This is a genomic window from Streptomyces sp. Q6 (assembly GCF_036967205.1).
GTDB classification, from domain to species: domain Bacteria; phylum Actinomycetota; class Actinomycetes; order Streptomycetales; family Streptomycetaceae; genus Streptomyces; species Streptomyces citrinus.
The window spans coordinates 1,468,719-1,699,404 of sequence record NZ_CP146022.1 but is presented as its reverse complement, the minus strand read 5'-3'; the positions used below and the strand labels follow the sequence as shown (position 1 = coordinate 1,699,404).

Sequence of the window (230,686 nt, the reverse complement as noted above, 5' to 3'; positions counted from 1 at the left end):
TGCTCCCGCGTCCGCGGACCCACGATCGGACCGGTCACCCCGGGCCGGGTGAGCAGCCACGCCAGGGCCACCTCGCCGGGCTCGAACCCGTGCTCCTCGACGGCCTTCTCGTACGCCTCGACCTTCGCCCGCACCTGAGGGTCGGCCGTGCCGTCGGCCGATCGGCCCATCAGGGTGCGCGAGCCGACGCCTTCGCGCTGCTTGCGCAGGGCACCGCCGAGCAGGCCCTGGTGCAGCGGAGACCAGGGGATCACGCCGACGCCGTACTCCTGCGCGGCCGGGAGCACCTCCATCTCGGCGCGCCGCTCGAAGAGGTTGTAGAGGCACTGCTCGCTGACCAGGCCGACGCGGCCGTGGGCCTTCGCCACCTCGTTGGCCTGGGCGATCTTGTAGCCGGGGAAGTTGGAGGACCCCGCGTACAGGATCTTGCCCTGCTGGATCAGGACGTCCATCGCCTGCCAGATCTCGTCGAACGGGGTGTCCCGGTCGACGTGGTGGAACTGGTAGATGTCGATGTGATCGGTCGCGAGGCGCCGCAGCGACGCGTCCACGGAGCGGCGGATGTTGACGGCGCTGAGCCGGGTGTGGTTGGGCCAGCCCGTCGAGCCGGGCGCTGTGCCGTTCTCCATGTTCCCGTACAGCTTCGTGGCGAGGACGACCTTGTCGCGCCGGTCGCCGCCCTGCGCGAACCAGGACCCGAGAATGCGCTCCGTGGCGCCCCGCTCCTCGGCCGTGCCGTAGATGTTCGCGGTGTCGAAGAAGTTGACGCCCGCGTCGAGCGCGGCGTCCATGAGGGTGTGACTGGTCTTCTCGTCGGTCTGGCCGCCGAAGTTCATCGTGCCGAGCACGAGTCGGCTGACCTTGAGTCCGGTGCGTCCGAGCTGGGTGTATCGCATGGGCGCACAGTCAACGTGTTGGAGTGCTCTCGAAGTCAAGGGTCCGTGCGCCGTGCACGGACCCTTGATCTTCTCTTGACCTCTACGGAAGCGGCCGCGCGGCTAGGGCCTGTCTCCCAGATCCCTCCTGCCCCGCGACGCCTGGCACGCGCTCTCGCCGCACCGGGCCCAAGGCCAAGTACATCCAGTACGAGGCCCTGCACCCGGCACGCCGAGAGCACGCACCAGACGCCGCAGGGCCCGCCCTTCGGGCGGACGGAGGGATCTGGGAGACAGGCCCTAGATCACCAACGACAGGAGCAGGACGAAGCCTCCCGCGACCACGGAGATGATCGTCTCCATGATCGACCACGTCTTCAGGGTCTGGCCGACGCTCAGCCCGAAGTACTCCTTGACCAGCCAGAACCCGGCGTCGTTGACATGGCTGAAGAACAGCGAGCCCGCGCCGATCGCGAGGACGAGGAGTGCCGTGTGCGTGTCGGTCATACCGGCCGCGAGGGGCGCGACCAGACCGGCGGCCGAGACGGTCGCGACGGTCGCCGAGCCGGTGGCGAGGCGGATCACGACGGCGATCAGCCAGGCGAGCAGCAGGGCCGGGATCGACCAGTCCTTGGAGATGTCCAGGACCATCTGGCCGACGCCCGAGTCGATCAGGGTCTGCTTGAAGCCGCCGCCCGCGCCGACGATGAGCAGGATGCCCGCGATCGGGGCGAGGGACTTCTCGGTGGTGGACTGGAGCCGGCCCTTGCTGAAGCCGGCGGCGCGGCCCAGCGTGAACATGCCGAGGATGACGGCCGCGAGCAGCGCGATCAGCGGGGAGCCGACGACGTCGAAGACGCGCTGGACCGTGTGCTCCGGGTTGTCCACGATGATGTCGACCAGGGCCTTGGACAGCATCATGGCGACCGGCAGCAGGATCGTGGCCAGGGCGGCGCCGAAGCTGGGGCGCTTGACCAGGTCCTCGGAGGCGCGCGCCGGGAGCATCTTCTCCGGCACCGGGACGTCGACCCACTTCGCGGCGTACCGGGAGAACACCGGACCGGCGATGATCACCGTCGGGATGGCGACGAGGATGCCGAGCGCGAGGGTGATGCCCAGGTTGGCGCCGACCGCGTCGATCGCGACGAGCGGGCCGGGGTGCGGCGGGATCAGACCGTGCATGACCGACAGGCCCGCGAGCGCCGGGATGCCGATGCGCATCAGCGAGTAGTTGCCGCGCTTGGCGACCATCAGGACGACCGGGATCAGCAGCACGATGCCGACCTCGAAGAAGAGCGGCAGACCGATCACGGCGGCGATCAGGACCATCACCCAGGGCATGGCCCGCCCGCCGGACCGGCCGGCCTTGGCGAGGATCGTGTCGACGATCTGGTCCGCGCCGCCGGAGTCGGCGAGCAGCTTGCCGAGGATCGCGCCGAGCGCGATCAGTACGCCGACACCGGCGACCGTGGAGCCGAGCCCCGCGGTGAAGCTGGCGATGGCCTTGTCGAGCGGTGCTCCGGCGAACGCGCCGAGCGCGAGCGAGCCGATGGTCAGGGCCAGGAAGGCGTGCAGCTTGAACTTCGTGATGAGCAGGACGATGACGGCGATGCCGGCGAGCACGGCGATCCCGAGCTGGGCATGGCCAGCGGACGTGATCGGCTCGACGGTGTCCGCTGCCAGCATCTCGACGCTGAGACTGGTCACGGTCTAATCCCTTGTACGAAGAGGGGGGAGGGGGACGGGAGTTACGACTGCGGAGCGGAGGGGTCGAGTCCGGCCAGAGCCTCCGCGGCCCGGTCGGCGATCTCCTCCGGGGAGCCCGACACATCGACGGCGACACCCGCTTCGTCCCGCTCCAGGGGCTGGAGCGTGGCGAACTGGGAGTCCAGCAGGCTGGTCGGCATGAAGTGGCCCTCGCGGTGGCTCATCCGGTCGAGGATGAGCTCCCTGCTGCCGGTCAGGTGCAGGAAGACGGCGTCCGGGGCCTCGCCGCGCAGCAGGTCCCGGTAGGAGCGCTTGAGCGCGGAGCTGGAGACGACCCCGCCGAGTCCGGCCCGGCCGTGCGCCCACCGGCCGATGGCTTCGAGCCAGGGCCTGCGGTCGTCGTCGTCCAGGGGGGTCCCCGCCGACATCTTGTCGATGTTGGCCTGGGGGTGGAAGTCGTCGCCCTCGGCGTAGGGGACGCCGAGTCGTTCGGCGAGCAGGGGACCGATCGTCGTCTTGCCGGTGCCTGCCACGCCCATGACCACGACGACGTGGGGGGTGCTCATCGCGTACTGCCTCGCTGTCTTCATCGACATCGCTGTGTCACGTCACTGAAACCCAAAAGGTCTGACTAATTCAAGAGGCTGTGACATAAAAGTCAGACTTTTTGTTCCCGGCCCTCGGGCCGTGATTCCTCGGGACCTCCGGCACTCCCTCCGTCGTCGCCGTCTACCCTTTCGTCATGACCACACAGGGCCAGGGGCTGCACGCACGCGTTCTCGACAGCCTCGGCCCCGCCATCACAGCGGGGGAGTACCCGGCGGGCAGCGTGTTGCGCACGGACGAGCTCGCCCAGCGCTACGAGGTGTCCCGCTCGGTGATGCGCGAGGCCGTGCGCGTCCTGGAGTCCATGCACCTCGTGGTGTCCCGGCGCCGCGTCGGCGTGACCGTACGGCCCGCCGAGGAGTGGCACGTCTACGATCCGCAGGTCATCCGCTGGCGGCTGGCGGGCGCCGACCGGCCGCGCCAGCTGCGCTCGCTCACGGTGCTGCGGCTTGCGGTCGAACCGGTCGCCGCGGGCCTGGCCGCGCGGCACGCGACGGCCCAGCAGTGCGCGGCGCTCACCGAGTGCGCCCTCGGCATGGTGGCCAGCTCGCGCGGTCAGCAGCTGGAGAAGTACCTCGTCCACGACATCGAGTTCCACCGGATCGTCCTGAACGCCTCCGGCAACGAGATGTTCGCCCACCTCGGCGACCTGGTCGCCGAGGTCCTCTCGGGCCGCACCCACCACCAGGTCATGTTCGAGGACCCGGACCCGGCGGCCGTCACCCTGCACGTGCACGTCGCGGAGGCCGTACGGGAGGGGGACGCGGACCGCGCGGAGGCGCTCACGCGCGAGATCGCGGTCGGCGCCCTCCAGGAGCTGGACATCCTGGCGCCGTGAGGGCGGGGGCTTCGGGGGTTACTGGATGAACTCGCCGTCGACGTACACCCACGCGCCGCCCACCCGCAGGAACTGACTGCGCTCGTACAGCGCGCCCGGCCGGCCCCCGTCCTCGTACCGCGCGCGGAACGTCACGGTGCCGCTCTGGTGGAACGCCGTCCCCTCGCTCGTCCCGAGGATCTCCAGGCCCGTCCAAGTCAGCCCCGGGTCGAACTCGATCACCGGCGGCCGGGTGTCCGGGTGCCAGCTGCGCAGCAGATACGCGGCGTCGCGCCGGGTGAAGGCGACGTACCGGGACCGCATGAGCGCCTCGGCGGTCGGCGCGGCGGCGGCACCCGAGTGGTACCGGCCGCAGCATTCCTCGTACGGGGCCGGGAGACCGCAGGGGCAGGTGGGGGTGGAGGTGGGGCGTGCCATGCGGCGACCCTACCCGCGGGCGGTGCCCCGCCCGCCCGCTCGACGGCGCACCGCGCCCACGGCGCGTCAGACCTGCTCGGCCCGGAACGCCGCCGGGGTCACGCCCGTGTGCTGCTGGAAGTACTTCGAGAAGTTGGCCGAGTCGCCGAAGCCGACGGCCACACCGATGCGGCCCACCGGCAGCTCGGTGTGGGCGAGCAGGCGCTTGGCCTCCAGGATCACGCGCCGGTCGATGAACGCCTTCGGCGTCTGACCGGTTGCGGCACGGACCGCGCGCACCAGGGTGCGGCGCGAGTACCCGAGCTCGTCCGCGTACGCGCTGACGCTGTGGTTCGTGGTGAAGTCCTTCTCGACCGCCGAGCGGAAGCGGCTGAACGTCGTGTCGGGCTGCGGCGCGCACTCGTCCGCCGCCGCCTGCGCCGACACATGCGCCACGCGCAGCATCAGCGCGGTCAGGGAGTGCCGCAGGACCGAGGTGTGCAGGCTCAGCGGGAGCGTCGACGTGTCCAGGTACTCGCGGCTCAGCTGCTCCAGCGAGGCTTCCAGGGCGGCGAGTTGGGGCGGGTCCGGGTGCAGCAGCGGTGGCCGGTCGTAGCGGTAGAGGCCCGTCGCCTCGACGATCGCGCGGGGCAGGAACCCGGGCTGCATCGTCAGCGCCGTGCCCACATAGCTCTCCGTCGTCGAGAAGCCGTGCACCTGGCCGGGCCTGATCCACAGGACGTCCCCGGCACCGACCTCGTACTCGGTGAAGTCGATCATGTGGTGGACCGGGCCCTCGCGGAAGAAGAGGAGCACGTGGAAGTCGATGCGGTGGACGCGGCGCGACAGGCCGACGCCGCCCGCCCACGGCCCCTCCGTGCCCATCGGCCCGATCTGTATCCCGACGCCGGAGACGCTCGCGCTCGGATCGAAGGGATACGTGCGGATGTGCGCTCGATCTCCGGGGGTCGCTCCCAGATGTGCGCTCGTCTGCGCGGGGCCCTGCTCCGTCATGAACCTTCCCTGGCTTCAACTCCGGTAGGTGTCTCATTTTCACCGAACGCTGGCACGGGCGCACCTACCGAGCAAAAAGTATGACCTTTAAGTTCGTAGGTGGTTCGACCAGGGCCTTTGGTCCCGGACGGGCGGTGCCGTTCGGCACCTGGGCAGGACAACGGATGCGAAGGAAGTCAGACAGATGAGCACGCAGACACCGGACGGACTCGACCCCTTCGAGCGCCCCTTCGAATGGACCGACCTCGACCAGCGTGCCGTCGACACCGCCCGGCTGCTCGCGGCCGACGCCGTGCAGAAGGTCGGCAACGGTCACCCGGGCACGGCCATGAGCCTCGCCCCGGCCGCCTACACCCTCTTCCAGAAGGCCATGCGCCACGACCCGGCCGACCCGGAGTGGACCGGCCGCGACCGCTTCGTCCTGTCGCCCGGCCACACCAGCCTCACCCTCTACACCCAGCTCTTCCTCTCCGGGTACGAGCTGGAGCTCGACGACCTGAAGGCCTTCCGCACCCAGGGCTCCAAGACCCCGGGCCACCCCGAGTACGGGCACACCGCCGGTGTCGAGACGACGACCGGGCCGCTCGGCCAGGGTGTCGCCAACGCCGTGGGCATGGCCATGGCCGCCCGCTACGAGCGCGGCCTGTTCGACCCGGAGGCCGCCGAGGGCACCTCCCCCTTCGACCACACCATCTGGGCGATCGTCTCCGACGGCGACCTGGAGGAGGGCGTCTCCGCCGAGGCATCCTCGCTCGCCGGCCACCAGAAGCTCGGCAACCTCGTCTTCGTCTACGACGACAACCACATCTCCATCGAGGGCGACACCGCGACCGCGTTCTCCGAGGACGTCCTGGCCCGCTACGAGGCCTACGGCTGGCACGTGCAGCGCATCGAGCCGCAGGCCGACGGCAACACCGACGTCAAGGCCCTGTACGAGGCCCTCGCCGCCGCCAAGGCCGAGACCGAGCGCCCCTCGATCATCGCCATGCGCACGATCATCGCCTGGCCCGCCCCGACCGCGCAGAACACCGAGGCCTCCCACGGCTCCGCGCTCGGCGCCGACGAGATCGCCGCGACCAAGCGCCTCCTCGGCTTCGACCCCGAGCAGTCCTTCATCGTCGAGGACGAGGTCATCGCCCACAGCCGCAAGGCCCTCGACCGCGGCGCCGAGGCGCACGCCGCCTGGGACAAGCGGCTCGGCGCCTGGCGCACCGACAACCCCGAGCGCTCCAAGCTCCTGGACCGCGTCGTCGCCGGCCGCCTCCCCGAGGGCTGGGAGCAGGCGCTGCCCGCCTTCGAGACCGGCGCCAAGGTCGCCACGCGCGCCGCGTCCGGCAAGGTCCTCCAGGCCCTCGGCCCGATCATCCCCGAGCTGTGGGGCGGCTCCGCCGACCTCGCCGGCTCCAACAACACCACGATCGACAAGACGTCGTCGTTCCTGCCGGCCGGCAACCCGCTGCCCGAGGCCGACCCCTACGGCCGCACCGTCCACTTCGGCATCCGCGAGTTCTCGATGGCCGCCGAGATGAACGGCATCGCGCTGCACGGCAACACCCGCATCTACGGCGGCACGTTCCTCGTGTTCTCCGACTACATGCGCAACGCCGTCCGCATGTCCGCGCTGATGCAGCTGCCCGTCACGTACGTGTGGACGCACGACTCCGTCGGTCTCGGCGAGGACGGTCCCACCCACCAGCCGGTCGAGCACCTCGCCTCGCTGCGCGCCATCCCGGGCCTGAACGTCGTCCGCCCGGCCGACGCCAACGAGACCGCCACCGCCTGGCGCGAGATCCTGCGCCGCGGCTCGGTCAAGCCGGCCCCGCACGGCCTGGCGCTGACCCGGCAGGGCGTGCCCACGTACGAGGCGAACCCCGACGCCGCCAAGGGCGGCTACGTCCTCGTCGAGGCCTCCAAGGAGACGCCGGACCTGATCCTGATCGCCACCGGTTCCGAGGTGCAGCTCGCCGTCGGGGCCCGCGAGATCCTGGAGGCCGAGGGCGTCGCCACCCGCGTCGTGTCGATGCCGTCCGTCGAGTGGTTCGAGGAGCAGGACCGGGCCTACAAGGACGCCGTCCTTCCGCCGTCCGTGAAGGCCCGCGTGGCGGTCGAGGCCGGTATCGGCCTGACCTGGTACCGCTACGTCGGTGACGCCGGACGCATCGTGTCCCTGGAGCACTTCGGTGCCTCGGCCGACGCGAACATCCTCTTCCGCGAGTTCGGCTTCACCGCCGAGAACGTCGCCGACAAGGCCCGGGAGTCGCTGGCCGCCGCCCGCGCCTGACCACTTCGCACCGAGCATCTCCGTATCGAGCATCACCGAAAGAAGATGAAGCACACCATGAGTAACGCCACCACCTCGTCGCCCCTCAAGTCCCTGTCCGACGAAGGCGTTTCCATCTGGCTGGACGACCTGTCCCGCAAGCGCATCGAGTCCGGCTCGCTCGCCGAGAGCGTCGCCACCGGCCACGTCGTGGGCGTCACCACGAACCCGTCGATCTTCCAGGCCGCCATCGGTTCCGGCGAGGGCTACGAGGACCAGCTCGCCGACCTCGCCGTCCGCAAGGTCACCGTCGACGAGGCCGTCCGCATGATGACGACCGCCGACGTGCGCGCCGCCGCCGACATCCTGCGCCCCGTGTACGACGCGACGGCCGGCCGCGACGGCCGCGTCTCCATCGAGGTCGACCCGCGCCTCGCCAACGAGACCGAGGCGACCATCGCCGAGGCCAAGCAGCTGGCCTGGCTCGTCGACCGCCCGAACGTCATGATCAAGATCCCGGCGACCCTCGCGGGCCTCCCGGCCATCACCGAGGTCATCGGCCTCGGCATCTCGGTCAACGTCACGCTGATCTTCTCCCTCGACCGCTACAAGGCCGTCATGGACGCCTACCTCGCCGGCCTGGAGAAGGCCCACGAGCGCGGCATCGACCTCTCCACCATCCACTCCGTCGCGTCCTTCTTCGTCTCGCGCGTCGACGCCGAGATCGACAAGCGCCTCGACAAGGTCGGCACCGACGAGGCCCGCGCGCTCAAGGGCAAGGCCGCCCTCGCCAACGCCCGGCTCGCCTACGAGGCCTACGAGCAGGTCTTCGCCACCGAGCGCGCCACCACCCTGGAGGCCGCCGGCGCCCACAAGCAGCGCCCGCTGTGGGCCTCCACCGGCGTGAAGGACCCGGCGTACAAGGACACCCTGTACGTCGTCGAGCTGGTCGCCCCCGGCACCGTCAACACCATGCCCGAGGGCACCCTGAAGGCCACCGCCGACCACGGCGAGATCGCCGGCGACACCGTCACCGGCACCTACGACGCCTCGCGCGCCGACCTCGCCGCCGTCGAGAAGCTGGGCATCTCCTACGACGAGGTCGTCCAGCAGCTGGAGGACGAGGGCGTCTCCAAGTTCGAGATCGCCTGGAACGACCTCCTCGCCACCGTCACCTCCCGCCTCGAAGGATCTGAGGCCAAGTGAGCGTCACCGCCTGGCAGAACCCGCTGAGGGACCCCCGCGACCGGCGCCTGCCGCGCATCGCGGGCCCCTCCGGGCTCGTCATATTCGGCGTCACGGGCGACCTGTCCCGCAAGAAGCTGATGCCGGCCGTCTACGACCTCGCCAACCGCGGTCTGCTCCCGCCGGGCTTCTCGCTCCTCGGGTTCGCGCGCCGCGAGTGGGAGGACCAGGACTTCGCCCAGGTCGTCCACGACTCGGTCCGCGAGCACGCCCGTACCCCCTTCCGTGAAGAGGTCTGGGCGCAGCTCGCCGAGGGCATGCGCTTCATCCCCGGCGACTTCGACGACGACACCGCGTTCAAGCAGCTGCGCGAGGCCGTCGACGAGCTGGACGAGAAGCGCGGCACCAGCGGCAACTACGCGTTCTACCTCTCCGTACCGCCGAAGTTCTTCCCGAAGGTCGTCCAGCAGCTCAAGAAGCACGGCCTCGCCGACGCGCCCGAGGGCTCGTGGCGGCGCGCCGTCATCGAGAAGCCGTTCGGCCACGACATGGAGTCGGCCAAGGAACTGAACGCGATCGTGCACGACGTGTTCGACCCCGACCAGGTCTTCCGGATCGACCACTACCTCGGCAAGGAGACCGTCCAGAACATCCTGGCGCTCCGCTTCGCCAACCAGATGTACGAACCCATCTGGAACCGGTCGTACGTGGACCACGTGCAGATCACGATGGCCGAGGACATCGGCATCGGCGGCCGCGCCGGCTACTACGACGGCATCGGCGCCGCCCGTGACGTGATCCAGAACCACCTCCTCCAGCTGATGGCGCTCACCGCCATGGAGGAACCGGCCTCGTTCGACGCCGAGTCGCTCGTGACGGAGAAGCTCAAGGTCCTCAAGTCCGTCCGGCTGCCCGCCGACCTGGACGCCTCCACGGTCCGCGCGCAGTACGCGGCCGGATGGCAGGGCGGCGAGAAGGTCCGCGGCTACCTCCAGGAAGACGGCATCGACCCGAAGTCGAAGACCGACACCTTCGCGGCCGTCAAGCTGGAGGTGGACAACCGCCGTTGGGCGGGCGTCCCCTTCTACCTGCGCACCGGCAAGCGCCTGGGCCGCCGCGTCACCGAGATCGCGGTCGTCTTCCAGCGCGCCCCGCACTCCCCGTTCGACTCCACCGCCACGGAGGAACTCGGCCAGAACGCGATCGTCATCCGCGTCCAGCCCGACGAGGGCATGACCGTACGCTTCGGATCCAAGGTCCCGGGTACGTCGATGGAGATCCGCGACGTGTCCATGGACTTCGCGTACGGCGAGTCGTTCACGGAGTCCAGCCCCGAGGCGTACGAGCGGCTGATCCTGGACGTGCTGCTCGGTGACGCCAACCTCTTCCCCCGCACGGAAGAGGTCGAGGAGTCCTGGCGCATCCTCGACCCCATCGAGGAGAACTGGGACCGCAGCGGCAAGCCGGCCCAGTACGCCTCGGGCAGCTGGGGGCCGAAGGAAGCGGACGAGATGCTCGCACGAGACGGACGGAGCTGGCGCAGGCCATGAAGATCGACCTGACCGACACCACGGCAAGCAAGGTCAACAAGGCGCTCGTCGAAGGGCGCCGCGCGATCGGCACCCCCGCGGTGGGCATGGTCCTGACGATGGTCATCGTCACGGACGAGGAGAACGCGTACGACGCGACGAAGGCCGCCCAGGAGGCGTCCCGCGAGCACCCCTCGCGCACCCTCGTCGTCATCCGGCGCACCGCCCGCTCGCCGCGCGACCGGCAGGGCAACCGCCTCGACGCGGAGGTCCGGGTCGGCTCCGACGCCGGCACCGGCGAGACCGTGATCCTGCGCCTGTACGGCGAGGTCGGCCGGCACGCCGACTCCGTCGTCCTGCCGCTGCTGCTGCCCGACGCCCCGGTCGTCGTGTGGTGGCCGGTCGACGCCCCCGACGTGCCCGCCAAGGACCCGCTCGGCGCGCTCGCCGCCCGCCGCATCACCGACGCGTACGCCGTCGAGGACCCGATCGCGGCCCTCGGCATGCGCGCCACGTCCTACGCCCCCGGCGACACCGACCTGGCCTGGACCCGCCTCACCCCGTGGCGCTCCATGCTGGCCGCCGCCCTCGACCAGGCCCGCACCGACATCGTCTCCGCGGCCGTCGAGTCCGAGGCCGAGAACCCCAGCGCCGAGCTCCTCGCGCGCTGGCTCGGCGCCCGCCTCGGCGTCAAGGTCGAGCGCGTCACCACGGACGGCCCCGTCGTCACCGCGGTCCGCCTCGGCACGGCCAACGGAGAGATCCGCATCGACCGTCCCGACGGCCCGCTCGCCACCCTCACCCTGCCCGGCCAGCCGGAGCGCACCCTCGCCCTGAAGGTCCGCTCGACCTCCGAGCTGATCGCCGAGGAGCTGCGCCGCCTCGACGCCGACGAGATGTACGCGGTCGCGCTGCACGGCGACACCACCGGTACCTCCGGCTCCAAGGAGTCTGTTCAACATGCCTGACCACGCACCCCTGTTGACGCGCCGCCCGCAGTGGACCGCTCTCGAGGACCACCGCGCCAAGTTCAACGGCACCCACCTGCGCGACCTGTTCGCCGCCGACCCCGAGCGCGCCGAGCGCTACACGGTCCAGGTCGGCGACCTGCACATCGACTACGCCAAGCACCTGGTCACGGACGAGACGCTCGCCCTCCTCCAGGAACTGGCCACCGCCACCGACGTGTTCGGGCAGCGCGACGCCATGTTCCGCGGCGAGAAGATCAACACGACCGAGGACCGCGCCGTGCTGCACACGGCCCTGCGCGCCCCGGCCGACGCCGTGATCGAGGTCGACGGCGAGAACGTCGTGCCGGGCGTGCACGCCGTCCTCGACACGATGGCCGCGTTCTCCGACAAGGTCCGCTCCGGCGAGTGGACCGGCCACACCGGCAAGCGGATCAAGAACGTGGTCAACGTCGGCATCGGCGGCTCCGACCTCGGCCCGGCGATGGCGTACGAGGCCCTGCGCCCGTTCACCGCGCGCGAGCTGACGTTCCGCTTCGTGTCGAACGTGGACGGCGCCGACCTGCACGAGGCCGTCCGCGACCTCGACCCGGCCGAGACGCTGTTCATCATCGCCTCGAAGACGTTCACCACGATCGAGACGATCACCAACGCGACCGCCGCCCGCAGCTGGCTGCTCGCCGGTCTCGGCGGCGACGAGACGGCGGTGGCGAAGCACTTCGTCGCCCTGTCGACGAACGCCGAGAAGGTGTCCGGCTTCGGCATCGACACGGCCAACATGTTCGAGTTCTGGGACTGGGTCGGCGGCCGCTACTCCTTCGACTCGGCCATCGGCCTGTCGCTGATGATCGCCATCGGCCCGGACCGCTTCCGTGAGCTGCTCGACGGCTTCCGCCTGGTCGACGACCACTTCCGCACGGCACCGGCCGAGGCCAACGCGCCGCTGCTGCTCGGCCTGCTGGGCATCTGGTACGGCAACTTCCACGGCGCCCAGTCGCACGCGGTGCTCCCGTACTCGCACTACCTGTCCAAGTTCACCGCGTACCTCCAGCAGCTCGACATGGAGTCCAACGGCAAGTCCGTGGACCGCGAGGGACGCGGCGTGGAGTGGCAGACGGGCCCGGTCGTCTGGGGCACCCCGGGCACCAACGGCCAGCACGCCTACTACCAGCTCATCCACCAGGGCACGAAGCTGATCCCGGCCGACCTCATCGGCTTCGCGAACCCGGTCGACGAGCTGAGCGACGACCTCGCGGGCCAGCACGACCTGCTCATGGCGAACCTGTTCGCGCAGGGTCAGGCCCTCGCGTTCGGCAAGACGCCGGACGAGGTGCGCGCCGAGGGCGTCGCCGAGGAACTGGTCGCCCACAAGACCTTCAAGGGCAACCACCCCACGACGACGATCCTCGCCAAGGAGCTCACCCCCTCCGTCCTCGGCCAGCTCATCGCGCTGTACGAGCAGAAGGTGTTCGTCCAGGGCGCCGTCTGGAACATCGACTCCTTCGACCAGTGGGGCGTCGAACTCGGCAAGGTCCTCGCCAAGCGCGTCGAGCCCGCCCTCACGGAAGGTGCCGAGGTCCCGGGCCTCGACGCCTCCACGCAGTCCCTGGTCGCCACGTACCGCGCGCTGCGCGGCCGTACCGCCTGACCTCCAGCCGTACTTCCCGACAGCAGAGAATCCACGAAGGTAAGTGAACTGACATGCAGCTTGGTCTCATCGGTCTCGGCAAGATGGGCGGCAACATGCGCGAGCGCATCCGCCGCGCCGGCCACGACGTCATCGGCTACGACCGCAACGCGGAGATCTCCGACGTCGCCTCCCTCGCCGAGCTCCTCGAGAAGCTCGAGGGCCCGCGCGTGGTCTGGGTGATGGTGCCGGCCGGCGCCGCGACCCAGTCGACCGTCGACGAGCTGAAGGGCCTGCTCTCCGAGGGCGACATCGTCGTCGACGGCGGCAACTCCCGCTGGACGGACGACGAGAAGCACGCCGCCGAGCTCGCCGAGCGCGGCATCGGCTTCGTCGACGCCGGTGTCTCCGGCGGTGTCTGGGGCCTCCAGAACGGCTACGCCCTGATGGTCGGTGGCACCGACGAGGACGTCGCGAAGGTCAAGCCGATCTTCGACGCGCTCAAGCCGGAGGGCGACCACGGCTACGTCCACGCGGGCAAGGTCGGCGCGGGCCACTTCTCCAAGATGGTCCACAACGGCATCGAGTACGCCATGATGCAGGCCTACGCCGAGGGCTGGGAGCTGCTTGAGGCCGCCGACTCGGTGACGGACGTGCGCGAGGTCTTCCGGTCCTGGCAGGAGGGCACGGTCATCCGCTCGTGGCTCCTCGACCTGGCGGTCAACGCCCTGGACGACGACGAGCACCTGGAGCAGCTGCGCGGCTTCGCGCAGGACTCCGGCGAGGGCCGCTGGACCGTCGAGGCGGCCATCGACCACTCCGTGCCGCTCCCGGCCATCACGGCCTCCCTCTTCGCGCGCTTCGCGTCCCGCCAGGACGACTCGCCGCAGATGAAGATGATCGCCGCGCTGCGCAACCAGTTCGGCGGCCACGCGGTCGAGAAGAAGTAGCACCCGGCGGAAGCAGCACCGTGCCCCGGCCGACGCGCGCGATCCGCGCGTCGGCCGGGGCACGCGCCGTTCAGGCGGCGCCCCGCCACATCGTCCCGTCGCCGGACGATCAACTCCGGTTCCTACAGGGGGACTTACGCGGGCCACCCGCCGCGCGTACAGTCTCGTAGCACCTCGTTTAGTTACGTAACTTTACCGAGGAGCTCCCCGTGTCCCGTGCAGCAGACCCTGTCGTCCTCGCTCTCGACTTCGGCGGAACCAAGACGGCGCTGACCGTCGCCGACCTCCACGGAAACCGTCTCCAGCACCGCACCATCGAGACGGACAGCGACCTACGGCGTGCCCTGCGCGCCGCCCGCACCCTGCTCGACGGCGGCGAACCCCGGGCCGTGGGGGTCGCGACCATCGGCATCCCCGGCCCCGACGGAGTGGCGCTCGCCCCGAACATCCCCGGCTGGGACCGGCTCCCGCTGGAGCGTGAACTCGCCGCGGAATTCCCGCGGTCGGCGATCCGCGTCGCCACCGACGTGAAGGCCGCCGCCGCGTACGAGCACGCGTCCGGGGCGCTCGCCGGCTGCGACCCCGGCCTCTACGTGAACCTCGGCACCGGACTCGCCGTCGCCGTCGTCGCGCACGGCACCGTCCTCGCCGGGCGGCACGGCGCGTCCGGCGAGATCGGCTACAACCTGCGCGCCCTCGCCGACGTCGGCCGCACCGACCACCTCCCGCTGGAGACGGCCGTCAGCGGCAAGGCGCTCCAACAGGGCTCCACCACAGGTGAGTTCGACGAAGGTTTCCTGACCGAGCTCGCCTTTCACCTCGTCAACCTCGCCATCGCCATCGATCCCGAGCGGATCGTCGTCGGTGGCGGCCTGGTCCGCTCCTGGCACGCGCTGCACGACCCGCTGCGCCGGGCCCTCGACGCGGCCGTGCCCTATCCGCCCCAGCTCGCCCCAGCCGCGCATCCGTACGACGCGCCCCTGCTCGGGGCACTGACGCTGGCCGTCGAGGCCGCGCGTCCCGGTACGTAGAAGATCCGGCCCACGAAGGGACTGGCAGGAATGAGGCCCACGCGCATCCTCGCCACCGCGGTCGTCCTGGCGCTCGCCGCGACCGCCACGGCCTGCTCGGAGACGAAGCACAAGGAACCCGACGACAACAACGCCTCGCAGAGCGACGGACCGAAGAAGAAGGGCGGCTCCGTCACCATCGCCAACACGGCGGGGCAGACGTGGACGTGCAACTTCAACCCGTTCAACCCGGCCGTCTACAACACGTCCATCGGCTTCGTCTACGAGCCACTGATCTTCGTGAACGCGCTCAAGGACCAGGCCGAGACGCCGATGCTCGCCAAGAGCTACCGGTGGAACGCCGACAAGACGCGGATCGACTTCACGATCCGCTCCGGAGTGAAGTGGAACGACGGCAAGCCGTTCACGGCCAAGGACGTCGCCTTCACCTTCAACCTCATGAAGAAGACCCCGGCGACCGACCTCTACGCCCTGTGGACCACGGCCGGCCTCCGGTCCGTCACCGCGTCCGGCGACGACAAGGTCACCCTGAAGTTCAAGGCGGCGGCGCAGCCGTACTTCTACGCGTTCGCCCACCAGGTCGCCATCGTGCCGGAGCATGTCTTCGGCGCGGGCGAGGCCGCGAAGAAGCCGGACACCTGGGTCGACAAGAAGCCCGTCGGCACCGGCCCCTTCGAGGTGAACCCCTGCAACCCGAACAACATCCAGTACACGGCCAACCCCGACTACTGGCAGCAGGGCAAGCCGTACATCCAGAAGGTCCAGTACCCGGCCTACCTGGACAACGGCCCCGCCAACCTCGACCTCGCCAACGGCAAGGCGCAGTGGGGGAGCCAGTTCATCCCGGGCATCAAGCAGTTCTACCTGGACAAGTCCTCCGACAACCACACGTGGTCGCCACCCGTCCTGAACGTCGGGATCTACCCGAACCTCGACCCGTCCCACCCGGACTCCAGCAACCTCAAGGTGCGCCAGGCGATCTCGTACGCCATCGACCGTGAGAAGGTCGCGAGGATCGGCGTCGGCGGCCAGGTGCCCGCGGCCAACCAGTCCGGTGTCGTCATGCCGACCTTCGACACGTACTACGACGAGGCCGCCGTGCGGAAGGCGGGCTTCGACAAGCCCGACCCGGACCGCGCGAAGAAGCTCCTGGCGAGCCTCGGCCACTCACCCGCCAAGCCGCTGAAGCTGAAGATCCTCTCGATCACCGGCTACACGGACTGGGACGCCTCCCTCAAGGTCATCAAGCAGGACCTCGAGGCCGTCGGCATCGACCTCACGGTGCAGACCCTCGCCCAGCAGACGTTCATCGGCCGCCTCTACTCCGGCGACTACGACCTGGCGTACTACAACCAGCAGACGAGCGGCCCGACCCCGTACTACGAACTGCGCCAGATGCTGCACTCCGCGAACACGGCGCCGCTCGGCAAGAACGCCACCAGCAACTACGAGCGCTACAAGAACCCGGAGGTCGACAAGCTCCTCAACGAGTACGCGTCGGCCGACGAGACGCGCCAGGTGGAGATCGTCAAGGCCGTCGCGCAGCGCATGATCGACGACGTCCCGGTGATCCCCGTCGTCGAGGCGGTGGACTGGTTCCAGTACAACACCAAGGACATCGGCGGCTGGCCCACCGAGGACAACCCGTACGCGCAGCCCGCGGCCTACAACTTCCCCGACACGGGTCAGGTGCTCACCCACCTGTACTCCAAGTCGGCGCAGTAGGCGGGGGACCGACCGGTGCGCTTCCTCCTTCGCCGCCTGGGGTTCTTCCTCCTGACACTCTGGGCGGCGCTCACCCTGAACTTCTTCATCCCGCGCTTCATGCCGGGCGACCCGGTCGACGCGCTGACGGTGCGCACGCGCGGCCGGGTCTCGCGGGACGCCCTGGAGCAGATGCTGACCTCGTTCGGCTTCAAGCCCGACGAGAACCTGTTCGTCCAGTACGTCGACTACCTGGGGCACATGTTCACCGGCAACTGGGGCCGCTCCATCGGCCAGACGCTCGGTGAACCGGTCACCTCGCTGATCGGCGGCGCCCTGCCCTGGACCCTCGGCCTCGTCGGCACGACGACGATCCTCGCCTTCGCGCTCGGCACCCTCATCGGCACCGTCGCGGGCTGGCGCCGCGGCGGCGCCCTCGACGCGATCCTGCCGCCCGTCTTCGTCGTCACGTCGGCCCTGCCCTACTTCTGGGTGGGCCTGCTCCTCATCCTCGTCTTCTCCGAGGGCACGGGCGGCCTGCTCCCCGCCAACTTCAACTACGACACGTCGATCGTCCCCGGCTTCTCACCCGGCTTCGTCGGCAGCGTCCTGTCCCACGCGATCCTCCCGGCGGCCACGCTCCTGATCACCACCGTCGGCGGCTGGATCCTGACCATGCGGAACAACATGATCACGACCCTGGCCGAGGACTACGTCCGCATGGCACGGGCCAAGGGCCTCACCGGCCGCCGCATCATGTACGGCTACGCGGCCCGCAACGCGATCCTGCCGAACCTGGCCGGCTTCGCGATGTCCCTCGGCTTCGTCATCTCCGGCGCGATCCTCATCGAGTACGTCTTCAACTATCCCGGCGTCGGCTACCTCCTCTACAACGCCGTCCAGAACGTCGACTACCCGCTGATGCAGGCCCTGTTCATGCTGTTCACGGTCGCCGTGCTCGTGGCCCTGCTCGCGGTCGACCTCGCGACGGTGTGGCTCGACCCGAGGGCGAGGTCATGACCACCACCACCGCCGTCACCGCACCGCCGCCCGACAAGGCCGGACCCCGCGCCCGTGCGGGCGCGGGCCTGTGGCAGGCCGTCCGCGGCAACCGCAAGGCGCTCATCGGCACCGGCATCCTGTTCCTCTTCACGGTCGTCGCCGCGTTCCCCGGCCTCTTCACCACCGTCGACGACCCCGACGAGCTGAACTTCGCCCCACGCCTCGGCCCGTCCACCGCCCACCTCCTGGGCACCACGGGCCTCGGCCAGGACATCTACTCCCAACTCGTCTACGGCACGCGGGAGTCACTGATCATCGCCGTCGTGGCGGGCGCCCTCGCCACGGTCCTGTCCGTGCTCATCGGCGTCTCCGCCGCCTACCTGGGCGGCCTCGCCGACGACCTCCTGTCCCTGCTCACGAACGTCGTCCTGGTCATCCCCGCGTTCCCCCTGGTGATCATCCTCGCCAAGTACGCGGGCAAGGGCTCCCTGGAGGTCATCCTCGCCGTCCTCGTCCTCACCGGCTGGTCCTACGGCGCCAACCAGATGCGCGCCCAGGCCCTGTCCCTGCGGGGCCGCGACTTCCTCCAGTCGGCCCGGGTGCGCGGCGAGCGGCGCTCGTACATCATCGTCCGCGAGGTCCTGCCGACGATGACGTCCCTCATCGTCGCCAACTTCCTCGGCGCCGCGCTGTACTCGGTCCTCACCGCCGCCGGCCTCCAGTTCCTCGGGCTCGGCGACCCGAGCTCGCAGAGCTGGGGCACGATGCTCTACTGGTCCCAGAACCAGCAGGCCCTCCAGACCGGCACCCCCCTCTGGTCGATCGCGCCGGGCCTCTGCGTCGCCCTGCTCGGCGTCGCGTTCGCCCTGGTCAACTACGCCTTCGACGAGATCGGCAACCCGGCCCTGCGCCCGGTCCGGGCCAGGAAGGGGAGCCGCCGTGCCTGAACCCCTGCTCACCGTCCGCGACCTCAGCGTCGCCTACGACACCGCCCGCGGCCCGGTCGTCGCCGTCGACCACGTCGAACTCGCCGTGCGACCGGGCGAGTTCACCGCCGTCGTCGGCGAGTCGGGCTGCGGCAAGTCCACGCTCATGTTCGCCGTGGCCGGACTGCTCAACGCGCCCGCCCGCATCACCACGGGCGCCGTGCACTTCCGCGGCGACAACCTCGTCACCCTCACCGAACGCGAGCTGAACGCCCTGCGCTGGCGCGACTTCTCCGTCGTCCTCCAGTCCGCCATGAACGCCCTCAACCCGGTGACCACCCTCGCCGCCCAGTACAAGGACGCCATGGCCGCGCACGGCACGTACACCGGCGAGGAGATCCGCGCCCGCAGCGTCGAGGTCCTCGACCTCGTCGGCATCGACCCGGTCCATCTGCGCAGCTACCCGCACCAGTTGTCCGGCGGCATGCGCCAACGCGCCATGATCGCCATGGCGTTGCTGCTCACCCCCGACCTGATCCTGATGGACGAACCGACGTCCGCGCTCGACGTCGTCGCCCAGCGCTCCCTCATGGTGCAGATCAAGGAACTCCAGCAACTCCTCGGCTTCGCCGTCGTCTTCGTCACCCACGACATGTCCCTCGTCTCGCACTTCTCCGACCAGCTCCTCGTCATGTACGCGGGCCAGGTCGTCGAGACCGGCCCCACCCGTGCCGTCTTCGACCACCCCGAGCACCCCTACAGCCGCGGCCTCCTCGACGCGTTCCCCTCCATCCGCGGCCCGCGCGTCCCGCTCCAGGGCATCCCCGGCAGCCCGCCCGACCTGTCCGCGCCGCCGCCCGGCTGCCGCTTCCACCCGCGCTGTCCCCTCGCGCACGACGCCTGCCGCGTCACCGAGCCCGCCCTCTACGCCGTGGGCGCGGCCCGCTCCCGCTGCCTGCTGCACGCGGAGGTGACCTCATGAACGACACCCCCCTCCTGGAGACCACCGGCCTCACCCGCCACTTCAAGGTCGGCACCGGCCTGACCCGAGGCGTCCTGCACGCCGTCGACGACGTCGACCTCACCATCGGGGAGCGCGAGATCGTCGCGCTCGTCGGCGAGAGCGGCAGCGGCAAGTCGACCCTCGCCCGCCTCGTCGCCCAGGTCCACCCGCCCACCCGCGGCGACATCCGCTACCAGGGCCGCCCGGTGAGCGGTATGCGCCGCCGCCGGGACCGCCTCGCCTACCGCGGCGCCGTCCCGATGGTCTTCCAGGACCCCTTCGCGTCCTTCAACCCGGCCTACCGCGTCTCCCACGGAATCCTGCGCGGCCTGAAACTCCACCGCCCCGAACTCGACGCCTCCGCACGCCGCGCGGAGGCCGAGCGCGTCGTCGCGGCCGTCGGCCTCACCCCCGCCGCCGACGTCCTGAACCGCTTCCCGCACGAACTCTCCGGCGGCCAGCGCCAGCGCATCGGCTTCGCCCAGGCCCTCGCCCACCGCCCCCGGCTCATCCTCGCCGACGAGCCCGTCTCCATGCTCGACGTCTCCATCCGCATCGGCCTCCTGAACGTCATGGCGGACCTGCGCGCCACCGAAGGCGTCTCGATCCTCTACATCACCCACGACATCGCGAGCGCCCGCTACCTCTCCGACCGGATCGCGGTCATGTACGGCGGCCACATCGTCGAGACCGGCCCCACCGAAGCGGTCCTCGCCGCGCCCCGCCACCCGTACACCGAGCTCCTCCTCTCCGCCGTCCCCGACCCCCGCGCCCCGCTCGACATCGACGCGGCCACCGCCAAGTCCGACCCGCCCGTCGTCATCGACCCCGTCCCCAGCTGCCGCTTCCGCGCCCGCTGCCCCCTCGCCGTCGACCGCTGCCACCACGTCACACCCCGCCTGCGCCCGGTCGACGAGGGCCATACGGCGGCCTGCCACGTGACGGCGCCATGACCGCGCCCCCCTGGAACCGGCAGCGCCTGCGCAGCAACAACGAATGGCTCCTCCTGGAGCGATTACGCCTCGAAGGCCCCGCGTCCCGGGCCCAGCTCGCCCGCGCCAGCGGCCTGTCCAAGCCGACCGTCTCCTCGGCCCTCGCCGCCCTCGAACGCGCCGGACTGGTCCGCGAGGCGGGCACCCACGCCCAGAGCCGCGGCCGGGTCGCCGTCCTGTACGAACCCGACCCCGGCGCGGGGCACGTCCTCGGCATCGACATCGGCCGCGCCCGGCTGCGCACGGCCGTCGCCGACCTGGCCGGCACGATCGTGTCCCGCACCGAGGTGCGCAATCGCGGCCGCGCCGCCACCACGGTCGCCGACGCGGCGGTGGCCTGCGCCGAACAGGCCCTGTCCGAGGCCCGGCTGACGTCCGCCGACATCGTCCACACCGCCGTCGGCACCCCCGGTGTCTTCGACCGGCACACCGGTCGCGTCCGCTACGCCGTCAACCTCCCCGGCTGGGGCAGACCCGGCCTCGTGGAACGCATGCGGGAGAGCCTGGGCACCCCGCTCTCCGTCCACAACGACGCCAACCTCGCCGCCCTCGGCGAGTACACCTTCGGCGCGGGCGCGGGCAGCCGCCTCTTCGTCTACGTCCTCATCGGCACCGGGCTCGGCATGGGCGTCGTCTCCGACGGCGAACTCTTCCTCGGCGCCCACGGAGCGGCCGGCGAGATCGGCTTCCTGCCCCTGGACGGCCTCCCGGAGTCCGGCCCCGCCCCCCGCCGCGGCATGCTGGAGGACGCCGTCTCCGCCGACGCCGTGGTCCGCGCCGCCCGCGCCCTCGGCATGACCGGTCCCCTCACCGCCAAACGCGTCTTCGACGCCGCCCGCACCGGCGACCCGGCCGCGGCCGCCGCCGTACGCCAGGAGGGGAGCGCCTCGCCCTCGCGGTCGCCTCCGTCACCGCCGTCCTCGACCCGGACCTGGTGGTGCTCGGCGGGGAGTGGGCCGCGGCGCCGACCTCCTCCTCACCACCGTCGCCGGCACCCTGCACCGTCTCACCCCGCTGCGGCCCCGCGTCGAGGCGAGCACCGCGGGCGACGACGCCGTCCTCCTCGGCGCCCTCACGACCGCCCTGCGCGCGGCCCGCCCCCTCGTCTTCGACCGCCGCACCGCGTCCCCCAACTCCCCACCCCTGCCCACCGGTTCCGGGCAGCCGCGCCCCTGAGCGGCGCGTATGGAACCATGCTGCGCATGCCCACCGATCCCATACACGCGGTTGCCGAGCAGCACACCGCCCGCCTCGTCGCGGCGGTGCCCGTCCCGCTCGGCCCCACCCGTGCCGACGCCCTGCACCTCCTGACCTGGCCGGGGCACCGGCTCCTCGTCCAGCACGAGGACGAGCGACTGGCCGTCCGTGACCTCGGTGACCTCGACGGCCCTGAGGGCGCGGGCCCCGAGATCCGCTTCCGCACGCCGTGGCCGCGCCGCACGGGCCAGGCCACCGTCTCGCCGACGGGCGACATCGCCGTCTTCTCCGGGGTGCACGACGTGCGGGCCGTCGACCGTGCGGGCGCCGTGCTGTGGCAGCTCCCGCACGGCTGCTGGGCCACCCCCGACTGCGCCTGGACCGACGCCCCGTACAGCGCCTACGCCGACGACGCCCGCCACGGCACCCCGGACCGCGGCTCCGCCGCCTTCTCCGCCGACGGCAAGCTGGTGTGGGCGCACGTCCGGCAGTACACCGACGGCAGGCCGGACGAGCAGTGGCTCGTCCTGGACGCCGCCGACGGCCAGGTGCTCGGCCGCGCGCACACCATGACCGTGGGCTCGGCCTCCGAGCACCTGCCGCACCCCGACCCCGCGTACATGGGGCTGACCGTCGGCGAGGGCCACGAGGACTCACCGGCGCTGTGGGGGCACTGGGACGGCACCGCGCTCACCGTCGAGCGGATCGAGGGCGAGCTGCTCCAGTCCGTCGCCCCGTCGGGCCGCTACGTCCTCGGCACCGACCCCGGCCAGTGGGCGCTCTACCTCCACGAGGCCACCGACGGGAGCGAGGTGCGCAGGCTCAACGCGCGGGACGCCGTGCCGCCCGCACCCGAGGAGGCCATGGCCCGCTGGGACTACGCGGGCGCGTACCCGTACGAGGACGGGGTCGTGGTCGGCACCGAGGAGCACGCGGCCGCCCCGCGCCACTGGCTCGTCGACCCCCGCGACCTGTCCGTGCGCGGGCAGATCGCCTACCCGTCCCCGGTCACCGGCAGCCCCCGCCCGGCGGGCCCCGGCCAGTGGTACACCCTGACCGCCGACCACGGCACGCTCCATCTGTGGACCCTCCCCGACAAGAACTGACGAGCCCGACGAGCACCGGGTCCGGACGCGCAACGCCCGGCCGGGGGAGAACCCCGGCCGGGCGTCGTCATGCGGGAAAAGGTGGTGCGGCCAGAACCGCGACCCCCGTGACCTCTAGCGCCTCAGGCGCCAGAACTGACGGAAGTCCGTCTTGTCGGCCGCTCCGCCGAACACCTCACCGCCGAGCTTCATGGTCTTCTCGACCAGCGGTGCGCAGATGTCCGAGCAGACGTTCTTCGACGAACCGCCGTAGAGCACCTCGTAGTCGGGGTTCTTCTCCAGCCAGTTCATCACGGACTCCTCGGCGTGCTCGAACGCCGGATTGCCCTTCTTCGTGACCCGGCCGGGGACCAGCGCCCCCTCCACGAAGTCCTCGCCCTTGCCGAGGGTGAGCAGGTCGCCCTTCTGACCGGAACTCATGCCGACCTTGTGGATGATGTCGGTCGTGCCCTTCTTGCGGACACCGATCACCGCCACCGTCACCATGCTCTCCTTGAAGAAGTGCAGCTGACCCGCGAGTTCCTGCGCGCGCTTCTGCGCGGCGACGGCTTCGTCCTTGTAACCGCAGTTGTGGACGAGGACCGCGCCGGAGCCCGCACCCACGTAATAGGTGTGGACACCCTCGACGGAGAGGTTGTGGACCCGCGCCGACCGGTGCGCCGTGTCGATCGCACTGATCTGGACCCAGGTGCCGGCCGCGGTCTGCAACCACATCCCGGACTTCAGGTCCTTGGCCTCGACCCACTTGCCGTAGTCCGGCAGCCAGTACAGGTGCGCGGCCGTCGACGTCAGCTGGAACGCCTTGCCGCCCTTGCCGTCCTTCCCGCCGGAACCGACGGTCAGGGTGACGAGGTCCTTCTCGCCCTGGTGGCTGCGGGTGCCGGTGACCTGCCGGGCCCGGGTGTCCCCGGTCTCCGGGTCGGTCGCCACGACCTCGTCGCCGACCTTCAGCTTCTCGATCGACCGGGACGAGCCGTCCGCGAGGACGACCTTGGTGCCCGGCAGGAAGCTGTTGACCTTGCAGGAGGGCGCGTCCGGCTTGTCCGGCGACTTCGTCGACGGCTTGTCGGGCACGTCCACCTTGCGGGCGTCGTTCGCCGCGTCGACGGTCTTCTCCGCCTTGCGGGCGTCGTTGACGGCGTCGGCCGCCTCGATGCCCTTCTTGGCGTACTTGCCGGCCTTGACCGCCGAGGCGCCGTAGCCGACCAGCGGGATCGCCGAGGTCAACGACAGTGCGGCGTCGACGTAGTTGCCCTCGGCGGCGTACCAGATGCCGTTGGCGACGTCGGCGACCTCACCGACGACCGGCACCAGGCCGACCACGTCGAGCGCGGCGTGCCCGATGTCCGAGAGCGACATGCCGAACAGGTGGCCGTCGAGCTCCACGAAACTGATCGGGTTGCCGCCGGCGAACGCGTACCGGTTCCCGGTGAAGGGGTCGGTGGACAGCGACATGTCGGCGAGCGCACCGCTGTACGAGTCCCGGGTCAGGAAGCGGTTGAGCCCCGGGTCGTAGTTGCGGAACCCCATGTCGTACGTGCCCGAAGCGCCGTCCCAGCGCGAGGAGCTGAAGCGGAAGGAGTTGTAGTCGTCCTTCTGCTCGCCCCCGCTGCCCGGCTTGTCCGCGCCGGTCATCTGGGACTCGTCGGCGCTCCCGTAGGCGGTGTAGCCGTACGTGGAACGGGTGTTGCCGTTCTCCTTCGTGATGGCCTCGACGTCACCGCGCGGACTCGTGACGTACTGCGAGTACTCCTTGCTGCCGTCCTCCTTGTGCGTGATCTGCGTGGAGCGCTGATTGCCGGCCAGGTACTGGTAGTCCTTGTCGGCCTTGCCGTCGACGGTCTCCCGCAACAGCGTGCTGTCCAGGCCGAGATAGGTGAACGCCGTGGTCTTGCCCTGGTCGCCGGACGTGGTCTGGGAGACCGTCCGGTCGAACGGGTCGTAGGCGTACGACGTCGTCACCGCCGAGGCGCCGACGCCCTGACGGACCTTGGCCTCCCGGTCGAAGCCGTCGTAGTAGTGCTTCTCGACGGTCTGGCCGCTGGTGCTGACCGTGTCGAGCCGGCCGAGCGGGTCGTAGTTGTAGGTGGACGTGACCCCGCCGGAACTCGCCGAGAGGAGCCGGTTGCGGTCGTAGCGCTGGGTCGTGGTGGTCCCGTCGACCGTCTGCGCGACGATGTTGCTGTTGCGGTCGTACGTGTACGACTCGGACGACGGCGCGTCCCCGCTCTTGGTGACCTTGGTGATCCGGTCCTGCGGGTCGTAGCCGAAGGAGTACGTGTTGTTGATGTACGCCGTGTTGTCGTCGGCGTTCATCAGCTTCAGCGTGTCCTTGGAGCGGTGCCCGTTGGCCGAGTACTCCAGGTCGTGCTGCGCGACGACGGCGCCGCCCGACGTCTTCTCCTGCGACTGCTTCACCGAGCCGTCGAGGTAGTACCGCATGTCGAGCGTGTTGCCGTTGGGCTTGGTCTGCTTCAGGAGCTGGCCGCGCCCGGTGTAGGTCATCGTGGTGATCTGCTGATCGCCCGCGGTGGGGGAATCGGCGTCGGTCACCTTCTTGACCATGTCGCGTGCGTCGTACTCGATCTTCGTCCAGGTCAGGTCGTGCGTGGACGTGACGGGCTTGCCGTTCTCGTCGTACGTCAGCGCGGTGGTGTTCTTCACCGTGCCGCCGGCGATCTCCTCGACCTTGGAGATGTGGTTGAGGCCGTCGTACGTGATCTTGTACGTGTCGATCTTCGCGCCCGGCGAGTGGTCCTGGACCTCGACCATGTTGCCGTTCGCGTTGTACGTGTAGGTGAAGTCCTTCTTCTCGTTGTCCGTGTCACCGGAGTTCGAGCGGACCAGCTTCACCGCGTCCGCGAGCACCGTGCCGTTCGCGGCGTCGGTCACCGTGACCTTCTGCGGACCGTCCTCGACGAACGCGTAGGACCCGAGCGAGACCCAACTGCCCGTGTTCGCCGTCTGGTTCACCGTCTTGGCGGCGCTGCCGCCGTCGTGGTCGACGGTGAACTTCGTGTCGGTCGCGGCGCCCGTCATCTTCGGGTACCGGACGAACACCTCGTACGTGCCGTCCTGCGGGACGTTGAGCTGCCACGACAGCGAGGCGCTGCCGCTGCCCGCGGGGTGCGAGTACGTGTCGTAGCCGTACTGCTGCTCGGCCTGCGTACGCGTCCAACTGCCCTGCGTCGCCGTGTTGTTGAAGTCCGAGCTGTCGACCAGGACGACCTGGTTGCCGACCGGCACACCGTCGTCCGAGCGGGCCTTCTGGTTGCCCGACGGGTAGTAGTCCCAGGTCATCGTGCGCTGCTGGGAGCCGCCCGCCGAGGTCAGCGTGTTCTTGGTCTGCTGGCCCAGCTTGTTGTACTCGTAGGACGTGGTGATGTCCCAGGGGTCCTTCGACGTCCGGGTCAGTCCGTTGTCGTAGTACGTGTAGTCGGTGACGTTGCGGACCGACTGGCCGTCGGACGGCGGGGCCGACACCGACTCCAGGTTGCCGACGGAGTCGTAGGAGTAGAACACCGAGTCCGGTGTCGCGTACTCGGCGTCGTCCTTGTCGAAGGGCGAGCGCTCCTCCTTGACCCGGTTCAGCTCGTCGTAGACGGTCTCCGACGTGAAGTCCGCGTCGTCGTCGGTGGTGGCGACACCGCGCGGGGTGACCGTCTTCGTCCGGTTGCCGACCTGGTCGTACACATAGCGCGTGGTGCGGTAGTCGATGGTCCCGGACGTCTGCGACACCGGAACCCTGGACTCGACCAGCGCGCCGCGCTCGTCGTACGTCGCCAGCGACTCGTTGCCGTCCGCGTCGGTCTGCCCGATCCGCAGGCCGTCCTTGTCGTAGCGGACCGAGGTGGCCCACTCCAGCGCGTCGATCGTCCGCTTCACCCGGTGGTTCAGGTCGTACTCGTAGCGGGTGGTGTAGTCGTCCGGGTCGGCGCTGGCGCTCTTGCGGCCGTCCACCACCTTGACGACGTTGCCGACGTTGTCGTACTCCACCGACGCCTTGTTGCCCTCGGCGTCGACCATCTCGACGGGCTGGTAGATCGCGTCGTAGCGGGTCGTGGCGGTGAAGTCGCCCTCGGTCGCGGTCAGGTTGCCCTGCGCGCCGGTGGCCGAGACGAGGTTGCCGACCTTGTCGTACACGGACGTGCTGCGGCGCACGGGCCCGGTCGGCTCGTCCGACGGCTTGACCGTCTCCAGACGCTGGTCCGCCTTGTCGAACACCCCGGTCGTCCTGGACCCGTTGGGGGCGAACGCCGTGGTGATGTTGTCGTTGGCGTCGTACACGGGCGCCGGCGTGACGATGTAGTCGCCCGCCGCCCGGTCCTTGGGCTCCTTCTTCTCCAGCGGGCGGCCGAAGGCGTCGTAGTCCTGGGTGACCTCGGCGCCCTTGGCGTTGACGACCTTGCGGACGTTGCCCCGCACGTCGTACGTGAAGTGCGAGTCGTTGCCGGCCGCGTCGGTGATCGTCGCCGGGAAGCCGACCGGTTCGAACCCGCTGTAGCGGGTGGCGTGGCCGTTGGCGTCGGTCTCCTTGACGACCTGGCCGTACACGTCGTACTCGGTGCGCGACGTGTAGTCGCCCTCCGTCGCGGACGCGACACCCTTCGGGTCGGTGACCGAGGTCAGATTGCCCGCCGTGTCGTAGCCGAAGCGGTAGGTGCGCCCCTCCGGGGACTTCTTCTCGAAGAGATCGGCGACGTGGCCGTCGAGACCGTAGGAGTACGTGAAGGTCTGTGCGGCCGTGCCGTTCTTGTTGGCCTCCGGGTCCTTCTGCTCCAGCGGATAGCCGGTCGTGGTGTCGTACTTCCAGGTCGTGACCGCGCCGTTGGCCTCCTCCAGGCGCGTGACGTTGTTGTCGGTGTCCCAGGCCGTCTTCGTGGTCTCGGACTTGGCGTTGGTCATCTCGGTGGCGCGGCCGTAGCCGTCCAGCGTGTACCGCGTCGTGTGGTTCTCGGCGTCGGTCACCTCGGTTTCGACGACCGAGCCCGCCGTGCCGTCCGGATCGGTGTACGCGTACGTCGTCGTGCCGCCGAGGCGGTCGGTCAGCGTCTGCGTGTTCCAGTGGAACTTCGGGTCGTCGCCCTCGCTCGGGTAGTAGTAGTCCAGCGAGGTCGCGTTGCCACGCGGGTCGGTGACCTTCACCAACTTGACGTTCTTGTTGCCCTGTTCGGCGTCGTACGTGAACCGGAACACCTTGGGCTGCGCACTGCCGGCACCGTCGGTGAGGGTGGTCAGGAGCCCCTCGTCCGCGTAGCCGAAGGTGACCGTCCGCCCGGAGATGTCGGTCATCGACTTCACATGGTCGATGATCTTGGGCTTGTTGGTGTCGGCCTTCGTGTAGTACGTGACGGTCAGCGACTGCCGCCGCGCCGGGTCCTCGATGTAGGTCAGGAACTTGACCGGCTTGTTGTTCGACTTGCGTTCCGCGTACGTGTACGTCTGCGTGTTGCCGTTCTTGTCGACGACGGACGTCAGATAGCCGTCGCAGTCGAAGAAGAACTGGGCCCGGTCGGGACGCGTCAGCGACCAGGCGCGCGGATCACCGTCCTTGTCGGGGGTGCAGTCCACGCCCGCGCCCTGCCGCAGCAGGTAGTGCACGCCCGCGGGAGCCCGCCAACTGCCGTCGTCCTGCTTGCGGAAGACGTGCGTGGTGCCGTCGCCGTCCGGCAGCGACACCTCGGTCGGGTGCGGGTTCGGATGGAAGTCGAGCGCCGCCCCGAGCCGCAGCGGCATCGCCGCCTGCGCCGACCAGCCCGCGCCGAGCACCGTGTCCGAGGTGTCCTGCGAGTTGTAGGCGAACCGCGCGAACGTGGCGAGGCCACGGCCCGGATTGTTGAACGCGTTGTACTGCCAGACCGTGTTGCCCGCGGACAGGTTCGTCATCAGCGACGAGCCCGCGCCCGTGTTCTTGCCCGCGTAGGAGTGGAAGTCCTCCAGACCGAGCTGGTCCGACGTCGGGTCCTCGGTGCGGACGTTCTGCGCGAGCGGCGCGATGTTGTCGCTCGTCGACAGCCGGCTCCCGTCGGCGGTGTTCTTCAGATCCCACTTGAGCACGTACTCCAGGCGCTTGTTGCCCGAGTCCGAGTTGATCGGCGCCTTCAGCTTCGCCGGGACGGTGATCGAGTCACCCGGCAGCACCTCGTGCGCGAGCGCCGTCTCCAGCTGGTTGCCGCCGGTGGTGGCGTCCGTGCCGTCCGGCAGCGACCAGGTGTACGTCAGCGCCCGCTGCCCCGCCGCCCACAGGCTCGTCGTGGTGTTGGTGAGCGTGACGTCCACGGTGTACTCGTCGCCGGGGATCATCCGGGCGGGCGTGTACGGCGCGAAGTACGTGCTCTCCGTCGACCGGTCGAGGTACGTGACCACCAACTGCGGCCGCAGCTGCGCCTCTTCGGCCTCCGACGACAGGAACAGCGTCCGCTCGCGCGGCCCGGCCGTCGACTCGTCCCGCAGCCGGATCGCGACCCCGTGGTTGCTCGCCGGGTCGGTCACCCACTTCTGCGCGAGCGAGGTCAGCGACCAGCTCTGCCGCGCCGGGTCGTTGGTGACGGTGGCGACCGTGTCGGAGACGGCGGCGTCCATGTCACCACCCGCGGTGGCCCACGACGTCGTCGCGTCCGCCTTGTTCCAGCCGGCGGCCGTCTCGTCGAAGTCGCGGGTCAGCCCGCGCGCCTCGTAGATCGCCCCGGCCGTCTCGGTCGTGGTCGTGAAACCCCACATGTCGAGGTCGGCGTCGAGCACCCGCGCGTTCGCCGGGATGTCGGCGAGACCGGGGAAGTCGACCAGCGCCCGCGTGGTCCCGTACGTCGACGAGTTGTTGCCCACCGAGAGCCAGCGCCGGTCGATGCCCGACTCGGAGAGCGTGTCGTGCCCCGTCGTCGGCTGCGCCGAGGACAGCGTGGTGTCGCTCTGCCCGCTCTGGAGCACGACCGTCGTGCGCCCGGCCTTCGGCAGCCGTACGAGCTGCGTGACGGAGGGCAGCACACGCCCGTCCTTCAGCTTCACGGCGACCATGTAGTAGTAGGCGTTGCCGAGCGGATCGGCGGAGTCCGCCGGTGTCGGCGTCGCCGTCGTGTCCGTGAACGCCCGGGTGTCCTTCGCCACCGGCGAGACCAGCGTCTGCGACGAGGGTGTGAAGTGCTGGAACACGCTGCGGTGCACCTGGTACTCGACGATGTCGTCACCGGTGTCCGCCGCCGAGGGGTCCGTGTACGCGGGCCAGGTCAGGTCGGCGCCCGTCGAGTGCACGGTGCGCGGCGCGTCGACGTCGACGCCCTGCGTGCCGTAGGTCAGCACCAGCTTCGGGTAGTTGGCGACCTCGCCCTTGTACGCGTACTCGGCCGCCTCGTACCGCGGACCGCCCTTGGGCCCGGTCGCGGACTCGTCGGCCGCCTTCACCACGAAGCCGTTGTTGCCGTACGTCCCGTCGAGCCACTGCTGCACGGTCCTGGTGACCGGGAAGCTGTGCCAGGTGTTGGACTCGCCGGCGCGCTTGGTGACGACGCCGCCCTTGGTGAAGCGCACGGCGTCCGCGAGCACGGTCGTCGAGGTGGAGGCGGGCCCGTCCCCGAGCACCACCTTCCCGGCGGTCCCGGCTTTGAACGGATGCGTGCCGAGGGTCTTCCACTGCCCGGCCGTACCCGCCTGCTGGTTGACCGTGTACGCCTTGGTGCCGCCGCTGTAGGCCACCGTGTAGGGGGCGTTGGTGGCGCGGTCGGACGCCGGGACGTAGTGCACGTCGACCTGGTAGTTGCCGTCCTCGGGAAGGTTCGGCTGCCAGCTGTAGGTGTCGCCGGCCGTGGCGTCCTTGTTGTACCGGTAGTCCTGGCCGGTCGCGTACTGCGTGTACGCCGTGTTGGTCGACGCGGGCCAGGCGCCCTGGGCCGCGGTGGTTCCCGCGTCCCCGTCGTCGACGAGCACCGACGTACCGGACAGCTCACCCGTCAGGTCCTTGGCGCTGTTCCAGGTGGCGCCGGTCTCGGTCCAGGGCCCGGTGGCGCGGTGCGCCTCCAGCTCGACCTCGTCGGCCCCGGTGGTGTGCGTCTGGTCGTAGTAGAGCTTCAGATCGGCGGAGTCCAGCTTGGTCCCGGCGGGGATCCCCGACAGCCCGAACCGCAGCAGGGCGCGGCTGGAGCCGGTGCTGGTGTTGCCGACGGACAGCCGCCAGCTCCCGTCGTAGTTCGCCGAGGCGTCGTCCGAGGAGATCATGACGTCCTCGGACTGCGACGGGGTCGGCGCGATCGTGATGGTCGGGTCGACCGTCACGGGGTACTTCCGCGCGTCCGAGGCCAGCCACGTCGCGTCGGGCCGCAACCGCACCGCGTACGAACCGTCCTCGCCGGTGAGCCGCTGCGTCACGGCGTCCGTGGACTTCGTTCCGTACGGGGACTCGGCGTCCGCCTTCGCGTCCGTCATGAACGGTGCGGGGATGACGAGTTCGGGCCGCCCCTTGCTGCCGCTCTCACCGAACAGCGCGATGCTGCCGTCCTTGCGCGCCTTCGCGTCGAGCCCGTGCGTGTCGAGCGCGAAGTCGAAGACCGGCGCCGTCGCGGGGCGCTCCCGCAGGACGATGCCTTCCTTCACGCTGCCGTTGCCGACGGTGTACGTGAGGTCGACGCCCTTGCCGAAGGCGTCCTTGTACGTGACGGTGTTGCCGTCCGCGACCGGCGTCAGCTTCTTCGCCGCGGGGTCCTTGAGCCCGAGGGACACCCAGTGCCCCGCGTCGAGCTCGAACCGCACCAGCTCACCGGGGCGGGAGCCGAAGTAGCTCCGGGCGACATTGGTCGTGTTGGCCTTCTCGAACCCGGCGCGGCTCGTCCCGGTGACCCGGGTGTCGATCGCCTTCCAGCTGCGCCCCTTCCCCGTGCCGGTGGGGTAGGAGTCGGGCACCGAGGAGACCTCGGACTGGATCCGCCCGTCGGACAGCTGCCAGGAGCGGGCCTGCGGTGTCCTGCGCCCGGTGAGCTCCTTGACGCGCTTCGGCGGGGTGGCGGCCCGGCTCTTGGCGAGGCGCTCATGGGCGGGCACGTCGGTGTCGGGGAGCTCGGCCGGAGTCGCCGGCTCCTTGTCGTCGGCGTCGCCGGCCCCCAATAAGTCCTTGATCCCGCCGGCGATCCTGGCGGTGTCCGGGGGCTGCGCGAACGCGGGTGTCATGGGCGCGAGGGCGGAGACGACCGCCAGCACCACAGTCGTGGCCAGGAGCCTTGCGGCTCTCGGTCTGTGCATCGGTTTCCCTTCACAACGGAACCACGCACCGGCCGCCGGTCGGCAGTCGGCGGCACGTTCTACCTCGATGCGGTATGCACATGTCAATCGATCGGCGATATCGCCGCACTGACTTCAAATGTCTTGAAAGCGGGGGGAGTTGACCGTTCCGAATCCCGAATGCCGTACTTGTGACCACACTTGACACGGCGTCACGGTCCGCCCTTGTATCTGGGCGTCGCACCGGCGCCGGGCCGGGCCCAGGGGGAGGGACGGCATGACCAGCAGAACCGAATCACCGGCCGAGGAGCAGGCCCGGCAACCGGTGGACCCGTCCGCGGACGACACCGACCGGCGCGGACCGCGCGCCGACCGCGTCGGCATCCTGGCCGCGGCGGTGGCCCTGGCCCTGTGCGGCGGGCTCGTCCTCTACGGCGTCCTCGGCGGCGACGACGAGGAGCGGCGCCGCCACGTGCCGACGGCGTCGGTGACGTACGAGGTGAAGGGCGAGGGTCGGGCCGACATCAGCTACCAGGGCGCCAGTGAGCGCGGCACCGCCGTCTCGGTCTCCGGCGCCCGGCTGCCGTGGCGCACCACGGTCCGGGTGCCGCTCGGGCGCGCGCCGGTGGTCTCCGTGGTCCTCGGCGAGGACGGCACCACCGCCACCTGCGCGCTCGCGATCCGCGGCCGCCACGTCCAGAGCGCGACCGCGGCCGGCTCCTTCGGCCGGGCGAGCTGCTCGGGCTCCCTGCCCTCACCCGCCCCGAGCGACGACTGAACACCGTCGGGAACGCACAACGCCGAAGGCCGGTCGGGATCTCTCCCGACCGGCCTCCGGTCTCTGTGTCCGAGGGGGGACTTGAACCCCCACGCCCGATAAAGGGCACTAGCACCTCAAGCTAGCGCGTCTGCCATTCCGCCACCCGGACAAGGTGTCTGCCGCTTTCTGCGGGGTGTTCCCCGCGGCGACACAGAGAACATTACCAGGGTTTCCGAGTGCCTCGATCACACCCCCTTTCCGCAGGTCGGCGCTGTGAACGGCACGTGACGACAGGCGCCCGGCCTTGGGTGCGGGCGGCCGGAGAGAGAGGATGGGAGACATCCACAGGGGCACCCCCCACGGAGAGAGGAACAAGCGTGAGCGAGCCGAGCACGGGCAGGGCCGTCTCCGGTCAGGACGAGGTCGTCGACCTCTGCCGCGACCTGATCCGGATCGACACCAGCAACTACGGCGATCACTCGGGTCCCGGCGAGCGCAAGGCCGCCGAGTACGTCGCGGAGAAGCTCGCCGAGGTGGGCCTCGAACCGAAGATCTTCGAGTCCCATCCCGGCCGCGCCTCCACGGTCGCCCGGATCGAGGGCGAGGACCCGTCGCGGCCCGCGCTCCTCATCCACGGCCACACCGACGTCGTCCCCGCCAACGCGGCGGACTGGACCCACCACCCCTTCTCGGGCGAGGTCGCCGACGGTTGCGTGTGGGGCCGCGGCGCGGTCGACATGAAGGACATGGACGCGATGACCCTCGCGGTCGTCCGCGACCGGCTGCGCACCGGCCGCAAGCCCCCGCGCGACATCGTCCTCGCGTTCCTCGCCGACGAGGAGGCGGGCGGCGTGTTCGGCGCGCACCACCTCGTCGACCACCACCCGGAACTCTTCGAGGGCGTGAGCGAGTCGATCAGCGAGGTCGGCGGGTTCTCGTTCACCGTGAACGAGCAGCGCAGGCTCTACCTCATCCAGACCGCCGAGAAGGGCATGCACTGGATGAAGCTCACCGTGGCCGGCACCGCCGGGCACGGTTCGATGATCCACCGGGACAACGCGATCACCGAACTGTCGGAGGCCGTCGCCCGGCTCGGCCGCCACAAGTTCCCGGTCCGCGTCACCAAGACGCTCCGCCACTTCCTCGACGAACTCGGCGACGCGCTCGGCACCGAGCTCGACCCGGAGGACATGGAGGAGACGATCGCGAAGCTCGGCGGCATCGCCAAGCTCATCGGCGCCACCCTCAGCAACACCGCCAACCCCACCCAGCTGGGTGCCGGTTACAAGGTCAACGTCATTCCCGGCGAGGCCACCGCCCACGTCGACGGCCGCTACCTGCCCGGCCACGAGGAGGAGTTCCTCGCCGACCTCGACCGCATCCTCGGCCCCAAGGTGCGGCGCGAGGACGTGCACAGCGACAAGGCGGTCGAGACGGACTTCGACGGCGCGATCGTCGAGGCCATGCAGACGGCGCTCGTCGCCGAGGACCCCATCGCCAAGGCCATCCCCTACATGCTCTCCGGCGGCACCGACGCCAAGTCCTTCGTGGAGCTCGGCATCCGCAACTTCGGCTTCGCGCCGCTCCAGCTGCCGCCCGAGCTGGACTTCGCGGGCATGTTCCACGGGGTCGACGAGCGGGTGCCGGTGGACGGACTCAAGTTCGGCGTGCGGGTCCTCGACCGGTTCATCGACGCGTCCTGACGTCAACCCAGCGTGATCCCGACAATCGCCCGTGCGTGCGCACTTGACTGAAAAGAGTGAAAGAGACCATACGCTCGTAGCCCCATACGTTCCTCTTCGTTACAGGGAGTGCAGTCCGCGGCTGGGACTGCATTGCCAACAAGGAGGAATAATGATCAAGAAGGTCGTCGCTGCTGCGGCTGCCACTGGTGGCCTGGTTCTCGCTGGTGCGGGTATGGCCGTCGCCGACGCTGGTGCCCAGGGTGCCGCCGTGAAGTCTCCCGGCGTGCTCTCGGGCAACGTCGTCCAGGTGCCCGTGCACGTGCCGGTGAACGTCTGCGGCAACACGGTCTCCGTGATCGGGCTGCTGAACCCCACCTTCGGCAACACCTGCGCCAACAGCTGACGTTGTTGTGCCTCACCCCGTGAGGGGCTGAGCCCATCGGCCTCGGAGTGCGCGCCATGCGCTCCGGGGCCGCTTGGGCATTCGGCGCGGGGGCACACCGCTCCTTCGCCTTTCCAGATGGTGCTTAGGCAACGTTCTAAGGCAGGGAAAGCTATGCGACAGGTCATGCGCAAGGGCCTGATCACCGCGGCCGCCGCGTCCGGCGTGCTCGCCGTCACCGGCGGCTACGCGCACGCCGACTCCGGTGCGAACGGCAGCGCGTCGAACTCGCCGGGCGTCGCGTCCGGCAACGCGGTCCAGGTCCCGGTGGACGTCCCGATCAACCTGTGCGGGAACACCGTCAACGTCATCGGGCTGCTCAACCCGGCGGTGGGCAACAGCTGCGCCAACACGTCGGACGACGACGGCGGCAGCGGGTCGCAGCACCCGTCCGGCGGCGGCTCGCAGGCCGGCGGACACACCAGTGACTCGCCGGGCGTCGGCTCGGGCAACCACGTGGAGGTACCGGTCGACGTCCCGGTCAACGCGTGCGGGAACTCGGTCAGCGTCGGCGGCGCCGGCAACGCGGGCTACGGCGACGACTGCGCGAACACCGACACGCCCCCCGGTGACCACGAGCAGCCCCCGACGGGACCGGAGCACCCGGGCAACCCGGGCACCCCCGGCCACCCCGGGACGCCGGGCCACCCGACGTCGCCGGACCGCACCGTGCCGGGCACCCCGGGCGCGCCGGGCACGGACACCCCCAACCAGCCGGGGACGCAGGCCGTCACCCAGCCCAAGGGCGAGTCCCAGCTCGCGATGACCGGCAGCTCGCTGCCGATCGGCGCGGTCATCCCGGTGGGCGCGGGCGCGCTGCTCGCGGGCGCGGTGCTCTACCGCCGCGCGAAGGCCGCGGTGTGACGGCAGCCTGAACCGCGTCGGCGGTACGAACGGAGCGGGCCCCGCATCGGCGGGGCCCGCTCCGTTTTCGGTCGCCGACCCGTCAGGTTCAGGTCACCATGTGGCCCGTAGCTGGCGGATGATCCGTCGGCGAAGGCGTACGCGGCGACTGCCGTCGCGGCGCAGGCTCAATCGGTCCAACTCCCAGTGTCCGTACTCTGCATGGTCTGTCAGCAGACGCGTCGCTTCCTTGCGGGAGACCCCGCGCGGCACGTACACGTCGACAAATTCGTATTCCGGCATCGCATCTATTGTGCGGGCAGTGGCCCGGTACGGATAGCGTCTGCACTATGTCTGATGCTGCGCAGCCCACCGCTGCCGAGGTACGCGCCGCCGCCGAGGCGGTCAAGGCTGCGCTCGACCGCCACCTGGCGGCTGTCGAGCGCAGGTCGGGAGAGGACGACCCGGCCGTCTACGAAGCGTTCAACGAACTGGCCGCCGCGGCCGAGGAGTACGACGAGCTCCTCTACGACCGCTACGACGAGGTCACCCCCTTCGAGATCCCCGGCGGCGAGGACGCGCTGCCCCCGTACACCGGGCCGGAGGAGCCGAACGCGCTGAGCGTGCTGATCCGACGCGACTACGCCGTGGTGGAACCGCAGCGACTGCTGGCCCAGGCGGGCCGGGTCGCCGACCTGGACGCCGACGCCGAGACCGGAGCGGGCAGCAGTGTGCACACCGCCCTGGGGGTGCTTTTCGGCGAGTTCGAGCCGGACGAGATCGCCTCGCGGCACAAGGAGTTCGGCCTGGAGGAGGGCGACTCCACACTCTGGGTGACGGCGTCCGACGATCCGCCGGAGCCGGGGGAGTGGCTGGAGTCCCCCTTCGACCAGGCGGACCCGCAGCGGGTCGTCTGCCGCTTCGACGTCAGCGCGGTCTTCGACGACGACCTGGACGATGTCACGGACGACCTGGACGAGGTGGGCCTCGAAGACGTCACGGACGTCGCCGACGCCACGGACGTGGAGACGCTGGAGGAAGCGGACCGCTAGCCACGCGTGCGAGGGCGACCTCCTGGACCGGCGGACCGGTACGGGAGGTCGCCCACCGCCGGCTAGGCCGCGGGTACCTGGGCGCGGACCAGGACCGGCAACCGGGTCGTACGCGGCTTCGCGGCCACCTCCGCGATGGCCCGCGCCAGCGCCGCGTCCGCCCCGTGCACGACCGACAGATGCCGCTCTCCGCGCCCGAACGCGGTGTACACCCAGGGCCGGCTGAGCGCCTGCGTGGCGTCCCCCGGCAGCACGACCACGGCGGCCGGCCACCGCAGCCCCACGGCCTGGTGCCCGGTCACCGCCCACCCGTGCCGCACCGCCCGCTCGACCTGGTCCTTCGGTACGAGGACGGGCTCGCCGTCGCACTCCAGGCGCAGCCCCTGCGGGTCGGCGCCGACGACCCGCCCCGGACGGATCCGGCCGGGCGCCGGGACATACACCACGAGGTCTCCCGGGTCGAAGCCCGCGAACCGCCCCGGACCCGGGTTCAGCCGCTCCTTGAGCGCCGCGTTCAACGCACGGGTGCCCGCCGCGCCGCCGTGCCCCGGAGTGATCACCTGCGTCCGGTCGGCCGGCACGCCGATCGCCCGCGGCACCGAGTCCGCGACGAGCTGCACGGTGCGGTGGATCGCCTCGGCGGCGTCCCGCACCGGCACGATCACGACCTCCTTGCCGGGCGCCTCCACCTGGTTGAGCTCGCCGATACCGATCCCGGAGACGAGCTCCCCGATCGGTCCGGGGTCCGGGGTGCGCGAGGCGACGCGCGGGCAGATCGCGGCGGCCAGGAGGTCCGCGAACACCCGGCCGGGCCCCGCCGACCACAGGGTGCCCGGGTCACCGCTGAGCACCAGCCCGCAGCCGTCCGCGAGCAGCTCGACGAGCATCGCGGCGCCCTCCACGTCCAGCTGCGGCGCGTCCAGGACGACCAGCAGATCCAGGGCGAACGCACCCTCCCCGTCCCGCGCGGGCCCCTCCGCCCCGGCCAGCAGCCCCGCGACGGTGGCCGTGGCGCTCTCCGGCGCGTCGGGCCCGAGCAGCTCCGCGGCACGCCGCCGCCCGTCCGCGCTGTGCGCCGCGACGCAGACCCGCAGACCGAGCCGGGCCGCGGCCGCCGCCGCGCCGATCGGCTCCGCACGGGCCGCTTCGCCGCCGGTGTGCAGCACGAGGCGGTGCCCGCCGATCGCCCGGATCAGCTCGGCCGTGCTGCCGCCCGCGGCGCCGGCGGCGTCCTCCCAGCCCTCGCCGAGCGGGCCGCCGTCCTTGGGCCCCGAGTTGATCACTCGGGCGATGCCGTCCGCGAGGCTCTCCTCGGCGAGCGCGTACCGCTCCAGGCCGACCAGGATCCGGACGGGCCGCTCGACCTCCTCCTCACCCTCCGCGGGCTCCGGAGCGGGGGTGTCGTCGAGCGCGTCCTGGAAGATCAGCGCGTCGCCCTCCGCGACGGCGCTCTGCACGGCCTCGTCCGGCTCGCTCACCCCGCGCTTGCCGAGCGCCTCGGTCAGCACCGCCAGGTCGAGGGCCGTGTGCCCGGCGACGGCGGCCTGTTCGAGCAGCCATACGGTGACGGCGCGGCCCCTGCGCTCGTCGTCCGGGGCGCAGTCGGCGCCGAGCAGCGCCCGCGCGAACCCGTCGGCCTGCTCCGGCCGCACACCGCCGACCCGCAGCAACTGCCAGGGGTCCGCCCGCAGTTGCTCGTCCGCTCCTCGCCCAGCGTCGCGGCGGCCGGGGCGGCCAGCGCGTCCGGCGCCCCGCCCTCGCCGAGCACGGCCCGCACCGCGGCCACGGCCTCGCCGTCGGGCCCCGCGTCGACGGCGGGCACCGGCTGCGGCCTGCGCACCGGCTCGGCCGTGACGACCCGGCGCGGCTCGGGCGCCGGCTCCGCGAACACGGTGGCGACCGGCTTCTCGCCGCTCTCCACGGCCCGCACGGCGGCCAGCAGGTCGGCGGCCGTGCCGCTCAGCTTCGCGCCGGCCTCGATCGGCCCTTCCTTGGCGGCCTTGCGCTGTGCGATCCGCTCCCGGAGCTCCGCTGCGCGGCCAGCTCGGCCTCGGCCTCCGACGGCTGGGGAGCGGCTTCCGCCGCCGCACCGGCACCGTCGGCGCTCTCCCCGGCCTCGTCAGCCTCGTCGCCCGGCGCGGCCGTGTCGTCGTGGGCAGCCGCTCCGGCCTCGCCGGAGGCGTCCGCCTTCGGGGTGGCGGGCGTCTCGTCCGGCCCGGCGTCGGGGCCGGCCCCGGACTCGTTCTCCGCGGCAGCGGACTCCGTACTCACAACGTGCTCCAGTCCTGATCGGGATAGCGGTGCACGGGCGCCGACACATCGTCGAGCGCCTGGCAGATCTCGTCAGGAAGACTAAGGGCCTCCACTGACAACGCCGCCGCGAGCTGCTGCGCGTTGCGCGCGCCGACGATCGGTGCGGCCACCCCCGGCCGGTCCCGCACCCAGGCGAGCGCGACCTGCAACGGAGTCACCGCGAGCCCGTCCGCCGCTATGGAGACGGCGTCCACGATGTGCCCGGCCGCCTCGTCCAGGTACGGCGCGACGAACGGCGCCATGTGGTCGGAGCCGCCCCGCGAGTCCGCGGGCGTGCCGCCGCGGTACTTGCCGGTGAGCACGCCGCGGCCCAGCGGCGACGACGGCAGCAGCCCGATCCCCAGGTCGAGCGCCGCGGGCAGCACCTCGCGCTCCACGCCGCGCTGCAACAGCGAGTACTCCATCTGCGTACTGGCCAGACGCGTGCGCACGCCCGGCGCCGCGAGCTGCCAGGTGCCCGCCTTCGCCAGCTGCCACCCGCAGAAGTTCGAGACACCGGCGTACCGCGCCCGCCCGCTGCTGACAGCGATGTCGAGGGCCTGCAACGTCTCGTCGAGGGGGGTCTGCGTGTCGTACGCGTGGACCTGCCACAGGTCGACGTAGTCGGTGCCGAGCCGGGCCAGCGACGCGTCGAGCGCGGAGAGCAGATGGCCGCGCGAGCCGTCGAAGCGCCGCTCGGGGTCGGGCACGCTGCCCGCCTTCGTGGAGATGACCAGATCGCGGCGGGGCACGAGCCCCTCGATGAGCCGGCCGAGCAGGTACTCCGACTCCCCGTCCCCGTACACGTCGGCCGTGTCGACGAGCGAGCCGCCCGCCTCCCAGAACGTCTTCAACAGGTCGGCGGCGTCGTGCTCGTCCGTGTCCCGGCCCCACGTGAGGGTGCCGAGCCCGATCCGGGACACGCGCAGGCCGGTGCGGCCGAGATGCCTCTGCTCCATGGGCGCTGAGATTACTGGCCCAAGGTCAGGATCGGAGCCCCTGTGGATATCTGTCGTCGGACCCGTCGCGCTAGGGTGCCCGGCGAGAGACATTACCGATGGGTAAACCAGCGGATCCGCACGGCGTTAAGGGGATGTGGTCAATGAAGCTCGGCATCAACCTCGGGTACTGGGGCCTGGGTATGGACACCGACAATCTGGCCGTCGCGAAGGAGGCCGACAAGCTCGGCTACGCGGTGTGCTGGGCGGCCGAGGCCTACGGATCCGACACGGTCACCGTGCTCTCCTTCGTGGCCGCGCAGACCGAACGCATCGACGTCGGCTCGGCCATCATGCAGATCCCGGCCCGCCAGCCCACGATGACGGCGATGACCGCCTCGACCCTGGACACGCTCTCCGGCGGCCGCTTCCGCCTCGGCCTCGGCGTCTCCGGGCCGCAGGTCTCCGAGGGCTGGTACGGCGTGAAGTTCGACAAGCCGCTGGCCCGCACCCGTGAATACGTCGACATCGTGCGCAAGGCGATGAGCCGCGAGCGGGTCTCCTACGAAGGCGCGCACTGGACCCTGCCGCTGCCCGACGGCCCCGGCAAGGCGCTCAAGCTGACCGTGCACCCCCAGCGCGAGCACATCCCGCTCTACATCGCCGCGATCGGCCCCAAGAACCTGGAGCAGACCGGCGAGATCGCCGACGGCGCCCTGCTGATCTTCCCGTCCGCCGAGCACCTGGAGGAGACGGCGATCTCGCACCTGCGCGCGGGACGCGAGAAGGCCGGCAAGACCATGGAGGGCTTCGACGTCTGCCCGACCGTGCCGATCGCCGTCGGCGACGACAAGGACGTGACCGCGCTCGCCGACGGCTTCCGCCCGTACACCGCGCTCTACGTGGGCGGCATGGGCAGCGCCAAGCAGAACTTCTACAACCAGCTCGCGCAGCGCATGGGCTACGAGAAGGAAGCCGCCGAGGTCCAGGGCAAGTACCTGTCCGGCGACAAGGACGGCGCCGCCGCGGCGATCCCGCACCAGCTCATCGACTCCACCACGCTGCTGGGTTCCGTGGACCGGATCGCCGACCGGATGCGGGCCTACGCCGCCGCCGGTGTCACCACCCTGACGCTGTCCCCGGCCGGTTTCACGCTGGACGAGCGCCTCGCCTCGCTGCGCGCGGGCGTGGAAGCCGTCGAGCGCGCCGGACTCGCGTAGCAGCGGGGGGATCAGAAGGACGTTTCAGCGGCCGTGGTGGGGGCTCGGGGGGTCTTCCCCGCCACGGCCGTCACGGAGCACAACGCGTCACCGCGCGCGTGGTTACGCCTCGGCTCCCCGCGGGAGGTCCTTCGTTCGGCCGAGTTGGCCCGCTCACCTGTTGCCCCGACCCGCACACCGCATTTGACTCGTTCTTTGCGGACGCGGAAGACCGCCCGGGGCAAGGAGGTACACCCACGATGCTGTCGGCCAAGAGCCTGTTCGAGGAGATCCTCGACGACGACGAGTCCTTTCGGCTGTTCTGTTCCATCGCCGCGGGCGGAGAGTCCCAGGGCGGCTGGGAGAACGCGCGGATCGCCGCGCTCGTCCCCGAGAGCGAGCGCGCCCTCGCCCCCAAGGTGGCGCGGCACGGCGCGGACGAGGACAAGCACGGGCGCATCTTCAACGCCCTGATGAAGAAGCGCGGCCTCGACCCGGTCCCCGTACCGGAGGAGGCGGACTACACGATGCTCCTGGAACGGCAGGGCATCGGGCTCACGCACGAGCGGCTGCGGCGCGAGGAGCCGCTCACCGTGCAGGACATCGTCACGTACCTGGCGCACAGCCGCGTGACCGAACAGCGCGCCTCCGAGCAGATGGAGCTGCTGCGCAAGCACTTCGCGCACCACCCCGACATCGGCCGCGCGGTGAAGATGATCTCGAACGACGAGGACAACCACCTCGCCTACTGTCACGAGGAACTGCTCCGCTTCGCCCGCGCGGGCCACGGCCGCGCGATCCAGCGCACCCTGCGCGCGTGCGCCCTCGCCGAGATCGCCGTCTACCGGGACGTCTCGCTCGCCGTCATGGACCACATGGGCCGCCTCCTGGGCTGGTCGAAGCCGAAGGCGGCCGTGCTCGCCGCCGGGATCCACGCCGTGTACGCGTACGAGCGGCTCGGCGGCTGGCGGCGGATGGTGTCCCTGACGATGCCGGAGCGCCGCGACGCCCTCGGCGGTCCGGCCACCACGTCCGTGGAGTTCGCGTGACCCGGGCGGCGGGGAGCCGCTAGAGCCAGCCGCGTCGCTTGAAGAGGCGGAACAGCAGCAGCTCCAGGGCGGCCATCAGCACGATCACGGCCGGGTACGACCAGACCCAGTGCAGCTCCGGAATGTGGTCGAAGTTCATGCCGTAGATGCCCGCGATCATCGTGGGCACGGCGGCCATCGCCGCCCACGCGGAGATCTTCCGCATGTCGTCGTTCTGCCGCACGCTCATCTGCGCCAGGTGCGCCGAGAGGATGTCCGACACCAGCCGGTCCAGGCTGTCCACGGACTCGTTGACCCGCGTCAGGTGGTCGTTCACGTCACGGAAGAAGGGCTTCGCGTCCTCGTTGACGAACGGCACGGACGCGAGCCCCCACGGGCCCACCCCGGACAGCCGCGCCAGCGGCATCGCCAACGGCCCGGTGGCGCGCCGGAATTCGAGGATCTGCCGCTTGAACGTGTAGATCCGCGACGCCGTGTCCCGCGAACCGCCGCCGTCCGGCGAGAAGACCTCCGCCTCCAGTTCCTCCAGGTCGGTCTGGAGCTCGTTCGCGACCTCCAGGTAGTGGTCGACGGTGGCGTCGGCGATCGCGTAGAAGACCGCCGTGGGGCCCTGCTTGAGGACCTCCGGATCCGCCTCGAGACGCTGCCGTACGGCCTTCAGGGGCGCGCCCTCGCCGTGCCGCACCGTCACCACGAACGAGTCGCCCAGGAAGAGCATCAGTTCGCCGGTGGACACCTTGTCGCTGCTCGGCTCGTACACGACCGGCTTGAGGACCACGAAGAGCGAGTCGTCGTAGACCTCCAGCTTCGGCCGCTGATGCGCCTTGAGCGCGTCCTCGACGGCCAGGGGGTGCAGCCCGAACTCCTGGCTGACCCGCTCGAACTCGTCCTCGGTGGCCTCGTGGAGCCCGATCCACACGAAGGCGTCGCCCGCCGCCCGTGCCGCGTCGAGGGCGTCGGAGAAGTCGTCGGGGCCCTCGGTCCGGCGGCCGTCCTGGTAGATGGCGCAGTCGACGATCATGAGAGGCATTCTTCCCAGGGGGTACGGGGGCCGCACTTCCGTATGCGCCTAGGCTGGCCCGTATGCCCACGCTCATCCTTGTCCGGCACGGACGGTCCACTGCCAACACCGCGGGTCTGCTCGCCGGGTGGACCCCCGGCGTGGCCCTCGACGAGCGCGGCGCCGCGCAGGCCGCGAGCCTGCCCGAGCGGCTGAAGGACGTGCCCCTCGCGGAGATCGTCACCAGCCCCCTGCAACGCTGTCAGGAGACCGTGGCGCCGCTGCTCGCCGCGCGGCCCGAGCTGACCGCGCACACCGACGACCGGATCGGCGAGTGCGACTACGGCGACTGGTCGGGCCGCAAGCTCGCCGAGCTCGCCGACGAGCCGCTCATGCAGGTTGTGCAGCAGCACCCGACGGCCGCCGCGTTCCCCGGCGGCGAGTCGATGCGGCAGATGCAGCACCGGGCCGCCGAGGCGGTACGTGAGTGGAACGCGCGCGTGGAGCGGGACCACGGCGCGGACGCCGCGTACGTCATGTGCTCGCACGGCGACATCATCAAGTCTCTGGTGGCGGACGCCATCGGGCTGCATCTGGACCTCTTTCAGCGCATCTCTGTAGAGCCGTGTTCCATCACGGCGATCCGTTACACGCGCCTGCGCCCCTTTCTCGTACGCCTCGGTGACACCGGAGACTTCGCGTCCCTGGCGCCGCGCGCGGAACCGGCGGGCCCGGACGCCCCCGTCGGGGGCGGCGCGGGCGCACCGTGATCGTCGGCCGCAGTAGGGTGAAGCACCGGTAAACCAGTCGATCCCCCGATCTCATGGAGACAGGACGTGTCCCGTCAGGTGTTCCTCTACGACCCTCCGGAGCGTTTCGTGGCCGGTACGGTCGGGCTCCCCGGGCGCCGCACCTTCTTCCTTCAGGCCACGGCAGGAGCCCGGGTCACCAGTGTGGCGCTGGAGAAGACACAGGTGGCCGCGCTCGCGGAGCGCATGGACGAGCTGCTCGACGAGGTCGTGCGGCGCAGCGGCGGCAGCGCTCCGGTGCCCGCCACCGCCCCGATGGAGATCTCCGACACGGCGCCCCTGGAGAGCCCCGTCGAGGAGGAGTTCCGCGTCGGCACGATGGCCCTCGCCTGGGACGGCGACGAGCAGCGCATGATCGTCGAGGCGCAGGCACTCGTCGAGCTGGACGCCGACACCGACGAAGACCTGGCCGAAGCCGAGGAAAGGCTTCTCCAGGACGAGGAGAACGGGCCGCCGATGCTGCGGGTCCGCCTCACCGGGCCGCAGGCCCGCGCCTTCGCCAAGCGGGCCCTTGACGTGGTGAACGCCGGCCGCCCGCCGTGCCCCCTGTGCAGTCTCCCGCTCGACCCGGAGGGACACGTATGTCCGCGCCAGAACGGATACCGGCGCGGCGCGTGAGCGACCGCGACGACCTCGCCCTCCTCGCACACGGGGAGCTGACGGTGCGGGGACAGATCCGTGAGGCCTCGAACGCCGTCCTGCTGTGCACCGTCACGCACGAGGGCCGTGAGGCGTCCTGCGTCTACAAGCCGGTGCGCGGCGAGCGCCCCCTGTGGGACTTCCCCGACGGCACGCTCGCCCAGCGCGAGGTCGCCGCGTACGAGGTCTCCGAGGCGCTCGGCTGGGGCCTCGTGCCGCCGACCGTGCTGCGTGACGGGCCGTACGGCGACGGCATGTGCCAGCTCTGGATCGACGGCCCGCGGGGCGAGAGCGAGGACGAGGGGGAGGCCGACGCCGGCGGCGACAAGCTGCTCGCGCTCGTCGACGGCGAGGAGCCCGGCGAGGGCTGGAAGGCGATCGGCTTCGCGGAGGTCGGCGAGGGGCGCACCGCGCTGCTCGTGCACGCCGACGACGCGCGGCTGCGGCGGCTCGCCGTGCTCGACGCGGTCATCAACAACGGCGACCGCAAGGGCGGGCATCTGCTCGTCGACGCCGAAGGGCACCTGTACGGCATCGACCACGGGGTCACGTTCAACGCCGAGGACAAACTGCGCACCCTGCTGTGGGGCTGGGCGGGGGAGCCGCTGACCGATGAGGCGCGCGCCGCCCTGGAGGCGCTGAGCGGGCGCCTGAGGGACGGCGAACCGCTGGCCGTGCGGCTCGGCGGGCTGATCACCACGGTCGAGCTGGAGGCCGTACGGGACCGGGTGGCGGCCCTGCTGAAGAGCGGCCGGCACCGGGAGCCGAGCGGCGAGTGGCCCGCGATCCCGTGGCCGCCGATCTGACCCGGTGGCGGCTCCGACCTGCGGTTCCGTGGCGCCCGGGGGCGGTTGTCAGCGGTCGGCGTTACGTTCGAGGGCATGACCAAGCTGATTGTCGAGGACCGGATCGACCGCCCGGTCAAGGACGTGTTCAACACCATCGTCAGTCCGGAGGGCCTGTCGAGCTTCTTCACCGCGGAGGCGTCCGCCCCGATGATCCCCGGCACGACCGTGACCTGGCGCTTCGGACATGTCGACGCCACGTTCGAGGTGCGGATCGGCGAGATCGAGACGGATCGGCTGATCTCCTGGAGCTGGCCCGGCGGCGACGTGGCGATCACGCTGGCGGACGCGGACGGGGCCACGCGGCTGACCATCACCGAGCAGCCGATGGGTGACGGTGTCGAGGGCGCGGCCCACGCCGTGGGCCAGACACAGGGCTGGACGTACTTCGTGTGCGGCCTGCGCGCCCATCTGCTGCACGGGATACGCCACTTCGGACTCTCGGACGCGATCCGCGCCACGGTGGAGGCCTAACCCGTGCGGCGCGGCGGCGCAAGAGGGCCTTGTCGGTCATCAGGCCTGGTCCGGTTCGTATACGGAAGCACCGTCCGGTTAGGCTCATGGCATGCATGCCTGGCCCGCTTCTGAGGTCCCCGCCCTTCCTGGCAAGGGCCGCGACCTTCGGATCCACGACACCGCGACCGGTGGGCTCGTCACCCTTGACCCCGGTCCCGTCGCCCGTATCTACGTCTGCGGCATCACTCCGTACGACGCGACCCATATGGGTCACGCGGCGACCTACAACGCGTTCGACCTCGTGCAGCGCGTGTGGCTCGACACCAAGCGGCAGGTTCACTACGTCCAGAACGTGACGGACGTCGACGATCCTCTGCTTGAGCGGGCCGTGCGCGACGGTATCGAGTGGGAGGGCCTCGCCGAGCGCGAGACCGCCCTGTTCCGCGAGGACATGACCGCCTTGCGGATGCTGCCGCCGCAGCACTACATAGGAGCCGTCGAGGCGATACCCGGCATCGTGCCGCTCGTCGAGCGGCTCCGTGACGCGGGTGCCGCCTACGAGCTCGAGGGCGACATCTACTTCTCCGTCGAGGCCGACCCGCACTTCGGGTCCGTCTCGAACCTCGACGCCGCGGCGATGCGGCTCCTGTCCGCCGAGCGGGGCGGCGACCCCGACCGGCCGGGCAAGAAGAACCCGCTCGACCCGATGCTGTGGATGGCCGCCCGCGACGGCGAGCCCAGCTGGGACGGCGGATCGCTCGGCCAGGGGCGCCCCGGCTGGCACATCGAGTGTGTCGCCATCGCCCTCGACCACCTCGGCATGGGCTTCGACGTCCAGGGCGGGGGCTCCGACCTGGCCTTCCCGCACCACGAGATGGGCGCCTCGCACGCGCAGGTGCTGACCGGCGAGTTCCCCATGGCCAAGGCGTACGTGCACGCCGGCATGGTCGCCCTCGACGGCGAGAAGATGTCCAAGTCCAAGGGCAACCTCGTCTTCGTGTCGGCGCTGCGCCGCGACGGGGTCGACCCGGCCGCGATCCGGCTCGCGCTCCTGGCCCACCACTACCGGGCCGACTGGGAGTGGACCGACCAGGTCCTGGAGGACGCCGTGGAGCGGCTCGGGCGCTGGCGCGCGGCGGTGTCCCGGCCCGACGGCCTCCCCGCCCAGGCGCTGGTCGAGGAGATCCGCGCGGCGCTGTCGAACGACCTGGACGCGCCCGCCGCGCTGGCCGCCGTCGACCGGTGGGCCGCGGCCCAGTCCGCCGACGGCGGTACGGACGAAGGGGCGCCGGGGGTGGTGTCCCGGGCGGTCGACGCGCTGCTCGGGGTGGCCCTGTAGTCCTGCTCCAGCTGCGAACAGCCCCTCCGGTGGGAGGAGTCGAGGTCGCGGGGCGCTGCCCCGGACCGGCTCCTCCCGCACCGGAGGGGCTTTTCCGTGCCTCTAGCCGTGTGCTCGTTTCTGCGCTAAACAACCGCTATGCAATCAGCATTGAGCACGCCTCGACGTCTCAGATCCCTGGTCGCCCTCACCGCACTCGGGCTGGCCGCCGCCCTCCTCGGGCCCGGCCACGCCGCTCAGGCCGACGACGGCACCGGCGCCCTCGGCGCCGTCACGGGATTCCACCCCGACGGATCCCGCTACACCTTCGACGCCGGGAGCGCCGAGGCCCGCGTCAGCTTCGTGTCCGGGGAGACCTTCCGGATCGAGGTGGCGCCGGACGGCGAGTTCACCGACCCGGCCGGGGACGACATCGTCCTGCCGCAGGGCACGCCGCCCGCCACCCGCTGGAAGGAGAAGGCCGACCGCTACGAGCTCAGCACCGACCGTGTCACCCTGCGGGCCTACAAGTCCCCGCTGCGCTTCGCCCTGTTCCGGGCCGACGGCACCCAGGTCTGGTCCGAGACCGCGCCCCTGAGCTGGTCCGCCGACAGCACCACCCAGACCCTCGGGCGCGGCGCCGACGAGCAGTTCTACGGCGTCGGCATGCAGAACGGGCGCGGCAACACCTCGCTGCGCGGCCAGACCGTCGAGGCCGAGGTCGACTACGACTGGGACGACGGGGGCCACCCCAACTCCGTCCCCTTCTACCTCTCCTCCGCCGGGTACGGCGTCTTCCGGAACACCTTCGCCCCGAACACGTACACCTTCGGCGAGCCCGTCACGGCCGCCGCCGAGGAGCGCCGCTTCGACGCCTACTACTTCGCGGGCAGCGGCCGGGACAGCGCCAAGGACGTCATCGGGCAGTACACGAAGCTGACCGGCAAGCCGTTCCTGCCGCCCGTCTACGGCCTGGAGATCGGCGACGCCGACTGCTATCTGCACAACGCCAACCGCGGCGAGCGGCACACCCTGGACGCGCTCAAGATTGCCGACCAGTACGTCGAGCACGACATGCCGCTGGGCTGGATGCTCGTCAACGACGGCTACGGCTGCGGCTACGAGGACCTCGCCGCGACGGCGAAGGGCCTCCAGGCGAACGGCGCACAGCTCGGTCTGTGGACCGAGGACGGCATCGACCGGATCGCCGACCAGGTGAAGGCGGGCCAGCGCGTCGCCAAACTCGACGTCGCCTGGGTCGGCGCCGGATACAAGTTCGCGCTCGACGGCTGCAAGGCCGCCTACCAGGGCATCGAGGAGAACTCCGACGCCCGCGGCTTCACCTGGGCCCCCGAGAGCTGGTCCGGCGCCCAGCGCTGCGGCGTGCAGTGGTCCGGCGACCAGTCCGGATCCTGGGAGTACATCCGCTGGCAGATCCCGACCTACGCGGGCGCGACCATGTCCGGGCTCGCCTACACGACCGGTGACGTGGACGGCATCTTCGGCGGCAGCCCCAAGACGTACGTACGCGATCTCCAGTGGAAGTCGCTGCTGCCGGTGACCATGACCATGGACGGATGGGCGGCGAGCGACAAGCAGCCGTTCCGGCAGGGCGAGCCGTACACCGGCATCAACCGTAAGTACCTCAAGCTGCACGAGTCGCTGCTGCCGTACCTGTACTCGTACGCGCACCAGGCCACGAAGACCGGGGTCGGCGCCGTGCGGCCGCTCGCGCTGGAGTACCCGGACGACCCGAAGGTCGCGACCGACGCCGCCAAGTACGAGTTCCTGACCGGCGAGGACTTCCTCGTCGCGCCGGTCTACAAGGACACCGCCGTACGCGACGGGATCTATCTGCCGAAGGGGACGTGGACCGACTACTGGACCGGGCGCGTGTACCAGGGGCCGACCACGATCGACGGATACAGCGCGCCGCTCGACACCCTGCCGCTGTTCGTCAAGGGCGGCGCCGCCGTCCCGATGTGGCCCGGCATCCGCTCGTACGCCGACCGGGACGCGGACTCGCCGCTCGCCTGGGACGTGTACCCGCAGGGAAGCTCGTCCTTCGAGCTGTACGAGGACGACGGCGTGACCCGCGCGCACCGCGACGGCGCCTACGCGACACAGCGCGCCGACGTCACCGCACCGCGGTCGGGCCCCGGCGACGTGCGCGTACGGGTCGGCGCGAGCGAAGGGACGTACCGGGGGAAGCAGAGCGCGCGGCCGTACGCGTTCACCGTGCACACCGGGGACGCGCCCTCTCAGGTCGAGCTCGACGGGCGGAAGATGGCGCGGCTGGACTCCAGGAGCGCGTACGACAAGGCCGGGAGCGGGTGGTTCTACGACCGGGACGAGCGGGGCGGCGTCGTCCTCGTGAAGACGGCGAAGCTGTCCACGGGCCGCGCCTTCACCCTCGACCTGCGGGACACCGCGGCCGTGGGCGGAGCCGTGCCGGGCGCCGACGCGACCGTCGCGGCCCCCGTCGGGCAGGAGCTCGGCGCGGGCGCGAGCGGCACGGTCGCCGTGGACGTCACCGCGGGCGGCCGGGACGCCACCGACGTGGCCGTCGCTCTCGACGCCCCCGAGGGCTGGCGCGTCGGCGACGCCGTGACGCTCGACCGGGTCCCCGCCGGCACCACGCGGCGCGTCGAGGTCGCCGTCACCCCGGCGGCCGGAGCCACCGCGGGAGAACAGGCGCTCACCGCGACCGCCCGCTACCGGGCGGCCGGTCAACAACGCACCGCCCAGGGGCACTTCGCCGTCTCCGTGATGCCGCCACCGCCCACCGGTGACGCCTGGGCGAGCGACCTGGTGTGGCTCAGGTCCACCAACGGCTACGGGCCCGCCGAGCGCGACCGCAGCAACGGCGAGTCGGGCGCCACCGACGGTCACACCCTCACCCTCGCCGGGAAGACGTACGCCAAGGGGATCGGCGTGCACGCCGACTCCGACATCGAGGTCTATCTCGGCGGGCGGTGCACGAAGCTGACCGCGGACGTCGGGATCGACGACGAGATCAACGGATACGGGGAGGTCGCCTTCTCCGTCGAGGCCGACGGCACGGTGCTGTGGACCTCGCCGAAGGTGACCGGCGCCTCGGCGACCGTGCCGGTCGACGTCGACGTGTCGGGCGCGCGCCACGTCCGGCTCAAGGTGACCGACACGAACGGGTCGAAGACCGGGGACCACGGGGACTGGGCCGCCGCCAAGTTCACCTGTGCAGCCGGGAGTTGACGTGGAGCGGCGCCGGACGGGGTTCGTTCTCCCGTCCGGCGCCGCGGTCGGGTCACGTCAGCGGGTGATCGCCACGCCGACGATGAGACCGGGGTTGTTGGCGTTGTCGTAGAAGGCGATGACCTGCTGCCCGAAGGCGAACGCCTGCTGGACCATCTCGTGCGTCTCGTCGACCGGGTTCACCAGGACGCGCCAGGCGTTGTCCACGAACAGGTACAGCAGCTCGGCCTGGCCGGGGAGCGGCTGGACGTAGTCGAAGAAGTTCTGCGCGACGCCCGTGACCAGGGCCTGGGTCGAGATCTCCGGGACCTCGGTCTGCGGCACCTGGGACTGCTGCCCCTGCTGCTGGCCGCGCTGCTGGCCCATCTGGTGGAGCAGCTGCTGGAACGGCTGCTGCTGGCCCATCTGCTGGAGCTGCTGCTGAAGGTGCTGCGGGATCTGCTGCTGCCCGAACGGCTGCTGTTGCTGCTGTCCGAACTGCTGCTGTCCGAAGGGCTGTTGCTGCTGCTGGCCGAACTGCGGCGGCATCGTGCTCGGACCCTGGATGCCCTGCTGCTGACCCTGTTGCCCTTGCTGGCCCTGCTGCCCCTGCTGGGCGCTGCGCGGAATCGGCTGGAGGCCCTGCTGCTGCCCCTGTTGACCCTGCTGGCCCTGCTGCTGTCCGAAGGGCTGTTGCTGCTGTTGCTGACCGATCTGCGGGGTGGTGCTCATGCGGGTACCCCTTCTCGTCATAGCGTGGTCGTACGTCAGCCCGTGACCACCAGGCCGACGACTTCGTCGTCCGAGAACCAGACACGGATGTCGGGCCGTCCCCCCGCGAAAGCGGCGTGCACCGCTTGGCGGATCTCGGGGGACGGATGGTTCAGATTCCTCCAGGAGCCCGCCACGAACAGCCGCAGCCGCGGCGGGAGTTCGGGCGGATACGGGATCAGCTCGTCCCAGTACCGCTCGGCCTGGCCCGAGCCGACCGTGGAGGGCAGCAGGTTCGTGACCGCCGCCCTGAGGTCGGGCCGGTTGCCGATCCGCTGCGAAGCGGGCCGGCCGGGGGCGTCCTGCTGTGGTGAGCCGGTCGCCCGTAGCGCCTCGCGGGCCCGCTGCGACGTCATCGGGCGCTGGCCGCCGGCCTTGAGCATGCCTTGGAGCGCGGCCAGCGCGCCGACGACCACCGGGGAGGCGGACGAGGTGCCGGAGAAGGTGTCGGTGTACCAGGCGATCTCCTCGGCGCCGCCCTGGAGATCTCCGGGCCCGTTCCAGGAGCCGCCGGTCGTCGTGACCTCACGGCCCCAGCCCTGGGCGTCGAGCCGCGCCCCGTAGTTGGAGAACGCGAGCCGCGAGCGGTCCGGGCCGTGGTCGCGGCCGTGCGTGCCCGGCGGCGGCGCCCCCGCCCCCACCAGGACCGCGCCGGAGGAGCGGTTCGACGGGTTGAACGGGTTGTGCCACCAGGCCGGGAACTCGTCCGGACGGCGCTCGTACACCGCGTCGTCGAGCGACTCGGCGCCGTTGCCCGCCGCGGCGACCACCACGATGCCCTTCGCCGTCGCGTACTTGATGGCCGCGAAGTCGTCCGGCCACCACTCCAGGGCGATGTAGCCGCGCTGGTCGTCACGTGGTTCGAAGTCGAACCGCGGCCCGGGGCGGTGCAGTTCGACCAGGACGATGTCGCCCGGGTTCAGCCGCTCGGCCGCCGCGTGGATCGCCGCGGCCGTGCCCACGCCCTGGAACGACGCCGCCGCCGTCACGGCCTCCGGGACGATCCCGGTGATCCCGCGTTCGTTGCGGTCACCGCCGATCACGCCGAGCACGGCCGTGCCGTGGTTGCGCCACGCCACATCGGAGATCGGCGTGCCGACCACGACGCCGGCGAGCTTCGCCGACAGGTCCTCGTGGCCGAGCTGCCAGGCGCCCTCGACGTCGATCACCGTGACGCCCTCGCCGCTGCCACCGAGCCGCTGCCACGCCCACTGCGCGTCGATGCCCTCGGGCGCCGGGCCCAGGTACCGCTGCCTGCCGGTGAAGTCGGGCGTGGCGGCCGCCTTCTCCTTCATCCGCCGCGCCTCTTCGAACTCGGCGGCCGAACCGGCCGGTACCGCGCCCGGCTTCACGTACGCCGTGTCGATCTCCGGCAGCGCCGCGATCCTGGACCGCAGCTCCTGGGCGCGGTCGGCGCCGCCGCGCACCCGGTAGAAGAGCGCCAGATCGGGGATGTCGGCCCCGGCCTGAGCCGCCTCGGTGATGCCCTGCAACCGCTCCTCGTTGCCGAACAGCGGCTCCAGGGCGAGCTGTTCGTCGCCGAGGAACATGTTCAGCGCCGACACGTCGGCGCCCGCGGCCGAGCTGACTCCGTCCGGCTGGGCGCGCAGCCGGGCCTCCGGCCGCGCCACGACGATCAGTTCCTCTTCCGCTCCCTGGTAGGCGAAACCGGTTCCGTCCGGTCCTGGACCCGCGGTTCCCGGGCCCCGCGCCGGTTCCGCGTGTTGGTCGGTCATCGGTCCACAGCTCCCCTCGCCCTAGCTGGTCGTTCGGGTGTGTCCGTGCTGTGTCGCGTGCGTCGGGGCACACCCTGCTACGGCCTGGCCCGCCCGTCCAGCCCTCGTTCCCCAAGTGCGTTTGAAATCAAGTTGAACGGGGAACCCCCTGCAATCCGTCCGGAAACCGATGTCACGCCGCAAACCGGCCAAAGCCTGCGGAGAGATGGGTCATGTGGTGGGGTATGAGCGTCTGTTGACCCTTCGGCCGGGCGGCACGGACGCCGCTCCGGCCCTTTGCGGAAGGACGCTCCATGCACCGTTCCTTCGCACGAAGAAGCTTCATGGCCGCCGGAGCGGCCGGCTTCCTGGGACGTGCCGCGGGCACCGCCCGGGCGGCCGATTCCCCCACGGCGGCGGGGAGCGGGCCCACCCGCTTCCCGCTGCCGAACGGATTCCGGCCCGAGGGCATCGCCATCGGCACCTCCCCGTACGCGTACTTCGGCTCGCTCGCCGGCGGTGACCTGTACCGCGCCTCCCTGGCCACAGGGCGCGGCACCCTCGTCCCGACCGGCCTGGGAGAGGCGCACCCGACCGCCGGACTCAAGATCGACGACTACGGCCGGCTGTACCTCGCGGGCGCCACCAGCCGTGAGATCCGCGTCGCGTCGGCCCACGACGGCCGGATCGAGAAGACGTACGTCGTCGGCTCCGACGGCACCATGGTGAACGACGTGGTCCTCACGCCCGGCGCCGCGTGGTTCACCGACTCGTACAAGCCGCAGCTGTACGGGCTCGGGCTCGGCCGACACGGAGAGCCCGGGACGGTGCGGACCCTGCCGCTCACGGGGGAGTGGGAGCAGGGCCCCGACTTCACGGCGAACGGCATCGCGCGGACCCCCGACGGGCGGGCCCTCATCGTCGTCAACACCGTGGCGGGCGGCGGGAGCCTGATGCGCGTCGACCCGCGCACGGGCGCGGCGCGCGCCATCGACCTCGGCGGGGCGACCGTGCCGAACGGGGACGGGATCCTGCTCCTCGGCCGGATGCTGTACGTGGCACAGCAGTGGCAGAACGCCATCGACGTGTTCCGGCTCGACGCGGCGGGCACGCGCGGGGTCGCCGTCGCCCGGATCACGGACCCGCGGTTCCGGATCCCGACGACCATCGCCGCGTACGGGCGGCGGCTCTATCTGCCGAACGCCCGCTTCGACGTGGAGGTGCCCACCCCGGACACCGACTACGACGTGATCGCGGTCGACCAGGTGTGACCCGAGGGTGCGCGAAGGGCCGGGACCCGTACGGGTCCCGGCCCTTCCTCGTCACTCCTCGGTCGTCTCGTCGCCCTCCGGCCGTGGCGGTTTCGGCGGACGGGTACGACCGCCCGGATTGTCCCGCAGGTACGTCGAGGACTCACCGCCGTCCGTCGCGTGTCCGCTCTGCGGCGAGCTGGGATCGTGGCGGCGCAGATAGCGCTCGAACTCGCGGGCGATCGCCTCGCCGGACGCCTCCGGCAGCTCCGCGGTGTCGCGCGCCTCCTCCAGCGTCTGGACGTACTCGGCGACCTCGCTGTCCTCCGCCGCCAGCTCGTCCACCCCGCGCTGCCAGGCCCGCGCGTCCTCGGGCAGCTCGCCCAGCGGGATGCGCAGGTCGATCAGGTCCTCCAGGCGGTTGAGCAGCGCCAGCGTCGCCTTCGGGTTCGGCGGCTGCGACACGTAGTGCGGCACCGCCGCCCACAGCGACACAGCGGGCAGCCCCGCGTGCGTGCACGCCTCCTGGAGGATGCCGACGATGCCCGTCGGACCCTCGTACTTGGTCTCCTCCAGGTCCATGCGCGTGGCCAGGTCGGCGTCGGACGTGACCCCGCTCACCGGCACCGGGCGGGTGTGCGGGGTGTCACCGAGCAGCGCGCCCAGGATGACGACCAGCTCCACACCCAGCTCGTGCGCGAAGCCCAGGATCTCGTTGCAGAACGACCGCCAGCGCATGGACGGTTCGATGCCGCGGACCAGCACCAGGTCACGCGGCTTGTCGCCGCCGACGCGGACCACGGACAGCCTGGTCGTCGGCCAGGTGATCTTGCGCACGCCGTCTTCCAGGAAGACCGTGGGCCGGTTGACCTGGAAGTCGTAGTAGTCCTCGGCGTCGAGCGCCGCGAACACCTCGCCCTTCCACTCCTTGTCGAGATGCGCGACCGCGGTGGAGGCGGCGTCGCCGGCATCGTTCCAGCCCTCGAACGCGGCCACCATGACCGGGTCGACCAGCTCGGGAACCCCCTCGAGCTCGATCACCCAGTGCCTCCTTCCGACGTGCCCTCGCGTACCTGCCCACCTTACGGCGTCCGCGGGGGCCCTCCGCAGCCCCCTGGAACCCGGGGGCTGACCGGACACTGCCCCGAGTCGACGGCTCGCACTCCACCGGGGCCGCGGAGTTCACAAGGTCGAGCGCAGCCACTGCTCCACGCTCGCGATGTGCACGGTCGCCCACGAGCGGGCCGCCTCCGCGTCCCCGTCGCGCAGCGCCGCGAGGATCGCGCGGTGCTCGCGCAGGGTGCGGCCGACCGCGTCCTCCTGGGTCAGCCCGCGCCAGATGCGGGCCCGCGTGGTCGGCCCGGACAGGCCGTCGAGGAGGGAGCACAGGACCGAGTTGCCGCAGGCCCTGACGATGCCGCGGTGGAAGTCGAGGTCCGCGGCGACCAGCTCCTCGACCGACGGCTCGGGGCCCAGGTCGTCGAGCTGGGCGGTGAGCTCGTCGAGCTGCGCCGCCTCGATATGGGTGGCGGCCAGCGCCGTCGCGGCGGGCTCCAGGATGCGGCGTACGGCGAGGAACTCCAGGACCGTGTCGTCGCGGTGGAAGTCGACGACGAAGCTGAGCGCCTCGAGCAGCAGCTGCGGGTCGAGACTGGTGACGTACGTGCCGTCGCCCTGCCGTACGTCGAGGATGCGGATCAGCGACAGCGCGCGCACCGCCTCCCGCAGCGAGTTGCGGGACAGGCCGAGATCGGCGGCGAGCTCGGTCTCCTTGGGGAGCCGGTCGCCGGGGCGAAGGGCGCCCGAGACGATCATGCCCTTGATCTTCTCGATGGCTTCGTCGGTGACGGCCATGGCAGCCCCCTCTGCTCGTACCCGGAGGGCCCATACCTCCGATGTCTCGGACCATTATGGGCGTACGGGTGGTGCGGGGGCTGCCGGGTGGGGGCCTTCGGCGGGACGCTCAGCCCCGCGTTGGACGCCCACGCGTTCCTCGCCCTCCAGGACGAGGAACGCCACCAGGTCGTGGTGGGCGTGGGCCGGGCCCTCGGCGCCGGGCGGCAGCAGCATGGTGGAGAACGTGAAGCTGCCCGCCGGGACGGTGCGGCTGTCGCTCTCGTGGCCTCGCGAAGGTCGACGAGGTGTGCGCCGAACGCCTCGACGACGAAAGCCGGACGCTCGCCGGGCTCTCCCTGTCCGAGCGCCGCCAACTCGCCCGCCTGCTCGGCAAGTTGGAGCACTCGATCGTGGACTCGGACGACCTGGAGGACTGACCCGTGCTCAGGCCCACAGCGAACTGGGCGCCTCCCGCCGCACCACCGGCGCGATCTCCTCCGCGAACCGTTGCAGCGTCTCCACCTGCTCGCTCGTGCCCTGCCCGAACGCGTCCACCGTCACCGATTGCAGATCGTGCCGGTACACCTCGTGGTAGCCGAGGATCTTGTCGATGATCTGCTGCGGCGAGCCGATGAGCTGCGGCCCGTCCGCGATGGCGTCCTCGATCGTGCGGAACGGCGTGTTGTACCCCGCCTTGCCCGCCAGGTGCGGCTTGAAGGACTGCGCGACCTTCGCCTCGTACAGCTCCCGGTAGCGGGCGACGGCCTGCTCGTGCGTGTCCGCGATCAGCAGCCCGCCCGACCCCGCCGCGACATGCGCCTTCGCCGGATCGTGCCCGTACGCCTCGAACCGCTCCCGGTAGTGGTCGATGAGCTTCGCGTACGCGGCCCGCGGCTGGATCGCGTTCGCGGTGAACAGCGGATCGCCGTGCCGTGCGGCCAGTTCGGGGGAGTTGAGCGAGGTCGCCGAGCCGTGCCAGACGCGGGGGAGGCCCGCGTACGGACGCGGCACCGTCGTCACCCCCTTCAGCGCGGGCCGGAACTCCCCGTCCCAGTCCACCCCCTCCTCCGTCCACAGCCGGCGCAGCAGCTCGTACTTCTCCTCCTGGAGATCCCACTGCCGCGCCTCGTCGAGCCCGAACAGATCGAAGTGACCCGCCTCGGCGCCCTTGCCGATCACCAACTCGATCCGGCCGCGCGAGAGTTGGTCGAGCGTCGCGTAGTCCTCGGCGACCCGCACCGGGTCGAGGATCGCGACGACGGTGACGCCCGTGAGCAGTTTGATACGGGTCGTGCGGGCGGCCAGCGCGCCGAGCACCACCGTCGGGCTCGACGACAGGAACGCCCCGGCGTGCCGCTCGCCCACCGCGTAGGCGTCGTAGCCGAGCTCCTCCGCCGCGACCCCCACGTCGACGACCTGCGCCAACCGGTCCGCGGCGGTGGGTAGTTCACCGGTCAGCGGGTGCGGCGCGTGGCCGATGATCGACAGGACCTGGAACCTCACGCCGCCACCTCCGTCAGGCCCAGGTGCCCCCGCAGCGTCCGTGTCTCGTACGCCTCCGGGAGCAGCCCGCGCCGGACCAGCTCGGGCACGGCCCGGTCCACGAGCGCGTACACGTCCTGCGGTACGGCGACGGGCCGGATCCGGAAGCCGTCGGCGCCGCCCTCGCGGTGCCACTCCTCCAGCCGGTCGGCGAGCCCCTCGGGGGTGCCGGTGAACAGCGCGGCGTCGGACTCGAACGCGCCCAGCGCGGCCCGCCGTTCCTCCGCCTCGGCGGCTGTCGGGGCGAGCAGCACGTTCAGATCGGCGAGCACCTTGAGGCCGCGCCCCTCCTCGGCCGCCAGGGCGTCCACCTCGGAGCGGATGCGGCGCAGCCCCGGTACGTCGAACGGCGTGACCAGGACGACGTCGGCGCGCCGGGCCGCGAACCGGTACGGCACGGTGTCGTGCGCGAGCGAGATCAGCGGCGGCCTGCCCTGCGGCGCGGCCCCCGAACTGTCCCACTCCCGCGCGACCCGGCCGGTGAACTCCGCTGCCCGCTCGAAGAGCTCGGCCACCAGCGCGTCGCCCTCCGGCGTGCCGAGCACCTTCAGGATCCGGTCGTGCTCGACGTCGTCCGCGGCGATCCGCGGCCGCACTCCGGCCCGGCCGCCACTGACCAGATCGAGCGTCGCGTAGCGGGCCGCGTACCCGGCGGGCTGCCCGAGCACGGGACCGAGCGGGACGAGCCCGATGCGCGTCGTCTCCCGCGCGGCGAGCGTGAGCAGCACGGTCGAGTCGAGCCGGCCGGGCCCGTCCTCCACGCTCACGAACGCGATCCGGGCCGCCTCCGCGCGGCGCACGAGACGGACGAAGTCGTCGGGGCCAAGGCTCGGATCGCCCGTGAGCGCGAGCCCGAGAAGGAAGGGGTTCTGAGGCATGACCCCACCTTCACCTGCGGACATTGCGGGCGTATGTACGCGGCATGGCAGCGCCCACGAACAGCCCTGAGGGGCGGCTCCCCCCGTGGGAGCCGCCCCTCATGTCCGAGACAGGCAACGGCGGTTACTTCTTGTCGAGCACGTCCTGCACCTTGCCGCGCACGTCGTCCGAGGCGAGGCCGCGGATCGTCAGCGTCGTACGGCGGCGCAGCACGTCGTCCGTCGTCTCGGCCCACTCGTGGTCGCGCGCGTAGACGACCTGAGCCATGATCTCCGGCGCGTCCGGGTGGATCCGCTCGCCGAGCTCCGGGTTCTCGTTGGCGAGCCGCGCGATGTCGAAGGCCAGCGAGCCGTAGTGCGTCGCCAGGTGCTTCGCCGTGTCGGCGGCCATCCGCGGGCCCGGCGCCGGGTTGTCGACGAGGAGGCGGTGCGCGACGGCACGCGGGTTGGCGACGCCGGGCAGCGGCAGCCGCTTCGGCAGCTCCTTGATCGGCTCGAAGTCGTCACCGAGCGGGTGGCCCGGCAGCGACTCCAGCTTCTGCATGACCGTACGGCCGATGTGCCGGAAGGTCGTCCACTTGCCGCCCGCGACGGACAGCATGCCGCCACGGCCCTCGGTGACCACCGTCTCGCGCTTGGCCTTCGACGTGTCGCCGGGGCCGCCGGGCAGCACCCGCAGGCCGGCGAACGCGTACGTCATCAGCTCCCGCTTCAGCTGCTGGTCCCGTACGGAGAAGGCCGCCTCGTCGAGGATCTGCTCGATGTCCTTCTCGGTCACCGACACGTCCGCCGGGTCGCCCTCGTACTCCTCGTCGGTCGTGCCGAGCAGGAGCATGTCCTCCCAGGGCAGGGCGAACGTGATGCGGTACTTGTCGATCGGCGTCGCGAGCGCGGCCTTCCACGGCGAGGTCCGCTTCATGACCAGGTGCGCGCCCTTGGACAGACGGATGGAGGGCGCCGCGTTCGGGTCCTCCAGCTTGCGCAGGTGGTCGACCCACGGCCCGGTCGCGTTCAGCACGAGCCGCGCGTTCACACCGAACTCCTCGCCGCTGGTGCGGTCCTTGAGCTCGGCGCCCGTGACCCGGCCCCGCGTGAAGCGCAGGCCGGTGACCTCGGCGTGGTTGAGCACCACGGCGCCCGCGTCGACGGCCGCGCGGACGGTCATCAGCGCCATGCGCGCGTCGTTCATCTGGTCGTCGCCGTACACGGCCACGGCCTTGAGGCCCTCGGTCCGCAGCTCGGGCACGTCCTGCTGCGCCTTGCCGGGGGAGAGCAGGTGCCCGACCCCGTCACCGAACGCGGACAGCGCGCTGTACGCGAAGACGCCCGCGCCCAGCTTGGCCGCGCCGTGCGGGCCGCCCTTGTAGACGGGCAGGTAGAAGGTGAGCGGGTTGGCGAGGTGCGGTGCCACGTTGCGCGACACCGCACGCCGCTCGAAGTGGTTCTCCGCGACCAGCTTCACCGCGCCGGTCTGCAAGTAGCGCAGACCGCCGTGGAGCAGCTTGGAGGACGCGGAGGAGGTGGCGCCGGCGAAGTCGCCGGCGTCCACCAGCGCCACCCTGAGACCGGACTGCGCGGCGTGCCAGGCAGTGGAGATGCCCAGGATGCCGCCGCCGATGACCAGGAGGTCGTACGTCGCCTTGGAAAGCTGCTCGCGGGTCTCGGCGCGGCTCGGGTTGGAGCCGCCGGCCGGGTGCGTTCCGAGGGCAGGCACGGTCTGGAGGGTGGGGGTACTCATCTGGGGTCTTACTCCTCGACAGAGCTGTCTTCGAGCCAGCCCATGGACCGCTCCACGGCCTTGAGCCAGCTCTTGTACTCACGGTCGCGGGTGGCCGCGTCCATGCGGGGGGTCCACTCCGCGGCCCGCCGCCAGTTGGCGCGCAGGTCATCGGTGTTGGACCAGAAGCCGACGGCGAGACCGGCGGCGTAAGCGGCGCCGAGGCAGGTCGTCTCGGCGACCATCGGACGCACCACGGGCGCGTCCAGGAAGTCCGAGAGGGTCTGCATCAGCAGGTTGTTGGAGGTCATGCCGCCGTCGACCTTGAGCGCGGTCAGCTCGACGCCGGAGTCCTTCGTCATGGCGTCGGTGATCTCGCGGGTCTGCCAGGCGGTGGCCTCCAGGACGGCGCGCGCGATGTGCGCCTTGGTGACATAGCGGGTCAGACCCGCGATGACACCGCGCGCGTCCGAGCGCCAGTACGGGGCGAACAGGCCGGAGAAGGCGGGCACGAAGTACGCGCCGCCGTTGTCCTCGACGCTGGAGGCCAGCGTCTCGATCTCGGCGGCCGACTTGATCAGGCCCATCTGGTCGCGCATCCACTGCACCAGGGAGCCCGTGACGGCGATCGAGCCCTCGAGCGCGTAGACCGGCTTCTGGTCGCCGATCTGGTAGCCCACCGTGGTCAGCAGCCCGGAGTACGAGTTGATGGCCTTGTCACCGGTGTTCATCAGCATGAAGGTGCCGGTGCCGTACGTGGACTTGGCCTCGCCCTCCGCGAAGCAGGTCTGGCCGAACAGGGCCGCCTGCTGGTCGCCGAGCGCCGACGCGACGGGGATGCCGCCGAGCACGTCGCCGAGCTTGCCGCCGGTGACCTCGCCGTAGACCTCGGCGGAGGAACGGATCTCGGGAAGCATGTTCATCGGCACGCCGATGGAGGAGCAGATGCGCTCGTCCCACTGCATCTCGTGCAGGTTCATCAGCATGGTGCGCGAGGCGTTGGTGACGTCGGTGACGTGCCTGCCGCCGTTGACACCGCCCGTCAGGTTCCAGATGACCCAACTGTCCATCGTGCCGAAGAGGATGTCGCCCGCCTCGGCGCGCTCGCGCAGCCCCTCGACGTTGTCGAGCAGCCAGCGGGCCTTGGGCCCGGCGAAGTACGAGGCCAGCGGGAGGCCGGTCTCGCGGCGGAAGCGGTCCTGGCCGACGTTGCGGCCGAGCTCCTTGCACAGGGCGTCGGTGCGGGTGTCCTGCCAGACGATGGCGTTGTGGACGGGCTCACCGGTGTTCTTGTCCCAGAGCAGCGTCGTCTCGCGCTGGTTGGTGATGCCGATGGCCTTGATGTCGTCGCGGGTGATGCCGGCCTTGGTGATGGCCCCGGCGACGACCTCCTGGACGTTCGTCCAGATCTCGTTCGCGTCGTGCTCGACCCAGCCCGGCTTCGGGAAGATCTGCTCGTGTTCCTTCTGGTCGACCGAGACGATCCGGCCGTCCTTGTCGAACACGATGCAGCGGCTGGACGTGGTGCCCTGGTCGATCGCCGCGATGAAGGGTCCTGCGGTGTGTGCGTCGGTCACGGTGTGCTCCTCGTGGTGCGTGGTCGGTTCGCGGTCTCGTCGCTGTCTGTGGCTGTCTGTCGCTGTCGTGTCGCTCAGAACAGCTTGTAGATGCAGCCGGCGAGGGCGCCGCCGATGAGCGGTCCCGCCACCGGAATCCACGCGTACGACCAGTCCGAACCACCCTTGTTGGGCAGCGGGAGCAGCGAGTGGACGATGCGGGGGCCGAGGTCACGGACCGGGTTGATCGCGTAACCGGTCGGGCCGCCGAGCGAGAGGCCGATGCCGACGACGACGAGCGCGGTGATCAGGGCGCCGAGCGTGCCCAGGCCGTTGCCGCCGTCGTTCAGGCCCTGCGTGAGGATCGCCAGGACGAGCACGATCGTGGCGATGATCTCCGTGACGAGGTTCTGCACCGCGTTGCGGATCTCCGGGCCGGTGGAGAAGATGCCGAGCACCGGACCGGCCTTGGGCGCGGCCTTGGGGTCGACCATGCCCTCCTCACCGTTGCCCGTGTGGGCCTTGAGGACGTCCTCGTCCGTGAGGTGGGCGTGGAACTGCCCGTAGTAGACCAGCCACACCAGCACCGCGCCGATCATGGCACCGAGGAGCTGGGAGGCCAGGTAGAGCGGTACGTCGCTCCACTTGGTGCCGCCCTCGATGGCGAGGCCGATGGTGACCGCCGGGTTGAGGTGGGCGCCGGAGACGCCGCCCGCCAGGTAGGCACCGGTCAGGACCGCGAAACCCCACCCGAAGGTGATGGCGAGCCAGCCGGCGTTCTGCGCCTTTGAGCGCTTGAGCGTGACGGCGGCGCAGACGCCACCGCCCAGCAGGATGAGTACGGCGGTACCTATGGTCTCGCCGAGGAAGATGTCGTGGCTGGACACCCGCGACTCCTTTGTCCTTCGTCCAGGGGAAAACCCGAGTACGAACCTCCGGGTCCCTTTCCGGTGGTCCGAGCCCCCACAGGAGGGGCGGGTCGCGGCCTGGCCTGTCCACACTCTAGCGCGTATTGCCGGTAGGTGTTCGACAATGCCGACCGATGGACGCGAGTCTCGCTCTGCGGTTACTCGCTCGTCAAGGGTTGTGTTATCGAAAGCACGATCGTTATTGATCGTTTCCGGCTATCACCTGTCGCACGTTCCGACGGGCGTCCCCCGATGGTCGCGCGGAAAGGTGCAAGCTGCACCTTGAACGGCGAAAAGCCCCGCTCGGAAGCGGGGCTCGGGAGTCGAAGGGAGGGTGCGCGCGGGTCAGAACCTGCTGGCGCCCAGGTCACGGGAGACCGCGCGGGCGCAGTCCCGTACGGCCGCGATGAGTTCGGGGCGCAGCTCGCCCTCCTTGGTGCACACCCGCTCCACGGCGCCGGTCACGCCGACGGCGCCCACCGGCATCCGGTGCCGGTCGTGGATCGGGGCCGCGACGGAGGCCACGCCCTCCCAGGTCTCCTCGACATCGGCGGCGTACCCGCGCGCGCGGGTCAGATCGAGCACCGACTCGAAGTCCGCGATGTCACACACCGTTCGCGCCGTGAACTCCTTGCGCTCGGCCTCCACCACCTCGCTGTGCGCGACCGGGTCGTACGCCGTGATCACCTTGCCGAGCGCGGTCGAGTGCAGCGGCTGCATCGCCCCCACCTCCAGGACCTGCCGGCTGTCGTCGGGCCGGAAGACGTGATGCACGATCAGTACGCCCTGCTGGTGCAGGACGCCGAGGTAGACGGCCTCGCCGCTGGAGCGCGCCAGGTCGTCGGTCCACACGAGCGCCCGCGCGCGCAGCTCGTGCACGTCGAGGTAGCTGTTGCCCAGGCGCAGCAGCTCCGCGCCCAGCTGGTAGCGCCCCGACGGTCCGTCCTGCTCCACGAACCCCTCGGCCTGCAACGTGCGCAGGATGCCGTGGGCCGTGCCCTTGGCGAGGCCCAGGGCGGAGGCGATGTCGGAGAGGCCGAGCCGCCGCTCACCGCCCGCGAGGAGCCGGAGCATCGCCGCGGCCCGTTCGAGCGACTGGATGTTGCGTGCCATCGCAGTCCCTTCCTCCCTCGGTTCTCTCACCGTCGCTTCTCACCGTGCAACGTTCGGCAATGACGAACAGTATCGGTCGTTGCCGACCTCCTGCGAGCGCGGCGTGCGCCAATATTTCCACCCGTTTCGTTTCGCCCACACCACATGCACGCCCCGGCCACGGTTCGTCCCCGCCGTTCCGGCCCGTGGACGCCCGCGCGACGGGGTGGGGGTCCCCGTTACCCTGACCGGGTGCGCCTCCAGCAGTGGAGCCGTAAAGCCGACAGCCGTCGCACCTCAGGGAGCACTTTCATGGCCTCGTTGCCAACGCCCGCATCCGATTCCCGCGCCCGTGTGGACGCCCTCCGCGAAGCCCTCGCCACCCGTGTCGTGGTGGCCGACGGCGCGATGGGAACCATGCTCCAGGCGCAGGACCCCACTCTTGAGGACTTCCAGAACCTCGAGGGCTGCAACGAGATCCTGAACGTCACCCGGCCCGACATCGTGCGCTCGGTGCACGAGGAGTACTTCGCCGTCGGCGTGGACTGCGTCGAGACGAACACGTTCGGCTCGAACTTCACCGCCGCGAGCGAGTACGAGATCGCCGACCGGGTCGTGGAGCTGTCCGAGGCCGGCGCCCGGATCGCCCGCGAGGTCGCCGACGAGTTCACCGCGAGGACCGGGCGGCAGCGCTGGGTGCTCGGCTCCATCGGCCCCGGCACCAAGCTGCCCTCGCTCGGCCACATCGACTACGCCACGATCCGCGACGGCTACCAGCAGAACGCCGAGGGCCTCCTCGCCGGCGGCGCCGACGCGCTCATCGTCGAGACCAGCCAGGACCTGCTCCAGACCAAGTCGTCCCTGATCGGCGCCCGCCGCGCGATGGACGCCCTCGGCGTCTCGGTCCCGCTGATCTGCTCCCTCGCCTTCGAGACCACCGGCGTGATGCTGCTCGGCTCCGAGATCGGCGCGGCGCTGACCGCCCTGGAGCCGCTCGGCATCGACCTGATCGGTCTGAACTGCTCGACGGGCCCCGCCGAGATGAGCGAGCACCTGCGCTACCTCGCGCAGCACTCCACGACGCCGCTGATGTGCATGCCGAACGCCGGTCTGCCGATCCTGGGCAAGGACGGCGCGCACTTCCCGCTGACCCCGCCGGAGATGGCGGACGCGCAGGAGAACTTCATCAACAGCTACGGCCTCCAGCTGGTCGGCGGCTGCTGCGGCTCCACCCCCGAGCACCTGCGCCAGGTCGTCGAGCGGGTCCGCGAGATGACCCCGCCGGCCCGCGACCCGCGCCCCGAGCCCGGCGCCGCCTCCCTGTACCAGACCGTCCCGTTCCGCCAGGACACCGCGTACATGGCGATCGGCGAGCGCACCAACGCCAACGGCTCGAAGAAGTTCCGCGAGGCCATGCTGGAAGGCCGCTGGGACGACTGCGTGGAGATGGCCCGCGACCAGATCCGCGAGGGCGCGCACATGCTCGACCTCTGCGTCGACTACGTGGGCCGCGACGGCGTCGCCGACATGGAGGAGCTGGCCGGCCGCTTCGCGACCGCCTCGACGCTGCCGATCGTCCTGGACTCCACCGAAGTGCCGGTGATCCGGGCCGGGTTGGAGAAGTTGGGCGGCCGCGCGGTCATCAACTCCGTCAACTACGAGGACGGCGACGGCCCCGAGTCCCGCTTCGCGAAGGTCACCGCACTCGCCCGCGAGCACGGCGCCGCGCTGATCGCGCTCACCATCGACGAGGAGGGCCAGGCCCGCACCGTCGAGCACAAGGTCGCCATCGCCGAGCGGCTCATCGAGGACCTGACCGGCAACTGGGGCATCCACGAGTCGGACATCCTGATCGACTGCCTCACGTTCACCATCTGTACGGGTCAGGAGGAGTCCCGCAAGGACGGCATCGCGACGATCGAGGCGATCCGCGAGCTGAAGAAGCGCCGCCCCGACGTGCAGACCACGCTGGGCCTGTCGAACATCTCCTTCGGCCTGAACCCGGCCGCGCGCATCGTCCTCAACTCCGTGTTCCTGGACGAGTGCGTGAAGGCCGGCCTCGACTCGGCGATCGTGCACGCCTCGAAGATCCTGCCGATCGCCCGGTTCGACGAGGAACAGGTCACCACCGCCCTCGACCTGATCTACGACCGGCGCGCGGAGGGCTACGACCCGCTCCAGAAGCTGATGGCGCTGTTCGAGGGCGCCACGGCGAAGTCGCTGAAGGCGGGCAAGGCCGAGGAGCTCGCCGCGCTGCCGCTGGAGGAGCGCCTCAAGGCCCGCATCATCGACGGCGAGAAGAACGGCCTGGAGGCCGACCTCGACGAGGCCCTCCAGGCGCGGCCCGCCCTGGAGATCGTCAACGACACCCTGCTGGAAGGCATGAAGGTCGTCGGCGAACTCTTCGGCTCCGGCCAGATGCAGTTGCCGTTCGTGCTCCAGTCCGCCGAGGTCATGAAGAACGCGGTGGCCTACCTGGAGCCGCACATGGAGAAGTCCGACGCCGAGGGCAAGGGCACCATCGTCCTGGCCACCGTGCGCGGCGACGTCCACGACATCGGCAAGAACCTCGTCGACATCATCCTGTCGAACAACGGCTACAACGTCGTCAACCTGGGCATCAAGCAGCCCGTCTCCGCGATCCTCGAAGCCGCCGAGGAGCACAGGGCCGACGTCATCGGCATGTCCGGGCTCCTGGTCAAGTCGACCGTGATCATGAAGGAGAACCTGGAGGAGCTCAACCAGCGCAAGATGGCCGCCGACTTCCCGGTCATCCTCGGCGGCGCCGCCCTGACCCGCGCGTACGTGGAGCAGGACCTGCACGAGATCTACGAGGGCGAAGTCCGCTACGCCCGCGACGCGTTCGAGGGCCTGCGCCTGATGGACGCGCTCATCGCGGTCAAGCGCGGCGTGCCCGGCGCGACCCTGCCCGAGCTCAAGCAGCGCCGCGTCAAGGCGGCCACCGTACAGATCGAGGACCGCCCCGACGACGGGCCCGCGCGCTCGGACGTCGCCGTCGACAACCCGATCCCCGAGCCGCCCTTCCGCGGCACCCGCGTCGTCAAGGGCATCCAGCTCAAGGAGTACGCCTCCTGGCTCGACGAGGGCGCGCTGTTCAAGGGCCAGTGGGGCCTGAAGCAGGCGCGGACCGGCGACGGACCCACGTACGAGGAGCTCGTGGAGACCGAGGGCCGCCCGCGGCTGCGCGGCTGGCTCGACGAACTGCACACCAAGAACATGCTGGAGGCGGCCGTCGTCTACGGCTACTTCCCGTGCGTGTCCAAGGGCGACGACCTGATCATCCTCGACGAGCAGGGCAACGAGCGGACCCGCTTCACCTTCCCGCGCCAGCGCCGCGGCCGCCGCCTGTGCCTGGCCGACTTCTTCCGCCCGGAGGAGTCCGGCGAGATCGACGTCGTCGGCCTCCAGGTCGTCACCGTCGGTTCCCGGATCGGTGAGGCGACCGCCGAGCTGTTCGCGTCCGACTCCTACCGCGACTACCTCGAACTGCACGGCCTGTCCGTCCAGTTGGCCGAGGCGCTCGCCGAGTACTGGCACGCGCGGGTCCGCTCCGAGCTGGGCTTCGCCGGCGAGGACCCGTCCGTGATGGAGGACATGTTCGCCCTGAAGTACCGGGGCGCCCGCTTCTCGCTCGGATACGGCGCCTGCCCCGACCTGGAGGACCGCGCCAAGATCGCGCAGCTCCTGGAGCCCGAGCGGATCGGCGTGCACCTCAGCGAGGAGTTCCAGCTGCACCCCGAGCAGTCCACGGACGCGATCGTCATCCATCACCCCGAGGCGAAGTACTTCAACGCGCGGTAATCGGTACCGGTCGTACACTGGTCGGTCCAGCGCAGGCCGGTCGCCCTTCCGCCAGGGAGGGTGACCGGCCTCTTCGTCCCTCATGGAGGTGTGACCGGATGACCAGTACGGTCCCCGCACTCGGTACCCGATCGGCCGAAGGCTCCACCTTGCAGGCCGTGCTCCTCGACATGGACGGGACCCTCGTCGACACCGAAGGTTTCTGGTGGGACGCCGAGGTGGCCGTCTTCGCCGCGCTCGGCCACACCCTCGACGACTCCTGGCGCCAGGTCGTCGTCGGCGGCCCGATGAGCCGCAGCGCCGGATTCCTCATCGAGGCCACCGGCGCCGACATCACCCTGCCCGAGGTGACCGTGCTGCTCAACGACGGCTTCGAGCGACGCATCAGCCAGTCCCTGCCGTTGATGCCGGGCGCCGCCCGGCTCCTCGCGGAACTCGCGGCCCACCGGGTGCCCACCGCGCTGGTCTCCGCCTCCCACCGGCGCATCATCGACCGGGTCCTGCACTCGCTCGGGCACCGCAACTTCCACCTGACCATCGCCGGTGACGAGGTCGCCCGGACCAAGCCGCACCCCGACCCGTACCTGATCGCGGCCGAGGGGCTCGGCGCCGCACCGGAGCGCTGCGCCGTCATCGAGGACACCGCGACCGGCGTCGCGGCGGCCGAGGCGGCGGGGTGCCATGTCGTCGCCGTCCCGTCCGTCACCCCGATCGAGCCGGCCCACCGCCGGACCGTGGTGCCGTCCCTGGAGCACGTCAACCTGCCTTTCCTGCACGGCCTGATGACGCCCTGAACCCGTCGGCGTGGCCGAATTGCCGCGCCCCTCAACCCAGTTGAAGGTGTGACCTTTCCCACTCGACGGGGGGTCGACAGGTGTGCGCCCGCGTGCTGGCCGACGCCCCTGCGTCCCCCCGCGGGTGACCTTGTGTCCCGATTGGTCGCCCCCTGCGCCGAACCTTCCTCCTGAGGTGTTTTCGGTGCGTCCACGCCTGATTCCGCAGCGTGATGGGTGCCCCTCTCCGGCGCCTTCGGGCCCAGGCCACCCGCCTATTAATCTCGTCGCGAGAACATCGCCCCGCCCCTCGTGTCCCTGCCGCCCACCCGTGCGGCGGTGCCGGGGGGTTCAAGCTCTGGAGAACGTCGAGCATGAACCGTAAGACACTGGTGCTGTCGGCCGCCCTTGGCCTGCTCGCCCCCGCGCTGGCCGCGTGTGGAGGCACGGACAGCGGCAGTGACGCTGACGCCATCGTGGTCGGCACGACGGACCAGTTCGAGGTCACCTCCGACACCCCGGCCCCGTTCGACCCGGCCTACGCCTACGACGCGGGCAGCTGGAACGTGCTGCGGCAGACCTTCCAGACGCTGGTGGCCGTGCCCAAGGGCGGCGGCGAGCCGGTTCCCGAGGCGGCGCAGAGCTGCCGCTTCACCGACACCGGCAGCGAGCGCTACGCGTGCACGCTGCGCTCGGGCCTGGAGTTCTCCGACGGCCGGCCGATGACCGCCGCCGACGTGAAGTACTCGATCGACCGGGTCCGGGACATCGACAGCGACAGCGGCATCGCCGGCCTGCTCTCCACGATCGACACCGTCGAGGTCGTGAACAAGAACCAGGTGGTCTTCCACCTCAACACCCCCGACGCGACCTTCCCGTACAAGCTGGCCACGCCCGCCGCGGCCATCGTCAACCCCGACCACTACGAGAAGAAGAAGCTGCGGGGCGGCTTCTCGATCGACGGCTCGGGCGTGTACACCGCCAACGCCGAGGTCAAGAACAACAAGGTCGTCAAGATCTCCTTCTCCAAGAACCCGCACTACAAGGGTGAGTGGAAGGTCAAGAGCGACAAGGCCGAGCTGCGCCCGATGGCCAGTGCCGACGCCATGGCGACGGCACTGGACAAGGGCGACATCGACGTGATGGGCCGCCAGCTGACGCCCGACCAGATCGCGAAGTTCTCCGCCAGCGCCCCCGAAGGCATCAACTTCATCGAGACGTCCGGCCTGGAGACGAACTTCCTCGGGTTCTCGCTCGGCAAGGGCGAGGTGCGCAACAAGGCCGTCCGGCAGGCCATCGCGCAGGTCGTCGACCGCGAGCAGATAGCCGCCGAGGCCTACAAGTCCACGGCCGAGTCGCTGTACTCGCTCGTCCCCGCCGGCATCGTGGGCCACTCCAACGCCTTCTTCAACAAGTACAGCGACCCGGACAAGGAGAAGGCGGCGGCGATCCTGCGCGAGGCGGGCATCACCACCCCCGTGAAGCTCTCGCTCCACTACACCCAGGACCACTACGGCCCGGTCATGAAGAAGGAGTTCGAGCTGCTCGCCGAGCAGCTCGACGGCAGCGGCCTGTTCAAGACGGAACTCCACGAGACCAAGACCTGGACCAAGTTCCGCGCGGCGGAGCTCGCCGGCGACTACCAGGTCTACGGCATGGGCTGGGTCGCCGACTTCCCCGACGCCGACAACTTCCTGGCACCGTTCCTCGACAAGGACAACTTCCTCGCGTCGACGTACGCCAACGACACCGTCCGGCGCAACCTCATCCCCGCCTCCCGGCGTGAGGCCGACCGGGCGAGCGCGTCCAAGACCCTCGGCCAGATCCAGAACGTGGTCGCCGAGGACGTCCCCGTCCTGCCCCTCACCCAGAGCAAGCAGTACATCGCGACGCGGGACGACATCACCGGTGCGGAGTGGGCGCTGTCCGTCACCTCCGAACTCCAGCTGTGGGAGCTGGGCCGCGGCGTCAGCGGCTGACCCTCCCGTGCGGGCGGTCCCGGAGCCGGGACCGCCCCGTCGCCCATCTCCGACCGACGACGACAAGGCACGCACGTGAGAATGCGCAACCAGTGGCTCGTTCCGCCCCTCGCGGCCGGACTGGCCGCCGCTCTTCTGACCGGCTGCGGGTCGGACGACGGGGACACCGCCGGAACCGGAGAGTCCGTCGTCGTCGGCATGTCCGACGACATCCAGGCCACCGACCCGGCGTCCGGTTACGACCCGGGTTCGTGGTTGCTGTTCAACAACGTCTTCCAGTCGCTGCTCAGCTTCCCCAACGGCGGCACCGAGCCGCAGCCCGAGGCGGCCAAGGAGTGCCACTTCACGGACAACACGAAGACGTACACCTGCACGCTCCGCTCGGACCTGAAGTTCAGCAACGGTCACGCGCTCACCTCGAAGGACGTCAAGTTCTCCTTCGACCGCATGATGAAGATCAACGACGACGCCGGCCCCGCCATCATGTTCCCGATGCTGAACAAGGTGGAGACGCCGAACGCCCGAACGGTCGTCTTCCGGCTGAAGTACGCCGACGCGACCTTCCCGAGCAAGATCGCCTCGGGCGCCGGTTCGATCGTCGACCACACCGAGTACCCCGCGGGCGAGCTGCGCACGGACGGCAAGGCCGTCGGCTCGGGCCCGTACAAGCTCGACTCGTACGGCAAGAAGGAGGCGGTCTTCTCGGTCAACTCCTCGTACGAGGGCACCGCGAAGGTCAAGAACTCCGGCGTCACCATGAAGTTCTTCCACGGTGACCAGGCGGCCCTGAAGAAGTCCCTGCTCGCCGGCGACGTCGACCTCGCCTACCGAGGGCTCGCCGCGCAGGACATCTCCGACATCGAGACGTCCTCCACCAAGGACATGAACGTCATCGAGGGCACCAGCGCCGAGGTGCAGCACCTCGTCTTCAACATGAAGGACCCGGTCGTCGGCCGGATCGGCGTCCGCAAGGCGATGGCCTACCTCATCGACCGCGACGCCCTCATCGACGAGGTCTACGACAACACGGCCACGTCGCTGTACTCGATCATCCCGGCGGGCATCACCGGCCACAACACCGCGTTCTTCGACACGTACGGGGCCCGCCCCTCGCGGAGCAAGGCCGCCGCCGCACTGCGCGCCGACGGCATCACCGGCAAGGTCAGGCTGACCCTGTGGTCCACGCCCTCGCGCTACGGACCCGCCACGGACGCCGAGCTGAAGGCGATCGCCAAGCAGCTCAACGCGAGCGGCCTGTTCGACGCCCAGGTGAAGTCCGTCGAGTTCGCCCAGTACGAGCGGGACATCAAGTCCGGCAAGTACGGCGTGTACGTCAAGGGCTGGGTGCCCGACTACCCGGACCCGGACAACTTCACCCAGCCGTTCTTCGGCGACGGCAACGTCCTCGGGAACAACTACACCAACAGCACCATCACCGGCACGATCATCCCGGAGACCGGCGCCCAGAGCGACCGCGCCTCCACCACCAAGGACTACGAGCAGCTCCAGCAGATCGTCGCCGACCAACTGCCGATCCTGCCGGTGTGGCAGGCCAAGCAGTACGCGATCGCCCGCGACAACGTCTACGGCCTGGAGAACTGCCTCGACGCCTCGACCGTGTTCCGCTTCTGGGAGATCAGCAAGGGCTGAGCCCCACCACGGATTCCCCCGGACACGACGAAGGCGGCGGCCACCCTCGGGTGACCGCCGCCTTCGACGTGGGGCGGGCCCGCCGCCTCACTGCGCGCCGGGGCGCACCAGACCGCTCTCGTACGCGTACACGGCCGCCTGCACCCGGTCGCGCAGCCCCAACTTCGTCAGCACATGGCCGACATGGGTCTTCACGGTCGTCTCGCTCACGAAGAGGTCGGCCGCGATCTCCGCGTTCGACAGGCCGCGCGCGACGAGCTTGAGGACCTCGACCTCCCGCTCGGTGAGCGTGTGCAGCGTGTCCGGCACGGGCTCCTCGCCCGACGGCAGATGGTCCGCGTACTTGTCGAGGAGACGGCGGGTGATGCTCGGCGCGAGCATCGCCTCGCCGGCGGCCACGACACGGATCGCCTGCACCAGCTCATTGGCCGGGGCGTCCTTGAGGAGGAAACCGCTGGCCCCCGCCCGCAGCGCCTCCACGACGTACTCGTCGAGATCGAAGGTGGTCAGGACCAGCACCTTCGCCGGACCGTCGCGCTCGGGACCCGTGATCTGCCGGGTCGCCTCGACGCCGTCCATCCGGGGCATCCGGATGTCCATGAGGACCACATCGGGCTGGAGGGCGCGGACCTGGTCGAGCGCCTGAAGGCCGTCTCCGGCCTCGCCGACGACCGCGATGTCCTGCTCGGCCTCCAGAATCATGCGGAAGCCCGTACGCAGCAGCGGCTGGTCATCGACCAGTAGGACGCGGATGGCCACGAAAGTCTCCTTCGGTAGTCCGGCCCCATTCTGCCCTGCTAGGCCCCGGCGGACTCGGGCGCCCCGATCCGGAGCGGATAGGGCGGGGGAGTACCGCCGAATTCCGGGCAGACGGCCTGGTGGTCGCACCAACCGCACAGCTTCGTCGGCCGCGGCCGCCACTCACCGGACTCGGTCGCGCTCCTGATCGCCTCCCACAGCGCGTGCAGCTTCCGCTCGACCCGCTCCAGATCCTCGATCACCGGGTCGTACGTGATCACGTCACCGCTGCCCAGGTACACCAGCTGAAGCCGCCGCGGCACGACACCCTTCAGACGCCACACCACCAGGGCGTAGAACTTCATCTGGAACAGCGCGCCCTCGGCGTACTCGGGCCGCGGCGCCTTGCCCGTCTTGTAGTCGACGATCCGGACCTCGCCCGTGGGCGCCACGTCGACCCGGTCGATGATCCCGCGCAGCTTCAGCCCCGAGTCCAGCTCGGCCTCGACGAACAACTCCCGCTCGGCGGGCTCCAGGCGCGTCGGATCCTCCAGCGTGAACCACCGCTCGACCAGCCGCTCCGCCTCGCCGAGCCAGCGCGTCATCCGCTCGCCCTCCGCGTCGTCCGCGAACAGCTCGCCCAGCTCGGGCCGCGACTCCCGCAGCCGGTCCCACTGCCCCGGGATCAGCGACTTGGCCTGCGGCGCGGTCCGCTCCCCGGCGGGGACGTCGAAGAGTCTCTCCAGCACCGCGTGCACCAGCGTGCCCCGCGTCGCCGCCTCGCTCGGCTTCTCCGGCAGCTTGTCGATCACCCGGAACCGGTACAGCAACGGGCACTGCATGAAATCGCTCGCGCGCGACGGCGAGAGCGACGTCGGCGCGACGGCGGTGACGACCCGCTCGGCGCCCGGCGTGGGGTCGCTCTCCGACCCGCTCTCGGGGCCGCTGTCCGGGCCCGTCTCGGTACTGGTCTCCATGTCACCCGACGATACGGCCCGGCACCGACAGTCAGGCACCTGCGCGTCCGGGGCGTCTTGCGTAGCGTGGCCCGGGGGAGTCGCCGGGGGCCACCGGACACCGTCCGCATACCATCGACGCCAGAACGTCCCGCCCTGCGGCGGGAGACGCTCGAACGAGGGGACCGAGGGATCACCGTGGACGAGAGCGGGCAGCCGCAGTCCGGCACCGGCGAGGCGACGCCGCCCGCGGAGGACACCGCGAGGCGCCCCGCGCCCCCGCCGTCCCGGCGGAGGGGACGGCGCCGACCGGCCCCGCACCCTCCCGGCCGGCCGCCGCGTCCGACACCGGGGACCACCAGGAGACCGCGCCGGACCAGGCGAAGGAACCGGCGGACGGGTCCGCGCCGCGGCCCGGCACCCCGCCGGCCGAGGACCCGGAACCGACACCCACCGCCTCCCCGTCCCCCCAGGAGCCCGCGCCCGAGGACGGCGCACCGCAGCCACCCGCCGGCACCCGCCCCCACGACACCCACCCCGAGCGCGCCGCCGCGACCTCCGGCCGCAAGGGCCCGGCCAAGCCCCCGGAGCCCCGCGGCGGACTGCTCATGGGGCGTCCCTTCGGCGTCCCCGTGTACGTCGCGCCCAGCTGGTTCCTGGTCGCCGCACTGATCACCTGGGTGTTCGGCGGGCAGCTCGACCGCGTACTGCCCGAGCTCGGCGCGGCCCGCTACCTGGTCTCGCTCTTCTTCGCCGTCGCGTTCTACGCCTCGGTACTCGTCCACGAACTCGCGCACACCGTCGCCGCCCTGCGCTTCAAACTCCCGGTCCGCCGGATCCAGCTCCAGTTCTTCGGCGGCGTCTCCGAGATCGAGAAGGAGTCCGAGACCCCGGGCCGCGAATTCGTCCTCGCGTTCGTCGGCCCGCTGCTCTCGCTCGTCCTCGCGGGCGTCTTCTACCTCGGCATGATGGCCGTCGAGCCGGGCACCGTCCCGGGGGTCCTGCTCGCCGGACTCATGGTCTCGAACGTCATCGTCGCCGCGTTCAACCTCCTGCCCGGCCTGCCCCTCGACGGCGGCCGGATGCTCCGGGCCGTCGTCTGGAAGATCACCGGCAAGCCCATGAGCGGCACCATCGCCGCCGCCTGGGTCGGCCGCGCCCTCGCCATCGCCGTCCTCATCGGCCTCCCGCTGCTCACCCAGTCCGGCGCCCTCGGCTCGAGCGCGGAGGAGACCGGCGGCATGGACACCGTCATGGACGCGCTGCTGGCCGCGATCCTCGCCGCGATCATCTGGACCGGCGCCGGGAACAGCCTGCGGATGGCACGGCTGCGCGAACACCTCCCGGAGCTGCGCGCCCGCACCCTCACCCGCCGCGCCGTCCCCATCGAGCCGGCCACCCCGCTCTCCGAAGCGCTGCGCCGGGCCAACGAGGCGGGCGCCCGCGCGCTCGTCGTCGTCGACGCCGACGGCGAACCCCGCTCCCTGGTCCGCGAGGCCGCCATCGTCGGCGTCCCCGAGCACCGCCGCCCCTGGGTCCCGGTCAGCGGCCTCGCCCAGGACCTCACGGACGGCATGCGCGTCTCCGCCGAGCTCGCGGGCGAGGACCTCCTCGACACGCTCCGCGCGACCCCGGCCACCGAGTACCTGGTGGTCGAGGAGAACGGCGCGATCTACGGCGTCCTCTCCGCCGCCGACGTGGAGCGCGCCTTCGTCAAGGCGATGGCCAGGCCCTCGTAGCCCCCGGCCCGCGCCGCGCACGGTGGTCGGCGGTCCGCGCCGGGCCCGGTAGGCTGTTCACATGTCCGAACCGACCGGTGCCGCCCGCCGACGCGGGCCCTTCAAGGTCGGGGACCAGGTTCAGCTGACCGACCCCAAGGGCCGCCACTACACGTTCACGCTCGAAGAGGGAAAGAACTTCCACACCCACAAGGGTTCCTTCCCGCACGACGAGCTGATCGGCGCTCCCGAGGGCAGCGTTGTCCGCACCACCGGAAACGTCGCCTACCTCGCGCTGCGCCCCCTGCTCCCCGACTACGTCCTGTCCATGCCCCGCGGCGCCGCCGTGGTCTACCCCAAGGACGCGGGGCAGATCCTGGCCTTCGCCGACATCTTCCCCGGCGCGCGCGTCGTCGAAGCGGGCGTGGGCTCCGGCTCCCTCAGCAGCTTCCTGCTGCGCGCCATCGGCGACGAGGGCATGCTGCACTCCTACGAGCGCCGCGAGGACTTCGCGGAGATCGCCAAGGGGAACGTGGAGCGCTACTTCGGCGGCCCGCACCCCGCCTGGCAGCTCACCGTCGGCGACCTCCAGGACAACCTCTCCGACGGCGACGTCGACCGGGTCATCCTCGACATGCTGGCCCCGTGGGAGTGCCTGGACGTCGTCAAGAAGGCGCTCGTCCCCGGCGGCATCCTGTGCTGCTACGTGGCCACCACCACGCAGCTCGCCCGCACCGTCGAGTCCATCCGCGAGATCGGCTGCTTCAACGAGCCGACCTCGTGGGAGTCGATGATCCGCAACTGGCACGTGGAGGGCCTCGCCGTCCGCCCCGACCACCGGATGATCGGCCACACCGGCTTCCTGCTCACCGCCCGCCGCCTCGCGGACGGCGTCGAGCCGCCCATGCGCCGCCGCCGCCCCGCCAAGGGCGCCTACGGCGAGGACTACGACGGCCCGAACGCGGACGGCGGCAACCGCGGCCGCTGACCCGTCACAGCGGTGACGTACCCCTTCACAACGCATCGGCGCCGCCGCCGAGTTCCCTCGCCTCGCACGGGAACTCGGCGGCGGCGTCCGTACGTTGACACCACGGCAGCACCGCACCCACGAGCCACCGCGGAAACTCCGGACCCCGCCGTTCCTCTCCACTGTGACGTATGGCACGATGCTGGCCACCCCCACCGGCACAGCCCTCACAGGAGACGCTCCTAGTGCAGCAGCCCCCCCGGCAGACGCTCCCGGAACTGGCGCACACCACCACCCGACCCGTCCACTGGCTGGCCACCGCGGCCGCCCTCGCCGCCGTCGTCGCGGCCTCCGGCTTCCTCCAGCCGGACTCCGCCACCGCGGCCCAGACCGACGCCAAGTCGGCCACCGCCCACGCCGCGACCGCCGTCCCGCCCGACCCGGCCGCGGTCCACTTCCCACTGGACTGCGGGCCCGTGAAGGTCCTCGTGCAGAAGAAGGCCACCGGCGACCTCGACGGCGACGGGAGACCCGAGACGGTCGCCGTCGTCCGCTGCGACGCCGGCTCCGGCACCCCGCCGAACGGCGTCTACGTCCTCACCCGGCCCGCGGGAGCCAAGCCCCGGATCGTCGCCACGCTCGTCGACCCCAAGGACGGCTTCACGGTCACCGACCTCGCCGTGCGCGACGCGGCCGTCACCGCGAACCTGGAGGGCTACTCGTCCCCGGACGTGCCGCGCTACCAGCCCGACGTGCACGACAAGGCCAAGTGGCAGTGGAAGAGCGGTTCGTTCGTCCGCTCCACGCCGTCCGAGGCACGCAGCGTCTGAGCCCACGCGAAGGGCCCTGTGCACCGGTCACGAACCGGCGCACAGGGCCCTTCGGCGTCGGCGACGCCCGGACGGACGCCTACCTCGCGCTCACTCGGCGTCCGGTCCGTAGACCTCGACCCTGTCCGAAACCCGACGTACGTGGATGCAGTCGCCCGGGCACTCCTCGGCGGACGCCACCACATCGGTGAGAAGCGGAAGCGGTACGGGCGTTGACGCCCCCGGCGCCTGGAGCAGCTCGTCGCCCGCGCCCTTCACGTACGCGAGACCGTCGATGTCCAGCTCGAAGACCTCGGGCGCGTACTGGGCGCAGATGCCGTCCCCGGTGCACAGGTCCTGGTCGATCCACACCTCCAGCGGAACGCCGGTGTCGGTGCCGGATCCGGCCTCTTGCTGCACGGTCATGTCTCCTGCCGTTTCCTACGTCGTGGCCCTCGAATTCCGACTTCCGCGGAGCAAGTCGGGCCAGGCCTGACGGGTGTTGAACACTTCGACCCTACAACCGGCCGCTTTCCGATGTTGTTGGGTGGGTATTCCACTGGCGTGAGGGAGAGCGCAAGGGTGAAGATCGGACACACCTCGACCGTCTTTGTGATCTAGGGGTTTCAATCGACACCCGCCCAGGTAGGGTCTGGAAGCGTCCAGCTCCCCTTGGAGGAGGTGAGGACCGTGGCAGCCCACGACGACGACATCAACCGCGGCATCCGCCCGGGACGAGGGTCCGACGACCCGGCCGGGCAGATTGCCTATCTCGAGCAGGAAATCGCCGTCCTGCGGCGCAAGCTCGCCGACTCTCCGCGTCATACGAGGATTCTCGAAGAGCGGATCGTCGAGTTGCAGACCAATCTGGCCGGCGTGTCCGCCCAGAACGAACGGCTGGCCAACACACTCCGTGAGGCCCGCGACCAGATCGTGGCCCTCAAGGAAGAGGTCGACCGGCTCGCGCAGCCGCCGGCCGGCTTCGGAGTCTTCCTCACGGCGAACGAGGACGGCACCGCCGACATCTTCACCGGCGGTCGCAAGCTTCGGGTGAACGTGAGTCCGAGTGTCGAGCTCGAAGAGCTCAGGCGCGGCCAGGAAGTAATGCTCAACGAAGCGCTCAACGTGGTCGAGGCCATGGAGTACGAGAGCGTCGGCGACATCGTCACCCTCAAGGAGATCCTGGAGGACGGCGAGCGCGCCCTCGTGACCGGGCACACCGACGAGGAGAGGGTGGTCCGGCTCGCCGAACCGCTCCTCGACGTCGTCATCCGCCCCGGCGACGCGCTGCTTCTCGAACCCCGTTCCGGCTACGTCTACGAAGTCGTTCCGAAGAGCGAAGTGGAGGAGCTGGTCCTCGAAGAGGTCCCGGACATCGGCTACGACCAGATCGGCGGCCTGGGCAACCAGATCGAACTGATCCGGGACGCGGTCGAGCTGCCGTACCTCTACCCGGACCTCTACAGGGAGCACGAGCTGCGGCCGCCGAAGGGCGTCCTGCTCTACGGGCCCCCTGGATGCGGTAAGACCCTGATCGCCAAGGCAGTCGCCAACTCCCTTGCCAAGAAGGTCGCCGAGGTGACCGGACAGGGCCAGGGGAAGAGCTTCTTCCTCAACATCAAGGGTCCCGAGCTGCTCAACAAGTACGTCGGTGAGACCGAGCGGCAGATCCGCCTCGTCTTCCAGCGTGCGCGGGAGAAGGCCAGCGAGGGTACCCCCGTCATCGTCTTCTTCGACGAGATGGAGTCCCTGTTCCGCACCCGTGGCTCCGGTGTCAGCTCGGACGTGGAGAACACCATCGTCCCGCAGCTGCTCGCCGAGATCGACGGTGTGGAGGGCTTGCAGAACGTGGTCGTGATCGGTGCCTCGAACCGCGAGGACATGATCGACCCCGCCATCCTGCGACCCGGCCGACTCGACGTGAAGATCAAGATCGAGCGTCCCGACGCCGAAGCGGCCAAGGACATCTTCGGCAAGTACCTCACCCAGCGCCTCCCGCTGCACGCCGACGACCTCGGTGAGCACGGCAGCGACCGGGCGGCCACGGTTCACAACATGATCCAGACCGCCGTTGAGCACATGTACGCGGAATCCGAGGAGAACCGCTTCCTGGAGGTCACGTACGCCAATGGCGACAAGGAAGTCCTGTACTTCAAGGACTTCAACTCCGGCGCAATGATCGAGAACATCGTCGGACGCGCCAAGAAGATGGCCATCAAGGCCTTCCTCGAGCAGAACCAGAAGGGCCTCAGGGTCTCCCACCTCCTCCAGGCTTGCATCGACGAGTTCAAGGAGAACGAGGACCTGCCGAACACCACCAACCCGGACGACTGGGCCCGCATCTCCGGCAAGAAGGGCGAGCGGATCGTCTACATCCGCACCCTCGTCACCGGAAAGCAGGGCGCGGACACCGGACGCTCCATCGACACGGTGGCGAACACGGGTCAGTACCTGTAAAAGACAGGGTGGCTGCGGGTGCCCGTATCGGGTACCCGCAGCCGACTGTTTTTCCGGACAACTCACAGGGAACGACCACGCGACCAGCTGCTCGACGTCGGAGCGAAGCAATGACGCAAATGATCTCCCCACCAGCGCAAAGGCGTTCTAGGCTCTGTCATGCCGCCGAGTCGCGCCGTGCGGGGACGGGCACCGCACACGCACCGGAGAACCAGCGGTACTTGAGCGCCGCCCCCGACCGAGGGCGCCGCCGGGCAAGGAGGGCCGCATGACCGTACGGCGAGTAATGGGCATCGAGACGGAATACGGGATCTCCGTCCCCGGCCACCCCAATGCCAATGCCATGCTCACCTCGTCCCAGATCGTCAACGCGTACGCGGCGGCGATGCACCGGGCCCGCAGGGCCCGCTGGGACTTCGAGGAGGAGAACCCGCTGCGCGACGCCCGGGGCTTCGACCTCGCCCGGGAGGCCGCCGACTCCAGCCAGCTGACCGACGAGGACATCGGCCTGGCCAACGTCATCCTCACCAATGGCGCACGCCTCTACGTCGACCACGCACACCCCGAGTACAGCTCCCCGGAGATCACCAACCCCCGCGACGCCGTCCTCTGGGACAAGGCCGGCGAGCGGATCATGGCCGAGGCCGCCGAGCGCGCCGCCCAGCTGCCCGGCGCCCAGCCGATCCACCTCTACAAGAACAACACCGACAACAAGGGCGCCTCCTACGGGACGCACGAGAACTACCTGATGAAGCGGGAGACCCCCTTCTCGGACATCGTGCGCCACCTCACGCCCTTCTTCGTGTCGCGCCAGGTGGTCACCGGCGCGGGCCGGGTCGGCATCGGCCAGGACGGGCACGAGCACGGCTTCCAGCTCAGCCAGCGCGCGGACTACTTCGAGGTCGAGGTGGGTCTGGAGACGACCCTCAAGCGCCCGATCATCAACACCCGCGACGAGCCGCACTCGGACGCCGAGAAGTACCGCCGCCTGCACGTGATCATCGGCGACGCGAACCTCTCGGAGATCTCGACCTATCTCAAGCTCGGCACGACCTCCCTCGTCCTTTCCATGATCGAGGACGGGTTCATCGCCGTCGACCTGGCCGTGGACCAGCCGGTGCGCACCCTGCACCAGGTCTCCCACGACCCGACCCTCCAGCGCCTGATCACTCTGCGTAGCGGCCGCACACTCACCGCGGTCCAGCTCCAGATGGAGTACTTCGAGCTCGCCAGGAAGTACGTCGAGGAGCGCTTCGGCGCGGACGTGGACGAGCAGACCAAGGACGTCCTGGCCCGCTGGGAGGACGTGCTCGGCCGCCTGGAGACCGACCCGATGAGCCTCTCCGGCGAGCTGGACTGGGTCGCCAAGCGGGAGCTCATGGAGGGCTACCGGCGCCGCGACAGCCTCGACTGGGACGCCGCGCGGCTCCATCTGGTCGACCTCCAGTACGCGGACGTACGGGCCGAGAAGGGCCTGTACAACCGTCTCGTGGCCCGCGGCAAGATGAAGCGCCTCCTGGACGAGGACGAGGTCGAGAGGGCCCGTACGAAGCCGCCGGAGGACACCAGGGCGTACTTCCGCGGGCGCTGCCTGGAGCAGTACGCGGACGACGTCGCCGCGGCCTCCTGGGACTCGGTGATCTTCGACCTGCCCGGCCGGGACTCGCTCCAGCGGGTCCCCACCCTCGAACCCCTTCGCGGAACGCGCAATCACGTGAAGGAGCTCCTCGACCGGTGCCGTACGGCCGAGGATCTGGTCCGGGTCCTGTCCGGAAACTGATCCATGGCCGATCGATGGCCGATCGGCGGCTGAAAGGCCTGCGGCAGGGGAATCACAGAGGTGGGCCCCGCACGTTGGACGAAGTGCGGGGCCGATGTCAGACCCGACTTGTAGGGTTCTGATCACGAACGACCTGAATCTCGAACCGAGCGGGGTGAGCTCAGATGGCGACCAAGGACACCGGCGGCGGACAGCAGAAGGCGACGCGTTCCACCGAGGAGGTCGAGGAGCAGGCGCAGGACGCGCAGGCGACCGACGACCTCAAGGAGCGCCAGGAGAAGCTGAGCGACGATGTCGACTCGGTTCTGGACGAGATTGACGACGTCTTGGAAGAGAATGCAGAGGACTTCGTGAGGAGTTTTGTGCAAAAGGGTGGACAGTGACGAATGTCCGAATCGGGCATGAAGAGGTGCTCTGCTTGTCAGGAGTGCCTTCCCGTGAGCGCATTCGCGGCTAATCGGGTGCGGCCCGACGGGCTGCAGACGAACTGCCGTGACTGCGCTGCGGAGTACTGCAAGCGCCGACAGGCTGCGATGGGTAAGACCGTCCGCGAGAAGGTCGATGTACCGGAAGGCCACAAGCACTGCCGCACATGTGGCGAGATCAAGCCGCACAGTGAGTGGCACCGCAATTCGACGGCCTCCGGCGGCCTGCCCACGCGATGCACGACCCGCCGGGCGATCCGGGGTCGGCAAGGTCACCTCAAGCGTCACTACGACCTCACCGAGGCCGATCGCGACGAGATGATTGCCTCCCAGGTGGGCGTCTGCGTGATCTGCCGGAAAGCCCCGGCAGTACATGTGGATCACTGCCACGAGACGGGTAGGGTCCGTGGCGTACTGTGCTTCAACTGCAATTCGGCCATCGGCAAGTTGGGGGACGACCCCGGCGCTGTCCGCCGTGCCGCCGACTACCTGGAAGGAAACGCGTGGAAGCCAACCCTCGTAGCACCGGGCGTCTACCGGCTGCCTTCCTGACGCCCGGGTCGTCGTCCTTCATGGACTTCCTCTCCGAGCACCAGCCCGAAATGCTGCCGGGCAACCGGCAGTTGCCGCCGACGCAGGGCGTCATCGAGGCACCCCACGGCACGACCATCGTGTCCGTGACGTTCCCCGGCGGCGTCGTGCTCGCCGGTGACCGTCGCGCCACCATGGGCAATGTCATCGCGCAGCGCGACATCGAGAAGGTCTTCCCGGCGGACGAGTACTCGGCCGTCGGCATCGCCGGCACCGCCGGTCTGGCCGTCGAGATGGTCAAGCTCTTCCAGCTGGAGCTGGAGCACTTCGAGAAGGTGGAAGGCGCCCAGCTGTCGCTGGAGGGCAAGGCCAACCGGCTCTCGACGATGATCCGGTCGAACCTGGCCATGGCCATGCAGGGTCTGGCGGTCGTGCCGTTGTTCGCGGGGTACGACGTCGATCGTGAGAAGGGCCGGATCTTCTCGTACGACGTCACGGGCGGGCGCAGCGAGGAGACGGGGTACGCCGCCACGGGTTCGGGTTCGGTGTTCGCGCGCGGGGCGATGAAGAAGCTCTACCGCGCGGATCTGTCGGAGGAAGAGGCCACAACGCTGGTCATCCAGGCGCTGTACGACGCCGCGGACGACGACTCGGCGACCGGCGGTCCCGACATGGCGCGGCGGATCTTCCCGATCGTCACCGTGATCACGGACGAGGGCTTCCGGCGGCTGACGGACGACGAGTCCTCGGCGATCGCCCGTTCGATCCTGGATCGGCGTATGGAGCAGCCGGACGGCCCGCGGGCCGCACTGCTGTGAGCTGACTGCTCCTCAGCCTCTGGTTCCCCACTGACTTTTCACTGACAGAAAGGGACGGATAGCCGGTGTCGACGCCGTTCTATGTCTCACCCCAGCAGGCGATGGCCGATCGCGCGGAGTACGCGCGCAAGGGCATCGCACGCGGTCGCAGCCTGGTCGTGCTGCAATACGCCGACGGCATCGTGTTCGTCGGCGAGAACCCGTCCCGTGCCCTGCACAAGTTCAGCGAGATCTACGACCGGATCGGCTTCGCGGCCGCCGGCAAGTACAACGAGTACGAGAACCTCCGCATCGGGGGCGTGCGTTACGCGGATCTGCGTGGCTACACGTACGACCGTGACGACGTGACCGCGCGCGGCCTGGCGAACGTGTACGCGCAGACGCTGGGCACGATCTTCTCCAGTGCGGGCGAGAAGCCGTACGAGGTGGAGCTGGTCGTGGCGGAGGTCGGTGAGTCGCCCGAGGGCGACCAGATCTACCGGCTGCCCCACGACGGTTCGATCGTCGACGAGCACGGTTCGGTGGCGGTCGGTGGCAACGCCGAGCAGATCAGCACCTACCTGGATCAGCGGCACCGGGACGGCATGACGCTGTCCGAGGCGCTGAAGCTGGCGGTGCAGGCCCTGTCGCGCGACACGAACGGGAGCGAGCGGGAGATCCCCGCCGAGCGTCTCGAGGTGGCGGTCCTGGACCGTACGCGGCCGCAGCAGCGGAAGTTCAAGCGGATCGCGGGGCGGCAGCTGTCCCGGCTCCTGACGGCCGAGGGCGCCGCGGCGACCACCGAGGCCGAGTCGGACGCCGTCTCCGACGAGGACTCCGGCGACGAGTAGTGCGTCGTGCGTGTGCCCCGGCCGGTTCCGGAACCGGCCGGGGCACACGCATGTCAGGACGTGGTGCGCGGCGGCGGGCCCGACGAGCCGCGGACCTTCAACTCGACCGGGAGCGGCGCGGTCTCGGGGGCGCGGCCTTCGAGGACGGCGATGAGGGCCGCCATGCCGCGCGCGCCGAACTCCTCCGCGGGCAGCCGCACCGTGGTGAGCTCGGGCTCGATGGCCATGGCGAGGGAGAGGTCGTCGAAGCCGGTGACCGAGAGGTCGTCAGGGACGCGCAGGCCCATCCGGCGGGCGGCCTTGTAGGCGCCCGCGGCAAGCTTGTCGTCGTCGCAGACGATCGCGGTGGGCGGGGTGACGCCGCTGGTGCGCAGGGCCCGCTCCGTGGCGGCCAGGGCCTCGTCGACGGTGAGGGCCGAGCGGACGGTGCGGACGGTGGTGCCGGGCACCTGGGCGGTGCGGGCGGCCAGTTCCTGGGCGCGCACGTCGAAGGTCCAGGAGGTGACCGCCGAGGCGAGGTGCAGGAAGTGGCGGTGGCCGAGGCCGAGCAGGTGGTCGGTGATCTGCCGGATGCCGTCGGCGAGGTCGAGGTTGACGGTCGCGGCGCCGAGGCTGCCGGCCGGGTCGCTGTCGAGCATGACGAGGGGCAGGTCGTCGCCGCGCAGGGTGGTGACGGCGTCGGCGGCCATGGAGGAGGCCAGGATCCCGTCCAGGGCGGCGCGCGCCGAGGGGAACGGGTCGCGGGCCGGGCCGACGCCGTCGGGGGAGGGGTACAGGACGACGCCGAAGTCGTGCCGCGCGGCGAAGCGGGCGGCTCCTGTGTAGACGCCGGCGAAGAACTCGTTGGTGAGCGCGGGGACGACGAGGAGGGCGGTGCGGGTGCGGCCCAGGCGGAGGTTGCGGGCGGCGAGATTGGGGCGGTAGCCGAGCTGCTGAGCGGCGGTGCGGACCCGCTCGGCGGTGGCGGGCGCGACGCGGCCGCGCCACTTGTCGCCCATGACGAGGGAGACGGCGGCCTGCGAGACGCCCGCGGCGCGGGCCACGTCCCGGCTGGTGGGGCGGGCGGTCGCCGTCCCGTCCGTACCGCTGGTCACTGCTGCCTCCGTGGGTCTCGTCCTGGTCGGTCGCGTCCAGGGGTGTTCGACGTTATCGGGTGGCTCCCGGAGCCGCGCACGTGGTACGTATAACCCCGCGAGGTTATACGTAAAACGTGAGGTGGGGCGGGACGATGGCCGCGGGATATGCGGAGATCCTCAGGGCGCGGCACGCGATGCGGCTGCTCACGGGGACGCTGGTGGGCAGGCTGCCCAACGCGACGGCGGCGATCGCCATCGTGCTGTTCATCCGGGACGAGGGCGGCACGTACAGCCTCGCGGGCGCGCTCGCGGCGGTGTACGGGGTGGCGAACGCGATCGGGCAGCCGGTGCTCGGCCGCCTCGTCGACCTGCGCGGGCAGCCGAGGGTGCAACTGCCCGCGGCGGTCGTCTCGGCACTCGCCATGACCGTGTTCGCCGTGGTGGGGACGAGCTCGTTGCCGCCGGCGTACGCCGCCGTGGCGGCGGCGGGCCTGTTCACGCCACCGCTCGAAGGCGGCCTGCGCGCCCTGTGGCCCGACGTGCTGCCGCGCGAGGAGCAGGTCCACACCGCGTACGCGATGGACGCGATCGCGCAGGAGGTCATGTTCACCGTCGGGCCGTTGCTGGTGACCGTGTGCGTCTCGCTCTGGTCGGCGCAGGCGGCGCTCGTCGTCCTGAACGTGATCGGGGTGCTCGGCGCGCTCTCGGTCGTCGTGTCGAAGCCGTCGAGGCAGTGGCGTTCGGCCCCGCGCGAGGCGCACTGGCTGGGCGCGCTGCGCTCGCCGGGACTGCTCGTGCTGCTCGCCGCCTTCCTGTTCATCGGGCTGGCGCTGGGCTCCATCACCGTGGCGGGCGTCTCGTACGCGGACGGGAACAGGGGCGACGCGACGTACGGCTGGATGATGGCGGCGCTCGGCCTCGGCGCGCTCGTGGGTGGCTCGGTGTACGGGGCGCGGCAGTGGAGCGGCGCCCCGGAGGCGCGACTTCGGTGGCTGGTGGCCCTCCTGGCGCTGTGCTACGTGCCGTTGACGCTCGTGCCGGGGCCGGTCGCCATGGTGGCGCTCACGGCGGTCGCCGGGGTCTTCCTCGCGCCGTGCATCGCGTGCGCGTTCATCGTCGTCGACCGGCACGCGCCGCGGGGGACGGTGACCGAGGCGTTCTCCTGGCTCGTGACGACGTTCACGGTCGGCGCGAGCGTCGGAACGGCCGTGGCGGGCCCGGTCGTCGAGTGGGGCGGCACCCGGTGGGGGTTCGCCGTCCCGGCCGCCACGGGGGCGGTCGCGCTGCTCGTACTCCTGGCCACGGGGCGGGTCCTGACGGAGCCTCGCACGTCCGGGCGTGTCGCGCTCTCATCGGAAAATGATCCAAACCGTGCTGTCGAACCCCGTTTCAGCTCGGGGGATCGGGCGTAATGTTCAGTCATGGACCGCCGCATTTTCGGGCTGGAGAACGAGTACGGCGTCACATGCACGTTTAGGGGACAGCGCCGCCTGTCTCCTGACGAGGTGGCGCGGTACCTCTTCCGCCGTGTCGTGTCATGGGGCCGCAGCAGCAATGTCTTTCTGCGGAACGGTGCCCGCCTTTATCTTGACGTGGGTTCGCATCCGGAATACGCAACACCGGAATGCGACAACGTGACCGAGCTGGTCACCCACGACAAGGCCGGCGAGCGCATTCTGGAAGGCCTGCTCGTCGACGCCGAACGCCGCCTGCACGAGGAGGGAATCGCAGGCGACGTCTATCTCTTCAAGAACAACACCGACTCGGCGGGAAACTCCTACGGCTGCCATGAGAATTACCTGGTGGCGCGGCACGGGGAGTTCTCGCGGCTCGCGGACATCCTCATCCCCTTCCTGGTCACCCGTCAGCTGCTGTGCGGCGCGGGCAAGGTGCTGCAGACTCCGCGCGGCGCCGTGTACTGCGTGAGCCAGCGCGCCGAGCACATCTGGGAGGGCGTCAGCTCCGCGACGACCCGCTCCCGGCCGATCATCAACACCCGCGACGAGCCGCACGCCGACGCCGAGCGCTACCGGCGGCTGCACGTCATCGTCGGCGACTCGAACATGTCCGAGACGACCATGCTGCTCAAGGTCGGCGCGACCGACCTGGTGCTGCGCATGATCGAGGCGGGCACGGTGATGCGCGACCTGACCCTGGAGAACCCGATCCGGGCCATCCGCGAGGTCAGCCACGACATCACGGGCCGCCGCAAGGTGCGCCTGGCCAGCGGCCGCGAGGCCTCCGCGCTCGAGGTGCAGCGCGAGTACTACGAGAAGGCCGTCGACTTCGTGGAGCGCCGGGGCGTGCGCACCGGCACCGTCGACCAGGTCCTGGAGCTGTGGGGCCGCACGCTCGACGCCATCGAGGCCGAGGATCTCGACCGTATCGGCACCGAGATCGACTGGGTCATGAAGTACAAGCTCATCGAGCGGTACCGGGCCAAGCACAACATGACCATGTCGCATCCGCGGGTCGCGCAGATAGACCTCGCCTACCACGACATCCACCGACGCCGGGGCCTCTACTACCTCCTGGAGAAGAAGGGCCAGGCCGCCCGGATCTGCAACGACCTCAAGATCTTCGAGGGCAAGTCCGTGCCGCCGCAGACCACCCGCGCGCGGCTGCGCGGCGACTTCATCCGCCGCGCCCAGGAGCAGCGCCGTGACTTCACGGTCGACTGGGTGCACCTGAAGCTGAACGACCAGGCGCAGCGCACCGTGCTGTGCAAGGACCCGTTCCGCAGCGTGGACGACCGGGTGGAGAAGCTGATCGCCGGTATGTAGGGGATCTGCGCAGACGTTCGACCAATCCGGCCGGGGGCCCCGTGCGAATCATTCGTACGGGGCCCTTCGCCTGCCCTTGGCAAAGCTGTGCGAGGGCCTAGAGTGGCCGGACCGTATTCGAGCGACCTGAGGATTCTTGTGCGACGCCGACTTGCAGCTCTACTGATCGTGCCGGCACTGGCGCTGACCGCGACGGCCTGCGGCAGTGACGACGGCAAGAAGGACTCGGCGGACAAGGCGGATTCCTCGTCCGCGTCACCGAAGGCGGCCGAGGTCCCCAAGGCGGTCGACACCGCGAACCCGATGCCGAAGGTCTCCGGCGACGCGGGCAAGAAGGCCACGATCTCGGTGCCCAAGGGTGACCCGAGCGGCAAGTTCGTCGTGCACACCCTGACCGAGGGCGACGGCGCCGAGGTGAAGAAGAACGACCTGGTGGCGATGAACTTCACCGGCAAGGTCTGGAAGGGCGCCAAGGACCTCGGCACCACGTACGGGGCGCAGGGCGGCGGTGACCAGCTGGTGACGGCCGGTGCCGAGGGCCAGCTCCCGGCGTTCGCGCAGGCCGTGATCGGGCAGAAGGAGGGCAGCCGCGTCCTCGTGGTGGCCCCGCCGGCCGCCGGCTTCGGCGCGCAGGGCAACCAGCAGGTCGGCATCACCGGCACGGACACCCTGGTCTTCGCCATCGACGTCGGCAAGGTCATCCCGAAGAAGGCCGAGGGCACGCAGGCCGCGATCCCGTCGAACCTGCCGCAGATCCAGGCCGACAAGGAAGAGCCGGCGACGATCTCGATCCCGAAGAACGACCCGCCGAAGAAGCTCACCGACCAGGTCCTCATCCAGGGCAAGGGCGCCGAGGTCAAGAGCGGCCAGACGGTCACCATGCAGTACAGCGGTGCGGCCTGGAAGCTCAACCAGGGCAAGAAGAAGGCCGAGCTGTTCGACTCCTCCTGGAAGACGGGCCAGCCGTTCACGACCGTCATCGGCAAGGGCCAGGTCATCCCGGGCTGGGACAAGGGTCTCGTCGGCAAGCACGTCGGTGACCGCGTCCTCCTGGTGATCCCCGCGGACCAGGCGTACGGCAAGGAGGCCAAGGGCGAGACCCTGCCGGCCAACTCGACACTGGTGTTCGTGGTGGACGTGCTCGCCGCGCACTGACCGCCCGACAGATGGCAGACTGTCCCGGTTGCCCAACAGTCAACAAGCAGGAGCAATTCACGTGAGCATCGACAAGCCCGAGATCGACTTCCCGGGCGGCGAGCCCCCGGCGGACCTCGAGATCAAGGACATCTGGGTCGGCGACGGGCCCGAGGCGAAGGCGGGCGCCACCGTCTCCGTGCACTACGTGGGCGTGGCCTTCTCCACCGGCGAGGAGTTCGACGCCTCCTGGAACCGCGGCACCCCGCTTCAGTTCCAGCTCGGTGCCGGCCAGGTCATCCAGGGCTGGGACCAGGGCGTGCAGGGCATGAAGGTCGGCGGCCGTCGTCAGCTGACCATCCCCTCGCACCTCGCGTACGGCGAGCGTGGCGCCGGCGGCGGCCGCATCGCCCCCGGCGAGACGCTGATCTTCGTGTGTGACCTGGTCTCCGTCTGAGTTCAGTCACACATCGACCGCAAGCGGTCATCCCTGGGCCCATGCCTGCTGGCATGGGCCCTCGGCTTTTGCCCGTACACCCCGGGGCGGTACGGTCATCCGTCGGGAGCTACCTGAGGAAAGGGCGTCGATGGCCATTGCCAAGGCCGAGCGGCTGATGAATCTGGCGCTGTGTCTGCTCGGGACGCGGCGTCCGCTCAGCAAGCGCGAGCTGCGGGGGTCCATCGAGGCCTACCTGGAAGCGGGCAACGACGACTCCTTCAACCGCATGTTCGAGCGCGACAAGGACGATCTCCGCGAGCTCGGCCTGGTCATCGAGACCGTGGAGAACCTGGACGGCGACGTCGGCTACCTGGCCCGCCGCGACAGCAACCGGCTGCCGCCCGTCACGCTCGACGGCGAGGAGGCGGCCGCCCTCGGCCTCGCCGCCAAGGTCTGGCAGCAGGCCCGCCTCGCCGGCGCCGCGAGCGGCGCCCTGCAGAAGCTGCGCGCGGCCGGGATGCCCGAGGACGTGGACCCGTACGAGGCGCACCACGGCGCGCTCGAACCGCGCATCCCCGTGCACGAGGCGTCCTTCGAACCGCTGATGCTGGCCTGTCGCGACCGCCGCGCCGTCGTCTTCGACTACCGCAAGGCGACCGCCGCCCGGCCCGAGCAGCGGCACGTCGAGCCGTGGGCCCTGGAGTGCTGGCGCGGCCACTGGTACCTGGCCGGCTGGGACCGCGACCGGCAGGCCGAGCGGGTCTTCCGGCTCTCCCGGATCACCGGCAAGGTGCGCTCCCGCGCGGGCCGGTTCAAGGCGCCCGTGCCCGATGTCGTGACGGTGCGGGAGACCGTCGCCGGCTGGGCCGGGGAGACCGCCGACCGCTCCGCGCTGATCAGACTCCGCGCGGGCTCCGGCTACCCGCTGCGCGCCAAGGCCGTCTCCGTACGGGAACTGGGCGACGGCTGGGACGAGTTGGAGATTCCGTACGGGCACGGGCTCGACGCCTGGCTCGTGGAGTTCGGCCCCGACGTGGTCGTGCTGGAGCCCGCCGAGCTGCGGGCCGATGTCGTGGACCGGCTGCGCGCCGTGGCCAAGGGCTGAGGGAGAGGGACGAGCATGGCTTCCAACGCCATCGACCAGACCCGGCGGATGCTGTCCCTGGTGACCTACCTGCGGGAGCGCCCCGGGGCGCACGTCAGCGACGTCGCGCGGGCCTTCGGCATCACCGAGGACGAGCTGATCTCCGACCTCGACGTGCTGCCGCTGTGCGGGACGAGCTTCCGCGGCGGTGACCTCCTCGACATCGACACCGACGGCGACCGCATCTGGTGGCACAACCCGGACGACGTCGCCGAGCCGCTGCGGATCGCCGCCGACGAGGCGACCGCGCTGCTCGTCGCCGCGCGGGCCGTGGCGACGCTGCCGGGGCTGCGCGAGAGCGACCGGCTCGCGCTGCTGCGGGCGACCGCCAAGCTGGAGACCGCGGCGGGGGAGGCGGCGAGCGCGAGCGCGCGCCTGTCGGTCACCTTCGAGTCCGAGGGCGGCGTCTTCGCCGACGTCGACCGGGCGATCTCCGAGCGCCGCCGTCTGTGGATCCGCTACTACTCGCCCGCGCGCGACGAGGTCACCGAGCGGGAGATCGACCCGATCCGCCTCGTCTCCGTCGGCCACACCTACGTGGAGGCGTGGTGCCGTCGGTCCGAGGCGCGGCGCACGTTCCGGCTCGACCGGGTCGCCGAGATCCGCATCCTCGACGAGGCGTCCGCGCCGCCCGAGGTGGAACTGCGAGACCTCTCCGAGGGGCTCGTGCAGCCGGCCGCCGAGGACCCCGAGGTCGTCATCGAGGTCGGGCCCGGCGGGCGCTGGGTCGCCGAGTACTACCCGCACGACAGCGCCGAGGAACTGGTGGACGGCGGGCTGCGGATCACGCTGCGCACGCCCGACCCCTCCTCGCTGCGCCGGCTCGCGCTGCGGCTCGGCCGGGACGGGCACATCGTGGCGCCCGCCCAGCTCGCCGAGAGCGCGCGCGACGCGGCGCGGGAGGCGCTCGCCGCGTACGACGGGGCGGCGTGAGGGAGTTGGGTGTGCGGTCAGGAACGGACGAGAGGTGTGACGTGGGCGAAATCACTGGTGTGACCGGTTTCTCCGGTATCGCCGAAATGTCTGCCGTGGTGGCCGCTCCGGCGCCCGTCGTCTTCAAGGCCGCCTGCCCGGACTGCCGCGCCCGCTTCGAACTGGACGCCGCCGCGATCCGGTTGGCGATCGGCGCCAGCAGCCGCACCACCTTCTACTCCTTCACCTGCCCCGAGTGCGACACCGCCGTACGCAAGCCCGCGGGCGAGCGCATCGTCGAACTCCTCACCGGTGGCGGGGTGCGGACCCTGCGCCTCCACCAGACCGTCTAGGCTCGGCGCATGTTCTGGGCGATGCTGGCGGTGGCTGTGGGGTTCGTCGGGCTTGCTGTGCTCGCCGTTCTCGCGATCAAGGTGTTCGTCGAGGCCGAGCGCCTGGGGCGCCAAGTCGCCGACACCACACGGCAGATCAACCGGGCCGCCGAGGATCTGGAGCGGGCCGCGGTGAGTGTGGCGAAGGCCGGCGGCGAAGTCGTCTGACGCTCCGCGGGGCAGGATGGAAAGCGCTTTACCCCTGTGACCTGTCCGGCGCCCAGGTTCGGCGGGTACGCTCCTCTACGCGGCCTGAAAGTGAGGCGCGGGTCGCAACTGGGAGTACGCACGGGGATTGCCCCGCGTTCACCCCCACGGGATACGATCGCTGCCAGCACGGTGGTCGGACAACAGTCCGAAGTCCGATCGGTACCGGCAGTCCCGCCCCTGCCGCCTCAGTGAGAAGGTAAACGCATATGTTCGGTGGAAAGATCGGCGCCCCCGAGTTCATCATTCTGCTCGTGGTCATCCTCCTCCTGTTCGGCGCGAAGAAGCTCCCGGACATGGCGCGCTCGCTCGGCAAGTCGGCCCGCATCCTCAAGAGTGAAGCCAAGGCGATGAAGAACGAGGGTGGCAACCAGGATGCCGCCCCGTCGGACCCGCCGCAGCCGGCCGACCAGCAGCCGCCGGCCCCGCGCACCATCAAGGCCGCGCCCGGTGACGTGAGCAGCTCGCGTCCCGTGACCGAGCCGACGAACCAGACGACGCAGAGCTGATCGAAGGCCGCCCCTGTCATGGCGGCCTGTCGCACGAGATGAGGACGTGGGTTGATCAAGTCTGCCCGCAAGCAGGAGAGGGATCCCGAGGGGCGGATGCCGCTCGCGGAGCACCTGCGTGAGCTTCGTAATCGGCTGACGAAGGCACTTCTTGGCGTCGTCGTGGTCACGATCGTCGCGGCGTTCTTCTACAAGGACATCGTCGATCTGATCACCAAGCCGATCCTGGACTCGGTCGGCTGTGACCAGTCGTTCTCGCAGCTGTCGAAGGTCAAGTCCGAGCCCTGCGCGGAAATCACCATCAATGGTCTGCTGACGCCCTTCACGCTGGCCCTGAAGATTTCGCTGATGGCGGGCATCGTGTTCGCCTCGCCGGTCTGGCTCTACCAGCTGTGGGGCTTCATCGCTCCCGGCCTGCACAAGCACGAGAAGAAGTACGCCTACGGGTTCGTGGGCACCGGCGTCCCGCTGTTCCTGTGCGGCGCCTACTTCGCGTACGCGATTCTGCCCACCACCGCGAAGGTGCTGATCGACTTCACGCCGGGCAACGCGTCGAACCTGCTGCCGCTGGACGACCTGCTCGATCTCGTGACGCGCATGGTGATCGTCTTCGGCCTCTCGTTCGAGCTGCCGCTGCTCCTCGTGTTCCTCAACCTCATCGGGGCGATCACCGGCAAGCGGATGCTGGGCTGGTGGCGGGCGATGATCATGGGCATCACGGTGTTCGCGGCCGTGGCGACCCCGAGCACCGACCCGCTGTCGATGCTGGCCCTTGCGGCGCCGATCTGGGTGCTCTACTTCGCCGCCGTGCTCTTCTCGCTGATCAACGACAAGCGCCGGCGCCGTAACAACCCCGACGCCGACCTCGACGACGACGAGGCGTCCGTGATCGAGCTGGAGCCCGAGGCGGTCGGCGAGATCGAGCCCGTGAGCGCGAGCCGTACGCCGCTGCCCGAGCAGACGACGGCGGAGCGGATCAACGGTTACGACGATGTGACCTGAGGTAACTCCTGTTCTGGGCGGGCCAGTTGTTAGGGTCCGGCCGTGAGCAGTGAGATCACCCTCTTCGTCAATCCCACCGCGGGACGCGGCCGGGGCGCAGGTGCTGCGCAGCCGGCCGCTTCCGCGTTGCGGGCGGCAGGCTTCTCCGTGCGGACCGTCATCGGGGAGGACGCCCCCGACGCCCTGGCACGCGCGCGTGCCGCGGTGCGGGAGGGGACCGGGGCCCTGGTGGCGGTCGGCGGGGACGGGCTCGTGAATCTCGCGCTGCAAGCCGTCGCCGGGACCCGCACCCCGCTCGGCGTGATCGCCGTCGGCACGGGCAACGACTTCGCGCGGGCTCTCGGCCTTCCCGTACGGGACCCCGCCGGGGCCGGCGCGCTCGTCGCGCGGGCGCTCAAGGGCTCGCTCGTCCGCGACATCGACCTGGGGCGGATCGGCGACCACTGGTTCGGGACCGTGCTCGCGTCCGGGTTCGACTCCCGTGTCAACGACCGGGGCAACCGGATGCGGCTGCCGCTCGGCCGCTTCAAGTACGACCTGGCGATCGCCCTCGAACTGGCCGCCTTCCAGCCCGTGCCTTTCCGGATCACCTTCGAGGACGGTGGCGTACGGGAGATCGCCGCGACCCTCGTCGCCGTGGGGAACGGGACCTCGTACGGGGGCGGCATGCGCATCTGCGCCGGTGCCGACATGAGCGACGGGCTGTTCGACGTGACCGTGGTGGGGGCGTGCTCGCGGGCGACGCTGCTGCGGGTGTTCCCGCGGGTCTACAAGGGGACGCATCTTGACCACCCCGTCGTCAGCACGTACCGCGCGGCGCGGGTCGAACTCGTCGCCGACGACATCACGGGGTACGCGGACGGGGAGCGCGTCGGGGCGTTGCCGCTGGTGGCGGAGTGTGTGCCGGGAGCGGTGCGGGTCCTCACCGGAGGCCTTACCGGATAATGATCGTCCGTTGTCGGTGGTGGCCGGTAGGCTCGAAAGCACGATGACAGAGGACCTCTCCCCGGCCGAGCGGTATGCGGCAGCCCGTCAGCGGGCCGCAGAGCAGGCCACCGCGCTCGCTTCCTTCCGCGAGATGTACGACTTCGGCCTCGACCCCTTCCAGATCGAGGCGTGCCAGGCGCTGGAGGCGGGCAAGGGCGTCCTGGTCGCGGCGCCCACCGGCTCCGGCAAGACGATCGTCGGCGAGTTCGCCGTCCACCTCGCCCTGCTCCAGGGCAAGAAGTGCTTCTACACGACACCCATCAAGGCGCTGTCGAACCAGAAGTACCAGGACCTGTCGAAGCGGTACGGTGCCGACAAGGTCGGGCTGCTGACCGGCGACAACAGTGTGAACAGCGACGCACCCGTGGTCGTCATGACCACCGAAGTGCTGCGGAACATGCTGTACGCCGGATCGCAGGCGCTGATCAATCTCGGCTACGTGGTCATGGACGAGGTGCACTACCTGTCCGACCGCTTCCGCGGTGCCGTGTGGGAAGAGGTGATCATCCACCTCCAGGAGTCCGTCACGCTCGTCTCGCTGTCGGCGACGGTGTCCAACGCGGAGGAGTTCGGCGACTGGCTCGACACCGTGCGCGGCGACACCGAGGTGATCGTCTCCGAGCACCGGCCCGTCCCGCTGTTCCAGCACGTCCTCGCCGGGCGCCGGATGTACGACCTCTTCGAGGAGGGTGAGGGCAGCAAGAAGGCCGTCAACCCCGACCTGACCCGCATGGCGCGCATGGAAGCGAGCCGGCCCTCCTACCAGGACCGGCGGCGCGGGCGGAACATGCGGGAGGCCGACCGGGAGCGGGAGCGCCGTCAGCGGTCCCGTATCTGGACGCCTGGCCGGCCCGAGGTCATCGACCGGCTCGACAGCGAAGGCCTGCTGCCCGCCATCACGTTCATCTTCAGCCGGGCCGCGTGCGAGGCGGCCGTGCAGCAGTGCCTGTTCGCGGGGCTGCGGCTGAACGACGACGACGCGCGGGCCCGGGTCCGCGAGATCGTCGAGGAGCGGACCGCGTCCATCCCGGACGAGGATCTGCACGTCCTCGGGTACTACGAGTGGCTGGAAGGCCTGGAGCGCGGGATCGCCGCGCACCACGCGGGCATGCTGCCGACCTTCAAGGAGGTCGTGGAGGAGCTGTTCGTGCGGGGCCTGGTGAAGGCCGTCTTCGCCACGGAGACGCTGGCGCTCGGCATCAACATGCCGGCCAGATCCGTGGTCCTGGAGAAGCTCGTCAAGTGGAACGGAGAGCAGCACGCCGACATCACCCCGGGCGAGTACACCCAGCTGACCGGGCGTGCGGGGCGGCGTGGCATCGACGTCGAGGGCCACGCCGTGGTCCTGTGGCAGCGCGGCTTCAGCCCCGAGCACCTGGCCGGGCTCGCCGGCACCCGCACGTATCCGCTCAAGTCCAGCTTCAAGCCGTCGTACAACATGGCGGTGAACCTGGTCGAGCAGTTCGGGCGGCACCGCTCCCGGGAGCTGCTCGAGACCTCCTTCGCCCAGTTCCAGGCGGACAAGTCCGTCGTCGGGATCTCCCGGCAGGTGCAGAAGAACGAGGAAGGGCTCGAGGGCTACCAGGAGTCCATGACCTGCCACCTCGGGGACTTCGAGGAGTACGCGCGGCTGCGGCGCGAACTGAAGGACCGCGAGACCGAGTTGGCGAAGCAGGGCGCCGTGCAGCGGCGCGTCCAGGCGGCCGCCGCGCTGGAGAAGCTCAAGCCGGGCGACGTCATCCACGTGCCGACGGGGAAGTTCGCGGGGCTCGCGCTGGTCCTCGACCCCGGGCTGCCGGCCGGCCGGTCCAACGGGCACCGCGGGTTCGAGCACCACGACGGACCCCGCCCGCTGGTCCTGACCGCCGAGCGGCAGGTCAAGCGGCTCGCGTCCATCGACTTCCCGGTGCCCGTGGAGGCGCTGGAGCGGATGCGGATCCCGAAGTCGTTCAACCCGCGCTCGCCCCAGTCGCGGCGCGACCTCGCGTCCGCGCTGCGCACCAAGGCCGGGCACATCGTGCCCGACCGGCACAAGAAGGGGCGCGCGGCGGCCGCGGACGACCGCGAGATCGCGCGCCTGCGCACCGAGCTGCGCGCGCATCCCTGCCACGGCTGCTCCGAGCGGGAGGACCACGCGCGGTGGGCCGAGCGCTACCACCGGCTGAAGCGGGACACCGCGCAGCTGGAGCGGCGGATCGAGGGCCGCACCAACACCATCGCGCGGACCTTCGACCGCATCGTCAAGCTTCTGACGGAGCTGGACTATCTGCGCGCCGACGAGGTCACCGAGCACGGCAAGCGGCTCGCGCGGCTGTACGGCGAGCTCGACCTGCTGGCCAGTGAGTGCCTGCGCGACGGTGTCTGGGAGGGCCTGAACCCGGCCGAACTCGCCGCGTGTGTCTCGGCGTTGGTGTTCGAGGCACGGGTCAGCGACGACGCGCTCGCCCCGAAGGTGCCCTCGGGCAAGGCCAAGGCCGCGCTCGGCGAGATGGTGCGGATCTGGGGCCGGCTCGAAGCCCTGGAGGAGGACTTCCGTATCAACCAGGCGGAGGGTGTCGGGCAGCGCGAGCCCGATCTCGGCTTCGCCTGGGCCGCGTACCAGTGGGCCTCGGGCAAGGGGCTCGACGAGGTGCTGCGGGAGGCGGAGATGCCGGCCGGTGACTTCGTGCGGTGGTGCAAGCAGGTCATCGACGTGCTGGGGCAGATCGCCGCGGCGTCGCCCCCGGGATCCACCGTGGGCCGCAACGCACGCAAGGCCGTCGACGGTCTGCTGCGGGGAGTCGTGGCGTACTCGTCCGTGGGGTGAGTGCGCGGGCTTTCGCCGGGGGCGCCGTCGATGGGACGGCGCCCCCGGCTTTTCCGCGCCAAAGCCGGGGCCAGGGCGGGCGGGGGAGTTGCTAGGCCGCCGCGCGTTCCGCGTCCCGCTTCGCGACCTCTTCTCGGACGATCGGGATCACATGGCGGCCGAAGTCGATCGCGTCGTCCAGCAGGTCGTAGCCGCGGGCCGAGAGGATGTCGACGCCCAGGTCGTAGTAGTCGAGGAGGGCCTGCGCCACGGTTTCCGGTGTGCCCACCAGCGCGGTGGAGTTGCCCGCGCCGCCCGTCTCCGCCGCCGTGGGGGTCCACAGCGCGCGGTCGTGACGCTCGCCCTGCGCCGCTGCCGCCAGGAGCCGCTGGGAGCCCGCGTTCTGCGGGTTCGTGACCGGATGGCGGCGGGAGAGCGGGCTGCCCGCCTTGCGCGCCTTGATGCGGGCCAGCGTCGCGTGGGCCTTCTCCCAGGCCAGCTCCTCCGTGGGCGCGATGATCGGACGGAACGCGACCTGGATGCGCGGGGTGTCCGTACGGCCCGCCGCCTTCGCCGCCGCCCTGACCGACTCGATCTGCTCGGCGGTCTGCGCGAGGGGCTCGCCCCACAGGCAGTAGATGTCCGCCTCGGCGCCGCCCGCCGCGTACGCCGCGGGCGACGAACCGCCGAACGAGACCGGCGGGTGCGGGAGTTGGACCGGGAAGGTGTCGCTCACGAAGTCACGGAAGCGATAGTGCGCGCCCTCGTGGTCGAACGGCTCGTGCGACGTCCACGCCTTCTTGATGATCTGGATGGCCTCGCGCGTGCGGGCGTACCGCTCGTCCTTCGTGAGGAAGTCGCCCTCGCGCTGCTGCTCGTGGTCGTTGCCGCCGGTGATGAAGTGGACGGCGAGCCGGCCGTCGCTGATGCGGTCGAGCGTGGCGAACGTCTTCGCCGCGAACGTCGGGTACGAGACGTTCGGCCGGTGCGCGACCAGGATCTGGATCTTCTCCGTGCGGGCCGCGATGTAGGCGGCGGCGGGCGACGGGTCGGGCGAGCCGGAGCCGTACGCGAAGAGGATGCGGTCCCAGCCGTACTCCTCGTGGGCGCGGGCGAGCCGGAGCGTGTAGTCCTTGTCGAAGGACGGGCCCGAGCGGGCGGTCACTTCGGAGCCTTCGTTGGTCGCGGCAATGCCGAGGAACTCTACGGGCATGGGGATACGCCTCTTCTGCGGTGCGGGGTCGGATGTGCTGGCCTGGACGTCGGATCGTCGTCAGGCGCAACACGCCGCCGACCACACACGACCGAAGTCGATGTGGTCGCGGGTGACCAGCCGCAGCTGAGGGCGCATGCCGTCAGTTGACCAGGCGGACGCGTGAAACGTCAACCACGTCTTTGCGCCGCCACGTAGGCGCGCCAGCCGCCGTGGTGGGTGATGTCGGGGGCGTCGTGGAGCGCCTCGGGCGCGCAGAGGAAGCCGGGGACCTCGGCGCCGTCGGCGAGGGTGACGCGGCCCAGGGTCATGGGCCGGGGGAGTGCCGTGAGGAGCTGCCCCAGGCCCGCGGCCGGGATGCGCCAGACCTCCGCCTCGATCGGCCTGCCCCGCTCCGGGCCCACGTGGACCAGGCCCGGCTTGGGCGGTGCGGTGGGCAGGGCGTGCAGCCGGTACGCGGGTGAGGTCGTCGTCGTACGGTCGAACTCGGCGCCCAGAGACAGGAGTTGGCCGTTCAGTGGCTGGCCGGTCAGATGGGCGCCGACCACGGCGACGTGGGTGGGTGGCGTCGTGACGGTCTCCGCGATGCGGGCCAGGCGGTCGTCGGTGTGCGCGGCGCCGATCAGCATCACGCCGAACGGGAGGCCGTGGACCGTGCCCGCGGGGACGGCCGCGGCGCACAGGCCGAAGAGGTTCGTGGAGTTGGTGAAGCGGCCCAGCCGGGCGTTGACCCCGAGCGGGTCCGCCGCGACGTCGGCGAGGGTGGGGTGTTCGGTGGTCGTCGGCAGCAACAGGGCGTCCACGTCGGCCAGTTGGGCGAGTGCGGCGGTGCGCAGTGCGGACAGGCGGGCCTGGTCGGCGAAGAGCCGGTGGGCCGGGAGGTCGCGGGCCCGCGTGATGATGCCGGCGACCGTGGGATCGAGATCGCCACCGGTCGCACCGGGTGCCGGCGTCTCGTCCGCCCCGTTCGCCTTGTCGAGGAAGGCGCCCACCGCCGTATAGCGCTCCGCGACGAACGCTCCCTCATAGAGCATCGCGGCCGCCTCGGTGAACGGCGTCAGGTCGATCTCCTTCAACTCTGCCCCGGAGAGGGCGAGTTGGCGGGTCGCATCCTCGTACGCGGCCTCCCATCCTGGTGCCAGCTCGCCCAGTTGCCCGGGGCGCGGGACCGCGATGCGCCAGGGGCCCGGCACGCGGGCGGGAGCCGCCGGCGCCGGGTCCGCCAGGAACGACAGGGCGCGCTCGGCCTGCGCCACCGTACGGGCGAAGACGGAGACGCAGTCGAGCGAGGCGCAGGCCGGGACCACGCCGTCCGTCGGGACGACGCCGTACGTGGGCTTGAGGCCGACGATGCCGTTCAGGGCGGCGGGGACGCGGCCCGAGCCCGCCGTGTCCGTGCCGAGGGCGAGGTCGGCGATGCCCAGGGCCACGGCGACCGCCGAACCCGAACTGGAGCCGCCGCTGATGCGGTCCGGGTCGAGGGCGTTCCTGACCGCGCCGTACGGGGAGCGGGTGCCGACGAGGCCGGTGGCGAACTGGTCGAGGTTCGTCGTGCCGATGACGATCGCGCCGGCCGCGCGGAGGCGGGCCACCGCCGGGGCGTCCGCCTCCGGGAGGTACGCGTACGAGGGGCATCCGGCGGTGGTGGGCAGGCCCGCCACGTCGATGTTGCCCTTGACCGCCAACAGGGTTCCGGCCAGGGGGAGATAGTCGGGGACGGCCGCCGCCTCCGCCTCCACCTCCGCCCGGGGGCGGAGGTCGATCCAGATCTCGGGGCGGTCCGTCTCGGCGATGCGGGCGTAGGCGGCGCGGACTCTGGTCACTGCCCGGTTCATGGGGGCTCCCTCTGGTGTGGCTCTCGTCGTGGCGGGTCGCGCGGTTCCTCGCATCAGGCGGTCGGGGCCAGGATCAGCAAGGGCGTGCCCGGTTCCACCTGGGCGCCCGGCTTGGTGAGGAGCTGGTGGACGCGGGCCGACCTGGTCGCGCGCACCGGGGCCTCCATCTTCATCGCCTCCAGGGACACGAGCAGGGTTCCCGGCTCCACGGTGTCGCCCTCGGCCACGTTCACCTGCCAGACGCTCGCGGCGAACTCGGCCTCCACGACCGTGCCGCCCGGCGGAATCGCGAGGTCGTCGGCGGGTGGTGCGGGCTCGCTCGCCGCCTCGGCGCGGGCGAACTCGCCGGCCGCCTCCCACGCGTCGCGCTCCGCCGAGAACGCGGCGCCCTGCGTGGCCCGGAACTCCGCGATCGAGTCCGCCTCGCGCGCCAGGAACGCCTCGTGGTCGCGCAGCGAGAAGGTGCCCTCCTCGATGCGCGGCACGAAGCGGCCCGACGTGATGTCCGCGCGGAGTTCGAGCAGTTCCTCGGGCGACACCGGGTACCACTTGATCCGGTCGAAGAAGCGCAGCAGCCACGGCGCCCCCGGCTCGAACGCCCCGCGCTGCTGCCACCCCGACCAGACCTGCGTCGTACGCCCCACGAACTGGTAGCCGCCGGGGCCCTCCATCCCGTAGACGCAGAGGTACGCGCCGCCGATGCCGACGGAGTTCTCGGCGGTCCAGGTGCGGGCCGGGTTGTACTTGGTCGTCACCAGGCGGTGGCGCGGGTCGAGCGGGGTGGCCACCGGCGCGCCCAGGTAGACGTCGCCGAGGCCGAGGACCAGGTACTCGGCGTCGAAGACCGTGGCGTACACGGCGTCGACCGAGGTGAGACCGTTGACGCGGCGGATGAACTCGATGTTCCACGGGCACCACGGCGCGTCGTCGCGCACCCCCGCCATGTAGCGGGCGATGGCCTCGCGGGTCGCCGGGTCGTCCCAGGAGAGCGGCAGGTGGACCGTGCGGGACGGCACCGTCAGCTCGTCCGTCGGTGGGAGCTCGGACGCTATGTCCCGTACCTGGCGCAGGAGTTCGGGCTGGGGCAGGACGGCGGGGTCGACCTTGATCTGGAGCGAGCGGATGCCGGGCGTCAGATCCCGTACGCCGGTGAGCGCCGCGTCCGACACCGCCTCCATCAGCGCGTGCACCCGCATCCGCAGCGCCAGGTCGAGCTGCATCGGGCCGAACTCGACGAGCAGGTTGTCGTCGCCGCTGCGCCGGTACGTGATGTCGCCGTCGCGGGCCAGGACACCGCCGTCGACGACGGCCGGGCGGGCCGCGCCGTCCGCCGTGACCGGCGCGAAGCGGACCGTGTCGCCGGGGCGCAGCTGGCCCAGCTTCCAGCGCTCGGCGGAGGCGACCGTCGCCGGGCAGACGAAACCGCCGAGCGAGGGGCCGTCCGGGCCGAGCAGCACCGGCATGTCACCGGTGTAGTCGACCGCGCCGACCGAGTACGGGGTGTCGTGGATGTTGGAGGGGTGCAGGCCCGCCTCGCCGCCGTCGGTTCGGGACCAGCGGGGCTTGGGGCCGACCAGGCGGACACCGGTGCGGGCCGAGTTGAAGTGGACCTTCCAGTCGGCCGCGTAGAACGCGTGGATGTCGTCCTCGGTGAAGAACTCCGGTGCGGCGTGCGGGCCTTCGAGCACGCCGACCGTCCACGAGGAGGTGAACGCGGGGCGCTCGGCCGGCGGGACGGCCGGCCCCTCGGTCGAGGAGCCGCCGTGCAGGACGTCGCCCGTGCGCAGGGTCCGGCCGCCGTGACCGCCGAAGCCGCCGAGCGTGAACGTCGCGGCGCTGCCCAGGAACGGCGGCACGTCGAGCCCGCCGCCCGCGACCAGGACGTACGTGCGCAGGCCGTGCCCGGTCGGGGCGCCGACGGCGAGGACGCCGCCCGCCGGGACGGTCACCGGCTCCCACAGCGGCACCGGCCTGCCGTCGACCGTGACCGGCGCCGGGGCGCCCGTCACACACACCGTGGTCGGGTGCGTGAACCTCAACTCCGGCCCCTGGAGGGTGCATTCGAGACCCGGCGCTCCCTCGTCGTTGCCGAGCGCGCGGTTGCCGAGCCGGAAGGAGAGGTCGTCCATCGGACCGCAGGGCGGGACCCCCACCTGCCAGTGCCCGATCCGCCCCGGCCAGTCCTGCACCGTGGTGAGCGTGCCGCCCGCGACCACCTCGATGCGCGGCGTCGGGTCGGTGACCCGGGCCAGCGTCGCCGTCGAGTGGGTGCCCGCGGTGAACTCCGGGTCGGCGAGGGCCGTGCGGACGAGCCCCAGGTTCGTCTCGATGCCGTCGACGCGGGCGCGGGCCAGCGCGTCGTCCAGGCGGGCGAGGGCGTGCGCGCGGTCGGTGCCGTACGCGACGACCTTCGCCAGCATCGGGTCGTACGCGGTGGAGACCTCGGTCCCCGTCTCGATCCAGCCGTCCACGCGCACGCCCGCGGGGAACTCCACCCGCGTCAGCAGACCGGCGCTCGGCCGGTGGTCACGGCTCGGGTCCTCCGCGTAGATCCGCGCCTCGACGGCGTGGCCGCGCGGCGCCCCCGGATCGCGGACGACGTCCGACTCGCCCCGGGCCAGGCGCAGCATCCACGCGACGAGGTCGACGCCGTAGATCTCCTCGGTGACCGGATGCTCCACCTGGAGGCGGGTGTTGACCTCCAGGAAGTACGCCTCCTCGCGAGCGGCGTCGTAGACGAACTCGACGGTCCCCGCGGAGCGGTAGTCGACGCTCGCGCACAAGTCCCGTGCCGCGGTGGCGAGGTGTGCGCGTACGTGGTCGGGGATGCCGGGCGCCGGGGCCTCCTCCACCACCTTCTGGTTGCGGCGCTGCAAGGAGCAGTCGCGGTCGCCGAACGTGACGACCCGGCCCGCGCCGTCGCCGAAGACCTGCACCTCGACGTGGCGGGCGTTCTCGACGAGCCGTTCCAGGAACACGCCCGCCGACGAGAAGGACGCCGCCGCCACGCGCTGCACCCGCTCCCACGCGTCCCGCAGCTCGTCCGGGGTGCGGCAGGCCGACATGCCGATGCCGCCCCCGCCGCCGGTGGCCTTGAGCATGACCGGGTAGCCGATCGTGGCGGCCGCGTCGAGCGCCGAGTCCACGTCGGGCAGCAGGCCCGTGCCGGGCGCGAGCGGCACCCCGGCCGCCTCGGCCGCCGCGCGGGCGGTGTGCTTGGCCCCGAACAGTTCCAGTTGGTCCGGGGTCGGGCCGACGAACACGATGCCCGCGTCGGCGCAGCGGCGGGCGAACCCGGCGTCCTCGGACAGGAATCCGTAGCCCGGGTGGATCGCCCCGGCCCCCGTGTCCTTCGCCGCCCGCAGGATCAGGTCCGCGTCGAGATACGACTCCTTGGCGGGCGCGGGACCGAGCCGGACCGCCTCGTCGGCGAGCCGGACGTGCGGCGCCCCGCGGTCCGGGTCGGAGAAGACGGCGACCGTGCGCAGCCCCGCCTCGCGCGCGCTGCGGATGATCCGGGCCGCGATCTCGCCCCGGTTGGCGACGAGCAGCGTGTCGAAGGTCATGCGGCCCTGCCTTCGTGAGTGGCGTGCGCGGCGGTGATCGTCATCTCGACCGGCGTCGGCTCGAAGCCGTTGCACGGGTTGTTGATCTGCGGGCAGTTGGAGACGAGGACGAGGACGTCGCGCTCCGCGCGCAGCGTCACCTTCAGGCCGGGCGCCGACAGGCCGTCGACGATGCCGAGCGTGCCGTCCTCCTCCACGGGGACGTTCATGTACCAGTTGATGTTCGAGACGAGATCGCGCTTGTCGAGCCCCCAACGGGCGCCCTCGGCGAGGAAGTTGTCGACGCAGGCGTGCTGCGACCAGGTGTGGTGGCCGTAGCGCAGCGTGTTGGACTCCTTGGAGCAGGCGCCGCCGACCGTGTCGTGGCGGCCCACGTCGTCGGCGACGACCGTCATCAGCGGGGTGTGCTCGTTGCTCAGCAGCACGCTGCCCGTGGTCAGGAAGATGCCGCCCTGCGCGTGGATCGTGTCGGGCGCGCTGTAGCGCACGGTCGTGTCCGCGGCGTCGTACACGAGGAAGTCCACGGCCTGATTGCCGTGCAGATCGGTGAGGGTGAGGGTCTCGCCGGCCCGCACGACGGACGACCAGGCGGCGCGTGCGGCGACGGTGAACGTGGCGGGCGTGGCCGGGACGGCCGGTGCGGCGGGCGGGGCCGATGCGGTCGACGTGGTCACTGGATCCCCCTGGAGGCGAGAAAGTCGGCGGTGTTCTGGAAGGCGCGGCGGCCCTCGGGCGTGGCGTCCCAGAGCGGGTCCTTCGCGCCGGTCGGCGCCGCCCGCCACGCCAGCACCTCCAAGGGGCCGCAGACGTAGGCGTCTTGGGGGTCGGACGGGTGCGGCGCGTTCGCGATCAGCACCGTCACGTCCTGCTCGGCGCGGAGGGTCACGCTCGCCCCCGGACCCGCCGGTCCGAGGAACCGCACGTCTCCGTCCTCGCTGATCCGCACGCCCTGGAAGAAGGAGAGGGAGGGCGGCAGGTCGCGCGGCGTCAGACCGTTCTTGGCGGCGGCCAGCTTGAACAGCTCCCGCCCGGCCGGCGACGGCGACTCGGCGGTCCCGGCCCCGTACCGTCGCACGTTCCGTACGAGGGTGGAGGTGCCGCACAGCGCGTCGTGCCGGCCGCCCGTCGTGTCGGCCACGATCGAGGCGAGGACCCGGCCCTGGTCGGACAGGAGCAGGCGGTTCTCGCCGAGGTGGGCGTTCCACTGCACCTTCACGGTGTCGGCCACGTTCAGCCGCTCCCACGGGCGCCCGTCGACGAAGAGGAGCAGGTGCGCGCAGGCGGAGCCGGTGAGGTCGGTGAGGCGCAGTTCGGTGCCGCGGGCCAGGACGCGGTGCGTGTAGTTGCCGCCCGCGACGGTCTCCGCCCACACCAAGTGACCTGCCTCGCACGGGGGTTCGGCCCAGTCGCGGGCCGGGACCACCGGCATGGCGTCGGCGCGGGTGCCCGCTTGGGCGCGGGCGTGGTCGCGGGCTCCGTAGGTGGTCGCTGTCGCCATGGCGGGACCTTCCGGCTCGGCGGTCGGGGGACGTGCGCGACGGTTTCTGTCGCTCGACAGAAATTAGGGAGCCGCGACTACTGCCGCGTTGCCCGGTCATTGCGTGCCCGTTACCGAGTCCTCACCGCGCCGTGTGTGCGGGCGGATGTGCAACGATCGACCGTATGAGCACATCGGGAGCGCGTCGCGTCGGACGCCCGCGGGCCGCGCAGCGGCCGGACAGCGGGCTCGCGCCGCGTGCCGAACTCCTGGAAGCCGCTGCGGAGTTGTTCACCACCAAGGGGTACGCGGCGACCACCACCCGCGCCGTCGCCGAGCGCGCCGGGATGCGGCAGGCGACGATGTACCACTACGTCTCCGGCAAGGAGGAGCTGCTCGCCGACCTCCTGGAGTCGACCGTCACGCCCTCGCTCACCCTCGCCCGCGCGCTGCTCGCCGACGTGGACCGCCCGGCCGAGGGCCGGCTGTGGGAGCTGTGCCGCCGCGACGTCGAGCTGCTGTGCGGCGGCCCGCACAACCTGGGCGGCCTCTATCTGCTGCCCGAGGTGCGCAGCGAGCGGTTCGCCGGATTCCACGCCGTACGGGCCGAACTCAAGGACGCGTACCGGCAGTTGATCGCCGACACCGGCGCCGGTTCCACCCTCGCCAAGGGTGAACTCTCGCTCCGCACCGATCTGTTGTTCGGTCTGATCGAAGGTGTCATTCTCGTCCACCGCTCCGACCCGGAACGCTCCGTGGCGGTCTTCGCCGCCGCCACGGCCGACGCCGCGCTGCGCATCGCCGGCTGCTGACACCCGCTCACCTGGCTCGACACCCCTTCGGGGCCGCGGTGTTCGGACGCCCGGACGCCATCACTCCATGTGTGCGAATCGACGCTGAGCGTGTAAATGGGAGCGAGTGTATTCCTGTCGCGGGGGTTATTTCAGGGCCTTACTGAATATGACTCGGCGATGATCCGGCCGGACTAAGCTCGCCCGCAGCGCACCGAGTTGAGATGTATTCGGGCGCTTGTTCCCCTGCGTGCCGATGGTTCGCATTGATCCCCGGAACGAAACATGGCGAGCCGTCGCAAACTTCCCCGACCCGATCGTTCAGAGGGCATACATGGTGAGTGTTCAATCGCCTCCCGGTGGCCGAGACGTCCCCTACACACGCGTGCTGTTGCTCCCCGCGATGGTCATGGCCGCCGCCACCGGAGCGGCCGTCGCCACCGTCACGCAGCCGGCCCGCCTCGCCGTCGCCCTGTGCGGCGCCCTCGGCACGCTCCTGGTCGTCGCCGTCGCCGCCGAGGCGGTCCGGCGCGGCCGCATCATCAGGGGCCAGCGCGCGCACTACGCGCACCACGTCGCCGACCTCGAGAGCCGCATCGCCGGCCAGGAGCAGCGGACACTGCGCGTCGCCAAGGAACTCGTCCCGCACGCCGTGTACCGGGTGCGGGCCGGCGAGAGCCCCAAGGACGCCGTCCAGTACGCCTGCGACTCCGACCCCGCCTTCCGTGACGTCACCGCGGGCGAGCGCGAACTGATGCGCCGCTGCCTCAAGGAGGTCGACCGGTCGGCCGCCGAGAACGACGCCGCCCAGCGCGCGTTCGTCTCCGTCGCCCGCCGCGTCCAGGCCATCGTGCACAAGCAGGCCCAGGAACTGCGCGAGATGGAGGAGGACCACGGCCGCAACCCGGAGGTCTTCGACGACCTCCTGCGCATCGACCACGGCACCGCCCTGATCGGCCGCCTCGCCGACTCCGTCACCGTCCTCGGCGGCGCCCGCCCCGGCCGCCAGTGGCCGCGGCCCGTCAAGCTCTACAGCGTGCTGCGCGGCGCCATGTCGCGCATCCTCGAATACCCGCGCATCGACCTGCACGCCATCTGCGACACGGCCATCAAGGGCATCTACGTCGAGCCCCTGATCCACGCCTGCGCCGAACTCCTCGACAACGCGACCCGCTACTCGCCCCCGTCTACCCGGGTGCACGTCACCGCCGTCGAGGTGCAGACCGGCATCGCCATCGAGATCGAGGACGGCGGCGTCAGCCTCGGCGAGGAGGCCCAGGCCAAGGTCGAGCGGATGCTGGACAAGGCCAAGGCCGGCGTCGACCTCAACGACCTCGGCGAGAACCCGCGCCTCGGCCTCGCGATCGTCGGCCGGCTCTGCTCCGTCTACAACATGCAGATCTCGCTGCGCCAGTCCGCTTACGGCGGCGTCCGCGCCGTCCTCGTCGTACCGCGCGAGATGATGAGCACGGAGCCCGCCCCCGGCCTCGCCCACGGCATCGGCGCCACTGCGGTGCCCCGCGTCGACCACAACGGCGTACCGATCAAGGAAGAGCCGCGCCTGAAGAAGACGCGGCGCCCCACCACGGGCCCGCGCCCCTCCGCGCCGCTCGTCGCCATGGAGGACGACGTCCCGGTGGTCACCGAATGGCGGGCCAACGGGCTGCCCCAGCGCCGCAGGAAGTTCGACACGAAGATCATCGAGGACCAGATCATCGTGACGCCCCGCCACCCCGACCTCAGCGTGCCGCCGCCCGCCGCGCCGCCCGCGCCGGGACCGGCCGCGGAGCCGGAGCACGCGAAGCCGGCCCAGCCCGAGCCCGGCCTGTGGGTCGAGGCGTTCATGAACGGGCTGAAGCCGGACGCCCCGGACGGCGGCGGCGCGCAGAAGCCGCACGACGACGCGTACAACCAGCAGGTCGACGAGGGAGACCGCCAGTGATCCAGCAACGCGCCAATTTCGACTGGATGCTCAAGGAGCTCGCCGAGTGCGTGCCCAATGTGCATCAGGTGGTGGTGCTGTCCTCGGACGGTCTGCGCATCGCCCGCTACGGAGGTGATCCGGACGCGGCGGACCGGATCGCCGCCGCCTGCGCGGGACTTCAGTCGCTGGCGTCCGCCGTCGCGACCGAGATCCCGGACAGCGACGGCACCATGAACATGGTCATCATCGAGGTCAACGGGGGCTTCTTCTATCTGATGGCCGCGGGCAAGGGCGCGTATCTGGCGGTCCTCGCGGACCAGTTCGTGGACGCCGGACTCGTCAGCCACCAGATGCGCGATCTCGTCATCCGGATCGGAGCCCATCTGACGAGCCCGCCGCGACGCAACGGCCAGACCGTATGAGTCCCCGTCCCCCCGAACCACCGTTCCGGGAACCGCCCCCGCAGCGCGAGCGGCGGGGCCCGCAGGACGGAAAGGCGATCGACCCCGAGCGCCTGTACGTCATCACGGGCGGCACCGAGGGCGCGGACCGCGCGACGCTCGATCTGGTCACCCTGATCGTGGCGCGCGCGGACCCGCCCCGCTCGGCGACCCCCGAACAGGTCGCCGTCTTACGGATGTGCCACACGCCCCTGTCCACGGCCGAGATCTCGGCCTATCTGAGCCTGCCGTTCAGCGTGGTCACCGTGCTGCTCGGCGAACTCCTCGCGGCCGAACTGGTCCAGGCGCGCGCACCGGTGATCCGGGGTGCGACCGCCGACCGTTCCCTCCTCGAAGCGGTGATGCATGGACTACAGAAGCTCTGACGCGACCGGCGCCGCCGACCTGGTGGTCGGCAGCGTGCACATCCCGGGACCGCGCGCCGAGGACCGGATGCCGGAGACGGTCACCTCGGCCGTGAAGATCGTCATCGTCGGCGGATTCGGCGTCGGCAAGACGACGATGGTGGGGTCCGTCAGCGAGATCCGCCCGCTCACCACCGAAGAGACCATGACGCAGGCGGGCATCGGCGTCGACGACAACTACGGCTCGGAGACGAAGACCGCCACGACCGTGGCCATGGACTTCGGCCGGATCGGGATCACCGACGAACTCGTCCTCTACCTCTTCGGGACGCCCGGCCAGGAGCGCTTCTGGTTCCTGTGGAACGGCCTGTTCGAGGGGGCGCTGGGCGCCGTCGTGCTCATCGACACCCGCCGCCTGGAGGTCAGCTTCGACGTGATCGGACGTCTGGAGGAGCGCGGCGTGCCGTTCGTCATCGCCAACAACGCGTTCCCGGACGGCCCGCGCTATCCCGCCGAGGAGCTGCGCAAGGCCCTCGATCTGGACCAGCACGTCCCGATCATCGAGTGCGACGCCCGCCGCAGGGCCTCCAGCCGCGACGTCCTGATGACCCTGATGCGCTATCTGCACGAGATGGCCCTGCATCAGGGCTGACCGGCACCTCCCGACTCCCACCCCTCAGTTGACTGTTGACCACACGACCGGAGCGATCACCGTGACGCCTCCCTCCCAGCCCTCCCAGTCACCGACCGGATTCGACTCCTTCGGGGACCCCTCGGCCGCCCCGCCGCCCGGCTGCCCCGCGCACGCCCTCGGCCCGGACGGACTGCGCCGGCTCTACGGGCCCGAGGCCGACGAGGACCTCGCGGCCGTCTACGAGAAACTCCGCGCCGAACACGGCGCCGTCGCCCCGGTGCTGATCCACGACGACGTCCGCATGTGGGCGGTGCTCGGCCACAGCGAGAACCTCCAGATGGTGCGCGGCACGTCCCAGTTCAACCGCGACGCCCGCAACTGGACCGCCCTGAAGAACGGCACCGTCAAGCCCACGCACCCGCTCGCCCCGGTGTTCGGCTGGCAGCCCATCTGCTCGATGGCCGAGGGCGCCGAGCACCTGCGGCTGCGCGGCGCGGTCACCGCCGCCGTCGAGACGATCCAGCACCGCGCCCTGCGCCGCAGCATCAACAAGGCCACCCAGGAGATCATCAACCGGTTCTCCGAGCGCGGCACCTGCGAGGTCGTCAGCGAGTTCGCCGAGCACCTGCCGATGATGGTGATGCTGGACGTGCTCGGCGCGCCCGAGGCGTACAGCGAGCGCTTCGTGCAGGCCGCACGCGACATGCTCAAGGGCACCGAGACGGCCATCGCCAGCAACGAGTTCATCATGAGCATCCTGATGGACCTCGCCGTGCGGCGCCGGGCCGACCCCATCGAGGACGACTTCACCAGCGGCCTCATCGCCGACGCGGCCGGACTCACGGACGACGAGGTCGGCCAGCACCTGCGGCTCATCCTCATCGCCGCGTACGAGGCCACGGCCAACCTCATCGCCAACGTGCTGCGGGTCGTCCTCACCGACCCCCGCTTCCGCGCCCAGCTCAACGGCGGGCAGATGACGGTGCCCGAGGCCGTCGAGCAGTCGCTGTGGGACGAGCCGCCGTTCAGCGCCATGGTCGGCTACTTCGCCAAGGTCGACACCGAGCTCGGCGGGCAGTACATCCGCGCGGGCGACGGCCTGATCTTCGGCATCCAGCCGGGCAACGTGGACCCGGCGGTGCGGCCCGACCCGACCGCGCACATGATGGGCAACCGCTCGCACCTCGCGTTCGGTGGCGGCCCGCACGAGTGCCCCGGTCAGGACATCGGGCGCGCCATCGCCGACATCGGCGTCGACGCGTTCCTGATGCGGCTGCCCGACGCCGAACTCTCCGTTCCGGAGAGCGAGTTGAAGTGGCGCTCGACGATCCTCTCGCGCCATCTGGTGGCCCTGCCGGTGGAGTTCACCCCGCGTGCGCAGCAGGACGTCGTCACCAAGCCGGGCACGGTCCCGGCGCAGCAGCGCACGGACTGGCAGGTATCGACGCCCCCACCGGCCCAGGCACAGGCCATGCCCGCACCGGCGGCACCGGCACCGCCCCCGGCCGCCCCGGCGCCCGAGAGGCCGCACCGCAAACTCGGCGCCTGGCAGCGCTTCCTGCGCTGGTGGCGCGGCTACTGATCCCAGCTGTCGTACGACTCCCAGGCCTCAAGGGCGCGTCCGCTGGTGAACCGGTGCTCGATCCCGGTCACCGGATCCCTGAACTCCAGCGTGCGTGCCAGGAGTTGGAGGGGCCTGCGGAAGTCGTCCGGGGCGACCGGCTCGGCGATCCGCGGATAGAGCGGATCGCCGAGGATCGGCAGGCCGAGGCTGTTCATGTGGACGCGCAGCTGATGGGTGCGGCCGGTGTGCGGCGTGAGCGCGTACAGCCCCCACGGGCCGCGGCGCGCGGCCAGTCGGACATGGCTCTCGGCGTTGACCTCGCCGCCCGGGATCTCCTGGGCGGTGAGCACCCCGCGCTCCTTCTCGATCCGGCTGCGCACGGTGACGGGCAGCGCGACGCCGGGGTCGTACGCGGCGACCGCCTCGTACTCCTTGCGGACGAGCCGGTCCCGGAACAGGGTCTGGTACCGGCCGCGCTCCTCCGGTCGTACGACGAACAGGACGAGCCCCGCGGTCAGCCGGTCGAGCCGGTGCGCGGGGCCGATCGAGGGGATGCCGGTCTCCCGCCGCAGCCGCGCCAGCAGGGTCTGCGCGACATGGCTGCCGCGCGGTGTCGTCGCCAGGAAGTGCGGCTTGTCCGCGACGACGATGTGCTCGTCGCGGTAGACGAGGTCGACGCCGAACGGCACGGGCGTCTCGGGCGCGAGGTCCCGGTGGAACCAGACGTGCCCGCCGGGTTCGTACGGGGTGTCGGCGGTGACGGCGGACCCGTCCGCCCGCACGATCCGGCCCGCGCCGATCATCGCGTCGATCACCCCGTCGCCCGCCGCCAGCCGCCCCACGAGGTGGTCCCGTACGGTCCGCCACTCCCCGTCGACCGGCAGCCGCACCCGCACGGGGTCGACCCCGTCGCGCTGGGGGAGCGGGGAGGGCGGGGTGCGGGGGGAGCGGCGGGTCACCGGGCAAGGGTACGAGGGAAGAGGGGCTTCCTTACGCGGTGGCCACCGCGGCCCGCGCCCGGCCGCGCTGCCTCCGGGTCCAGCGGAACGCGGCACCCGCGCCCACCGCCGCGCCCAGGAACAGGACCGTGAACCACTGGAAGTACCAGTGCCCGCCCGTCGGGTCGTACACCGCGGCCCGGGGCCACGCCAGGTTGACGGTCATGAAGAGGCCGTAGAGCAGGGCGAGGGCGTTGACCGGCAGGCCCCAGCGGCCCAGGGAGAAGAGGGGGCGGCCCGTCTCGTCGGTGCCGTCCGTGGCGGCGCCCCGGTAGTGGCCGCGCAGCCTGCGCACCAGCATCGGGCCGGTCACCATCGCGTACGCCAGGTACAGCAGCACGATGCAGGTCGTGCCGATGGCGAGGAAGGCGTCCGGTGACGCGAAGTTCAGCAGGAGCAGGGCCGCCGCGAAGACACCGACCACCAGGGCCGGGCCCGTCGGCATGCCGGTGCGCGGGCTGACCCGGGACAGGGCGCGGGAACAGGGCAGCACCCCGTCGCGGGCCATCGAGAAGAGCATCCGGCACGCCGCCGTCTGGATGGCGAGCGTCGCCACGGCGATGGCGATCACCACGTCGGCGAGCAGGACCCGGCCGACGCCGTCGCCGAGGCTGCTGGTGAGGACGTAGCTCAGGCCGCCCGAGGCGAGGCCGCCGTCGGTGAGGCTGGGCGCCGCGAGGAGGCCGCCGAGCACGAGCAGCCCGCCGAGCAGGCCCGCGGCGCCGAGCGCGGTGAGGATCGTCCGGGGCGAGGTGCGGCGCGGCTGGTGCGTCTCCTCGCTCATCTCGCCGGCGCTGTCGAAGCCGATCAGGACGTACGCGGCGGTGAGCGAGCCGGTCAACAGCGCGGCGAGGAGGCCCGATTGACCGGCCGTGCCCAGATGGAAGGTGATGCCGGGGGACCGTTCGGAGTGGGTGAGCAGCAGCACCACGATGAGCACCGCGCCGATGATCTCGGCGCTCACGCCGACCCGGTTGATCAGGGACATCACGCGGTTGTCGACGACGTTCACCAGTGTGGTGAGCGCCAGCAGGACCACACCGAGGACCGCCGCGTTCGCCGCGCCCGTCGCCGACGTGGGCGAGGGGTCGCCGCCGACGAACTGGAACCCCGACCACAGCGGCGGCATCACCATCTGGAGCGCGAGCGCGGCCGCCGCCACGACCACGATCTGTCCGATCACCATGATCCAGCCCGCGAACCAGCCGAAGGACGGCGTGGAGAGCCGGGACGACCACTGGTAGATCGCGCCCGAGATCGGGTAGCGCGCGGCGAGTTCGGCGAAGCACGCGGCGACGAGCAACTGCCCGACGAGCACGGCCGGCCAGGTCCAGAAGAAGACCGGGCCGCCGAACGCGTAGCCGACGGCGAAGAACTGGAAGACGGTCGTCAGGACCGAGATGAAGGAGAAGCCCGCGGCGAACGACGCGTACCGGCCGAGGCTGCGGTGCAGCTCCTGGCGGTAGCCGAACTCGGTGAGCGAGGCGTCGTCGGGCAGGGACCGGGACGGGTGGTCGTCGGAGGGGGCGAGGGTGGTCACGGGCGCAGCACCTGCCTGGAATCGTGATTCCTGTCGGGCGACAGAAATTAGGGGCGCGCTGTTTCGCCGGGATGACATGACCGTGTCGACGTCGCACCCAAGTGCTCACCCGGCAGGGGAGGGCCGCGCTGATTCGCGATGCATCGCGTATTGACCGTCCCGGACGCTCGCGATATGTTCGGTCACGAGTATTCGTAGACGAGTCAGTGAGTGGCGGCGAGGTGGTTCCGATGGCGACGAAGCGGCGCAGGCTCTCCAATCCGCTCGCGCTCGCCGTGATGGTGCTGCTCATGGAGAAGTCCATGCACCCGTACGAGATCGCGCAGACGCTGCGTCGGCGCGGCAAGGACACCACCACGAAGATCAACTACGGCTCGCTCTACACGGTCGTGCAGAACCTGGAGAAGCACGGATTCGTCGAGGTCGCGGGCGTGCAGCGGCAGGGCAACCGCCCGGAGCGCACCCTGTACGGGATCACCGACGCGGGGCGCGAGGAGGCCGCCGAGTGGCTCTCCGACCTGCTGGCCGTCCCGGCCACCGAGTACCCGATCTTCGAGACCGCGCTGTCGCTGATGGGGGTGCTGCACCCCGACGAGGTGACGCGTCTCCTGGAGGAGCGGCTCGCGAGCCTCGACGTCCAGGTGGCGAGCGCGCGCGGCGGGCTCGCCAAGCTGTACGAGACGCTGCCGCGGATCTTCCTCGTGGAGACCGAGTACCAGCTGCACCTGCTCCAGGCCCAGGCCGAGTGGATCCGGTCCTTCCTCGCGGAGGTCCGGAGCGGCTCGCTGGACGGCGTCGCGCAGTGGCGCTCGTTCCACGAGACCGGTGAAGTCCCGCCGGAGTTCCAGGACTTGGAGGGGCCGCCCACGGACAGCTGACACCGCACGACCGATGCGGAAACAGACCCCGGCGGAGCTGTTGCAGCAGCCCCGCCAGGGTCTCGAACCCCGGACCGACCCACCGTGGAGCGGGCCGGGCCACCGAGGTGCGGCACACCCAGGGTAGCCCGGAGCTCGTCACGTGGATCAGTCGTCCCGCGCGTACGCGCGATCACGTAACCGACTCACCCACAGGGGAGAGCTCCGTCATGAACAGCACCGCGCCCGCCGTACGGGCGCGCCACCTCGTCAAGACCTACCCCGGCGATGTCACGGCCCTCGACGCCCTGGACATCACCGTCGAACCCGGCACCGTCTTCGGCCTCCTCGGGCCGAACGGGGCGGGCAAGTCCACCACCGTCAAGATCCTCACGACCCTCGCGCGGCCCGACTCGGGCACCGCCGAGGTCGCGGGACACGACGTCCTGCGCCACCCCGACCGGGTGCGCGGGGCGATCGGCGTCGTCGCGCAGAAGTCCGGCGCCGACCCCGTCGCCACCGGCCGCGAGAACCTCCTGCTCCAGGGCAGGCTCTACGGGTTGCGGGGCGCGGGCCTCAAGGCCCGGGTCGCCGACCTGCTCGACCGGTTCGCGCTCGCCGACGCCGCCGACCGGCCCGTCAAGGGCTACTCGGGGGGTATGCAGCGCCGCCTCGACGTCGCGCTCGGTCTCGTCCACCGCCCCGAGGTGCTCTTCCTCGACGAACCCACGACCGGGCTCGACCCCGAGGCGCGCACCGCCATGTGGGACGAGATCGCCCGGCTCGCCGGGGACGAGGGCCTCACGATCCTGCTCACCACGCACTACTTGGAGGAGGCCGACCGGCTCGCCGAGCGCATCGCGATCGTCGACCGCGGCCGGGTCGTCGTGACGGGCACCCCCGACGCCCTCAAGGGTGAACTGCGCGGCGACGCCGTCCACTTGGCGTTGCCCGAACCGGTCGGTGACAGCGGCCGCACGCTCCTGAACGGCGCGCTCACCGGCCTGCCGGGGGTCAACGAGGCGCACGTCGACGGCCGCCGGATCAGCGTGCGCGCCGACGACGGCGCGGCGGCGGTGCCGCTGCTGCTCGGCGCGCTCGACCGGGCCGGCCTCGCGGTCGCCTCGGCGACGGTCGCCCGCCCCTCCCTCGACGACGTCTACCTCCGCCACGCCGGCCGCCGCTACACCGAGGCCGACACGGACCCGGCCCTGACGGGAGGTGCCCGATGAGCACCGTCACACCGCCCAACTCCCTCGCCCAGACCTGGTACATGACCCAGCGTCAGCTCATGGTGTTCGTGCGGCAGCCCGCGTATCTGCTGATCACGCTGATCCAGCCGGTCGTCTGGCTGTTCCTCTTCGGCAGCCTCTTCAAGGACGTCGTCGAACTCGGCGGCTTCGGCACCACCTCGTATCTCGACTATCTGGTGCCCGGCGTCGTCGTGATGAGCGCCCTCAGCTCCAACATGTGGGCGGGCATGACCACGCTCGACGAGATCCAGCGCGGCACCCTCAACCGCTTCCTGACCACACCGGTCAGCCGCACCGCCCTGGCCAACGGCACCGTCGTCAACAACGGCCTGGTCACCGCGCTCCAGTCGGTGATCATCGTGCTGCTCGGCCTGCTGGGCGGGGCGGACTACGCGGGCGGCGCCGTCGGCGTGCTCGTCCTGGTCCTCGCCTCGGTGCTGCTCGGCACGGTCTTCGGGGCGCTGTCCAACGCGCTCGGGATGCTGGTGCAGGAGCGGGAGTCGATCATCGGGATCAACACGTTCCTGCTGCTGCCGCTCACGTTCGTGTCGTCGGCGTTCATGGCGCCGTCCCGGATGCCGCCCTGGATCCGGCACGCCGCCGACGTCAATCCGCTCGACTGGGCGATGGTCGCCGGGCGTTCGGCGATGTCCCCCGACCCGGACTGGCCGGACGTGGCGCTCAGGGGCGGGGGGTTGCTGGTCCTCGCGGTGGCGGCGGTCTGGCTGTCGACGCGCACCTTCAGGGCGTACCAGCGCAAGGTGTAGGGCCGGAGGAAGGAGCTGGGGCGGGCGCTGTCAGGCGCCCGTCTCCTGCTCCGCCTCCACCTGCGCGTTCCAGTCGCGCTTCGACGCCTGCCAGCCGTCCTCGTTGTGGCCGAGGCGCCAGTAGCCGGAGATCGAGAGGTCCTCGCGCGGGACCGACCGGTCGACCCGCAGATGGCGGCGGAGCTCCTTCACGAAACCCGCCTCGCCGTGCACGAACGCGTGCAACCGGCCCTCGGGGAAGTCCAGTCCGGTGACCGCGGCGACCAGGGCCTGGCCCACGGGACGCCCGGCGCGGTGCAGCCAGGTCACCTCCACCGGGGAGTCGATCTTCTGCTCCTCCTCGGGCCCCTCGACCTCCAGGAAGGCGTGGGCCCGGGTGCCCTCGGGGAGGGCTTCGAGCGCCGCGGCGACGGCGGGCAGCGCGCTCTCGTCACCGGCGAACAGATGCCAGTCCGCCGCGGTGTCGGGACGGTACGCGCCGCCGGGGCCCATGAAGTGGATCGTCTCGCCGGGTTGCACGCGCGCGGCCCACGGACCCGCGAGGCCCTCGTCGCCGTGGACCACGAAGTCGAGGGTGAGCTCCCGCGCGGCCGCGTCCCAGGCGCGCACCGTGTAGGTGCGCGTCACGGGCCACTGCTCGCGCGGCAGTTCCTCGCGGACGCGCTCCGCGTCGAAGGGCTCCGCGTACGTGACACCGGCCGGCGGGAAGAGGAGCTTCACGTAGTGGTCGGTGTACTCCAGCTCCGCAGGGAAGTCCGCGAGCCCGTCCCCGCCGATGACCACCCGCTGCATGTGCGGCGTCAGCCGTTCCGTCCGTACCACCTGCGCGGAACGGGCCTTGCGGGGCTTGCGTGCGGGGCGCTCGGCCATGTGCGGTCTCCCTCGATCACCACTACTTAGGTTTACCTAAGCTAACACCTCACTCCGCGAGGGTGGCGAGGAGCCGGTGCAAAGATCCGCCCAAGCCCCAGCGGGCCGCCAACTCGTCCAGGGCCATGGGGTCCCGGGGCTCGCGCGGCAGCGCCGTGTCCACGTCCGGCAGGGGTACGTCGCTCGCGACGCGCACCACCGCGGGCGCCACCGCGATGTACGGCCGCGCCTCGTCGAGCCGCTTGCGCTGGGTCGGCGTCAGCCTGGACGCCGGGTCGTCGACGGCCGCCATGATCCCGGCGAGATCGCCGAACTGGGCGAGCAGCTTCGCGGCCGTCTTCTCGCCGATGCCGGGCACGCCCGGCAGCCCGTCGCTCGGGTCGCCGCGCAGCAGGGCCATGTCCACGTAACCGGAGCCGTCCACGCCGTACTTCTCGCGCAGCAGGTCCTCGTCGGTCATCTGGAGGGTGCCGACGCCCTTGAGCGGGTAGAGGACGCGCCGCTCCAGCTTGTCGTCGACGAGCTGGAAGAGGTCGCGGTCGCCGGTGACGATGTCGACCGGGCCGCTCGCACGGCCGGTGAACGTGCCGATCACGTCGTCCGCCTCGTACCCCTCGACGCCCACGCGCGCGATGCCGAGCGCGTCGAGCACAGCCTCGATGATCGGGACCTGCGGCGAGAGGGTGTCGGGGACCTCCTCCTCGTCCGGGGTGCCGGCCGCCGTCTCCTCGGCGACGCGGTGCGCCTTGTACGAGGGGATCAGGTCGACGCGCCACTGCGGGCGCCAGTCCGCGTCCATGCACGCCACCAGGTGCGTGGGGTGGTGGTCGTGGACGAGCCGGGTGATGAATTCGAGCAGCCCGCGCACCGCGTTCACCGGTGTGCCGTCCGGGGCCTTCACGGAGTCCGGCACCCCGAAGTAGGCCCGGAAGTACAGGGACGCGGTGTCGAGCAGCATCAGGCGCTGGTTCACGGTGGGGGCTTCGGATCCTTGGGTCACGCCTCGCATCATGCCGCAGCCCACCGACACCCGCAGTCGGCCACGGCCGCGGATCCGCGCGGCCGAACTCCCGCACGGCGCTCCGTTCGTGTGCGAAACGTCGTCAACCATGAACGCAATGTGAACTGGACCACTCTTCTGTTTGATCGGCATAAGGCCGGGCAGGCGCCGAGCCGGAGCGGAGCCGGTCACACGTTCAACTATTGAATGGTTGGCCGGTTTCACGCGGGCAGACTCCGCACCGCTCCACGGCCCGCCGGCGGGGGAGGCGGGCCGTCTTGGTTCGACCCGAGAGGTGTATGTGTCCAGGCTTGAAGCCGAAGACCTGTACAAGGTGTTCGGCAGACGACCCGATGAGGCGGTGGAGAATCTCCGCCGCGGAGCAGACCGTGAGGAATTGCGCGCCGACGGCACCACCGCCGCCGTGATCGACGCCTCCTTCACCGTCGAGCCCGGCCAGATCTTCGTCGTCATGGGTCTGTCGGGATCCGGCAAGTCCACCCTTCTGCGCATGCTGAACGGACTTTTGGAGCCCACCGCGGGACACGTCCGCTTCGACGGCCAGGACCTGACGCAGCTCTCCGCACGGGAGCTGCGCGAGGTGCGGTCCAAGAAGATCAGCATGGTCTTCCAGCACTTCGCGCTGTTCCCGCACCGCTCCGTCCTGGAGAACGCGGGCTACGGACTCGAGGTGCAGGGCGTCCCGCGCGCCGAACGCGACAAGCGCGCCCACGAGGCGCTGGAACTCGCCGGGCTCAAGGGCTGGGAGAAGTCCTTCCCCGACGAGCTGTCCGGCGGTATGCAGCAGCGTGTGGGCCTGGCCCGCGCGCTCGCCACCGACGCCGACCTGCTCCTCATGGACGAGTCCTTCAGCGCGCTCGACCCGCTGATCCGGCGCGACATGCAGGACCAGCTCCTCGACCTCCAGAAGACGCTGAAGAAGACCATCGTCTTCATCACGCACGACCTGAACGAGGCCATGCGCCTGGGCGACCGCATCGCCGTCATGCGTGACGGCCGCATCGTCCAGATCGGCTCCGCCGAGGACATCCTCGTCACCCCGGCCAACGACTACGTCGCGTCCTTCACCCAGGACGTCGACCGCTCCCGCGTGCTGACCGCGGGCGCGATCATGGCCACCCCCGAGAAGGGGTACGCGGCCTCCGACGCCCCGGCGACGGTCACCGAGGACACCCCGATCATCGACCTGTTCACGCCGTGCGCGACCAGCGAGACACCCGTCGCCGTCACCGGTGAGGGCGGCGAACTCGTCGGCGTCGTACCGCGCGAGCGGCTGCTCGCCGTGCTGGGCGAGCCGATGAAGTCCGTGGAGAGCGCCGGGGACAACGGCCTCGTGGAGACGCCGAAGGACGCCGTCCCCACGCCGCGCGGCGAGGGCGACGAGCCGGTGGAGAAGGTGAACGCCGGTGCCTAGGATTCCGTTCGGTGACTGGGTCAACGATGTGGTCGAGTGGCTGCTCAACCACATGTCGTGGCTCTTCGACTTCTTCAAGACCTGCTTCAACGGCATCTACGACGGCATCAGCGATGTCCTCCAGGCGCCGGAACCGCTCATCCTCGCGGGTATCTTCGCCGTCATCGCCTTCTGGCTGCGCGGCACGCTCGCGGGCGTCCTGACCTTCGTCGGGTTCTGGTTCATCGACAACCTGGAACTGTGGGACGACGCGATGCTCACGCTGTCGCTTGTCCTCGTGTCGACGATCATCGCGCTGGTCATCTCGGTGCCGCTCGGCATCTGGGCGGCGCGCTCCAACCGGGTCAGCAACCTGTTCCGGCCGGTCCTCGACCTGATGCAGACGCTGCCGGCGATGGTCTACCTGATCCCGGCCATCCTGTTCTTCGGCTCCGGCGCGCCCGCCGGCATCGTCGCGACCCTGATCTTCGCGCTGCCCCCGGGCGTGCGCATGACCGAGCTCGGCATCCGGCAGGTCGACAAGGAACTGGTCGAGGCCGCCGACGCGTTCGGTACGAAGCCGAGCAGCACCCTGTGGCGCGTGCAGCTGCCGCTCGCCCTGCCGACGATCATGGCCGGTGTCAACCAGGTCATCATGCTGGGTCTGTCCATGGCCGCCATCGCGGGCATGGTCGGCACCGGCGGTCTCGGTGGCGCCGTCAACGAGGCCATCGGCCAGCTGAACGTGGGTCTCGGCGCCGAGGCCGGCATCTCCATCGTCATCCTGGCGATCTACCTCGACCGCATGACGAGCTCGCTCGGCCAGCAGGTCTCGCCGCTCGGCCGCCGGATGCTCGCCAAGGCGCGCTCCGCGCAGGGCCTGAAGATCTGGTCGTACCGTCCCCGCCCGGCTGTCGCCGTCGTCGGCGTCGTCATCCTCGCGCTCGTCGCGGGCGGCATGGGCATGTTCGGCAACTCGCCGGCCACGACCGCCGCGGCCGACACCTCGAACGTCGGCAAGGGCAAGAAGATCTCCATCGGCTACATCCCCTGGGACGAGGGCGTCGCCTCCACGTTCCTGTGGAAGGAGATCCTGGAACAGCGCGGCTTCGACGTCGAGGCCAAGCAGATGGACGCGGGGCCGCTCTACACCTCGCTCGCCCAGGGCAACATCGACTTCGAGACCGACTCCTGGCTGCCGACCACGCACGCCCAGTACTGGAAGAAGTACGGCAAGCAGCTCGACGACCTGGGCGCCTGGTACGGCGAGACGTCCCTGGAGCTCACGGTGCCCGCCTACATGAAGGGCATCGACTCGCTCGCGGACCTCAAGGGCCAGGGCGCCAAGTTCGGCGGCAAGATCACCGGCATCGAGGCGAGCGCCGGTGAGACCGCCCTGCTCAAGAGCAAGGTGCTCAAGGCGTACGGGCTCGACAAGGAGTACAAGGTCGTCGACAGCTCGACGCCCGCGATGCTGGCCGAGCTGAAGCGCGCGTACGCCAAGAAGCAGCCGATCGTGGTTCCGCTGTGGTCGCCGCACTGGGCGTACAACGACTACAAGCTGAAGAAGCTCAAGGACCCGAAGGGGGTCTGGGGCAAGGGCGACGGCGTGCACACGCTGTCCCGCAAGGGCTTCGGTGACGAGAACCCCGAGGTCGCCAAGTGGCTCAAGAACTTCAAGATGACCGAGAAGCAGCTCACGAGTCTTGAGGCCGAGATCAACAAGGCGGGCAAGGGCCGGCAGCAGGACGCCGTCAAGACGTGGCTGAAGTCCCACCCCGGCGTCGTCGACAAGCTCGCCCCGGTCAAGAAGCCGTCCGGTTCGGCGTCCGACTCCAAGGACCCGGTGAACGTCGCCTGGTTCCCGTGGGACGAGGACATCGCGGTCACGTACCTCTGGAAGAACGTCCTGGAGAAGCGCGGCTACCGGCTCAACCTCAAGCAGATGGACGTGGGCCCGGTCTACACCGGCCTCGCCAGTGGTGACCTGGACGTCAACTTCGACGCCTGGCTGCCGTACGCGCAGAAGAACTACTGGGACCAGCACAAGGACGACCTGAAGGACCTGGGCAGCTGGTACAGCCCGACCTCCCTGGAGCTGGCCGTCCCGTCGTACGTGAAGGGCGTCAAGTCCCTCGCGGACCTCAAGGGCAAGTCGAAGACCTTCGACGGGAAGATCATCGGCATCGAGCCGGGCACCGGCGAGATGAACCTCCTCAAGAAGAAGGTGCTCCCCGGCTACGGCCTGGACAAGGAGTACAAGGTCGTCGACGGCTCCACGCCGGCGATGCTGGCCGAGCTCAAGCGGTCGTACGCCAAGAAGGAGCCGATCGCGGTCGTGCTCTGGTCGCCGCACTGGGCGTACAGCGAGTACAAGCTGAACAAGCTGGCCGACCCGAAGAAGACGTTCGGTGAGGGCAACACGATCCGCACGATCTCCAACAAGGACTTCCCGGGCAAGTACCCGCAGCTCACGAAGTGGTTCAAGAACTTCAGGATGAGCGAGGACGAGCTGGGCAGTCTGGAGGCCGAGATCAAGGACCGCGGTCAGGGCCACGAGGAAGAGGCCGTCACCGCATGGCTGAAGGAGCACGCGGACGTCGAGAAGCGGATGACCGCTTCCTGATTCCCGCCGTGTGACGCGAGGGGTGGGCTGTGAGACAGCCCACCCTCGCCGCCGTTCCGGTGGCACGGTCCGCGTTCGTACGCTCGACAGCACCGTGTCCGCCGCCCGGCTCAGCGCCTTCGCCGCCGCCGCGCTCGCCGCCGTCCTGCTGTTCGCGCAGCTGCCCGCCGCCAGCGCCGCGGCGGCTTCGACCGCCACCGCCCGTTTTGCGGAGCTTGCCGCGAATGTCGGGGAGGCGGACGGCTACCACTACGCCACCGCCGACGACACCGGGCGCACCATGGACGCCGCCCAGATCGCGCAGGCCCCCGACGGCACGTATCTCGCCGTCTACCACACGATGCTCGCCGACGGCCGCTTCCACTCGGCCGTCGCCACCTCCGACGACCTCGCGCACTGGCAGCGGCGCCACGACTTCGGAGCGGGATCCAGCCAGCCGACGCTCGCCGCCGACGGCCGCGGCGGCTATGTCCTCGCGTACGAGAAGGACCCCGCCAACCACATCGCGGTGCGCGGCTACGAGGACCTCGACGCGCTCCTGACCGGCCGCGCCGCCCACGCCTTCGACGCGCCCCGCACCCTCTCCCGCTGCTCCGAGGGCACCCCCGCGATCACGACCGCGCACGGCGGCACGATCCGGCTGACCGGCCACTACCGCGCGGACTGCGACACGGACCGGCAGCTCACCGCCACCCTGCGCGACTTCACCGACTGGCACGCCGCACCCGCGCACCGCCTCGACCGCGCCATCGAGGCGCACGGCGCCACCGGCAACATCGGCGACCGCGCCCCCCTCGAACTGGCCGGACAGCCGATGGTCCTCATCGAGGGCCAGCGGTGGCGCGACGACTTCGGCAGCTGGTCCACGTACGCCTACGACCCCGCCTCCGGCCGGGCCGACCGCGTCCCGCTGCGCACCCACGGCGGCTCCACGTCCTTCGCGAATCCGTCGGCGACCCTGATCACGGACCCTGGTGGCCGGCCCGCTCTCCTGGTAAGCCTGTTCATCCCCGCGGAGGGGGCCGCGACCGGCGAGGCCGGACAGCTCGTGTACTGGCGGGAGCTCTAGCACACGACGCGATACCGACCCACGGCTTCCTCCGCTCGCATGAAACCGTCTGGCGAACATGCGTAGGGTGCAGAGAAACGAACAGCACAACGGTGGGATCCGGCGGGAGGGAGCGGAAGTCGTGGACGAACACAAGGAGACACTTCGCGTGGGCGCGGCCGTGCGGCGCCGTCGCCGCACGCTCGAACTGACCCTCTCCGCCGTCGCCGAGCGCAGCGGCCTGTCCGTGCCGTTCCTCAGCCAGGTCGAGAACGAGCGGGCCCGGCCCAGCCACCGCTCCCTGGAGAAGGTCGCCGACGCCCTCGGCACCACCGCCGTCGAACTCCTCGCCGCCGCCGACCCCGCCCGCACCGTGGACCTGGTGCGTGCCGACGACACCTCCGTGGAGGAAGGGGACGGCACCGAATCCGTCGTACGGTCCCTCGTCCGCGGCCACCATCAGATGCACGCCCAGGAGTTCGTGGGGGACCACGACCCGGGCCGCGAGTTCCAGCTGCGCAACGACGTGCTCATGTACGTCACCGAGGGCGCCGTCGAGGTCGAGGCCGAGGGACGCGCGTACCGCCTGGTGCGCGGTGACACGCTGTACCTGACCGGTGGCGTACGGCACCGGTGGCGGGCGACCGTGCCGGACGCGCGGGTCCTCGTCGTGGCGGTCGCCGAGCACATCGAAGCGGTCGACGAGCCGGGCCCGAAGTAGCGGCGGCGGACGTGCGGGTCGTCTCCCTGGTCCCGTCGCTGACCGAGGCCGTCGCCGTGACGCTGCCCGGCGTCCTGGCCGGCGCGACCGACTGGTGCACGCACCCCGCGGACCTCGGCGTCCCCCGGATCGGCGGCACCAAGAACCCGGACGTCCCGGCGATCGTCGCGCTCCGCCCCGATCTCGTCGTCGCCAACGAGGAGGAGAACCGGGCGCCCGACCTCGCCGCCCTGCGCGCGGCCGGTGTCGAGGTCCTCGTCACCGAGGTACGCCGACTCCCGGACGCCGTACGGGAACTGGACCGGGTCCTGCGGGCCTGCGGGGCGGCGTCGCGACCGCGCTGGCTGGACGAGGCGGAGGCGGCCTGGTCCGCACCGCCGCCCGGCGGGCCCCGGTCGACGGCGATCGTGCCGATCTGGCGGCGGCCCTGGATGGTGCTCGGCCGGGACACCTTCGCCGGCGACCTGCTGTCCCGGCTCGGCGTCGACAACGCGTACGCGACGCACCCCGACCGCTATCCCCGGGTGACGCTCGACGAACTGCGCGCCACGGAAAAGGACTTGGTGGTGCTGCCCGACGAGCCCTACCCTTTCACCGCCGAGGACGGTCCCGAGGCGTTCACCACCCCGTCGGCCCTGGTCAGCGGGCGTCATCTCACCTGGTACGGGCCGTCGTTGGTCACGGCCCCGCACATCCTCGGGGCCGCGCTGCGCGGAGGAGCGGGGGAGCGGTGAGCCGACGGCGCTATGTCGCCCGGGGCGTGCCCGGCGGGTACCGGATCTGGGACACCGCGGGCCGCCGCTGGTGGGGCGACCACTACGAACTCTGCCCCGACGACCTGCTGACCGAGCTGAACGGCGCGGCGGACCCGGCGCGGATCACCATCCTGCTCAAGCGGTACCGGGCACTGAAGCGGTGACCCGGGCGGGCGGCGGTGCGAGCAGTCGGCCGCCGCGCAGACCGCGTGCCGTGTGCACCGCGGCCACCGCCCAGGCCGCCACCAGCGCCACGTACAGGACGATCGCGAGGGCGTCGAACGCGACGAGGCCGGTGTGCTTGCCGAGGCCCTCCGCGCCGGTCACGCACGTGCCGACGGGGAACGTGAACGCCCACCACGTCATCGCGAACCCCATGCCCCCGCGGCGCGCCCGCACCACCATCGCCACGGCGAGCGCCAGCCACAGCAGCGCGAAGCCCATCACCGGAACGCCGTAGAGAACGGCGAACACGGTGAAGCCGTGCGCGTACGCCTCGGGCAGCACGCCGCCCGCGACATCCGCGAACTTGTTGGCGGCGGTCGTCGACTGGCCCAGCGGACCGAGCACCAGGAACAGCGTCGGCGTCAGCGCGAGCGGCAGCGGACCGGCCGTGACGAGCCGCGAGAAGATCATCGGCAGCATCACCAGGGTCGCGAGAAGACTCAGCCCGAACAGGCCGTCGCACGCGAGCAGCAGGGTCCGGCGCGCCTGCCCGGCCGGGAGATGCGGCACCAGGAGCGGGCCCACGGCCGCCGACACCATCGGCGCGACGAGCGGCAGCAGCCACACCGGCGACGCCTGCCCCGGCCCGACGCGGTGCCGGACCACCATCAGATACGGGATCGCCACCGCGGCGACGAGACCGACGAGCGTGCCCACGACGAACAGGACCGTGTCGACGGCGACGGCCGCGCCGAGCCCGATCCAGTCCCGCCCCACGAGCAGCGTCCCCGCACCCACCGCGAGCAGCGCCATCGACAGACAGCCGTAGAAGGGGGCCACCGCCGGGTCCAGGAGGTGCGCCCGCGCCTGGTCGCGGTGGTGCGCCCAGTGCGCGGCCCGCGCGCCGAGCAGCACCAGCAGCAGCACGAAGGACAGCGCCCACACGATCGTGCACGCCGTGCGCACCCCGGTGACCTGCACGGGCAGCGTGGCGCCCGCGTTGGCGACGATCGCCGTGCCCATGACGGACGCGTACCAGTTAGGGCCGAGGTGGCGGACGGCCGGCACGCGCGGGGTGCGCACGGCGAGGGATGCGGGGTGGGCGACGGTGACCATGTCCTCACGCTCCCGCGGGCGCGCGGCCCCCACCAGGGACGTTGTCGCTATGAGGGCATAAGCTGGATTTATGAGCAAGGAGCGCGGGGAGCGTACGGACACGGATCAGCACCCACCGGGCCTGCTCGCGCACCGGGTCCCCGACCTCGGCGCGCTGGAACTGCTGCTCGCTGTCGCCCGTCTGGGCAGCCTCGGCGCCGCCGCCCGCGAACTCGGCATCACGCAGCCCGCGGCCAGCAGCCGCATCCGTTCCATGGAGCGGCAGCTGGGCCTGGCCCTGGTCGACCGCTCACCGCGCGGCTCGCGGCTCACCGGCACCGGCGCGCTCGTCACGGACTGGGCGCGGCGGATCGTCGACGCGGCGGAGGAGTTCGACGCGGGCGCGCAGGCGCTGCGCGACCGGCGGGACTCCCGGCTCCGGGTCGCGGCGAGCATGACGATCGCCGAGTACCTGCTGCCGCGCTGGCTCATCGCCCTGCGCGCCGAGCGCCCGGACACCGCGGTGTCGCTGCTCGCCGGGAACTCGGCGACGGTCGGCGAGCGACTGCTCTCCGGCGAGGCGGACCTGGGGTTCGTCGAGGGCGTCTCCGTGCCGGCCGGCCTGGACTCCGCGGTCATCGCGCAGGACAGCCTGATCGTGGTGGCCGCACCGGGCCACCCCTGGTCGCGGCGCCGGCGGCCGCTGCTCGCGGACGAACTGGCGGCGACCCCGCTGATCCTGCGGGAGGAGGGCTCGGGCACGCGGCAGGTGCTGGAGGCGGCGCTCGGGGGGCTCGCGCGTCCGCTGATCGAGCTGTCGTCGACGACCGCGGTGAAGGCGTCGGCGGTCAGTGGGGCGGGGCCCTCGGTACTCAGTGAGCTGGCGGTCGGGGAGGAGCTGGCCTCTCGGCGGCTGGTCCAGATTCCGCTGGAGGGCGCGATCCTCAGCCGGGACCTGCGGGCGGTGTGGCCGACGGGGCATCGGCCGACCGGGCCCGCGCGCGATCTGCTGTCGCTGACCCGGTCGGGCTGAGCGGCGTCCCGCCGATGCCCCGGGGCTCCCGGCTCCGCCCGGACCCCGCTGCTCAGTCGCCGCAGGGGTTTGACCGAGCTCGACGTCGCGGGCCCGCGGCTAGAAGCCGTGCGGGTCCGAAGCCGCTCGGACCAGACCCTGCGTGACGCGTGCGTCGTCGCCCATCTCGGGGTGCCACTGGACGCCGATCACCCAGGACATGCCGGGCAGTTCCACCGCCTCGACGGTGCCGTCCGCCGCGTGCGCCGAGGCCACGAGGCCCTTGCCGAGGCGGTCCACCGCCTGGTGGTGGTAGGTCGGGACGTCCGACGGCTCCGGGACGAGGTCCCCGTACCGGGTGCCGGGCACCGACGTGACGGTGTGGCGGCCGAACGTCCCGATCTCCTTCACATGGCCCTCGATGTGCTGCGTGAGCGTGCCGCCCAGCGCCACGTTCAGGAGCTGCATGCCGCGGCAGATGCCGAGCAGCGGCGTCCCCGACATCAACGCGGCCCGGATCAGGGCGAGTTCCCATGTGTCGCGCTCCGTGGCCGCGGGCCCCGTACGCGGGTCGCGCTCGGCCCCGTACCGCGCGGGCTCCACGTCGGGACCGCCCGCGATGATCACCCCGTCGAGCCGCGCCACCACCGACGGCGCGTGCTTCGGGTCGTCCGGCGGCACCATCGCGGCCAGCCCGCCGGAGGACTGCACGAGCTGCGGATAGCCGGCCGGGAGGAGGGCCGCGGGCAACTGCCACACGCCCCAACTGGCGTGTTCCTCCAGATAGGTGCTGATGCCGATCAGCGGCCTGCTCACCATGTCGTGATCCTTCTCGGTCAGGGAGATCACGAGCCTACGAGACCGCCGCACCGCACGCCGAGCGGTTCAGCATGTGGGCACGGATCAATGGAGCAGAACCAGACCTTTTATGTGAGGAACCCGCGCAGCAGCGCCGCGGTGCCCGCGCAGTGCTCGCGCATGATCTCCCGCGCGCCGTCCGCGTCCCCGTCGAGCACCGCGTCCACCAGGGCCGTGTGCTGGCGCTGGGAGTGCTCCAGGTTCCGCACCAACAGCGGTATGCAGTCCAGGAGTTCGTTCACGGTCGCGCGCACCGCCGCGTACTGCGCCGCGAGCGACGGCGAGCCGGACAGCTCCGCGAGGACGAGGTGCAGCCGGGTGTCCCGGCGGCGGTAGTCGCCGAGCGGGGCGTCATGGGTGTCGGCGAGCGCCGCGCGCAGCCGCCCGGCCCGCGCCGCGTCGAGCCCGTGCGTCGCGCACAGCCCCGCCGCCCCCACCTCCAGGACCTCGCGGAACCGCAGCGCGTCCTCCACGTCCACGCCCTTCAGGCGCCGGCGCAGTTCGTCCTCGCCGGGCGCCGCCGTGCGCGGCACCACGAACGTGCCCCCGTACCGGCCGCGCCGCGACGCCACCAGGCCCTGGTCCTGGAGCACCTTGAGCACCTCGCGCAGGGTGACCCGGCTGATCCCGAGCCGGTCCGCCAACTCCCGCTCCGACGGCAGCCGTTCACCTTCCGGCACCAGGCCGAGCCTGACCACCTGGAGGATCTGCTCCAGGGCCTCCTCGAAGCCGTTGCCGGCCCGGACGGGACGCAGCACCGTCGCCAAGGTGCCCCCGTCGGTGTCCGCCTGTCCCGTGCGCGAGGCGTCCTCGGCGTCCGCCACCGACTCGGCGCTCCCGGCATCCTCGGCGTGCCCTCTGTGCGACATCTGGCCCAACCCCCTTCCCAAGCAAAGGTTCTCGGCAATACCTTATGGCTCTCGGCTGACCCAAGGGACCCCAGGGCCCAAGGAGGATTTCCCGTGGCAGACCGCACACCCCCGCTCGCCGTCGAGGAGTTGCACGCCCTCGTCGCGAGCGGAGAGATCGACACTGTCGTCCTGGCCTTCCCCGACATGCAAGGCCGCCTCCAGGGCAAGCGCTTCGCCGCCCGGTTCTTCCTCGACGAGGTCCTGCACCACGGCACCGAGGGCTGCAACTACCTCCTCGCCGTCGACACCGAGATGAACACGGTCGAGGGGTACGCGATGTCCTCCTGGGACCGCGGCTACGGCGACTTCGCCATGCACCCCGACCTGAGCACCCTGCGCCGCGTCCCCTGGAACGCGGGTACCGCGATGCTCGTCGCCGACCTCGCCTGGGAGGACGGCTCGCCCGTCGTCGCCGCGCCCCGCCAGATCCTGCGCCGCCAGCTCGACCGGCTCGCCGAACTCGGCCTGAGCGCCCAGGTCGGCACCGAGCTGGAGTTCATCGTCTTCAAGGACACGTACGAACAGGCCTGGGACGCCAACTACCGGGGGCTCACCCCGGCGAACCAGTACAACATCGACTACTCCGTCCTCGGCACCGGCCGCATCGAGCCGCTCCTGCGCCGCATCCGCAACGACATGGCGGGCGCGGGCCTCACCGTCGAGTCCGCCAAGGGTGAGTGCAATCCCGGCCAGCACGAGATCGTCTTCCGCTACGACGAGGCGCTCGTCACCTGCGACCAGCACGCCATCTACAAGACGGGAGCCAAGGAGATCGCCGCGCAGGACGGCGTCTCGCTCACCTTCATGGCGAAGTACAACGAGCGCGAGGGCAACTCCTGCCACATCCACCTCTCGCTCACCGACGCCGACGGCGCCAGCGCGATGGCGGGGCCCGACGGGATGACCGAGCTGATGCGGCACTTCCTTGCCGGCCAGCTCGCCGCCCTGCGCGACTTCTCCCTCCTCTACGCGCCGAACATCAACTCGTACAAGCGGTTCCAGCCGGGCTCCTTCGCGCCGACCGCCGTCGCGTGGGGCCACGACAACCGCACCTGCGCGCTGCGCGTCGTCGGCCACGGCCGCTCGCTCCGCTTCGAGAACCGGCTCCCCGGCGGCGACGTCAACCCGCACCTGGCCGTCGCCGGTCTCGTCGCGGCGGGCCTGTACGGCGTGGAGCACAAGCTCGAACTCCCCGAGCCCTGCGCCGGGAACGCCTACACCGCCGGGTACGAGCACGTCCCCTCCACCCTGCGCGAGGCCGCCGAGCTCTGGGAGAACAGCCCCATCGCACGGGCCGCGTTCGGGGACGAGGTCGTCGCCCACTACCGCAACCTGGCGCGGGTCGAACTCGACGCGTTCGACGCCGCCGTCACCGACTGGGAGCTTCGCCGAGGATTCGAAAGGCTGTGACCTTGCCCGACCGGGAGATCGACCTGAGCACCGACCCGAGCACCGAACCGAACACCCTCACCGTCCTCAACCCGGCCACCGAGGAGGTCGTCGCCACCGTCCCCGCCGCCGACGCGGGCGACGTCGACCGCGCCGTGCGCCGCGCCGTCCAGGCACAGCGCGGTTGGGCCGCCGCGGCCCCGCCGACCGCGCCCGACTGCTCCGCCGCTTCGCCGACACCGTCGACCGACACGTGGAGGAACTGGCCCGGTCGGAGGTCCGCGAGGCCGGACACCTGCTCGGCAACGCGCGCTGGGAAGCGGGCAACGTACGGGACCTGCTGCTGTACGCGGCCGGCGGCGCCGAACGTCTCAACGGCGCGCAGATCCCCGCCCCCGGCGGCTGGAACGTCACCTTCCACGAGCCGCTCGGCGTCGTCGGCGTCATCGCCCCCTGGAACTTCCCGATGCCGATCGCCGCCTGGGGCGCGGCCCCCGCCCTCGCCGCGGGCAACGCGGTCGTCCTCAAGCCCGCCGAGACGACCCCGCTCACCGCCCTGCGCCTGGCCGAACTCGCCCTGGAGGCGGGCCTTCCCGAGGGCCTTCTCCAGGTCCTGCCCGGATACGGCACCACCGCGGGCCGCGCCCTCGTCGACCACCCGGACGTCGCGAAGATCGTCTTCACCGGCTCGACCCGTACCGGCCGCGAGGTCATGCGCCGCTGCGCCGAGCAGGCCAAGCCCGTCACCCTCGAACTGGGCGGCAAGAGCCCCAACATCGTCTTCCCGGACGCCGACCTGCCCCGCGCCCTCGACCCGTTCTCCTTCCTCGACAACTCCGGCCAGGACTGCTGCGCCCGCACCCGCGTCCTCGTCCACGCGTCCGTGTACGAGGAGGCCGTCGCACTGCTCACGGACGCGATCGGCGCCGTCGTGGTCGGTGACCCCCTCGACGAGAAGACCCGGATGGGCCCACTGATCTCCCGTCAGCAGCTGGACCGGGTACGTCACTTCGTCGCCGACGACGCCCCCGCGATCCGCGGCAGCGCCCCGACCGGGCCCGGCTTCTGGTTCCCGCCGACCGTCCTGACCGGGGAGGCCGAGGACGCGGACGCGGCCGTCGAGGAGATCTTCGGCCCCGTCGCCGTCCTCCTGCCGTTCACCGACGAGGCCGACGCCATCCGTCTCGCCAACGGCACCCCGTACGGCCTCTCCGGCTCCGTCTGGACCCGCGACCTGAGCCGCGCCCTGCGCGTGTCCGGAGCGGTCCGCGCCGGGAACCTGTCCGTCAACTCGCACTCCAGCGTGCGCTACTGGACCCCCTTCGGCGGCTACAAACAGTCCGGGCTCGGCCGCGAACTGGGCCCCGACGCCCTCACCGCCTTCACCGAAACCAAGAACGTCTTCATCAGCACGGAGGGCCCTTCCCTGTGACTCAGGACATCATCTGCCGCCGTCTCGTCGGCCGCACCGCCGTCATCACCGGCGCCGGCAGCGGCATCGGCCTCGCCACCGCGCGCCGGCTCGCCGCCGAGGGCGCCCACGTCGTCTGCGGCGACATCGACGAGGTGGCGGGCAAGAAGACGGCCGAGGAGGTCGGCGGCACCTTCGTCCAGGTCGACGTCACCGACGCCGAACAGGTCGACGCCCTCTTCAAGACCGCCCACGACACCTACGGCTCGGTCGACATCGCCTTCAACAACGCGGGCATCTCGCCGCCCGACGACGACTCCATCCTCGACACGGGCCTGGAGGCGTGGAAGCGCGTCCAGGAGGTCAACCTCACCTCCGTGTACCTGTGTTGCAAGGCCGCGATCCCCTACATGCGGCGGCAGGGCAAGGGCTCCATCATCAACACGGCGTCGTTCGTGGCCCGGATGGGCGCGGCGACCTCGCAGATCTCGTACACCGCGTCCAAGGGCGGTGTCCTCGCCATGTCCCGCGAGCTGGGCGTGCAGTTCGCCCGCGAGGGCATCCGCGTCAACGCCCTGTGCCCCGGACCCGTCAACACCCCGCTCCTCCAGGAGCTGTTCGCCAAGGACCCGGAGCGGGCGGCGCGCCGCCTCGTGCACATTCCGGTCGGCCGGTTCGCCGAGGCCGACGAGATCGCGGCCGCCGTCGCCTTCCTGGCCAGCGACGACTCCTCCTTCGTCAACGCCACCGACTTCCTTGTGGACGGCGGGATCTCGGGCGCCTACGTCACGCCTCTGTAGGGGACGCGACAACCGGGTGTACGGTCCCTTCACATGCGTAACAGAGATGTTGCCGCGTGGACCTCAGCCGTGGTCACCGTCCTGGTGACCGCGGCTCTCGTCTCTCCTGCGGCCGCCGCCACGTCCGCGTCCCCCACGTCCGGAAAGTGCCCGCAGCTCTCCACGGAGCTGCCCTGGTACGGGCAGAACCGGGCCAAGCTCCAACGCATGATCGACGAACGCGGGACCTGCGACGGTCACCACGGCCCGCGTCCCGTCGCCGCGTTCGACTGGGACAACACCGTCTCCAAGAACGACGTCACCGACGCGACCATCGCCTGGTCGCTGAAGCACGACAAGATCCTGCGGCCCGCGAGCTGGAAGAAGACCAGCGCGTGGATGACCGACGACGCCGACAAGGCACTCACCGCCGCCTGCGGCACCGCCGTTCCCGTCGGATCCCCGCTGCCCACCTCCACCGACACCGACTGCACGGACGAGATCTTCAACATCCGCGAGTCCGGGAAGACGATGAGCGGCGCCGCCGCCTTCGCGGGCGACTGGAACCACCGCCGCACCGTGCCCCAGTACGCCTGGGTGCCCCAGCTGTTCGCGGGCCACACCGTCCCCGAGCTGGAGTCGTACGCGGCCGCCGCCCGCACCGAGGCCCTCGCCGCGCCGATCGGCGCGACCCAGAAACTGGGCACGCACACCATCCCCGGCTACGTCCGCTACTACGACCAACAGCGCGACCTCATCCGTACGTTGCGGAAGGCCGGCTTCGACGTCTACATCGTGTCGGCCGGGTCCGAGCCCGTGACCGAGGTGTGGTCGCGCGGCGTCGGCATCGACCGCGGGCACACCATCGCGATCCGCTCCGTCCTGGACGCCGAGGGCCGCATCACGACGTACAACGAGGGCTGCGGCGGAGTCGGCCGCAACCAGGGCGAGGCCATCCCGTACATCGACGGCAAGCGCTGCTGGATCAACCAGGACATCTTCCACGTCAAGGGCGAGGCGGCCTGGGAGAAGCAGCGGTGGAGCAAGCGGATCGCGCTCGGCGGCGGTGACGCCGACACCGACGTGACGTTCGTCGGCGACGCGACCGGCGCCCACCTCGTCCTCAACCGGAACAAGAACGAGATCATGTGCCGCGCCTACGACAACGCCGACGGACGCTGGGTCGCCAACCCGATGTTCATCGAGCCGCTGCCGCGCAAGGCGGGCACCTATCCGTGCTCGACGGCCGCCTACAACCGGCCCGAGGGCGGCTTCGGACCGCTTCTGAGGGACGACGGTTCGGTCGTGCCCGATCAGACGGACGCCGTGTACTGACCCTCCCGCCGCGGCCTACAGTGCCCGCATGAGCAGTCCCTCGGCACCGCCGCCCGGCTGGTACCCGGACCCCGAGGCCCCGCCCGCCGAACGCTGGTGGGACGGGGCCTCGTGGACCCCGCACCGCAGGTATCCCCAGGCCGCGCCGGCGGCCCCCGTGCCCCGGCGGTCCGGCGGCACCGGCAGGATCGTCGCCCTCGCCGCCGCGGGCATCGCGCTCGTCGCGGCCGTCGTCACCGGCGTCGTCCTCGTCGTCGACGGCGACTCCGGCGGGCCCGAGGCCCGCACCGGACAGCCCTCCGAGGCGCCCCCGTCGTCCGCGGCCGCCGGCTCGGCCCCCGCCCCCGAGCCGTCCCCGACCGAGGACGCCCGCCGCGTCACCGATCCGCTCAACGGCATCACCCTGCCCGTCGTCGACGGCTGGCAGAAGGCCGAGAACGTCGCCGACGAGTACACCCTGATCACCACCCCGCGCACCTACACCTGCCCGTACGACGACGGCCTGTGCCGGCGCGGCACCGTCTCCACGCACACCGTCACGAACACCGACGAGACCGACCCCGAGGTCCTCGCGAAGCAGGACGTCTCCGACGCCGCCGACCTCGCCTACGACAAGAACGCGATCGGGGAGCGGCCCTTCGGCGGTATCACCGCCCACAAGGTCGTCGCCGCACGGCAGTTGGCGGTCGCGGGCCGGGCCGGGTACCTCGTGCGCTGGAAGGTCACGACGGCCGAGGGCCCCGGCGGCTATGTGCAGTCGGTGGTGTTCCCCTCCAGCCTCGGCACCGAGGCGCTGGTCGCCGTGCGCTGCACCCTCGACGCGAGCGAGGCGTCGCCCCCGCTCACCGACCTCGACACGATCGTCAAGGGGATCCGCCCGGTGGGCGGCACGGGTGGCGGGGGAGTGGGCAGCAGCATCGGCCCGAGCGAGGGCTGATCCGGGGCCGCTGATCGGGAGCCGATCAGGGCTAGAGGAAGGTGTAGCCCTCGCCCCGGTACGTCGGTGCCGTCCGGGTCACCGCGTCGCCCTCGACCAGGTGCAACACCTCGAACCGCTCGCACAGTTCGCCGGCCTTCGCGTGCCGGAACCACACCTTGTCGCCGATGAGCAGATCGTCGGCGGCCGCCCCGAGCAGCGGCGTCTGCACCTCGCCCGGCCCCTCCTGGGCGTCGTAGCGCAGCCCCTCGGGCAGGTACGGCACCGGCAGCCGGTCCGCGCCCGCCGCGCCCGACGCCGGATACCCGCCACCGAGCACGGTCACCACGCCCACCCCGGGGCGGCGCACCACCGGCTGGGCGAACAGCGCGGCCGGACGCCCGCTGAACGACGTGTAGTTGTCGAAGAGCCGCGGGACGTACAGCCCCGACCCGGCGGCGATCTCCGTCACCGCGTCCTCCGCGGCCGTGTGCTGCACGCTGCCCGTGCCGCCGCCGTTCACGAACTCCAGGTCCGGCGCCACCGCCCGCACGGCCCGCACCGCCTCGCCGCGCCGCACGGCCAGCTCCTTGCGCGCCGCGGCCTGCATCAGCCGGATCGCCCGCGAGCGCACCGGGCGCCCCGCGAGCGCGTCGCCGACCCCGGCCACATGACCCTCGTACGCCATGATCCCCACGAGCCGGAAGCCCGGCGTGCGGGCCACGGTCCGCGCCAGGTCGGCGAGTTGGGCCGGGGTGCGCAGCGGGGAGCGCAGCGCGCCGATCCTGACCCGCCCGCCGAGCACCTGCCACGACGTGTCCAGCTCCAGGCAGACCCGGATCTCCTCGGTGCCGCCGTCCCGCGCGTCGTCGATGAGCCGCAGCTGCGCCGGGTCGTCGACCATCACCGTCACGGCGGCGGCCAGCTTCGGATCGTGCGCCAGCTCGGCGAAACCGGCCCGGTCGGCCGACGGGTACGCCAGCAGGACGTCCTCGAACCCGGACCGCGCCAGCCAGATCGACTCCGCCAGCGTGAACGACATGATCCCGGCGAACCCGTCACGGGCGAGCACCCGCTCCAACAAGGCCCGGCACCGCACCGACTTGCTGGCCACCCGGATCGGCTTCCCCGCGGCCCGGCGCACGAGATCGTCGGCGTTCGCGTCGAAGGCGTCCAGGTCGACGATCGCCAGGGGAGCGTCGAGGTGTGCGGTGGCCCGGTCGTAGCGGGCACGGTCGGCGGCGCGCGGTGTCATGTCCGAAGCCTGCCAGACCCGATTACCGCAGGGTAGAGGGACGATACGGGCAGATCGGCCGAGGGCGCGGGCTCGTTCCCCCGGTTCCCGGGTGGGCCCGTTAGAGTGACGCGACGCAGGCTCGAGGAAACGGGGAGGCATGAGCACGGAAGCCCGACGTGTCCCGCCGCGCCCCGCCCATGCCCCCGAGGTCGAGCCGAGCCCTCAACTCCCGGACGGCGTGCCTCCGTTGCCCCCGACGCCCCCGCCGCCGGTCCCGTCCTCGCGGTTCCCGGACACACCGCCGCAGCGCGGCACCACCGAGCCGCCGCCCCCGCGCCGACGACCCCGCCGAGGATCCCGGCGGCGCTCCCGCCGGAGGTGGCACCCGCCGAGACCACCACCCGGCTGCGCCCGGTGCCCCCGGCGCCCACGCGGCCCCCGCCCCGCGCAGACAGCCGGGCACGGTCGACCTCACCCCCGCCCGGACACCGCCGGCCGCCCCTTCGTCACGTTCGCCCGCCCCGAGCACTACGACGACAGCACCACCCGGCTGCGCCCCGTCGGCGCCCGCCTGAAGCCCCGCGCCGCGGCCGCCGTGGCCTGCCTCGTGCTCGGCCTCGGCCTCATCGGCGGCGCCGCCACCGGCTCCCTGCTCACCGGCGAGAGCGGCGACGACACCGTCTCCGCCGGCAGCGCCTACCACGCGGCCGGCGAGCTCTGGCACGGCATCCCCGTCGACCGGCTCTTCCCGCGCACCCTCAAGGGCGAGGGCGCCGGCCCCGGCGGCGCCGACCGCACCTGGACCCGGATCGCCGTCGCCCCCGACAGCGACTGCAAGGACGCGTTCGACCCGCTGCTCCACAAGGCGCTGCGCCCGGCCGGCTGCCTGCGCCTGCTGCGCGCCACGTACACCGACGCCACCCAGAGCAACGTCACCACCGTCGGCCTGATGTTCACGCGCGCCGACGCCGAGGCCGGCCAGGCGCTGCGCGGCCGCTTCGCCGAGCAGGGCCTCGACCGGCGCACCGATCTCATGCCGCGCCCGTACGCCGCCCGGGGCACCGCCGCAGCGCGGTTCGGCGACGCCCAGCGCGCGTCCTGGACGATCGACGTCCTGACCGACGCCCCGGTCGTCGTCTACGCGGTCTCCGGCTTCGCCGACGGCCGCACCGTCGCCGACCCCGAGCCCGCCGCCGACGCGATGAAGGCGGGCGCCACGAGCGCCCCCGCCCAGGCCGGACTCGGCCACGAGGCGCGGGGCATCGCCGACCGCGTCGAGCGGAGCCTGCGCAAGGCCGTCCAGAAGTCCACGGAGCAGCCGTCATGAAGCGCCACCACACCGCCGCCGTGTGCGCGGCCGCCGCGGCCCTCGCCCTGCTCCCGTCCACCGCCGCCCACGCGGACTCGGTCCGCGCCCAGCAATGGGGCCTCACCGCGATGCACACCCAGGAGGCCTGGCGCACCACGAAGGGCAAGGGCATCAGAGTCGCCGTCCTGGACACCGGCGTCGACGACCAGCACCCCGACCTGAAGGGCAACGTCCTCACCGGCAAGGACCTCATCGGCTTCGGCGCCGGGCGCGGCGACCGGCCCTGGGCCCGCCACGGCACCGCCATCGCCGGCATCATCGCGGGCCACGGACACGGACAGGACGACAGCGACGGCGTCATGGGCGTCGCCCCCGAAGCGGAGATCCTCCCCGTCCGCGTGATCCTGGAGGACGGCGATCCGGCCCGCGCCAAGGCCCGCGAGACCCGGGGCAACGCCCTGGCGGAGGGCATCCGCTGGGCCACCGACCACGGCGCCGACGTCATCAACCTCTCCCTGGGCGACGACTCCGACACCGCCCACCCCGAGGCGAGCGAGGACGCGGCAGTCCAGTACGCGCTGAAGCACGGCGTCTCCGTCGTCGCCTCCGCGGGCAACGGCGGCGAGAAGGGCGACCACATCTCCTACCCGGCCGCCTACCCCGGCGTCATCACCGCCACCGCCGTCGACGCGGCGGGCACCCGCGCCCCCTTCTCCACCCGCCGCTGGTACGCCACCGTCGCCGCGCCCGGCCGCGGCATCGTCACCGCCGACCCCGACCGCAAGTACTACTCGGCGTGGGGCACCAGCGCCGCCTCCGCGTTCGTCTCCGGCGCGGTCGCCCTGATCCGCGCCGCGCACCCCGGCCTGAGCCCCGCCCAGATCAAGAAACTCGTCGAGGACACCGCCCAGGACCCGCCCTCCGGCGGCCGCGACGACTCACGCGGCTACGGCCTGGTCGACCCGGCCGCCGCGATCGCCGCCGCCGCGAAGCTGAAGCCGCGGGAGCTGACCCCGACCGCGTACGGCAAGAAGTACTTCGGTACGGGCCCGGACGCCCCGCGGGACGAGGGCCCCGCCGCCTGGGTCGGCCCGGTCGCGGGCGGCCTCGGCGTCCTGCTCCTCGGCGCCGCCGTCCACCTGTGGCGCGGCCACCGGCTCAGCCGCCGGCGCTGAGCACCGGCACGGCGGCCCGCGCCACGTCCTCCACGAGAGCGATCCCCGCGTCCTTGGTGGCGCTCCCGTTCGAGACGACGGCCACGAGGTACCGCTTCCCTGCCCCGCTCACGCGCCCCACACTGTTGATGTCCCACAGCCCGGTGGTGCTCCGCTGCAACCACCCGTTCTTCAGCGCGGTGTCGTCACCCGCCGCCGAGACCCCCCAGGCCTGGTCGCTCTCGACGTTCCCCATCAGCTCCTGCACGTACGCCCGCGCGTCCGCGTCGAGCGCGAGGTCGTCCCCGACGCCGAACACCTGCTTCAACAGGGTGAGTTGATCGTCCGCGGTGGTCTGGGTGAGCCCCCACAGCGGCCCGTTTCCGCCGGTTGTCCCGCTCAGCCCGAGCCGCTCGTTCGCCGCGTCGAGCCCGTCGGCCCGCCCGATGGTGTCCCACAACTGTGTCGTCGACGCGTTGTCGCTGTGCTCGATCATCGCGGTCGCGTACGTCTTCTCCCGCGCGGTCAGCGACCGCCCCTCGTCCCGCGCCCGCAACAGCAGCGCGGCCAGGATGTCGACCTTCACGATGCTCGCGGTGTCGTACGTCCTGTCGCCCGACGCGTACGAGGCACGCGTCCCGGTGTCCATGTCGAGCACGGACACCGACACGTCACCGTCGTGCCCGGCGGCGGCGGACCGCACGGCCTTCGCGAGCAGCGCGTCGAGGTCCACGGTCGGCGAGGGAGAGGGCGACACGGACGGATCCTCCCCGGACGAGGTGATGTGCGACACCAGCGCCGTCGCGTCGTGCGCCCGCGCCTTCACGTAGACCGTAGTGGCGGCGGTGGCGGAGAGGAGCACCGCGGAGGCGACGGCCGCGTACAGGACGGGGCGTCGGCGCTGATCGCGCCGACGCCGGCGACGGGACTGGGGAGGCATGCCGCGATGCTCGGTCCCGGCCCTGTGCGCGCCATGAGCAGGACCTCAGGGTCCGCTGAGAACGTCGACGCCTCCGCTCGGTAGGGTCGGTGAACGTGGCGAACAAGAACATTCCCGACCCCGGCTTCTCCGACGACGACGGCACCGCGGACCCCCGCCTCGCCGAGGCCCTGGCCGCGTGGTCGGCCGACCGCACGGCCCATGGACCGGTCCTTGCGGCCCTGAAGGACGCCCGGCTCCTCGTCCCCGTCGTCGCCGTCCTGGGCGAGGTCGAGGAGGACGAGAACGGCCTGCGCCGCGAGAAGACGTCCGACATGGCGGTCCCGACCCTGAAGGCGGGCGACCGGAAGGCCCTTCCCGCCTTCACGTCGACCGCGTCCCTCGCCCTGTGGGACCCCGAGGCCCGCCCGGTCGCCGTCCCGCTGCACCAGGCGCTTCAGGCCGCCGCCCACGAGAAGGCCGACACCGTCGTCCTCGACCTCGCGGGCCCGGTCCCGTACGAGCTCACGGGCGCCGCCCTGTACGCCCTCGCGGAGGGCCGCACCAGCACCGACCCGCTCGCCGACCCCGCCGTCACCGACGCGGTGCGCACGGCCGTCGCCGCGGAGCCCTCGGTGGTCCGCGCCTACCTGGGCCCCGGCCAGGCGGACGGCGTCATCGCCCTGGTCCTCGACCCGGCCGCCGACCCCTCGGCCACGGCCGGCTCGCTCGCCCGCCGCATCGCGGCCGACACCACACTGAGGGCCCGCCTGGTGCGCGGCCTCGACCTGGCACTCCTGCCGGCCGACGCCACGCCTCCCGGCGAGCCCTTGTACGTACGTGACTGAAACCCGAGGTCAGCCGTAGATGGCGCCCGTGTACTTCTCGCCCGGGCCCTGGCCCGGCTCGTCCGGCACGATCGAGGCCTCGCGGAACGCGAGCTGCAAGGACTTCAGACCGTCCCGCAGCGGTGCCGCGTGGAAGGACGAGATCTCCGTGGCGCTGCCGTCGAGCAGACCGGCCAGGGCGTGGATCAGCTTGCGGGCCTCGTCGAGGTCCTTGTGGGCGTCGCCCTCCTCGGTGAGGCCCAGCTTCACCGCGGCCGCGCTCATCAGGTTCACCGCGACCGTCACGATGACCTCGACGGCGGGCACCTCGGCGATGTCGCGGGTCAGCGCGTCGTAGTCAGGGGTTTCGGTTGCGGGGGTCGCGTCACTCATGGGCCCCACGATAAGCCCGACGGACAACAGCCCACTCGGTTGGGCGCACCCCCCAAATGCTGCTAACCTTGTGTAACGACCGGCCGGACGCCCCTGTCTTCGACATGGCGACCGGCCCACAAGTGGAGGCTCCGATCTCCCACCTGACCGCCCGGCTAGGGCGGCGGGTCACCGGTCAGACGGTCCCCATCGTTCCGTACGGACGATGGAACCGTCCGAGTTGCGCCCCGCGGTTCACCGTGGCGGTGCTCCGGTAGTTCTCGGAGTCCCGCGATGTGTACCGTCCGGGGCATTTTTTGTGCGCTGGAGCGGTTGGTACTACGTAACGAGACGTTACGCGGCGGCCCGCCAGGCCGTCGTGTGGTGCTACCGAGGAGGATCCATCAGCGCCGAGCCCCGCATCAACGACCGGATTCGCGTTCCCGAAGTGCGACTTGTCGGTCCCAGCGGCGAGCAGGTCGGGATTGTTCCGCTTGCCAAGGCCCTTGAGCTTGCTCAGGAGTACGACCTCGACCTGGTCGAGGTGGCGGCGAACGCCCGTCCGCCCGTCTGCAAGCTCATGGACTACGGGAAGTTCAAGTACGAGTCGGCCATGAAGGCCCGTGAGGCGCGCAAGAACCAGGCGCACACGGTCATCAAGGAGATGAAGCTCCGGCCGAAGATCGACCCGCACGACTATGACACCAAGAAGGGTCACGTCGTTCGGTTCCTCAAGCAGGGCGACAAGGTCAAGATCACGATCATGTTCCGTGGTCGCGAGCAGTCCCGGCCGGAGCTCGGCTACCGACTGCTTCAGCGTCTCGCGAACGACGTCGAAGACCTCGGGTTCATCGAGTCGAACCCGAAGCAGGACGGCCGAAACATGATCATGGTTCTCGGTCCGCACAAGAAGAAGACCGAGGCCATGGCCGAGGCCCGGGAGGCGCAGGCCGCCCGTAAGGCCGACGCGAAGGCCAACCCCGGCAAGTCGCAGAACGTGGCTGAGTCGGACGACGACGTCGAGACCGAGGTCGAGGCCGAGGTCGAAACCCCCGCCGAGGCTCCGGCCGAGGCATGATCCGCCGGCGTGCAGCCTGTACGCCACGGATAACCAACCGACACAACTGACGTTCCCTCGCGGCCGGTTCGCGCCCATGGCACGGACCGGCCGGGAACGCCACTGACGAGGAGAGAACGGCGCTATGCCGAAGAACAAGTCGCACAGCGGTGCCAGCAAGCGCTTCAAGGTCACCGGCTCCGGCAAGGTGCTCCGCGAGCGCGCCGGCAAGCGCCACCTGCTCGAGCACAAGTCGTCGCGCCTGACGCGCCGCCTCACCGGCAACGCCGAGATGGCCCCGGGCGACGCCAAGAAGATCAAGAAGCTTCTCGGCAAGTGACGTACGGGCGCTCCTGCGCCCCGTTACGTCGGCTAGACCGGGACCTATACGAACTCGGGTCGGGTGACGTCATCCCCGGCCCCGCTACAAGGAGTTAACAAGTGGCACGCGTCAAGCGCGCAGTCAACGCGCACAAGAAGCGTCGGGCGATCCTCGAGCAGGCCAGCGGCTACCGCGGTCAGCGTTCGCGTCTGTACCGCAAGGCCAAGGAGCAGGTCACCCACTCCCTGGTCTACAACTACAACGACCGCAAGAAGCGCAAGGGCGACTTCCGTCAGCTGTGGATCCAGCGCATCAACGCCGCTGCCCGCGCCAACGGCATCACCTACAACCGCTTCATCCAGGGTCTGAAGGCCGCCAACATCGAGGTGGACCGCAAGATCCTGGCGGAGCTCGCCGTCAACGACTCCAACGCGTTCGCCGCGCTGGTCGAGGTCGCGCAGAAGGCGCTGCCGGCGGACGTCAACGCGCCCAAGGCTGCCGCCTGATCGCTCCGCTGAGCCGGATGTGATGTCGGACCCGCAAGCTTGTCGCTTGCGGGTCCGAGTGCGTTCGGCGTCGCATCTGCCATCGTCTGTCGTGCGCCGTGTGCGGACCGGCCGACTCTGGTCGCGCCCCGCGGCGCAGCCGCTGACAGACACAGTTCCACGCCCCTTCGGGGCGCTTCCCCTAGGTGAGTCGCATGGTTGCTGCCCCCGAACTGATCTCCCCCAAGTCCTCCCGCGTCTCCGCCGCCCGGCGGCTCGGGAAGCGGAACTTCCGGGGGAAGGAGCGGCTGTTCCTCGCCGAGGGGCCGCAGGCCGTGCGGGAGGCCGCCGCGCACGGCGGACTCGTGGAGATGTTCGCGACCGTCGAGGCCGCCGAGCGCTACGCCGAGATCGTCGGCGAGGCGCGGGAGGCCGGTGCCCGGGTGCACCTCGCCGACGAGAGCGTCATCGCCGAGATCTCCACGACCGTGACCCCGCAGGGCGTGGTCGGCGTCTGCCGGTTCCTCGACGTGTCCTTCGACGAGGTCCTCGCCGCGCGGCCCCGGCTCGTCGCCGTCCTGGCCCATGTGCGCGACCCCGGGAACGCGGGGACCGTACTGCGGTGCGCGGACGCCGCCGGCGCCGAGGCCGTGGTGCTGACCGACGCCTCCGTGGACCTGTACAACCCGAAGGCGGTCCGCGCCTCGGTGGGCTCCCTGTTCCATCTGCCCGTCGCCGTGGGCGTCCCGGTCGAGCAGGCCGTCGCCGGGCTCAAGGACGCCGGCGTACGCATCCTCGCCGCCGACGGCGCGGGGGACGACGACCTCGACGACGAGCTCGACAAGGGCACCATGGGCACCCCGACCGCCTGGGTCTTCGGCAACGAGGCGTGGGGACTGCCCGAGGAGACCCGCGCGCTCGCGGACGCCGTCGTGCGCGTCCCCATCCACGGCAAGGCCGAGAGCCTCAACCTCGCGACGGCGGCCGCCGTGTGCCTGTACGCCTCCGCCCGAGCCCAGCGCGCCCCCGGAGGGTGCCGTTCCGTCACGCCCAGCTAGTAGGGTGACGACCTCGGGTCCACGGGCCGAGAGGTGGGATACGGGGAGATGAGCGTCGTCGGCACGAGCAGCTCGCGTGGTGCGCAGGGGCGGTCCGTCCCTGCCGCGCCCCGGTGCGGAACCGACGATCTCGCGGGGCTCGGCGTGCACCCCGACGACCTCCCCGACGGACTGGTCGTCGCCGACGAGAGCGGCCGCGTCGTCTGTTTCAACCGCGCGGCCGAGCGCATCACCGCCGTCCCCGCCCCCCGCGCCCTGGGCGCCCCGCTGGAGCGGGCGCTGCCCCTGGAGGACCTCGAAGGCCGCCGCTGGTGGCAGCTGACCGACCCGTACGGCGGACTCGCCACCCGCGTCGGACAGCCCGAGCGGAACCTGCTCCTGCCCGGCGGCCGCGAGGTCCTGGTCACCGCGCGCTACGTACGCAGCCGCCCCACCGGGCCCGTGCGCCGTGTCGTCGTGCAGATCCGCGACACCGAGGCCCGGCGCCGCACCGAGCGCAGCCACGCCGAGCTGATCGCCACCGTCGCCCACGAACTGCGCTCCCCGCTGACCTCCGTGAAGGGCTTCACCGCGACCCTGCTCGCGAAGTGGGAGCGATTCACGGACGAGCAGAAGCGGCTGATGCTGGAGACCGTCGACGCGGACGCCAACCGCGTGACGCGACTGATCACCGAACTGCTCGACATCTCCCGCATCGACTCCGGCCGCCTCGAAGTGCGCCGCCAGCCCGTCGACATCGCCGCCGCCGTCTCCCGGCACATCCAGGCGCACGTCGCCGCGGGCCAGTCCGCCGACCGGTTCCTGCTGCGCGTCACGCAGCCGCTGCCCGATCTGTGGGCCGACCCCGACAAGGTCGACCAGATCCTGAGCAACCTCCTGGAAAACGCGGTGCGCCACGGCGAGGGAACCGTCACGATTGACATCGAGCGGGCCGAGCACCTCGGCACGTCCGTCACCGTGAGCGACGAAGGCCCCGGCATCCCGGAGGAGTCCATGAACCGCGTCTTCACCCGCTTCTGGCGGGGCAGCAAGCGCGGCGGCACGGGCCTGGGCCTCTATATCGTCAAGGGCATCGTCGAGGCCCACGGCGGCACCATCACGGTGGGACGGGCGCCGGGCGGCGGCGCCGAGTTCCGATTTACGTTGCCCGTGGCCACGCCCGCGTATCTCACCAGCTGAGTGCCAGGGCCCCACGGGCAAGAAGAGTGATCCGAAGGATCGCGAGCAGGGCGGTGGCGGGCGACAGGTGCGCGTAATCGCACACGTCACCCCCCCGTTAGACTCGTCCTTTGGCACATTGCGTCTCCACGTCAGGGACGGTTCGTCGTCGGATTCGGGACGAGTCGTAGACGGGGCCATCCGCAGGGGGCACCTCCCAGCGTTAGCTGGGGGACAACCGGAAGCACGGGAAGAGATGTCGGCACCGAACAAGTCGTACGACCCTGTCGAGGTCGAGGCACTGAAACCGGAAGAGATCGAGCGCATGCGGGACGAGGCGCTCGCCGCCTTCGCCGCCGCGGACTCGCTCGACGCGCTTCAGGCCGCCAAGGTCGCGCACGCCGGCGGCACGTCGCCGCTGTCGCTCGCCAACCGCGAGATCGGCGCGCTGCCGCCGCAGGCCAAGGCCGAGGCCGGCAAGCGCGTCGGCCAGGCCCGCGCCGCCGTCGGCCGGGGCCTCGCCGCCCGCCAGGCCGAGCTGGAGGCCGAGCGCGACGCGCGCGTCCTGGTCGAGGAGGCCGTGGACGTCACGCTGCCCCACGACCGTGTCCAGGCCGGCGCCCGCCACCCGCTGACCACGCTCTCCGAGCGCATCGAGGACGTCTTCGTCGCCATGGGCTACGAGGTCGCCGAGGGCCCGGAGATCGAGACGGAGTGGTTCAACTTCGACGCCCTGAACATCGGCCCCGACCACCCCGCCCGCGGCACCCAGGACACCTTCTTCGTCCAGGGCCCCGACGGTGGTGACCGGGAGTCCGGTGTCGTGCTGCGCACGCACACCTCTCCCGTGCAGGTCCGCTCCATGCTCGACCGCGAGCCGCCGGTCTACGTGATCTGTCCGGGCCGCGTGTACCGCGCCGACGAGCTGGACGCCACGCACACCCCCGTGTTCAACCAGGTCGAGCTGCTCGCCATCGACGAGGGCCTGACCATGGCGGACCTCAAGGGCACCCTGGACCACATGGTCCAGGCGCTGTTCGGCAAGGACATGAAGACGCGGCTGCGTCCGAACTTCTTCCCGTTCACCGAGCCGTCCGCCGAGATGGACATGGTCTGCTACGTCTGCCGCGGCGAGTCCGTCGGCAATCCGGACCGCCCCTGCCGCACCTGCTCCTCCGAGGGCTGGATCGAGCTCGGCGGCTGCGGCATGGTCAACCCGAAGGTGCTCGTCGCCGCCGGTGTGGACCCCGAGAAGTACAGCGGATTCGCCTTCGGGTTCGGCATCGAACGGATGCTGATGTTCCGCCACAACGTCGAAGACATGCGAGACATGGTCGAGGGTGACGTCCGCTTCACCCGGCCGTTCGGGATGGAGATCTGATGCGTATCCCGCTTTCCTGGCTGCGGGAGTACGTCGACCTCCCCGCCTCAGAGACCGGCCGCGACGTGCAGGCCAAGCTCGTCTCCGCGGGCCTGGAGGTCGAGACCGTCGAGCAGCTCGGCGCCGGCCTCAAGGGCCCCCTCGTCGTCGGTCAGGTGCTGACCATCGAGGAGCTGGAGGGCTTCAAGAAGCCCATCCGCTTCTGCACCGTCGACGTCGGTCAGGCCAACGGCACCGGTGAGCCGCAGGAGATCGTCTGCGGCGCCCGGAACTTCGCCGTCGGCGACAAGGTCGTCGTGGTCCTGCCGGGCGCCGTGCTGCCCGGCGACTTCGCGATCGCCGCGCGCAAGACGTACGGCAGGACCTCGCACGGCATGATCTGCTCGACCGACGAGCTCGGCATGGGCGACGACGGCACGCACGGCATCATCGTGCTGCCGCCCGAGCACGAGGCCGGCACCGACGCCATCGAGCTGCTCGAACTCGTCGACGAGGTCCTGGACATCGCCGTCACCGCCAACCGCGGCGACTGCCTGTCGCTGCGTGGCGTCGCCCGCGAGACCGCCATCGCCTACGGCCTGCCGCTGCGCGACCCGGCGCTGCTCGACGTGCCCGCGCCGAACGCGGACGGGTACCCGGTGCGGATCTCCGACCCGATGGGCTGCGACCGCTTCACCGCGCGCACCGTCACCGGTCTGAGCCCCGAGGCGCGCTCCCCGATCTGGCTCCAGCGCCGCCTCCAGAAGGTCGGCATGCGTCCGATCTCGCTCGCCGTCGACGTCACCAACTACGTGATGATGGAGCTCGGCCAGCCCCTGCACGCGTACGACCGTTCCCTGGTCCAGGGCTCGATCGGCGTGCGCCGGGCCGAGCAGGGCGAGAAGCTCACCACCCTCGACGGCGCCCAGCGCGTCCTCGACGCCGGTGATCTCGTCATCACCGACGACCGCGGCGCCATCGCGCTCGCCGGTGTCATGGGCGGCGCCGACACGGAGATCGCCGACCACGAGGAGACGGCCGGTACCACCGACGTCGTCATCGAGGCCGCGCACTTCGACGCCGTCTCCATCGCCCGGACCGCGCGCCGCCACAAGCTGTCCTCCGAGGCGTCCAAGCGCTTCGAGCGCGGCGTCGACCCGCAGGCCACCTCCGCCGCCGCCCAGCGCGCCGTCGACCTGCTGGTCCTGCTCGCCGGTGGCACCGCGGAGCCGGGCGTCACCGAGGTCATCGCGCCGTCCGCGCCGCACACCATCACCATCCCGGCGGACCACCCGGACAAGGTGGCGGGTGTCGCGTACGGCCGCGAGACCGTCGTGCGCCGCCTCCAGGAGGTCGGCTGCGACGCGTACGGCCAGGACACCCTGACCGTGTCCGTGCCGTCCTGGCGCCCCGACCTCACCGACGCCAACGACCTGGCCGAAGAGGTCATCCGGCTGGAGGGCTACGAGAACCTGCCCTCCACGCTGCCCCGGCCCCCGGCCGGCCGCGGTCTGACCGAGCGGCAGCGGCTGCACCGCCGTGCCGGTCGCGCGCTCGCCGGCGCCGGTTACGTCGAGGCGCTCACCTACCCGTTCCTCAGCGAGGGCGTCTTCGACCAGCTCGGCCTGCCGGCCGACGACGCGCGCCGCCGCGTGGTCAAGCTGATCAACCCGCTGAGCGACGAGGAGCCCGCGCTCCGTACGACGCTGCTGCCCGGCCTCCTCGCCGCGCTGCGCCGCAACGACGGCCGCGGCAGCCACGACCTGGCGCTCTTCGAGACCGGCCTGGTCTTCCGGCCCACCGGCCAGGAGAGCGTGCCGGCCCGGCTGCCCGTCGACCGCCGCCCGACCGACGAGGAGATCGCCGGACTCGACGCGTCGCTGCCCGCGCAGCCGCGCCGCGCCGCCGTCGTCCTCGCGGGCGCCCGCGAGCAGGCCGGCTGGTGGGGCAAGGGCCGCCCGGCCGACTGGGCCGACGCCGTCGAGGCCGCCCGCCTCCTCGCCCGTGAGGCCGGGATCGAGCTGACCGTCAGCGGTGACCGGCACGAGCCGTGGCACCCGGGCCGCTGCGCCGCGCTCCATGTCGACATCGACGGGACGCGGACCCTGGCCGGTCACGCCGGTGAGCTGCACCCGCGCGTCGTCAAGGCGCTGAACCTGCCCGAGCGCACCTGCGCGATGGAGCTGGACCTCGACGTCCTGGAGCGCGCCGGTACCGGTCCGCTCCAGGCGCCGCGGATCTCCACCTACCCGGTGGCCACGCAGGACGTCGCGCTCGTCGTCGACAAGACGGTCCCGGCCGCCGACGTCGAGAAGGTGCTGCGCGAGGGCGCCGGTGAACTCCTGGAGTCGCTGCGCCTGTTCGACGTGTACGAGAACGCCGAGCAGCTCGGCGCCGACAAGAAGTCGCTCGCGTACGCGCTGCGCTTCCGGGCCGGCGACCGCACGCTGACCGTCGACGAGGCGTCCGCCGCCCGCGACGCCGCGGTGGCACTCGCCGCCGAGCGCACGGGCGCGGTGCTGCGCGGCGCGTGACCGGCGCACCACGTCGCACGTAGTCCCAGGTGAGGGGCGCATCCGGACCACCGGGTGCGCCCCTCACTCGTTCGGGTGAGGAATTTCGCCGATCTGGTCCGATCGGTACAGACGGTCGACAGAATCAGTGCGGCCGCCGGGCCGACCGGTGCGCTCGCTGAACAGGGCCTAGGGAGCCGTCGGCATGATGCGATCGAAGTCCAGGGCGCCCACCCGAATCCTCCCCCCTTCCCTGCGCGCACTGCTCCCGTGTGCCGCCCGCGCTCCGCGGGCCGAACCCGGCGGCGTCCGGCGCGCGTTGATGCTCGGCCTGCCCACGATGTGGGGCGCGGTGGCCATCACGTACAAGCTGATCTGCCCCCTGGCCCAGCAGAACGGGATGGGGGCGCGGATCATGACCAGCGCCGTGTTCTTCGCCGTGGGAACCGGGCTGATACTCCGCGTACGGCAGAAGCTGATGCGCGAGCTCCGGGAGATCCGGGCCGTCGCGGGCGCCGCGCAGTCCGTCCTCCTGCGCCCGCTGCCGCCCCGGCTCGACGGTCTCGCGCTCGCCGCGGGCCAGCTCTCCGCCGACCGCGGGGCCAGCGTCGGCGGCGACCTGTACGACGTCGTGGCCACCGACCACGGGGTCCGGGTCGTGATGGGCGATGTGCGCGGGCACGGTCTGGCGGCGCTCGCCACCGTCGGCGCCGTCCTCGGGAGCTTTCGCGAGGCCGCCTACGACGAGGACGAACTCGGGCGCGTGCTCCGGCGGTTGGAGCGGGCGCACGCCCGGCATCTGCGCCAGCGTTCGCGCGACGAGCATCCCGCCGCCGGGGGAGGGGAGCCGCAGAGCCCGCTCGCCGAGGAGTTCGTCACCGTACTGCTCCTGGAGATCCGGCAGGACGGCGCCGTGTACGCGCTCAACTGCGGACACCCGTGGCCGTATCTGCTGCGGCCGGGAGCGGTGTGCTGTGTGGAGCCGATGAGCGACGGCGAACCGATGCCGCCGCTCGGGCCCTTCCCGCTCCCCGTCGACCTGGAGCCCGCGCCGTGCGGGCGGATCCTGCCCGGTGAGGCGATGCTCCTGCACACCGACGGCATCGAGGACGCCCGCGACGGTCATGGCCGGTTCTTTCCGCTGCCCGCCGAGCTCACGGCCGCCGTGCGGCGCAGGCCGGTGGTGCCCAAGGCCCTCATCCAGGCCGTGTACACCCGGCTGCTCTGCCACATCGGGGGGCCGCCCAGCGACGACGCCGCGATGCTCGTGCTGCGCAACGACCGCAGGCGCGTCCCGACGCAGGCGGGCGAACCGGCCCTGCACAGCGCTCATCACGCGCTCTGACCGTCCGGTCCGCGAAGGCTCCGACGCTCCCCGAACGCCTGGCGCGTCGTCCGCCCGCCGCGGAGTGTCGGGCAGGCGAGCGGGCGGACGACGCGGGATCGGGCCGCCGCACTGTCGAGGGGGAGCCGGCGGCCCGGCCGGCCTCTTGCGAGGCAGTTCAGTCAAGCGGGAGGAAACCGGCCACAACAGAGTGCACAAGGCCCGGAGTTGAGCATTCCGATCACACCCCGTGTGAAGACCCCTGGACTACGCTGGCGCCACCGAGCCCACGGAGGGCATCCATGCAGCCCAACACCCTGCTCGACGCGATCCTCGACGAGGCCGGTATCTCCCATGCGGGCCTCGCCGCACACGTGAACCAGGCCGGGAAGGCCCGCGGTCTGGCCCTGAGGTACGAACACACCGCCGTCGCGCGCTGGTTGAAGGGCCAGCGCCCGCGCGGTCAGGTCCCCGACCTGATCTGCGAGGTGCTCGCGGCCCGGCTCCAGCGGCATGTCACGCTCGACGACATCGGCCTCGGCATTCCCGGCGAACCGGCCGCCCTGCACGGGGCGCCGGGGCTCTCCGGGTTCGTCGAGCGGGCCACGGCCCTGTGGCGCTCCGACGAGCAGCAGCGCCGGCACATCCTCGACGCCCCGGCCGTCACGGGAACTCCGGCCGTGATGCCGGTCTGGGAGTGGGAGAACCCGCCGGAGGACAACGACGTCTCGCGCGGCGGGCGGCTCCTGGTCAGCGCCGCCGACATCGAGATGATGCGTTCGGCCCGCACCCACTACGAGCAGATGTACCGCAAGGCGGGCGGTATCGCGACACGGACCCGGATCGTCGGCTTCCTCAACGCCGAGGCGGCGCCGCTGCTGCGCGGCAGCTACACGGACGCCACCGGGCGCCAACTGCACCGCGCCACCGGCGGGTTGGTCGCCATCGCCGGGATCTGCGCGTACGACTCCGACGCGCACGGCCTCGCGCAGCGCTACTTCCACCAGGCGCTGCGGCTCGCGAAAGCCAGTGGTGACCGGGGGCTCGGCGCGTACGTCATAGCGCTGCTGGTCAATCAGTCGCTGCACATGCGCGAGTACCGGCAGGCCGTCGCGTTCGCCGAGGCGGCGCTGCGCGCGGCGGGCCGGCACATCACCCCGGCGCTCGCCTCCGATCTGTACGCGATGCAGGCGAAGGCGTACGCGCACCTCGGCGACGGCACGAGCGCTCTGGAGTGCATCCGGCGTGCCGAGTCCGCCGCCGACCGGATCCGGCGTGGACACGAACCGGACGAGACCGGATACGTGCAGCCCGGATTCGTCAACGTCCAGGTCGCGGAGGCCCTGTTGAGCCTCGGGGACTACGCCGCCGCCAAGGAGCACGCGCAGGAGGCCGTGCACACGCCGGCGCACGACCGAGGCCGGGTGCACCGGCTCGCCGTGCTCAGCCAGATCCAGCTGCGCCAGGGCCACGCCGACCAGGCGGTGGAGACCGCCGTACAGATGGCCGAGGCCGCCCGGGGCATGGAGTCCCAGCGGCTGCGCGACAGACTCCGGGCGGTACGCGAGCACCTCGTCCGCAGCGGTTGCGCCGGCACGGCCGAGGCCGCCGAACTCATCGACGGGGCGCTGCGCGTACCGCTCTGAGCCGTGAGGCCCTTCTGCTGGGCGCTCGTTCATGCCACTGCTGCGATATTGCCATCAACTCGGCGGAAGGTGGCAGAACCGTGCAGTGGACGAAACAAAACGAACAGACTGTGTATGAAAACCGGTGGTTCAGCGTCAATCTGGCCGACGTCGAACTGCCGGACGGCCAACACCTCGATCACTTCCTGATACGTCTTCGCCCCGTGGCGGTGGCCACAGTGGTGAACGAGGCCAACGAGGTGCTCCTGTTGTGGAGGCACCGCTTCATCACCGACAGCTGGGGCTGGGAACTGGCCGCGGGTGTCGTCGAGGACGGCGAGGACATCGCGTACGCGGCCGCCCGAGAAATGGAGGAGGAGACCGGCTGGCGGCCGGGACCGCTGCAGCACCTGCTGACCGTGGAGCCGTCCAATGGCCTCACGGACGCCCGGCACCACATCTACTGGACCGACGAGGGAACGTACATCGGCCACCCCCAGGACGACTTCGAGTCGGACCGCAGGGAATGGGTCCCACTCAAACTCGTCCCCGACATGATCGCTCGCGGAGAGGTCCCGGCCGCCAACATGGCGGCCGCGCTACTGCTCCTGCACCATCTCCGGCTCGGTTAGGGCCGGTTGGACCCTAGTGACCGAGTGCCTGCCAGACCGCGATGGCCAATGCTCCGACCGCGGTCAGCGCGGCGACCGCGGGCAAGGGCCAGCGGGTGTGCTCGAGCGCCTTGATCCGCGCGCTCAGGTCGTCCTGGTCCTTGGCCGTCTGGTCGTCGCGGTGGGCGAGCAGGGCCAGCTGGCCGTCGATCCGAGTCAGGCCGACCTCGAAGACGCGGCGTAACTCTGCGAGTTCTTCAGGGACCACGGGATGCTCCGGGTCGGTGGTCACGAGTCCGCTCCTTTCCGTAGTCATGACATCCCTGTCGTGCGCATCGGAAGTCAACTCGCCTGGTGGACACGGCGGGAGCGTGTGCGGAGGGCATATGCGAGTCACTCGCGCGCACCCCGTGCGAACGGAACGGGCCCGGTGCTCCGAAGAGCGCCGGGCCCGTGGACGAACACGGTGCGTGGTCGCACCCGCTTTTCGTCAGGCGTACGGTGCGTGAGGCGTACGCGTCGTCAGGCGTACGTGTAGAAGCCCGACCCCGTCTTGCGGCCGAGCCGGCCCGCGTCGACCATCCGCTGGAGCAGCGGGGGAGCGGCGTACAGCGGCTCCTTGTACTCGGCGTACATCGAGTCCGCGATGGAGGCGATGGTGTCGAGACCGATCAGGTCGGACAGCTTGAGCGGGCCCATCGGGTGGGCGCAGCCCAGCTCCATGCCGTTGTCGATGTCCTCGCGGCTCGCGATGCCGGACTCGAACATCCGGATCGAGGAGAGCAGGTACGGCACGAGCAGCGCGTTCACCACGAAGCCCGAGCGGTCCTGGGCGCGGATCGCGTGCTTGCCGAGGACCTTCTCCACCAGGGCCTGGGCACGGCTGATCGTGCCCTCCGACGTGGTCAGCGCCGGGATCAGCTCGACGAGCTGCTGCACCGGGGCCGGGTTGAAGAAGTGGATGCCGATGACGTGGTCCGGGCGGGACGTCGCCACGGCCAGCTTCACCAGCGGGATGGACGAGGTGTTCGACGCGAGGATCGCGTCGGGGCGCGTCATGACCTGGTCGAGGACCTGGAAGATCTCGGTCTTGACCTGCTCGTTCTCGACGACGGCCTCGATGACGAGGTCACGGTCGGCGAACTCGCCCAGGTCGGTGGTGAACGTGAGACGCGCCTGCGTCTCCGCCAGCTCCTCCTCGCTGATCTTGCCGCGGGAGGCCGCCTTGGTGAGGGAGTTGAGCAGCCGGGTGCGGCCGATCTCCAGGGCCTCGCCGGTGGTCTCCGCCACCATCACGTCCAGACCGGAACGGGCGCAGACCTCTGCGATCCCGGCCCCCATCTGGCCACACCCCACCACTCCGACGCGTGTGATGTCAGTCAAGGCGTCCGTCACCTCGTGCCTTTCGCTGTTCGTCCGGGGTCGCCGGCGCCACTGCTCTACAGGGTCTTTCGGATCTGCACGTTACCCCGTAGACATGGGAGGGGTGGAGCTCGGGTTAACGGCTGTTCATCCGCGCACCACCGTGGCACAGGAAACAAGGGGGAACCATGGGACGTATCTCACGTCGGGCCTTCGCCGCGGGGGCCGCGCTCGCGCTGGCCGGGATGACGGCCGGGGACGCCGTCGCCGCGGAGCGCGGTGTGCCCGTGGCGCGCGCGATGCGGGGCATGTGGCTGGCCACCGTGGCCAACCGCGACTGGCCCTCGCGCGCCGGGCTCACCGCGGCGGAGCAGCGGGCCGAGCTGATCGCGCAGCTGGACACCGCCGTACGGCGCCGCCTCAACACTGTGATCTTCCAGGTGCGGCCGACCGCCGACGCGCTGTGGCCGTCCCCTCACGAGCCGTGGTCGCAGGTCCTCACGGGGACGCAGGGCAAGGACCCCGGCTGGGACCCGCTGGGCACGGCCGTGACCGAGGCGCACCGGCGCGGCCTCGAACTGCACGCCTGGTTCAACCCGTACCGGATCGCCAACCACACCGACCCCGGCCGGCTGCTGCCCACGCACCCGGCCCGGCTGCACCCCGACTGGGTCGTCCCGTACGGCGGGAAGCTCTACTACAACCCGGGGCTGCCCGAGGTCCGGCGCTTCGTGCAGGACGCGATGCTCGACGCGGTGAAGAAGTACGCGATCGACGCGGTGCACTTCGACGACTACTTCTATCCGTACCCGGTGGCCGGCCAGACCTTCGACGACGACGCGGCGTACGCGGCGTACGGCGGCGGGTTCGCGGACCGGGCGGCCTGGCGGCGCGACAACATCGACCGGCTCGTACGGGAGATGGCGCGGCGCGTCAAGCGGACGCGGCCCCATGTCCGGTTCGGGATCAGCCCCTTCGCGGTGTGGCGGAACATCGCGACCGACCCCGAGGGATCCGACACCACCGCCGGGGTGCAGACCTACGACAACCTGCACGCGGACACCCGGAAGTGGGTGCGCGAGCGGTGGATCGACTACATCGTGCCGCAGGTCTACTGGAACATCGGCTTCGCGGCCGCCGACTACGCGAAGCTCGTGCCCTGGTGGGACGAGGTCGTACGGGGCACGGGCGTGCGCCTCCACATCGGCGAGGCCCTCTACAAGGCGGGCGATCCGGCGCAGCCCGCGGCATGGCAGGACCCCGCGGAGCTGTCCCGGCACCTCACCTTCGCGAGGGGGTTCCCCGAGGTGCGCGGTCATGTGTTCTTCTCGGCCAAGGAGGTCGGGCAGGACCGGATCGGCGCGATGGCCCGCGTCGTCGCGGACCACTACACCTGACCCGGCTGCTCCCGGTTCGCCTCGTGACTCGTCCCGTGCCGGACGACCGCGTCGGGGCCCGGCGACATGATCGCCTCGTGGCCGTCCTCGAAGCGGACGCGGAACGGCGGCCCGCCGTCGACGCCGAGCACCTCGATGATCTGGGCGACCCTGTCGTGCTGCCCGACGATCCGGCCGTGCATCAGGAGCTGGTCGCCTACGGTTGCGCGCATCAGGAGTGACCTCCTCGCCGTGCCCGTGATTTTCCGCAAGTCTACGGCCCAGCTGGGGAGTTGAGACCCCGGTGCGGCGGCCGGGTCAGCCGCGGGCGCGCTGGGTGACCGCGATGCAGACGAGAACCGCCAGCGCGGTGAGCGGCGCCGCGACCGGCAGCGACTCGCCGAGCAGGAACACCGACCAGACCAGGGTCAACAGCGGCTGGGCGAGCTGGAGTTGGCTCGCCTTGGGGACGCCGATGACGGCCATGCCCCTGTACCAGACGACCAGGCCGACGAACTGCGAGACCGTCGCCACCCACATCAGGCCGATGACCGCGTGGCCGGTGAGGCGCACGGGCTCGTACGCGAGCGAGACGGCGGCCCCGACCACGGCGAACGGCAGGCACAGCACCAGCGCCCAGCCGGTGACCTGCCACCCCGGCATCACCTTGGCGAGCCTGCCGCCCTCCGTGTAGCCGGCCGCGCAGATCAGCAGCGCCCCGAAGAGGCAGAGATCGGCCCGGGTGAGGGCGCCCCCGCTCTGCTGCACGGTGAAGGCGATGACGGCGGCCGCGCCCGCGCAGGCCGCGACCCAGAACGTACGGGACGGCCGGGCGCCCGTGCGCAGGGACGAGAAGACCGCGGTCGTCAGCGGCAACAGGCCCACCACCACGGCCGAGTGCGCCGTCGTCGCCGTCCGGAGCGCGAGCGTCGTGAGGATCGGGAAGCCGAGTACCACCCCGGCCGTGACGACCGCGAGCCCGGCCCAGTGGCGGCGCTCCGGGAGCCGGACGCGCCGCGCGAGCAGGCACGCCCCGGCGATCACCGCCGCGAGCACGATGCGCAGGCTGACCAGCGACCAGGCGCCGAAGCCCTCGAGACCCCAGGCGGTGGAGGGGAACGTGAGGGAGAACGTGGTGACGCCGAGAGCGGCGAGCAGGGTGCCGGAGGCGGTGCCTACCGGGCGGTCCTTCGAAGGCGACGGCGCCCCGGTCCGCTCGGCGACCGCTATCGCATGATGGTCGGTAGCGCTATTCTCAGTCCTCATGCACGAGAGTAGCAGCGTGAGTGAACTGGCGAAACAGCTCAAGGATGAGCTGAAGCGCTACTCGGTCGATGAGAAGCTGCCGTCGAGCCGGGCCCTCGTCGAGCGGTTCCGGGTCAGCCCGGTGACCGTGTCGCGGGCCCTCGCCCAGCTGTCCGCCGAGGGCCTCGTGGTGACGCGGCCCGGCGCGGGCGCCTACAAGGCCGCGCCGCGCGCCACCGTCCCCGTGGGCGACACGTCCTGGCAGGAGGTCGCGCTCAGCGCCGACTCCGCCACCGAGCTGGTGCCGCGCGCCGTCGACGCCTCCGGGGTCCTGATGACGCTGGCCGCGCCGCCGCCCGGCGTCATCGAGTTCAACGGCGGTTATCTGCACCAGAACCTCCAGCCCACCGCCGCGATGGCCGCCGCGCTCGCCCGCGCGGGCCGCCGCCCCGGCGCGTGGAACCGGCCGCCCGTCGACGGACTGCCCGAACTGCGCTCGTGGTTCGCGCGCGGTATCGGCGGTGCGGTCACCGCGGCCGAGGTGCTCGTCACCGCCGGAGGCCAGTCCGCGCTCGCCACGGCGCTGCGCGCGCTCGCCCCGCCCGGCGCCCCCGTCCTGGTCGAATCGCCCACCTATCCGGGCATGTTGGCGATCGCGCGCGCCGAAGGCCTGCGCCCGGTGCCGGTGCCCGTCGACCGGGACGGGGTGCGCCCGCACCTGCTCGCGCAGGCGTTCAAGGCGACCGGCGCCCGCCTCTTCGTGTGCCAGCCCCTGTTCCAGAACCCGACCGGCGCGGTGCTCTCCGCGGAGCGGCGGCCCGAGGTGCTGCGGATCGCCCGGGAGGCCGGGGCGTTCGTCATCGAGGACGACTTCGTGCGCCGCCTCGTGCACGAGGACGCCGGGCCGCTGCCCATGCCGCTCGCCACCGACGACCCCGACGGCGTCGTCGTGCACGTCTGCTCGCTCACCAAGGCCACCTCGCCGAGCCTGCGGATCGGCTGCCTCGCCGCACGCGGCCCCGTCCTGGAGCGGCTGCGCGCCATCCAGGTCGTCGACCACCTCTTCGTGCCCGGCCCCCTCCAGGAGGCGACGCTCGAACTCGTCGGCTCTCCGGCCTGGCCGCGCCATCTGCGGACCGTGGCGAGGGAGTTGAAGCAGCGCCGCGACACCCTGACCACCGCCGTCACCGGGCAGGTGCCGGAGCTGTCCCTGACGCACGTCCCGGTCGGCGGCTACCACCTGTGGCTGCGGCTGCCCGACGGCACGGACGAGCGGCGGCTCGTCGGCGGCGCGCTGCGGGCCGGCGTCGCGGTGGCACCCGGCGGCCCGTACTTCGCGGCCGAGTCCCCGGCCCCGTACATCCGGCTGAGCTTCGTGGCCGCCGCGGGCACGGCGGAGATCACCGAGGGCGTACGACGGCTCCGCGTGGCCTGTGACGAACTTCTCCCGGGCTGAGCCCAGCTCGACTACGGCCGGGCTGACCTGCGACGCTCCTCGTATGACGACGTACCTTCCGGACGGATACGAGATCTCCGCCGACTCCGCGCGCATAGACGCGGCGCGGGTTCACCACTGGCTGTCCACCGACGCGTACTGGGCCATGCACCGCCCGCGCGAGAAGCAGGACAAGGCGATGGAGGGCTCCCTCAACTTCGGGGTGTACGACGTCGGTTCGGGAGAGCAGGTCGGCTACGCCCGGGTCGTCACGGACCACGCCACGTTCGGCTGGCTCTGCGACGTGTACGTGGACCGAAAGGTGCGCGGCAAGGGCCTCGGCAAGGCCCTCGCGGCCGCCGTCCGCGACCACATGGGGCCGATGGGCGTCCGCCGCATCCTGCTCGCCACCAAGGACGCGCACGCGGTGTACGCCGAGGTGGGCTTCGAACCGCTGCCCGGCCCCGACCAGTGGATGGTCTTCTACTTCGACCAGTCGCTGCGGCCGCGACCGCGCTGAGGAACGGCGCCCGGCGGCCGCCCTGTGTGACACCTTGACCTGGGCTGCCGACGGGTCACACGATCACGCGCAGGCAGCTCGGCGTCACGCTCGTCGCCGCCCGACCTCGGCGCGCTCGCCGCCGCCGAGCTACGGTACTGCGCGGCGACCCCGGCCCAACCCGCGCTGCGCGACTGCGACATGGGCGTCCGCCGGCTCGGTGATCCCCGCTCGGCGCCGCACGGCGGGGAGTCGCCGCTCGCGTTCATCGCGGGCATCGGCTCCTGGCTGGACACCCGGCCGTGCGACGGCAGCCGCAGGGAGGCCGTCGCGGAGCCGTCGGTGGTCCGCGCCGCGCTCGTCCACGCGCTGAAGGCGCCGCCGTCGACGTACGTGACCATCGACGCGCGGCCCCTGTCGGCGGTCACGGTCGTCGGCCGTCCCGGCCGGTGGAGTCTGCGGCTCGGCGGTAGTCCGTCGTGAGGACCAGGTCCTTGGCCGGTCCCTTCACGCGCCAGACCGTCCGCCACCGGTCGGCGTCGTACACGGTGAACTCGCCGCGGTAGAGGTCCGCGGAGCACGGGTGGTCCGCGACGTGGTGACCGGTGCGCAGATCGAGGCCGTGGAAGAAGCGTCCGTCGGAGAAGTGCACGACGGCGGTCCCCGGCGTCTCGCCGGACGGGTCGGGCAGGTAGCGCAGGGTGCGCTCGGCGGGGCGTGACGTGCCGCGCCACGCGAAGACGCCGGACTCGAAGTGCAGCAGCCCGCCCCCGGCGTCCCCGTCGTCGAGGTCGGTGAAGTCCGTCGTCCCGGTGAACGTGGCGGTCACGTCGTCGGCGAGGTCGCGCACGGTCCGCTCGACCTGCCAGCGCCCCGCGAGGAACGCCAACACGTCGGAAACCGGCCAGAGTTCGCCCCTCACCCACATCACTCCCGTTCACCTCTGCGCCAACCGTTGACGCGTGGTCCGTCGCTTCCTATCTTGCCGTTCGCAGTTTAGGACGACGTACGAGATTTCGAACACTTCCGTTACCGCTGTGAAGGATGGGGAAGCGTATGACGCGTGGACGACGCAGGCGCTGGAGACTCGGGCTCGGAGCCGCGGTGGGAGCACTGCTGGCCGGCACCGCGGTCACGCCCTCGGCCGTGGCCGACGACGTCACCGACTACACGGTCACCGTCGACCCGAGCCGCACGGGCGCGACGATCGACGACACGATGTACGGCGTCTTCTTCGAGGACATCAACCGGGCCGCCGACGGCGGGCTCTACGCCGAACTGCTCCAGAACCGGTCCTTCGAGTACTCGACGGCCGACAACAAGGCGTACACGCCGCTCACCGCGTGGACGGTCGACGGGACGGCGAAGGTCGTCGACGACGCCGGCCGGCTCAACGCCCGCAACCGCACCTACCTCTCCCTGGGCGCCGGTTCGACCGTCACGAACTCCGCGTACGGCACCGGGATCACCGTCGTGAAGGGCGGGACGTACGACTTCTCGGTGTGGGCGCGGGGCGACTCGACGCTGAGCGTGCGGCTGAGCGACGCCGACGGCGCGCTGGCCACGGCCGCGCGGGTGGCCACGCGCGGAGGCTGGGCCAAGTACACGGCGACGTTCACGGCCACGCGCGCCGGCACCACCGGCCGGCTCTCCGTCACCTCGTCGGCGGACACCGCGCTCGACATGGTCTCGCTGTTCCCCCGGGACACCTACAAGGGCCGCAGGAACGGCCTGCGCAAGGACCTCGCCGAGAAGGTCGCCGCCCTGAAGCCCGGCTTCGTGCGCTTCCCCGGCGGCTGCCTCGTCAACACCGGCTCCATGGCGGGCTACGACGCGGCGTCCGGCTACGAGCGCAAGCGCTCGTACCAGTGGAAGGACACCGTCGGCCCGGTCGAGCAGCGCGCGACGAACGCCAACTTCTGGGGCTACAACCAGAGTTACGGCCTCGGCTACTACGAGTACTTCCAGTTCGCCGAGGACATCGGCGCGATGGCGCTGCCCGTCGTGCCCGCACTCGTCACCGGCTGCGGCCAGAACCGGGCCACCGACGACGACGCGCTCCTGAAGCGGCACATCCAGGACACGCTCGACCTGATCGAGTTCGCCAACGGCCCGGTCACCAGCAAGTGGGGCAAGCTCCGCGCCGAGATGGGCCACCCGAAGTCCTTCCACCTCACGCACCTGGAGGTCGGCAACGAGGAGAACCTGCCCGAGGAGTTCTTCGCGCGCTTCACACAGTTCCGCACGGCCGTCGCCGCCAGGTACCCGGACGTCAAGGTCATCTCCAACTCCGGCCCCGACGACTCCGGTTCGACGTTCGACACGGCCTGGAAGCTCAACAAGGACGCCCGCGTCGACATGGTCGACGAGCACTACTACAACAGTCCGCAGTGGTTCCTCCAGAACAACGACCGCTACGACACGTACGACAGGAGCGGCCCCAAGGTCTTCCTCGGCGAGTACGCCTCCCTCGGCAACAAGTGGTCCAACGCCCTGTCGGAAGCGGCCTACATGACGGGACTGGAGCGCAACGCCGACGTCGTGAAGCTCGCCTCCTACGCCCCGCTGTTCGCCCGCGACGACACCGTGCAGTGGGCGCCCGACATGATCTGGTTCAACGACCAGAAGTCGTGGGGCTCGGCCGACTACGAGGTGCAGAAACTGTTCATGCGCAACGTCGGCGACCAGGTCGTCCCCTCGACCGGCACCGCCACCCCGTCGACCCTCGAACCGATCACCGGCGCCGTGGGCCTGTCGACCTGGGCGACGAGCGCCGCGTACGACGACGTGAAGGTCACGGACGCCGACGGGAACGCCCTGTTCGGCGACGACTTCAGCGGTGACGCCGCCCGCTGGACCGGCTCCGGCCGCGGGAGCTGGAGCGTCCAGGACGGCCAGTACGTGCAGTCCGACGAGGCCGCCGAGAACACCATGGTCACCGCGGGTGACCCGAGCTGGCGGAACTACGACCTGCACGTGAAGGCCACCAAGAAGTCCGGCAAGGAAGGCTTCCTCGTCGCCTTCGGCGTCAAGGACACCGGGAACTACTACTGGTGGAACCTGGGAGGCTGGAACAACACCCAGTCCGCCGTCGAGCAGGCCGTGAACGGCGGGAAGTCGACGCTGATCGCCAAGGCCGGGACCATCGAGACCGGCCGCTCCTACGACGTCGACATCAAGGTGCGCGGCCGCCAGGTCACGCTCTTCCTCGACGGGCAGGAGTGGGGCTCCTTCAAGGACGACAAGCCCGCGGAGCCGTTCCGGCAGGTCGTCACGCGTGACAAGAAGACCGGTGACCTGATCGTCAAGGTCGTCAACGCCCAGGACGCGCAGGCCCGGACGACGGTGGACCTCGGGGGCGCCGACGTCGAGCGGAAGGCCACGGTGACCACACTGGCCGCCGCGCCCGACGCCGAGAACAGCGCGACCGAGACACCGGTGAAGCCGGTGACCTCCACGTTCGACGGGGTCGCCGACACGTTCTCGTACACCTTCCCGGCGAACTCGGTGACCTTCCTCAGGCTCAAGAAGGACTGAGACCGCGGGGGACGAGCGGCCCGGCGCCGGAACGGACGCCGCCGGGCCGCTCGTGCCTAACCGTTCACGAACTTCATGCTGCCCTCGTCGTAGCGCGCACCCGCCACCTCGTCCGCGGCCGCGCCGATCGCGGCGAGGTCGTCCGCCGACAGCTCCAGCGCGGCCGCCGCGACGTTCTCCTCCAGGTACTTCCGGCGGCGCGTGCCGGGGATCGGGACCACGTCGTCGCCCTGGTGGTGCACCCAGGCGAGCGCCAACTGCCCGGCCGTGACGCCCTTGCGGGCCGCGAGCTCCTCCAGGCGGGCGACGATGGCCAGGTTGCGCTCCAGGTTCCCGTCGGCGAAGCGCGGCTGGCTCCGCCGCATGTCACCGTCCTCCAGGGCCTGCGCCGACGTGTACCGGCCGGTGAGGAAGCCCCGGCCGAGCGGCGAGAACGGCACGAGCCCGATACCCAGCTCCCGGCAGACCGGCAGCACGTCGGCCTCCAGATCACGCGTCCACAGCGAGTACTCGCTCTGCAACGCGGCGATCGGATGCACGGCGTGCGCCCTGCGCAGCGTCTCGGGACCGGCCTCCGACAGGCCCAGGTGGCGGACCTTGCCCTCCGCGACCAGCTCGGCCAGCGCGCCCACGGTCTCCTCGACCGGAACGCTCCGGTCGACGCGATGCACGTAGTACAGGTCGATGTGGTCCACGCCGAGCCGGCGCAGCGACGCCTCGCAGGCCCGGCGCACGTACGCCGCGTCGCCACGGATCCGCACCGGTTCGCCGAGCCGGTTGGCGAAGCCGAACTTCGTCGCCACGACGGCCTGTTCGCGCCGGCCGGGAGCGGCGAGGGCGCGCCCGATCAGCTCCTCGTTGTGCCCGGCACCGTAGAAGTCGGACGTGTCGAGGAGCGTGACGCCCAGGTCCAGGGCCCGGTGCAGGGTGCCGATCGACTGCTCGTCGTCGGACGTGCCGTACGCGTGGCTCATGCCCATGCAGCCGAGGCCCTGTGCGGAGACGGTGAGCGCGCCGAGGCGGCGGGTGGGAAGGTCCGTCATGGGTGGCCTCCAAGGGCGGGGAGCGTTCCTGACCCCGCCGACGCTATGACGTGGAGCGCACTCCAGGTCAACTCCGCAGACGGGGGCGAGGCGTCAGGCGTCCGGCCGGGCGTCGCCCGCGGCGAACATGTCGAGCAGCGGCTGCGGCGCCCGGTCGTCGAAGATCATGTCGAGGCCCTCGAAGGACTCCCGTGCCTTCTCCTCGGCGCGCGGGAACATGACCGCCTCGTAGGCCGCCAGCGCCGCCTCGACGTCGTCCGGGTGCTCGGCGAGGCAGCGCCCGAGGTCCGCGCCGTCGGCCATGGCGAGATTGGCGCCCTCGCCGGCGAACGGCGACATGAGGTGCGCCGCGTCGCCCAGCAGGGTCACCCCGGGCACGCGCTCCCAGCGGTGTCCGACGGGCAGCGCGTGGATCAGCCGCGGCACCAGCGGGCCGTCCGCGTCGGTGACGAGCGCGCGCAACTGCGGCGCCCAGCCCGTGAAGTGCTCCAGGAGCGCGGCCTTCGCCCCGTCGGTGTCGGTGAAGTCGATGGCCGCGAGCCCGTCCTCGGGCAGCTCCAGAGCGGTGTACACGTGCACGCTGCCGTCGGTCTCCAGGTGCGCGAGGAATCCCTTGCGCTCCCCGAGGGCGAAGAACATGCCGCCGCCGATCAGCTTCGCGGCCCGCGGATGCCGGTTCGCCACGTCATGGAGGTCGAGCTCGACGAAGGAGATCCCCGTGTACGCGGGCAGGGCGGACGAGAGCAGCGGACGGATCCGCGACCAGGCGCCGTCGGCCCCGATCAGCAGCCCGGTCGTGAAGACGGAGCCGTCGGCGAGCGTCACCTCGTGGCGCCCGTCGCCCAGCGGGCGGGCGGCGGTGACCTTGGTGCCCCAGCGCACGGTGCCGTCGGGGAGCGACCCGAGGAGCAGGTCGCGCAGGTCGCCCCGGTCGATCTCGGGCCGGTCGCCCGCCCCGTCGTCGGCCTCCTCGCGCAGCACGCGCGCGTGCCGGTCGAGTACGCGCATGGCCTCGCCGCCGGGGTGCACCTTGGCGCGGAACGCGTCGTAGAGCTGCGCGGCGTGCAGAGCGGCCTGGCCGCTCTCCTCATGGATGTCGAGCATGCCGCCCTGCGCGCGGGCGTCCGCGGAGGCGTCGAGGTCGAGGACCACGGCGTCGATCCCGTGGACGTGCAGGACGCGGGCGAGCGTCAGCCCGCCGAGGCCGGCGCCGACGACGGTGATGGGGTGGTGGGAGTTCATGTCGATCACTCGCTTCTGTGAGGGTGGGCGGGGGACGGGGTCAGGTCCTCGGTGTGGCTGCGGTGCCGTTGATGACAGCGCGGAAGATCCAGGCGAGCCGCCCTTCGGGGCTTCCGGAGAAGAGGTCGTCGCCGATCGCCGCGATCCGCGGATGGTGCTCGGCGCCGACCCCGCGCAGCGCGGCCACGAGCGCGTCGTGATCCCCTTCGGGCGCGCCGCTGCCACGGGCCGACTGCTCCGCGGCGGTGGCCGTGGCCACCTGCAACAGCACGTCGACGCCCCAGGCCGCCTGCGCGTCGGGCACACCGCCCTCGTGCAGCAGGGCGAGCACGGCCTCGACCAGCGCCAGGTAGTTCCGCCCCGAGGGGCGGGCCACCAGCGCGGAGTGGGCGAGGCTCGGGTGCGTGAAGAGCACGCCGGTGTACGAGGTGAGCACCGCCGCCAGCCGGTCGCGCCAGTCGCCCTGGCCCCGGACGGGGCTCAGGTCGACCGCTCCGAGCAGCTCTTCGAGGATCGCGGCGTGCAGCTCGGCCGTGTTCGCCACGTACACGTAGAGCGAGGCGGGACCGGTGTCGAGCTCCTGGGCCAGCCGCCGCATTGTTACGCGTTGCAGCCCTTCCGACTCCATGAGCCGTACGGCCGTGGCCACGATCCCCTCGTAGGTGAGCGCGGCCTTGGCCGGACGGTCGCGGCGGCTGCGGGGGGTGGGGGTTCGCGAGGTCATGCCTCCACGGTAACGAACATGTTCGTGACGAACAAGTACGTAGCGAACATGTTCGTCGATGGGCGCGCTGGCCCGGCGGCGACGGCTCGTCGGGGCGATCGGTCGGCGGCCGGTCAGTGGCCGGTCAGCGGCAGGTCAGTGGTCAGCCAGTGGCAGGTCAGCGGCCAGTCACTGGCGGGTCGGTGGCGGGTCGGCGGCGGGTCGGCGGCGGGGGTCGGCCCCTGTCGGTCCGCCCGGCCTCAGTTCTGCGCGACGCCGCCGGGGGAGTCCGGGGTCGTCGTGAGCGGCTCCGCGAGGTGGGCGTCCATCGTGGAGTTCAGATCGGCCACGAACGACTCGAACCGGGCCAGGAGGTCCGGCGGGTACTGCGCCATCGCCGCGTCGAGGCGGTGGGCGAGCGGGCCGAAGAACTCGTCCGCCCGTTCCTGGATGTGCGCGCCGCTGCGCAGGGACACGATGCGCCGGTCCGGGTGCTCGCGGGTACGGGTGATGTGGCCCGCCGCTTCGAGGCGGTTCAGGAGGGCGGTCGTGGCGCCCGTCGAGAGGGAGATGCGCTCGCTCAGCCGTGCCGGTGACAGCAGGGTGCCGCGCTCTTCCGCTGCGGCGATCTCCAGTACCGCGGTCGCGTCGGTGGAGTGCAGGCCCAGCCAGGTGGCGAAGCGCCGACCGAGCTCGGCGTAGTGGCCGCCGTAGATCCTCAGCCCTTCCATCAGCCGCTCGCGCTGCGCCGCGACGCCGTCGTGCATCGCTTCGTCCATGGAGGCCCGTCACCCTTCTCCGCTGCCGCGCACCCCGCGTCGGCGACCACTTTGACAACCTACCGTCCTCACTTTACCTTCACCGTGGAATTATTCCATCGTGGAGGTATCAACCATGCGTGACCCGTCCCCCAAGACCGAAGAGGCCGTCGGACCCCAGCGATGGCGGTGGCTGATCCTGGCCGTGATGATCATCGCGGAGCTCATGGACCTCCTGGACGCGTCGATCGTCAACGTCGCCGGACCGGACCTGGAGAAGTCGCTCGGCGCCGGCTCCGTCGGTCTCCAGTGGGTGATCGGCGGCTACGCCCTCACGCTGGGAGCCGGACTCGTGCTCGGCGGGCGGCTCGGCGACCGCTACGGGCGCCGCCGCATGTTCCTGATCGGCCTGACCGCCTTCACCGCCAGTTCCCTGCTCTGCGCGATCGCTCCGAACATCGAGTCGCTGATCGCCTTCCGGCTGGTGCAGGGCATGGCCGGGGCGATGCTGCTGCCCCAGGGGCTCGGCCTGCTGCGGGAGAACTTCTCCGGGCCCGAACTCACCAAGGTCTTCGCGATCTTCGGCCCGGTCCTCGGCCTGGGCGGCATCATCGGCCCGGTCCTCGGCGGCTTCCTCATCGAGGGTGACTTCTTCGGCCTGGGCTGGCGCTCCGTCTTCCTGGTCAACCTGCCCATCGGCCTCGCCGCCCTGGTCATCGCCGCGAAGTTCGTCCCGCGGAAGCCGGGCGACCGCACGGTACGCGTCGACATGAACGGCGCTGCCCTGGTCGTGCTCTCCTGCGCCCTGCTGGTCCTGCCCCTCAATCAGGGGCAGGAGGACGGCTGGCCGCTGTGGACGTGGCTGTGCATGGCCGGCGCCGCGATCGGATTCGGTCTGTTCGCCGTGCAGCAGCGCCGTACCGCCGCCGCGGGCCGGGACCCTCTGGTCACCCCCGGCCTGCTGCGCAAACCCGCCTTCACCGTCGGACTCGGCGGCATCGCCCTGTTCTTCGGCGGCCTGATCGGCACACAGCTCGTCCTCACCCTCTTCCTCCAGATCGGTCAGCACTTCACCGCCGGTGAGGCGGGACTCGGCAACCTGCCGCTCGCCGTCGGCACCGCGATCGGTGGAGCCGTCAGCGGCGCGTTCCTCGCCGACCGGATCGGCCGCCGGGTGCTCCAGATCGGTCCGCTGATCCAGCTGGCCGGAGCGGTCCTGTTGTGGTGCGAACTGGACGGTCTCGACGCCGCCTCGTTCTCGATCTGGGACATCGCCCCCGGCGTCACGGTGGCGGGCATCGGGGCCGGCATGGTGATCGCCGCCCTGTTCGGCTTCATCCTCGCCGCCGTCGACGACGACGAGATCGGCTCCGCCTCCGGAGTGCTGTCGGCCGTGCAGGCGGTCGGCGGATCCATCGGCGTCGCGATCTTCGGATCGGTGTTCTTCGCCCGCGCCGAGACCGGTGACTTCACCGGCGGCTTCCGCCGCGCGCTGATCGTCCAGGCCTGTCTTCTGCTGGCGTTCCTCGCGATCACCTTCCTGCTGCCCGAGCGGGCGCGCCCCGAGGACGAGCAGCACGGCCTCGCCGCCGAGGGCCCCGCCGACACCCGGCACGTCGCCGTGTGACCCCGGGCCCGTCCGCCGGCCGAAGGGCTCGGGCGCGTCCGGAGTGTGACCGAGATCTTTACTTGGCGGATCGTGTTCTGAGATGCAGAGGTCAGGAGCGCGTAGAGAATTCTGTTTGGCGGATCTTGAGAGGCCTACTTGGCGGACCTTGAGATTTCGGCGTTCACTGTGCGTGAGCGTGTGCGCCGCTCTTAGTCGCGGTGGGTCGGTTGGGCGGGCTGGGAGCATCCCGCCCAACGAACTACGCGGATGGGGGTGTGTTTTGCGCGAGGCGGACGCGGTGGCCTTCTGCAGTGTCGCCGAAGTCGCGTTCGTCGTCGTCGCGGAAACGCTTGTAGAACCACTCGGGTACTCGGGTGGTGTCCAGGCGGGTGCGGAGTACGCCGTCCTGCACGTCCCGTGCAACGCTTCGAAGGCGGCGCCATTCGTCGTCAGGGACGGGGCCTGGGCGTCCGCTGTGTAGCTCGGTGTTGACGACCTTGGTGAGTCGGTCGCGTTCGTCAGCCACTTTGCGTTGGCCGGACCAGATTTCGTAAGCGATCTGGTAGACCGCCAGGGATGGGACGAAGAAGCTGAGGAGAGTGTCGCCCAGAGTGGCGTCCGCGACCACCAAGCCGGCGAGAAAGCCGATGGCGGCCCACAGCAACGCAACGGCAGCGATGACGTAGCTATAGCGACGGCGAAGACGAGCGTCCCAGGCGAGGTTCTGTTCCTGAGCAATGAACACGTCGTAGGGGTGGTGGACGTCGTGGGTGGGGTCGTACCAACCGTCAGTGATGCGCTTGTCCTTCGGGCCGCCTCGGGGGAGCTTGCGCGCGAGACGGCGGACGTCGGGTTCGGGGATGGGGTCGCCTGCAACGGTGGCGCGCCACGGCAAGTGGAACAGGGCGACGTCGAACATCTCTTGGAGCAGGGCGCCCTGGCGGGCGGTGCTCCCGGCGAGGCCCTTAAGCAGGAACGCGGAGACGACGAACCAGAAGAACCCGACGATCGAGACGACTGTCCGGCCGTGGCCGGACAGTGTGATCAGGACACCGGCGGCGGCGAGCAGAACGGCGGCGGTGACGCGCACAGCTTCGAGGAGCTGGCCGCGTTGGTGGCTTGCCGACGCGGCGCGCTGGATAAGCAACATGTCGTCGTCGAACTGCCGCTCGTGGATAGCCCGAGGCGGTATCCCGTGAACGCCCCCGGGGTCTGTGGAGAGGTTCATGGCCTGGTCATCCTGTTCCCGAACAGCTTCTTCCACTCGTCGTAGGCAGCGCGCTCCTGGCCCTCGTCCTCCAGGTCGACCGCCCGCTCCGCGATGGCGCGGGCCTGGGTGAGTGCGTTGGCCGCGGCGAGCCTCTGAGTCGCGTTCATGACGGCGTTGACGTCACCGCCCAGGCCAGCGGGGTCAGGCCACTCGTCGCCGATGCGTTCGGCGGCGGTGGCCAAGAACAGCACGATCTCGTCCTGGTAGCGCCCTATCGGCGGTTTCACCAGCGACTGGGCCATGACCTCCAGCAGGAAGGAGGGCGACACGGGCTCACCGAGTTCGCGGTTGATGCCCTTGACCATCTTGACGAAGGGCACGTACTTGCCGTCGCAGTCGGCGTTCTTGGCGATGCTCAGCTCGTGGTGGCGCTTGGGGTTGGTCGCGATCCAGTCGCCTGCCGAGGGATTGGGGATGTAGTAGCCGCCCTCGCCTCGCTTGAAGGCGGGGACCACGTCGATCGACATGACCTCGTCGTCGGGGCCGTAGGGGATGACGACGGCCATGCCGTCGCGGGCGGCAGCGCTCCACTTCTGACGGAGCAGGGTCTCCAGGGCGTTGATCACTTGGATGGGCGCCTGATCGCGGAAGTCGGCCTGGGAGCCGTTGGCGTCGAGGACCACGAAGATATCGATGTCCTTGAGCTTCTTCGTCTTGGTGTCGCGCCGGTAGCTGCCGGTGAGGAAATCGTCGGCGAGGTCCCAGTGCGACCGGACGAAATCGCGGATGGCCTCGTGCCGTGCCTTCGCCAGGTTCTGCTCGGTCTGGGTGATCTCCAGGTTGTGCTTGAGCTTGGTGAAGGCGTCGTCGATGTATCCCATAGCGGTGTCTTCCTGCTCGTGGCCTCAGGTGTGGTAGTACCGCATGCCGGTCGAGGCGTGTGGGGCGGAGCCGAGGGTGCCGAAGGTGATGCCGCGCAGGCCGTCGGTGCTCGACCGCTGGCCGGGGCCCCAACCCGGTTGCGGGGTGCGGGGCCCGTTGAAGGTGCAGAACAGCCGGTAGGTGGTGCCCGCGGGCACCTGGTCGAACTTGGCCCGGAACCGGGCGGCTCGGGCACGAGAGGCGGTGAACTCGGCGTTGCCGTCGCCGGCGGTGGTGTAGGAGACCGGGAACTCGATCACCGGCGCCACGGCGCCCGAGGACTGGTGGCACTCGAGGACGACCGTGTCGAGTGAGCCCTCCTCGATCCACGCCTTGATCGCGTTCTCGTTCTGCACCCAGTCGCGATGCAGCCGGTCCATGTTGATCCCCAGGTCGGCGAGGATGTCGGTGATGGTGCCGAGGATGACGTCGGTCAGGTGCGTGGCGGTGTGGGTCCGGGTGTAGCTGTAGGTATAGGTGGAGGTCATCGCTGGGTCACCGCCCGACGCAGAGCCTCACGGTCGATCAGCGGACCGGAGCTGGCCGCCTTCGTCTCCGGAGCGGGCGGGACAGCGTCGGACAACCGGGCGTGACCATCGACGGCTGCCTTCACCTGCTCCTGGAGCGGGGTCGGGGACGGCAGGTGGATCGTGAAATCGTCGGCGCCCGCCGCGCCGGGGACCGGGTTGAGGTTCTCCTCCAACGTCAGCGCCGCCGTGCCGGACACCGTCGTGATCTCGCAGTGCACCTTGCCGGCCACCAGGGTGATCGGGTGCTGCTGCAGGTGCCCTGCCGCGATCAGCATCCGCCCGATTGCCTCGGCGGCCGACATCGCCTGCACCGCCTCGTCGCGGGACAGCGCGGAGGACTGCGCCACGGTATCCGCCACGAGGTCCGAGATCACCGCCCAGGTTCCGCTGGCGCTGCGCGTGGGGGAGGCCGCCACCTGCCTAGCGCGCCGCACGGGACACCTCCGGCTGGCCCGTTTCCGCGACGGCGTTGTGCACCGCGGCGGCCAGGTCGCCTTCGGTCAGGCTGCCGGGGTCCAGCACCGTGTCCAGCCGCTGAGCCAGGGCTTCGAAGACCACCTTGCGCGTACGGCGGCCGTCCAGTCCGTGAGCCGCCTCGGCGATGCGGTCCACCACCGAGGAGCGCGCAAGCTCGCCCAAGGCGGGGTACTTGTCGGCCAGCATCAGCAGCGTGGAGGCCAGGATCTTCCGCAGTGCCTCCGGCTCGGGAAGCGGGACGAGGATGGCGGCGTCGGAGCGGGAGAGGAACGCCTCGTCCAGAGCGGTGGTGAAGTTGCTGGTCGCGACGAAGAACAGGTGCGGGTGCTCGGCGGCGTTGAGATCCAAGGCAGTGAGCACCGCGTCCGTGGCGCGGTGGACGTCGGCCGGGTTGGCGGCCAGCGACGCCGCCGAGCGGGCCACAGCCATCGACTCGACCTCGTCGAGAATCACCACGGTCGGCACGCCATCCGACGCGAGGCCCGGAACGTACTCGCCGAGCAGCTCGCTGACCCGCTGCTGCGACTGCCCGTGCTCGGCGCTCATTAGCCCGTGCGGGTTGATCTCGATCCGTCGAACCGCGCCTCCACCGACGTAGCGGGCGACCTGCGCCGGCAGACCCCGCGCCAGGGTCGTCTTGCCGGTACCAGGAGGACCGTAGAGCGTGCACAGGCCGTGCAGCGCCGTCACCGCAAACGGCAGGTCAGGCCGCACAAGCAGCGACAACACGGTTTGGTTGCGCAACCGCTCCTTGATCCCCTCCGGCACCACGATGGCGTCCCACAAGGTGGTCTCCGCCGAGTCGGCGGTGATCACCTCGTTGGACAGCACGCACTCCTGAACTCTCAGCACCTCAGCTCCGTCCCCCCACCGCTGGCGGGTCACCTCAGATTTGAACATCATCTTCCGTGCGATAGGTAGAGTACATGACGGGGCGGGGATGCAACTCGACACACTTTCCTCGGGTGCGTCCGGCCGGAGCTGAGCGATTTGACCGACCGGTAACCAAGGTGTGCCTAAGATGCGAGCGGAGTACTCAAGATCGAGAAGCGTCCGCTGATCAGCGGACGTCGACTGGCCGGGAGGCGAGCGACGTGAACGACCCACAACTGGACCCCGGCGACATCGCCGCCCTGTTCGATCGTGCCCGGCTGCGAATGGCACGCGAACTGCGGGGGCTCACCCAGGTGCAACTGGCCAGAGAGGTGGGCTCCGTCACCGCAGCCTCGATTAGCCAGTTCGAGAACGGACACACCAAGCCCGCCACATCGACGCTTCGCCGGCTCGCGGTCGCGTTGCGGGTTCCGACGTCGTTCTTCGCCGCTCCGGCTCGTCCCCCCGCCCAAGAGCAGGTCAACGGCTTCTTCCGCAGTCTTCGATCCACCTCTCCTCGAGACCGCCAACAAGCTCTCGCCTACGTACACCTCGCGCGGGAATTCACGCTTGAGCTCGAAAAGCACGTTGCGTTGCCCGAACTCAATCTGCCGCGCGTGCCAATCGAAGAAGGGCAGCCTCTCCGGTCCGCTGATATCGAACAAGCGGCTGCCCAGGTCCGTAGCCACTGGAAAGTCCCACGCGGTCCGGTCCAAGACGTTGTGCGACTGCTGGAAATCAACGGGATTATTGTTGTCCGCTTCCGCGTTGGCATCGAAAAGGTCGATGCATTCTGCGTTGACTTCTCCGACAGGCCCGTGGTTGCTCTTGGGGCCGACAAGGGACTGCGCGACCGTTCCCGTTTCGATGCGGCCCACGAGCTAGGCCATCTGGTCTTGCATGGTGTCACTGGAAAAATTGGCGACAAGGCTACTGAGAGTCAAGCCCACGAGTTCGCCGCTGCGTTCCTAATGCCTGCCAGCGACATCAAATCAGAACTTCCGGACCGGCTCGACTGGCCCGCACTTCTTCGCTTGAAGGCGAAATGGCACGTCTCGCTAGCTGCTCTCCTCGTCCGAGCAAAAACACTGGGCGTCATGAGCGAAAACACCTACGCGCAAGGATGGAAAGCGTTGTCCGTCCGAGGGTGGAGGAAAGTAGAGCCAGGTTCTCTAGGTAATCCAGAAACTCCGGTCCTCTTGCGTCGGGCACTGGAGCTCACGGAAAAAACTGGTGTCACATCCGGCGATTTCATCAACCGTTCCGGCCTTCCAGAATCCGACATTCGAACCCTGCTTGGTCGGGATATCATCGAACGTCCTCGCGTGGAGTTCTGATCTATCTCAGTCAGTCACTTCAACGCCTGAGTCGATGTCCCGGGCAAGCTGTTGGGCGTATTCGGAAAGAATTCGACGCATTTCAGCATAGTGGCCCATGGGGTCAGGACGAGTGAACTGGAACCAGGTTGTGTTGCGACGCCGAGCCCATTGCTGGCGGACTTCGGGAGGTTGTGCGGCTTCGAGTGGCCGCGGAGCGAAGAGGTGCTCGCCCTGTGTGATGAGCGTCCATACGTAGACAGAAGCCGTTTGACGTTTCCGATCACCGAAGTCGATCTGGGTGACATGAGGGGACCGAGGAAGGTGCCGAATCAGAGCATTCCAGGTGTCGGGGCTGATTGCCCATTCGTGGAGTGCTTGTCGCCTGCGCCGGTAGTCAATTGGCGGTTTGCGTGGTGACTGCAGTTCCGAAGTGAGAGCGCGGAGAGCCCTATCGAAATCAATAGGGTTGCAGCCACTACTCAGTGGCCACCTAGTGTCGCGTCCGCGGAGCACGTATCTCTGAATGGGAGGGATCCCGAGAAATTCTGCGGCGGCCTGGTCGGATCCCCCCATGACTTGTTGGACGAGTCGGATGGCGGCGGTCCTCCGCGCAGTCTTGGATCGCGAGCCCGCGCAACTGGCCAGGTGGCGCTGGTGCCAGTCCGGCTCCAGGAATGCTGGGATGTGTTCGGGCTGGTAGCCGGTTTGGAGGTGGGTGCCCTTTCTTAGGAATACTCGGGTTACGGGGTCGGCGGCCTGGCGAAGTCGTTCGGAGCAGTCGCCCTTGTGTCGGTCGTAGACAACTACCCATGACGTGCGGCTGCGAGGTTGGTTGGAGGCATTATTCGCGGCGCGTGTGAAGTCTGACAGGAGGTCAGGAAGGTCGCGCCTTGAAAGCATCTGGTCTGCGGCCATCAGTAGAGCTCCGCAGGTAGCGGAATCACGTGGGGGTGTGTCGCGGAACCATTGATGGTAGCGCTTTCCGCCCTCGCCGCCCTGCAGGTTCTGCGAATAGGAGTGGATTTGCCTAGCGGTTTCGGCGTCGAAGAGTTTAGAGCCATGAGGCCAGGTTGCACTGATCAGCGCGGCGGCCAGCCGGAGATCGGTGAAATATTTGGACGCGTCCTTGGCTGAAGTCGATGGTGTCAGGCGGGAAATGAGGGACTGCTGGAAACGGAGAATTTCGGCATCTGGTTTTGGCCGGCCAACGTGAGCAAAGGCGGAGCTGTCGTCCAGTCGGCCGGCGCAGGCGTAGGATTTTCTCTTCTGCGTCTGGGTGCCGACCGTCCACCGGCATTGCGCTGGATGAAGAGTGTGGTCGTTGACCCGCTGAAGCAGCAGCCCTGGTCTTTCGTGTGGCTGGCCGCAGTGGGGACATTCACCTTCCAGGTAGGTCTGATGCTCGACGCAGGCGAACACGATGGGCAGATGCCAGAGTTTGCGCCAGGGCCCACCGTGCAGTCGCTGGGCTGGGGAACCGTCGCCCGCCAAACAGGAGGGGCAGAATCGTGGAGAGCCGAAGTAGAGCCATTCGTCTGGCATCGTCCTTATCGGGTGGGTCATCGACCGGGAGATCGGCGGATATCGATCTCGCCACTGCGTCAACGTCAGTGCCGAGACTTCCTCGGCCGTCTGTTTCGTCAGCTGGGCGAATGCTTGGGCCTGGGGCGTCGGTAGGTCCAGCAGCAAACTGAAGGGGATAGTGTGACTGGCCCAGCCTGCTGCACGTGTCGCACGGATCAGGTGCAGGGGCGAGAGACCGAGCCGGTGTCCGAGTCGAAGTAGGTAGCTGACCAGGGATTCTCCCGCCACGGGGTCAAGACTCCGGGGCAGCGGAGGCATCTTCGCTTCATTCCTCATGAGCCCGTTTGTGTGGCAGCCGGGCCTTGGTCGTCGAAGACGGTGTTTCGGGGCCGCTTCGTGCGCTTGCGCTGGGTCTTCTTGCCAGCAGTCTGTGGGTTGGCCGGGATGACGGGCGAATCCGGCGGCTGCTCGGGCTCTTCGCGCCGGATCACGATCTCGTCCAGCAGGTTTTCGTCGATCGCTTCCTTTCCAGACATCATGGCCTCTTGGGTGCCGTCCTCGAGGAGGCGTCCCAGCAGACCGACGATGCCACCGGTGCGGCGCATCAGGTACTCCGGCATGGTGCCGCCGGTGAGCATCCCCACCTTGGCGTTCTGCAGCCGCAGGTGCCGCTCGATGCCCGCCAGGTGATTGACGAAAACGTGGATCTGACGCGGGGTGGTATACCGGAAGCGGTCGAGTTCGACGAGTTCGAAGCGGTGCTCGGTCTGGGTGATCTCCAAGCCGTGGATGCGGGTCGACTCCAGCGGAGGCATGTTCCACTGCCGGGTCTTCTTGTTCCATGTGGCCTCGCGCAGCAGCCCGAGGCTGGGGATGTTGACGCCGGCCAGGATCAGAGTGACGTCCAGGCTCATAAAGGCCCGCACCAGGTCGAGGACGTCTTGGTCGTCAGCCCGGTGCAGCCGCAATCGGTTGATATCGTCAAGAATTAGCGCTTTGACGCCATGGCCGTAGAGGGAATCGGCGACCTGCCGTACCAGTTCCGGCAGCGTGGCCGCCGGGCGGATCGGGGCACGGAAGAAGTTCAGGATCGATGCGCAAAGGCTCTTCGGGGTCGCTGTCACCGGGGTCGAGACGTAGACGACCGGCGCGTGGAGGTCACGTGTTCCCGGCAGAGCCCCGGGGTTGAGATGGCTATGCAGTTCCAGCCACTGGTCTTCGAAGGCTGCCCCGGCCGCGCAGACAGACGCGGTCTTGCCGTAGCTGCCCAAGCCGCTGACCATGACGCCGGCGCGTGTCGGGTCGTCCTTCTTCCTCGTGTTGCCGCTCAGACGGCGCCGGATGAGTCTGCCGACTTTGGCGTGCATGGGGGTGTCCTGCAGCGGCAGGTTCGCGTTCGTCAGCTCCCGGTAGAGGTCGTAGTCGTACTGGCGGCTCTTGGGAAGCATTGACCACTGCCGCGGCGAGATCACCGGAGCGGGGACGAGCGAGCCGAAGTGGGTGCGGTAATACTGCCAGCCGACGTAGGTCTCGCGAGGCGGGGTGCTGCTCAGGATCAACTCGGCGATCCTGCCTCGGGAAGGCAGACCCTCCAGCAGATCGTGGTGAGAGGGGACTCGCGTCATGCGTCCTCCTGCCGGAAAGTCGTGTCGGTTTCTGGGTCGTCAGGGGGCGGAAGCCGAAACATGGGACGCCGGTTCAGCGCCTCACGCAGCGTTTCCGGGGCGACGGGCCTGGTGCCGGCTAGGGCCTCTTCTCGCCGTCGGCGGCGGTCGGCGTCGACCGCGCGGTCGATCGTGCGGGCGTGCTCGGCCCAGGCCGCAGGCATCTCGGCCGGAGCTGGCTCGGGCGCGGGGGCCGCTGTGGCGGGGCGGTCAGCGGCCGCAGCCTGTGCGCGCGCGATCTCGCGGGCTTGGGCAACGCGCTGCTTCTTCCCGGCCTTCTTCTTGGCCTGGCTGGGCCATTGGTCGACGGGGGTGACCGAACCGAGGATCCCCAGTAGATGCTCCAGGAGCTCGCTCTCGGAGTGGATCCTGATGTTGTTCGCCTTCACCTGTGCTAGGAGGGCGTCGGCGGTTTTGTCCGAGAAGGCGGGGATCTCGCCTTCGAGAGGCAGTCCTCGCCAGCGCAGGATGTGCCATGTCTCGTGGTCGGCAGGCTCCTGGAAGAACACTTGACGGCGGTCCCTGCGGTCACTGCGGACTACCCACTGGCCCGCGTGTTTGCCGCCTCGGGCGGAGGGCTGCTGGAAGCGCGGCTCGTCGAGGACCGGGTGGTGATACCAGAGCCCGAGGATCTTCACTCCGCGTCGCGGATGGATCTTCACGTGGTGCTTGCGCAGGACTTTGTAGTAGATGCTCGGTTCTGGGAAGTCCAGGTCGAAGCCGCCCTGTTCCATCGCCGCCGCGAAGATTGTGTTGGGGCTGTGGTCCTCACCCGGCGCCCAGCTCGGGGCGTATTCACCTAGTAGGACTTTGTTAGGTGACTGGTCAGGTTCAGGGCTTGGTAGTTCGCTGGGGGTATGACTCCGGAGGAGCTTGCCGGGTGCCGTGACCGGCTGGAGGATTTTGCGGCGGAGGTGTTCGCGCCGTTGGTGCGGTCGGACCAGCGGGCCAAGGGCGGACTGTATCTGCGGGGCCTGCTCCTGGACGGCCGGCGCAAGTCGATGCAGCCGATGGCCCGCCGACTCGGCGTCGATCATCAACGGCTGCAGCAGTTCGTCACCTCGTCGACCTGGCCCGCCAACGCGGTCCAGCAGCGGCTGGCCCGCCGTGCGATGGCGGTGGTCCGGCCGGAGGTGTGGGTGGTGGACGACACCGGTTTCCCCAAGGACGGTGACCTGTCGCCCGCGGTCGCCGCGCAGTACTGCCCGCCGCTGGGCAAGACCGCCAACTGCCAGGTGGCAGTGAGCGTGCACGCGGCCACCGACCGCGCATCCTGCCCGCTGGCCTGGCGGCTGTTCCTGCCCGGGAGCTGGGACGGGCCTGATGCCGCCCGGCAGCGCCGGCACTGCCGCATCCCGACAGACGTGCATCACCGGCCCAAGTGGCAGCTGGCCTTCGACATGCTCGACGAGCTGGCCGGGCTCGGCCTGCGGCCCGCGGTGGTGGCCGCCGACGCCGGATACGGCAACAACGCCTCCTTCCGCAGGGGGCTGGAGGAGCGACAGCTGGCCTATGTGCTGCAGGTCAAGGGCGAGTTGACGGCCTACCCGGCAGATATCGAGCCGGTCACCCCGCCCTACAGCGGACTGGGCCCGCGCCCGCTTGCCCGCTACCGGACCCGCCCGGTCAGCCTGCGCGAGCACGTCCGGGCCGCGGACCCCGGCCAGGCCGTCACCGTCGGCTGGCGACGCGGCTCGCGGGGCCGGATGCGGGCCCGGTTCGTGTTCCTGCGGGTCCGTCCGGCCGGTCGTCGTCCCCGGCCCGCCGACGATGGCACCATCGCTCTGCGCTGGCTGATCGCCCAGTGGCCCAAAGGCGCCGACGAGCCGGTCAGGTACTGGCTCTCCAACCTGCCCGCCGATCTGCCACCCCGGGTCCTGGTCCGCCTCGCCAAGACCCGCTGGCGCATCGAGCACGACTACCGCGAGCTGAAGACCGCCCTCGGTCTCGACCACTTCGAGGGCCGGTCCTGGGACGGCTGGCACCGCCACACCACCCTGGTGACCGCGGCCCACCTCTTCCTCACCGAACAGCGCACCGACCCAAAAGCCCCTGCCGGGGCCTGACCCTCTACCAGGCCCTCGCACAACTCCAGCAGACGCTCGCCACCTGGTCAGGACACTGCCCCACCTGCCACCAACCCGCACCCTGGCAGCCCTACGACACCACCTAACAAAGTCCTACTAGTTTGTGGTTCTGCCAGATCTGGACGATCCAGGTCGCGATGACGTGTTCGGCCTGTGCGAGTGTGAGGCTCGCATCTCGTTCCGGGTCGGCCCCGCGGTCGGCGACGTCGCCGCCGGTGAAGCCCAGCAGGTGCTCGAAGAGCATGGTCTGGATCGTGAGGAACTGGCGCTCGACCGCGAACTTGTCGGTCTGCCGCAGCACCCGGGCGGGCAGGATCCGGCAGCCGATCTCTCGCTCGACCTCCACCAGGTCGTGGTTCTTGTAGGGGCCGCCGTGGTCGGTGGTGACCGTCTCCGGGGCGAAGAACGGCAGAGCGGCGACCCGGTGCCCGGTGAACTCGGCGATCACGTCGGCCGGGACCCCGGCGTAGGGCCATTCCATGTCCTCGCCCCAGCCGTCCCGCATCGGCAATGGCAGCATCACGTCCCGCAGCAGCATCGCGACGTCGACCGACGTGTCGGACTGCAGCGTGAGCCGGAAGGCCGGCAGCCCGTGCGTGTAGAGATCGAGCGCGAGGGTCAGCGTCGCGGTGACCGCGTCGCCGAACACGGTCTCGCGCAGCTTCACCGGCATCGGGGTCGAGTCCAGCACCAGGACCTGGCCCGGGCGGTGGACCACCATCCGGCCCGAAACGCCGGCCTCCGCGGCGGCCTCCGCTGTCCGTCCGTAGCGTGGCCGGGCGCCTCCAGGCCCGAACCACTCCCTCCAGACGTCCGCGAACGTCCAACGGGAAGGGATCTTCTCGGCCGGAAACGCCGGAAACCGCTCGCGCATGTACTGGTGCATCAACCGGTGCCGGGCGGCCAGACTCAGGCGGGCGCGTTCCCCGCACTCGGCCTTGACCGCGAAGATCGCCTCACGGACCTCCTCGGTGACGCTGCGGTGGCCACTGCGTCGCCGGGTCCAGCGTCCGTCCGCGCAGGCCAGCAGGAGACTGTCGCCCGCGAGTCCCGACAGACGCTCCAGCGTCCGGAAACTGAGGTGCTGCAGACCGAGCCGGACCGCCTCCGGCCGGGGCATCGCCTTCATCTCCGCCGCCTTCGCGTACCGACGCTGGGTCAGCGTCGTACGGTCCGGGTCGTAAGCCGGACGAGGCTCTCCGGGCAGGGCCCGAGCCGGGTGCCCCTCCCGGAACCCCGTCTCGGCCTCCAGCACATGCGCAGCCCGCAGCCGGGCCCGCTCCACCTGGTCCTCGGTCAGGTCGGCCAGTGTCCTCGGCTGCCGCGAGACCGGCGCCGGCCGCCCAGGCGCTTCGGTCGCCGGAAGGAGTCGCAGGTCGGCGTGGTTGATGAGCCAGCGGAACGAGCGGGTCTCTGTGTGACCGCCGCCATCCACGAGCACGAGCCGCCCGAGCTGGCCGTGGACATCTTCAACCGTCCACTCGACGCCGTTGAGCGCGAGCCGTCTGCCCGGCGCGATCTGCAGAAATCCCCGCGCCGCCATCACACCCCCCAGATCAGTGAGCTGTCGCGCAGGGGACTGCCCAGATCAACGCCGAGCTCGCGCTGCCAGAGCAGCCGGACGATGTTGGCCCGGCCGACGGAAGGCACGCTGGTCGCGTCCGCCAGCGCGGAGAACGTCATCACGCGCCCCTTTCGGCCGCCGATGATCGTGAGCAGCTGGTCCCGCATGCCCAGCAGGTCCCTCACCGGCCGACGACGCGACGACAGGTGGTCGAGGACGCTCCAGACATGCGGGCGCCAGCCCGCGACCACCGAGTACTGCCAGCCGCAAGCCGCTGCCATCTCCCTGGCCGCCGCGAACTTCAGCGCGTCCTCGTCCTTGATCAGTCCCATCGGGCGTACGTCCATCAGCCACATCCCGCCACCGATGAAGGCCAAGTAATCCGGGATGTGCCAAGACGACCCGCTCTTGTGTCCGAAGTCCAGCCGGAACGGCTGCGACAGCACCTCCGACGCCCCCAGGAAGTCCAGCGCGACCAGCAGCCGCACTTCCTCCAGCGACTCGAAGCCGTGCCCCCTGCCCGTGGACGCCATCACCTCCAGGCCGGGGCGATGCCGCTGCTTCGCCCGCCAGGTGAACCCCCGCACCGGCCGGGACGACAGCACAGGAACATGAGCCATGTCGCGGACCGGCCAGCAGACCTCACCGGTACCCACCCGCCACGTCGAACTCCACCGCGAAATCCAGCCATCCGCAAGGTCGAGTTGATCCCGAAATGCGGCATCCCCGCTGTACCCCGCGACAAGCTCGTCGAGGCAACTCGAGTCCGACCGGATCCTTGCCCTGGCTACCTCGCTCACTCACCCAGAGCATCACCACCTGCATAACGAAAAGGCCCGATCTTCGGAACTGATCACAACTGTGACTTAGTACTGCAATTTGGCCCCTGTGGGAACCCGAACGCTCAGCGGCAGGACCGAGAGCTCGGCCTTCGGGAGTCAGTTGCCGGCCAGGCCCCACGCATCGAGCCCGCCGTAGATATGGGCCCTCAGGCAGTGGGGGGCGCTGAAGCCTGAGGCTTCGCCGCGGTAGATGGCGATGAGCGAGTCCTTGCCCCGCCACCAGGTGTCAGCGAGTCCCTGGACTTCGGGTACCGGCTCGAATCCGTCGAGGTTCACGTCCTCGACGGCGCTGCCTTTGATCTTCGTGATGCTCTTGGCCCAGTAGCCCGCGTGGCTGGCAAGTGCCAGGGCTTCCACCCATCCCTCTGTGCTGGCGTGCAGCGGCGTCCAGTGGTCAGCGTCGATCCCGAACTCACCTCCTGGCCCGATCATGAACCCGTGGGCCATGGAGACACGACAGTCGCCAGCCGGGAACCGCCATCCGTTCGCGGCTGAGCCCTCCGGGGCATCGGCTTCCAGAACGCGCGGGCCGCCCTCGTATTCGGGGGCCGGGGGCAGGGCGAGACCGCCCCAGCGCTCTTGGAAGGCGACAGCCCGGTCGATCTCGGCATCCGGAATCCCTTGCTTGAGCCATGCCTCCCGGAAGAGCTTGAGGTCGCGGTGTGGAACACGCAGCCCGTGTCCCTCAACGAAGTAACGAGCTCGCCGGCTCAAGCCCTCAGGCGCCTGAGGAATCACCGGCACTCGGGGGTCCGTCGTCACGGCTGCTGCCCCCCGCATGGAGAGGTCGGTGCGGCCGGGTGCGGCGGTGCCGACGGCTGCTGAGCGCTGGACCAACGGACAGGGGCGCCGCCGGGGCCGCCGGTGAGCCAGGAACCGTCGCCCAGGGGCACCAGCTCGTACGGGTTGCCCGCCTCAACGGTGAACTCGCCGCCGAGGGTGCCCGTGCGTACGTCGACCAGGTGGTGACGGAACCACTCCTCCTCGTCCTGACTCTCACCTCCCAGGGTGACGATGGCCGTGTCCTCGCTCAGGTAGCCGCCGCTCCATTCCACGAAGGACTCCTCCGGGTCGTACCCGAAGGCTTCGACAGGGAAGGTGAAGAGCACGTCCCCGTTGGGGTGGTCATGGAAGGCGACGTCCGCCTGCCCGTGGTCCACGGTCATGAACTGACGCCCGGACGGAGCCAGGTCGATCAGGCAGCGGTCCTGCCACGGGTACGTCACGAACTCCGGCTCGCTGTCCACCCCAACCGTGCCCCGGAGAATGACAGAGCCGTCCTGGCCCTCACCGATGTCGAGGTAGATGCTGCCGTCCACGGGATGCACGTGGTGGGAGGCGCCGTGCCCGACCGTCTCCAACTCGCAGCGGGCGAGAACCACACCGTTGTCGGCATCGTGCACGATCCACTGGTCCCCGCCCCCGCGGCCCGCCATCGCGTCCGGCCGGTAGACCCACACCGTCCGACCGTCCCGCGACAGCACACAGCCAGGCCGGTGGCCATGGGGTACGTCAGAGCGCGGTTCGAAGTCCGAGGCCCACACGAGGTCGCCGGCGCGCGTAAGGCAGACGACTCCGTTCAGCGTCGTGTACACGACCCGCTCCAGATCCCGCCGGACCACCGACGCCACGACCTCCTCGCCGTCCCTCGGCTGGAAGACCACTGCGGGCTCCAGCGTCCCGTAGACGTCGGGGCCCACGACGTAGGCGTGGATCCGCCCGTCGCGGAGACGCGTGATGACCTTCGGTGGCGGCTCAGGAATCATCCGCTGAGGCTAACGCCCAGCTCAGGAACCTCAAGAGCCGGGGCGGTGGGCGCCCGAGTCGGGTAGTCGGGCCGAGCACGGTAGTTGGCCGACCGGTTGCTCAGAACAGAGAGTCCCAGAGGACCTTTTCCGGGTCAGGTTCTTCTGGGTGGAGCATGCAGCGTCTGCAGCGCAGGAGTCCTGGTTCGTTAGTGCCCGAGGCGGCGCTCATCCACGGCAGGGCCTCCATGGCGTGTGCGCGCTCGTTGTCGGCGAGGGTGTCGACGGCCCGGCGGAGTTCCTCCGGTGCGGATTGGTCGGTGAGGCAGAGCCAGCCGACCGCCGCCGACAGACGGACTTCGGGGGCCTCCGCTCGGTCGTGCCACCGTTCGCGCAGCCACCTGACAGTCGGCGGGTACGGGTGGGCCCGGGTGATCTCGGCGGCGGCCAGGAGCAGGGCGGCGCGGACCATGGCGTCGCCTTCGGTGGCGAATCCGTTGGCCAAGGCAGTTCGGATGGTGTGGGCGGGGTCGGCGGCGGTCGCCAGGACGTAGGCGGCGTCGACGCGGACGGTGGGGTCGGAGTCTCCAAGAAGGGGCAGGAGCGCGGTGGTGGCGGTGGTGATCGCGGCTCGGGCGGCGGCCACCGACCAGCCGGCCGGGTAGCCGGTCACCTCGTAGCCGTAGTCGTCGTGGGTATCGGGGGCGTGGCGCTGGGGATCGTTGCGGTGGAGGAGGAATTCCTCGCGAGAGGCGACGCCGTGGTGTCTGGCACGGGCGGGGCCGGAGAGGACTGCGAGGGCGGCGGTGCGGTGTGGGTGGTGGGCGTTGATGGCGAGGGGAGTGAGGAACGGCACGGCGAGGGCGGCGGCGGCCCGGCTGTCGTCGGCGCACAGGCCCCACAGCACACCCGTCGCATCCACGACCGGTTCGCCGCCAGCGCGCAGGAGGGAAACTGCCTCCCGGACGTCGTACCCATGGGGGAAGTTACCCCACGGGACGGCATCCAAGTCCAAGGCCTGTCGAGTTTCGGGCAGGATACTGGCCACCGCCGCCCGCACGTCGAACGGCCCCCCCGAGAACGAGGCCAAGTCCGCCCCATCCGTCACTTTCCGACACATCTCGAACGTCGGATCGGTCCGCCAGTCCACGTCACACCCCAACCATCGAATCCTCGGAACTTGATCATGGCTGGCCCGGCGGCCCACCGGAAGCCTCTCGGCGGTGATCCAGCGGCCAGTACGGGGCCAACCGGAATGCTCAAGGGCCACCTACCGAGCTCAGTCACAGGCAGGCACAGGCTAGCTGCAACGCTCAAGGGCCAACGAGAGCGCCAAGTCTCAACAACGCAGCGTTACCGAAGCAAGATCCGCCAACTACTGCGCTCGTCCGCCAAGTAAAAATCTCGGTCGCACGGAGTGCCGGTGGGGCGCCGCTTCTTGATTGCATAAACGTGCATCGCCACGTATAGTCATGCCATCGAAGAGGAGGGTTCCATGGCGGTACGCGCAGCAGTGGCTGGAGCGAGCGGATACGCGGGCGGGGAAGTTCTGCGCCTGCTGCTCGCCCACCCCGAGGTGGAGATCGGCGCCCTGACGGGCAACTCGAACGCGGGGCAGCGTCTCGGCGCACTCCAGCCCCACCTGTTCCCCCTCGCCGACCGCGTCCTCCAGGAGACCACCCCCGAGGTCCTCGCCGGGCACGACATCGTCTTCCTGGCGCTGCCGCACGGGCAGTCCGCCGCCGTCGCCGAGCAGCTCGGACCGGACGTCCTCGTCGTCGACATGGGTGCCGACTTCCGGCTCAAGGACGCCGCCGACTGGGAGGCGTTCTACGGCAGCCCGCACGCCGGCACCTGGCCGTACGGCCTTCCCGAACTGCCGGGCGGCCGCGCCGCGCTGGAGGGGTCCAAGCGCATCGCGGTGCCCGGTTGCTACCCGACCGCCGTCTCCCTCGCGCTCTTCCCGGCGTACGAGGCGGGACTCGTCGAGAGCGAGGCCGTGATCGTCGCCGCCTCCGGCACCTCCGGCGCGGGCAAGGCCGCGAAGCCGCACCTGCTCGGCAGCGAGGTCATGGGGAACATGTCGCCGTACGGCGTGGGCGGCGGCCACCGGCACACCCCCGAGATGATCCAGAACCTCAGCGCCGCCGCGGGGGAGCGGGTCACCGTCTCCTTCACGCCGACGCTCGCACCGATGCCGCGCGGCATCCTCGCCACGTGCAGCGCGAAGGCGAAGGTCGGCGTCACCGCCGAGTCCGTACGCGCCGCCTACGAGAAGGCGTACGCCGACGAGCCGTTCGTGCACCTGCTGCCGGAGGGCCAGTGGCCCGCCACGGCGGCCGTGTACGGGTCGAACGCGGTGCAGGTGCAGGTCGCGTACGACGCGGCGGCCGGCCGCGTCATCGTGATCAGCGCCATCGACAACCTCACGAAGGGCACCGCGGGCGGTGCCGTCCAGTCCATGAACATCGCCCTGGGTCTCGACGAGACCACCGGGCTCTCGACGATCGGAGTCGCGCCGTGAGTGTGACGGCAGCCAAGGGATTCCAGGCCGCGGGCATCGCCGCCGGAATCAAGGAGAGCGGGAACGCGGACCTGGCCCTCGTGGTCAACCGCGGCCCCCGTCTGGCGGCCGCGGGCGTCTTCACCTCCAACCGCGTCAAGGCCGCCCCGGTCCTCTGGTCCGAGCAGGTCCTCAAGGGCGGACTCGTCTCCGCCGTCGTCCTCAACTCCGGTGGGGCCAACGCCTGTACGGGACCCAAGGGCTTCCAGGACACGCACGCCACCGCCGAGAAGGTCGCCGAGGTCCTCGACCTGAACGCGGGCGAGGTCGCCGTCGCCTCCACCGGCCTCATCGGCGTACTGCTCCCCATGGACAAGCTGCTGCCGGGCGTGGAGACCGCCGCGGCGCAGCTCTCCGAGCACGGCGGCGAGAAGGCCGCCATCGCCATCAAGACCACGGACAGCGTGCACAAGACGGCCGTGTACGAGGGTGACGGCTGGACCGTCGGCGGCATGGCGAAGGGCGCCGGCATGCTGGCACCCGGCCTCGCCACCATGCTCGTCGTCCTCACCACGGACGCCGACCTCGACAGCGACGTCCTCGACAAGGCGCTCCGCGACGCCACCCGGGTCACCTTCGACCGGGTCGACTCCGACGGCTGCATGTCGACCAACGACACGGTGCTGCTCCTCGCCTCCGGCGCCTCCGAAGTCGCCCCGGAGTACGCCGAGTTCGCGACCGCCGTACGCACCGTCTGCGACGACCTGGGGCGCCAGCTCATCGGCGACGCCGAGGGCGCCAGCAAGGACATCAAGGTCGAGGTGATCCACGCCGCGACCGAGGACGACGCCGTCGAGGTGGGCCGCTCCATCGCCCGGAACAACCTCCTCAAGTGCGCCCTCCACGGCGAGGACCCCAACTGGGGCCGCGTCCTGTCCGCCATCGGCACGACCGGGGCCGCCTTCGAGCCCGAGCGGCTGAACGTCGCGATCAACGACGTGTGGGTCTGCAAGAACGGCGGCGTGGGCGAGGACCGCGACAAGGTCGACATGCGCTACCGGGAGGTGCACATCGTCGCCGACCTGGCCGCGGGCACCGAGACCGCGACGATCTGGACGAACGACCTGACCGCCGACTACGTCCACGAGAACAGCGCGTACTCCTCATGAGCGAGACGAACGAGAAGACGAACGAGCACCAGAAGGCCTCCGCGCGGAAACACACCGCGCTGCCCAAGGCCCAGACGCTCATCGAGGCGCTGCCCTGGCTGACCCGGCACCACGGCAAGACCGTCGTCATCAAGTTCGGCGGAAACGCCATGATCGACGAGGAGTTGAAGGCCGCCTTCGCCCAGGACGTCGTGTTCCTGCACCACGCCGGGCTCAAGCCGGTCGTCGTGCACGGCGGCGGCCCGCAGATCAGCAGGGCGCTCGACAAGCACGGCATCGTCAGCGAGTTCAAGGCGGGCCTGCGGGTCACCACCGAGGACGCCATGGACGTCGTACGGATGGTGCTCGCCGGACAGGTCCAGCGCGAGCTCGTCGGGCTGCTCAACCAGCACGGTCCGCTCGCCGTCGGCCTCACCGGCGAGGACGCGCACACCATCACCGCCACCAAGCACCAGCCCCGCATCGAGGGCGAGTTGGTCGACATCGGCCGTGTCGGCGAGATCACCGAGATCGACACCGGCGCCATCGAGGCCCTGCTCGCCGACGGCCGGATCCCGGTCGTCTCCTCGATCGCCCGCTCCCAGGACGACCACCATGTCTACAACGTCAATGCTGATACGGCGGCTGCGGCACTCGCTGCTGCGCTGGACGCCGAGACGCTGATGGTGCTGACCGACGTCGAAGGCCTCTACGAGGACTGGCCGAACTCCGACGAGGTCATCAGCCGGCTCACCGCCACCGAACTCGAGAAGCTGCTCCCGGACCTGGCGAGCGGCATGGTCCCCAAGATGGAGGGCTGCCTGCACGCCGTGCGCAACGGCGTGCACACCGCCCGCGTCATCGACGGGCGGGTCCAGCACTCGATCCTGCTGGAGATCTTCACGGACGAAGGCATCGGCACGATGGTCGTGCCCGACGCGGAGGGGGACACCACGTCATGAGCAGCAACCACGAGTTGACCGAGCGCTGGCAGGGCGCCCTCATGAACAACTACGGCACACCGCGACTGCCCCTGGTCAAGGGCGCGGGGGCCACGCTGTGGGACGCCGACGGCAAGGAGTACCTGGACTTCGTCGGCGGCATCGCGGTCAACGCGCTCGGCCACGCCCACCCGGCGATCGTCGAGGCCGTCTCCACCCAGATCGCCTCCCTCGGGCACGTCTCGAACCTCTTCATCGCCGAGCCGCCCGTCTCGCTCGCCGAGCGTCTCCTCCAGCTGTTCGGCCGGGACGGCGCGGTCTACTTCTGCAACTCGGGCGCCGAGGCCAACGAGGGCGCCTTCAAGATCGGCAGGCTCACCGGCAGGCGCCACATGGTCGCCACGACCGGGGGCTTCCACGGCCGCACCATGGGCGCCCTCGCCCTGACCGGCCAGCCCGGCAAGCAGGACGGTTTCACCCCGCTCCCGGGCGACGTCACGCACGTCCCGTACGGGGACGCGGACGCGCTCCGGGCGGCGGTCACCGAGGAGACGGCGTTCGTCATCATCGAGCCGATCCAGGGCGAGAACGGAGCGGTGGTGCCGCCCGCCGGCTACCTCAAGGCAGCCCGGGAGATCACCCGCGCCACCGGCACCCTGCTCGTCCTCGACGAGGTGCAGACCGGCGTCGGCAGGACCGGACACTGGTTCGCGTACCAGGCCGACGAGGGCATCGAGCCCGACGTCGTCACGCTCGCCAAGGGGCTCGGCGGCGGTCTTCCGCTCGGCGCGACCGTCGCGTTCGGCGAGGCGGCCCGGCTGCTGAAGCCCGGCCGGCACGGCTCGACGTTCGGCGGCAACCCGATCGCGTGCGCGGCGGGCCTCGCGGTCCTCGACACGATCGCGTCCGAGGGCCTGCTGGAGAACACCAAGCGGATCAGCGAGCGGCTCACGGCCGGAATCGAGTCGATCGGCCACCCGCTGGTCGGCCACGTCCGGGGCGCGGGCCTCCTCCTGGGTATCGTGCTCACCGGGCCGCGCGCACCCCAGGTGCAGCAGGCGGCCCAGGACGCGGGCTTCCTGGTGAACGCGCCCGCACCCGACGTCATCCGGCTCATGCCCCCGCTGAACCTGACCGACGCCGAGGCGGACGCGTTCCTCGCGGCGCTGCCCGCCGTACTGGACACGGCCGTGGCCGACGGGGAAGCACGAGCTTGAGGATGGGACGACGACGATGAGCAGCAAAGCGGAGAAGGCGGAGAGGGACGAGCAGGCCGCGAGGAACGTGGCGCTCGCCCACCACCCTCATGGCCCTGCTGTGCCCCAGACGCGCACCGCGCGCCACCGCCGGATCGTGGACATCCTCAACCGGCAACCGGTGCGTTCGCAGAGCCAGTTGGCGAAGCTGCTCGCCGACGACGGACTCAACGTCACGCAGGCCACGCTCTCGCGCGACCTGGACGAGCTGGGCGCGGTCAAGATCCGCAACACCAACGGCGAGTTGATCTACGCCGTGCCCAGCGAGGGCGGCTTCCGCACCCCGCAGGCGCCGCTCGGCGAGTCGGCGAAGGAGGAGCGCATGCGCCGCCTCGCCGGTGAACTGCTCATCTCCGCCGAGGCGTCGGCGAACCTGGTGGTGCTGCGCACACCGCCGGGCGCGGCCCAGTTCCTCGCCTCGGCCATCGACCAGGCCGAACTGCACGTCATCCTCGGCACGATCGCCGGTGACGATACGTTGCTGCTGATCAGCCGGGACCCGGCGGGCGGCCAGGCGCTGGCGGAGCACATGCTCCGCCTCGCCCAGAACGATCACTGACGAATCGCGACGGACCGGCCGGTTCCCGGGCCGCGGTCAAGGGCTCAGCCCTCGGCCGCGGCCTTCGCGCGGTACGACATCCAGGCCGCGACCAGCGCGCCCGAGACGTTGTGCCACACCGAGAACACCGCGGCGGGCAGCGCCGCGAGCGGGCTGAAGTGGGCCGTGGCCAGCGACGCGGCGAGCCCCGAGTTCTGCATGCCGACCTCGAAGGCCATCGCCCGCGACGCCGGCGGGCCGAGCCGCGCCAGCTTCCCCGCGCCGTAGCCCAGGGCGAGGCCGAGGCCGTTGTGCAGCACCACCGCGAGCAGCACGAGCGCGGCCGCCGACCTGATGGCCTCGGCGCTGCCCGCCACCACCACGGCGACGATCACCGCGATGGTCAGCGCCGACAGCCACGGCAGCAGCCCGAGGAGACGGTGCACGTACCGGCCGAGCACCAGCCGCACGAGCAGCCCCGCGATGACCGGCAGCAGCACGGTCTTGAGGATGTCCGTCATCATCGACCCGGCGTCCACCGGCAGATAGGCGCCCGCGAGCAGCAGCGTCAGCGGCGGCGTGATCAGCGGCGCGAGGACCGTGGAGACGGTCGCGACGGAGACCGACAGGGCGACGTCGCCGCGCGCCAGGAACGTCACGACATTGGACGCGGTGCCGCTCGGCGCACAGCCGACGAGGATGACGCCGGCCGCCAACTGCGGGGACAGGCCCAGGGCGTGGGCGATGGCCCAGCCGAGCCCCGGCATGATCACGTAGTGCGCGACGAGCCCCAGACCGACGGCCCAGGGGCGTCGCGCGACCCCCTTGAAGTCGTCGAGCGTCATGGTCAGGCCCATGCAGAACATGACCACGCCCAGGAGATAGGGCACGTTGGTGCCCCACCCGGCGAAGGTGCCGGGCGCGGCGAGGCCCCAGGCGCCCGCGACGAGGACGAGTACGGGGAAGACGGTGACGGCGAGCCGCGCCGCACGGTCGGCGGCCGCGCCCGTCCCCTCAGGGGAAGCCGGGGGAGACGCCGAGGGCGCCGAGGGCGTGGGGGAAGGTGTGGTCGGCTGTTCGGTTTCGCTGTGCACCGGGCGATGCAACGCCGCGGCCGGGCGCCCGTGCAACCGCGTCTCGATATGTGGTCGCTACACGGGTTTGGTCGGGGAGGTGCCGGCCAAGCCGCCGGTCGCCCACGTCGTCCCGTCCGTCGCCACCGCGAACGCCGAGACGTCCGCCAGTGTCGCCAGCCAGCCCTGCGCCTCGACTCCCTTGGCGTACGCGGCTGTTGCCAAGGTGTCGGCCTCCGTCAGGCTCGCGCACACCACCGTCAGGGAGGCCGGGGCGCCGACCGGCGGCGCCCCCGTACGGGGATCGACGATGTGACAGCCCCGCTCGGCGGTGCCCGACGTGGCCACCGCCAGCGGTCCCGCGGGCGAGGTGACGACCGCCGCGACCTTGCCCGGCAGCAGCGGGTGCGCGATCCCCACCCGCCAGGGACCGCCGTGGAGCTGGATGTCGCCGCCGCCGTTCACACACACGTCGGTGGCGCCCGCGTCCCGCAGCAGCCCCGCAGCACGCTCGACGGCCCACCCCTTCACGAGACCGCTCGGATCGAGCCCGGACCCGTACCCGACGGTGAACGCGCCACCGCTGCGGGCCTCGGCCCGCGCGCACAGGCCGAGCACCTCGTCGACCTCGGCACGCCAGGCCCCGGGCACGGTGCCGCCCCGCGCGAGCAGGCTGATCGCGCTGTCCGGACGGAATGGCGAGAAGACCCGGTCGGTGTGGTGCAGCAGTCGTTCGGCGGCGTCGAACGCCGCACGGACGGCGGGAGTCGGGCGCCCCCGGGTCGTGAGCGAGAACACCGTGCCCATCGTGTGCACGGTGCGGTGCGGCTCCGGCGTCTCAGCCATGGGCCTGGTCCAGCGCGCTCTGCAAGGACGACATGTAGCCCTCGCTCGTGAACGTCGCGCCCGACACCGAGTCGAGCCGCGCGCTCTGCGCGTCGAGGGTCTCCTGGACGAGGGTCGGCACCGCCGAGGCGTTGATCTGCTGACTGCGCGGATCGCCGGATGGTGACTGCACCGCCCGCGCCGCCGTGATCTTCGAGCCCTCCAGCGTGATCTCGACCTGCATCGGCCCGTACCGGGTCTGCACCACGTCTCCGGTGACGGTCCGGGACGTCGACGTGCCGGACGAGGAGCCGCCACCGGCCGACGAACTCCCGGACGGACTCGCGGACGGCGCGGGGACGGCCCCGGAGCCGACGGCCCCGGACGGCGCGGTGTGCGGTTTGAGCGCCAGGGCGAGGACCGGCACGGTGACGGTCGCGGCGCAGGTCAGGACGGTGCGACGGAGGGCGTGAGACTTCATGGCGCGGCTCACAGTTCGAAGGACTCGTGGTGGATACGGGACGCGGGCACACCCGCCGCCCGCAGGGCGTCGTACGCGGCGTCGGTCAGCCCCGGCGGCCCGCAGAGGAACACGTCGTGCTCGGCGATGTCGGGCAGCGTCCAGCGCAGCCCGTCGGCGGTGATCGGGGTCCGGGTCCCGTCCGGGGCGTTGAGCGCGTACACCAGCCGGGCGCCGCGCCGCGCGGCTATGGCCTCCACCTCCTGGCGCAGCGCCAACTCCTCGGCGGTACGCGCCCGGTAGAAGAGCGTGAGCTCGCCCGGCGCGGCGCGCAGCGTCTCGAAGAGGGTGCGCAGCGGCGTGATGCCCGTGCCGCCCGCGAGCAGCAGCACCTTGCGCCGACGCCGCCGCCCCGCGGTCAGCGCCCCGTACGGGCCCTCGGCCCACACCCGGGTGCCGCGCCCGAGCGAGGCGACCGCCGCGCTGTGGTCGCCGAGCGTCTTCACCGTGATCCGCAGCAGGTCGTCCCGCGGCACGGCCGACAGCGAGTACGGGTGCGAGGCGCCCCACATGCCCTGTGTCAGGAACCGCCACCGCAGGAACTGCCCCGGCTGCGCGCCGAGCCGGTCCAGGTCCCGCCCGCGCAGCCACACCGAGTGCACGCCCGGCGCCTCCCGCACCACGGCCTCGACCCGCAGCCGATGCCGCAGATTGAGACGTACGGGGACGAGGACCCGGAACCACAGCACCAGCGCGGCCGTGCCGCCGTACAGCACGTACCAGGCCGCCCGCGCCGCCGCGCTGCCCACGAAGTCGGCGCCCAGGGCCAGTTGGTGCCAGAAGGCCAGGAACACGGCGGCGTACGTGAGCAGATGCAGGTAGTACCAGGTCTCGTAGCGCATCCGGCGGCGCACCGCCCGCGCCGAGACGAACCCCACCGCCAGCAGGATCGCCGCGCCCAGCGTGCCCTTCAGCATCTCCGGCAGGTCCAGGACGATCGTGAGGAACTCACGGACCGGGCCGACCCGGGCCTGCGCCGCGTACCCGAGCGTGATCAGGACGAGATGGCCGAGGAGCAGGCCGACCGTCCAGCGCCCCGCCGACGCGTGCCAGCGGGCCGTCCGGTCGCTGCCCACACCCCGCTCCAGCCACGGAACCCGGGCCATCAGGGCGACGAGCAGCGCGCACATGTAGCCGCACAGCAGCCCGGTGATCCGCCCGGCCCCGTTCAGCCAGCCCGCCGCGCCGACGACGGAACCGGTGTCGTGCCACCACAGGGCGAACACCGCGATGCCGCCCGCCCACGCCGCGGCCAGCAGCGGCACGGCCGGCGAGTGCCGGGAGGGCGCCGCGGGCGCGCGGTGGCGTATCGGCGGCGGGCTGTGGGCCACTGACACCATGGCGGCGGCTCCTCGCTGGGCTCGGGCTGCCACTGTGCGGCGCCAAGTTCTGAGCGACCTCTGAACCGGGGCCCCACCACGGCACCTGAGAGCGGCTTCAGAGGTGATTCAGAGGAAACCGAGAGATCCTGGGGAGGCCATGAACCCACGCCCCGCCGCCCTGACCCGCCCCGACGGATCCCCCGTGCGCGTCCTCGTCGTCGACGACGAGCCCGACCTCGCCGAGGTGGTCAGCGGTGCCCTGCGCTACGAGGGCTGGGAGGTGCGCACCGCGCCGACCGCCCGCGCCGCCGTCGAGGCCGCCCGCGACTTCCGGCCCGACGCCGTGGTCCTCGACATCATGCTGCCCGACCGCGACGGACTGTCCGTGCTGCGTGACCTGCGCGCCCACCAGCCGCACGTCTGTGTGCTCTTTCTGACCGCGCGCGACACCGTGGAGGACCGCATCGCGGGCATCACCGCGGGCGGCGACGACTACGTGACCAAGCCGTTCGCCCTGGCCGAGCTCGTCGCCCGGCTGCGCGGGCTGCTGCGCCGGGCCGGCATGACCCGGGAGCGGGCCGCCGACGCGCTGCTCACGGTCGGCGATCTCACCATGGACGAGGACGCCCACGAGGTGATCCGGGGCGGGCAACCGGTGGACCTCTCGCCGACCGAGTTCCAGCTGCTGCGCTGCCTGATGCGCAACCCGCGCCGCGTCCTGAGCAAGGCCCAGCTCCTCGACCTCGTCTGGTCCTACGACTTCGGCGGCCAGGCCCATGTCGTCGAGCTGTACATCTCGTACCTCCGCAAGAAGATCGACGCGGGCCGCGCACCCATGATCCACACGGTGCGCGGCGCCGGGTACGTCCTCAAGCCGGTCGCCCCGTGAGGAGGCCGCGGGCGCCGTGGCCGCACACCCTGCGCGGCCGGCTGACCGCCGGGCTCGTCGTGCTCCTCGCGGTGAGCTGCGCCGCCGTCGGCCTCGCCGCCGTCCTGGAACTCGGCGGCTTCCTCACCGACCGGCTCGACCAGCAACTGCGCGACACCGGGACCACCTACCCGGCCAGCCTCGAACACCGCGGCACCCGCGACAAAGGAGGCGGGGACGACGAGGCGGCGGAGTACGAACGGGGCGACACCCGCCGCCAGGCCACCGGCACCCTCGGCGTGCGCACCGTCGACGGCACCGTCACCCAGGCGGCCGTGGTCCGCTCCGGCAGCGACCCCGCCGACCAGGCGGTGACCCTGGACGCCGCCGACGAGAAGGCCCTCGCGGCCGTCCCCACGGACGGGAACGGGCACACGGTCTGCCTGTCCACGCTCGGCTCGTACCGGGTCATGGCCGACCGGGGCCGCGACGACGACGTGCTGCTCACCGGCCTGCCGACCGAGCCCGTCGAGGCCACCGTCCACCGGCTCGAACTCGTCTGCGCCCTCGTCTTCGGCATCGCCCTCGTCGTGACCGGCGTCGCCGGCGCGCTCTGGGTGCGCTGGTCGCTGCGCCCCCTCAGCCGCGTCGCCGCCACCGCCACCAAGGTCAGCGAACTCCCGCTGGCCAGCGGCGAGGTGGCGCTGCCCGCGCGGGCCCCCGAGACCGGGCCGCCCGACAGCGAGATCGGCCGGGTCACGCTCGCCTTCAACCGCATGCTGGGCCACGTCGAGAACGCCCTCACCCGCCGCCACCGCAGCGAGGAGCGGCTGCGCGCGTTCTCCGCCGACGCCAGCCACGAACTGCGCACCCCGGTCGCGTCCGTGCGCGGCCACGCCGAACTCGCCCTGCTCCACCCGGGACCCGTCCCGCCGGAGGTGACCCGGGCCCTGGAGCGCATCGCCGCCGAGTCCGGCCGGATGGGCGCCATGGTCGACGACCTGCTGCTCCTCGCCCGCCTCGACGCGGGCCGCCCCCTCGACAGGGAACCCGTCGACCTGACCCGGATCGTCCTCGACGCCGTCACCGACGCCCGCGCGGCCGGACCCGATCACCGCTGGCTGCTCGACCTGCCCGAAGAGCCGGTCACCGTGCCCGGCGACGCCCACCGCCTGCACCAGCTCCTGGCCAACCTCCTCGGCAACGCCCGGCTGCACACCCCGCCCGGCACCCAGGTCACCGCCGGACTCGCGCCGGGCACGGACGAGGTGCTGCTCACGGTCACCGACGACGGTCCCGGCATCCCCGCCGAGCTGCGCGACACCGTCTTCGAACGGTTCGTGCACGGCGAGGGACGCCGCACCGAGGGCGGCGGCACCGGCCTCGGCCTGTCCATCGTCGCCGCGGTCGTCGAGGCGCACGGCGGCTCCGTCTCGGTCACCGGCGAGGCGGGCGGGACCACGTTCACCGTGCGCCTGCCGCGTGCCCCGGGGCTCAGTACCGGGTGATCGCCGTCGCCCCGCCGGACGTCCCGATCGCGAGGTGCGGCGCCTTCCCCGGCCGCGCCCACGCGAGGATCCGCCGCATCGCGTCCTTCGGCACGGACACGCAACCGGCCGTCGCCGCCCGCCCGTTGACGTGCAGGAAGATCCCCGCGCCGCGGCCGCGCACCGGACGGTCGTAGTTGAAGCCGACGACGAGGGCGTACGCGTACTGCGTGCCGTAGTCGGCGAGGTGCTCGGACTCCGACGCGCGGCAGTCGGCCGGGCGGGGCTCGGTCCAGCGGTTGTAGGAGCGGGAGTCGTTGTCCTGGCACCACCAGGACGCGCGGTGCACCCGGCGGTACGCGGTCCGCGTGCCGCCGGGTGCCGCCTCGATGCCGAACGCGAACGGCAGGTCGTACAGGCCGGTGGGCGTCGTGTTCGTCCCCTGCTTGCGCTTGACGCCCTCGACCAGCCCCTTCGCCCCGAACCGGGCGGGCGCCGAACCGGTCTTCACCCAGCGCCCGTCCGCCCGCCGGTCCCACCAGGTGACCGTGCCGGTCGTGGCGGACGCGCGGGGCGCCTCGGCGGTGACGAGCTGACGCCCGCCGCCCGTGTCGGCCATACGGGCCGGCAGCGGAACGGCGGCGGCACCGGCGGGCGGGGCGGCACCCAGCGCGACGAAGGAGGCGAGAGCGACGGCGATACCTGCTCGTAAGGGACGCATGCCTCAGAACGTAGCGGGCGGCAGCGGCAACGGCAGCCCCGGTAGTCCGTCCAGGCTCTGCCCGATGTGCTCCTTCTTCTCGAAGTAGGCGGCGAGTTCGCCGTCGTCCTTGCGCGCGAAGTAGTCGCCGTGCAGGGTGCGCTCCTCGTCGTACGTCATGAAGGGCACCGCGAACCCGCAGGTGTCACGGACGAGTTCGACGCGTACGACGATGACGGAGCGCAGGCCGTGCCGCTTCACGTCGAGGTCGGGGAAGTGCCCGAGGAGCTCGCCGAAGCGCGGGTCGTCGCGGAAGACGGCCTCGCCGCTGCCGTGCACCCGCACGATGGTCGGCGGGCCCTGGAACGCGCACCACATGAGGGTGATCCGGCCGTTCTCGCGCAGGTGGGCGATGGTCTCGGCGTTCGAGCCGGCGAAGTCGAGGTAGGCGACGGTCAGTTCGTCGAGGACGGCGAAGGACCCCTTGAGGCCCTTGGGGGAGAGGTTCACGGTGCCGTCGCCGGAGAGCGGCGCGGTCGCGGTGAAGAACACCGGCTGCTCTTCTATGAAGGTGCGCAGACGGCCGTCGATGCGTTCGTACGTTTTTCCCATGCGGCGATTTTTCCACGCGTTTTTCGCGCGTCCATGACAGAAGCCGGAGTTCTGCGGCGCCGGGTCCGCCGTCCGCGCGCCGACGGAGCGTCCCGTTGACAAAACATACGGAGGTCTGCATAGTTATGCCTAGAGGGCACCGGCGCGACGCCGCATGACCCGGACAGCGGCACACCGGCAGAACGAGGAGCAATCGTGAGCAGCAACACCGGAGACGTCCGCCTCTGGGGCGGCCGGTTCGCCGACGGCCCGGCCGAGGCCCTGGCGAAACTCTCCGCGTCCGTCCACTTCGACTGGCGCCTCGCCCCGTACGACATCGCGGGCTCCCGTGCCCACGCGCGCGTGCTGCACAAGGCGGGCCTGCTCACCGAGGACGAGTTGCAGCGGATGATCGCCGGTCTCGACCAGCTGGAGGCGGACGTCGCGGACGGCTCCTTCGTGGGCACCATCGCCGACGAGGACGTCCACACCGCCCTGGAGCGCGGCCTGCTGGAGCGCCTCGGCCCCGACCTCGGCGGAAAGCTGCGCGCGGGCCGCTCGCGCAACGACCAGGTAGCGACGCTGTTCCGGATGTACCTGCGCGACCACGCCCGGATCATCGGCGGCCTCGTCGCCGACCTCCAGGAAGCCCTCGTCGGGCTCGCCGAGGCGCACCCGGACGTCGCGATGCCCGGCCGCACGCACCTCCAGCACGCCCAGCCGGTGCTCTTCGCCCACCACGTCCTGGCGCACGTGCAGTCCCTGTCCCGGGACGCGGAGCGGCTGCGGCAGTGGGACGAGCGGACGGCGGTCTCCCCGTACGGCTCGGGCGCGCTCGCCGGTTCCTCGCTCGGCCTCGACCCTGAGGCGGTGGCGAAGGACCTCGGCTTCGAGCACGGCAGTGTCGCGAACTCCATCGACGGCACGGCGTCGCGCGACTTCGTCGCCGAGTTCGCCTTCATCACCGCGATGATCGGGGTGAACCTCTCCCGCGTCGCGGAGGAGATCATCATCTGGAACACGAAGGAGTTCTCCTTCGTCACGCTCCACGACGCCTTCTCCACCGGCTCGTCGATCATGCCGCAGAAGAAGAACCCGGACATCGCCGAGCTGGCGCGGGGCAAGTCCGGCCGCCTCATCGGCAACCTCACGGGCCTGATGGCGACCCTCAAGGCCCTTCCGCTCGCGTACAACCGCGACCTCCAGGAGGACAAGGAGCCGGTCTTCGACTCCTGCGACCAACTGGAGATCCTGCTCCCGGCGTTCACCGGCATGATGGCCACCCTCACGGTCAACCGCGAGCGCATGGAGGAGCTGGCCCCGGCCGGCTTCTCGCTCGCCACGGACATCGCCGAGTGGCTGGTCAAGCAGGGCGTGCCGTTCCGCGTGGCGCACGAGGTCGCGGGCGAGTGCGTGAAGGTCGCCGAGGCCGACGGCAAGGAGCTGGACGAGCTCACCGACGACCAGTTCGCGAAGATCTCCGAGCACCTCACGCCGGAGGTGCGTTCGGTCCTGAACGTGCCGGGGGCGCTGGCCTCCCGCTCCGGCCGAGGCGGCACGGCGCCCAGCGCGGTCGCCGCCCAACTCGCCGAGGTCAAGCAGGACCTGACGGTGCAGCGGACCTGGGCGGACGCGAAGAAGTAGTCCCCGCACGGCGATCCACGCGGCCCGGCCCCTTCGGGGGACCGGGCCGCGTCGCGTTGTCAGTGGTCACCTCTACAGTTCGAGCAGTTGATCAGCACGGGCTGTCGGGGAGGCAGTTGTGGGGTGGATGGTGGCGGGCGACTATGAGGTCGCCCTGGACGAGACCGGCAAGGTCGTCTGCCGGAACGGCAAGGGGAGGCTGCTGAAGTCGGTCCCGCCGAAGATCGCCGACGAGCCGGCCGTGGTGGGCCTGCGCCAGCTCACCGAGTGGCTGGAGCGCCACGAGCGCGAGGCCCGCGACCAGGTGGAGAACTGGATGACGCGGTCCCTGCCCGTCCCCGCCGCCGTCCTCGCCCGGGTCTGGCCCGACCCCGCCTGGCGCGCCGCCCTCCAGGACCTCGTGGTCACCGGGGAGGACGGCACGGTCGCCGGCTTCCTGCGCGACGCGGACGCGGAGCGCGGCATCGGCCTCGTCGACCTGGACGGCGACACGGTCCGCGTCAGCCCCGAGCAGATCCGCATCCCGCACCCTGTGCTCCTCGAAGACCTCGACGAACTGCGCGAGTTCGCGGTGGAGCTCGGCGTCGGGCAGGGCGTCCAGCAGCTGTTCCGCGAGACCTATGTGCGCGGCGCCGACCGCGACCTGTCGGCCAAGGCCGTCGACGACTACGAGGGCGGCGTGTTCAAGGAGCTCCGCTTCCTCGTGGGCCGCGCCACCTCGCTCGGCTACCGCGTCCGCGGCGGCCAGGCGGTGCTGCCCGTCCTCGAAGCGGGCCGCGGCGTCGAGGCCCGCGTCTGGGTCGGTGACTACGAGGGCTACGAGGAGACCGAGACGGGCCCCCTGACCTGGACCACCCCGCAGGGCGCCGCACTGCCCCTCGGCGAGGTCGGCCCGGTCGCCTGGTCCGAGGGCATGCGCATGGCCGCCGCCCTGTACGCGGGCCGCGTCCTCGAGGACACGGAGCAGGCGGCATGAGCACCCACGACGACCAGCACGACCAGCACGACCAGCACGGGAATACGGGGGACACGAGCATGCGGGCAGAGACGGGTACGGACACGGGCGTACTGCTGGAGGCGGGCGCCGTCCTGCCGCCCGGCACCCACCGGGGCGAGGACGCCGACGCGCTGACGGTCCGCGCGTACGCGCACCCCGTCCTCGAAGGCCGCACCGTCGTCCGCCTGGTGCCCGAGACCCTCGGCGAGGCCGAGGACCTCGCCCTCGATTTCCTCGGACTGCACCGCACCGCGCTGCACAGCGGCCTCGGCCAGGTGCGCCGCGAGACGCTCGGCTTCCCCGCCTGGCCCCTCGTCCACGACCCGGCCAACGGACACCACGCGCTGGCCCTCGTCAAGGACGTCGAGCGGTACTCCCGGATGGCCAAGTCCCGCGCGGGCGCCGCGAAGGAGGGCTTCGAAGCACTCGGCGAGCGCCTCGGCCGCTCCGTGCCGCACTTCCTGCCCACCTTCTACGAAGAGGCCGGACGCGCCTTCCTGCGCCACGAGAACACCACCTACGCGGCGACCTTCTTCGGCAAGGCCCGCGAGGCCGAGCGGGTGCACAGCCTCGCCGTCGACGAGGAGCGGCAGCGCGCCGTGTTCCTGGAGTTCGCCTTCGCCGGGGCGCTCACCGTCAAGGCGCTCAAGGACCACGTCGGCGACCTCACCCGCCGGCTCAGCCCCGAGGCCGCCTGGCGGCAGTACCGGCAGCTCGTCGTCGAGCGGTGCGGCGCCGGCATGCCGCCGTACGCGGCGCTGCCGCAGGACGCGCGCCGCCTCATCAAGGGCGCGGGCCTGGACCGCGTCACCGAGGAGACCGCACTCCTCGCCGAACTCATCGCCTCCCCGGCCGTGGTGCGCGCCCCCGCCTCGTTCTGGACGGCCTACCGGGCCACGCTCGTCGTCCTCGCCCACGAGCGACCGGCCGTGCGCGCCCGGCTGCTGGAGTTCGTGCCGACCGGCCTCGGCCGGGGCGCCGCCGCCGAGCGGCAGTGGCTCGACCTGCTCGCCGAGTCCGGTGCCGAGGCACTGCTCACCGCCCCCGAGGCGACCCCGGACGTGGACGCGGGCGGCTGGCTGTCCCGCTGGGCCGCGCACCTCCAGGGCGGCTGGCGCGGCAAGCGCCGCACCCCGCTGACGTACGCGCTCGTGGAGCGCATGGCGGCCCGGCTCGTCGCCGAGGGGCGGCCGGTGGACCTGGACCGTGCCGGGACCGCCTGGCACACCAGGATGGACCTCGACCTCGCCGACCTGTGCCTCTCCCTCGGCGTCCCGCTCACCGACCCCCACCCCGACCCGGAGCCGAACGCCTACGGCAGGCGCCGCGGCCTCGGACTCGACGAGTGGCTCGACGGGACCGACGAGGACCGCCGCGACCTGGCCGCGCTCGCCGCCGACCCGCGCTTCGCGCCGCTGCTGCGGGCCGAGATCGGCTTCGGCCGGTGGAACCACCGGCACACCGGATTCGTCGCCGGGCACCCCGTGCTGCGCGGCGTACTGGGCGACTGGCTCGACGAGCAGGCCGACGCGCTCACCCGCGCCGCCGGACTGCCCGGCGCCGAGTCCGCCCTGAACCACCTGCGGCGCTTCCGCTCCGTCGCCGCCGACGTCAACCCCGCCGCCGTGGACCGCGTCCGCCGCCACGACCTCACCCGTCACCTCGCCCGCACCCTGCGCGCCGGGATCGTCGACGAGCTGGGCTGGCCCGCGCTCGACGAGGCGATGCGCCGGCTCGGCCCCGCGCCCAGGATCCGGCACGGCCAGCCGTACGTGATCCAGGAGGCGTGGCCCGCGCTGATCGTCGCCCACCGCGACAAGGCCGTCGTCGTCGGCCCGGACGGCATCCTCCTGGAGCACGAGCTGCGCGTGCCCGGCGCCGCCGACGACTGGAGCAGCCGGGCCTTCCGGTACGTCGACGGGGATCTGCTGGTCGCCTGGTGGGAGAGCGGCGGCGCCCGTGCCTACTGGACCTCGCGCCCCGGCCACGTCTTCGAACCCGTCATGCACCGCAGCCTCTTCTGGCAGCACCAGGCCGTCGACGCGAGCGTGCCGCTGCCCGCCGGCGGCCGCACCACCGGCGCCCGCCCGCTGCACGCGGGCGACACCCAGGTGCCCGAGAGCCACCAGATCATCGGTGACGGCGTCGGCCACTGGCGCCGGCGCGTGACCAGCACCGGATCGTCCTGGATCGAGTACGACGCGGCGACCGGCGCCACCGGACGGGCCTCGCTGCCCGGCCACTTCGCGGCCGCTGTACGCGACGACAGCCCCCTGCGCCTCGCCGACTGCCATCTGCTCCCGCTCCAGCCCGGCCTCGAAGGCACCCCCCTCGGCACCGACGGCACCGTCGTCGGCCACTGGGTCCGCGCCGACGGCGACCACCTCACGGCGGGCACCCCGGGCGGCGGCACCGTCTCGCTCCTGGACCGCGGGGGTGTCGTGCCCGTCGGCGCGCTGCGACTGCCCGGCGGAGCGACGCCGGTGCTCGGCGTGCTGGGCGGCGGACTCGGGCTGTACGAGGACGGGACGGCGCCCGCGGACGGCGCGTTCGGCTCCGTGCACAGAGGGCCCGGCGGCGGGCGGTACGCGGCGGGCACGCCCTCGTGCCGCCGCTGCCGTTCTGGCACGCGCTGCGGTCCCGCGACGAAGCGGGCTCCAAGGCGCTGCGCGACTGCGCCGACGCGACGGCCGCCGCCCTCGTCGACGAACTCGCGGCGATCCACGTGGAGCACAGCGCCGCCACCCGCGGCGAGCGCACCGACGAACAGCGCGCCCAGGACGCCCTGGAGCTGCGCGCCCGGTCGACCGCCGCCGTCGCCCGCGCCCTGCCCGGCGTCACCGACCCGGCGCTGCGCGAGGGCATCACCTCCATCGCCGGTGTCGCACTTCAACTGTGCGTGTCCGCACGGCAGTTCACCGATCCGGAACCGGCCGACGCATCGACCGCCGGGGCTCAGCGGCCGCCTCGCGACATGTACGCGGACTTCACTCCCGAACACGGCAGCGACACCCTGCTGCTGAGGGCGGTCCGTACCGTCGTCGGCCACGGCGTGACCGGCCACTGGTCCGGCGACGTGCCGCACGCGCTGCGCCAGATCAAGGCCGTCGGCGACGTCCTGTCCGGCCTCCCGGCGAGCGGCCCCGCCCCGCACCGCGGCACCCCGCCGCTCGCCAACGGCTGGACGCGCGACGACGGCACCGTCCCGGCCGGCGGAGCCGGCTGGCCGCGGCTGCTGCCGCATCTGACGGCCCTCGCCCGCCGGGCCACCGTGCCGTTCACGGACGAGTCCGAACGCACCGCGCTGCTCCACCTCTTCGACGCCCTCGCGAGCGGCCCGCTCGCCGCGGGCACCGCCACCCTGCGCCGCGTCGTCCTGCGGGAACAGCCCCTGAAGCAGGGCCAGACGCCCCAGCGCAGGGGAGAGGTACACCGCTGCGGCGAGCGCACCGTCGTCCTGCTGCACAGCGAGAACGTGTACGACAGCACCTACCAGCACCGCACCGTGGAGTGGATCGGCCTCGACCACGACCCGAGCGGAGCCTTCGGCGCGGTCGGCCACTTCACGGTGCACCGCAGCGAGCCCCTGGCGGCGAGCCTCGGCGGCGACCGGCTGACCGAACTCGCCGCGCTCGTGCGGGAGTTCGGGCCCGTGGCCTGGAGCCCCGACGCCGTCGCCGAGCTGGCCGCCGCTCCCGGCTGCGGACCGGCGCAGGCCGCGCTGCTCCTCCTGGGACGCCCCGGCGGCACGCTCACCGCGGACGACCTGGCCGAGTGCCGCGACGTCGCCGGACTCACCCGGACCCAGGTCGAGGCCGGTGAACAGCGCCTGCGCGCGCTGCCCGCCGACGCGCGGTACGAGGTCGCCGCGGCGCTGCTGCCCGCCGACACCGCCGCCCTGTGGCGCACCGGGCCCGACGTGGCCGCCGCGCGCGCCGGGTGGACCGAGCGGTTCGGCGGCCTCGTACGGCTCACCGAGGACGTGGACACCGTGGCCCTCGGCATCCCCGACCTGTCCGCCACGGAAGCCGTCCTGAACCCCGACCGTCACGCCTGGCTGTCCCGCACCACCACCCAGCGCGTCGCCGAACAGGGGCGGCTCACGGCGGACGCCCCCGAGGCGCTGCCCCGCCCGCGCACCCTCACCGCGGCGGTCGACGGCCTCGCCGCCCTCGCCTACGGACTGCCGTACGGGCACCCGCTGCGGGCCGTGCTGCCCGCCGGCCAGGTTGCGCTGCGTGCCCGGCTCGCCGACCCCGGCCTCTTCCTGGACTGCGGACTGTCCTGGCCCGAGAAGGGCCGCGCCACGACCGCCGCCCGGCTCCGCACGGCGTACGGGCTGCCCGAGGCGGGCGGCGAGGACGCGGACGGACTCACCCGCGCCGGGGCCGCGTTCGTCCTGCACCCCGCGCACGGCGACCGCGAGATGACACTGCTGCGGCCGGCCGGGCTCACCGGGCCCGACGACCCGGCGATCGGACTGGTCGAGGGCATCGTCGGCTCCGGCGCGGCGCGCATGCTGCGCCGCATCGCCGCCCTGCTCGGCGGCGACCTCACCCGCGCCCTCGCCGCCGACGGCGACTTCGAGGGCCCGGCCCAGGACCCCACGCGCAGCGTGCCCGCCCTCGTCACCGAGGTCGCCGCCGACCGCGGCATCGGAGCGGACGCCGCCGCGCTGTACCTCCAGCTCCTCGCCCTGCCCGACCCCACGGACCGGAGCACGGCCCGCTGGACGGGCTGGAAGCCGGCCCGCCTCAAGAAGGCCCGCGCCGAACTCGCCGCCACCGATCTGGTCGTCGAGGCCAAGCGCGCCCGCGCCGGGCGCGGCCTCTTCCTGCCGGGCCCCTGGCTCGCCCTCAAGGCTCCGGCCCTGCCCCTCGAAGGATGGAAGAGCGGGTTCTACGACGTGACGGGACACACCAGGACCGTGCCTCTGCTGCCCGTTCCCGAACTGTTCGCCCGCGCCTGGGAGCGGGTCCGCTCCGGAGACGTACCGGCCTACGAGGAACTGACCACGCGGGCGACCCGGAAGGGGCGGGCCCGTGGCTGATCCCGCACCGCACCCGACTTCCGCACCCGCCGCACGCCCGAGCGCCCCGAGGGGATCCCGCTGATGACGCCGACCACCACCGCACCGACCACCACCGCCCCGACCAGCACCGCACCGGCCCGCCAGATCGTGCCGCCCGAGGAGCTGTACGCGCGGGAACTCGCCTTCCTCGCCGCCCACGACGAAGGGCCCCGGCCGCCCGGCTGGGCGCTGACGCCCCGCGCGGTCGTCACGTTCGTCATGGGCACGGACCAGCCCCTGACCCTGCCCGAAAAGACGGCCGCACCGGAGGGGACGCCGCGCAGACTGGCGATCCGGCGCAAGTTCGTGGGGGAGCGGGCCCTCGTCGAGCGGTGCGTGGTGACGCTGGCGGGCGAGCGCGGCCTGCTGCTCGTCGGCGAGCCCGGCACCGCCAAGTCGATGCTCTCCGAACTGCTCGCCGCGGCCATCTCGGGGACCAGCGCGCTGACCGTCCAGGGCACCGCGGGCACCACCGAGGACCAGCTCAAGTACGGCTGGAACTACGCGCTGTTGCTGGCGCAGGGTCCCAGCCCGCAGGCGCTGGTGCCGTCGCCGGTGCTCACGGCGATGCGCACGGGGGCCGTCGCCCGCGTCGAAGAGGTCACCCGCTGCCTGCCCGAGGTCCAGGACGCGCTGATCTCGCTGCTCTCCGAGCGGCGCATGGCCGTGCCCGAACTCGCCGGGACGGACCACGCCCAGGCGTACGCCGCCCCGGGCTTCAACGTGATCGCCACGGCCAACCTCCGCGACAAGGGCGTCTCCGAGATGTCCGCCGCGCTCAAGCGCCGGTTCAACTTCGAGACCGTCGGCCCGATCGGCGACTTCGACGCCGAACTCGACCTGGTCCGCAGCCAGTCCAGGGCGGCCGTGGAGCGGTCGGGCGCGGAGTACCGCCTCGACGACACCGTCCTCGACATCCTCGTGACCGCGTTCCGCGAACTGCGCACCGGGCGGTCCGCCGAAGGCTGGGAGATCGAGCGCCCCTCGACGGTGATGAGCACCGCCGAAGCCGTCGCCGTCGCCGCGGCCCTCGGCCTGGCCGCGGCCTACTTCCCGGGCGACCGGGACGCCCTCGCCCTGCTCCCCGGCCACCTCACCGGAGTCGTGCGCAAGGACGACCCCGCCGACGCGGCCCGGCTCCTCGGCTACTGGGACGGCGCGGTGCGCCGCCGCGCCGAGGAGGGTTCCGCCAGTTGGCGCGCCCTGTGGGACCTGCGACCGGTACTGGAGGACTGACCGACATGACCGCCGCCGTGCCGTTCCCGCACGCCCCGGACGACGCGGTCGCGGCGCTCACCGCGCCCGACGGGCCGTACCTCATCGGCGTGCGCCATCACTCGCCCTCGCTCGCCGCCGCCGTGCCCCGGCTCCTGGACGCGGCGCGGCCCGATGTGCTGCTCGTCGAACTGCCCGCGGAGACGCAGGAGTTCCTGGGCTGGCTGGCCGACGAGGAGACCGTCGCGCCGGTCGCGCTGGCGGCGGTCCTCACCATGGACGAGACGGGTGGCGAGGCGGGCGGCGGCGCGGCGGCGGGGCCGGGCCGCCCCGCCTTCTACCCCTTCGCGGACTTCTCGCCGGAGCTGGCCGCGTTGCGCTGGGCCAGGCGGGCGGGCGTGCCCGTGGTCGCCTGCGACCTGCCGCTGACCGACCCCGCCTGGCGTGAGCCGCGCGGGACCGGCCCGGCACCGCGGGGCGGCCGTCGCCTTCAGGACGCCCTGCGCGAGGGCGTCACCGGCCGCGCCGACGACGACCTGTGGGACAGGCTCGTCGAGGCACCGGCCCCGGGCGCGGAACCGGAGGAGCTCCGCCGCGCCGCGCTCCTCACCGGCTGGGCACTGCGCCGCGACGCACAGGAGGGCGCGGGCATCGACCCGCTGGACCTCACCCGCGAGGCATGGATGCGGGCACGCGTGCGCGCGGCCACGGCCGAAGGGCGCAGGGCGGCGGTGGTCGTCGGGGCGTTCCACGCGGGGGCGTTGACGCGGGGAGTGCTCGGTCGGAGCGAGGCCGTGGCCCCGAGCCCGACTCCGTCCCCGCATGAGGCACGGGCGTTGCCCCCGACTTCGGGCGCTACGTCGGCCACGCTCCCGACCCCGTCGAGGTCCTCGGGTCCGCCGTCCATTGCCGGAACGGCCCCAGGCCCTGGCGCCGCCGCCGATTCCATCCCTGGCGCTGCCGTCGACTTCATTCCTGGCGCTGCCGTGGACTCCATTCCCGATGCTGCCGCCGACCGCATGCCCGGCGCTGCCGCGGACTCCATCCCCGATGCTGCCGCCGACCCCATCCCCGGCGCCGCCGCCGTTTCCGCCCCCGGCGACTGCACCGTCAGCCTCATCCCGTACACCTATCCGCTGCTCGACGCCCGCTCCGGATACCCGGCCGGTATCCGGGACCCGGAGTGGCAGCACCGGGTGTTCGACGCGGCGGGCAGCCCGGAGGCGCTGCGGGAGGCCGTGCTGCGCGCCGCCGTGGCGATCTGCGCGGACGTGCGGGCGCAGGGCCACCCCAGCGGACCGGCCGACGCCCGCGAGATCACCCGCATCACCGGCGACCTCGCGTCCCTGCGCGGCCTGCGGGCCCCGGCCGGGGCGAACTCGTCGAGGCCGTCCAGACCGTCCTGGCCCAGGGCGAACCGCTCGGCCGGGGACGCGCGGTGGCCCGCGCGATGGAGAAGGTCCTCGTCGGCGAGCGCACCGGACACCCCACGCCCGCCGCCCCGCGCGGCGGACTCGGTCCCGCCGTGGAGCGTGAGCTCGCCGAACTCGGCCTGCCGGGGCCGCGAGACCCGCGCAAGGAGCGGGAGCTGAGGCTCGATCCGCTGCGCACGCCCCGCGATCGCCGCCGCGAGATCCTGCTGCGCCGCCTCGCCCTGTGCGGAGTGCCGTACGCGGAGGAGCACGCCGTCACCGGCACCGGCGGGGGCGACGCGCTGACCACCCGGTGGACGGCCGCGTGGACCCCGGCGACGGCCGCGGTCCTGACGACCGCGAGCGCGCGCGGCGTGACGCCCGCGCAGGCCGCGGAGGGCGTGCTGCGTACGCGGATGCGGGCCGCCCGCGACGAGGGCGGCCCGACGGCGGCCCAGGCCCTGACGGCGCTCGAACAGGCGGCGCACTGTGCGCTGCCCGTGCTCGCCGCGGACGCCCTCACCGAGCTGACCACGGTCCTGCCGTCCACGGCGACGCTCCCCGAACTCCTCGCGGGCCAGCGCCTCGTCGACCGTCTCGCGGCCGGCCATGTCGCGGGCCTAGACCCTGACGACGAACAGCGGCCGCGCCTCGTGGCGGCGGCCGATGCGCTGAGCGCGGCGGCGGTCCGCGCCCTGGACGGCATCGGCGGCTCCGAGGACGTGGAGGACGCCCGGGCCCTGGTCGAACTGGCGCGGAAGGCCGACGAGTCGGGCTCGCTCCGGCTCGCGGACGCGCTGGTCCGGCTCGCCTCGGACGGTACGCCACTGATGGCGGCGGCAGCCGGAGTGGTGCGGGCCCTGCTCGGCCACACTCCGGCCGGGGACTTCGGCCGCCGGATCGCGTCCTGGGTCGACGGGGCGGCGGGCCCGTCCGCGCGCGCCGCCCTCACGGCCCGGCTGACCGGCCTGTGCACGGCGGCCGGAGCCCTCCTGGAGACCGCGCCGGATGTCCTCGATCCGCTCCTCGACCGCGTCACGACGCTGCCCGACCGGGAGTTCCTCGACCGACTGCCCGCCGTGCGCGGCGGCTTCGACACGCTCTCACCGGCGGCCAGGGACCGCCTCCTCGACGTCGTGGAGTCCCGCACCGGCACCGTTCTCACCGCGCTCACGACGGACCCCGCCACCCAGGCGGCCTGGACCCGCGCGGACCTGACGGCACGGGAGACGCTGGCGGCGCTGGGACTGGAGTTGCCGCCTCAGGGCCCCGACGTGCATGAGGCACCCGACGTACAAGAGGCACCCGAAGCACCCGAGGCACCCGAGGCACCCGACGTACAAGAGGCACCCGAAGCGCCCGAGTCACCTGAAACGCCTCTCACTCTCACCCCACCCGAACGCTGGCGGCTGCTCCTGGGCAGGCGATCCGACGAACTGCCGGCCGCCACGGCCCCGTTGGCCACCGCGCTCGACGAGTTGTACGGAGCCGGACGCGGCGAGGGTGCCCGAGGCGACCTGACCGGCCGGAGCGGTGGCCGCGGCGCCCCCTACCCGGGCGTGCGGGAATGGGCCGAGGCGCTCACCGCCCTGTTCGGCCCCGGCGTACGGGAGGAGGTGCTCGCGGCCGCCGCGGCAGCGGGCCGTACCGACGCCGTCGAGGCACTCGACCCGGACGCGGCCCGCCCCTCCGTGGAACTGCTGCGCACCGTCCTCCAGCACGCCGGAGGCCTGCCCGAGTCACGGCTCGCCGCCCTGCGCCCGCTGGTCCGCCGCCTCGTCGACGAGCTGACCCGGGCGCTCGCCACCCGTCTGCGCCCCGCTCTCACGGGCGCCGCCTCCGCGCGCCCCACCCGCAGACCGGGCGGCGGCCTCGACCTCGCCCGCACCCTGCGCGCCAACCTCGCCACGGCACGCCGCACCGACGACGGCCGGATCGTCGTGGTGCCGGAGCGGCCGGTCTTCCACGGCCGTGCCCGACGCGCGGCGGACTGGCGTCTCGTCATCGTCACGGACGTCTCCGGCTCCATGGAGGCGTCGACCATCTGGGCCGCGCTGACCGCGTCCGTCCTGGCCGGGGTCCCTGCCCTGTCCACCCACTTCCTCGCGTTCTCCACGGAGGTCGTCGACCTCACGGAGCATGTGAGCGATCCGCTCGCCCTGCTCCTCGAGACGCGCGTCGGCGGCGGTACGCACATCGCGGCCGGCCTGCGCCACGCCCGCCGCCTGGTGACCGTGCCCTCGCGCACGCTCGTGGTGGTGATCAGCGACTTCGAGGAGGGCTACCCGCTCGGCGGGCTCCTCGGGGAAGTACGTGAACTCGTCGGCGCGGGATGCCATGTGCTCGGCTGCGCGAGCCTCGACGACGCGGGACGCCCGCGGTACTCGACGGGCACGGCGAGCCGACTCGTCGCCGCCGGAATGCCGGTGGCCGCCCTCAGCCCGCTGGAACTCGCCCGATGGGTGGGGGAGAAGATCCGATGACGATGTCGACCACGTTGCCGCCCGTCCAGCCCGAGGTCACCGGGGAGATCGTCGCCGCGCTCACGCCCCGGCTGCGCAAACGACTGGACGCGGCCGCGGCCAAGCTCGCGGCCCGCCCGCACACGGCCGACCCCGACTCCGGCGTGCACCGGATCGCCGTGGACGACGGGACGACCGTCGAACTCCACGCGCCGGACGGCACCGTGACCTCGCCGGACGCGGTCCGTTGCGACTGCCTGTTGTCCCCGGCGTGCGTCCACCGCGCGGCGGCGGTCACGCTCGCGCCGGTGGCGGAGACCACCACCGAGCCGGCCCCCGCCCCCGCTCCCGTCGAACTCCCGGAGCCCGAAAGCCCCGAGCACACCCCGGGAACGGCTCGCTCAGCCGCCCCGGCCGCTCCTCCCTCCCAAGTCGCTCGATCCACCGAAGCCGCCCACGCCCTCTGGCGATCCGCGTCCCGTCTGCTCGACGCGGGAGTCGACGGCGCCGGAGCCGTCTCGCAGGCGGATCTGCTGCGCGCCGCCCACGTCGGCAAGGTCGCCGGACTGCACCGCCCGGCGGCCGCCGCGATCCGGGTGGTGAACGGCGTCCGGGCCGCCCGCGCCGCGGACCCGGCGCACCGCACCGCCGAACTGGCCGACGCGCTCACCGAGTTGCTCGCCACCACCCACGCCCTGACCCGGGACCCCGGCGACGACGCGGCACGCGGCGCGTCCCGCCGCACCTACACCCCAGCGGGCTCGCTGCGCCTGTACGGGCTGTTCACGGAACCCGTCCTGACCGCCTCCGGGCACGCGGGCTGCGTCACCTGGACCGCCGACGCCGACGGACGCCTCCACACGGTCACGGACATCGCCCCCGGTACCGCGACCCGGGCCCGCGCCGTCGCCGACCGCGCGATCCGGCTCGGCGACACATCCCTCACCCCGCGCGAACTGTCCCGGGCCGGCCTGACCGTCTCCGGTGCGACGGTGGCGCCGGACGGAAGACTCGGCGCGGGACAGGCCGTGCAGGCGGCCCGCGCCCGCGGCGCCGACTGGACCGAGCAGCCGCTCGCCGCGCTGTGGTCCGTCCCCGTCGCCGAACAGGCCGCCCGAGCCCGCACTTCACCGCACGGCCTCCTCTTCCTGGACGTGACACTGCGCGGCGTCGCGCGCGAGCGAGGCGGCGACTGCCTGATCGCAACATGCGACGCAGTCACCGGAGCCACCGGAGCCGTCGGAGCCGTCGGAGCCGTCGGAGCCGTCGGAGCCGTCGGAGCCGTCGGAGTCACCGGAGCCACTGGAGCCACCGGAGCCGTCGGAGTCACCGGAGCCGTCGGAGGCCATGCAGCAACTGGAATCGATGGCATCCCCGGCATCCCCGGCATCCCCGGCGTCAGCGGCGTCAGCGGCATCCCCGGCGGCGACGGTGTCGTCATACGGCTCACCGCCGCGCACGACGACCCCACCTTCGCCCACCGGGACAACCTCGCCCTGCTCGCCGCCGCCCCCGGCACCCGCCTGCGCGTCATCGCTCGCCTCATCCCGGCCGCCCACGCCCGTGCGACCCTCCTCGCCATCCGTCTGCCCTCCGGCGCGACGCACGACCTGGGTCTGGACCGCCTCGGGCGCGCGGACGTCCCCGCGACCGAGCCGACGCCCACGGTTTCCTCCCCGCCCCCGATGCCCATGCCGATGCCATCCGCCCCCACCCACCCTCTGCGCCGCCGTGTCGACCAGGCGGTGATCGCGGGCCGCCGCGCCCTGACCCTGGTCCGCCCGGATGCCGAGGCGGCGGCGCTGCGCAAGGCCGGACTGCCCACGGCGGCCGAGCTTCTCGACGCGCTGCACCGCGCGGCGGCCGACCGGGGCCGCGACGCGTTCGGCCGTCTCGCCCCGGCCGACGAGGGCGCGTTCGCCCGTACGTGGCTGGCCTGCGCCCGCTACACCCAGGAGGTGTCAGCAGCATTGAGCGACGCAGCCTGGACTCGGTGACTCGGTGACTCGGTGACTCGGTGACTCGGTGACTCGGTGACTCGGTGACTCGGTGACTCGGTGACTCGGTGACTCGGTGACTCGGTGACCCGGTGACCCCGTTCGCCCAGGGCGCGCACCACGCTCAGCGGCGCGCCCGCGCCCCGCCCCCGTAGCTCGACAGATCGAGCAGCAGCCCGCACAGCACCACGATCCAGCCGATGCCGCCGACGCCGACGACGGGCGCGTACGCGAAGACGTAACCCAGGGTCGTCCACGGCAGCAGGATCAGACCGAGCAGCGGCAGCAGGACCCCGTTGAACGCGCGGTCCACGAGATGGGTGAACAGCCAGGTGATCACCAGCGCGACCCGTGGTCCGATCGCCGCCATCGCCGCGAAGATGCAGCACCCCATGCCCGTACCTCCCGGAGACCTGAACGTTCCGACAGTCGTAACACCGGGTGAGGCGCCCGGCCACCGGAGTCACCTGCGGCCGATTCCGGCTCGTTCCCGCTCATCTCCCCCTTAAGAATGAGACATCAATGTCTCATCCGGTCTACTCTTGTCTCATGTCAGTCGATCGCGAACAGATGCTGCGCAGCGCCGCCGCCCTGCTCACCCGCAAGTCCACGGCCACGATGGACGAGGTCGCGCGGGCCGCGGGCATCAGTCGCGCCACCCTCCACCGCCACTTCGCGGGCCGTGACGCCCTCGTCCGCGCCCTGGAGGACCTCGGTATCCAGGAGTGCGACGCCGCGCTCGATCGCGCCCGTCTGGAGGACGGCCCGGCCGCGGACGCGCTGCGCCGCCTCGTCGGGGCGATCGAACCGTCAGCCCCGCTGCTCGCCTTCCTCGTCACCGAGAACCAGCTCTTCGAGGGCGAGGGGCAGAACGAGGGCTGGGCGCGCCTGGACGCCCGCATCGGAGCCCTGTTCCGGCGCGGCCAGGAGAGCGGCGAGTTCCGCATCGACCTGACACCCGCCTGGCTGACCGAGGCCCTGTACGGCCTCATCGGCAGCGGCGCCTGGGCCGTCATGGACGGCCGCGTGGCGGCGAACGACTTCCCATTCATGATCACCGAGCTGCTGCTCGGCGGCGTACGACGGAGCGTGGAACCATGACCAGCACACACCAGGGCACCCCGGCGACGGAGGTGGCACGCCCCGGACGGTGGCTCGCCCTCTCCGTCCTCGTGCTCGCCGTGCTGCTCGTCGCCGTGGACGCCACCGTCCTCGGCCTCGCGACCCCGTACATCAGCGAGGACCTGAAGCCCTCCGGCACCCAGCTCCTGTGGATCGGCGACGTCTACTCGTTCGTCATCGCCGGTCTGCTCGTCTCGATGGGCAGCCTCGGCGACCGCATCGGCCGCAAGAAGCTGCTGCTGACCGGCGCGGTCGCGTTCGGCGCCGTCTCGGTGCTCAACGCCTACGCCACGACGCCGGAGATGATGATCCTGGCGCGGGCCCTGCTCGGCGTGGCCGGTGCGACGCTGATGCCGTCGACCCTCGCCCTGATCCGCAACATCTTCCACGACCCGCGCGAGCGGTCCCTCGCCGTCGGCATCTGGGGCGCCATGGCCTCGGCCGGCGCGGCGGTCGGCCCGGTCGTCGGCGGTTTCCTGCTCGAACACTTCTGGTGGGGCTCGGTCTTCCTCATCAACCTGCCCGTGATGGCGGTCCTGGTCGTCGTCGGCGTGAAGCTCATCCCCGAGTCGAAGAACCCGGTGCACGGCCCCTGGGACCTGATGAGCGTCGTCCTCTCCCTGCTCGGCATGATCGGTGTCGTCTACGCCGTCAAGGAAGCGGCCGCACACGGCATCCAGGGAAACGTCGCGGTGTCGGCGGTCATCGGCGTCGCGGCACTGACGTACTTCGTGCGCCGCCAACTCACGCTTCCCTCGCCCCTGTTGGACATGCGTCTGTTCCGCCACCGCGGCTTCTCGGGAGCGGTCCTCGCCGACCTGCTGACGATCCTCGGCCTGTCGGGCCTGGTCTTCTTCCTGTCCCAGTTCCTCCAACTGGTCCAGGGACGCGAGCCGTTCGAGGCGGGACTGGCCGAACTCCCGGCCGCCGTGGGAGCGGTGGCCGCCGGTCTGGTGGCCGGTACGGTCGCGCGCCGCTTCTCCGTACGGTCCGTCGTCGCGGGCGGCCTCGCCGCGGTGGGCCTGGCCCTCGCGGCGCTCACGACACTGAGCCAGTCGACCGGCTACCCGCTGCTCGGCACGGTGCTCCTGGTCGTCGGCGTCGGCGCGGGCTTCTCGTTCACGGTGACGGCGGACGTGATCCTCTCCAGCGTTCCCAAGGAACAGGCGGGCTCGGCGTCGGCGGTCTCCGAGACGGCGTACGAACTCGGCGCGGCCCTCGGCATCGCCGTGCTCGGCTCGATCGTCACCGGCGTCTACGCGGGCTTCACCGCGCCGCCGGGCACCCCGTCGGACGTGGCGTCGGCCGCGCACGAGTCCCTCGGCGGAGCGGTCGACGCGGCCGGTGCCCTGCCGGCCGCCCAGGCCCAGGAACTGCTGACCTCGGCGCAGACCGCCTTCGTGGACGGCCTCCAGGTCGCGGCGGGCGTCGGCGCGGCCGTCCTGCTGGCGACGGCCGTCGCGGCCTGGTTCCTCCTGCGCGGCCAGCGCCTGGAGCAGTGACCCGGGGCCCCGGCGCGTGAGACGCACGACGAAGCCCCGGCCCGCCGGACATCTCCGGTCGGCCGGGGCTCGGTTCCGCGTACCTACGCGGCCTTCGCCTTCGTGGCGTACATGTCCACGTACTCCTGGCCGGAGAGCCGCATGACCTCCGTCATCACGGAGTCGGTCACGGCCCGCAGGACGTACCGGTCGCGGCCCATGCCGTCGTAGCGCGAGAACTCCATCGGCTCGCCGAACCGCACGGTCACCCGGCCCGGTCGCGGCATCCCCGACCCGCCCGGCTGGAGCTTGTCGGTGCCGATCATCGCGAACGGCACGACGGGCGCGCCGGTCATCAGTGTCAGCCGCGCGATCCCGGTGCGGCCCCGGTACAGACGTCCGTCGGGGGAGCGGGTGCCCTCCGGGTAGATCCCGAAGATGTTGCCGTCCTCCAGGACGCGGCGGCCGGTCATCAGCGCGGCCACACCACCGTTGGCTCCGTCGCGGTCGACCGGGATCATGCCGACCCCGGTGAAGAACCACGCCATGAGGCGCCCCTTGAGGGACGTGCCGGTGACGTACTCGTCCTTGCCGATGAAGAACACCTGCCGGTCACAGACGAGCGGCAGGATCATCGAGTCGATGAACGTCAGGTGGTTGCCCGCCAGGATGACGGGACCGTTCCCCGGAATGTTCTCGGCGCCTTCCGTCCGCAGACGGAACATCAGGCGCATGATCGGTCCGAGCACTGCCTTGATGAGCGCGAAGCGGGACAACGGGCCCTCCGGTTTTCAAGGAATGGACAGAGAAGAGGTGCGGGGTCTGTGCAGGTGAGGACGATACTCGCGGGCGGGTACCCCTTGCACATCGGGTTCACCGACTGGATACGCAGAGTTGACAGAGTTCACCGGACGTCGCGCCCCGTTCATGGGCTCACGTCCCCCAGGAGTCACCGCGCCGCACCCTGACGTTCTGTCCGAGGTCTCCCGTTCGTCACTCCCGCCCACCTACCATCGGTCCCGCTTTGACAGGTGCAAGGCAGTACTGGGCGGGAGGAGTGCTTCATGGGCAACAAGAAGTCACAACAGGCACAGGAGTCGCAGGCCGGCGGGGGAGTGGGCCGGCGTTCGCTGCTCGGCGCCGCGGTCCTGGGCGCGGGCGCTGCCGCCCTCGCCGCGCCGGGAACGGCGAGAGCCGCCGACCGCGACAGTGGTACGAATCACTCCGCGAACGGCAAGGGATACAAGGCCCTGCCCGTGCCGACGGTCATCGGCCACCGCGGCGCCAGCGGCTACCGGCCCGAGCACACCCTGGGCTCGTACCAACTGGCGCTGGACATGGGCGCCCACGTCATCGAGGCCGGTGACCTCGTCCCGACCAAGGACGGCCACCTCGTATGCCGTCACGAGCCGGAAATCGGCGGCACCACGGACGTGTCCGCGCACCCCGAGTTCGCGTCCCGCAGGACCACGAAGATCCTCGACGGCGTCTCCACGACCGGCTGGTTCACCGAGGACTTCACGCTCGCCGAACTGAAGACGCTGCGCGCCAAGGAGCGCATCCCGGCGACCCGCCAGCGCAACACGATCTACGACGGCCGCTGGGAGATCCCCACCTTCGAGGAAGTCCTGGAGTGGCGCGCCGAGCAGAGCAGGAAGTGCGGCCGCGAGGTGTGGATCTACCCGGAAGTCAAGCACCCCACCTACTTCCGCAAGCTCGGCCTCGGCGTCGAGGAGCGCCTCGCGAAGATCCTGCGCGCGCACGGCCTCGACAAGAAGAACTCGCCCGTCATCATCCAGTCCTTCGAGCCGACGAGCATCCAGCGCCTCGACAAGCTCGTCGGCAATCCCCTCGCCGTCCTGCTCTCCACGGCGGCCTCCCGGCCCGCGGACTTCGTCGACCTCGGCGACCCGCGCACCGTCGCCGACCTGATCACGCCCAAGGGCCTCGCCGAGATCGCGACGTACGCGCAGGGCATCGGACCGACCCTGGACCTGATCATCCCGAAGGACTCGACAGGCAAGCTGCTCCAGCCCACGACGCTCGTCGCGGACGCGCACGACGCCGGGCTGATCCTGCACCCGTACACGATGCGCAACGAGAACACCTTCCTGCCCGCCGACTTCAAGAAGGGCACGGACCCGAACGCCTACGGCGACGCGTTCGGCGCCTTCAAGACCTACTACGCCACCGGGATCGACGGGATCTTCTCGGACAACTGCGACACCGCGCTGCTGGCCCGCGAGGACTTCGTCAACGGCTGATCCACGAGCGCCGGTTGGAGTGACACGCGGCCGCCCCGGCAACCACCCGCCGGGGCGGCGGCGTCCCGCCCGGCATGACGTACGACACGGTGATCGCGACCCTGCGCCCGCTGCTCGCCGCGGAGGTCCGCGCCGAGCTCCCCGCCTCCGCCGACGAGGCCGGCGACCTCGAACAGACCGTCTGGCTGCGCCTGCTGGAGCGCCTCGGCGCCGACGGCCCGCCGCCCGACCCGGCCGCCTGGCTCACGGCGACTGTCCGCTCGGAGGCCCGCCGCCGGCGCGGCACGACCCGCCGCGAGATGCCGTACGCCACCGAACCCGCCGCCGACACCACCGAGACGGACCCCGAGCACCGCACCCTGGCCCGGGAACGGACCCGGGCGCTGCACGCCGCCGTCCGCCGCCTCCCGGGACGCTGTCCCCGCCTCATCGGCGCGCTCCTGTCCCCGAAGGACCTCACCTACCGCGAGATCGCGGGCGAGTTGGGTATGTCACAGGGCAGTCTTGGGCCAGAACGTTCCAGATGTCTGGGATGCCTGCGCAGAATCATGGCCGCCGAGGTTGCGCCGCCGGTCCGTCGGGGAAAAGGGTGAGGGACAACCGGCGGGACAGGTGAGCGGGAGGCATGCACACATGGGCATGAGCGTGACCATCTCTGCGGCGACCGAAGCGGATGCCGAGCAGATCCTCAAACTGCAGTACCTCTGCTACCAGAGCGAGGCCCAGCTCTACGGGGACTACTCGATCGAGCCGCTGACCCAGTCCCTCGACTCGGTCAGGGCCGAACTGGCCAGGGGCAGCGTGCTGGTGGCGCGTCTCGGCGACGAAGTGGTCGCGTCGGTGCGCGGCACGGTCGACGCCGACGGCACCGCCCGCATCAACAAACTCATCGTGCACCCGCGCATGCAGCGCCACGGCCTGGGCGGCCGCCTCCTGGCGGCCATCGAGTCCGACCTCGCCGGTCCGGGCACCGCCAAGCGCTACCAGCTCTTCACGGGCCACCGCAGCGAGCACAACCTGCGCCTGTACCGCAAACACGGCTACGCGCAGGTCTCCCAGCAGCGGGTCGACGACCGGCTGACACTGGTGACCCTGGCCAAGGACGCGGAGGCAGGAGCCTTCGCCACGAGCGCCTAGGCGTAGGCCGAACGTCGCGCCTGCCCGCGGGACCCGTCAGTTCGCGGATTCCGGCTGCTGCTGTCGCAGCACGCCCTTGCGCAGCCAGTACATGGCGGTGAGCGGCAGCAGCACCGGGATGAACAGGTACTCCATCCCGAAGTCCGACCACACGGTCTGGTCCGGGAACGCCGACGGGTCCACGACCGTCCACGCGCCGACGATCAGCACCCCCGCCAACTCCAGGGCGCAGCACACGAAGGCGGCCCGCCGCGCCGAGTCCCCGCCGCGGACCAGCGAGTACGTGATGAAGCAGTAGACGAGCCCCGCCACCGCCGACAGCGAGTAGGCGAGCGGCGCCTTGTCGAACTCCGTGGAGATCTGGAAGACGGACCGCGACACGGCTCCGACGACCATCACCCCGTAGAGCCACACGAGCACGATGCCCGGCCCGCCGATCAGCCGCTGACGCTTGCCGGAACGCTCCGAAGAGGTCACAGCCACCTCATCCTCCCCAGATGTCGTAGAGCCGCACTTCGAGAACGGCCAGGACGATTCCGCCCGCGGCGACCGTCACCGAACCCCAGCGGGTGCGCTCGGCCAGCGACATGAACCCCGCCGCCGGGACGCACGCGAACGCCCCGATCAGATACGCGACGAAGATCGTCGTGCCCTGCTCCGGCTTCTCGCCCCGCGCGAGCTGCACGATCCCGACCACGAGCTGCGCGAGCGCGAGTACGGATACCACGGCCATGCCGATGAAGTGCCAGTCCTTGGTCGGCTGGTCACGGGAGGCGGCGAAGCCGCACCACGCGGCGAGCGCGAGCGCGGCGAGACCCGTCACCAGGGTCAGGGCATCAAGCATGGCCGTGAGCCTATTACGGGCCAAAAGGCCCGATGCGCTCGCCCCCGGGCGGACCCCCTCCGTGCAGGAGTACGGGATCACCGCCGAGGCGTTCGCGAAAGGTCGAGCCGCACGGCCGCCCCGCCGCCGAGAAGCTCGGCGTGGATCCCGCCCGCCGCGTCGTCGCCGAGGACGCGCCGCGAGCCGCGCCGGAGGCATGACGATCGTGGCCTTGGCCACAACGCGCGAGGCCCGCGAGCTCTCCGCGGGCGTCGTGGTGAAGGACCTGTCGGCCGTGTCCGCACTGGCCACGGAGGTCGGCGTGGAGTTCACCGCCACCCCCTGACGTGCCGCGCCGGACGCCCACGCCTGTCCGCTATTCGGACAGGGAGGGTGGTCCACGTCCTCACGTCTGCTTTACTTTCCCGCATGACCACGACGAGCAGCCGCACCCTTGCGACCGAGGCGACGATGACGCCCGGTGCTCGTTGTATGTGTCGAATGTGCGCCTTCTGAGGGCCCCCACCACGCCTGTTCTCGCGCCCCGAAGCGAGACCCGCGCGCCCTGTTCCGTAGGGAGTGACTCCGCAGGGAGAAACAGCTCGACTACGTGACCGGGTCTGCCCCGCGCACAGCTTCTCCGTACTGATCCTCCATTCCAGTACTGACTCCTGTGCCGACCACCGTCGGCCGCGAGAGCCTGGCGCGCGCCCGGAAACTCCCCCAAGTTCCCGAAATGTTTGCCCCGTGCCCGGCGCCACCCGTGCCCGGCACTCGACAGTGACGGAAACCCCAGTGATCACCACTCAGGGCCTCACCAAGGTCTACCGCTCGCGCGGCCGCGAGGTCACCGCCCTCGACGGCGTCGATCTGCACGTGCGCGAAGGCGAGGTGTACGGCGTCATCGGCCAGTCCGGCGCCGGCAAGTCCTCGCTGATCCGCTGCGTCAACCTGCTCGAACGCCCCACCGCGGGCTCCGTGACCGTCGCCGGTCAGGACCTCACCGCCCTCGTCGGGCGCGGACCGCGCGCCGGCAAGGAACTGCGCGAGGCGCGCAGCCGGATCGGCATGGTCTTCCAGCACTTCAACCTGTTGTCCTCGCGCACCGTCCAGGACAACATCGAGCTGCCGCTCGAAATCCTCGGCAAGTCGGGGAAGGAACGTTCCGCCAAGGCGCTGGAACTCCTCGACCTCGTCGGCCTCGCCGACAAGGCGAAGTCCTACCCGGCCCAGCTCTCCGGCGGCCAGAAGCAGCGCGTCGGCATCGCCCGCGCGCTCGCCGGCGACCCGAAGGTACTGCTCTCCGACGAGGCCACCAGCGCCCTCGATCCGGAGACCACCCGCTCGATCCTCCAGCTCCTGCGCGACCTCAACCAGCAGCTCGGCCTGACCGTCCTGCTCATCACGCACGAGATGGACGTCGTCAAGACCGTCTGCGACTCCGCCGCCCTCATGGAGCGCGGGCGGATCGTGGAGTCCGGCACCGTCAGCGAGCTCCTCGCGACGCCGGGCTCCGAACTCGCCGCCGCGCTCTTCCCGGTCAGCGGCGACGCCTCCGGCGCCGACCGCACCGTCATCGACGTCACCTTCCACGGTGAGTCGACGACCCAGCCGGTCATCTCGCAGCTCTCGCGCACGTACAACATCGACATCTCGATCCTCGGCGCCGCGATGGACACCGTCGCGGGCAAGCAGGTCGGCCGCATGCGCATCGAACTGCCCGGCCGCTACGAGGAGAACGTCGTCCCGATCGGATTCCTGCGCGAGCAGGGCCTCCAGGTCGAGATCCAGGGCCAGGAGCCCGCACTGCTGAAGGAAGGTGTCACCCAGTGACCTGGTCGGAGATGGAGCCGCTGCTGTCCCAGGCGTGTTGGGACACCCTCTACATGGTCGGCTGGTCCACGCTGATCGCCGTCGTCGGCGGTCTGCCGCTCGGCATCCTCCTGGTCCTCAGCGACCGCGGCGGGATGCTCCAGAACAGCGTGGCCAACAAGGTCATCGGACAGATCGTGAACATCGTCCGCTCGATGCCCTTCCTGATCCTCATGGTCGCCCTGATGAGCTTCACGCGCTTGATCGTCGGCACCACCATCGGCCGTGAGGCCGCCATCGTGCCGCTCGCCATCGGCGCCATCCCGTTCTTCGCGCGGCTCGTCGAGACGTCCGTGCGTGAGGTCGACGGCGGTCTGATCGAGGCCGTGCAGGCGATGGGCGGCAACACCTGGACCGTGGTCCGCAAGGTCCTCGTGCCCGAGTCGCTGCCGTCGCTGATCTCGGCGACCACCACGACGATCATCGCGATCATCGGCTACTCCGCGATGGCCGGCACGGTCGGCGCGGGCGGCCTCGGCGACCTCGCGATCCGCTACGGCTACCAGCGGTTCGAGACCGAGCTGATGTGGATCATCGTCGCGATCCTCGCCGTCGCCATCGCGATCATCCAGCTCGCCGGAGACAGCGGCGCCCGCGTCCTGCACCGCCGCGCCGGCAAGGGCGGCGAACCGTTCCGCTTCAACCTCTTCGCCGGACGGCCCTCCGTGGCCGCCCCCGCCAAGACCCGCTGACCCCCAGACTCCCCGCCTCACCCGGCGGGTTGCACCACCCATGGAGAAAGGCACTTTTCGTGCGTAACACCACCAAGATCACCGCAGCTGTCCTCGCCACCGGCGCCCTCACCCTGGGACTCACCGCCTGCGGCTCCGACAAGGGCGACACCAAGGCCAAGGCGTCCGACACGCTGGTCGTCGCCGCGACCGCCGTGCCCCACGCCGAGATCCTCGACTACATCAAGAAGAACCTGGCGAAGAAGGAAGGCCTCAACCTCGAGGTCAAGGAGTTCACCGACTACGTCACGCCGAACACGGCGACCGAGGACGGGTCCGTCGACGCCAACTACTTCCAGACCCAGCCCTACCTCGAGGACTTCAACAAGAAGAAGGGCACGCACCTCAAGTCGGTCGCCGTCGTCCACCTGGAGCCGCTCGGCCTCTACTCGAAGAAGGTCACGAAGCTCGCCGACCTGAAGAAGGGCGGCACCATCGCCCTTCCGAACGACGCCGACAACGAGAGCCGCGCGCTGCGCTTCCTCGCCGCGAACGACGTCATCACGCTCAAGTCCGGCTCGGAGGCCACCGCGACCCCGCAGGACATCGCGAAGAACCCGAAGGACCTGACGTTCAAGGAGGTCGAGGCGGCCCAGACCCCGCGCTCCCTCGAGGACGTCGACGGCGCGGTCATCAACGGCAACTACGCGCTGGGCGCCGACCTCAAGCCGGCCAAGGACGCCCTCGCCCTGGAGTCCACGAAGAACAACGCGTACAACAACGTCCTCGCCGTGAAGTCGGGCAACGAGAGCGACCCGCGCGTGAAGAAGCTCGCGAAGCTCCTGACGTCGCCCCAGGTGAAGAAGTTCATCGAGGACAAGTACGCCGGCTCCGTCCTCCCGTCGTTCTGATGCGTACGTTCACGATTCCCGCCGCCGTCATCGCCGGAGCCCTCGTGCTCGGCCTGACGGCCTGCGGGTCCGAGAAGGCCGACGCGGGCGGCGGTGGCGACAAGCTCGTCGTCGGCGCCACCCCGACCCCGGCCGGTGAAGTCCTCGCGTACGTACAGAAGAACCTGGCGAAGAAGGCCGGACTCGACCTGGAGGTGAAGGAGTTCACGGACTACGTCCTGCCGAACACCGCGCTCCAGCAGGGCGAGCTCGACGCCAACCTCTTCCAGCACGCGCCGTACCTGAAGGACTTCAACAAGTCCAAGGGCACCACGCTGACCGCCGTCACGGAGGTCTACCTGCCGCCCCTCGGCTTCTACTCCAAGAAGGTCGAGGACATCGCGAAGCTGCGGGACGGCGCCACCGTCGCGCTGCCCAACGACGCGACCAACGAGGCGAGGGCGCTCGAACTCCTCGCCTCCCAGGGCGTGATCGAGCTCAAGAAGGGCGCGGGGGTGAACGCGACACCCAAGGACGTCGTGAAGAACCCGAAGCACCTCACCTTCAAGGAGCTCGAAGCGGCCCAGCTGCCGCGGTCGTTGGACGACGTCGACGTCGCCGCCGTCAACAACAACTTCGCGCTCGACGCGGGCCTGAGCCCCAAGAAGGACGCCATCCTTCTGGAGTCCGTGAAGGACAACCCGTACAACAACGTCCTCGCCGTCAAGAAGGGCGACGAGGACGACCCGCGGGTCAGGAAGCTGGCGAAACTCCTGACATCACCCGAGGTCAGGAAGTTCATCGAGGAGAAGTACCAGGGCTCGGTGCTCCCCGTCTGAGGAACCCTCCCGGGGCCCCGGCCCGTACGCCTCACAGGGGGGCCGCACCTGACAACAGGGGCGGCCCCCATGTGCAGTTACGTACCTTCATGCTGCATGCTGGGCACTTCACTCGGCCGACGAGAAGGACGACAGGCGGCCACGAAGGTTACGGAGCGGCGCATGACGAACACCTTCCCCGAGATCTCCATCAGCACGGAGCGCTTGGTGCTGCGCCCGCTCGACGAGGACGACGTCCCCGCCCTGGCCGAGATGATGAACGACGAACTGGTCGCCGCCTGGACGTCGGTGCCGCAGCCCTTCACCGAGGACGGCGCACGCCGCTGGATCACCGACTACGCGCCGAGGGAACGCGCGGCGGGCACCGGGATCGACCTCGCCATCACCGAGTTCCTCACCCAGCGCATCGTCGGCATCGTCCAGCTGACCAAGACCAACTGGCACGTCCGCGCGACCGAGTTGTCGTACATCGTCGCCCCCTGGGCCCGCGGTGAGGGCTACGCCTCCGAGGCCGCGCTCGCCATGGCCCAGTGGCTCTTCCGCGACCAGGGCTTCGAGCGCATCGAGCTGCGCACCGCCGCGGACAACACCGCCTCGCAGCAGGTCGCCCAGAAGATCGGCTGCATCAGCGAGGGCGTCCTGCGCAACGCGTGCATAGCGCGTACCCGTACCGAGGACGGCAGCTGGGTCGAGGTCCGCACCGACTTCATCGTCTGGAGCCTGCTGCCCGAGGACCTGGACGGCGTCACCGAGCAGCTCGCCGAGGCCGGGGGTTTCACGGCCTTCTCCGACTGGAACTGACCCCACAGGAAGTCCCCGGGCCCGGCAGGTACGCTCTCGTTGCCCCGCCCGACCCTGTCACCGGCGGCCCCCTGATTCCGCGCACTGATCGGCGTACCGATCCCGTACGCACCCGAGCACACCCTGGAGACTGACGACGATGGCCGACCGGGTCACGGTGATCGGCTGGGACGGTTCGCCCCTGACCGCGGCGGCCCGCTCCGCGCTCGGCGCCGCCACCCTCGTGGCGGGCGCCGCCCACCACCTGGCGCTGCCCGAGGTGCCCGCCCGCGCCGAGCGGATCCGGCTCGGCAGCGTGTCCCTGGCCGCCCGCCGCATCACGGGCCACCGCGGCACCGCCGTGGTCCTCGCCGACGGCGACCCTGGCTTCTTCGGTGTCGTACGGACCCTGCGCGCACCCGAGTACGGCCTCGAGGTCGAAGTGGTGCCCGCCGTCTCCGCCGTCGCCCAGGCCTTCGCCCGCGCGGGCATGCCGTGGGACGACGCCCAGGTGGTCGTCGCACACCGTCGCACCCTGCGACGCGCGGTGAACGTGTGCCGTGCCCACACCAAGGTCGCCGTCCTCACCTCGCCCGGCGCGGGCCCCGCCGAACTCGGCCTCCTCCTCGAAGGCGTCCACCGCACCTTCGTCATCTGCGAGGAACTCGGCACCGAGCGCGAGCAGGTCACCGTCGTCACCTCCGACAAGGCCGCCGACCACAGCTGGCGCGACCCGAACGTCGTCATCGTCATCGGCGGCCCGGTCAGCACCGGCACCCCGGAGAACGGGGGCTGGCTCGCGGGCGGCGACCCCGACACGACGCCCCGCGGCTGGGCGCTGCCCGCCGCCGCGTACGCGGGCCCCTTGGGCGAGGGCGAGACGGAGCTGCTGCGCGCCGCCCAACTCGCCCGCCTCGGGCCGAAGTCGGGCGACCTCGTCTGGGACATCGGCTGCGGCGGCGGCGCGTTCACCGCGGAGGCCGCGCGCTTCGGAGCCGCCGTCATCGCCGTCGACCGCGACCCCGACGCCTGCGCCCGCACGCTCGCCACCACCCGCCACTTCGGCGTCCAGGCCCAGATCGTGCAAGGCATCGCGCCGCACGACCTGGAGGACCTGCCCGAGCCCGACGTCGTCCGCGTCGGCGGCGGGGGAGCGGCGGTCGTCTCGGCCGTCGCCGACCGGCGCCCCGCGCGCATCGTCACGCACGCCGCGACACGCGATGCCGCCGAACTCATCGGCAGGGACCTGACGGAGCACGGATACGACGTCGAATGCGCCCTCCTGCAATCCGTCGAACTGGACACTCGTGTCTGGACGGAGAAGGAGCGGACGGTCGGGTTCCTCCTGTCCGGAAGGTTGCAGGACCGCCACCCGTGACCCTGACGGCCCAACGCGCGCGGTAGGCTGGCCGATCGTTGTACCGCACCGGGACGTCCGACTTTTCGTACGTCAATGTCCTGAAAACGCGCCAGTTTTGGAGCGCGTGTGGTACGGCGACGACCGGAGGACGCGCAACGTGGCGCAGTCCACAGAAGGCCATGGTCGAACTACGTTCCGTGGCCGCGATCCGACCGGGACAATGCGTGTTGTCCGGGACGGTTCGTGCCGCGCGACGCGTGTGCTCGTTCACCAGGACGAGCGGACGACGTGCCGCTCCGGTCAAGGGGGTTGCATGACCGGCGGTCGGCCGGCAGCGGCCAAGTTCTCATCGATGGGCGAGGGGTAGGCATGACCGACACCGGTCAGGTTCCGAACGAGGGGCTGCCGGAGAACGCAGGCTTGGTGGACCAGCCGGGCGTTCCAGCCCCGGGTGCGTACGCCTTCCTCGATCCCGCCGACGCCACCGCCGAGGACGACGAACTCCTCCTGATGCCCGGCTCCCAGGGCGCCTGGGGCCAGCCACAGGCCCAGCCGAGCTACGAGTCGGCCCCCGTCGCGCACGAGCCGGGTCCGCACGAGACCGCGGGCCGTGACAGCGGGCACCACGACCTCGGCGCGCTGCACACGCCCGCCGCGGCCCCGGCCCAGCAGGTCCCGCAGGCGCAGAGCCTGGGCGGCCAGTCGCGGCGCCCGCTGCACATGGGCCCGCCCATGCCCGAGACCGGCGGTCCGGTCCGCTCCCTCGCCGACCGCGGCCCCGCGCAGGCGACGCCGCCGCACGCCATGCCGGTGCGCCAGGCGGGCCCGCCCACCACCGGACCCGAGTACCTCGACATCCCGCCGCAGGGTGCGGCGCCGTGGCAGCCCGCCGAGGCCGCCCCGCCGCAGCAGCCGGTCGAGCCGCAGCAGCAGGCCGGATACGAGATGCCGTCCGCGGCCCCCGCAGAAACGGTCGTCCCTGAGCAGGCCCCCGCGGCGTACGCGGAGCAGCACGTTCCGTTCCCGCACACCCCGGACGCCGGCCAGGAGTTCGCCCCCGTCGCCGAGCCGACCCCGGTCGGCGCGTACGTCGGACACGGCGAGCAGCACGGCCAGTACGCCGCCGCGCCCGAGCCGGCCGCCCAGCCCCTCGGGCAGTTCGTGCCCGTGGACGGCATCGTGCCGACGACACCGCACCTGGCGCCGACGCCGCCGCAGGCCATGGTCGTGCCGCCGCTCCCGGAGCACGCCGAACCCGCGCAGCACGCCGAGCCCGCGCAGCACGCAGAACCGGCCCAGGCCGCAGCGCCCGCCGAGCCTGTCGCTCCCGTCGAGCCTGTCGCTCCCGTCGCGCCCGAGCAGGTCGCCGCCGAGCCCCTCGCGCACGAGCCGGTCGCTCCCGACCACGTGGCCGAGGCCCCGCAGCCGGTCGCCGTCGCCGAACCGCAGGCGGAGCAGCCCGCGGAGCCGGCCGCCGAGCAGCAGCCCGCCGAGCCCGCCGAGGTGCCCGAGCCGGTCGCGGAGCCCGTACAGATCCAGCAGGTCCAGGCCGAGGAGCCGCAGCCCGTGGAGGCTCCGGTCGCCGAGGCCCCGGCCGCCGACACCGCCGAGCAGCTCCCGGCCGAGGAGCCGGAGCTCATCGAGGTCGCGGCCGCCGTGCCCACGCCCCGTGACGGCGGTCCGGCGGCGACCCCGGCCCCCGAGCCGGTGGCCGAGGACGAGTCCGAACTCCCCGAGCTGATCGAGGTCGCGCCCGAGCCGCAGCCCGAGCCCGTCGCCCCCGCCGAGCGGCTCCCCGCCGAGCCCGTCGCCGAGGCGACCGGCAGCGCGGCCCCCGGCTACGACGACGCCGAGCGCGAGGCCGTCCTGCGCGTTATGCGCGAGCGCCGTGACATCCGCAACGGCTTCCGCAGCGACCCCATCCCGCACGAGGTGCTGCTCCGCGTCCTGGAGGCCGCCCACACGGCGCCCTCCGTCGGCCACTCGCAGCCCTGGGACTTCGTCGTCATCCGCTCCGCGGACACCCGGCGCACCATGCACGAACTGGCCATGCGCCAGAAGGACGCGTACGCCAAGTCGCTCCCCAAGGGCCGCGCGAAGCAGTTCAAGGAACTGAAGATCGAGGCCATCCTCGACACCCCGGTGAACATCGTCGTCACCGCCGACCCGACCCGCGGCGGCCGCCACACGCTGGGCCGTCACACGCAGCCGCAGATGGCCCCGTACTCCTCCGCGCTCGCGGTCGAGAACCTGTGGCTCGCGGCCCGCGCCGAGGGCCTCGGCGTCGGCTGGGTGAGCTTCTTCGACGAGCGCGAGATGGTCCGCACCCTGGGCCTGCCCGAGCACCTCGAAGTGGTCGCGTACCTCTGCGTCGGCTACGTCGACGAGTTCCCGGACGAGCCCGAGCTGATGCAGGCCGGCTGGGCCAAGCGCCGCCCGCTGTCGTGGGTCGTGCACGAGGAGACGTACGGGCGTCGCGCCCTGCCCGGCGAGGACCCGCACGACCTGCTCTCCGAGACCGTCTCCAACATCCGCCCGCTGGACGCCAAGGCGCTCGGCGAGGCCTGGGAGCGGCAGAAGCGTATGACGAAGCCCGCGGGCGCCCTCGGCATGCTGGAGATCATCTCCGCGCAGCTGTCCGGACTGTCCCGCATGTGCCCGCCGCCGATCCCGGAGCCCGCGGCCGTCGCGATCTTCGCCGGCGACCACGGCGTGCACGCCCAGGGCGTCACCCCGTGGCCCCAGGAGGTGACCGGCCAGATGGTCGCGAACTTCCTCGGCGGCGGCGCGGTCTGCAACGCCTTCGCGAACCAGGTGGGCGCCGAGGTCTGCGTCATCGACGTGGGCGTCGCCTCCGAACTCCCGGCCACGCCCGGTCTGTTGCCCCGCAAGGTGCGAGCGGGCACCGCCGACATGACCACCGGCCAGGCGATGACCCGCGAGGAGGTCAAGGCGGCCATCGAGGTCGGCATCGAGACCGCCCGCGACCTCGTCTCCGCGGGCAACAAGGCGCTCCTGACCGGCGAGATGGGCATCGCCAACACCACGGCGTCGGCGGCCCTGATCTCCGTCTACACCGAGGTCGACCCGGCCGAGGTCACCGGCCGCGGCACCGGCATCAACGACGAGACCCACGCCCGCAAGATCGAGGTCGTGCGCCGCGCCCTCGACGTGCACCGGCCCGACCCGGCGGACCCCATCGGCGTCCTCGCGGCGGTCGGCGGCCTGGAGCACGCGGCGATGGTCGGCCTCCTCCTCGGCGGCGCCTCGCTCCGTACGCCGGTCATCCTCGACGGCGTCAGCGCCGGTGCGGCCGCCCTGGTCGCCCGCGCCATCGCCCCCGAGGTCCTGGCCGCCTGCATCGCGGGCCACCGCAGCGCCGAGCCCGGCCACGTCGCCGCGCTCAACAAGCTGGGCCTGCGCCCCCTGGTCGACCTGGACCTCCGCCTCGGCGAGGGCACGGGAGCCCTCCTGGCCCTCCCGATCGTGCAGAGCGCGGCGCGGGCCATGCACGAGGTGGCCACGTTCGACTCGGCGGGCGTCACCGAGAAGTAGCCGGAAGGCTCCGCGCCCCGGACAGCCGCAGGCTCTCCGGGGCGCGGAGAACCGCCCGACCGGCCACGACGCACCGCACCCGGCGCACGGCGCGCCAAGGTCGCGGTGCGTAGCCGTGACCAGCCACACGCTCTCGCACCGGTCGGCCGGGCATAAGCTGTCGCCACCGGAAACCGCACGTCACAGGGCTCCACCGTCGCAGCCCAGCCAGCCCCGCCGCCTCAGGAGCCGCACGACATGCCCGCCGCACAGCACCCCGCATACCCCGTAGGCCTGCGCCTGACCGACCGCAAGACGATCGTCATCGGCGGCGGCCAGGTGGCACAGCGCCGCCTGCCGGCCCTGATAGCGGCGGGCGCGGACATCACGCTGATCTCCCCCTCGGCCACCCCTTCCGTGGAGGCCATGGCCGACGCGGGCGAGATCACCTGGGTGAGGCGCCGCTACGAGGAGGGCGACCTCGCCGACTCCTGGTACGTCCTGGTCGCGACGGCCGACCGCGCCGCGAACGACCTGGCCTCCGCCGAGGCGGAGCGGGGCCGTATCTGGTGCGTCCGCTCCGACGACGCCGACGCGGCCACCGCCTGGACCCCGGCCACCGGCCGCACCGAAGGCGTCACCGTCGCCGTGCTCTCCTCCGAGGCCGCCGACCGCGACCCGCGCCGCACCGCGGCCGTCCGGGACGCCCTCGTCGAGGCCCTGCGCGACGGCACGGTCACCGCCGACCGCACCCGCACCCCGGGCGTCGCCCTGGTGGGTGGCGGCCCCGGCGACCCGGACCTCATCACGGTCCGCGGCCGGCGTCTCCTCGCCGAGGCCGACGTCGTGATCGCCGACCGCCTCGGCCCGCGCGACCTCCTCGACGAACTCCCGCCGCACGTCGAGGTGATCGACGCCGCGAAGATCCCGTACGGCCGTCAGATGGTCCAGGAGGCCATCAACCAGGCCCTCATCGACCACGCCAAGCAGGGCAAGGCCGTCGTCCGCCTCAAGGGCGGCGACCCGTACGTCTTCGGCCGGGGCATGGAAGAGGCCCAGGCGCTCGCCGCCGAAGGCATCCCGGTCACGGTCGTCCCCGGCATCTCCAGCTCGATCTCGGTCCCGGGCGCGGCCGGCATCCCGGTCACGCACCGCGGCGTCGCCCACGAGTTCACCGTGGTCAGCGGCCACGTGGCCCCCGACGACGAGCGTTCGCTCGTCGACTGGTCGGCGATGGCCCGGCTCACCGGCACCCTCGTGATCCTCATGGGCGTCGACAAGATCGGAAAGATCGCCGAGGCCCTGATCACGCACGGAAAGCCGGCGGACACCCCCGTCGCCCTCATCCAGGAGGGCACCACCGCCACCCAGCGCCGCGTCGACGCGACGCTCGCCACCGTCGGCGAGACCGTGGTCTCCGAGGGCGTCAAGCCGCCGGCCGTCATCGTCGTCGGCGCCGTGGTGCACGAGAACCCCAGCCGTAACCAGCGGTAACGTAAACCGTCCCCAGCCGTTGGCACCACACCCAGAACAAGGCAGTATCGACCCGTGGCAGAACCCCAAGGTCTCATCACCATCGACGACCCCGCCGACCCGCGCCTGCGCGACTACACGGGCCTGACCGACGTCGAGCTGCGCCGCAAGCGCGAGCCGGCCGAGGGCCTGTTCATCGCGGAGGGCGAGAAGGTCATCCGCCGCGCCAAGCAGGCCGGCTACGAGATGCGCTCGATGCTGCTCTCCGCGAAGTGGGTCGACGTCATGCGCGACGTCATCGACGAGGTCCCCGCCCCGGTCTACGCGGTCGCCCCCGACCTGGCCGAAGCGGTCACCGGCTACCACGTGCACCGCGGCGCCCTCGCCTCCATGCAGCGCAAGCCGCTCCCCACGGCCGACGAACTCCTCACCACCGCCCGCCGCGTGGTGATCATGGAGTCGGTCAACGACCACACCAACATCGGCGCGATCTTCCGCTCCGCCGCGGCCCTCGGCATGGACGCCGTCCTGCTCTCGCCGGACTGCGCGGACCCGCTGTACCGCCGCTCGGTGAAGGTCTCCATGGGCGCGGTCTTCGCGGTCCCCTACGCACGACTCGACGCCTGGCCCAAGTCCCTGGAGACGGTCCGCGAGGCGGGCTTCAACCTCCTCGCCCTCACCCCGGCCGACCAGGCCAAGTCCCTGGACGAAGTGGCCCCGCACCGTATGGACCGGGTCGCGCTGATGCTCGGCGCCGAAGGCGAGGGACTGTCCACGAAGGCCCTGATGGCGGCCGACGAATGGGTGCGCATCCCCATGGCCCACGGCGTCGACTCGCTCAACGTGGGCGCCGCGGCCGCCGTCGCCTTCTACGCGGTGGCCACCGGCCGCCCGGAACTCTGACCGGGGTTCTGTCCAGCGCTTGAGGTGTGCGGTACGCCGCTGTCGCCGCCCAGCCCGCGCGAAGGGCCCTGGCATCCCTGAGCCGCGGCGATGGCGAGCGCCACGAGCAGGGTCACGACGACGAACACGAACAGCCGCTGCCGCAGCAGCCGCGGATTCGCGGGCCGCAGCTTCTTGCCCGCGCCCGTCCCATTCGTACGGGGCGCGGGCCGCCCGGCACCACTGCGCGGCGCGGGCCGTGAACCCGACCGGGACGTGGTGCTGCGCGGGCCCGAACCACCGCCCGTCCTGCCGTTGCTGGGCCGCGGGGCCGGAGTACCCGGCTGCGTACGCCGCTGGGTGCGGTGCTCGACGTGACCGTCCTCGGTGAGCCGTCCCGTCGGCCGGTCCAGCTCGGCGCTGCGCGGCGCGGGCGGCCGCACCTCACCGAGCCCCTGCGCCTCCCGCGCCGCGATCTCCTTGAGCCGCAGCGACAGTTGCAGCGTGCTGGGCCGCTCCTCCGGGTCCTTGGCCAGACACGCGCGCAACAGCGGCGCGAGCGCGTCCGGCACCCCGGCCAGCTGCGCCTCCTCGTGCACGACCCGGTAGAGCATGACCTCGGAACTGCCGTGCCCGAAGGGTGAGTCACCCATGGCCGTGTACGCGAGCGTGGCCCCGAGGGCGAACACATCGGTCGCGGGCGTCACGGCCGCGCCCCGCACCTGCTCGGGCGCGAGGAAACCGGGGGAGCCGACCGCGGTCCCCACGTGCGTCAGCGTCGAGGCCCCGGTCGCCCACGCGATACCGAAGTCGATGATCCGCGGCCCCTTCGGGGACAGCAGGATGTTGGAGGGCTTCAGATCCCGGTGGACGACGCCCGCCTCATGGACGGCGACGAGCCCCTCCGACAGCGCGGCGCCCACGGCGGCCACGTCCGCGGCGGCCAACGGCCCTTCCTCGGCGACCTTGTCGTGCAGCGAGGGACCCGGCACGTACTGCGTCGCGAACCACGGCC

General features: G+C 71.2%; 193 protein-coding genes, 1 tRNA gene and 5 pseudogenes (2 of these 199 only partly in view). 125 read left to right on the top strand and 74 right to left on the bottom strand.

Annotation, left to right across the window (positions count from 1 at the left end; all coding sequences use genetic code 11):
* From V2W30_RS07975 to V2W30_RS07965, 3 genes are all read right to left on the bottom strand, one after another.
* Window positions 1–896: the 5' portion of an aldo/keto reductase gene (locus V2W30_RS07975; protein ID WP_338694803.1), read on the bottom strand. Its footprint begins 112 nt before the window's first position; only the first 896 of its 1,008 coding nucleotides appear in the window; its start codon is at window positions 894–896; its stop codon lies off the left edge, out of view.
* Window positions 897–1,175: 279 nt separating this feature from the next.
* Window positions 1,176–2,582, bottom strand: a complete 1,407-nt coding sequence (locus V2W30_RS07970) for a gluconate:H+ symporter (RefSeq protein ID WP_338694801.1) — start codon at window positions 2,580–2,582, stop codon at window positions 1,176–1,178.
* Window positions 2,583–2,623: 41 nt separating this feature from the next.
* Window positions 2,624–3,148 carry a gluconokinase gene (locus V2W30_RS07965; protein WP_338694800.1) on the bottom strand — a complete coding sequence of 175 codons (525 nt, stop codon included), beginning with the start codon at window positions 3,146–3,148 and terminating at the stop codon, window positions 2,624–2,626.
* A gap of 176 nt (window positions 3,149–3,324) precedes the next feature.
* Here V2W30_RS07965 and V2W30_RS07960 point away from each other — a divergent pair, with 176 nt between their 5' ends.
* Window positions 3,325–4,026 carry a FadR/GntR family transcriptional regulator gene (locus V2W30_RS07960; protein ID WP_338694798.1) on the top strand — a complete coding sequence of 234 codons (702 nt, stop codon included), beginning with the start codon at window positions 3,325–3,327 and terminating at the stop codon, window positions 4,024–4,026.
* An 18-nt stretch (window positions 4,027–4,044) separates the two neighbouring features.
* Here V2W30_RS07960 and V2W30_RS07955 read toward each other — a convergent pair whose 3' ends face one another.
* Entirely contained in the window at window positions 4,045–4,443 is a 399-nt protein-coding gene (locus tag V2W30_RS07955) for a YchJ family protein (RefSeq protein WP_338694796.1), read from the bottom strand.
* Between the two features lie 66 nt (window positions 4,444–4,509).
* The gene (locus V2W30_RS07950) at window positions 4,510–5,436 is read right to left on the bottom strand and encodes an AraC family transcriptional regulator (RefSeq protein ID WP_338694794.1); all 927 of its coding nucleotides are present in this window, start codon (window positions 5,434–5,436) and stop codon (window positions 4,510–4,512) included.
* A gap of 184 nt (window positions 5,437–5,620) precedes the next feature.
* Here V2W30_RS07950 and tkt point away from each other — a divergent pair, with 184 nt between their 5' ends.
* From tkt to V2W30_RS07880, 14 genes and pseudogenes are all read left to right on the top strand, one after another.
* Window positions 5,621–7,717, top strand: coding sequence for a transketolase (gene tkt, locus V2W30_RS07945; protein WP_338694792.1), 2,097 nt, complete (start codon window positions 5,621–5,623; stop codon window positions 7,715–7,717).
* 57 nt (window positions 7,718–7,774) lie between these two features.
* Window positions 7,775–8,902, top strand: coding sequence for a transaldolase (gene tal, locus V2W30_RS07940; protein ID WP_338694790.1), 1,128 nt, complete (start codon window positions 7,775–7,777; stop codon window positions 8,900–8,902).
* On the top strand, window positions 8,899–10,431 hold the full coding sequence (gene zwf / locus V2W30_RS07935; protein ID WP_338694788.1) for a glucose-6-phosphate dehydrogenase: 1,533 nt from the start codon (window positions 8,899–8,901) through the stop codon (window positions 10,429–10,431). Before tal ends, zwf begins: the two co-directional genes overlap by 4 nt.
* Window positions 10,428–11,378 (top strand): glucose-6-phosphate dehydrogenase assembly protein OpcA, encoded by a 951-nt coding sequence (gene opcA, locus V2W30_RS07930; RefSeq protein ID WP_338694786.1) that lies wholly within the window; start codon window positions 10,428–10,430, stop codon window positions 11,376–11,378. Before zwf ends, opcA begins: the two co-directional genes overlap by 4 nt.
* Entirely contained in the window at window positions 11,371–13,026 is a 1,656-nt protein-coding gene (gene pgi, locus V2W30_RS07925) for a glucose-6-phosphate isomerase (protein WP_338694784.1), read from the top strand. The genes opcA and pgi overlap by 8 nt, the downstream gene beginning before the upstream one ends.
* Before the next feature lie 53 nt (window positions 13,027–13,079).
* Window positions 13,080–13,955: a phosphogluconate dehydrogenase (NAD(+)-dependent, decarboxylating) gene (gene gnd / locus V2W30_RS07920; protein WP_338694782.1), complete on the top strand. Its 876-nt coding sequence runs from the start codon at window positions 13,080–13,082 to the stop codon at window positions 13,953–13,955.
* A gap of 209 nt (window positions 13,956–14,164) precedes the next feature.
* A complete protein-coding gene (locus V2W30_RS07915; protein WP_338694781.1) occupies window positions 14,165–14,986 on the top strand; it encodes an ROK family protein in 822 nt (273 codons plus the stop codon).
* Window positions 14,987–15,016: 30 nt separating this feature from the next.
* Window positions 15,017–16,711 (top strand): ABC transporter substrate-binding protein, encoded by a 1,695-nt coding sequence (locus V2W30_RS07910; protein WP_338694780.1) that lies wholly within the window; start codon window positions 15,017–15,019, stop codon window positions 16,709–16,711.
* A gap of 15 nt (window positions 16,712–16,726) precedes the next feature.
* The gene (locus tag V2W30_RS07905; RefSeq protein ID WP_338694779.1) at window positions 16,727–17,710 is read left to right on the top strand and encodes an ABC transporter permease; all 984 of its coding nucleotides are present in this window, start codon (window positions 16,727–16,729) and stop codon (window positions 17,708–17,710) included.
* Window positions 17,707–18,639, top strand: a complete 933-nt coding sequence (locus V2W30_RS07900; RefSeq protein WP_338694778.1) for an ABC transporter permease — start codon at window positions 17,707–17,709, stop codon at window positions 18,637–18,639. Before V2W30_RS07905 ends, V2W30_RS07900 begins: the two co-directional genes overlap by 4 nt.
* Window positions 18,632–19,600 (top strand): ABC transporter ATP-binding protein, encoded by a 969-nt coding sequence (locus V2W30_RS07895; RefSeq protein ID WP_338694777.1) that lies wholly within the window; start codon window positions 18,632–18,634, stop codon window positions 19,598–19,600. The genes V2W30_RS07900 and V2W30_RS07895 overlap by 8 nt, the downstream gene beginning before the upstream one ends.
* Window positions 19,597–20,574: an ABC transporter ATP-binding protein gene (locus tag V2W30_RS07890; protein WP_338694776.1), complete on the top strand. Its 978-nt coding sequence runs from the start codon at window positions 19,597–19,599 to the stop codon at window positions 20,572–20,574. The genes V2W30_RS07895 and V2W30_RS07890 overlap by 4 nt, the downstream gene beginning before the upstream one ends.
* Window positions 20,571–21,789, top strand: a pseudogene (locus V2W30_RS07885) (ROK family protein). Before V2W30_RS07890 ends, V2W30_RS07885 begins: the two are co-directional and overlap by 4 nt.
* Before the next feature lie 26 nt (window positions 21,790–21,815).
* Window positions 21,816–22,916, top strand: coding sequence for a hypothetical protein (locus tag V2W30_RS07880; protein ID WP_338694775.1), 1,101 nt, complete (start codon window positions 21,816–21,818; stop codon window positions 22,914–22,916).
* Between the two features lie 114 nt (window positions 22,917–23,030).
* Here V2W30_RS07880 and V2W30_RS07875 read toward each other — a convergent pair whose 3' ends face one another.
* Window positions 23,031–32,141 carry a DNRLRE domain-containing protein gene (locus tag V2W30_RS07875; protein WP_338694773.1) on the bottom strand — a complete coding sequence of 3,037 codons (9,111 nt, stop codon included), beginning with the start codon at window positions 32,139–32,141 and terminating at the stop codon, window positions 23,031–23,033.
* 256 nt (window positions 32,142–32,397) lie between these two features.
* Here V2W30_RS07875 and V2W30_RS07870 point away from each other — a divergent pair, with 256 nt between their 5' ends.
* Window positions 32,398–32,898 carry an MmpS family transport accessory protein gene (locus tag V2W30_RS07870; RefSeq protein WP_338694771.1) on the top strand — a complete coding sequence of 167 codons (501 nt, stop codon included), beginning with the start codon at window positions 32,398–32,400 and terminating at the stop codon, window positions 32,896–32,898.
* 66 nt (window positions 32,899–32,964) lie between these two features.
* Here the strand turns inward: V2W30_RS07870 and V2W30_RS07865 are convergent.
* Window positions 32,965–33,049, bottom strand: a tRNA-Leu gene (locus V2W30_RS07865).
* Between the two features lie 208 nt (window positions 33,050–33,257).
* Here V2W30_RS07865 and V2W30_RS07860 point away from each other — a divergent pair.
* The 3 genes from V2W30_RS07860 to V2W30_RS07850 all read left to right on the top strand — a co-directional run bounded on the left by V2W30_RS07860 (window position 33,258) and on the right by V2W30_RS07850 (window position 35,871).
* Window positions 33,258–34,583 (top strand): M20/M25/M40 family metallo-hydrolase, encoded by a 1,326-nt coding sequence (locus tag V2W30_RS07860; protein ID WP_338694770.1) that lies wholly within the window; start codon window positions 33,258–33,260, stop codon window positions 34,581–34,583.
* Window positions 34,584–34,734: 151 nt separating this feature from the next.
* Complete coding sequence (gene chpH / locus V2W30_RS07855; RefSeq protein ID WP_338694767.1) at window positions 34,735–34,968, top strand: chaplin ChpH; 234 nt, start codon at window positions 34,735–34,737, stop codon at window positions 34,966–34,968.
* 153 nt (window positions 34,969–35,121) lie between these two features.
* On the top strand, window positions 35,122–35,871 hold the full coding sequence (locus V2W30_RS07850) for a chaplin (protein ID WP_338694765.1): 750 nt from the start codon (window positions 35,122–35,124) through the stop codon (window positions 35,869–35,871).
* Window positions 35,872–35,964: 93 nt separating this feature from the next.
* Here the strand turns inward: V2W30_RS07850 and V2W30_RS07845 are convergent, their stop codons facing one another.
* Window positions 35,965–36,153 carry a DUF5703 family protein gene (locus V2W30_RS07845; protein ID WP_189827295.1) on the bottom strand — a complete coding sequence of 63 codons (189 nt, stop codon included), beginning with the start codon at window positions 36,151–36,153 and terminating at the stop codon, window positions 35,965–35,967.
* A gap of 47 nt (window positions 36,154–36,200) precedes the next feature.
* Here V2W30_RS07845 and V2W30_RS07840 point away from each other — a divergent pair, with 47 nt between their 5' ends.
* Window positions 36,201–36,902, top strand: coding sequence for a hypothetical protein (locus tag V2W30_RS07840; protein WP_338694758.1), 702 nt, complete (start codon window positions 36,201–36,203; stop codon window positions 36,900–36,902).
* A 62-nt stretch (window positions 36,903–36,964) separates the two neighbouring features.
* On the opposite strand, the pseudogene V2W30_RS07835 reads toward V2W30_RS07840, so the two are convergent.
* Both V2W30_RS07835 and V2W30_RS07830 read right to left on the bottom strand, forming a co-directional pair.
* Window positions 36,965–39,173: pseudogene (locus V2W30_RS07835) on the bottom strand (helix-hairpin-helix domain-containing protein).
* A complete protein-coding gene (locus V2W30_RS07830; protein WP_338694757.1) occupies window positions 39,170–40,153 on the bottom strand; it encodes an aldo/keto reductase in 984 nt (327 codons plus the stop codon). Before V2W30_RS07830 ends, V2W30_RS07835 begins: the two are co-directional and overlap by 4 nt.
* A 143-nt stretch (window positions 40,154–40,296) precedes the next feature.
* Between V2W30_RS07830 and V2W30_RS07825 the strand changes: the two genes are divergently transcribed.
* Together V2W30_RS07825 and V2W30_RS07820 are read left to right on the top strand one after the other, a co-directional pair.
* Window positions 40,297–41,352, top strand: coding sequence for an LLM class F420-dependent oxidoreductase (locus V2W30_RS07825; RefSeq protein WP_338694755.1), 1,056 nt, complete (start codon window positions 40,297–40,299; stop codon window positions 41,350–41,352).
* 239 nt (window positions 41,353–41,591) lie between these two features.
* Window positions 41,592–42,380 (top strand): ferritin-like domain-containing protein, encoded by a 789-nt coding sequence (locus V2W30_RS07820; protein WP_338694753.1) that lies wholly within the window; start codon window positions 41,592–41,594, stop codon window positions 42,378–42,380.
* A gap of 19 nt (window positions 42,381–42,399) precedes the next feature.
* Here V2W30_RS07820 and corA read toward each other — a convergent pair whose 3' ends face one another.
* Window positions 42,400–43,401, bottom strand: a complete 1,002-nt coding sequence (gene corA, locus V2W30_RS07815; RefSeq protein WP_338694752.1) for a magnesium/cobalt transporter CorA — start codon at window positions 43,399–43,401, stop codon at window positions 42,400–42,402.
* A 62-nt stretch (window positions 43,402–43,463) separates the two neighbouring features.
* Between corA and V2W30_RS07810 the strand changes: the two genes are divergently transcribed.
* The 6 genes from V2W30_RS07810 (at window position 43,464) to V2W30_RS07785 (ending at window position 50,681) form a co-directional block, all read left to right on the top strand.
* Window positions 43,464–44,150, top strand: a complete 687-nt coding sequence (locus V2W30_RS07810) for a histidine phosphatase family protein (protein WP_338694751.1) — start codon at window positions 43,464–43,466, stop codon at window positions 44,148–44,150.
* A 66-nt stretch (window positions 44,151–44,216) separates the two neighbouring features.
* Entirely contained in the window at window positions 44,217–44,807 is a 591-nt protein-coding gene (locus tag V2W30_RS07805; RefSeq protein WP_338694750.1) for a DUF3090 domain-containing protein, read from the top strand.
* On the top strand, window positions 44,771–45,634 hold the full coding sequence (locus V2W30_RS07800) for an SCO1664 family protein (RefSeq protein ID WP_338694749.1): 864 nt from the start codon (window positions 44,771–44,773) through the stop codon (window positions 45,632–45,634). Before V2W30_RS07805 ends, V2W30_RS07800 begins: the two co-directional genes overlap by 37 nt.
* 75 nt (window positions 45,635–45,709) lie before the next feature.
* A complete protein-coding gene (locus V2W30_RS07795) occupies window positions 45,710–46,147 on the top strand; it encodes an SRPBCC domain-containing protein (RefSeq protein WP_338694748.1) in 438 nt (145 codons plus the stop codon).
* Window positions 46,148–46,238: 91 nt separating this feature from the next.
* A complete protein-coding gene (gene mshC / locus V2W30_RS07790; RefSeq protein WP_338694747.1) occupies window positions 46,239–47,468 on the top strand; it encodes a cysteine--1-D-myo-inosityl 2-amino-2-deoxy-alpha-D-glucopyranoside ligase in 1,230 nt (409 codons plus the stop codon).
* A 150-nt stretch (window positions 47,469–47,618) separates the two neighbouring features.
* Window positions 47,619–50,681 carry an NPCBM/NEW2 domain-containing protein gene (locus V2W30_RS07785; RefSeq protein ID WP_338694746.1) on the top strand — a complete coding sequence of 1,021 codons (3,063 nt, stop codon included), beginning with the start codon at window positions 47,619–47,621 and terminating at the stop codon, window positions 50,679–50,681.
* 57 nt (window positions 50,682–50,738) lie between these two features.
* Here the strand turns inward: V2W30_RS07785 and V2W30_RS07780 are convergent, their stop codons facing one another.
* Window positions 50,739–51,392, bottom strand: coding sequence for a hypothetical protein (locus V2W30_RS07780; RefSeq protein WP_338694744.1), 654 nt, complete (start codon window positions 51,390–51,392; stop codon window positions 50,739–50,741).
* A 35-nt stretch (window positions 51,393–51,427) separates the two neighbouring features.
* The gene (locus V2W30_RS07775) at window positions 51,428–53,167 is read right to left on the bottom strand and encodes a S8 family peptidase (protein ID WP_338694742.1); all 1,740 of its coding nucleotides are present in this window, start codon (window positions 53,165–53,167) and stop codon (window positions 51,428–51,430) included.
* A gap of 293 nt (window positions 53,168–53,460) precedes the next feature.
* Between V2W30_RS07775 and V2W30_RS07770 the strand changes: the two genes are divergently transcribed.
* Window positions 53,461–54,417, top strand: coding sequence for a superoxide dismutase (locus V2W30_RS07770; RefSeq protein WP_338694741.1), 957 nt, complete (start codon window positions 53,461–53,463; stop codon window positions 54,415–54,417).
* A 51-nt stretch (window positions 54,418–54,468) separates the two neighbouring features.
* On the opposite strand, the gene V2W30_RS07765 is transcribed toward V2W30_RS07770, so the two are convergent.
* From V2W30_RS07765 to V2W30_RS41525, 3 genes are all read right to left on the bottom strand, one after another.
* Window positions 54,469–55,437: a PAC2 family protein gene (locus V2W30_RS07765; RefSeq protein ID WP_338694739.1), complete on the bottom strand. Its 969-nt coding sequence runs from the start codon at window positions 55,435–55,437 to the stop codon at window positions 54,469–54,471.
* 141 nt (window positions 55,438–55,578) lie between these two features.
* Window positions 55,579–56,250: a FadR/GntR family transcriptional regulator gene (locus tag V2W30_RS07760; RefSeq protein WP_338694737.1), complete on the bottom strand. Its 672-nt coding sequence runs from the start codon at window positions 56,248–56,250 to the stop codon at window positions 55,579–55,581.
* Between the two features lie 54 nt (window positions 56,251–56,304).
* Window positions 56,305–56,466, bottom strand: a complete 162-nt coding sequence (locus tag V2W30_RS41525; RefSeq protein WP_425244502.1) for a hypothetical protein — start codon at window positions 56,464–56,466, stop codon at window positions 56,305–56,307.
* Window positions 56,467–56,537: 71 nt separating this feature from the next.
* Here V2W30_RS41525 and V2W30_RS07750 point away from each other — a divergent pair, with 71 nt between their 5' ends.
* Window positions 56,538–56,669 (top strand): hypothetical protein, encoded by a 132-nt coding sequence (locus V2W30_RS07750; protein WP_338694735.1) that lies wholly within the window; start codon window positions 56,538–56,540, stop codon window positions 56,667–56,669.
* Window positions 56,670–56,676: 7 nt separating this feature from the next.
* Here V2W30_RS07750 and V2W30_RS07745 read toward each other — a convergent pair whose 3' ends face one another.
* The 6 genes from V2W30_RS07745 to V2W30_RS07720 all read right to left on the bottom strand — a co-directional run bounded on the left by V2W30_RS07745 (window position 56,677) and on the right by V2W30_RS07720 (window position 63,946).
* Window positions 56,677–57,735 (bottom strand): LLM class flavin-dependent oxidoreductase, encoded by a 1,059-nt coding sequence (locus V2W30_RS07745; protein WP_338694734.1) that lies wholly within the window; start codon window positions 57,733–57,735, stop codon window positions 56,677–56,679.
* On the bottom strand, window positions 57,732–58,652 hold the full coding sequence (locus V2W30_RS07740) for an LLM class flavin-dependent oxidoreductase (RefSeq protein ID WP_338694732.1): 921 nt from the start codon (window positions 58,650–58,652) through the stop codon (window positions 57,732–57,734). Before V2W30_RS07740 ends, V2W30_RS07745 begins: the two co-directional genes overlap by 4 nt.
* A 124-nt stretch (window positions 58,653–58,776) precedes the next feature.
* Window positions 58,777–60,390: a glycerol-3-phosphate dehydrogenase/oxidase gene (locus tag V2W30_RS07735; protein ID WP_338694730.1), complete on the bottom strand. Its 1,614-nt coding sequence runs from the start codon at window positions 60,388–60,390 to the stop codon at window positions 58,777–58,779.
* A gap of 8 nt (window positions 60,391–60,398) precedes the next feature.
* Window positions 60,399–61,946 (bottom strand): glycerol kinase GlpK, encoded by a 1,548-nt coding sequence (gene glpK / locus V2W30_RS07730; RefSeq protein ID WP_338694728.1) that lies wholly within the window; start codon window positions 61,944–61,946, stop codon window positions 60,399–60,401.
* A 74-nt stretch (window positions 61,947–62,020) separates the two neighbouring features.
* Window positions 62,021–62,812, bottom strand: coding sequence for an MIP/aquaporin family protein (locus tag V2W30_RS07725; RefSeq protein ID WP_338694726.1), 792 nt, complete (start codon window positions 62,810–62,812; stop codon window positions 62,021–62,023).
* Window positions 62,813–63,178: 366 nt separating this feature from the next.
* Window positions 63,179–63,946 carry an IclR family transcriptional regulator gene (locus V2W30_RS07720; RefSeq protein ID WP_338694724.1) on the bottom strand — a complete coding sequence of 256 codons (768 nt, stop codon included), beginning with the start codon at window positions 63,944–63,946 and terminating at the stop codon, window positions 63,179–63,181.
* A 291-nt stretch (window positions 63,947–64,237) separates the two neighbouring features.
* Between V2W30_RS07720 and metH the strand changes: the two genes are divergently transcribed.
* The 4 genes from metH to V2W30_RS07700 all read left to right on the top strand — a co-directional run bounded on the left by metH (window position 64,238) and on the right by V2W30_RS07700 (window position 72,149).
* Complete coding sequence (gene metH / locus V2W30_RS07715) at window positions 64,238–67,747, top strand: methionine synthase (RefSeq protein ID WP_338694723.1); 3,510 nt, start codon at window positions 64,238–64,240, stop codon at window positions 67,745–67,747.
* A gap of 98 nt (window positions 67,748–67,845) precedes the next feature.
* Complete coding sequence (locus tag V2W30_RS07710; RefSeq protein ID WP_338694721.1) at window positions 67,846–68,541, top strand: HAD family phosphatase; 696 nt, start codon at window positions 67,846–67,848, stop codon at window positions 68,539–68,541.
* A 353-nt stretch (window positions 68,542–68,894) separates the two neighbouring features.
* Window positions 68,895–70,499, top strand: coding sequence for an ABC transporter substrate-binding protein (locus V2W30_RS07705; RefSeq protein WP_338694719.1), 1,605 nt, complete (start codon window positions 68,895–68,897; stop codon window positions 70,497–70,499).
* A 75-nt stretch (window positions 70,500–70,574) separates the two neighbouring features.
* Window positions 70,575–72,149, top strand: a complete 1,575-nt coding sequence (locus tag V2W30_RS07700; protein ID WP_338694717.1) for an ABC transporter substrate-binding protein — start codon at window positions 70,575–70,577, stop codon at window positions 72,147–72,149.
* Window positions 72,150–72,236: 87 nt separating this feature from the next.
* On the opposite strand, the gene V2W30_RS07695 is transcribed toward V2W30_RS07700, so the two are convergent.
* Together V2W30_RS07695 and V2W30_RS07690 are read right to left on the bottom strand one after the other, a co-directional pair.
* The gene (locus V2W30_RS07695) at window positions 72,237–72,908 is read right to left on the bottom strand and encodes a response regulator transcription factor (protein ID WP_338694715.1); all 672 of its coding nucleotides are present in this window, start codon (window positions 72,906–72,908) and stop codon (window positions 72,237–72,239) included.
* Between the two features lie 38 nt (window positions 72,909–72,946).
* Window positions 72,947–73,864 (bottom strand): RecB family exonuclease, encoded by a 918-nt coding sequence (locus V2W30_RS07690; protein ID WP_338694713.1) that lies wholly within the window; start codon window positions 73,862–73,864, stop codon window positions 72,947–72,949.
* Window positions 73,865–74,451: 587 nt separating this feature from the next.
* Between V2W30_RS07690 and V2W30_RS07685 the strand changes: the two genes are divergently transcribed.
* From V2W30_RS07685 to V2W30_RS07675, 3 genes are all read left to right on the top strand, one after another.
* Window positions 74,452–75,582, top strand: a complete 1,131-nt coding sequence (locus V2W30_RS07685; protein ID WP_425244501.1) for a site-2 protease family protein — start codon at window positions 74,452–74,454, stop codon at window positions 75,580–75,582.
* Between the two features lie 61 nt (window positions 75,583–75,643).
* The gene (locus V2W30_RS07680; protein WP_018535043.1) at window positions 75,644–76,549 is read left to right on the top strand and encodes a tRNA (adenine-N1)-methyltransferase; all 906 of its coding nucleotides are present in this window, start codon (window positions 75,644–75,646) and stop codon (window positions 76,547–76,549) included.
* Window positions 76,550–76,773: 224 nt separating this feature from the next.
* A complete protein-coding gene (locus tag V2W30_RS07675) occupies window positions 76,774–77,358 on the top strand; it encodes a hypothetical protein (protein WP_338694709.1) in 585 nt (194 codons plus the stop codon).
* 90 nt (window positions 77,359–77,448) lie between these two features.
* On the opposite strand, the gene V2W30_RS07670 is transcribed toward V2W30_RS07675, so the two are convergent.
* Window positions 77,449–77,763 carry a ferredoxin gene (locus tag V2W30_RS07670; RefSeq protein WP_338694707.1) on the bottom strand — a complete coding sequence of 105 codons (315 nt, stop codon included), beginning with the start codon at window positions 77,761–77,763 and terminating at the stop codon, window positions 77,449–77,451.
* 264 nt (window positions 77,764–78,027) lie between these two features.
* Between V2W30_RS07670 and arc the strand changes: the two genes are divergently transcribed.
* The 6 genes from arc to prcA all read left to right on the top strand — a co-directional run bounded on the left by arc (window position 78,028) and on the right by prcA (window position 84,178).
* Window positions 78,028–79,794 carry a proteasome ATPase gene (arc, locus tag V2W30_RS07665; RefSeq protein WP_338694705.1) on the top strand — a complete coding sequence of 589 codons (1,767 nt, stop codon included), beginning with the start codon at window positions 78,028–78,030 and terminating at the stop codon, window positions 79,792–79,794.
* Between the two features lie 268 nt (window positions 79,795–80,062).
* Window positions 80,063–81,574: a depupylase/deamidase Dop gene (dop, locus tag V2W30_RS07660; RefSeq protein ID WP_338694703.1), complete on the top strand. Its 1,512-nt coding sequence runs from the start codon at window positions 80,063–80,065 to the stop codon at window positions 81,572–81,574.
* Window positions 81,575–81,738: 164 nt separating this feature from the next.
* Complete coding sequence (locus V2W30_RS07655; protein WP_037739193.1) at window positions 81,739–81,957, top strand: ubiquitin-like protein Pup; 219 nt, start codon at window positions 81,739–81,741, stop codon at window positions 81,955–81,957.
* Between the two features lie 18 nt (window positions 81,958–81,975).
* Window positions 81,976–82,551, top strand: coding sequence for an endonuclease VII domain-containing protein (locus V2W30_RS07650; protein WP_338703524.1), 576 nt, complete (start codon window positions 81,976–81,978; stop codon window positions 82,549–82,551).
* Window positions 82,503–83,348 (top strand): proteasome subunit beta, encoded by an 846-nt coding sequence (gene prcB, locus V2W30_RS07645; protein ID WP_338694699.1) that lies wholly within the window; start codon window positions 82,503–82,505, stop codon window positions 83,346–83,348. Before V2W30_RS07650 ends, prcB begins: the two co-directional genes overlap by 49 nt.
* Before the next feature lie 65 nt (window positions 83,349–83,413).
* Entirely contained in the window at window positions 83,414–84,178 is a 765-nt protein-coding gene (gene prcA / locus V2W30_RS07640; RefSeq protein ID WP_338694697.1) for a proteasome subunit alpha, read from the top strand.
* 53 nt (window positions 84,179–84,231) lie between these two features.
* Here prcA and V2W30_RS07635 read toward each other — a convergent pair whose 3' ends face one another.
* Window positions 84,232–85,272, bottom strand: coding sequence for a LacI family DNA-binding transcriptional regulator (locus V2W30_RS07635; RefSeq protein ID WP_338694695.1), 1,041 nt, complete (start codon window positions 85,270–85,272; stop codon window positions 84,232–84,234).
* A gap of 134 nt (window positions 85,273–85,406) precedes the next feature.
* On the opposite strand from V2W30_RS07635, the gene V2W30_RS07630 reads away from it, so the two are divergent.
* The 12 genes from V2W30_RS07630 to V2W30_RS07575 all read left to right on the top strand — a co-directional run bounded on the left by V2W30_RS07630 (window position 85,407) and on the right by V2W30_RS07575 (window position 97,569).
* Window positions 85,407–86,666 (top strand): MFS transporter, encoded by a 1,260-nt coding sequence (locus tag V2W30_RS07630; protein WP_338694693.1) that lies wholly within the window; start codon window positions 85,407–85,409, stop codon window positions 86,664–86,666.
* A gap of 9 nt (window positions 86,667–86,675) precedes the next feature.
* The gene (gene pafA / locus V2W30_RS07625; RefSeq protein ID WP_338694691.1) at window positions 86,676–88,037 is read left to right on the top strand and encodes a Pup--protein ligase; all 1,362 of its coding nucleotides are present in this window, start codon (window positions 86,676–86,678) and stop codon (window positions 88,035–88,037) included.
* 138 nt (window positions 88,038–88,175) lie between these two features.
* Window positions 88,176–89,192, top strand: a complete 1,017-nt coding sequence (locus V2W30_RS07620) for an FKBP-type peptidyl-prolyl cis-trans isomerase (protein WP_338694689.1) — start codon at window positions 88,176–88,178, stop codon at window positions 89,190–89,192.
* 61 nt (window positions 89,193–89,253) lie between these two features.
* A complete protein-coding gene (locus V2W30_RS07615) occupies window positions 89,254–89,628 on the top strand; it encodes an FKBP-type peptidyl-prolyl cis-trans isomerase (RefSeq protein ID WP_338694687.1) in 375 nt (124 codons plus the stop codon).
* Window positions 89,629–89,758: 130 nt separating this feature from the next.
* Entirely contained in the window at window positions 89,759–90,715 is a 957-nt protein-coding gene (locus V2W30_RS07610) for a helix-turn-helix transcriptional regulator (protein WP_338694686.1), read from the top strand.
* A gap of 15 nt (window positions 90,716–90,730) precedes the next feature.
* A complete protein-coding gene (locus V2W30_RS07605; RefSeq protein ID WP_338694684.1) occupies window positions 90,731–91,687 on the top strand; it encodes a WYL domain-containing protein in 957 nt (318 codons plus the stop codon).
* Window positions 91,688–91,773: 86 nt separating this feature from the next.
* A complete protein-coding gene (locus tag V2W30_RS07600; protein ID WP_338703523.1) occupies window positions 91,774–92,019 on the top strand; it encodes a hypothetical protein in 246 nt (81 codons plus the stop codon).
* A gap of 9 nt (window positions 92,020–92,028) precedes the next feature.
* Window positions 92,029–92,226: a hypothetical protein gene (locus V2W30_RS07595; RefSeq protein ID WP_338694682.1), complete on the top strand. Its 198-nt coding sequence runs from the start codon at window positions 92,029–92,031 to the stop codon at window positions 92,224–92,226.
* Window positions 92,227–92,474: 248 nt separating this feature from the next.
* Window positions 92,475–92,774, top strand: a complete 300-nt coding sequence (gene tatA / locus V2W30_RS07590) for a Sec-independent protein translocase subunit TatA (protein ID WP_338694680.1) — start codon at window positions 92,475–92,477, stop codon at window positions 92,772–92,774.
* Window positions 92,775–92,825: 51 nt separating this feature from the next.
* Entirely contained in the window at window positions 92,826–93,776 is a 951-nt protein-coding gene (gene tatC / locus V2W30_RS07585) for a twin-arginine translocase subunit TatC (protein ID WP_338694679.1), read from the top strand.
* Window positions 93,777–93,818: 42 nt separating this feature from the next.
* Window positions 93,819–94,721: a diacylglycerol kinase gene (locus V2W30_RS07580; protein WP_338694678.1), complete on the top strand. Its 903-nt coding sequence runs from the start codon at window positions 93,819–93,821 to the stop codon at window positions 94,719–94,721.
* A gap of 43 nt (window positions 94,722–94,764) precedes the next feature.
* Entirely contained in the window at window positions 94,765–97,569 is a 2,805-nt protein-coding gene (locus V2W30_RS07575) for a DEAD/DEAH box helicase (protein WP_338694677.1), read from the top strand.
* 91 nt (window positions 97,570–97,660) lie between these two features.
* Here the strand turns inward: V2W30_RS07575 and V2W30_RS07570 are convergent, their stop codons facing one another.
* The 5 genes from V2W30_RS07570 to V2W30_RS07550 form a co-directional block, all read right to left on the bottom strand.
* Window positions 97,661–98,761, bottom strand: coding sequence for an LLM class flavin-dependent oxidoreductase (locus tag V2W30_RS07570; RefSeq protein WP_338694676.1), 1,101 nt, complete (start codon window positions 98,759–98,761; stop codon window positions 97,661–97,663).
* A 170-nt stretch (window positions 98,762–98,931) separates the two neighbouring features.
* Complete coding sequence (locus V2W30_RS07565; protein ID WP_338694675.1) at window positions 98,932–100,596, bottom strand: allophanate hydrolase; 1,665 nt, start codon at window positions 100,594–100,596, stop codon at window positions 98,932–98,934.
* Window positions 100,597–100,649: 53 nt separating this feature from the next.
* The gene (locus V2W30_RS07560; RefSeq protein ID WP_338694674.1) at window positions 100,650–104,162 is read right to left on the bottom strand and encodes a 5-oxoprolinase/urea amidolyase family protein; all 3,513 of its coding nucleotides are present in this window, start codon (window positions 104,160–104,162) and stop codon (window positions 100,650–100,652) included.
* Window positions 104,159–104,836 carry an urea amidolyase associated protein UAAP2 gene (locus V2W30_RS07555; protein ID WP_338694672.1) on the bottom strand — a complete coding sequence of 226 codons (678 nt, stop codon included), beginning with the start codon at window positions 104,834–104,836 and terminating at the stop codon, window positions 104,159–104,161. The genes V2W30_RS07560 and V2W30_RS07555 overlap by 4 nt, the downstream gene beginning before the upstream one ends.
* The gene (locus V2W30_RS07550; RefSeq protein ID WP_338694670.1) at window positions 104,833–105,660 is read right to left on the bottom strand and encodes an urea amidolyase associated protein UAAP1; all 828 of its coding nucleotides are present in this window, start codon (window positions 105,658–105,660) and stop codon (window positions 104,833–104,835) included. The genes V2W30_RS07555 and V2W30_RS07550 overlap by 4 nt, the downstream gene beginning before the upstream one ends.
* Before the next feature lie 164 nt (window positions 105,661–105,824).
* Between V2W30_RS07550 and V2W30_RS07545 the strand changes: the two genes are divergently transcribed.
* The 6 genes from V2W30_RS07545 (at window position 105,825) to V2W30_RS07520 (ending at window position 111,375) form a co-directional block, all read left to right on the top strand.
* Window positions 105,825–106,451: a TetR/AcrR family transcriptional regulator gene (locus V2W30_RS07545; RefSeq protein WP_338694669.1), complete on the top strand. Its 627-nt coding sequence runs from the start codon at window positions 105,825–105,827 to the stop codon at window positions 106,449–106,451.
* A gap of 313 nt (window positions 106,452–106,764) precedes the next feature.
* Entirely contained in the window at window positions 106,765–108,372 is a 1,608-nt protein-coding gene (locus tag V2W30_RS07540; RefSeq protein ID WP_338694667.1) for a sensor histidine kinase, read from the top strand.
* On the top strand, window positions 108,369–108,776 hold the full coding sequence (locus tag V2W30_RS07535) for a roadblock/LC7 domain-containing protein (RefSeq protein ID WP_338694666.1): 408 nt from the start codon (window positions 108,369–108,371) through the stop codon (window positions 108,774–108,776). The genes V2W30_RS07540 and V2W30_RS07535 overlap by 4 nt, the downstream gene beginning before the upstream one ends.
* Window positions 108,773–109,180, top strand: coding sequence for a DUF742 domain-containing protein (locus V2W30_RS07530; RefSeq protein ID WP_338694665.1), 408 nt, complete (start codon window positions 108,773–108,775; stop codon window positions 109,178–109,180). Before V2W30_RS07535 ends, V2W30_RS07530 begins: the two co-directional genes overlap by 4 nt.
* Entirely contained in the window at window positions 109,161–109,811 is a 651-nt protein-coding gene (locus tag V2W30_RS07525; RefSeq protein WP_425244500.1) for a GTP-binding protein, read from the top strand. Before V2W30_RS07530 ends, V2W30_RS07525 begins: the two co-directional genes overlap by 20 nt.
* A gap of 61 nt (window positions 109,812–109,872) precedes the next feature.
* On the top strand, window positions 109,873–111,375 hold the full coding sequence (locus tag V2W30_RS07520) for a cytochrome P450 (protein ID WP_338694663.1): 1,503 nt from the start codon (window positions 109,873–109,875) through the stop codon (window positions 111,373–111,375).
* Here the strand turns inward: V2W30_RS07520 and V2W30_RS07515 are convergent.
* Together V2W30_RS07515 and V2W30_RS07510 are read right to left on the bottom strand one after the other, a co-directional pair.
* Window positions 111,369–112,316, bottom strand: coding sequence for an RluA family pseudouridine synthase (locus tag V2W30_RS07515; protein ID WP_338694662.1), 948 nt, complete (start codon window positions 112,314–112,316; stop codon window positions 111,369–111,371). The two genes, V2W30_RS07520 and V2W30_RS07515, sit on opposite strands and share 7 nt — an antisense overlap.
* A gap of 31 nt (window positions 112,317–112,347) precedes the next feature.
* Window positions 112,348–113,895, bottom strand: coding sequence for an amino acid permease (locus V2W30_RS07510; RefSeq protein WP_338694660.1), 1,548 nt, complete (start codon window positions 113,893–113,895; stop codon window positions 112,348–112,350).
* A 230-nt stretch (window positions 113,896–114,125) separates the two neighbouring features.
* Here V2W30_RS07510 and V2W30_RS07505 point away from each other — a divergent pair, with 230 nt between their 5' ends.
* From V2W30_RS07505 to V2W30_RS07495, 3 genes are all read left to right on the top strand, one after another.
* Window positions 114,126–114,773 carry a PadR family transcriptional regulator gene (locus V2W30_RS07505; protein ID WP_338694658.1) on the top strand — a complete coding sequence of 216 codons (648 nt, stop codon included), beginning with the start codon at window positions 114,126–114,128 and terminating at the stop codon, window positions 114,771–114,773.
* Window positions 114,774–114,982: 209 nt separating this feature from the next.
* Window positions 114,983–115,984 carry an ATP-binding cassette domain-containing protein gene (locus tag V2W30_RS07500; protein ID WP_338694656.1) on the top strand — a complete coding sequence of 334 codons (1,002 nt, stop codon included), beginning with the start codon at window positions 114,983–114,985 and terminating at the stop codon, window positions 115,982–115,984.
* Window positions 115,981–116,772 carry an ABC transporter permease gene (locus V2W30_RS07495; protein WP_338694654.1) on the top strand — a complete coding sequence of 264 codons (792 nt, stop codon included), beginning with the start codon at window positions 115,981–115,983 and terminating at the stop codon, window positions 116,770–116,772. The genes V2W30_RS07500 and V2W30_RS07495 overlap by 4 nt, the downstream gene beginning before the upstream one ends.
* Window positions 116,773–116,802: 30 nt before the next feature.
* Here V2W30_RS07495 and V2W30_RS07490 read toward each other — a convergent pair whose 3' ends face one another.
* Together V2W30_RS07490 and V2W30_RS07485 are read right to left on the bottom strand one after the other, a co-directional pair.
* On the bottom strand, window positions 116,803–117,642 hold the full coding sequence (locus V2W30_RS07490) for a siderophore-interacting protein (RefSeq protein ID WP_338694652.1): 840 nt from the start codon (window positions 117,640–117,642) through the stop codon (window positions 116,803–116,805).
* 49 nt (window positions 117,643–117,691) lie between these two features.
* Window positions 117,692–118,651, bottom strand: a complete 960-nt coding sequence (locus V2W30_RS07485) for a 5'-3' exonuclease (RefSeq protein WP_338703521.1) — start codon at window positions 118,649–118,651, stop codon at window positions 117,692–117,694.
* 292 nt (window positions 118,652–118,943) lie between these two features.
* Here V2W30_RS07485 and V2W30_RS07480 point away from each other — a divergent pair, with 292 nt between their 5' ends.
* The 6 genes from V2W30_RS07480 to V2W30_RS07455 all read left to right on the top strand — a co-directional run bounded on the left by V2W30_RS07480 (window position 118,944) and on the right by V2W30_RS07455 (window position 125,370).
* The gene (locus tag V2W30_RS07480; protein ID WP_338694651.1) at window positions 118,944–120,077 is read left to right on the top strand and encodes a glycine betaine/L-proline ABC transporter ATP-binding protein; all 1,134 of its coding nucleotides are present in this window, start codon (window positions 118,944–118,946) and stop codon (window positions 120,075–120,077) included.
* Entirely contained in the window at window positions 120,070–122,682 is a 2,613-nt protein-coding gene (locus tag V2W30_RS07475; RefSeq protein WP_338694650.1) for an ABC transporter permease/substrate binding protein, read from the top strand. The genes V2W30_RS07480 and V2W30_RS07475 overlap by 8 nt, the downstream gene beginning before the upstream one ends.
* 94 nt (window positions 122,683–122,776) lie before the next feature.
* Entirely contained in the window at window positions 122,777–123,751 is a 975-nt protein-coding gene (locus tag V2W30_RS07470; RefSeq protein WP_338694648.1) for a hypothetical protein, read from the top strand.
* Between the two features lie 121 nt (window positions 123,752–123,872).
* Window positions 123,873–124,451, top strand: coding sequence for an XRE family transcriptional regulator (locus V2W30_RS07465; protein WP_338694646.1), 579 nt, complete (start codon window positions 123,873–123,875; stop codon window positions 124,449–124,451).
* An 11-nt stretch (window positions 124,452–124,462) separates the two neighbouring features.
* Entirely contained in the window at window positions 124,463–125,185 is a 723-nt protein-coding gene (locus V2W30_RS07460) for a helical backbone metal receptor (RefSeq protein ID WP_338694644.1), read from the top strand.
* The gene (locus V2W30_RS07455) at window positions 125,182–125,370 is read left to right on the top strand and encodes a hypothetical protein (RefSeq protein WP_338694642.1); all 189 of its coding nucleotides are present in this window, start codon (window positions 125,182–125,184) and stop codon (window positions 125,368–125,370) included. The genes V2W30_RS07460 and V2W30_RS07455 overlap by 4 nt, the downstream gene beginning before the upstream one ends.
* On the opposite strand, the gene V2W30_RS07450 is transcribed toward V2W30_RS07455, so the two are convergent.
* On the bottom strand, window positions 125,342–126,487 hold the full coding sequence (locus V2W30_RS07450; RefSeq protein ID WP_338694640.1) for a TDT family transporter: 1,146 nt from the start codon (window positions 126,485–126,487) through the stop codon (window positions 125,342–125,344). The genes V2W30_RS07455 and V2W30_RS07450 overlap by 29 nt on opposite strands.
* 70 nt (window positions 126,488–126,557) lie before the next feature.
* On the opposite strand from V2W30_RS07450, the gene V2W30_RS07445 reads away from it, so the two are divergent.
* Window positions 126,558–127,499 carry a LysR family transcriptional regulator gene (locus tag V2W30_RS07445; RefSeq protein WP_338694638.1) on the top strand — a complete coding sequence of 314 codons (942 nt, stop codon included), beginning with the start codon at window positions 126,558–126,560 and terminating at the stop codon, window positions 127,497–127,499.
* 99 nt (window positions 127,500–127,598) lie between these two features.
* Here the strand turns inward: V2W30_RS07445 and V2W30_RS07440 are convergent, their stop codons facing one another.
* Window positions 127,599–128,297 carry a gamma-glutamyl-gamma-aminobutyrate hydrolase family protein gene (locus V2W30_RS07440; RefSeq protein WP_338703520.1) on the bottom strand — a complete coding sequence of 233 codons (699 nt, stop codon included), beginning with the start codon at window positions 128,295–128,297 and terminating at the stop codon, window positions 127,599–127,601.
* Window positions 128,298–128,404: 107 nt separating this feature from the next.
* Window positions 128,405–129,205, bottom strand: a complete 801-nt coding sequence (locus tag V2W30_RS07435; protein WP_338694637.1) for a FadR/GntR family transcriptional regulator — start codon at window positions 129,203–129,205, stop codon at window positions 128,405–128,407.
* 93 nt (window positions 129,206–129,298) lie between these two features.
* Between V2W30_RS07435 and V2W30_RS07430 the strand changes: the two genes are divergently transcribed.
* The 5 genes and pseudogenes from V2W30_RS07430 to V2W30_RS07410 all read left to right on the top strand — a co-directional run bounded on the left by V2W30_RS07430 (window position 129,299) and on the right by V2W30_RS07410 (window position 135,098).
* The gene (locus tag V2W30_RS07430; RefSeq protein ID WP_338694635.1) at window positions 129,299–130,657 is read left to right on the top strand and encodes a glutamine synthetase family protein; all 1,359 of its coding nucleotides are present in this window, start codon (window positions 129,299–129,301) and stop codon (window positions 130,655–130,657) included.
* Window positions 130,658–130,680: 23 nt separating this feature from the next.
* Window positions 130,681–132,068, top strand: a pseudogene (locus V2W30_RS07425) (aldehyde dehydrogenase family protein).
* Window positions 132,065–132,847 (top strand): 3-oxoacyl-ACP reductase, encoded by a 783-nt coding sequence (locus V2W30_RS07420; protein WP_338694634.1) that lies wholly within the window; start codon window positions 132,065–132,067, stop codon window positions 132,845–132,847. The pseudogene V2W30_RS07425 and the gene V2W30_RS07420 overlap by 4 nt, the downstream one beginning before the upstream one ends.
* Before the next feature lie 33 nt (window positions 132,848–132,880).
* A complete protein-coding gene (locus V2W30_RS07415; protein ID WP_338694633.1) occupies window positions 132,881–134,161 on the top strand; it encodes a haloacid dehalogenase-like hydrolase in 1,281 nt (426 codons plus the stop codon).
* A gap of 28 nt (window positions 134,162–134,189) precedes the next feature.
* Window positions 134,190–135,098 (top strand): DUF2510 domain-containing protein, encoded by a 909-nt coding sequence (locus V2W30_RS07410; protein WP_338694632.1) that lies wholly within the window; start codon window positions 134,190–134,192, stop codon window positions 135,096–135,098.
* A gap of 31 nt (window positions 135,099–135,129) precedes the next feature.
* Here V2W30_RS07410 and V2W30_RS07405 read toward each other — a convergent pair whose 3' ends face one another.
* Complete coding sequence (locus V2W30_RS07405; protein WP_338694631.1) at window positions 135,130–136,332, bottom strand: amino acid deaminase/aldolase; 1,203 nt, start codon at window positions 136,330–136,332, stop codon at window positions 135,130–135,132.
* Window positions 136,333–136,471: 139 nt separating this feature from the next.
* Between V2W30_RS07405 and V2W30_RS07400 the strand changes: the two genes are divergently transcribed.
* Entirely contained in the window at window positions 136,472–137,641 is a 1,170-nt protein-coding gene (locus V2W30_RS07400; RefSeq protein WP_338694629.1) for a hypothetical protein, read from the top strand.
* Entirely contained in the window at window positions 137,638–138,798 is a 1,161-nt protein-coding gene (mycP, locus tag V2W30_RS07395; RefSeq protein ID WP_338694627.1) for a type VII secretion-associated serine protease mycosin, read from the top strand. Before V2W30_RS07400 ends, mycP begins: the two co-directional genes overlap by 4 nt.
* Here the strand turns inward: mycP and V2W30_RS07390 are convergent.
* Entirely contained in the window at window positions 138,782–139,717 is a 936-nt protein-coding gene (locus tag V2W30_RS07390) for a serine hydrolase (protein WP_338694625.1), read from the bottom strand. The two genes, mycP and V2W30_RS07390, sit on opposite strands and share 17 nt — an antisense overlap.
* Window positions 139,718–139,812: 95 nt before the next feature.
* Here V2W30_RS07390 and V2W30_RS07385 point away from each other — a divergent pair, with 95 nt between their 5' ends.
* Window positions 139,813–140,544, top strand: a complete 732-nt coding sequence (locus tag V2W30_RS07385; protein ID WP_338694623.1) for an SseB family protein — start codon at window positions 139,813–139,815, stop codon at window positions 140,542–140,544.
* Window positions 140,545–140,553: 9 nt separating this feature from the next.
* Here V2W30_RS07385 and V2W30_RS07380 read toward each other — a convergent pair whose 3' ends face one another.
* Window positions 140,554–140,916: a DUF1844 domain-containing protein gene (locus V2W30_RS07380; RefSeq protein ID WP_338694621.1), complete on the bottom strand. Its 363-nt coding sequence runs from the start codon at window positions 140,914–140,916 to the stop codon at window positions 140,554–140,556.
* 358 nt (window positions 140,917–141,274) lie between these two features.
* Here V2W30_RS07380 and infC point away from each other — a divergent pair, with 358 nt between their 5' ends.
* From infC to V2W30_RS07330, 10 genes are all read left to right on the top strand, one after another.
* Window positions 141,275–141,973, top strand: coding sequence for a translation initiation factor IF-3 (gene infC, locus V2W30_RS07375; protein ID WP_338703519.1), 699 nt, complete (start codon window positions 141,275–141,277; stop codon window positions 141,971–141,973).
* Window positions 141,974–142,097: 124 nt separating this feature from the next.
* A complete protein-coding gene (gene rpmI, locus V2W30_RS07370; protein ID WP_007829094.1) occupies window positions 142,098–142,292 on the top strand; it encodes a 50S ribosomal protein L35 in 195 nt (64 codons plus the stop codon).
* A 101-nt stretch (window positions 142,293–142,393) separates the two neighbouring features.
* On the top strand, window positions 142,394–142,780 hold the full coding sequence (gene rplT, locus V2W30_RS07365; protein WP_338694619.1) for a 50S ribosomal protein L20: 387 nt from the start codon (window positions 142,394–142,396) through the stop codon (window positions 142,778–142,780).
* Window positions 142,781–142,974: 194 nt separating this feature from the next.
* Window positions 142,975–143,817, top strand: coding sequence for an RNA methyltransferase (locus V2W30_RS07360; RefSeq protein WP_338694617.1), 843 nt, complete (start codon window positions 142,975–142,977; stop codon window positions 143,815–143,817).
* A 48-nt stretch (window positions 143,818–143,865) separates the two neighbouring features.
* Window positions 143,866–144,996, top strand: coding sequence for a sensor histidine kinase (locus tag V2W30_RS07355; RefSeq protein WP_338694616.1), 1,131 nt, complete (start codon window positions 143,866–143,868; stop codon window positions 144,994–144,996).
* 235 nt (window positions 144,997–145,231) lie between these two features.
* The gene (gene pheS, locus V2W30_RS07350) at window positions 145,232–146,356 is read left to right on the top strand and encodes a phenylalanine--tRNA ligase subunit alpha (RefSeq protein WP_338694615.1); all 1,125 of its coding nucleotides are present in this window, start codon (window positions 145,232–145,234) and stop codon (window positions 146,354–146,356) included.
* The gene (pheT, locus tag V2W30_RS07345; RefSeq protein ID WP_338694614.1) at window positions 146,356–148,869 is read left to right on the top strand and encodes a phenylalanine--tRNA ligase subunit beta; all 2,514 of its coding nucleotides are present in this window, start codon (window positions 146,356–146,358) and stop codon (window positions 148,867–148,869) included. Before pheS ends, pheT begins: the two co-directional genes overlap by 1 nt.
* A 301-nt stretch (window positions 148,870–149,170) precedes the next feature.
* Window positions 149,171–150,193 carry a PP2C family protein-serine/threonine phosphatase gene (locus V2W30_RS07340; RefSeq protein ID WP_338703518.1) on the top strand — a complete coding sequence of 341 codons (1,023 nt, stop codon included), beginning with the start codon at window positions 149,171–149,173 and terminating at the stop codon, window positions 150,191–150,193.
* Between the two features lie 281 nt (window positions 150,194–150,474).
* Window positions 150,475–151,818: a transcriptional regulator gene (locus V2W30_RS07335; protein WP_338694613.1), complete on the top strand. Its 1,344-nt coding sequence runs from the start codon at window positions 150,475–150,477 to the stop codon at window positions 151,816–151,818.
* 80 nt (window positions 151,819–151,898) lie between these two features.
* The gene (locus tag V2W30_RS07330) at window positions 151,899–152,429 is read left to right on the top strand and encodes an NUDIX hydrolase (RefSeq protein WP_338694611.1); all 531 of its coding nucleotides are present in this window, start codon (window positions 151,899–151,901) and stop codon (window positions 152,427–152,429) included.
* A 13-nt stretch (window positions 152,430–152,442) separates the two neighbouring features.
* Here V2W30_RS07330 and V2W30_RS07325 read toward each other — a convergent pair whose 3' ends face one another.
* Both V2W30_RS07325 and V2W30_RS07320 read right to left on the bottom strand, forming a co-directional pair.
* The gene (locus tag V2W30_RS07325; RefSeq protein WP_338694609.1) at window positions 152,443–152,700 is read right to left on the bottom strand and encodes a hypothetical protein; all 258 of its coding nucleotides are present in this window, start codon (window positions 152,698–152,700) and stop codon (window positions 152,443–152,445) included.
* A gap of 230 nt (window positions 152,701–152,930) precedes the next feature.
* On the bottom strand, window positions 152,931–153,791 hold the full coding sequence (locus V2W30_RS07320; protein ID WP_338694607.1) for a 3-hydroxybutyryl-CoA dehydrogenase: 861 nt from the start codon (window positions 153,789–153,791) through the stop codon (window positions 152,931–152,933).
* A 167-nt stretch (window positions 153,792–153,958) separates the two neighbouring features.
* On the opposite strand from V2W30_RS07320, the gene V2W30_RS07315 reads away from it, so the two are divergent.
* Window positions 153,959–155,167, top strand: a complete 1,209-nt coding sequence (locus V2W30_RS07315; protein ID WP_338694605.1) for a glycoside hydrolase family 10 protein — start codon at window positions 153,959–153,961, stop codon at window positions 155,165–155,167.
* Here the strand turns inward: V2W30_RS07315 and V2W30_RS07310 are convergent.
* Both V2W30_RS07310 and V2W30_RS07305 read right to left on the bottom strand, forming a co-directional pair.
* Window positions 155,158–155,379, bottom strand: coding sequence for a DUF1918 domain-containing protein (locus tag V2W30_RS07310; protein WP_338694603.1), 222 nt, complete (start codon window positions 155,377–155,379; stop codon window positions 155,158–155,160). The genes V2W30_RS07315 and V2W30_RS07310 overlap by 10 nt on opposite strands.
* An 85-nt stretch (window positions 155,380–155,464) precedes the next feature.
* On the bottom strand, window positions 155,465–156,412 hold the full coding sequence (locus V2W30_RS07305; protein WP_338694601.1) for a DMT family transporter: 948 nt from the start codon (window positions 156,410–156,412) through the stop codon (window positions 155,465–155,467).
* Here V2W30_RS07305 and V2W30_RS07300 point away from each other — a divergent pair.
* From V2W30_RS07300 to V2W30_RS07290, 3 genes and pseudogenes are all read left to right on the top strand, one after another.
* Window positions 156,411–157,847, top strand: a complete 1,437-nt coding sequence (locus tag V2W30_RS07300) for a PLP-dependent aminotransferase family protein (protein WP_338694600.1) — start codon at window positions 156,411–156,413, stop codon at window positions 157,845–157,847. The genes V2W30_RS07305 and V2W30_RS07300 overlap by 2 nt on opposite strands.
* A gap of 43 nt (window positions 157,848–157,890) precedes the next feature.
* Window positions 157,891–158,346: a GNAT family N-acetyltransferase gene (locus tag V2W30_RS07295; RefSeq protein WP_338694599.1), complete on the top strand. Its 456-nt coding sequence runs from the start codon at window positions 157,891–157,893 to the stop codon at window positions 158,344–158,346.
* 99 nt (window positions 158,347–158,445) lie between these two features.
* Window positions 158,446–158,808, top strand: a pseudogene (locus V2W30_RS07290) (histidine phosphatase family protein); the annotation flags it as partial.
* Here the strand turns inward: V2W30_RS07290 and V2W30_RS07285 are convergent.
* Window positions 158,750–159,247 carry a DUF6314 family protein gene (locus tag V2W30_RS07285; RefSeq protein ID WP_338694598.1) on the bottom strand — a complete coding sequence of 166 codons (498 nt, stop codon included), beginning with the start codon at window positions 159,245–159,247 and terminating at the stop codon, window positions 158,750–158,752. The pseudogene V2W30_RS07290 and the gene V2W30_RS07285 overlap by 59 nt on opposite strands.
* A gap of 134 nt (window positions 159,248–159,381) precedes the next feature.
* Between V2W30_RS07285 and V2W30_RS07280 the strand changes: the two genes are divergently transcribed.
* A complete protein-coding gene (locus V2W30_RS07280) occupies window positions 159,382–161,862 on the top strand; it encodes an alpha-L-arabinofuranosidase C-terminal domain-containing protein (protein WP_338694597.1) in 2,481 nt (826 codons plus the stop codon).
* 56 nt (window positions 161,863–161,918) lie between these two features.
* Here the strand turns inward: V2W30_RS07280 and V2W30_RS07275 are convergent, their stop codons facing one another.
* From V2W30_RS07275 to V2W30_RS07260, 4 genes are all read right to left on the bottom strand, one after another.
* Complete coding sequence (locus V2W30_RS07275) at window positions 161,919–162,905, bottom strand: aldo/keto reductase (RefSeq protein ID WP_338694596.1); 987 nt, start codon at window positions 162,903–162,905, stop codon at window positions 161,919–161,921.
* A 93-nt stretch (window positions 162,906–162,998) separates the two neighbouring features.
* On the bottom strand, window positions 162,999–164,147 hold the full coding sequence (locus V2W30_RS07270; protein WP_338694595.1) for an NAD(P)/FAD-dependent oxidoreductase: 1,149 nt from the start codon (window positions 164,145–164,147) through the stop codon (window positions 162,999–163,001).
* A 40-nt stretch (window positions 164,148–164,187) separates the two neighbouring features.
* A complete protein-coding gene (locus V2W30_RS07265) occupies window positions 164,188–164,871 on the bottom strand; it encodes a TetR/AcrR family transcriptional regulator (RefSeq protein WP_338694594.1) in 684 nt (227 codons plus the stop codon).
* A gap of 239 nt (window positions 164,872–165,110) precedes the next feature.
* Window positions 165,111–165,629 carry a MarR family winged helix-turn-helix transcriptional regulator gene (locus V2W30_RS07260; RefSeq protein ID WP_338694593.1) on the bottom strand — a complete coding sequence of 173 codons (519 nt, stop codon included), beginning with the start codon at window positions 165,627–165,629 and terminating at the stop codon, window positions 165,111–165,113.
* 115 nt (window positions 165,630–165,744) lie between these two features.
* Here V2W30_RS07260 and V2W30_RS07255 point away from each other — a divergent pair, with 115 nt between their 5' ends.
* Entirely contained in the window at window positions 165,745–167,235 is a 1,491-nt protein-coding gene (locus V2W30_RS07255; RefSeq protein ID WP_338694592.1) for an MFS transporter, read from the top strand.
* A gap of 241 nt (window positions 167,236–167,476) precedes the next feature.
* On the opposite strand, the gene V2W30_RS07250 is transcribed toward V2W30_RS07255, so the two are convergent.
* The 5 genes from V2W30_RS07250 to V2W30_RS07230 are packed head-to-tail and all read right to left on the bottom strand — an operon-like array spanning window position 167,477 to window position 171,186.
* Entirely contained in the window at window positions 167,477–168,445 is a 969-nt protein-coding gene (locus V2W30_RS07250; RefSeq protein WP_338694591.1) for an S-4TM family putative pore-forming effector, read from the bottom strand.
* Complete coding sequence (locus tag V2W30_RS07245) at window positions 168,442–169,308, bottom strand: CBASS oligonucleotide cyclase (protein WP_338694590.1); 867 nt, start codon at window positions 169,306–169,308, stop codon at window positions 168,442–168,444. The genes V2W30_RS07250 and V2W30_RS07245 overlap by 4 nt, the downstream gene beginning before the upstream one ends.
* A 24-nt stretch (window positions 169,309–169,332) precedes the next feature.
* On the bottom strand, window positions 169,333–169,836 hold the full coding sequence (locus V2W30_RS07240; protein ID WP_226729864.1) for a hypothetical protein: 504 nt from the start codon (window positions 169,834–169,836) through the stop codon (window positions 169,333–169,335).
* On the bottom strand, window positions 169,833–170,294 hold the full coding sequence (locus tag V2W30_RS07235; RefSeq protein ID WP_338694589.1) for a hypothetical protein: 462 nt from the start codon (window positions 170,292–170,294) through the stop codon (window positions 169,833–169,835). Before V2W30_RS07235 ends, V2W30_RS07240 begins: the two co-directional genes overlap by 4 nt.
* Window positions 170,295–170,298: 4 nt before the next feature.
* The gene (locus V2W30_RS07230) at window positions 170,299–171,186 is read right to left on the bottom strand and encodes an AAA family ATPase (protein WP_338694588.1); all 888 of its coding nucleotides are present in this window, start codon (window positions 171,184–171,186) and stop codon (window positions 170,299–170,301) included.
* Window positions 171,187–171,449: 263 nt separating this feature from the next.
* On the opposite strand from V2W30_RS07230, the gene V2W30_RS07225 reads away from it, so the two are divergent.
* Window positions 171,450–172,565, top strand: coding sequence for an XRE family transcriptional regulator (locus tag V2W30_RS07225; protein ID WP_338694587.1), 1,116 nt, complete (start codon window positions 171,450–171,452; stop codon window positions 172,563–172,565).
* Window positions 172,566–172,571: 6 nt separating this feature from the next.
* Here the strand turns inward: V2W30_RS07225 and V2W30_RS07220 are convergent, their stop codons facing one another.
* Genes V2W30_RS07220 through V2W30_RS07210 form a run of 3 tightly spaced genes read right to left on the bottom strand, consistent with a single transcriptional unit; the run spans window position 172,572 to window position 176,469 of the window.
* Complete coding sequence (locus V2W30_RS07220) at window positions 172,572–174,389, bottom strand: TniQ family protein (RefSeq protein WP_338703517.1); 1,818 nt, start codon at window positions 174,387–174,389, stop codon at window positions 172,572–172,574.
* Between the two features lie 14 nt (window positions 174,390–174,403).
* Window positions 174,404–175,696 (bottom strand): TniB family NTP-binding protein, encoded by a 1,293-nt coding sequence (locus tag V2W30_RS07215; protein ID WP_338694586.1) that lies wholly within the window; start codon window positions 175,694–175,696, stop codon window positions 174,404–174,406.
* Window positions 175,693–176,469, bottom strand: coding sequence for a hypothetical protein (locus tag V2W30_RS07210; protein ID WP_338694585.1), 777 nt, complete (start codon window positions 176,467–176,469; stop codon window positions 175,693–175,695). The genes V2W30_RS07215 and V2W30_RS07210 overlap by 4 nt, the downstream gene beginning before the upstream one ends.
* A gap of 123 nt (window positions 176,470–176,592) precedes the next feature.
* Here V2W30_RS07210 and V2W30_RS07205 point away from each other — a divergent pair, with 123 nt between their 5' ends.
* Window positions 176,593–177,801, top strand: coding sequence for an IS701 family transposase (locus tag V2W30_RS07205; protein WP_338694584.1), 1,209 nt, complete (start codon window positions 176,593–176,595; stop codon window positions 177,799–177,801).
* 103 nt (window positions 177,802–177,904) lie between these two features.
* Here V2W30_RS07205 and V2W30_RS07200 read toward each other — a convergent pair whose 3' ends face one another.
* The 5 genes from V2W30_RS07200 to V2W30_RS07180 form a co-directional block, all read right to left on the bottom strand.
* Window positions 177,905–179,365 (bottom strand): hypothetical protein, encoded by a 1,461-nt coding sequence (locus V2W30_RS07200; protein ID WP_338694583.1) that lies wholly within the window; start codon window positions 179,363–179,365, stop codon window positions 177,905–177,907.
* Window positions 179,365–180,006 carry a hypothetical protein gene (locus V2W30_RS07195; RefSeq protein ID WP_338694582.1) on the bottom strand — a complete coding sequence of 214 codons (642 nt, stop codon included), beginning with the start codon at window positions 180,004–180,006 and terminating at the stop codon, window positions 179,365–179,367. Before V2W30_RS07195 ends, V2W30_RS07200 begins: the two co-directional genes overlap by 1 nt.
* A 318-nt stretch (window positions 180,007–180,324) precedes the next feature.
* Window positions 180,325–180,990: a hypothetical protein gene (locus V2W30_RS07190; RefSeq protein ID WP_338694581.1), complete on the bottom strand. Its 666-nt coding sequence runs from the start codon at window positions 180,988–180,990 to the stop codon at window positions 180,325–180,327.
* On the bottom strand, window positions 180,987–181,994 hold the full coding sequence (locus V2W30_RS07185; RefSeq protein WP_338694579.1) for a hypothetical protein: 1,008 nt from the start codon (window positions 181,992–181,994) through the stop codon (window positions 180,987–180,989). Before V2W30_RS07185 ends, V2W30_RS07190 begins: the two co-directional genes overlap by 4 nt.
* 100 nt (window positions 181,995–182,094) lie before the next feature.
* The gene (locus V2W30_RS07180; RefSeq protein ID WP_338694577.1) at window positions 182,095–182,895 is read right to left on the bottom strand and encodes a hypothetical protein; all 801 of its coding nucleotides are present in this window, start codon (window positions 182,893–182,895) and stop codon (window positions 182,095–182,097) included.
* Window positions 182,896–183,468: 573 nt separating this feature from the next.
* On the opposite strand from V2W30_RS07180, the gene argC reads away from it, so the two are divergent.
* Genes argC through V2W30_RS07155 form a run of 5 tightly spaced genes read left to right on the top strand, consistent with a single transcriptional unit; the run spans window position 183,469 to window position 188,380 of the window.
* A complete protein-coding gene (argC, locus tag V2W30_RS07175) occupies window positions 183,469–184,497 on the top strand; it encodes an N-acetyl-gamma-glutamyl-phosphate reductase (protein WP_338694575.1) in 1,029 nt (342 codons plus the stop codon).
* Complete coding sequence (argJ, locus tag V2W30_RS07170) at window positions 184,494–185,645, top strand: bifunctional glutamate N-acetyltransferase/amino-acid acetyltransferase ArgJ (protein WP_338694573.1); 1,152 nt, start codon at window positions 184,494–184,496, stop codon at window positions 185,643–185,645. Before argC ends, argJ begins: the two co-directional genes overlap by 4 nt.
* On the top strand, window positions 185,642–186,586 hold the full coding sequence (argB, locus tag V2W30_RS07165) for an acetylglutamate kinase (protein WP_338694571.1): 945 nt from the start codon (window positions 185,642–185,644) through the stop codon (window positions 186,584–186,586). The genes argJ and argB overlap by 4 nt, the downstream gene beginning before the upstream one ends.
* Complete coding sequence (locus V2W30_RS07160; RefSeq protein ID WP_338694569.1) at window positions 186,583–187,782, top strand: acetylornithine transaminase; 1,200 nt, start codon at window positions 186,583–186,585, stop codon at window positions 187,780–187,782. The genes argB and V2W30_RS07160 overlap by 4 nt, the downstream gene beginning before the upstream one ends.
* 16 nt (window positions 187,783–187,798) lie before the next feature.
* Window positions 187,799–188,380 (top strand): arginine repressor, encoded by a 582-nt coding sequence (locus V2W30_RS07155; protein WP_338694567.1) that lies wholly within the window; start codon window positions 187,799–187,801, stop codon window positions 188,378–188,380.
* A gap of 44 nt (window positions 188,381–188,424) precedes the next feature.
* Here V2W30_RS07155 and V2W30_RS07150 read toward each other — a convergent pair whose 3' ends face one another.
* From V2W30_RS07150 to V2W30_RS07135, 4 genes are read right to left on the bottom strand one after another with little or no spacing between them, the layout of a single operon-like run.
* A complete protein-coding gene (locus tag V2W30_RS07150; protein ID WP_338694564.1) occupies window positions 188,425–189,453 on the bottom strand; it encodes a bile acid:sodium symporter family protein in 1,029 nt (342 codons plus the stop codon).
* 57 nt (window positions 189,454–189,510) lie between these two features.
* Complete coding sequence (locus V2W30_RS07145; protein ID WP_338694562.1) at window positions 189,511–190,278, bottom strand: FAD:protein FMN transferase; 768 nt, start codon at window positions 190,276–190,278, stop codon at window positions 189,511–189,513.
* Complete coding sequence (locus V2W30_RS07140; RefSeq protein WP_338694560.1) at window positions 190,271–190,738, bottom strand: FMN-binding protein; 468 nt, start codon at window positions 190,736–190,738, stop codon at window positions 190,271–190,273. Before V2W30_RS07140 ends, V2W30_RS07145 begins: the two co-directional genes overlap by 8 nt.
* A gap of 8 nt (window positions 190,739–190,746) precedes the next feature.
* On the bottom strand, window positions 190,747–192,117 hold the full coding sequence (locus tag V2W30_RS07135; protein ID WP_338694558.1) for a ferredoxin reductase family protein: 1,371 nt from the start codon (window positions 192,115–192,117) through the stop codon (window positions 190,747–190,749).
* A gap of 139 nt (window positions 192,118–192,256) precedes the next feature.
* Here V2W30_RS07135 and V2W30_RS07130 point away from each other — a divergent pair, with 139 nt between their 5' ends.
* Both V2W30_RS07130 and V2W30_RS07125 read left to right on the top strand, forming a co-directional pair.
* On the top strand, window positions 192,257–192,988 hold the full coding sequence (locus V2W30_RS07130; RefSeq protein WP_338694557.1) for a response regulator transcription factor: 732 nt from the start codon (window positions 192,257–192,259) through the stop codon (window positions 192,986–192,988).
* Window positions 192,985–194,475 carry a HAMP domain-containing sensor histidine kinase gene (locus V2W30_RS07125; protein ID WP_338694555.1) on the top strand — a complete coding sequence of 497 codons (1,491 nt, stop codon included), beginning with the start codon at window positions 192,985–192,987 and terminating at the stop codon, window positions 194,473–194,475. Before V2W30_RS07130 ends, V2W30_RS07125 begins: the two co-directional genes overlap by 4 nt.
* On the opposite strand, the gene V2W30_RS07120 is transcribed toward V2W30_RS07125, so the two are convergent.
* Both V2W30_RS07120 and V2W30_RS07115 read right to left on the bottom strand, forming a co-directional pair.
* A complete protein-coding gene (locus V2W30_RS07120; RefSeq protein ID WP_338694553.1) occupies window positions 194,462–195,175 on the bottom strand; it encodes a L,D-transpeptidase family protein in 714 nt (237 codons plus the stop codon). The genes V2W30_RS07125 and V2W30_RS07120 overlap by 14 nt on opposite strands.
* A 3-nt stretch (window positions 195,176–195,178) precedes the next feature.
* Window positions 195,179–195,766, bottom strand: a complete 588-nt coding sequence (locus V2W30_RS07115; RefSeq protein ID WP_338694552.1) for a pyridoxamine 5'-phosphate oxidase family protein — start codon at window positions 195,764–195,766, stop codon at window positions 195,179–195,181.
* Window positions 195,767–195,961: 195 nt separating this feature from the next.
* Here V2W30_RS07115 and argH point away from each other — a divergent pair, with 195 nt between their 5' ends.
* The 7 genes and pseudogenes from argH (at window position 195,962) to V2W30_RS07080 (ending at window position 210,543) form a co-directional block, all read left to right on the top strand.
* Window positions 195,962–197,389, top strand: a complete 1,428-nt coding sequence (gene argH, locus V2W30_RS07110; RefSeq protein WP_338694550.1) for an argininosuccinate lyase — start codon at window positions 195,962–195,964, stop codon at window positions 197,387–197,389.
* Window positions 197,390–197,507: 118 nt separating this feature from the next.
* A complete protein-coding gene (locus V2W30_RS07105; protein WP_338694548.1) occupies window positions 197,508–198,365 on the top strand; it encodes a DUF4132 domain-containing protein in 858 nt (285 codons plus the stop codon).
* A complete protein-coding gene (locus V2W30_RS07100) occupies window positions 198,362–201,409 on the top strand; it encodes a hypothetical protein (protein ID WP_338694546.1) in 3,048 nt (1,015 codons plus the stop codon). Before V2W30_RS07105 ends, V2W30_RS07100 begins: the two co-directional genes overlap by 4 nt.
* Window positions 201,361–203,436, top strand: coding sequence for a hypothetical protein (locus V2W30_RS07095; RefSeq protein ID WP_338694544.1), 2,076 nt, complete (start codon window positions 201,361–201,363; stop codon window positions 203,434–203,436). The genes V2W30_RS07100 and V2W30_RS07095 overlap by 49 nt, the downstream gene beginning before the upstream one ends.
* Window positions 203,437–203,499: 63 nt before the next feature.
* Window positions 203,500–204,693 carry an AAA family ATPase gene (locus V2W30_RS07090; protein WP_338694543.1) on the top strand — a complete coding sequence of 398 codons (1,194 nt, stop codon included), beginning with the start codon at window positions 203,500–203,502 and terminating at the stop codon, window positions 204,691–204,693.
* A gap of 5 nt (window positions 204,694–204,698) precedes the next feature.
* A pseudogene (locus V2W30_RS07085) lies at window positions 204,699–208,567 on the top strand (DUF5682 family protein).
* A gap of 2 nt (window positions 208,568–208,569) precedes the next feature.
* Window positions 208,570–210,543 carry a hypothetical protein gene (locus tag V2W30_RS07080; protein WP_425244667.1) on the top strand — a complete coding sequence of 658 codons (1,974 nt, stop codon included), beginning with the start codon at window positions 208,570–208,572 and terminating at the stop codon, window positions 210,541–210,543.
* A gap of 124 nt (window positions 210,544–210,667) precedes the next feature.
* On the opposite strand, the gene V2W30_RS07075 is transcribed toward V2W30_RS07080, so the two are convergent.
* The gene (locus V2W30_RS07075; protein WP_338694539.1) at window positions 210,668–210,937 is read right to left on the bottom strand and encodes a hypothetical protein; all 270 of its coding nucleotides are present in this window, start codon (window positions 210,935–210,937) and stop codon (window positions 210,668–210,670) included.
* Window positions 210,938–211,092: 155 nt separating this feature from the next.
* Between V2W30_RS07075 and V2W30_RS07070 the strand changes: the two genes are divergently transcribed.
* Window positions 211,093–211,644, top strand: coding sequence for a helix-turn-helix domain-containing protein (locus V2W30_RS07070; protein ID WP_338694537.1), 552 nt, complete (start codon window positions 211,093–211,095; stop codon window positions 211,642–211,644).
* Window positions 211,641–213,167, top strand: coding sequence for an MFS transporter (locus V2W30_RS07065; protein ID WP_338694535.1), 1,527 nt, complete (start codon window positions 211,641–211,643; stop codon window positions 213,165–213,167). The genes V2W30_RS07070 and V2W30_RS07065 overlap by 4 nt, the downstream gene beginning before the upstream one ends.
* A gap of 83 nt (window positions 213,168–213,250) precedes the next feature.
* On the opposite strand, the gene V2W30_RS07060 is transcribed toward V2W30_RS07065, so the two are convergent.
* Window positions 213,251–213,880 (bottom strand): lysophospholipid acyltransferase family protein, encoded by a 630-nt coding sequence (locus V2W30_RS07060; RefSeq protein WP_338703516.1) that lies wholly within the window; start codon window positions 213,878–213,880, stop codon window positions 213,251–213,253.
* 330 nt (window positions 213,881–214,210) lie between these two features.
* Between V2W30_RS07060 and V2W30_RS07055 the strand changes: the two genes are divergently transcribed.
* The 3 genes from V2W30_RS07055 (at window position 214,211) to V2W30_RS07045 (ending at window position 216,547) form a co-directional block, all read left to right on the top strand.
* The gene (locus tag V2W30_RS07055; RefSeq protein WP_338694533.1) at window positions 214,211–215,410 is read left to right on the top strand and encodes a glycerophosphodiester phosphodiesterase; all 1,200 of its coding nucleotides are present in this window, start codon (window positions 214,211–214,213) and stop codon (window positions 215,408–215,410) included.
* A 74-nt stretch (window positions 215,411–215,484) separates the two neighbouring features.
* Window positions 215,485–216,003, top strand: coding sequence for a sigma-70 family RNA polymerase sigma factor (locus V2W30_RS07050; protein ID WP_338694531.1), 519 nt, complete (start codon window positions 215,485–215,487; stop codon window positions 216,001–216,003).
* Between the two features lie 40 nt (window positions 216,004–216,043).
* Complete coding sequence (locus tag V2W30_RS07045) at window positions 216,044–216,547, top strand: GNAT family N-acetyltransferase (RefSeq protein ID WP_338694530.1); 504 nt, start codon at window positions 216,044–216,046, stop codon at window positions 216,545–216,547.
* A 36-nt stretch (window positions 216,548–216,583) separates the two neighbouring features.
* Here the strand turns inward: V2W30_RS07045 and V2W30_RS07040 are convergent, their stop codons facing one another.
* Window positions 216,584–217,024, bottom strand: a complete 441-nt coding sequence (locus V2W30_RS07040) for a hypothetical protein (RefSeq protein ID WP_338703514.1) — start codon at window positions 217,022–217,024, stop codon at window positions 216,584–216,586.
* 7 nt (window positions 217,025–217,031) lie between these two features.
* Complete coding sequence (locus V2W30_RS07035) at window positions 217,032–217,391, bottom strand: hypothetical protein (protein ID WP_338694528.1); 360 nt, start codon at window positions 217,389–217,391, stop codon at window positions 217,032–217,034.
* A gap of 774 nt (window positions 217,392–218,165) precedes the next feature.
* Here V2W30_RS07035 and V2W30_RS07030 point away from each other — a divergent pair.
* The 9 genes from V2W30_RS07030 (at window position 218,166) to V2W30_RS06990 (ending at window position 229,692) form a co-directional block, all read left to right on the top strand.
* On the top strand, window positions 218,166–219,203 hold the full coding sequence (locus V2W30_RS07030; protein ID WP_338694526.1) for a methionine ABC transporter ATP-binding protein: 1,038 nt from the start codon (window positions 218,166–218,168) through the stop codon (window positions 219,201–219,203).
* Window positions 219,200–219,934 carry a methionine ABC transporter permease gene (locus V2W30_RS07025; protein WP_338694524.1) on the top strand — a complete coding sequence of 245 codons (735 nt, stop codon included), beginning with the start codon at window positions 219,200–219,202 and terminating at the stop codon, window positions 219,932–219,934. The genes V2W30_RS07030 and V2W30_RS07025 overlap by 4 nt, the downstream gene beginning before the upstream one ends.
* A 59-nt stretch (window positions 219,935–219,993) precedes the next feature.
* Window positions 219,994–220,824 carry a MetQ/NlpA family ABC transporter substrate-binding protein gene (locus tag V2W30_RS07020; protein ID WP_338694522.1) on the top strand — a complete coding sequence of 277 codons (831 nt, stop codon included), beginning with the start codon at window positions 219,994–219,996 and terminating at the stop codon, window positions 220,822–220,824.
* A complete protein-coding gene (locus tag V2W30_RS07015) occupies window positions 220,824–221,642 on the top strand; it encodes a MetQ/NlpA family ABC transporter substrate-binding protein (RefSeq protein ID WP_338694520.1) in 819 nt (272 codons plus the stop codon). Before V2W30_RS07020 ends, V2W30_RS07015 begins: the two co-directional genes overlap by 1 nt.
* Window positions 221,643–221,804: 162 nt before the next feature.
* Window positions 221,805–222,443, top strand: coding sequence for a GNAT family N-acetyltransferase (locus tag V2W30_RS07010; protein WP_338694518.1), 639 nt, complete (start codon window positions 221,805–221,807; stop codon window positions 222,441–222,443).
* Between the two features lie 139 nt (window positions 222,444–222,582).
* Window positions 222,583–223,800 carry a precorrin-6y C5,15-methyltransferase (decarboxylating) subunit CbiE gene (gene cbiE, locus V2W30_RS07005; RefSeq protein ID WP_338694517.1) on the top strand — a complete coding sequence of 406 codons (1,218 nt, stop codon included), beginning with the start codon at window positions 222,583–222,585 and terminating at the stop codon, window positions 223,798–223,800.
* 351 nt (window positions 223,801–224,151) lie between these two features.
* Window positions 224,152–227,337 (top strand): nicotinate-nucleotide--dimethylbenzimidazole phosphoribosyltransferase, encoded by a 3,186-nt coding sequence (gene cobT, locus V2W30_RS07000; RefSeq protein WP_338694516.1) that lies wholly within the window; start codon window positions 224,152–224,154, stop codon window positions 227,335–227,337.
* 237 nt (window positions 227,338–227,574) lie between these two features.
* Window positions 227,575–228,810, top strand: coding sequence for a uroporphyrinogen-III C-methyltransferase (gene cobA, locus V2W30_RS06995; protein ID WP_338694515.1), 1,236 nt, complete (start codon window positions 227,575–227,577; stop codon window positions 228,808–228,810).
* 54 nt (window positions 228,811–228,864) lie between these two features.
* Window positions 228,865–229,692 carry an RNA methyltransferase gene (locus V2W30_RS06990; protein WP_338694514.1) on the top strand — a complete coding sequence of 276 codons (828 nt, stop codon included), beginning with the start codon at window positions 228,865–228,867 and terminating at the stop codon, window positions 229,690–229,692.
* Here V2W30_RS06990 and V2W30_RS06985 read toward each other — a convergent pair.
* Window positions 229,659–230,686: the 3' portion of a serine/threonine-protein kinase gene (locus V2W30_RS06985; protein ID WP_338703513.1), read on the bottom strand. The gene runs 268 nt beyond the window's last position; 1,028 of the gene's 1,296 nt are visible here — the last part of the coding sequence; the start codon falls outside the window, past its right edge; the stop codon is at window positions 229,659–229,661. The genes V2W30_RS06990 and V2W30_RS06985 overlap by 34 nt on opposite strands.

Excerpts from the sequence above, each read along its gene's own strand:
- V2W30_RS07965 (WP_338694800.1), bottom strand. The coding sequence starts at position 3,148 with ATGAGCACCCCCCACGTCGTCGTGGTCATGGGCGTGGCAGGCACCGGC.
- V2W30_RS07960 (WP_338694798.1), top strand. The coding sequence starts at position 3,325 with ATGACCACACAGGGCCAGGGGCTGCACGCACGCGTTCTCGACAGCCTC.
- V2W30_RS07955 (WP_338694796.1), bottom strand. The coding sequence starts at position 4,443 with ATGGCACGCCCCACCTCCACCCCCACCTGCCCCTGCGGTCTCCCGGCC.
- V2W30_RS07950 (WP_338694794.1), bottom strand. The coding sequence starts at position 5,436 with ATGACGGAGCAGGGCCCCGCGCAGACGAGCGCACATCTGGGAGCGACC.
- tkt (WP_338694792.1), top strand. The coding sequence starts at position 5,621 with ATGAGCACGCAGACACCGGACGGACTCGACCCCTTCGAGCGCCCCTTC.
- tal (WP_338694790.1), top strand. The coding sequence starts at position 7,775 with ATGAGTAACGCCACCACCTCGTCGCCCCTCAAGTCCCTGTCCGACGAA.
- opcA (WP_338694786.1), top strand. The coding sequence starts at position 10,428 with ATGAAGATCGACCTGACCGACACCACGGCAAGCAAGGTCAACAAGGCG.
- pgi (WP_338694784.1), top strand. The coding sequence starts at position 11,371 with ATGCCTGACCACGCACCCCTGTTGACGCGCCGCCCGCAGTGGACCGCT.
- gnd (WP_338694782.1), top strand. The coding sequence starts at position 13,080 with ATGCAGCTTGGTCTCATCGGTCTCGGCAAGATGGGCGGCAACATGCGC.
- V2W30_RS07910 (WP_338694780.1), top strand. The coding sequence starts at position 15,017 with ATGAGGCCCACGCGCATCCTCGCCACCGCGGTCGTCCTGGCGCTCGCC.
- V2W30_RS07900 (WP_338694778.1), top strand. The coding sequence starts at position 17,707 with ATGACCACCACCACCGCCGTCACCGCACCGCCGCCCGACAAGGCCGGA.
- V2W30_RS07890 (WP_338694776.1), top strand. The coding sequence starts at position 19,597 with ATGAACGACACCCCCCTCCTGGAGACCACCGGCCTCACCCGCCACTTC.
- V2W30_RS07880 (WP_338694775.1), top strand. The coding sequence starts at position 21,816 with ATGCCCACCGATCCCATACACGCGGTTGCCGAGCAGCACACCGCCCGC.
- V2W30_RS07875 (WP_338694773.1), bottom strand. The coding sequence starts at position 32,141 with ATGCACAGACCGAGAGCCGCAAGGCTCCTGGCCACGACTGTGGTGCTG.
- V2W30_RS07870 (WP_338694771.1), top strand. The coding sequence starts at position 32,398 with ATGACCAGCAGAACCGAATCACCGGCCGAGGAGCAGGCCCGGCAACCG.
- chpH (WP_338694767.1), top strand. The coding sequence starts at position 34,735 with ATGATCAAGAAGGTCGTCGCTGCTGCGGCTGCCACTGGTGGCCTGGTT.
- V2W30_RS07850 (WP_338694765.1), top strand. The coding sequence starts at position 35,122 with ATGCGACAGGTCATGCGCAAGGGCCTGATCACCGCGGCCGCCGCGTCC.
- V2W30_RS07845 (WP_189827295.1), bottom strand. The coding sequence starts at position 36,153 with ATGCCGGAATACGAATTTGTCGACGTGTACGTGCCGCGCGGGGTCTCC.
- V2W30_RS07840 (WP_338694758.1), top strand. The coding sequence starts at position 36,201 with ATGTCTGATGCTGCGCAGCCCACCGCTGCCGAGGTACGCGCCGCCGCC.
- V2W30_RS07830 (WP_338694757.1), bottom strand. The coding sequence starts at position 40,153 with ATGGAGCAGAGGCATCTCGGCCGCACCGGCCTGCGCGTGTCCCGGATC.
- V2W30_RS07825 (WP_338694755.1), top strand. The coding sequence starts at position 40,297 with ATGAAGCTCGGCATCAACCTCGGGTACTGGGGCCTGGGTATGGACACC.
- V2W30_RS07820 (WP_338694753.1), top strand. The coding sequence starts at position 41,592 with ATGCTGTCGGCCAAGAGCCTGTTCGAGGAGATCCTCGACGACGACGAG.
- corA (WP_338694752.1), bottom strand. The coding sequence starts at position 43,401 with ATGATCGTCGACTGCGCCATCTACCAGGACGGCCGCCGGACCGAGGGC.
- V2W30_RS07810 (WP_338694751.1), top strand. The coding sequence starts at position 43,464 with ATGCCCACGCTCATCCTTGTCCGGCACGGACGGTCCACTGCCAACACC.
- V2W30_RS07800 (WP_338694749.1), top strand. The coding sequence starts at position 44,771 with ATGTCCGCGCCAGAACGGATACCGGCGCGGCGCGTGAGCGACCGCGAC.
- V2W30_RS07795 (WP_338694748.1), top strand. The coding sequence starts at position 45,710 with ATGACCAAGCTGATTGTCGAGGACCGGATCGACCGCCCGGTCAAGGAC.
- mshC (WP_338694747.1), top strand. The coding sequence starts at position 46,239 with ATGCATGCCTGGCCCGCTTCTGAGGTCCCCGCCCTTCCTGGCAAGGGC.
- V2W30_RS07780 (WP_338694744.1), bottom strand. The coding sequence starts at position 51,392 with ATGAGCACCACCCCGCAGATCGGTCAGCAACAGCAGCAACAGCCCTTC.
- V2W30_RS07775 (WP_338694742.1), bottom strand. The coding sequence starts at position 53,167 with ATGACCGACCAACACGCGGAACCGGCGCGGGGCCCGGGAACCGCGGGT.
- V2W30_RS07770 (WP_338694741.1), top strand. The coding sequence starts at position 53,461 with ATGCACCGTTCCTTCGCACGAAGAAGCTTCATGGCCGCCGGAGCGGCC.
- V2W30_RS07760 (WP_338694737.1), bottom strand. The coding sequence starts at position 56,250 with ATGGCCGTCACCGACGAAGCCATCGAGAAGATCAAGGGCATGATCGTC.
- V2W30_RS41525 (WP_425244502.1), bottom strand. The coding sequence starts at position 56,466 with ATGCTGCTGCCGCCCGGCGCCGAGGGCCCGGCCCACGCCCACCACGAC.
- V2W30_RS07740 (WP_338694732.1), bottom strand. The coding sequence starts at position 58,652 with ATGCCTCAGAACCCCTTCCTTCTCGGGCTCGCGCTCACGGGCGATCCG.
- V2W30_RS07735 (WP_338694730.1), bottom strand. The coding sequence starts at position 60,390 with ATGAGTACCCCCACCCTCCAGACCGTGCCTGCCCTCGGAACGCACCCG.
- V2W30_RS07720 (WP_338694724.1), bottom strand. The coding sequence starts at position 63,946 with ATGGCACGCAACATCCAGTCGCTCGAACGGGCCGCGGCGATGCTCCGG.
- metH (WP_338694723.1), top strand. The coding sequence starts at position 64,238 with ATGGCCTCGTTGCCAACGCCCGCATCCGATTCCCGCGCCCGTGTGGAC.
- V2W30_RS07710 (WP_338694721.1), top strand. The coding sequence starts at position 67,846 with ATGACCAGTACGGTCCCCGCACTCGGTACCCGATCGGCCGAAGGCTCC.
- V2W30_RS07705 (WP_338694719.1), top strand. The coding sequence starts at position 68,895 with ATGAACCGTAAGACACTGGTGCTGTCGGCCGCCCTTGGCCTGCTCGCC.
- V2W30_RS07690 (WP_338694713.1), bottom strand. The coding sequence starts at position 73,864 with ATGGAGACCAGTACCGAGACGGGCCCGGACAGCGGCCCCGAGAGCGGG.
- V2W30_RS07685 (WP_425244501.1), top strand. The coding sequence starts at position 74,452 with ATGGGGCGTCCCTTCGGCGTCCCCGTGTACGTCGCGCCCAGCTGGTTC.
- V2W30_RS07680 (WP_018535043.1), top strand. The coding sequence starts at position 75,644 with ATGTCCGAACCGACCGGTGCCGCCCGCCGACGCGGGCCCTTCAAGGTC.
- V2W30_RS07670 (WP_338694707.1), bottom strand. The coding sequence starts at position 77,763 with ATGACCGTGCAGCAAGAGGCCGGATCCGGCACCGACACCGGCGTTCCG.
- dop (WP_338694703.1), top strand. The coding sequence starts at position 80,063 with ATGACCGTACGGCGAGTAATGGGCATCGAGACGGAATACGGGATCTCC.
- V2W30_RS07655 (WP_037739193.1), top strand. The coding sequence starts at position 81,739 with ATGGCGACCAAGGACACCGGCGGCGGACAGCAGAAGGCGACGCGTTCC.
- V2W30_RS07650 (WP_338703524.1), top strand. The coding sequence starts at position 81,976 with ATGAAGAGGTGCTCTGCTTGTCAGGAGTGCCTTCCCGTGAGCGCATTC.
- V2W30_RS07630 (WP_338694693.1), top strand. The coding sequence starts at position 85,407 with ATGGCCGCGGGATATGCGGAGATCCTCAGGGCGCGGCACGCGATGCGG.
- pafA (WP_338694691.1), top strand. The coding sequence starts at position 86,676 with ATGGACCGCCGCATTTTCGGGCTGGAGAACGAGTACGGCGTCACATGC.
- V2W30_RS07610 (WP_338694686.1), top strand. The coding sequence starts at position 89,759 with ATGGCCATTGCCAAGGCCGAGCGGCTGATGAATCTGGCGCTGTGTCTG.
- V2W30_RS07605 (WP_338694684.1), top strand. The coding sequence starts at position 90,731 with ATGGCTTCCAACGCCATCGACCAGACCCGGCGGATGCTGTCCCTGGTG.
- V2W30_RS07600 (WP_338703523.1), top strand. The coding sequence starts at position 91,774 with ATGTCTGCCGTGGTGGCCGCTCCGGCGCCCGTCGTCTTCAAGGCCGCC.
- V2W30_RS07595 (WP_338694682.1), top strand. The coding sequence starts at position 92,029 with ATGTTCTGGGCGATGCTGGCGGTGGCTGTGGGGTTCGTCGGGCTTGCT.
- tatA (WP_338694680.1), top strand. The coding sequence starts at position 92,475 with ATGTTCGGTGGAAAGATCGGCGCCCCCGAGTTCATCATTCTGCTCGTG.
- V2W30_RS07575 (WP_338694677.1), top strand. The coding sequence starts at position 94,765 with ATGACAGAGGACCTCTCCCCGGCCGAGCGGTATGCGGCAGCCCGTCAG.
- V2W30_RS07570 (WP_338694676.1), bottom strand. The coding sequence starts at position 98,761 with ATGCCCGTAGAGTTCCTCGGCATTGCCGCGACCAACGAAGGCTCCGAA.
- V2W30_RS07565 (WP_338694675.1), bottom strand. The coding sequence starts at position 100,596 with ATGAACCGGGCAGTGACCAGAGTCCGCGCCGCCTACGCCCGCATCGCC.
- V2W30_RS07560 (WP_338694674.1), bottom strand. The coding sequence starts at position 104,162 with ATGACCTTCGACACGCTGCTCGTCGCCAACCGGGGCGAGATCGCGGCC.
- V2W30_RS07550 (WP_338694670.1), bottom strand. The coding sequence starts at position 105,660 with ATGGCGACAGCGACCACCTACGGAGCCCGCGACCACGCCCGCGCCCAA.
- V2W30_RS07545 (WP_338694669.1), top strand. The coding sequence starts at position 105,825 with ATGAGCACATCGGGAGCGCGTCGCGTCGGACGCCCGCGGGCCGCGCAG.
- V2W30_RS07540 (WP_338694667.1), top strand. The coding sequence starts at position 106,765 with ATGGTGAGTGTTCAATCGCCTCCCGGTGGCCGAGACGTCCCCTACACA.
- V2W30_RS07530 (WP_338694665.1), top strand. The coding sequence starts at position 108,773 with ATGAGTCCCCGTCCCCCCGAACCACCGTTCCGGGAACCGCCCCCGCAG.
- V2W30_RS07525 (WP_425244500.1), top strand. The coding sequence starts at position 109,161 with ATGGACTACAGAAGCTCTGACGCGACCGGCGCCGCCGACCTGGTGGTC.
- V2W30_RS07505 (WP_338694658.1), top strand. The coding sequence starts at position 114,126 with ATGGCGACGAAGCGGCGCAGGCTCTCCAATCCGCTCGCGCTCGCCGTG.
- V2W30_RS07500 (WP_338694656.1), top strand. The coding sequence starts at position 114,983 with ATGAACAGCACCGCGCCCGCCGTACGGGCGCGCCACCTCGTCAAGACC.
- V2W30_RS07495 (WP_338694654.1), top strand. The coding sequence starts at position 115,981 with ATGAGCACCGTCACACCGCCCAACTCCCTCGCCCAGACCTGGTACATG.
- V2W30_RS07490 (WP_338694652.1), bottom strand. The coding sequence starts at position 117,642 with ATGGCCGAGCGCCCCGCACGCAAGCCCCGCAAGGCCCGTTCCGCGCAG.
- V2W30_RS07485 (WP_338703521.1), bottom strand. The coding sequence starts at position 118,651 with ATGCGAGGCGTGACCCAAGGATCCGAAGCCCCCACCGTGAACCAGCGC.
- V2W30_RS07450 (WP_338694640.1), bottom strand. The coding sequence starts at position 126,487 with ATGGTCACCGTCGCCCACCCCGCATCCCTCGCCGTGCGCACCCCGCGC.
- V2W30_RS07445 (WP_338694638.1), top strand. The coding sequence starts at position 126,558 with ATGAGCAAGGAGCGCGGGGAGCGTACGGACACGGATCAGCACCCACCG.
- V2W30_RS07440 (WP_338703520.1), bottom strand. The coding sequence starts at position 128,297 with ATGGTGAGCAGGCCGCTGATCGGCATCAGCACCTATCTGGAGGAACAC.
- V2W30_RS07435 (WP_338694637.1), bottom strand. The coding sequence starts at position 129,205 with ATGTCGCACAGAGGGCACGCCGAGGATGCCGGGAGCGCCGAGTCGGTG.
- V2W30_RS07415 (WP_338694633.1), top strand. The coding sequence starts at position 132,881 with ATGCGTAACAGAGATGTTGCCGCGTGGACCTCAGCCGTGGTCACCGTC.
- V2W30_RS07410 (WP_338694632.1), top strand. The coding sequence starts at position 134,190 with ATGAGCAGTCCCTCGGCACCGCCGCCCGGCTGGTACCCGGACCCCGAG.
- V2W30_RS07405 (WP_338694631.1), bottom strand. The coding sequence starts at position 136,332 with ATGACACCGCGCGCCGCCGACCGTGCCCGCTACGACCGGGCCACCGCA.
- V2W30_RS07400 (WP_338694629.1), top strand. The coding sequence starts at position 136,472 with ATGAGCACGGAAGCCCGACGTGTCCCGCCGCGCCCCGCCCATGCCCCC.
- mycP (WP_338694627.1), top strand. The coding sequence starts at position 137,638 with ATGAAGCGCCACCACACCGCCGCCGTGTGCGCGGCCGCCGCGGCCCTC.
- V2W30_RS07390 (WP_338694625.1), bottom strand. The coding sequence starts at position 139,717 with ATGCCTCCCCAGTCCCGTCGCCGGCGTCGGCGCGATCAGCGCCGACGC.
- V2W30_RS07380 (WP_338694621.1), bottom strand. The coding sequence starts at position 140,916 with ATGAGTGACGCGACCCCCGCAACCGAAACCCCTGACTACGACGCGCTG.
- rpmI (WP_007829094.1), top strand. The coding sequence starts at position 142,098 with ATGCCGAAGAACAAGTCGCACAGCGGTGCCAGCAAGCGCTTCAAGGTC.
- V2W30_RS07360 (WP_338694617.1), top strand. The coding sequence starts at position 142,975 with ATGGTTGCTGCCCCCGAACTGATCTCCCCCAAGTCCTCCCGCGTCTCC.
- V2W30_RS07355 (WP_338694616.1), top strand. The coding sequence starts at position 143,866 with ATGAGCGTCGTCGGCACGAGCAGCTCGCGTGGTGCGCAGGGGCGGTCC.
- pheS (WP_338694615.1), top strand. The coding sequence starts at position 145,232 with ATGTCGGCACCGAACAAGTCGTACGACCCTGTCGAGGTCGAGGCACTG.
- pheT (WP_338694614.1), top strand. The coding sequence starts at position 146,356 with ATGCGTATCCCGCTTTCCTGGCTGCGGGAGTACGTCGACCTCCCCGCC.
- V2W30_RS07340 (WP_338703518.1), top strand. The coding sequence starts at position 149,171 with ATGCTCGGCCTGCCCACGATGTGGGGCGCGGTGGCCATCACGTACAAG.
- V2W30_RS07335 (WP_338694613.1), top strand. The coding sequence starts at position 150,475 with ATGCAGCCCAACACCCTGCTCGACGCGATCCTCGACGAGGCCGGTATC.
- V2W30_RS07315 (WP_338694605.1), top strand. The coding sequence starts at position 153,959 with ATGGGACGTATCTCACGTCGGGCCTTCGCCGCGGGGGCCGCGCTCGCG.
- V2W30_RS07310 (WP_338694603.1), bottom strand. The coding sequence starts at position 155,379 with ATGCGCGCAACCGTAGGCGACCAGCTCCTGATGCACGGCCGGATCGTC.
- V2W30_RS07300 (WP_338694600.1), top strand. The coding sequence starts at position 156,411 with ATGCACGAGAGTAGCAGCGTGAGTGAACTGGCGAAACAGCTCAAGGAT.
- V2W30_RS07305 (WP_338694601.1), bottom strand. The coding sequence starts at position 156,412 with ATGAGGACTGAGAATAGCGCTACCGACCATCATGCGATAGCGGTCGCC.
- V2W30_RS07295 (WP_338694599.1), top strand. The coding sequence starts at position 157,891 with ATGACGACGTACCTTCCGGACGGATACGAGATCTCCGCCGACTCCGCG.
- V2W30_RS07280 (WP_338694597.1), top strand. The coding sequence starts at position 159,382 with ATGACGCGTGGACGACGCAGGCGCTGGAGACTCGGGCTCGGAGCCGCG.
- V2W30_RS07275 (WP_338694596.1), bottom strand. The coding sequence starts at position 162,905 with ATGACGGACCTTCCCACCCGCCGCCTCGGCGCGCTCACCGTCTCCGCA.
- V2W30_RS07270 (WP_338694595.1), bottom strand. The coding sequence starts at position 164,147 with ATGAACTCCCACCACCCCATCACCGTCGTCGGCGCCGGCCTCGGCGGG.
- V2W30_RS07265 (WP_338694594.1), bottom strand. The coding sequence starts at position 164,871 with ATGACCTCGCGAACCCCCACCCCCCGCAGCCGCCGCGACCGTCCGGCC.
- V2W30_RS07260 (WP_338694593.1), bottom strand. The coding sequence starts at position 165,629 with ATGGACGAAGCGATGCACGACGGCGTCGCGGCGCAGCGCGAGCGGCTG.
- V2W30_RS07255 (WP_338694592.1), top strand. The coding sequence starts at position 165,745 with ATGCGTGACCCGTCCCCCAAGACCGAAGAGGCCGTCGGACCCCAGCGA.
- V2W30_RS07250 (WP_338694591.1), bottom strand. The coding sequence starts at position 168,445 with ATGAACCTCTCCACAGACCCCGGGGGCGTTCACGGGATACCGCCTCGG.
- V2W30_RS07245 (WP_338694590.1), bottom strand. The coding sequence starts at position 169,308 with ATGGGATACATCGACGACGCCTTCACCAAGCTCAAGCACAACCTGGAG.
- V2W30_RS07240 (WP_226729864.1), bottom strand. The coding sequence starts at position 169,836 with ATGACCTCCACCTATACCTACAGCTACACCCGGACCCACACCGCCACG.
- V2W30_RS07220 (WP_338703517.1), bottom strand. The coding sequence starts at position 174,389 with ATGCCTCCGCTGCCCCGGAGTCTTGACCCCGTGGCGGGAGAATCCCTG.
- V2W30_RS07215 (WP_338694586.1), bottom strand. The coding sequence starts at position 175,696 with ATGACGCGAGTCCCCTCTCACCACGATCTGCTGGAGGGTCTGCCTTCC.
- V2W30_RS07210 (WP_338694585.1), bottom strand. The coding sequence starts at position 176,469 with ATGGAACAGGGCGGCTTCGACCTGGACTTCCCAGAACCGAGCATCTAC.
- V2W30_RS07205 (WP_338694584.1), top strand. The coding sequence starts at position 176,593 with ATGACTCCGGAGGAGCTTGCCGGGTGCCGTGACCGGCTGGAGGATTTT.
- V2W30_RS07200 (WP_338694583.1), bottom strand. The coding sequence starts at position 179,365 with ATGGCGGCGCGGGGATTTCTGCAGATCGCGCCGGGCAGACGGCTCGCG.
- V2W30_RS07195 (WP_338694582.1), bottom strand. The coding sequence starts at position 180,006 with ATGGCTCATGTTCCTGTGCTGTCGTCCCGGCCGGTGCGGGGGTTCACC.
- V2W30_RS07185 (WP_338694579.1), bottom strand. The coding sequence starts at position 181,994 with ATGATTCCTGAGCCGCCACCGAAGGTCATCACGCGTCTCCGCGACGGG.
- argC (WP_338694575.1), top strand. The coding sequence starts at position 183,469 with ATGGCGGTACGCGCAGCAGTGGCTGGAGCGAGCGGATACGCGGGCGGG.
- argB (WP_338694571.1), top strand. The coding sequence starts at position 185,642 with ATGAGCGAGACGAACGAGAAGACGAACGAGCACCAGAAGGCCTCCGCG.
- V2W30_RS07160 (WP_338694569.1), top strand. The coding sequence starts at position 186,583 with ATGAGCAGCAACCACGAGTTGACCGAGCGCTGGCAGGGCGCCCTCATG.
- V2W30_RS07155 (WP_338694567.1), top strand. The coding sequence starts at position 187,799 with ATGAGCAGCAAAGCGGAGAAGGCGGAGAGGGACGAGCAGGCCGCGAGG.
- V2W30_RS07145 (WP_338694562.1), bottom strand. The coding sequence starts at position 190,278 with ATGGCTGAGACGCCGGAGCCGCACCGCACCGTGCACACGATGGGCACG.
- V2W30_RS07140 (WP_338694560.1), bottom strand. The coding sequence starts at position 190,738 with ATGAAGTCTCACGCCCTCCGTCGCACCGTCCTGACCTGCGCCGCGACC.
- V2W30_RS07135 (WP_338694558.1), bottom strand. The coding sequence starts at position 192,117 with ATGGTGTCAGTGGCCCACAGCCCGCCGCCGATACGCCACCGCGCGCCC.
- V2W30_RS07130 (WP_338694557.1), top strand. The coding sequence starts at position 192,257 with ATGAACCCACGCCCCGCCGCCCTGACCCGCCCCGACGGATCCCCCGTG.
- V2W30_RS07120 (WP_338694553.1), bottom strand. The coding sequence starts at position 195,175 with ATGCGTCCCTTACGAGCAGGTATCGCCGTCGCTCTCGCCTCCTTCGTC.
- V2W30_RS07115 (WP_338694552.1), bottom strand. The coding sequence starts at position 195,766 with ATGGGAAAAACGTACGAACGCATCGACGGCCGTCTGCGCACCTTCATA.
- V2W30_RS07100 (WP_338694546.1), top strand. The coding sequence starts at position 198,362 with ATGAGCACCCACGACGACCAGCACGACCAGCACGACCAGCACGGGAAT.
- V2W30_RS07095 (WP_338694544.1), top strand. The coding sequence starts at position 201,361 with ATGTACGCGGACTTCACTCCCGAACACGGCAGCGACACCCTGCTGCTG.
- V2W30_RS07090 (WP_338694543.1), top strand. The coding sequence starts at position 203,500 with ATGACGCCGACCACCACCGCACCGACCACCACCGCCCCGACCAGCACC.
- V2W30_RS07080 (WP_425244667.1), top strand. The coding sequence starts at position 208,570 with ATGTCGACCACGTTGCCGCCCGTCCAGCCCGAGGTCACCGGGGAGATC.
- V2W30_RS07075 (WP_338694539.1), bottom strand. The coding sequence starts at position 210,937 with ATGGGGTGCTGCATCTTCGCGGCGATGGCGGCGATCGGACCACGGGTC.
- V2W30_RS07070 (WP_338694537.1), top strand. The coding sequence starts at position 211,093 with ATGTCAGTCGATCGCGAACAGATGCTGCGCAGCGCCGCCGCCCTGCTC.
- V2W30_RS07065 (WP_338694535.1), top strand. The coding sequence starts at position 211,641 with ATGACCAGCACACACCAGGGCACCCCGGCGACGGAGGTGGCACGCCCC.
- V2W30_RS07060 (WP_338703516.1), bottom strand. The coding sequence starts at position 213,880 with ATGCGCCTGATGTTCCGTCTGCGGACGGAAGGCGCCGAGAACATTCCG.
- V2W30_RS07055 (WP_338694533.1), top strand. The coding sequence starts at position 214,211 with ATGGGCAACAAGAAGTCACAACAGGCACAGGAGTCGCAGGCCGGCGGG.
- V2W30_RS07050 (WP_338694531.1), top strand. The coding sequence starts at position 215,485 with ATGACGTACGACACGGTGATCGCGACCCTGCGCCCGCTGCTCGCCGCG.
- V2W30_RS07045 (WP_338694530.1), top strand. The coding sequence starts at position 216,044 with ATGGGCATGAGCGTGACCATCTCTGCGGCGACCGAAGCGGATGCCGAG.
- V2W30_RS07035 (WP_338694528.1), bottom strand. The coding sequence starts at position 217,391 with ATGCTTGATGCCCTGACCCTGGTGACGGGTCTCGCCGCGCTCGCGCTC.
- V2W30_RS07015 (WP_338694520.1), top strand. The coding sequence starts at position 220,824 with ATGCGTACGTTCACGATTCCCGCCGCCGTCATCGCCGGAGCCCTCGTG.
- V2W30_RS07010 (WP_338694518.1), top strand. The coding sequence starts at position 221,805 with ATGACGAACACCTTCCCCGAGATCTCCATCAGCACGGAGCGCTTGGTG.
- cbiE (WP_338694517.1), top strand. The coding sequence starts at position 222,583 with ATGGCCGACCGGGTCACGGTGATCGGCTGGGACGGTTCGCCCCTGACC.
- cobT (WP_338694516.1), top strand. The coding sequence starts at position 224,152 with ATGACCGACACCGGTCAGGTTCCGAACGAGGGGCTGCCGGAGAACGCA.
- cobA (WP_338694515.1), top strand. The coding sequence starts at position 227,575 with ATGCCCGCCGCACAGCACCCCGCATACCCCGTAGGCCTGCGCCTGACC.